Source organism: Micromonospora sp. CNZ296 (assembly GCF_007827635.1).
Genome location: NZ_VISW01000003.1, coordinates 284323 through 511592, shown reverse-complemented (window position 1 = coordinate 511592; position 227270 = coordinate 284323). Strand labels below are relative to the sequence as shown.

217 protein-coding genes, 2 pseudogenes and 1 riboswitch (2 of these 220 only partly in view) are annotated in these 227270 nt (G+C 73.9%); of the genes and pseudogenes, 71 read left to right on the top strand and 148 right to left on the bottom strand.

Annotation, left to right across the window (positions count from 1 at the left end):
- From argH to rpe, 25 genes and pseudogenes are all read right to left on the bottom strand, one after another.
- On the bottom strand, positions 1-116 hold the 5' end (the start) of the coding sequence (argH, locus tag FB455_RS07865) for an argininosuccinate lyase (RefSeq protein ID WP_030271078.1). The gene continues 1348 nt to the left of window position 1, outside the view; the window shows 116 of its 1464 coding nt (coding positions 1-116); it begins with the start codon at positions 114-116; its stop codon lies off the left edge, out of view.
- A gap of 14 nt (positions 117-130) precedes the next feature.
- Entirely contained in the window at positions 131-1336 is a 1206-nt protein-coding gene (locus FB455_RS07860) for an argininosuccinate synthase (protein WP_071095702.1), read from the bottom strand.
- The gene (locus FB455_RS07855) at positions 1333-1845 is read right to left on the bottom strand and encodes an arginine repressor (RefSeq protein ID WP_030271075.1); all 513 of its coding nucleotides are present in this window, start codon (positions 1843-1845) and stop codon (positions 1333-1335) included. Before FB455_RS07855 ends, FB455_RS07860 begins: the two co-directional genes overlap by 4 nt.
- On the bottom strand, positions 1842-2768 hold the full coding sequence (gene argF / locus FB455_RS07850; RefSeq protein WP_030271073.1) for an ornithine carbamoyltransferase: 927 nt from the start codon (positions 2766-2768) through the stop codon (positions 1842-1844). Before argF ends, FB455_RS07855 begins: the two co-directional genes overlap by 4 nt.
- Complete coding sequence (locus tag FB455_RS07845) at positions 2765-3964, bottom strand: acetylornithine transaminase (RefSeq protein ID WP_030271071.1); 1200 nt, start codon at positions 3962-3964, stop codon at positions 2765-2767. Before FB455_RS07845 ends, argF begins: the two co-directional genes overlap by 4 nt.
- Positions 3961-4848, bottom strand: coding sequence for an acetylglutamate kinase (gene argB, locus FB455_RS07840; protein WP_013285547.1), 888 nt, complete (start codon positions 4846-4848; stop codon positions 3961-3963). Before argB ends, FB455_RS07845 begins: the two co-directional genes overlap by 4 nt.
- On the bottom strand, positions 4845-6017 hold the full coding sequence (gene argJ / locus FB455_RS07835) for a bifunctional glutamate N-acetyltransferase/amino-acid acetyltransferase ArgJ (RefSeq protein ID WP_013285546.1): 1173 nt from the start codon (positions 6015-6017) through the stop codon (positions 4845-4847). The genes argB and argJ overlap by 4 nt, the downstream gene beginning before the upstream one ends.
- Positions 6014-7015, bottom strand: coding sequence for an N-acetyl-gamma-glutamyl-phosphate reductase (argC, locus tag FB455_RS07830; RefSeq protein ID WP_013474915.1), 1002 nt, complete (start codon positions 7013-7015; stop codon positions 6014-6016). Before argC ends, argJ begins: the two co-directional genes overlap by 4 nt.
- A 172-nt stretch (positions 7016-7187) precedes the next feature.
- Positions 7188-9782: a phenylalanine--tRNA ligase subunit beta gene (locus FB455_RS07825; protein WP_145752704.1), complete on the bottom strand. Its 2595-nt coding sequence runs from the start codon at positions 9780-9782 to the stop codon at positions 7188-7190.
- A 27-nt stretch (positions 9783-9809) separates the two neighbouring features.
- Positions 9810-10871, bottom strand: a complete 1062-nt coding sequence (gene pheS / locus FB455_RS07820; RefSeq protein WP_013285543.1) for a phenylalanine--tRNA ligase subunit alpha — start codon at positions 10869-10871, stop codon at positions 9810-9812.
- Positions 10872-11039: 168 nt separating this feature from the next.
- Positions 11040-11924 (bottom strand): TrmH family RNA methyltransferase, encoded by an 885-nt coding sequence (locus FB455_RS07815; protein ID WP_030271069.1) that lies wholly within the window; start codon positions 11922-11924, stop codon positions 11040-11042.
- 32 nt (positions 11925-11956) lie between these two features.
- Positions 11957-12349 (bottom strand): 50S ribosomal protein L20, encoded by a 393-nt coding sequence (rplT, locus tag FB455_RS07810; protein ID WP_013285541.1) that lies wholly within the window; start codon positions 12347-12349, stop codon positions 11957-11959.
- Positions 12350-12381: 32 nt separating this feature from the next.
- Positions 12382-12576, bottom strand: coding sequence for a 50S ribosomal protein L35 (rpmI, locus tag FB455_RS07805; RefSeq protein ID WP_007075851.1), 195 nt, complete (start codon positions 12574-12576; stop codon positions 12382-12384).
- Between the two features lie 19 nt (positions 12577-12595).
- Positions 12596-13243 carry a translation initiation factor IF-3 gene (gene infC, locus FB455_RS07800; protein ID WP_013285540.1) on the bottom strand — a complete coding sequence of 216 codons (648 nt, stop codon included), beginning with the start codon at positions 13241-13243 and terminating at the stop codon, positions 12596-12598.
- 325 nt (positions 13244-13568) lie between these two features.
- On the bottom strand, positions 13569-14042 hold the full coding sequence (locus FB455_RS07795; protein WP_030271068.1) for a PH domain-containing protein: 474 nt from the start codon (positions 14040-14042) through the stop codon (positions 13569-13571).
- Complete coding sequence (locus FB455_RS07790) at positions 14039-15001, bottom strand: DMT family transporter (protein WP_030271067.1); 963 nt, start codon at positions 14999-15001, stop codon at positions 14039-14041. The genes FB455_RS07795 and FB455_RS07790 overlap by 4 nt, the downstream gene beginning before the upstream one ends.
- On the bottom strand, positions 14998-15843 hold the full coding sequence (gene hisG / locus FB455_RS07785; protein WP_013285537.1) for an ATP phosphoribosyltransferase: 846 nt from the start codon (positions 15841-15843) through the stop codon (positions 14998-15000). Before hisG ends, FB455_RS07790 begins: the two co-directional genes overlap by 4 nt.
- Positions 15844-15886: 43 nt before the next feature.
- Positions 15887-16150 (bottom strand): phosphoribosyl-ATP diphosphatase, encoded by a 264-nt coding sequence (locus FB455_RS07780; protein ID WP_013285536.1) that lies wholly within the window; start codon positions 16148-16150, stop codon positions 15887-15889.
- 44 nt (positions 16151-16194) lie between these two features.
- A complete protein-coding gene (gene ribH, locus FB455_RS07775) occupies positions 16195-16692 on the bottom strand; it encodes a 6,7-dimethyl-8-ribityllumazine synthase (RefSeq protein ID WP_013474910.1) in 498 nt (165 codons plus the stop codon).
- A 4-nt stretch (positions 16693-16696) separates the two neighbouring features.
- Positions 16697-17962: a bifunctional 3,4-dihydroxy-2-butanone-4-phosphate synthase/GTP cyclohydrolase II gene (locus tag FB455_RS07770; protein ID WP_030271066.1), complete on the bottom strand. Its 1266-nt coding sequence runs from the start codon at positions 17960-17962 to the stop codon at positions 16697-16699.
- Positions 17959-18654, bottom strand: a complete 696-nt coding sequence (pnuC, locus tag FB455_RS07765; protein WP_030271064.1) for a nicotinamide riboside transporter PnuC — start codon at positions 18652-18654, stop codon at positions 17959-17961. Before pnuC ends, FB455_RS07770 begins: the two co-directional genes overlap by 4 nt.
- Positions 18644-19265: pseudogene (locus FB455_RS07760) on the bottom strand (riboflavin synthase); the annotation flags it as partial. The pseudogene FB455_RS07760 and the gene pnuC, both read right to left, overlap by 11 nt.
- 1 nt (position 19266) lies before the next feature.
- Positions 19267-20328: a bifunctional diaminohydroxyphosphoribosylaminopyrimidine deaminase/5-amino-6-(5-phosphoribosylamino)uracil reductase RibD gene (gene ribD, locus FB455_RS07755; RefSeq protein ID WP_030271062.1), complete on the bottom strand. Its 1062-nt coding sequence runs from the start codon at positions 20326-20328 to the stop codon at positions 19267-19269.
- Positions 20329-20498: 170 nt separating this feature from the next.
- Positions 20499-20671: riboswitch (FMN riboswitch) on the bottom strand.
- 73 nt (positions 20672-20744) lie between these two features.
- Complete coding sequence (locus FB455_RS07750; protein ID WP_013285530.1) at positions 20745-21701, bottom strand: response regulator; 957 nt, start codon at positions 21699-21701, stop codon at positions 20745-20747.
- A gap of 1 nt (position 21702) precedes the next feature.
- On the bottom strand, positions 21703-22383 hold the full coding sequence (rpe, locus tag FB455_RS07745; protein ID WP_013285529.1) for a ribulose-phosphate 3-epimerase: 681 nt from the start codon (positions 22381-22383) through the stop codon (positions 21703-21705).
- Between the two features lie 261 nt (positions 22384-22644).
- Here rpe and FB455_RS07740 point away from each other — a divergent pair, with 261 nt between their 5' ends.
- The gene (locus tag FB455_RS07740; protein WP_013285528.1) at positions 22645-23532 is read left to right on the top strand and encodes a septum formation family protein; all 888 of its coding nucleotides are present in this window, start codon (positions 22645-22647) and stop codon (positions 23530-23532) included.
- Positions 23533-23609: 77 nt separating this feature from the next.
- Entirely contained in the window at positions 23610-24500 is an 891-nt protein-coding gene (locus FB455_RS07735) for a septum formation family protein (protein WP_013285527.1), read from the top strand.
- 43 nt (positions 24501-24543) lie between these two features.
- Here FB455_RS07735 and FB455_RS07730 read toward each other — a convergent pair whose 3' ends face one another.
- The 20 genes and pseudogenes from FB455_RS07730 to pyrR form a co-directional block, all read right to left on the bottom strand.
- Positions 24544-26292 (bottom strand): M28 family metallopeptidase, encoded by a 1749-nt coding sequence (locus tag FB455_RS07730; RefSeq protein ID WP_013285526.1) that lies wholly within the window; start codon positions 26290-26292, stop codon positions 24544-24546.
- A gap of 236 nt (positions 26293-26528) precedes the next feature.
- A complete protein-coding gene (locus tag FB455_RS07725) occupies positions 26529-28178 on the bottom strand; it encodes an RsmB/NOP family class I SAM-dependent RNA methyltransferase (RefSeq protein WP_030271059.1) in 1650 nt (549 codons plus the stop codon).
- Entirely contained in the window at positions 28175-29101 is a 927-nt protein-coding gene (fmt, locus tag FB455_RS07720; RefSeq protein WP_013285524.1) for a methionyl-tRNA formyltransferase, read from the bottom strand. Before fmt ends, FB455_RS07725 begins: the two co-directional genes overlap by 4 nt.
- A 5-nt stretch (positions 29102-29106) precedes the next feature.
- A complete protein-coding gene (gene def, locus FB455_RS07715) occupies positions 29107-29667 on the bottom strand; it encodes a peptide deformylase (RefSeq protein ID WP_013285523.1) in 561 nt (186 codons plus the stop codon).
- Positions 29668-29709: 42 nt separating this feature from the next.
- Positions 29710-30971: pseudogene (locus FB455_RS07710) on the bottom strand (cytochrome P450).
- 94 nt (positions 30972-31065) lie between these two features.
- On the bottom strand, positions 31066-32046 hold the full coding sequence (locus FB455_RS07705; RefSeq protein WP_013285521.1) for an AAA family ATPase: 981 nt from the start codon (positions 32044-32046) through the stop codon (positions 31066-31068).
- A 229-nt stretch (positions 32047-32275) separates the two neighbouring features.
- Complete coding sequence (locus tag FB455_RS07700; RefSeq protein ID WP_145752699.1) at positions 32276-34321, bottom strand: primosomal protein N'; 2046 nt, start codon at positions 34319-34321, stop codon at positions 32276-32278.
- Positions 34322-34380: 59 nt separating this feature from the next.
- Positions 34381-35586, bottom strand: coding sequence for a methionine adenosyltransferase (gene metK / locus FB455_RS07695; protein WP_030271053.1), 1206 nt, complete (start codon positions 35584-35586; stop codon positions 34381-34383).
- Positions 35587-35668: 82 nt separating this feature from the next.
- Entirely contained in the window at positions 35669-36877 is a 1209-nt protein-coding gene (gene coaBC / locus FB455_RS07690; protein WP_013285518.1) for a bifunctional phosphopantothenoylcysteine decarboxylase/phosphopantothenate--cysteine ligase CoaBC, read from the bottom strand.
- 14 nt (positions 36878-36891) lie between these two features.
- Complete coding sequence (gene rpoZ / locus FB455_RS07685) at positions 36892-37158, bottom strand: DNA-directed RNA polymerase subunit omega (RefSeq protein ID WP_013285517.1); 267 nt, start codon at positions 37156-37158, stop codon at positions 36892-36894.
- A gap of 3 nt (positions 37159-37161) precedes the next feature.
- The gene (locus tag FB455_RS07680; protein ID WP_030271049.1) at positions 37162-37713 is read right to left on the bottom strand and encodes a guanylate kinase; all 552 of its coding nucleotides are present in this window, start codon (positions 37711-37713) and stop codon (positions 37162-37164) included.
- 25 nt (positions 37714-37738) lie between these two features.
- Positions 37739-38056: an integration host factor, actinobacterial type gene (gene mihF / locus FB455_RS07675; protein WP_013285515.1), complete on the bottom strand. Its 318-nt coding sequence runs from the start codon at positions 38054-38056 to the stop codon at positions 37739-37741.
- Between the two features lie 175 nt (positions 38057-38231).
- Positions 38232-39071, bottom strand: coding sequence for an orotidine-5'-phosphate decarboxylase (gene pyrF / locus FB455_RS07670; RefSeq protein ID WP_145752697.1), 840 nt, complete (start codon positions 39069-39071; stop codon positions 38232-38234).
- 85 nt (positions 39072-39156) lie between these two features.
- Entirely contained in the window at positions 39157-40431 is a 1275-nt protein-coding gene (locus FB455_RS07665) for an adenosylmethionine--8-amino-7-oxononanoate transaminase (protein ID WP_145752695.1), read from the bottom strand.
- A 102-nt stretch (positions 40432-40533) separates the two neighbouring features.
- A complete protein-coding gene (locus tag FB455_RS07660; protein WP_013285512.1) occupies positions 40534-41541 on the bottom strand; it encodes a quinone-dependent dihydroorotate dehydrogenase in 1008 nt (335 codons plus the stop codon).
- A 121-nt stretch (positions 41542-41662) separates the two neighbouring features.
- Positions 41663-45010, bottom strand: a complete 3348-nt coding sequence (carB, locus tag FB455_RS07655; RefSeq protein ID WP_145752693.1) for a carbamoyl-phosphate synthase large subunit — start codon at positions 45008-45010, stop codon at positions 41663-41665.
- On the bottom strand, positions 45003-46175 hold the full coding sequence (carA, locus tag FB455_RS07650; protein WP_030271042.1) for a glutamine-hydrolyzing carbamoyl-phosphate synthase small subunit: 1173 nt from the start codon (positions 46173-46175) through the stop codon (positions 45003-45005). Before carA ends, carB begins: the two co-directional genes overlap by 8 nt.
- A 61-nt stretch (positions 46176-46236) precedes the next feature.
- Positions 46237-47514 (bottom strand): dihydroorotase, encoded by a 1278-nt coding sequence (locus tag FB455_RS07645; protein WP_013474896.1) that lies wholly within the window; start codon positions 47512-47514, stop codon positions 46237-46239.
- Positions 47511-48437, bottom strand: a complete 927-nt coding sequence (locus FB455_RS07640; RefSeq protein ID WP_013285507.1) for an aspartate carbamoyltransferase catalytic subunit — start codon at positions 48435-48437, stop codon at positions 47511-47513. The genes FB455_RS07645 and FB455_RS07640 overlap by 4 nt, the downstream gene beginning before the upstream one ends.
- A 58-nt stretch (positions 48438-48495) precedes the next feature.
- Complete coding sequence (pyrR, locus tag FB455_RS07635; protein WP_013285506.1) at positions 48496-49077, bottom strand: bifunctional pyr operon transcriptional regulator/uracil phosphoribosyltransferase PyrR; 582 nt, start codon at positions 49075-49077, stop codon at positions 48496-48498.
- Between the two features lie 286 nt (positions 49078-49363).
- Here pyrR and bldD point away from each other — a divergent pair, with 286 nt between their 5' ends.
- Positions 49364-49852 carry a transcriptional regulator BldD gene (gene bldD / locus FB455_RS07630; protein ID WP_013285505.1) on the top strand — a complete coding sequence of 163 codons (489 nt, stop codon included), beginning with the start codon at positions 49364-49366 and terminating at the stop codon, positions 49850-49852.
- Positions 49853-49914: 62 nt separating this feature from the next.
- Here bldD and nusB read toward each other — a convergent pair whose 3' ends face one another.
- The 4 genes from nusB to aroB all read right to left on the bottom strand — a co-directional run bounded on the left by nusB (position 49915) and on the right by aroB (position 52506).
- Complete coding sequence (gene nusB / locus FB455_RS07625) at positions 49915-50325, bottom strand: transcription antitermination factor NusB (RefSeq protein ID WP_174361785.1); 411 nt, start codon at positions 50323-50325, stop codon at positions 49915-49917.
- A gap of 23 nt (positions 50326-50348) precedes the next feature.
- Positions 50349-50906 (bottom strand): elongation factor P, encoded by a 558-nt coding sequence (gene efp / locus FB455_RS07620; protein ID WP_013285503.1) that lies wholly within the window; start codon positions 50904-50906, stop codon positions 50349-50351.
- An 86-nt stretch (positions 50907-50992) separates the two neighbouring features.
- Positions 50993-51433, bottom strand: coding sequence for a type II 3-dehydroquinate dehydratase (gene aroQ, locus FB455_RS07615; RefSeq protein WP_013285502.1), 441 nt, complete (start codon positions 51431-51433; stop codon positions 50993-50995).
- Positions 51430-52506 carry a 3-dehydroquinate synthase gene (aroB, locus tag FB455_RS07610; RefSeq protein ID WP_013285501.1) on the bottom strand — a complete coding sequence of 359 codons (1077 nt, stop codon included), beginning with the start codon at positions 52504-52506 and terminating at the stop codon, positions 51430-51432. Before aroB ends, aroQ begins: the two co-directional genes overlap by 4 nt.
- A 92-nt stretch (positions 52507-52598) precedes the next feature.
- Here aroB and FB455_RS07605 point away from each other — a divergent pair, with 92 nt between their 5' ends.
- Together FB455_RS07605 and FB455_RS07600 are read left to right on the top strand one after the other, a co-directional pair.
- On the top strand, positions 52599-53141 hold the full coding sequence (locus FB455_RS07605; protein ID WP_013285500.1) for a DUF2243 domain-containing protein: 543 nt from the start codon (positions 52599-52601) through the stop codon (positions 53139-53141).
- Positions 53138-53938, top strand: coding sequence for a cytochrome c oxidase assembly protein (locus FB455_RS07600; protein WP_013285499.1), 801 nt, complete (start codon positions 53138-53140; stop codon positions 53936-53938). Before FB455_RS07605 ends, FB455_RS07600 begins: the two co-directional genes overlap by 4 nt.
- Before the next feature lie 215 nt (positions 53939-54153).
- Here FB455_RS07600 and FB455_RS07595 read toward each other — a convergent pair whose 3' ends face one another.
- The 11 genes from FB455_RS07595 to FB455_RS07540 form a co-directional block, all read right to left on the bottom strand.
- A complete protein-coding gene (locus FB455_RS07595; RefSeq protein WP_013285498.1) occupies positions 54154-54663 on the bottom strand; it encodes a shikimate kinase in 510 nt (169 codons plus the stop codon).
- Positions 54660-55838 carry a chorismate synthase gene (gene aroC, locus FB455_RS07590; RefSeq protein ID WP_013285497.1) on the bottom strand — a complete coding sequence of 393 codons (1179 nt, stop codon included), beginning with the start codon at positions 55836-55838 and terminating at the stop codon, positions 54660-54662. Before aroC ends, FB455_RS07595 begins: the two co-directional genes overlap by 4 nt.
- 158 nt (positions 55839-55996) lie before the next feature.
- Positions 55997-56809, bottom strand: coding sequence for a shikimate dehydrogenase (locus tag FB455_RS07585; protein ID WP_013285496.1), 813 nt, complete (start codon positions 56807-56809; stop codon positions 55997-55999).
- Positions 56809-58008, bottom strand: a complete 1200-nt coding sequence (gene mltG / locus FB455_RS07580) for an endolytic transglycosylase MltG (protein ID WP_013285495.1) — start codon at positions 58006-58008, stop codon at positions 56809-56811. Before mltG ends, FB455_RS07585 begins: the two co-directional genes overlap by 1 nt.
- The gene (gene ruvX, locus FB455_RS07575) at positions 58005-58466 is read right to left on the bottom strand and encodes a Holliday junction resolvase RuvX (RefSeq protein WP_145752691.1); all 462 of its coding nucleotides are present in this window, start codon (positions 58464-58466) and stop codon (positions 58005-58007) included. Before ruvX ends, mltG begins: the two co-directional genes overlap by 4 nt.
- A 184-nt stretch (positions 58467-58650) precedes the next feature.
- Positions 58651-61332 (bottom strand): alanine--tRNA ligase, encoded by a 2682-nt coding sequence (gene alaS, locus FB455_RS07565; protein ID WP_030271036.1) that lies wholly within the window; start codon positions 61330-61332, stop codon positions 58651-58653.
- Positions 61329-61634: a hypothetical protein gene (locus FB455_RS07560; RefSeq protein ID WP_013285491.1), complete on the bottom strand. Its 306-nt coding sequence runs from the start codon at positions 61632-61634 to the stop codon at positions 61329-61331. Before FB455_RS07560 ends, alaS begins: the two co-directional genes overlap by 4 nt.
- Positions 61635-61666: 32 nt before the next feature.
- The gene (locus FB455_RS07555) at positions 61667-62128 is read right to left on the bottom strand and encodes a DUF948 domain-containing protein (protein WP_013285490.1); all 462 of its coding nucleotides are present in this window, start codon (positions 62126-62128) and stop codon (positions 61667-61669) included.
- 146 nt (positions 62129-62274) lie between these two features.
- The gene (locus tag FB455_RS07550) at positions 62275-62892 is read right to left on the bottom strand and encodes a hypothetical protein (RefSeq protein WP_013285489.1); all 618 of its coding nucleotides are present in this window, start codon (positions 62890-62892) and stop codon (positions 62275-62277) included.
- A gap of 2825 nt (positions 62893-65717) precedes the next feature.
- Entirely contained in the window at positions 65718-67208 is a 1491-nt protein-coding gene (locus FB455_RS07545; protein WP_030271033.1) for a replication-associated recombination protein A, read from the bottom strand.
- A 74-nt stretch (positions 67209-67282) separates the two neighbouring features.
- Entirely contained in the window at positions 67283-67495 is a 213-nt protein-coding gene (locus FB455_RS07540) for a hypothetical protein (RefSeq protein ID WP_013285485.1), read from the bottom strand.
- 132 nt (positions 67496-67627) lie between these two features.
- Here FB455_RS07540 and FB455_RS07535 point away from each other — a divergent pair, with 132 nt between their 5' ends.
- Positions 67628-68368, top strand: a complete 741-nt coding sequence (locus FB455_RS07535; protein ID WP_030271031.1) for a GNAT family N-acetyltransferase — start codon at positions 67628-67630, stop codon at positions 68366-68368.
- A gap of 87 nt (positions 68369-68455) precedes the next feature.
- Here FB455_RS07535 and FB455_RS07530 read toward each other — a convergent pair whose 3' ends face one another.
- The 4 genes from FB455_RS07530 to aspS all read right to left on the bottom strand — a co-directional run bounded on the left by FB455_RS07530 (position 68456) and on the right by aspS (position 73166).
- The gene (locus FB455_RS07530) at positions 68456-69805 is read right to left on the bottom strand and encodes an MFS transporter (RefSeq protein WP_030271030.1); all 1350 of its coding nucleotides are present in this window, start codon (positions 69803-69805) and stop codon (positions 68456-68458) included.
- Positions 69802-70425 (bottom strand): ArsR/SmtB family transcription factor, encoded by a 624-nt coding sequence (locus tag FB455_RS07525; protein WP_013474882.1) that lies wholly within the window; start codon positions 70423-70425, stop codon positions 69802-69804. The genes FB455_RS07530 and FB455_RS07525 overlap by 4 nt, the downstream gene beginning before the upstream one ends.
- A 61-nt stretch (positions 70426-70486) precedes the next feature.
- Complete coding sequence (locus tag FB455_RS07520) at positions 70487-71296, bottom strand: SDR family oxidoreductase (protein WP_030271028.1); 810 nt, start codon at positions 71294-71296, stop codon at positions 70487-70489.
- 64 nt (positions 71297-71360) lie between these two features.
- Positions 71361-73166, bottom strand: coding sequence for an aspartate--tRNA ligase (gene aspS / locus FB455_RS07515; RefSeq protein WP_145752725.1), 1806 nt, complete (start codon positions 73164-73166; stop codon positions 71361-71363).
- A 149-nt stretch (positions 73167-73315) separates the two neighbouring features.
- Here aspS and FB455_RS07510 point away from each other — a divergent pair, with 149 nt between their 5' ends.
- Positions 73316-74014 carry a DUF998 domain-containing protein gene (locus tag FB455_RS07510; protein WP_036310672.1) on the top strand — a complete coding sequence of 233 codons (699 nt, stop codon included), beginning with the start codon at positions 73316-73318 and terminating at the stop codon, positions 74012-74014.
- Between the two features lie 59 nt (positions 74015-74073).
- Here FB455_RS07510 and FB455_RS07505 read toward each other — a convergent pair whose 3' ends face one another.
- A complete protein-coding gene (locus FB455_RS07505) occupies positions 74074-75123 on the bottom strand; it encodes a S1 family peptidase (RefSeq protein WP_013285478.1) in 1050 nt (349 codons plus the stop codon).
- A gap of 202 nt (positions 75124-75325) precedes the next feature.
- Positions 75326-75802: a winged helix-turn-helix transcriptional regulator gene (locus FB455_RS07500; protein ID WP_013285477.1), complete on the bottom strand. Its 477-nt coding sequence runs from the start codon at positions 75800-75802 to the stop codon at positions 75326-75328.
- A gap of 56 nt (positions 75803-75858) precedes the next feature.
- Between FB455_RS07500 and FB455_RS07495 the strand changes: the two genes are divergently transcribed.
- A complete protein-coding gene (locus FB455_RS07495) occupies positions 75859-76359 on the top strand; it encodes a PaaI family thioesterase (RefSeq protein WP_013285476.1) in 501 nt (166 codons plus the stop codon).
- Positions 76360-76475: 116 nt separating this feature from the next.
- Here FB455_RS07495 and FB455_RS07490 read toward each other — a convergent pair whose 3' ends face one another.
- Genes FB455_RS07490 through FB455_RS07480 form a run of 3 tightly spaced genes read right to left on the bottom strand, consistent with a single transcriptional unit; the run spans position 76476 to position 79583 of the window.
- The gene (locus FB455_RS07490) at positions 76476-77417 is read right to left on the bottom strand and encodes an acyl-ACP desaturase (protein ID WP_013285475.1); all 942 of its coding nucleotides are present in this window, start codon (positions 77415-77417) and stop codon (positions 76476-76478) included.
- Positions 77418-77468: 51 nt separating this feature from the next.
- Entirely contained in the window at positions 77469-78809 is a 1341-nt protein-coding gene (hisS, locus tag FB455_RS07485; protein ID WP_013285474.1) for a histidine--tRNA ligase, read from the bottom strand.
- Positions 78810-78863: 54 nt separating this feature from the next.
- Positions 78864-79583: an MBL fold metallo-hydrolase gene (locus FB455_RS07480; protein ID WP_030271023.1), complete on the bottom strand. Its 720-nt coding sequence runs from the start codon at positions 79581-79583 to the stop codon at positions 78864-78866.
- A 236-nt stretch (positions 79584-79819) separates the two neighbouring features.
- Between FB455_RS07480 and FB455_RS07475 the strand changes: the two genes are divergently transcribed.
- Complete coding sequence (locus FB455_RS07475; protein WP_013474876.1) at positions 79820-80689, top strand: peptidylprolyl isomerase; 870 nt, start codon at positions 79820-79822, stop codon at positions 80687-80689.
- Positions 80690-80783: 94 nt separating this feature from the next.
- Positions 80784-81626 carry a peptidylprolyl isomerase gene (locus FB455_RS07470; RefSeq protein ID WP_013285471.1) on the top strand — a complete coding sequence of 281 codons (843 nt, stop codon included), beginning with the start codon at positions 80784-80786 and terminating at the stop codon, positions 81624-81626.
- 71 nt (positions 81627-81697) lie between these two features.
- On the opposite strand, the gene FB455_RS07465 is transcribed toward FB455_RS07470, so the two are convergent.
- The 8 genes from FB455_RS07465 to ruvC form a co-directional block, all read right to left on the bottom strand.
- Positions 81698-84169 (bottom strand): RelA/SpoT family protein, encoded by a 2472-nt coding sequence (locus tag FB455_RS07465; RefSeq protein WP_013285470.1) that lies wholly within the window; start codon positions 84167-84169, stop codon positions 81698-81700.
- A 226-nt stretch (positions 84170-84395) separates the two neighbouring features.
- Positions 84396-84962 (bottom strand): adenine phosphoribosyltransferase, encoded by a 567-nt coding sequence (locus FB455_RS07460; protein WP_145752688.1) that lies wholly within the window; start codon positions 84960-84962, stop codon positions 84396-84398.
- Positions 84963-85059: 97 nt separating this feature from the next.
- Entirely contained in the window at positions 85060-86247 is a 1188-nt protein-coding gene (secF, locus tag FB455_RS07455; protein WP_013285468.1) for a protein translocase subunit SecF, read from the bottom strand.
- A 1-nt stretch (position 86248) separates the two neighbouring features.
- Positions 86249-88150, bottom strand: a complete 1902-nt coding sequence (secD, locus tag FB455_RS07450) for a protein translocase subunit SecD (RefSeq protein ID WP_174361706.1) — start codon at positions 88148-88150, stop codon at positions 86249-86251.
- A gap of 224 nt (positions 88151-88374) precedes the next feature.
- Complete coding sequence (yajC, locus tag FB455_RS07445) at positions 88375-88719, bottom strand: preprotein translocase subunit YajC (RefSeq protein ID WP_036345294.1); 345 nt, start codon at positions 88717-88719, stop codon at positions 88375-88377.
- 140 nt (positions 88720-88859) lie between these two features.
- The gene (ruvB, locus tag FB455_RS07440; RefSeq protein ID WP_013285465.1) at positions 88860-89924 is read right to left on the bottom strand and encodes a Holliday junction branch migration DNA helicase RuvB; all 1065 of its coding nucleotides are present in this window, start codon (positions 89922-89924) and stop codon (positions 88860-88862) included.
- A complete protein-coding gene (gene ruvA, locus FB455_RS07435) occupies positions 89921-90523 on the bottom strand; it encodes a Holliday junction branch migration protein RuvA (RefSeq protein WP_013285464.1) in 603 nt (200 codons plus the stop codon). Before ruvA ends, ruvB begins: the two co-directional genes overlap by 4 nt.
- On the bottom strand, positions 90520-91047 hold the full coding sequence (ruvC, locus tag FB455_RS07430) for a crossover junction endodeoxyribonuclease RuvC (RefSeq protein ID WP_071095759.1): 528 nt from the start codon (positions 91045-91047) through the stop codon (positions 90520-90522). The genes ruvA and ruvC overlap by 4 nt, the downstream gene beginning before the upstream one ends.
- Positions 91048-91231: 184 nt before the next feature.
- Between ruvC and FB455_RS07425 the strand changes: the two genes are divergently transcribed.
- Together FB455_RS07425 and FB455_RS07420 are read left to right on the top strand one after the other, a co-directional pair.
- Complete coding sequence (locus FB455_RS07425; protein ID WP_071095761.1) at positions 91232-92014, top strand: 3-hydroxybutyrate dehydrogenase; 783 nt, start codon at positions 91232-91234, stop codon at positions 92012-92014.
- A gap of 14 nt (positions 92015-92028) precedes the next feature.
- Positions 92029-93948 (top strand): helix-turn-helix domain-containing protein, encoded by a 1920-nt coding sequence (locus tag FB455_RS07420; protein WP_013285461.1) that lies wholly within the window; start codon positions 92029-92031, stop codon positions 93946-93948.
- A 37-nt stretch (positions 93949-93985) separates the two neighbouring features.
- Here the strand turns inward: FB455_RS07420 and FB455_RS07415 are convergent, their stop codons facing one another.
- The 3 genes from FB455_RS07415 to FB455_RS07405 form a co-directional block, all read right to left on the bottom strand.
- Positions 93986-94594, bottom strand: coding sequence for a TetR/AcrR family transcriptional regulator (locus FB455_RS07415; protein ID WP_013474870.1), 609 nt, complete (start codon positions 94592-94594; stop codon positions 93986-93988).
- Positions 94595-94605: 11 nt separating this feature from the next.
- Positions 94606-96171: an MFS transporter gene (locus tag FB455_RS07410; RefSeq protein WP_030271009.1), complete on the bottom strand. Its 1566-nt coding sequence runs from the start codon at positions 96169-96171 to the stop codon at positions 94606-94608.
- A 119-nt stretch (positions 96172-96290) separates the two neighbouring features.
- Complete coding sequence (locus FB455_RS07405) at positions 96291-97352, bottom strand: FAD-dependent monooxygenase (RefSeq protein WP_145752686.1); 1062 nt, start codon at positions 97350-97352, stop codon at positions 96291-96293.
- Between the two features lie 54 nt (positions 97353-97406).
- On the opposite strand from FB455_RS07405, the gene FB455_RS07400 reads away from it, so the two are divergent.
- Positions 97407-97964: a TetR/AcrR family transcriptional regulator gene (locus FB455_RS07400; RefSeq protein WP_145752684.1), complete on the top strand. Its 558-nt coding sequence runs from the start codon at positions 97407-97409 to the stop codon at positions 97962-97964.
- A gap of 58 nt (positions 97965-98022) precedes the next feature.
- Here FB455_RS07400 and FB455_RS07395 read toward each other — a convergent pair whose 3' ends face one another.
- From FB455_RS07395 to FB455_RS07380, 4 genes are all read right to left on the bottom strand, one after another.
- On the bottom strand, positions 98023-98664 hold the full coding sequence (locus tag FB455_RS07395) for a transcriptional regulator (RefSeq protein WP_232236670.1): 642 nt from the start codon (positions 98662-98664) through the stop codon (positions 98023-98025).
- A gap of 90 nt (positions 98665-98754) precedes the next feature.
- A complete protein-coding gene (locus tag FB455_RS07390; protein WP_225319659.1) occupies positions 98755-99831 on the bottom strand; it encodes an alcohol dehydrogenase catalytic domain-containing protein in 1077 nt (358 codons plus the stop codon).
- Complete coding sequence (locus FB455_RS07385; protein ID WP_145752682.1) at positions 99828-101270, bottom strand: aldehyde dehydrogenase family protein; 1443 nt, start codon at positions 101268-101270, stop codon at positions 99828-99830. The genes FB455_RS07390 and FB455_RS07385 overlap by 4 nt, the downstream gene beginning before the upstream one ends.
- A 45-nt stretch (positions 101271-101315) precedes the next feature.
- Positions 101316-101969, bottom strand: coding sequence for a TetR/AcrR family transcriptional regulator (locus FB455_RS07380; protein WP_013285453.1), 654 nt, complete (start codon positions 101967-101969; stop codon positions 101316-101318).
- An 87-nt stretch (positions 101970-102056) separates the two neighbouring features.
- Between FB455_RS07380 and FB455_RS07375 the strand changes: the two genes are divergently transcribed.
- The gene (locus FB455_RS07375) at positions 102057-103229 is read left to right on the top strand and encodes an acyl-CoA dehydrogenase family protein (protein ID WP_030270999.1); all 1173 of its coding nucleotides are present in this window, start codon (positions 102057-102059) and stop codon (positions 103227-103229) included.
- A 4-nt stretch (positions 103230-103233) separates the two neighbouring features.
- On the opposite strand, the gene FB455_RS07370 is transcribed toward FB455_RS07375, so the two are convergent.
- Positions 103234-104271, bottom strand: coding sequence for an aminotransferase class V-fold PLP-dependent enzyme (locus FB455_RS07370; RefSeq protein WP_030270997.1), 1038 nt, complete (start codon positions 104269-104271; stop codon positions 103234-103236).
- Between the two features lie 335 nt (positions 104272-104606).
- Complete coding sequence (locus tag FB455_RS07365) at positions 104607-105491, bottom strand: hypothetical protein (protein ID WP_030270992.1); 885 nt, start codon at positions 105489-105491, stop codon at positions 104607-104609.
- Between the two features lie 890 nt (positions 105492-106381).
- Between FB455_RS07365 and FB455_RS34715 the strand changes: the two genes are divergently transcribed.
- Positions 106382-107332: a golvesin C-terminal-like domain-containing protein gene (locus tag FB455_RS34715; RefSeq protein WP_435817889.1), complete on the top strand. Its 951-nt coding sequence runs from the start codon at positions 106382-106384 to the stop codon at positions 107330-107332.
- Positions 107333-107371: 39 nt separating this feature from the next.
- On the opposite strand, the gene dnaE is transcribed toward FB455_RS34715, so the two are convergent.
- Positions 107372-110905 (bottom strand): DNA polymerase III subunit alpha, encoded by a 3534-nt coding sequence (dnaE, locus tag FB455_RS07355; RefSeq protein WP_013285448.1) that lies wholly within the window; start codon positions 110903-110905, stop codon positions 107372-107374.
- Between the two features lie 184 nt (positions 110906-111089).
- Between dnaE and FB455_RS07350 the strand changes: the two genes are divergently transcribed.
- The 4 genes from FB455_RS07350 to FB455_RS07335 all read left to right on the top strand — a co-directional run bounded on the left by FB455_RS07350 (position 111090) and on the right by FB455_RS07335 (position 113618).
- Positions 111090-111431 (top strand): PadR family transcriptional regulator, encoded by a 342-nt coding sequence (locus FB455_RS07350; protein WP_013285447.1) that lies wholly within the window; start codon positions 111090-111092, stop codon positions 111429-111431.
- Positions 111428-112372 (top strand): permease prefix domain 1-containing protein, encoded by a 945-nt coding sequence (locus FB455_RS07345; RefSeq protein ID WP_013285446.1) that lies wholly within the window; start codon positions 111428-111430, stop codon positions 112370-112372. Before FB455_RS07350 ends, FB455_RS07345 begins: the two co-directional genes overlap by 4 nt.
- Positions 112373-112516: 144 nt before the next feature.
- Positions 112517-113056, top strand: a complete 540-nt coding sequence (locus FB455_RS07340; RefSeq protein WP_013285445.1) for an RNA polymerase sigma factor — start codon at positions 112517-112519, stop codon at positions 113054-113056.
- The gene (locus FB455_RS07335; protein WP_145752678.1) at positions 113049-113618 is read left to right on the top strand and encodes a hypothetical protein; all 570 of its coding nucleotides are present in this window, start codon (positions 113049-113051) and stop codon (positions 113616-113618) included. The genes FB455_RS07340 and FB455_RS07335 overlap by 8 nt, the downstream gene beginning before the upstream one ends.
- Before the next feature lie 9 nt (positions 113619-113627).
- Here FB455_RS07335 and FB455_RS07330 read toward each other — a convergent pair whose 3' ends face one another.
- On the bottom strand, positions 113628-114992 hold the full coding sequence (locus FB455_RS07330; RefSeq protein WP_013285443.1) for a serine/threonine-protein kinase: 1365 nt from the start codon (positions 114990-114992) through the stop codon (positions 113628-113630).
- A 118-nt stretch (positions 114993-115110) separates the two neighbouring features.
- Here FB455_RS07330 and FB455_RS07325 point away from each other — a divergent pair, with 118 nt between their 5' ends.
- Positions 115111-115710 carry a hypothetical protein gene (locus tag FB455_RS07325; RefSeq protein ID WP_013285442.1) on the top strand — a complete coding sequence of 200 codons (600 nt, stop codon included), beginning with the start codon at positions 115111-115113 and terminating at the stop codon, positions 115708-115710.
- Between the two features lie 52 nt (positions 115711-115762).
- Here the strand turns inward: FB455_RS07325 and FB455_RS07320 are convergent, their stop codons facing one another.
- A complete protein-coding gene (locus FB455_RS07320; RefSeq protein ID WP_030270988.1) occupies positions 115763-116323 on the bottom strand; it encodes a GNAT family N-acetyltransferase in 561 nt (186 codons plus the stop codon).
- Positions 116324-116410: 87 nt separating this feature from the next.
- Here FB455_RS07320 and FB455_RS07315 point away from each other — a divergent pair, with 87 nt between their 5' ends.
- From FB455_RS07315 to FB455_RS07300, 4 genes are all read left to right on the top strand, one after another.
- A complete protein-coding gene (locus FB455_RS07315; RefSeq protein ID WP_030270986.1) occupies positions 116411-117703 on the top strand; it encodes a sensor histidine kinase in 1293 nt (430 codons plus the stop codon).
- Positions 117700-118377, top strand: coding sequence for a response regulator (locus FB455_RS07310; RefSeq protein ID WP_013285439.1), 678 nt, complete (start codon positions 117700-117702; stop codon positions 118375-118377). The genes FB455_RS07315 and FB455_RS07310 overlap by 4 nt, the downstream gene beginning before the upstream one ends.
- Before the next feature lie 81 nt (positions 118378-118458).
- Complete coding sequence (locus FB455_RS07305; protein ID WP_030270984.1) at positions 118459-119352, top strand: ABC transporter ATP-binding protein; 894 nt, start codon at positions 118459-118461, stop codon at positions 119350-119352.
- Positions 119349-120410 (top strand): ABC transporter permease, encoded by a 1062-nt coding sequence (locus FB455_RS07300; RefSeq protein ID WP_030270983.1) that lies wholly within the window; start codon positions 119349-119351, stop codon positions 120408-120410. The genes FB455_RS07305 and FB455_RS07300 overlap by 4 nt, the downstream gene beginning before the upstream one ends.
- Before the next feature lie 67 nt (positions 120411-120477).
- On the opposite strand, the gene FB455_RS07295 is transcribed toward FB455_RS07300, so the two are convergent.
- From FB455_RS07295 to pgsA, 7 genes are all read right to left on the bottom strand, one after another.
- The gene (locus FB455_RS07295; protein WP_013285436.1) at positions 120478-121227 is read right to left on the bottom strand and encodes a YebC/PmpR family DNA-binding transcriptional regulator; all 750 of its coding nucleotides are present in this window, start codon (positions 121225-121227) and stop codon (positions 120478-120480) included.
- Between the two features lie 230 nt (positions 121228-121457).
- Positions 121458-122063 carry a pyridoxal 5'-phosphate synthase glutaminase subunit PdxT gene (gene pdxT / locus FB455_RS07290; RefSeq protein ID WP_013285435.1) on the bottom strand — a complete coding sequence of 202 codons (606 nt, stop codon included), beginning with the start codon at positions 122061-122063 and terminating at the stop codon, positions 121458-121460.
- 73 nt (positions 122064-122136) lie between these two features.
- Positions 122137-123048: a pyridoxal 5'-phosphate synthase lyase subunit PdxS gene (pdxS, locus tag FB455_RS07285; RefSeq protein ID WP_013285434.1), complete on the bottom strand. Its 912-nt coding sequence runs from the start codon at positions 123046-123048 to the stop codon at positions 122137-122139.
- Positions 123049-123174: 126 nt separating this feature from the next.
- Positions 123175-123678 (bottom strand): hypothetical protein, encoded by a 504-nt coding sequence (locus FB455_RS07280; RefSeq protein WP_013285433.1) that lies wholly within the window; start codon positions 123676-123678, stop codon positions 123175-123177.
- 83 nt (positions 123679-123761) lie between these two features.
- Entirely contained in the window at positions 123762-124922 is a 1161-nt protein-coding gene (locus tag FB455_RS07275) for a glycosyltransferase family 4 protein (protein ID WP_030270979.1), read from the bottom strand.
- Positions 124923-124931: 9 nt separating this feature from the next.
- Positions 124932-125864, bottom strand: coding sequence for a phosphatidylinositol mannoside acyltransferase (locus FB455_RS07270; RefSeq protein ID WP_030270977.1), 933 nt, complete (start codon positions 125862-125864; stop codon positions 124932-124934).
- Positions 125861-126481, bottom strand: a complete 621-nt coding sequence (pgsA, locus tag FB455_RS07265) for a phosphatidylinositol phosphate synthase (protein WP_030270975.1) — start codon at positions 126479-126481, stop codon at positions 125861-125863. Before pgsA ends, FB455_RS07270 begins: the two co-directional genes overlap by 4 nt.
- Before the next feature lie 252 nt (positions 126482-126733).
- Here pgsA and FB455_RS07260 point away from each other — a divergent pair, with 252 nt between their 5' ends.
- Positions 126734-128890 (top strand): elongation factor G-like protein EF-G2, encoded by a 2157-nt coding sequence (locus tag FB455_RS07260; RefSeq protein WP_030270973.1) that lies wholly within the window; start codon positions 126734-126736, stop codon positions 128888-128890.
- Between the two features lie 164 nt (positions 128891-129054).
- Here FB455_RS07260 and FB455_RS07255 read toward each other — a convergent pair whose 3' ends face one another.
- The 4 genes from FB455_RS07255 to thrS all read right to left on the bottom strand — a co-directional run bounded on the left by FB455_RS07255 (position 129055) and on the right by thrS (position 133629).
- Complete coding sequence (locus FB455_RS07255) at positions 129055-130056, bottom strand: aldo/keto reductase (protein WP_052166144.1); 1002 nt, start codon at positions 130054-130056, stop codon at positions 129055-129057.
- A gap of 263 nt (positions 130057-130319) precedes the next feature.
- Complete coding sequence (locus tag FB455_RS07250) at positions 130320-130943, bottom strand: CG0192-related protein (RefSeq protein ID WP_030270303.1); 624 nt, start codon at positions 130941-130943, stop codon at positions 130320-130322.
- A gap of 32 nt (positions 130944-130975) precedes the next feature.
- Entirely contained in the window at positions 130976-131536 is a 561-nt protein-coding gene (locus FB455_RS07245; protein WP_013285426.1) for an HIT family protein, read from the bottom strand.
- Between the two features lie 74 nt (positions 131537-131610).
- Complete coding sequence (gene thrS / locus FB455_RS07240; RefSeq protein WP_030270305.1) at positions 131611-133629, bottom strand: threonine--tRNA ligase; 2019 nt, start codon at positions 133627-133629, stop codon at positions 131611-131613.
- A 203-nt stretch (positions 133630-133832) separates the two neighbouring features.
- Here thrS and FB455_RS07235 point away from each other — a divergent pair, with 203 nt between their 5' ends.
- The gene (locus FB455_RS07235) at positions 133833-134780 is read left to right on the top strand and encodes a DUF1775 domain-containing protein (RefSeq protein WP_013285424.1); all 948 of its coding nucleotides are present in this window, start codon (positions 133833-133835) and stop codon (positions 134778-134780) included.
- A gap of 110 nt (positions 134781-134890) precedes the next feature.
- Here FB455_RS07235 and FB455_RS07230 read toward each other — a convergent pair whose 3' ends face one another.
- On the bottom strand, positions 134891-135820 hold the full coding sequence (locus tag FB455_RS07230; protein ID WP_013285423.1) for an ADP-ribosylglycohydrolase family protein: 930 nt from the start codon (positions 135818-135820) through the stop codon (positions 134891-134893).
- 73 nt (positions 135821-135893) lie between these two features.
- Between FB455_RS07230 and FB455_RS07225 the strand changes: the two genes are divergently transcribed.
- Together FB455_RS07225 and FB455_RS07220 are read left to right on the top strand one after the other, a co-directional pair.
- Entirely contained in the window at positions 135894-136583 is a 690-nt protein-coding gene (locus FB455_RS07225; RefSeq protein ID WP_013285422.1) for a response regulator transcription factor, read from the top strand.
- Positions 136584-136612: 29 nt separating this feature from the next.
- Positions 136613-138004 carry a HAMP domain-containing sensor histidine kinase gene (locus FB455_RS07220; protein ID WP_030270308.1) on the top strand — a complete coding sequence of 464 codons (1392 nt, stop codon included), beginning with the start codon at positions 136613-136615 and terminating at the stop codon, positions 138002-138004.
- 460 nt (positions 138005-138464) lie between these two features.
- Here the strand turns inward: FB455_RS07220 and FB455_RS07210 are convergent, their stop codons facing one another.
- Complete coding sequence (locus FB455_RS07210) at positions 138465-139490, bottom strand: adenosine deaminase (protein ID WP_013285420.1); 1026 nt, start codon at positions 139488-139490, stop codon at positions 138465-138467.
- The gene (locus tag FB455_RS07205) at positions 139487-140278 is read right to left on the bottom strand and encodes a trans-aconitate 2-methyltransferase (RefSeq protein ID WP_013285419.1); all 792 of its coding nucleotides are present in this window, start codon (positions 140276-140278) and stop codon (positions 139487-139489) included. The genes FB455_RS07210 and FB455_RS07205 overlap by 4 nt, the downstream gene beginning before the upstream one ends.
- 84 nt (positions 140279-140362) lie before the next feature.
- On the opposite strand from FB455_RS07205, the gene FB455_RS07200 reads away from it, so the two are divergent.
- Positions 140363-141346, top strand: coding sequence for an aldo/keto reductase (locus FB455_RS07200; RefSeq protein WP_013285418.1), 984 nt, complete (start codon positions 140363-140365; stop codon positions 141344-141346).
- Between the two features lie 82 nt (positions 141347-141428).
- Positions 141429-141620, top strand: coding sequence for a hypothetical protein (locus FB455_RS07195; RefSeq protein ID WP_013285417.1), 192 nt, complete (start codon positions 141429-141431; stop codon positions 141618-141620).
- An 81-nt stretch (positions 141621-141701) separates the two neighbouring features.
- Here FB455_RS07195 and FB455_RS07190 read toward each other — a convergent pair whose 3' ends face one another.
- From FB455_RS07190 to FB455_RS07160, 7 genes are all read right to left on the bottom strand, one after another.
- Entirely contained in the window at positions 141702-141905 is a 204-nt protein-coding gene (locus FB455_RS07190; protein WP_007075740.1) for a cold-shock protein, read from the bottom strand.
- Positions 141906-142192: 287 nt separating this feature from the next.
- On the bottom strand, positions 142193-142465 hold the full coding sequence (locus tag FB455_RS07185; RefSeq protein WP_013285416.1) for a DUF4235 domain-containing protein: 273 nt from the start codon (positions 142463-142465) through the stop codon (positions 142193-142195).
- Positions 142462-142803: a DUF3618 domain-containing protein gene (locus FB455_RS07180; protein ID WP_013285415.1), complete on the bottom strand. Its 342-nt coding sequence runs from the start codon at positions 142801-142803 to the stop codon at positions 142462-142464. Before FB455_RS07180 ends, FB455_RS07185 begins: the two co-directional genes overlap by 4 nt.
- Positions 142800-143234 carry a phage holin family protein gene (locus tag FB455_RS07175; RefSeq protein ID WP_013285414.1) on the bottom strand — a complete coding sequence of 145 codons (435 nt, stop codon included), beginning with the start codon at positions 143232-143234 and terminating at the stop codon, positions 142800-142802. Before FB455_RS07175 ends, FB455_RS07180 begins: the two co-directional genes overlap by 4 nt.
- 241 nt (positions 143235-143475) lie before the next feature.
- On the bottom strand, positions 143476-144672 hold the full coding sequence (locus FB455_RS07170) for a mechanosensitive ion channel family protein (RefSeq protein ID WP_013474842.1): 1197 nt from the start codon (positions 144670-144672) through the stop codon (positions 143476-143478).
- Positions 144673-144749: 77 nt separating this feature from the next.
- Positions 144750-145571 carry a DUF1206 domain-containing protein gene (locus FB455_RS07165; RefSeq protein WP_013285412.1) on the bottom strand — a complete coding sequence of 274 codons (822 nt, stop codon included), beginning with the start codon at positions 145569-145571 and terminating at the stop codon, positions 144750-144752.
- Positions 145572-145636: 65 nt separating this feature from the next.
- Positions 145637-145996: a hypothetical protein gene (locus FB455_RS07160; RefSeq protein WP_013285411.1), complete on the bottom strand. Its 360-nt coding sequence runs from the start codon at positions 145994-145996 to the stop codon at positions 145637-145639.
- Positions 145997-146095: 99 nt separating this feature from the next.
- Between FB455_RS07160 and FB455_RS07155 the strand changes: the two genes are divergently transcribed.
- Together FB455_RS07155 and FB455_RS07150 are read left to right on the top strand one after the other, a co-directional pair.
- A complete protein-coding gene (locus tag FB455_RS07155) occupies positions 146096-147322 on the top strand; it encodes a cysteine desulfurase-like protein (RefSeq protein ID WP_030270313.1) in 1227 nt (408 codons plus the stop codon).
- Positions 147319-147606, top strand: coding sequence for a GNAT family N-acetyltransferase (locus FB455_RS07150; protein ID WP_030270315.1), 288 nt, complete (start codon positions 147319-147321; stop codon positions 147604-147606). The genes FB455_RS07155 and FB455_RS07150 overlap by 4 nt, the downstream gene beginning before the upstream one ends.
- Positions 147607-147651: 45 nt before the next feature.
- Here the strand turns inward: FB455_RS07150 and FB455_RS07145 are convergent, their stop codons facing one another.
- Complete coding sequence (locus tag FB455_RS07145; RefSeq protein WP_030270317.1) at positions 147652-149151, bottom strand: glycoside hydrolase family 3 protein; 1500 nt, start codon at positions 149149-149151, stop codon at positions 147652-147654.
- 139 nt (positions 149152-149290) lie between these two features.
- Between FB455_RS07145 and FB455_RS34710 the strand changes: the two genes are divergently transcribed.
- The 4 genes from FB455_RS34710 (at position 149291) to FB455_RS07130 (ending at position 152848) form a co-directional block, all read left to right on the top strand.
- On the top strand, positions 149291-149413 hold the full coding sequence (locus FB455_RS34710) for a hypothetical protein (protein ID WP_013285408.1): 123 nt from the start codon (positions 149291-149293) through the stop codon (positions 149411-149413).
- Between the two features lie 67 nt (positions 149414-149480).
- A complete protein-coding gene (locus tag FB455_RS07140; RefSeq protein WP_013285407.1) occupies positions 149481-151112 on the top strand; it encodes a RecQ family ATP-dependent DNA helicase in 1632 nt (543 codons plus the stop codon).
- 63 nt (positions 151113-151175) lie between these two features.
- A complete protein-coding gene (locus FB455_RS07135) occupies positions 151176-151679 on the top strand; it encodes a hypothetical protein (protein ID WP_013285406.1) in 504 nt (167 codons plus the stop codon).
- A gap of 125 nt (positions 151680-151804) precedes the next feature.
- Positions 151805-152848, top strand: a complete 1044-nt coding sequence (locus FB455_RS07130; RefSeq protein WP_013285405.1) for an AraC-like ligand-binding domain-containing protein — start codon at positions 151805-151807, stop codon at positions 152846-152848.
- Between the two features lie 177 nt (positions 152849-153025).
- On the opposite strand, the gene FB455_RS07125 is transcribed toward FB455_RS07130, so the two are convergent.
- The 8 genes from FB455_RS07125 to FB455_RS07090 are packed head-to-tail and all read right to left on the bottom strand — an operon-like array spanning position 153026 to position 161728.
- Positions 153026-154015, bottom strand: a complete 990-nt coding sequence (locus FB455_RS07125; protein WP_013285404.1) for a DNA topoisomerase IB — start codon at positions 154013-154015, stop codon at positions 153026-153028.
- The gene (locus tag FB455_RS07120; protein WP_145752676.1) at positions 153999-154958 is read right to left on the bottom strand and encodes a glycosyltransferase family 9 protein; all 960 of its coding nucleotides are present in this window, start codon (positions 154956-154958) and stop codon (positions 153999-154001) included. The genes FB455_RS07125 and FB455_RS07120 overlap by 17 nt, the downstream gene beginning before the upstream one ends.
- The gene (locus tag FB455_RS07115; protein ID WP_013285402.1) at positions 154955-155656 is read right to left on the bottom strand and encodes an SDR family oxidoreductase; all 702 of its coding nucleotides are present in this window, start codon (positions 155654-155656) and stop codon (positions 154955-154957) included. Before FB455_RS07115 ends, FB455_RS07120 begins: the two co-directional genes overlap by 4 nt.
- Before the next feature lie 55 nt (positions 155657-155711).
- Positions 155712-157202: a PfkB family carbohydrate kinase gene (locus FB455_RS07110; protein ID WP_013285401.1), complete on the bottom strand. Its 1491-nt coding sequence runs from the start codon at positions 157200-157202 to the stop codon at positions 155712-155714.
- Positions 157199-157891: a D-sedoheptulose-7-phosphate isomerase gene (locus FB455_RS07105; protein ID WP_013285400.1), complete on the bottom strand. Its 693-nt coding sequence runs from the start codon at positions 157889-157891 to the stop codon at positions 157199-157201. The genes FB455_RS07110 and FB455_RS07105 overlap by 4 nt, the downstream gene beginning before the upstream one ends.
- On the bottom strand, positions 157891-159108 hold the full coding sequence (locus FB455_RS07100; RefSeq protein ID WP_145752673.1) for a glycosyltransferase: 1218 nt from the start codon (positions 159106-159108) through the stop codon (positions 157891-157893). The genes FB455_RS07105 and FB455_RS07100 overlap by 1 nt, the downstream gene beginning before the upstream one ends.
- Positions 159093-160067: a glycosyltransferase gene (locus FB455_RS07095; RefSeq protein ID WP_013474832.1), complete on the bottom strand. Its 975-nt coding sequence runs from the start codon at positions 160065-160067 to the stop codon at positions 159093-159095. The genes FB455_RS07100 and FB455_RS07095 overlap by 16 nt, the downstream gene beginning before the upstream one ends.
- Entirely contained in the window at positions 160064-161728 is a 1665-nt protein-coding gene (locus tag FB455_RS07090; RefSeq protein ID WP_145752671.1) for an HAD-IIIA family hydrolase, read from the bottom strand. Before FB455_RS07090 ends, FB455_RS07095 begins: the two co-directional genes overlap by 4 nt.
- Positions 161729-161910: 182 nt before the next feature.
- Between FB455_RS07090 and FB455_RS07085 the strand changes: the two genes are divergently transcribed.
- Both FB455_RS07085 and FB455_RS07080 read left to right on the top strand, forming a co-directional pair.
- A complete protein-coding gene (locus FB455_RS07085) occupies positions 161911-162357 on the top strand; it encodes an SRPBCC family protein (protein ID WP_013474830.1) in 447 nt (148 codons plus the stop codon).
- Between the two features lie 90 nt (positions 162358-162447).
- Positions 162448-163215: a polyprenol monophosphomannose synthase gene (locus FB455_RS07080; protein WP_013285395.1), complete on the top strand. Its 768-nt coding sequence runs from the start codon at positions 162448-162450 to the stop codon at positions 163213-163215.
- Between the two features lie 450 nt (positions 163216-163665).
- On the opposite strand, the gene FB455_RS07075 is transcribed toward FB455_RS07080, so the two are convergent.
- Complete coding sequence (locus tag FB455_RS07075) at positions 163666-165258, bottom strand: phytoene desaturase family protein (RefSeq protein ID WP_013285394.1); 1593 nt, start codon at positions 165256-165258, stop codon at positions 163666-163668.
- A 72-nt stretch (positions 165259-165330) separates the two neighbouring features.
- Between FB455_RS07075 and FB455_RS07070 the strand changes: the two genes are divergently transcribed.
- The gene (locus FB455_RS07070) at positions 165331-166764 is read left to right on the top strand and encodes an aldehyde dehydrogenase family protein (RefSeq protein WP_013285393.1); all 1434 of its coding nucleotides are present in this window, start codon (positions 165331-165333) and stop codon (positions 166762-166764) included.
- A 60-nt stretch (positions 166765-166824) separates the two neighbouring features.
- On the opposite strand, the gene FB455_RS07065 is transcribed toward FB455_RS07070, so the two are convergent.
- Complete coding sequence (locus FB455_RS07065) at positions 166825-167229, bottom strand: ChaB family protein (RefSeq protein ID WP_013285392.1); 405 nt, start codon at positions 167227-167229, stop codon at positions 166825-166827.
- Positions 167230-167370: 141 nt separating this feature from the next.
- Here FB455_RS07065 and FB455_RS07060 point away from each other — a divergent pair, with 141 nt between their 5' ends.
- From FB455_RS07060 to FB455_RS07040, 5 genes are all read left to right on the top strand, one after another.
- The gene (locus FB455_RS07060) at positions 167371-168393 is read left to right on the top strand and encodes a YihY/virulence factor BrkB family protein (RefSeq protein ID WP_013285391.1); all 1023 of its coding nucleotides are present in this window, start codon (positions 167371-167373) and stop codon (positions 168391-168393) included.
- Between the two features lie 57 nt (positions 168394-168450).
- The gene (locus FB455_RS07055) at positions 168451-168867 is read left to right on the top strand and encodes a DUF2795 domain-containing protein (RefSeq protein WP_013285390.1); all 417 of its coding nucleotides are present in this window, start codon (positions 168451-168453) and stop codon (positions 168865-168867) included.
- 58 nt (positions 168868-168925) lie between these two features.
- Positions 168926-169387, top strand: coding sequence for an SRPBCC family protein (locus tag FB455_RS07050; RefSeq protein WP_013285389.1), 462 nt, complete (start codon positions 168926-168928; stop codon positions 169385-169387).
- A 101-nt stretch (positions 169388-169488) separates the two neighbouring features.
- Positions 169489-169752, top strand: a complete 264-nt coding sequence (locus FB455_RS07045) for a hypothetical protein (protein ID WP_041798959.1) — start codon at positions 169489-169491, stop codon at positions 169750-169752.
- A 164-nt stretch (positions 169753-169916) separates the two neighbouring features.
- Positions 169917-170129: a hypothetical protein gene (locus FB455_RS07040; protein WP_013285387.1), complete on the top strand. Its 213-nt coding sequence runs from the start codon at positions 169917-169919 to the stop codon at positions 170127-170129.
- Between the two features lies 1 nt (position 170130).
- On the opposite strand, the gene FB455_RS07035 is transcribed toward FB455_RS07040, so the two are convergent.
- Positions 170131-170577, bottom strand: a complete 447-nt coding sequence (locus FB455_RS07035; RefSeq protein WP_013285386.1) for a hypothetical protein — start codon at positions 170575-170577, stop codon at positions 170131-170133.
- A gap of 163 nt (positions 170578-170740) precedes the next feature.
- On the opposite strand from FB455_RS07035, the gene FB455_RS07030 reads away from it, so the two are divergent.
- Positions 170741-171106 (top strand): DUF6401 family natural product biosynthesis protein, encoded by a 366-nt coding sequence (locus FB455_RS07030; protein ID WP_186461544.1) that lies wholly within the window; start codon positions 170741-170743, stop codon positions 171104-171106.
- 60 nt (positions 171107-171166) lie between these two features.
- On the opposite strand, the gene FB455_RS07025 is transcribed toward FB455_RS07030, so the two are convergent.
- A complete protein-coding gene (locus FB455_RS07025; RefSeq protein ID WP_013285384.1) occupies positions 171167-172027 on the bottom strand; it encodes a mechanosensitive ion channel family protein in 861 nt (286 codons plus the stop codon).
- Positions 172028-172226: 199 nt separating this feature from the next.
- On the opposite strand from FB455_RS07025, the gene FB455_RS07020 reads away from it, so the two are divergent.
- The 3 genes from FB455_RS07020 to FB455_RS07010 all read left to right on the top strand — a co-directional run bounded on the left by FB455_RS07020 (position 172227) and on the right by FB455_RS07010 (position 176458).
- Complete coding sequence (locus tag FB455_RS07020) at positions 172227-174380, top strand: SpoIIE family protein phosphatase (protein WP_145752666.1); 2154 nt, start codon at positions 172227-172229, stop codon at positions 174378-174380.
- Between the two features lie 9 nt (positions 174381-174389).
- Positions 174390-175067 (top strand): HAD family hydrolase, encoded by a 678-nt coding sequence (locus tag FB455_RS07015; RefSeq protein WP_030270335.1) that lies wholly within the window; start codon positions 174390-174392, stop codon positions 175065-175067.
- Between the two features lie 101 nt (positions 175068-175168).
- Positions 175169-176458 carry a cation:proton antiporter gene (locus tag FB455_RS07010; protein WP_047894735.1) on the top strand — a complete coding sequence of 430 codons (1290 nt, stop codon included), beginning with the start codon at positions 175169-175171 and terminating at the stop codon, positions 176456-176458.
- Positions 176459-176478: 20 nt separating this feature from the next.
- Here the strand turns inward: FB455_RS07010 and FB455_RS07005 are convergent, their stop codons facing one another.
- Positions 176479-177465: an FAD-dependent oxidoreductase gene (locus FB455_RS07005; protein ID WP_186466383.1), complete on the bottom strand. Its 987-nt coding sequence runs from the start codon at positions 177463-177465 to the stop codon at positions 176479-176481.
- A gap of 53 nt (positions 177466-177518) precedes the next feature.
- On the opposite strand from FB455_RS07005, the gene FB455_RS07000 reads away from it, so the two are divergent.
- Positions 177519-177743, top strand: a complete 225-nt coding sequence (locus FB455_RS07000; protein ID WP_013474820.1) for a DUF3072 domain-containing protein — start codon at positions 177519-177521, stop codon at positions 177741-177743.
- Positions 177744-177745: 2 nt separating this feature from the next.
- Here the strand turns inward: FB455_RS07000 and FB455_RS06995 are convergent, their stop codons facing one another.
- Positions 177746-178246 (bottom strand): metallophosphoesterase family protein, encoded by a 501-nt coding sequence (locus FB455_RS06995; RefSeq protein ID WP_145752660.1) that lies wholly within the window; start codon positions 178244-178246, stop codon positions 177746-177748.
- Between the two features lie 82 nt (positions 178247-178328).
- Positions 178329-180155 carry a glycoside hydrolase family 15 protein gene (locus tag FB455_RS06990; protein WP_030270343.1) on the bottom strand — a complete coding sequence of 609 codons (1827 nt, stop codon included), beginning with the start codon at positions 180153-180155 and terminating at the stop codon, positions 178329-178331.
- A 112-nt stretch (positions 180156-180267) separates the two neighbouring features.
- On the opposite strand from FB455_RS06990, the gene FB455_RS06985 reads away from it, so the two are divergent.
- Positions 180268-180855, top strand: a complete 588-nt coding sequence (locus tag FB455_RS06985) for a general stress protein (protein WP_013285375.1) — start codon at positions 180268-180270, stop codon at positions 180853-180855.
- A gap of 53 nt (positions 180856-180908) precedes the next feature.
- Here the strand turns inward: FB455_RS06985 and FB455_RS06980 are convergent, their stop codons facing one another.
- The gene (locus tag FB455_RS06980; RefSeq protein WP_013285374.1) at positions 180909-181493 is read right to left on the bottom strand and encodes a DUF1684 domain-containing protein; all 585 of its coding nucleotides are present in this window, start codon (positions 181491-181493) and stop codon (positions 180909-180911) included.
- A 114-nt stretch (positions 181494-181607) separates the two neighbouring features.
- Here FB455_RS06980 and FB455_RS06975 point away from each other — a divergent pair, with 114 nt between their 5' ends.
- Positions 181608-182090 (top strand): MarR family winged helix-turn-helix transcriptional regulator, encoded by a 483-nt coding sequence (locus FB455_RS06975; protein WP_013285373.1) that lies wholly within the window; start codon positions 181608-181610, stop codon positions 182088-182090.
- Positions 182091-182101: 11 nt separating this feature from the next.
- Complete coding sequence (locus FB455_RS06970; protein WP_030270346.1) at positions 182102-183088, top strand: pirin family protein; 987 nt, start codon at positions 182102-182104, stop codon at positions 183086-183088.
- 44 nt (positions 183089-183132) lie between these two features.
- Here FB455_RS06970 and FB455_RS34705 read toward each other — a convergent pair whose 3' ends face one another.
- Complete coding sequence (locus FB455_RS34705; RefSeq protein WP_013285371.1) at positions 183133-183258, bottom strand: hypothetical protein; 126 nt, start codon at positions 183256-183258, stop codon at positions 183133-183135.
- A 141-nt stretch (positions 183259-183399) separates the two neighbouring features.
- Between FB455_RS34705 and FB455_RS06965 the strand changes: the two genes are divergently transcribed.
- Positions 183400-184989, top strand: a complete 1590-nt coding sequence (locus FB455_RS06965) for a phospholipase D family protein (protein ID WP_030270348.1) — start codon at positions 183400-183402, stop codon at positions 184987-184989.
- On the opposite strand, the gene FB455_RS06960 is transcribed toward FB455_RS06965, so the two are convergent.
- Positions 184938-185675 (bottom strand): hypothetical protein, encoded by a 738-nt coding sequence (locus FB455_RS06960; RefSeq protein WP_030270350.1) that lies wholly within the window; start codon positions 185673-185675, stop codon positions 184938-184940. The two genes, FB455_RS06965 and FB455_RS06960, sit on opposite strands and share 52 nt — an antisense overlap.
- A 334-nt stretch (positions 185676-186009) precedes the next feature.
- On the opposite strand from FB455_RS06960, the gene FB455_RS06955 reads away from it, so the two are divergent.
- Entirely contained in the window at positions 186010-186831 is an 822-nt protein-coding gene (locus tag FB455_RS06955) for a SigB/SigF/SigG family RNA polymerase sigma factor (RefSeq protein WP_013285368.1), read from the top strand.
- A gap of 134 nt (positions 186832-186965) precedes the next feature.
- The gene (gene hrpB / locus FB455_RS06950; RefSeq protein WP_030270352.1) at positions 186966-189536 is read left to right on the top strand and encodes an ATP-dependent helicase HrpB; all 2571 of its coding nucleotides are present in this window, start codon (positions 186966-186968) and stop codon (positions 189534-189536) included.
- Between the two features lie 3 nt (positions 189537-189539).
- Here hrpB and FB455_RS06945 read toward each other — a convergent pair whose 3' ends face one another.
- Positions 189540-190265: a PP2C family protein-serine/threonine phosphatase gene (locus FB455_RS06945; protein ID WP_013285366.1), complete on the bottom strand. Its 726-nt coding sequence runs from the start codon at positions 190263-190265 to the stop codon at positions 189540-189542.
- A 211-nt stretch (positions 190266-190476) separates the two neighbouring features.
- On the opposite strand from FB455_RS06945, the gene FB455_RS06940 reads away from it, so the two are divergent.
- Both FB455_RS06940 and FB455_RS06935 read left to right on the top strand, forming a co-directional pair.
- Positions 190477-193083, top strand: coding sequence for a glycoside hydrolase family 9 protein (locus FB455_RS06940; RefSeq protein WP_030270354.1), 2607 nt, complete (start codon positions 190477-190479; stop codon positions 193081-193083).
- Between the two features lie 53 nt (positions 193084-193136).
- On the top strand, positions 193137-193457 hold the full coding sequence (locus FB455_RS06935) for a DMT family transporter (RefSeq protein WP_013285364.1): 321 nt from the start codon (positions 193137-193139) through the stop codon (positions 193455-193457).
- Positions 193458-193469: 12 nt separating this feature from the next.
- Here FB455_RS06935 and FB455_RS06930 read toward each other — a convergent pair whose 3' ends face one another.
- Positions 193470-194012 carry a DinB family protein gene (locus FB455_RS06930; RefSeq protein ID WP_084588802.1) on the bottom strand — a complete coding sequence of 181 codons (543 nt, stop codon included), beginning with the start codon at positions 194010-194012 and terminating at the stop codon, positions 193470-193472.
- 466 nt (positions 194013-194478) lie between these two features.
- Here FB455_RS06930 and FB455_RS06925 point away from each other — a divergent pair, with 466 nt between their 5' ends.
- Complete coding sequence (locus FB455_RS06925; protein ID WP_145752658.1) at positions 194479-195849, top strand: MFS transporter; 1371 nt, start codon at positions 194479-194481, stop codon at positions 195847-195849.
- 23 nt (positions 195850-195872) lie between these two features.
- Positions 195873-196406, top strand: coding sequence for a GNAT family N-acetyltransferase (locus tag FB455_RS06920; protein ID WP_013285361.1), 534 nt, complete (start codon positions 195873-195875; stop codon positions 196404-196406).
- Position 196407: 1 nt separating this feature from the next.
- Here the strand turns inward: FB455_RS06920 and FB455_RS06915 are convergent, their stop codons facing one another.
- From FB455_RS06915 to FB455_RS06895, 5 genes are read right to left on the bottom strand one after another with little or no spacing between them, the layout of a single operon-like run.
- Complete coding sequence (locus tag FB455_RS06915; protein WP_013285360.1) at positions 196408-196665, bottom strand: UBP-type zinc finger domain-containing protein; 258 nt, start codon at positions 196663-196665, stop codon at positions 196408-196410.
- Entirely contained in the window at positions 196662-198242 is a 1581-nt protein-coding gene (locus FB455_RS06910; RefSeq protein WP_030270360.1) for a Na+/H+ antiporter, read from the bottom strand. The genes FB455_RS06915 and FB455_RS06910 overlap by 4 nt, the downstream gene beginning before the upstream one ends.
- A 37-nt stretch (positions 198243-198279) precedes the next feature.
- Positions 198280-199254 carry a TIGR03885 family FMN-dependent LLM class oxidoreductase gene (locus FB455_RS06905; RefSeq protein ID WP_255368079.1) on the bottom strand — a complete coding sequence of 325 codons (975 nt, stop codon included), beginning with the start codon at positions 199252-199254 and terminating at the stop codon, positions 198280-198282.
- A gap of 32 nt (positions 199255-199286) precedes the next feature.
- The gene (locus tag FB455_RS06900; RefSeq protein WP_145752656.1) at positions 199287-200699 is read right to left on the bottom strand and encodes an NADP-dependent succinic semialdehyde dehydrogenase; all 1413 of its coding nucleotides are present in this window, start codon (positions 200697-200699) and stop codon (positions 199287-199289) included.
- Positions 200700-200711: 12 nt separating this feature from the next.
- Positions 200712-200975 carry a DUF6343 family protein gene (locus FB455_RS06895; RefSeq protein ID WP_013285356.1) on the bottom strand — a complete coding sequence of 88 codons (264 nt, stop codon included), beginning with the start codon at positions 200973-200975 and terminating at the stop codon, positions 200712-200714.
- Positions 200976-201137: 162 nt separating this feature from the next.
- Between FB455_RS06895 and FB455_RS06890 the strand changes: the two genes are divergently transcribed.
- Positions 201138-201731, top strand: a complete 594-nt coding sequence (locus tag FB455_RS06890) for an antibiotic biosynthesis monooxygenase (protein WP_013285355.1) — start codon at positions 201138-201140, stop codon at positions 201729-201731.
- A 99-nt stretch (positions 201732-201830) separates the two neighbouring features.
- Positions 201831-202685: a GDSL-type esterase/lipase family protein gene (locus tag FB455_RS06885; RefSeq protein ID WP_145752654.1), complete on the top strand. Its 855-nt coding sequence runs from the start codon at positions 201831-201833 to the stop codon at positions 202683-202685.
- Here FB455_RS06885 and FB455_RS06880 read toward each other — a convergent pair.
- The 3 genes from FB455_RS06880 to FB455_RS06875 all read right to left on the bottom strand — a co-directional run bounded on the left by FB455_RS06880 (position 202662) and on the right by FB455_RS06875 (position 204537).
- A complete protein-coding gene (locus FB455_RS06880) occupies positions 202662-203405 on the bottom strand; it encodes an EcsC family protein (RefSeq protein WP_013474802.1) in 744 nt (247 codons plus the stop codon). The genes FB455_RS06885 and FB455_RS06880 overlap by 24 nt on opposite strands.
- A gap of 39 nt (positions 203406-203444) precedes the next feature.
- Positions 203445-203591 carry a hypothetical protein gene (locus FB455_RS34220; RefSeq protein ID WP_013285352.1) on the bottom strand — a complete coding sequence of 49 codons (147 nt, stop codon included), beginning with the start codon at positions 203589-203591 and terminating at the stop codon, positions 203445-203447.
- Positions 203592-203685: 94 nt separating this feature from the next.
- Positions 203686-204537, bottom strand: a complete 852-nt coding sequence (locus FB455_RS06875) for a peptidase M23 (protein ID WP_114919957.1) — start codon at positions 204535-204537, stop codon at positions 203686-203688.
- A 393-nt stretch (positions 204538-204930) separates the two neighbouring features.
- Between FB455_RS06875 and FB455_RS06870 the strand changes: the two genes are divergently transcribed.
- The 3 genes from FB455_RS06870 to FB455_RS06860 are packed head-to-tail and all read left to right on the top strand — an operon-like array spanning position 204931 to position 207026.
- Positions 204931-205851: a proteasome assembly chaperone family protein gene (locus FB455_RS06870; protein WP_013285350.1), complete on the top strand. Its 921-nt coding sequence runs from the start codon at positions 204931-204933 to the stop codon at positions 205849-205851.
- A 37-nt stretch (positions 205852-205888) separates the two neighbouring features.
- Positions 205889-206686: an exodeoxyribonuclease III gene (locus tag FB455_RS06865; RefSeq protein WP_013474800.1), complete on the top strand. Its 798-nt coding sequence runs from the start codon at positions 205889-205891 to the stop codon at positions 206684-206686.
- 25 nt (positions 206687-206711) lie between these two features.
- Complete coding sequence (locus tag FB455_RS06860; RefSeq protein ID WP_030270374.1) at positions 206712-207026, top strand: antibiotic biosynthesis monooxygenase family protein; 315 nt, start codon at positions 206712-206714, stop codon at positions 207024-207026.
- A gap of 153 nt (positions 207027-207179) precedes the next feature.
- Here the strand turns inward: FB455_RS06860 and FB455_RS06855 are convergent, their stop codons facing one another.
- On the bottom strand, positions 207180-207839 hold the full coding sequence (locus FB455_RS06855) for a class F sortase (RefSeq protein ID WP_030270376.1): 660 nt from the start codon (positions 207837-207839) through the stop codon (positions 207180-207182).
- 359 nt (positions 207840-208198) lie between these two features.
- A complete protein-coding gene (locus FB455_RS06850; RefSeq protein ID WP_030270381.1) occupies positions 208199-208780 on the bottom strand; it encodes a hypothetical protein in 582 nt (193 codons plus the stop codon).
- Positions 208781-208923: 143 nt separating this feature from the next.
- Between FB455_RS06850 and trmB the strand changes: the two genes are divergently transcribed.
- Together trmB and FB455_RS06840 are read left to right on the top strand one after the other, a co-directional pair.
- Entirely contained in the window at positions 208924-209550 is a 627-nt protein-coding gene (gene trmB / locus FB455_RS06845; protein WP_221489093.1) for a tRNA (guanosine(46)-N7)-methyltransferase TrmB, read from the top strand.
- A gap of 47 nt (positions 209551-209597) precedes the next feature.
- Positions 209598-212102 (top strand): DEAD/DEAH box helicase, encoded by a 2505-nt coding sequence (locus FB455_RS06840; protein WP_145752652.1) that lies wholly within the window; start codon positions 209598-209600, stop codon positions 212100-212102.
- 66 nt (positions 212103-212168) lie between these two features.
- On the opposite strand, the gene FB455_RS06835 is transcribed toward FB455_RS06840, so the two are convergent.
- Complete coding sequence (locus FB455_RS06835; protein ID WP_145752650.1) at positions 212169-213812, bottom strand: peptidase; 1644 nt, start codon at positions 213810-213812, stop codon at positions 212169-212171.
- Positions 213813-213998: 186 nt separating this feature from the next.
- Between FB455_RS06835 and FB455_RS06830 the strand changes: the two genes are divergently transcribed.
- Positions 213999-214646, top strand: coding sequence for a hypothetical protein (locus FB455_RS06830; RefSeq protein WP_013285342.1), 648 nt, complete (start codon positions 213999-214001; stop codon positions 214644-214646).
- Between the two features lie 331 nt (positions 214647-214977).
- Complete coding sequence (locus FB455_RS06825; RefSeq protein ID WP_030270388.1) at positions 214978-216237, top strand: Nramp family divalent metal transporter; 1260 nt, start codon at positions 214978-214980, stop codon at positions 216235-216237.
- Between the two features lie 55 nt (positions 216238-216292).
- Here FB455_RS06825 and FB455_RS06820 read toward each other — a convergent pair whose 3' ends face one another.
- From FB455_RS06820 to FB455_RS06805, 4 genes are all read right to left on the bottom strand, one after another.
- Positions 216293-217237, bottom strand: coding sequence for an ABC transporter substrate-binding protein (locus FB455_RS06820; protein ID WP_013285340.1), 945 nt, complete (start codon positions 217235-217237; stop codon positions 216293-216295).
- A 32-nt stretch (positions 217238-217269) separates the two neighbouring features.
- The gene (locus tag FB455_RS06815; protein ID WP_030270390.1) at positions 217270-218142 is read right to left on the bottom strand and encodes an ABC transporter ATP-binding protein; all 873 of its coding nucleotides are present in this window, start codon (positions 218140-218142) and stop codon (positions 217270-217272) included.
- Complete coding sequence (locus tag FB455_RS06810; protein WP_232236645.1) at positions 218139-219173, bottom strand: FecCD family ABC transporter permease; 1035 nt, start codon at positions 219171-219173, stop codon at positions 218139-218141. Before FB455_RS06810 ends, FB455_RS06815 begins: the two co-directional genes overlap by 4 nt.
- A 113-nt stretch (positions 219174-219286) precedes the next feature.
- Positions 219287-220333 (bottom strand): FecCD family ABC transporter permease, encoded by a 1047-nt coding sequence (locus FB455_RS06805; protein ID WP_013285337.1) that lies wholly within the window; start codon positions 220331-220333, stop codon positions 219287-219289.
- 120 nt (positions 220334-220453) lie between these two features.
- Here FB455_RS06805 and FB455_RS06800 point away from each other — a divergent pair, with 120 nt between their 5' ends.
- Positions 220454-221386 carry a helix-turn-helix domain-containing protein gene (locus FB455_RS06800; protein ID WP_030270392.1) on the top strand — a complete coding sequence of 311 codons (933 nt, stop codon included), beginning with the start codon at positions 220454-220456 and terminating at the stop codon, positions 221384-221386.
- 4 nt (positions 221387-221390) lie between these two features.
- Positions 221391-221750, top strand: coding sequence for a YciI family protein (locus FB455_RS06795; RefSeq protein WP_030270394.1), 360 nt, complete (start codon positions 221391-221393; stop codon positions 221748-221750).
- A gap of 35 nt (positions 221751-221785) precedes the next feature.
- Here the strand turns inward: FB455_RS06795 and FB455_RS06790 are convergent, their stop codons facing one another.
- Positions 221786-222259, bottom strand: a complete 474-nt coding sequence (locus tag FB455_RS06790; protein WP_145752647.1) for a cytidine/deoxycytidylate deaminase family protein — start codon at positions 222257-222259, stop codon at positions 221786-221788.
- Between the two features lie 140 nt (positions 222260-222399).
- Between FB455_RS06790 and hrpA the strand changes: the two genes are divergently transcribed.
- Positions 222400-226395 carry an ATP-dependent RNA helicase HrpA gene (gene hrpA / locus FB455_RS06785; RefSeq protein WP_145752645.1) on the top strand — a complete coding sequence of 1332 codons (3996 nt, stop codon included), beginning with the start codon at positions 222400-222402 and terminating at the stop codon, positions 226393-226395.
- Between the two features lie 152 nt (positions 226396-226547).
- Here hrpA and FB455_RS06780 read toward each other — a convergent pair whose 3' ends face one another.
- Positions 226548-227270 carry the 3' portion of a LysR family transcriptional regulator gene (locus tag FB455_RS06780; protein WP_013285332.1) on the bottom strand. 207 nt of this gene lie beyond the right edge of the window, so 723 of the gene's 930 nt are visible here — the last part of the coding sequence; its start codon lies off the right edge, out of view; it ends in the stop codon at positions 226548-226550.

Here is a 227270-nt window from a genome sequence, read left to right as displayed (position 1 = left end):
ACCGACAGCCGCGCGAGCGCCTCGGCGGGACCGCCGGCGAACCGGCCGCCCCAGAGGCTCGTCCGGTTGGCGGGGGCGCTGTTCTCGGTCAGGCTCTTGTCGTCCACCCCACCCATTGTGGTGCCCCCCATCAGGCCCCTCCCATCCGGGCGTCCCGTTGCGCGGCCATCGTGCTGGGCAGTCCCCACAGTCGTACGAATCCCTTCGCCAGCGACTGGTCGAACGTGTCGCCGGTGTCGTAGGTGGCGAGGCCGAAGTCGTAGAGGCTCGCCTCGGAGCGCCGGCCGGTGACCACCGCCCGGCCGCCGTGCAGGCGCAGCCGTACCTCGCCGCTGACGTGCCGCTGCGCGTCGTCGATGAACGCGTCCAGCGACCGCTTCAGCGGCGAGAACCAGAGCCCGTCGTAGACGAGTTCACCCCAGCGCTGGTCGACGCCGCGCTTGAACCGGGCCAGGTCCCGCTCGACTGTGACCGCCTCCAGCTCCTGGTGGGCGGTGATCAGGGCGAGCGCGCCGGGTGCCTCGTACACCTCGCGGCTCTTGATGCCGACCAGCCGGTCCTCGACCATGTCGAGCCGGCCCACGCCGTGCGCCCCGGCCCGCCGGTTCAGCTCCCGGATCGCCTGGTACGGGGTGACCGTCTCGCCGTCGATCGCGACCGGGACGCCGTCGTCGAACGTGATCACCACGTCGTCCGGGTCGCGTTCCGACGCCGGGTCCTCGGTGTACGCGTAGAGGTCCTCGACCGGGGCGTTCCAGATGTCCTCCAGGAAGCCGGTCTCCACGGCCCGGCCCCACAGGTTCTGGTCGATCGAGTACGGCGACTTCGCCGACACGTCGATCGGCAGCCCCTTCTCCTCGGCGTACGCGATCGCCTTGTCCCGGGTCCAGGCGAAGTCCCGGGCCGGCGCGACGACCTTCAGGTCGGGCGCGAGGGCGGCCAGGCCGACCTCGAACCGGACCTGGTCGTTGCCCTTGCCGGTGCAGCCGTGCGACACGATCGTGCCGCCGTGGGCGCGCGCCGCCGCGACCAGGTGCTTGACGATCAGCGGCCGGGACAGCGCGGACACCAGCGGGTAGCGGTCCATGTAGAGGGCGTTGGCCCGGATCGCCGGCAGGCAGTAGTCGGCGGCGAACTCGTCGCGGGCGTCGACCACCTCGGACTCGACGGCGCCGCAGTCGAGCGCGCGCTGCCGGATCACTGTCATGTCCTCGCCGCCCTGGCCGACGTCGACAGCGACCGCGATCACCTCCGCGCCGGTCCGCTCGGCCAGGTACGGGATGGCGACCGAGGTGTCCAGGCCCCCGGAGTACGCGAGGACGACACGCTCGGTCACGAGGTGCCCCCTTCGACTGGGTCGTCGCGGCGGGCCCACGCGGCGAGCCGCTCACCCAGCGCGGCGCCGCCGTCGGCCTCGCGGGCCACGACGAGGATGGTGTCGTCGCCGGCGATGGTGCCGACGATCTCGGACAGGCCGGCCCGGTCCAGTGCGCTGGCGAGGTACTGCGCCGCGCCCGGCGGGGTGCGCAGCACCGCGATGTTGCCGCTGGAGTCGACGCCGTTGAGCAGCTCCCGCAGCAGCCGGACCAGCCGGGCCGGTGCGCCCTCGGCGTCGCGCAGCGGCCGGTGCCCGTCCTCCGGGATCAGGTAGACGCCCCGCCCGTCGCCGCCACGCGCGGTCACCGCTCCCAGTTCCTTCAGGTCGCGCGACAGGGTGGCCTGGGTGACCTGGATGCCGTCGCCGGCGAGCAGGTCGGCCAGCTCGGTCTGCGAGTGGATGGGGGTGTCGCGGATCAGCTCGACGATGCGGGCGTGTCGCGCGGCGCGGGTCAGCGGAGCGGTCATGCGGATTCCTCCAGGAGAAACGTCAGCAGCGCCTTCTGGGCGTGCAGCCGATTCTCCGCCTGGTCGAACACCGCGCTGTGCGGGCCGTCGAGCGCCTCGTCGGTGATCTCCTCGCCCCGGTGGGCGGGCAGGCAGTGCAACACGATCACGTCGGCGTCGGCGTGGCCGAGCAGCGCGGCGTTGACCTGGTACGGCAGGAACGGCGTGGTCCGGTCCAGTCCGTCCTCCTCCTGCCCCATCGACGTCCAGGTGTCGGTGGCGACGACGTGCGCGCCGCGTACCGCCTCGGCCGGGTCGGTGAGCACCTGGACCGAACCGCCGGTGGTGGCGGCGATCTTCTCGGCGCGGGCCACGATCTCCGGGTCGGGCTGGAACCCGGCCGGGCCGGCGATCCGCACGTGCATCCCGGCGGTCGCGCCGGCCAGCAGGTACGAGTGCGCCATGTTGTTCGCCGCGTCGCCCACGTACGTGAGGATCCGCCCGGCGGTCCCGCCGAACCGTTCCCGCACGGTGAGCAGATCGGCCAGCAGCTGGCAGGGGTGGTACGTGTCGGTCAGCGCGTTGACCACCGGCACCGTCGCGTGCGCGGCGACCTCGGCGATCCGGTCGTCGCCGTGGGTGCGCAGCACGATCGCGGCGACGTAGCGGGACAGCACCCGGCCCGCGTCGGCGAGCGTCTCGCCCCTGCCGAAGTGGGTGACCTGGGTGTCCACCACGAGCGGGTGCCCGCCCAGCTCGGCGATGCCCACGTCGAAGGAGATCCGGGTGCGCAGGCTCTGCTTGTCGAACAGCACCGCCACCGACTTCGGCCCGGTCAGGGGCTGGTGCGCGTACCGGTCGGCCTTCATGCGGGCGGCGAGGTCGAGCACGGCGGCCTGCTCGGCGGGCGTGAGGTCGTCGTCGCGCAGGAAGTGGCGGATCATGCGGGAGCCTCCGTCGGGGTCGTGGCGTCGGGCGCGGCGGCGGACAGCGCGGCCGGCAGCGCGGCGAGGAACGCGTCGGCCTGCGCCGCGGTGAGGATCAGCGGCGGGGCGAGCCGGACCACGTCCGGCTGCACCGGGTTGACCAGGAAGCCCGCCTCGCGCAGCGCTGCCGCGGCGGCGGCGGAGACCGGCTGGTCGAGCACGATGCCGAGCAGCAGGCCGGAGCCGCGTACCTCACGGACCAGCGGGTGCCCGAGCGCCTCGACGCCCCGGCGCAGCCGCTCGCCGATCCGCTTGACGTGGTCGAGCAGGCCCTCGTGCGCGATCGTGGAGACGACCGCGAGCGCGGCGGCGCAGCTGATCGGGTTGCCGCCGAACGTGGTGCCGTGCGAGCCGGGGGTGAGCAGGTCGGCGGCCCGGCCGAAGGCCAGGCAGGCGCCCAGCGGCAGCCCGCCGCCGAGGCCCTTGGCGAGCGTGACGACGTCCGGCTCGACGCCCTCGGCCTGGTGGGCGAACCAGTGGCCGGTCCGGCCGACGCCGGTCTGTACCTCGTCGAGCACCAGCAGCGCGCCGTGCGCGGCGGTGATCCGCCGGGCCGCGGCCAGGTAGCCGGGCGGCGGGACGACCACGCCGTTCTCGCCCTGGATCGGCTCGATGATCAGCATGGCGGTGTCGTCGGTGACCGCCTCGGCCAGCGCGTCGGCGTCGCCGAACGGCACGTGGGTCACGTCGCCGGGCAGCGGGCGGAACGGGTCGGCCTTCGCGGGCTGCCCTGTGAGCGCCAGCGCGCCCATGGTCCGGCCGTGGAACCCACCGTGGGTGGCGACCACGTGCCGGCGGCCGGTGAGCCGGGACAGCTTGAACGCGGCCTCGTTGGCCTCCGCGCCGGAGTTGGCGAAGAACACCCGGCCCGGGCGGCCGGCCAGCGCGAGCAGCAGCTCGGCCAGCGCCACCGGCGGCTCGGCGACGAACAGGTTCGACACGTGCCCGAGCGTCGCGACCTGCTTGCTGACGGCTGCAACCACCGCCGGGTGGGCGTGGCCGAGCGCGTTGACGGCGATGCCGCCGAGCAGGTCGACGTACTCCCGGCCGGTCTCGTCGACCACGACGGCGCCGGAGCCGGAGACGAGCGCCAGCGGCGGCGTGCCGTAGTTGCCCATCATGGTGGCGTTCCACCGCTGCACCAGCGTGCTCATGACTCGATCACCATCGTTCCGAAGCCCTCCGACGTGAACACTTCCAGCAGCGTGGAGTGGGCGACCCGGCCGTCGACGACGTGCGCGGCGGGCACTCCCCCGCGCACCGCCCGCAGGCAGGCCTCCATCTTCGGGACCATGCCCGACTCCAGGGACGGCAGCAGCTTCGCCAGGTCGTCCGCGGTGATCTCGCTGATCAGGCTGGACGTGTCGGGCCAGTCGGCGTACAGGCCGGGCACGTCGGTCAGCACGACCAGCTTGCGGGCGTCCAGCGCCACCGCCAGCGCGGCGGCGGCGGTGTCCGCGTTGAGGTTGTGCAGCACCCCGTCGGCGTCCGGCGCGACCGTCGAGATGACCGGGATCCGGCCGGCCTCGATCAGGTCGGTGACCGCCGAGACGTTCACCGACTCCACGTCGCCGACCTGGCCCACGTCGACCGCTTCGCCGTCCACGTACGCGGGACGGCGCACCGCGGTGAACAGCCCCGCGTCCTCGCCGGAGAGGCCGACCGCGTACGGGCCGTGCGCGTTGATCAGCCCGACCAGTTCCCGGCCGACCTGACCGACCAGGACCATCCGGACCACGTCCATCGCCTCCGGGGTGGTGACCCGCAGGCCGCCCCGGAACTCGCTGGCGATGCCCAGGCGGCCGAGCATGGCGGAGATCTGCGGGCCGCCGCCGTGCACCACGACCGGCTTCAGGCCGGCGTAGCGCAGGAACACCATGTCGGCGGCGAACGCCCGCTGGAGTTCGGGGTCGACCATGGCGTTGCCGCCGTACTTGACCACGACCGTGGCGCCGGAGAAACGGGCCAGCCAGGGCAGCGCCTCGATCAGCGTGGCGGCCTTGGCCTGGGCCCGGGTGAGGTCAGCGGAGAGGTTCATGTGGAGTAGGCCGAGTTCTCGTGGACGTACGCATGGGACAGGTCGTTGGTCCAGATGGTGGCGGTGTCGGCGCCGGCGTGCAGGTCGATCCGGACCGTGACGCCGCGGCCGGTGAGGTCCACCTTGGCGCGGTCCTCGGCGGCGGCGCCGCCCCGGCACACCCAGATGCCGTTGACCGCGACGTCCACGCCGTCCGGCTCGAACACGGCGGCCGTGGTGCCGACCGCGGCGAGGATCCGTCCCCAGTTCGGGTCGTTGCCGAACAGCGCGGTCTTCACCAGGTTGTTGCGGGCCACCGTGCGGCCCACCTCGACCGCGTCGTCCTCGCTCGCCGCGCCGACCACCTCGATCGCGACCTCCTTCGTCGCGCCCTCCGCGTCGGCCAGGAGCTGCTGGGCCAGGTCGTGGCAGGCGGCGGTGACCGCGGCCGTCAGCTCCTCGGCGGTCGGCTCGATGCCGGAGGCGCCGCTGGCCAGCAGCAGCACCGTGTCGTTGGTGGACATGCAGCCGTCGGAATCGATCCGGTCGAACGTGATCCGGGTGGCGGCGCGCAGTGCGGCGTCCAGGGCGTCCGGCCCGGCCACCGCGTCGGTGGTGAGCACGCAGAGCATGGTGGCCATGGCCGGGGCGAGCATGCCCGCGCCCTTCGCCATGCCGCCGACGGTCCAGCCCGTACCCTGCGCCACAGTCGTCTTGGGCCGGGTGTCGGTGGTCATGATCGCCTCGGCGGCCGCCGGGCCGCCGTCGCGGGACAGGCCGCGCACCGCCTCGCGTACGCCGGGAAGCAGTTTGTCCATCGGCAGCCGCTCGCCGATCAGGCCGGTCGAGCAGACCGCGACCTCGCCGGCGCCGACGATCAGCCGCGCGTTCGCCGCGGTGATCGCGGCGGCGGTGTGCTCGGCGGTGGCGTGGGTGTCCTGGAAGCCGGCCGGGCCGGTGCAGGCGTTCGCGCCGCCGGAGTTGAGCACCACGGCGCGCACGACGCCGCCGTGCACGACCTGCTGGCTCCACAGCACCGGCGCGGCCTTGACCCGGTTGGCGGTGAACACACCGGCCACGCCGGCGTCCGGGCCGTCGTTGATCACGAGGGCGACGTCGGCGGCGCCGGAGGACTTCAGTCCGGCCGCGACACCTGCGGCGCGGAACCCACGGGGGACGGTGACGCTCACGGGGCCACTCCAAACACGGACAGACCGGTGGTCTCCGGGAGACCCACCATCAGGTTGGCGTTCTGCACGGCCTGGCCGGCCGCGCCCTTGCCCAGGTTGTCGATCGCGCTGACCACGATCACCCGGCCCGAGTCGACGTCCACAGTCGCCTGGAGGTGGCAGGAGTTCGACCCGGCGGTGGCCGCGGTGTGCGGCCACGATCCCTCGGGCAGCACGTGCACGAACGGCGCGTCGGCGTAGGCGGCGGCCAGCACCGCGCGGGGGTCGGCGTCGCCGGTGGGGACCGCGGTGACGGTGGCCAGGATGCCCCGGGGCATCGGCGCGAGCACCGGGGTGAAGGACAGGCCGGTCGCGCCGGTGGCCTGCTTGATCTCCGGCACGTGCTGGTGCGCGCCCACCTTGTAGGGGGTCAGGTCGCCCATCACCTCGCTGCCGAGCAGGTGGGCCTTGGCGGCCCGGCCCGCGCCGGAGGTGCCGGAGGCGGCGACCACCACCACGTCGTCGGGGCGTACCGCGCCTGCGGCGATCAGCGGCGCCAGCGCCAGCGTGGTCGCCACGGCGTAGCAGCCGGTGCTGGCGACCCGCGTGGCGGCGGCGATCTCGGCCCGCTGGCCGGGCAGCTCGGGCAGCCCGTAGGTCCAGGCGCCGGCGTGCTCGCCGCCGTAGTAGCGGGACCAGGCGCCGGCGTCACGCAGCCGGTGGTCAGCGCCGAGGTCGACCACCTTGACCGGGTCGGGCAGCGCCGCGGCGAGCGCCGCGGACTGCCCGTGCGGCAGGGCCAGGAAGACCAGGTCCGCGTCGGCGAGGGTCGCCGGTTCGGTCGCGGCGAACACCAGGTCGAGGCCCGCGAGGTGCGGGTGTACGGCGGTGACTGGCTGACCGGCCTGGCTGTGTGCGGTGGCGGCGATCAGCTCGAACTCGGGGTGACCGGCGAGCAGGCGCAGCAGTTCGCCCCCGGCGTATCCACTCGCCCCGGCCACGGCAACCCGAATGCCCATACCCACCTCCGCATGACTATGCAGAGAAGAGTACCGGTCGGGGCAGCGCCACCGCAAGGTCATACGGCGCGTTGCATAGCCATGAGATGACGTTCACCAGCGGCTCGCGTGAGCCGGCGTGTTAAAAGGGGCCCCCTCCTCTACCGGAGGCGTTAAGAGGGGGCCCCTCCTTTCATGCGCCGCGCAGGGTGGCGCCGAAGCGCTCGGCGGCTACCGCTACCGCCGCGTCGCGCGCGGCCACCGCCTCCTCGCCCGCGAGGGTCCGGTCCGGGGCGCGGAACGTCAGCTTGTACGCCAGCGACTTGCGTCCCTCGCCGAGCTGCTCGGAGGTGTAGACGTCGAACAGGCGGACGTCCTCCAGCAGCGCGCCCGCGCCCTCGACCAGCGCCGCCCGCACCTCGGCCGCCGGCACCGCGTCGTCCACCACCAGCGCCACGTCGATCAGGGCCGGCGGGAACGTGGAGATGGTCGGCCCGGCCGCCAGCGGGGCGGCGGGCAGCGCGTCCAGGTCCAGTTCCATGGCGCTGGTACGCCGGGGCAGCTCCAGCGCGGCCAGCACGGCCGGGTGCAGCTCACCGGCGTGGCCGACGACCACGTCGTCCACCACCAGTTCGGCGCAGCGGCCCGGGTGCCAGGGCGCCCGCTCCCCGGCCCGTACCGTCACCCGGTCGGCGGGGATCCCGGCGGCGTCGAGCACCGCCCGGCCCGCCTCGACGGCGTCCGCCCAGCCGGCCGTGCGGCCCGCGCCCCACCAGCCGGCCGGTTCGATCTCGCCGGTGAGCGCCACCGCGACGTGCCGGGGCTGGGCGGGAACGACCGCGTCGGCGGCGGCGAACTCCTCGTCGGTGGGCCGCCGGTCCACGCCCATCGCGGGCGGGGTGCCGGCACCGGGACGCGGGTGGAAGACCGTGCCGATCTCGTAGATCGCCACGTCCCGCTGGCCCCGGCCGACGTTGCGCTTGACGATGCCGAGCAGCGGGCCGAGCAGCGTGGTGCGCAGCAGCGGCTCCTCCTCCGACAGCGGGTTCGCCAGCCGTACCGCGGGGCGGCGCGGGTCGTCGGCGGGCAGGCCGAGCTGGTCGACCAGTTCCGGCGCGACGAACGGCTGCGCCAGCACCTCGACGTAGCCGCGCTCCGCGAGCGAGCGGGCGACGGCCCGGCGACGCTGCTGCTGCCAGGTCAGGCCCCGGCCGCGCGGCGCGGTGGGCAGCACCGACGGCACGCGGTCGTAGCCGTCGAGGCGTACCACCTCCTCCACCAGGTCGGCCGGGTCGGTCAGGTCGGGACGCCAGCTCGGCGGCGTGACGGTCAGCACCTCACCGGCACCGGCGCCCGGGCCGACCCCGGCCGTGCCGACGGTGCCCGGGTCCTCGGCGAGCCGGTCGGTGCCGCGGGTGACGGTGCAGCCGACCTGCTCCAGCAGCTCCACCACCCGGTCCGGCGAATAGGTCACGCCGACGCGCCGCGACGGCAGGTCCACCGGCAGCGTGACAGGCGTACGCGGCGCGACGTGGTCGATGTCGAGCACCTCCTCGCCAGCCGTACCACCGGCGAGGTCGGTGAGCAGCCGGACCGCCTTCTCCAGCGCGACCAGCGGCAGCGCCGGGTCCACGCCCCGCTCCCAGCGCTTCGCGGCCTCGCTGAACAGTTTGTGCCGCCGCGCGGTACGGCCGACGGTGGCCGGATCCCAGTGCGCCGCCTCGAACAGCACGTTCGTGGTGGAGGCGAGCACCTCGCTGGTCTCGCCGCCCATCACCGCGGCGAGCGAGATCGGAACGCCGGCGTCCTCGCCTGCGAGGGCGTTGGGCAGCCCAGCGTCGCAGATGACCAGGTCCTCGGCGGACAGCGTGCGGTTCACCCCGTCCAGCGTGGTCAGCTTCTCCCCCGCCTCGGCGCGGCGCACCACGAGCGTGCCGGCGATCCGGTCCGCGTCGAAGGCGTGCATCGGCTGGCCGAGTTCGAGCATCAGGTAGTTGGTGATGTCGACGGCGAGCGAGATGCTGCGCACCCCGGCCACCGTGAGCCGCTGCCGCATCCAGCCGGGCGTCTCGACCGTCGGGTCGACGCCGCGCACCATCCGCGCCGCGAACCGGTCGCAGCCGACCGGGTCACGGACCTCGACCGGGTACGCGGGCTCGGCGGTCGCGCCGGGCGCGGGCGCGTCGGCCGGGTCGCGGAACGGCACGCCGAGCGCGTGCGACAGCTCCCGGGCGATGCCGCGCACGCTCAGCGCGTACCCGCGGTCCGGGGTGATCTCCATCTCGACCACGACGTCGTCCAGGCCGACGACGGGCCGGGCGTCGTCGCCGGGCTGGGCCTTGACGTCCTCGGGCAGCACGACGATGCCCGAGTGGTCGTCGCCGAGCCCCAGCTCCTGCGCCGAGCAGATCATGCCGTGGGAGTTGCGCCCGTACGTCTTGCGCGCGCCGATCGCGAACCCGCCGGGCAGCACGCCGCCGGGGAGGATCACCACGACCTTGTCGCCCACGGCGAAGTTGCGCGCCCCGCAGACGATCTCCTGCGGCTCACCGGTGCCGTTCGCGGCGCCGACGTCGACCCGGCAGAAGCGGATCGGCTTCTTGAAGCCGGTCAGCTCCTCGATCTCCAGGACCTCGCCGACGACCAGCGGGCCGGTGACCGACTCGCGCAGGTCCACCACGGACTCGACCTCGATGCCGAGGTCGACCAGCGCCTGCTCCAGGTCGCCGGTGGGCAGGTCGGCCGGCAGGTCCACGTACTCCCGCAGCCAACTGACAGAGACTCGCATGACTGTTTAAACCACCGTTCCCGTAGCTCAGGCGCCGAACGCGCGGGTGAACCGCACGTCGCCCTCGGCCATGTCCCGCATGTCACTGACGCCGTGCCGGACCATCACGGTCCGGTCGATGCCCATGCCGAACGCGAATCCGGAGTAGACCTCCGGGTCGATGCCGCAGGCGCGCAGCACCCGCGGGTTGACCATGCCGCAGCCGCCCCACTCGACCCACTGCGGGCCGTCCCGGTGCTCCGGGAACCAGACGTCGAACTCCGCCGACGGCTCGGTGAACGGGAAGTAGTGCGGCCGCCAGCGCGTCTTCGCACCCTCGCCGAACATGGCCCGGGCGAAGTGGTCGAGCGTGCCGCGCAGGTGCGCCATGGTGATGCCCTTGTCCACCACGAGGCCCTCGACCTGGTGGAACACCGGCGCGTGGGTGGCGTCCAGTTCGTCGGTGCGGTAGACCCGGCCGGGCACCACCACGTAGATCGGCGGCTTGCGGCTGAGCATGGTGCGCGCCTGCACCGGCGACGTGTGGGTGCGCAGAACAAGGCCCGAGCCTTCGGGTGCGATGTGGAACGTGTCCATCAGGCCGCGCGCCGGGTGGTCGGCCGGGATGTTCAGCGCGTCGAAGTTGGTCCACTCCAGCTCGACCTCGGGGCCCTCGGCCACCTCGTACCCCATGCCGATGAACAGGTCGCTGATCTGCTCCATCAGCACGCTCAGCGGGTGGCGGGCTCCGCGCGGCCGGCGGTCGTACGGCAGGGTCACGTCGACCCGCTCCTCGACCAGTACCCGCGCGGCCCGTTCCCGGTCCAGGATCTCCTGCCGGGCGGCGTACGCGGACTCGATGGCCCGGCGGGCCTCGTTGACCCGCTTGCCGGCGTCGGCCTTGGCGGCCGGCGGCAGCGCGCCGATCTCCCGGCGGGCCAGCGACACCGGGGACCGGTCACCGAGGTGCGCGGGGCGCAGCGCGGTGAGCGCGTCCGGGTCGGTGGCCTCGGCGAACGCCTTCTCGGCGTCGGCCACGGCCCCGGCCAGGGCGTCCGGGTCGAGCAGGGCGACCTGCTTCGGGTCGTACGGATCGTTGCGGTAGCTCATGGTGAACGGGCACTCCCTCACGGCGGCGCCGACCCTCGCGGGTGGCTAGGCGAGTCTACGGACGCGCGGCTTCGCCGCAGCCCGCCGGTGGGGAGTCGTGCAGGGGGAAGGGTCAGGCCCGCCGCCCGCCGACACCGGCGGGCTGGCTAAACGAACGCCATGGCGCGTTCATGACGAGGCGGACTCCCCTGCTGTCTCTCGCGTGCCCCGGGGGACACGCAGTGCTCTGGCGGAAGAATACAGGCAGACGGCCGCCGCCGCAGCCAGGTTCAGGCTCTCCGCGCGCCCGTGCAGCGGCACCCGGACCCGGGCGTCGGCGGCGCCGGTCAACTCGTCGGGCAGGCCGTGCGCCTCCGAGCCGAACAGCCACGCGGTGGGGGCGGCCAGCCGTCCCGCGTCGGCGAGGTCGTCCAGGTCGCTGTCGCCGTACCCGGTGGTGGCCAGGATCTCCAGGCCGGCGGCCCGCAGCGCCTCGACGGCGGCGAGCGGGTCGGCGGCGCGCACCACGTCGACGTGGAAGAGGCTGCCGGCGGAGGCCCGCACGCACTTGCCGTTGTAGGGGTCGACCGCCTCGCCGGCGAAGACCACAGCGCCCGCGCCCGCCGCGTCGGCGGTACGCAGCACGGTGCCGGCGTTGCCCGGGTCACGGATCCCGGCGAGCACCGCGACCAGGCGCGGCCCGCGCGCCACTGCCTGCTCCAGGGGTACGTCGAGGTGCCGGCACACCGCCACCAGGCCCTGCGGCGCGACGGTCTCGGCCAGCGCGGCCAGGGCGTCGTCGGTCACCTCGGAGACCGGCACGTCGGCGCGGGCGGCGGTGGCCGCGAGGTCGGCGTACCTGTCGAGTGCCGCCGGGGTGCCGAACAGCTCGACCACGGTGCCGGTGCGGGCGAGCGCCTCACGGACCGCCTGCGGCCCCTCGGCCAGGAACCGGCCGGCCTGGTCGCGGTCGCGCCGGCGCTGCAACCGGCGGGCGGCAACGACCCTCGGGGTACGCGGGGTGAACGGTCCGGGAACGGCGTCGAGGCGCCTCCCCTGCGACTGTGACTGCATGGGAGACGCCTCGATCTGCCGTACGGGGTGGGTCAGGCGGCCTGAGCCGCGGCGCCACCGGTGCCCTCGGCCGCCACGGCGGCGCGGGCCAGCTCGACGATCGCCGCGAACGCGGCGGCGTCGTTGACGGCCATGTCGGCCAGGATCTTCCGGTCGACCTCGATGCCGGCCAGGCGCAGGCCCTGGATCAGGCGGTTGTAGGTCAGGCCGTTGGCCCGGGCGCCGGCGTTGATCCGCTGGATCCAGAGCTGCCGGAAGTCGCCCTTGCGGTCGCGACGGTCCCGGTAGGAGTACTGCATCGAGTGCAGCACCTGCTCCTTGGCCTTGCGGTACAGCCGGGAGCGCTGACCGCGGTAACCGCTCGCGGTCTCCAGCAGGGTACGACGCTTCTTCTGGGCGTTCACAGCCCGCTTGACGCGTGCCATCTCAACTCCTTCTTCGGTTCAGGTGGCTCGCGTCAGCGGCCGAGCAGCTTCTTGATGCGCTTGGTGTCGGCCTTGGCCAGCTCGACGGTGCCGGTCAGCCGACGGGTCTGGGTGCTGGGCTTCTTCTCCAGGTTGTGGCGAAGGCCGGCCTGCTGGGCAACGATCTTGCCCTTGCCGGTCACCTTGACCCGCTTGCCCATACCCGTGTGGCTCTTCATCTTCGGCATTGGAACGTCTTCTCCCCTGTTACTGGCCGCTGGTCTCAGCGGTCGTGCCGGTCTCACCGGCTGCTGCGGTCTCGCCGGCCGCCGGGGTCTCGCCGGCCGGAGCGGCCGGTTCCTCCGCTGCCCGGTCGCGCGGTCCACCGCGGGACGCCGTGGCGGCGACCGCGGAGGCCTTGACGGCCCGGTGCGGAGCGAGAACCATGATCATGTTTCGGCCGTCCTGCTTCGGCGCGGCCTCGACGTATCCAAGGTCCGTGATCTCGGACTCGAGCCGGCGCAGGAGCCGGTAGCCCAGCTCCGGGCGGCTCTGCTCCCGACCGCGGAACATGATCGTCACCTTGACCTTGTCGCCGGCCTTGAGGAACCGCACCACGTGACCCTTCTTGGTCTCGTAGTCGTGCGGGTCGATCTTCGGCCGGAGCTTCATCTCCTTGATGACGGTCTGCTGCTGGTTACGCCGCGCTTCGCGCGCCTTCAGTGCGCTCTCGTACTTGAACTTGCCGAAGTCCATGAGCTTGCACACCGGCGGGCGCGCCATCGGCGCAACCTCGACCAGGTCCAGGTCGACGTCCGCGGCCAGCTGCAGGGCGCGCTCCAGCGGGACGATGCCCACCTGCTCACCCTCAGGGCCGACCAGTCGGACCTCACGTGCCCGGATCTGCTCGTTCACGCGTGGTTCGACGCTGATGGGGCCTCCTCGAGTCGAGTCTCCTACGGTGCCGACTCCGTGGGCTCCCGGGTGGGAGCCGACCCGGAAAGCAGAAGGCCCCGGCGTATGCCAGGGCCCACTCGACCGGTCGGCACGATCACAGGATCGCGCATCCGGCGTCGGGACGTGCCCGAAACCGGGGACCGGACCCGGCCACCGTGGCGGCGACTCGGGTGGGAGCGGGCGCTCCGCTTCTCGACCGCCCGCGCGTCAGGGACGGGGGCAGTCTGGTCGACTCCGCAACACTACACCCTCGGCCCAGGCCAGCCCAAACCGGGCTCGCTGGTCAGCGGGGTGCCGACTGGCCGGCGGACAGCGCCGCCAGGTGCGCCTGGTGCAGGCGGCGCAACGCGCGGACCGCCTCGACCGCGCTCTCCTTGTCGGCGGCCTGCAAGGCGACCATCGGCAGCAGGTCGTCGTCGTGCAGCTCCAGGCTGGCCCACGGGGCGCCCCTGTCGAACCGGACACCGCGGACGACCTCCCACGGCAGCTCGTACGAGCTGAACACGTTGCGCACCCGGACGCCCCTGGCGTCGGCGATCACGCGAGGGCGGGTGAACAGCAGGAAGCCGAGCGCGCCGAAGACACCCAGGCCGATCATGGCGAACTGGTCGCCGCGCTGGAACGTGCCGTAGCCGTTGCCGGTGGCGCCGGTCAGCGACGTCGCGACGAGGCTGAACACCACGATCAGCGTGACGGCCGACACCCAGCAGACGACCCGGACGCGGCGGGGTCGCACGGTCACCACGGAATCGCTCACCCGACCAGTCTGCCATCCGGTTCGGGCGCGCCTTCGGCCGCCACACGCTCCGGGCCACGCCGGCGCAGGCTGGTGACCACCACGGCGAGCAGCGTGAGCAGGGCGCCGGCCAGCACCGGCAGCCGGACACCGGGGCCGCCGGGCAGCACCAGGTCCAGCAGCAGCGCTCCGCCGAGCTGCCCGGCCACCAGCGCCAGGCCGGTACGCAGCACCCCGGCGGCGCGTACCCCGACCAGCAGCGAGAGCACGATGCCGACGCCGAGCAGGCCGCCGACGTAGAGCCACCACTGGGCAGGCCAGCGGGGCTGGCTCGCGAGCGCTCCGGTCAGCGCCGCGACCGCGCCGATCAGCACTGTGCTGACCGCGAAGTTGACAGCGAGGCCGGCGGCCGGGCCGACCGAGGCGGCGACCCGGCCGTTGAGCGCGGACTGCCCCGCCACCGCCAGCCCGCCCAGGACGCAGAGCAGCACCAGCCCGACCGCCAGGTCACCGACCGGGCGGCCGAGCTGGGCGAGGGCCACCGCGCCGACGCCGAGCACCGCGCCGCCGACCCGGGGCACTGTGAGCGGCATCCGCCCGGTCGCGGCCAGCCCGGCCCGGTCCACCGCGAGACCGCCGAGGCTGCCGCCTGCCACCTGGGCGATAGTGAACACCGCCACCCCGAGCACCGGCACCACCACCGGGGCGACCAGCACGATCACCGCGCCGCCCACCCCGCCGAGGTACGCCCACCACGGCAGCCCGGAGCGGCGCAGCCCGGCCAGCCCGGCGCGCATCGACGGCAGCGCCACGATCCCGGCCAGCACCAGCAGGCAGCCGCCGAGGTTGTTGACGACCGCGCCGAGGACCGGGGCACCGGTCCGCTCCCCCATCTCGGCGTTGACCGCGCCCTGGGCGGCCGAGGCCACGCCGCCGGCCACGACCACCGCGAGCGCGGCCGGGAGCGGCAGCGGTCTCACAGCCGGCAGGCGTGGATGTTGGTGACGAGGATCGCGCGGGCGCCCAGCTCGTACAGCTCGTCCATGATCCGGTGGACGTCGTCGCGGAGCACCATCGCCTGCACCGCGACCCAGCCCTCCCGGTGCAGCGGCGAGACGGTGGGCGACTCGATGCCGGGGGTCAGCGAGCTGGCCCGGTCGAGCAGGCCGGCCGGGACGTCGTAGGCGAGCATCACGTACCGGCGGGCGACGAGCACGCCGTGCAGCCGGCGCTGCAACTGCTCCTGCTGCGCGCCGCCGGGAGCACCGGCGCGGCGGACCAGCACCGCCGAGGAGCGCAGCAGCGGCTCACCGAAGACCACCAGGCCGGCCTGGCGCAGCGTCGCGCCGGTCTCCACCACGTCGGCGACCACGTCGGCCACGCCGAGGCGGATGGCGTTCTCCACCGCGCCGTCCAGGCGGATCACGTCGGCCTTGACGCCCAGCTCGGCCAGGTGCCGCTCGACCAGACCCGGGTACGCGGTGGCGATACGGTGCCCGCCGAGCTGCTGGACGGAGGCGACGTCGTCGGGCCGGGCGGCGAACCGGAACGTGGCCCGCCCGAAGTTGAGGTCGACGATCTCCTCGGCCGGCGCGCCGGAGTCGATCAGCAGGTCGCGGCCGGTGATGCCGACGTCCAGGTCACCGGAGCCGACGTAGGTGGCGATGTCCTTGGGGCGCAGGTAGAAGAACTCGATGTCGTTGGCCTCGTCCCGGCAGACGAGGTCCTTCGGGTCGGTGCGCTGGCGGTAGCCCGCCTCGCGCAGCATCCCGGCGGCCGACTCGGCCAGGGCGCCCTTGTTGGGTACTGCGACACGCAGCATGGGAGTGCTCCTTCGTTCGATCGGATGATCAGCGGACGGGCACTCAGAGATGTCGGTAGACGTCCTTCAGTTCCAGGCCGGTGGCGAGCATCAGCACCTGCGCCTGGTAGAGCAGCTGGGAGATCTCCTCGGCGGCCCGCTCCGGGCCCTCGTGCTCGGCGGCCATCCACGACTCGGCCGCCTCCTCGACGACCTTCTTGCCGATGAAGTGCACGCCCTTGGCGAGCGCCTCGACGGTGCCCGAGCCCGGGGTGCCGGCGGCGGCCTTGGCCTGCAGCTCGGCGAACAACTCCTCGAACGTCTTCACGGAAGGCGATTCTTCCAGCCGCTCCTGGTGACGGGCCGGGTGGGTCAGGCGAAGCCGACCCGCTGGGCGGACTGGGCGTCGAGGGCGCGGACGGCCAGGGCGGCGTCCAGCGCCGCCACGGTCGCCGACCAGCCCTTGTCCTCGGCCGAGCCGGGCAGCCCGGCCCGGTCGCGGGCCTGCTCGACGGTGTCCACCGTGAGGACCCCGTGCGCCACCGGCTTGCCCTCGTCCAGCGCCACCCGGGTCAGCCCCTCGGTGACCGACTTGCAGACGTAGTCGAAGTGCGCCGTCGCGCCGCGTACCACCACGCCGAGCGCGACGACCACGTCGAAGCGGCGGGCCATCGCCTGGGCCACCACCGGCAGCTCCACCGAGCCGGCCACCCGGGCCACCACTGCCCGCGCCCCGCACGCCTGCGCGGCGGCCACCGCACGCTCGGTCATGTGGTCGGTCAGGTCGCCGTGCCACCGGGCGGCCACCACGCCCACAGTCATCCCGGCGGCGTCCACCGCGGTCACGCCCGGCTCACCGAAACCCGCCATCGCCCTACGCTCCGATCTCGTCACCGGCGACCGGGCGGCCCATCGGCGCCTCGGTCACCTCGTCCAGTCCGTCCAGCAGGTGGCCCATCCGGTCCCGCTTGGTGCGCAGGTAGCGCACGTTCTCCGGGTTGGAGCGCACCGGCAGCCCCTCCCGGCCGGTCACGGTGAGGCCGTACCCCTCCAGCCCGGCCCGCTTGGCCGGGTTGTTGGTCAGCAGCCGCATCGACCGGACGCCCAGGTCGTAGAGGATCTGCGCACCTGTGCCGTAGTCGCGGGCGTCGGCCGGCAGGCCCAGGTCGAGGTTCGCGTCCACGGTGTCGCGGCCCTGGTCCTGGAGCTGGTACGCCTGCAGCTTGTGCAGCAGGCCGATGCCCCGGCCCTCGTGCCCGCGCACGTAGAGGACCACGCCGCGGCCCTCCTGCGCGACCCGGGCCAGCGCGGCCTGCAACTGCGGCCCGCAGTCGCAGCGCAGCGAGCCGAACACGTCGCCGGTGAGACACTCGGAGTGCACCCGCACCAGCACGTCCCGCCCGTCGCCGAGGTCACCCATGACCAGCGCCACGTGTTCGGCCGGGTCGTGCTCGGCGCGGTAGCCGAGCGCCCGGAACACGCCGTACGGGGTGGGCATCCGAGCCTCGGCGGCCAGCTCGACCTGCTTCTCGGTACGCCGCCGGTGTGCGATCAGGTCCGCGATGGTGACGAGCGTCAGCCCGTGCTCGGCGCAGAACTTCTCCATGTCCGGCAGGCGCATCATGGTGCCGTCGTCGTTCACCAGCTCGCAGAGCACCCCGGCCGGGCGCAGCCCGGCCATCCGGGTCAGGTCCACCGCCGCCTCGGTGTGCCCGGGACGGCGCAGCACCCCGCCGGCGCGGGCGCGCAGCGGCACCACGTGACCGGGCCGGGCCAGGTCGGTCGGGCCGGTGGCGGCGTCGGCGAGCAGCCGGATGGTGTGCGACCGGTCGGCGGCCGAGATGCCGGTGCTGACGCCCTCCCGGGCGTCCACAGTCACCGTGTACGCGGTGCCGCGCCGGTCCTGGTTCGTGTGGTGCATCGGCGGCAGGTCGAGCCGGTCGCACTCGTCCTCGGTCAGCGGCACGCAGATGTAGCCGGAGGTGTACCGGACCATGAACGCGACCAGCTCCGGGGTGGCCAGCTCGGCCGCGAAGATCAGGTCGCCCTCGTTCTCGCGGTCCTCGTCGTCGACCACGACCACCGGACGCCCGGCGGCGATGTCCGCCACCGCCTGCTCGATCGAACCGAACGTGCTCATGCCACGGCCTCCGAGTACGTCGCCGGGATCGGGGCGGGCGCGGTCGCGACGGCCCGGGAGGTGCGCCACCAGCTGTACAGGCCTGCGGCGCAGAACGCGCCGTAGACCAGGTACATGGCGGCCGACGGGTAGAAGCCACCGCGCAGCAGCAGCGGTACGCCGACCGCGTCGACGGCGATCCAGATCAGCCAGAACTCGACCCAGCCGCGGGCCATGCCGTACGTGGCGAGCAGGCTGCCGACCAGGATCCAGGCGTCCGGCAGCGGCCCCCACGAGCCGAGCGCGGCGAGCACCGGGTACGCGGCGGCGGTGCCGACGGCGGCGGCCACGAGCAGGCCGAGCCGCTCCGGCCAGGTGGCCCAGCGCGGCACCACGGCAGGCTCGTCCCCGCCACCGGCACGCCGGTTGCGCGACCAGCGCCACCAGCCGTACACGCTGACGGCGAAGAAGAAGACCTGCCGGCCGGCCTGGCCGTAGAGGTCGTGCGCCTGCGGGGTGACGAAGACACCGCCGAGGAACACGGTGAACAGCAGCGCGTTGCCGATCATGCCGACCGGCCAGGCCCAGACCACTCGGCGCAGCCCGAGCAGCGCCGAGCCGAGCCCGAAGACGTTGCCGACGATCTCCCGGACCAGCACCGGCGAGCCGGCCACCTGCACCTGGGCGTCGAGCAGCCAGCCGAGCGGGCCCATCACCGGGCACCCCCCGCGCCGCGGTCGCCGAGCAGCCGCTCGACGTACTTGGCCAGCACGTCCACCTCCAGGTTGACCGGGTCGCCGATCCGCTTCGTGCCGAGCACGGTGAGCTTGAGCGTGGTGGGGATCAGGCCGACCGAGAACCAGTCGTCGCCCGCCTCGGCGACGGTCAACGACACGCCGTCGACGGTGATCGAGCCCTTCTCCACCACGTACCGGGCCACCCCGGCGGGCAGCCGGAACCGCACGGTCTCCCACTGCGCGGCGGGCTCCCGGGCGACGATCTCGCCGACGCCGTCGACGTGGCCCTGCACCAGGTGCCCGCCGAGGCGGCTGTTGAGTGCGGCGGCCCGTTCCAGGTTGACCGGGTCGCCGGGGCGCAGCGCGCCGAGCGCGGTACGGCGCAGCGTCTCGCCCATCACGTCGGCGGTGAACACGCCGCCGTCGACGTCGACCACGGTGAGGCAGACGCCGTTGACGGCGATCGAGTCGCCGTGCCGGGCGTCCGAGGTGACGAGCGGGCCGCGGATGGCGACCAGCGCGGAGTCGTCGCCGGTCTCGGTGCTCCGGACGATCTCGCCCAGTTCCTCGACGATGCCGGTGAACATGTCAGCTCTCCCTCTTCCGGGGCAGCGCGGTGATCCGCAGGTCGGGACCGACCCGCGTAACGTCGGTGATCTCCAGATCGATGGCGTCGGCGATGGTGCTCACGCCGGCGTCGAGCAGCGCGGTCGGGCCGGCGCCGAGCAGCTTCGGCGCGACGTACCCGACGATCCTGTCGACCAGGCCGGCGGCGAGGAACGCGCCGGCCAGCGTCGGCCCGCCCTCCAGCAACGCGGCCCGCACGCCCCGGTGGTGCAGCTCCGCCAGCAGCGCCGGCAGGTCGACCCGGCCGTCCGGCCCGGCGCCGACCTCCGCGGCGGTGGCGATCCACGTGCGCGCGGCGCCGTCGCGGACCCGGGCGTCGGCCGGGGTACGCCCCGAGCTGTCCACCACCACCCGCAGCGGCTGCCGGATGGCCATGGTGCCGTCGCGCAGGTTGCGGGCGGTCAGCCGGGGGTCGTCGGTGAGCACGGTGCCCACCCCGGCGAGCACCGCGTCGACGGTGCCGCGCAGCGCGTGCACGTCGATCCGGGCCGCCTCGGAGGTGATCCACATGCTGGTGCCGTCGGCGGCGGCGGAACGCCCGTCGAGCGTGGCCGCGTACTTCCAGATCACGTACGGCCAGCCGCGGCGCATCGAGGTGAGCCAGGCGACGTTGCCGGCCTCGGCCTCCTGCGCGCGTACCCCCAAAGCGACCTGGACCCCGGCGGCGCGCAGCGTGGCGGCGCCGCCGGAGGCGACCGGGTTGGGGTCGGGCACGGCGATCACCACGCGGGACACCCCGGCGGCGATGAGCGCGTGGCTGCACGGGCCGGTGCGGCCGGTGTGGTCGCAGGGTTCCAGGGTGACCACCGCGGTGCCGCCGCGGGCCCGCGTGCCAGCCTGGGCCAGCGCGACGATCTCCGCGTGCGGGCCGCCGGCGTACGCGTGGAAGCCCTCGCCGACGACCTCGCCGTCGGTGTCGAGCAGCACGCAGCCGACCACCGGGTTGGGGCTCGTGGCGCCGAGGCCCCGCGCGGCCAGTTCGATGGCACGACGCATCGCCTCGTCGACGGAGACGCTCGCCATGGCCGCCTGTCCTCCCGCTCGCCGGTCGCGCGCGGGCGGGGTTCGGGAGGAACGGCCACGAAAGCCGCGGACACGCGGCGGCGGAGAACCCGGGGACGGCGACGCCGACCCCGGGGAGCCCACGCGGCGGCTGAGGGTGCTCAGCGGCCGGCAGGGGCCTCCCCCGTTCCGCGCGCTGTCTCCCATCCGGACTTTCTGGGGGCGGACGAGCCGCACCCCAACCGTCGGCCCCGGATTTTCACCAGGTCCACCGTCCGGCCGAAGCCGTCCGGGTCGCGGGCTTACCACGGTCGGACCGTGGATCACCGCCGGTTCGGAATTTCACCGAGCCCCGCCAGCGCGTGGTGGGTATAGGGGAAGTCTTACACGTTCCGCCCGGGCGCGCGCCACAGAGGCGAGCTACCTCACAGGACCGGTCAGGTGACGCCGCGCCGGCGGTCCACCGCCACGTACGAGCCGGGCTGGCTCTTGGCCACCGTCTTCATCTCCGAGGCCACCGCGATCGCCTCCAGCGGGTCGGTGAACCGCTTGCCGGAATCGGACAGCGACACGCCGATGGAGAGCGTGACGAGCGCGGCGCGGCGGATGTTGCCGCGCCGGTCCTTCAGCTCGACGAAGCCGCGTTCCCGGTCGGTGGCGTCGTAGAGCGCGTCGGCGGCCTTCTCGAAGTCGACGACGGCCCGGCTGGTCAGCGGCCGGACCTGGCTGGGCGCGCAGACGATGACGAAGTCGTCGCCGCCGACGTGGCCGAGGAACGCCGGCGGCAGCCCGATCGACACCACCGCCCGGTGCAGGCTGCGGGCCAGCGCCGAGATGAACTCGTCGCCGCGCACGAAGCCGTACCGGTCGTTGACGCTCTTGAACCGGTCGATGTCGATGTAGCCGACGGCGTAGTCGACGCCGTTGCGTACCCGGTCGCTGATCTCCCGCCGGATCCGGCTGTTGCCGGGCAGCCCGGTCAGCGGCGAGACCTCCCGGAACTCCTTGTTGCGCCGCAGCGTGGAGTTGACCCGGGCCACCAGTTCCAGCGTGTCGAACGGCTTGACCAGGTAGTCGTCCGCGCCGACGCTGAGCCCGTTGACCTTGTCCTGGGTCATCCCCTTGGCGGTCAGCATGATCACCGGCAGGGCCGAGGTCATCGGGTCGGCGCGCAGCCGCCGGGTCAGCTCCAGCCCGTCGATGCGCGGCATCATCAGGTCGACGACTGCGAGGTCGGGCCGCTGCCGCTCGATGACCTCCAGCGCCTCCTGGCCGTCGGCGGCGTGCAGCACCTCGAAGCCGTGCAGGCGCAGGTTGAACTCGACGAAGCGGGCGATGTCCTCGTCGTCGTCGACGACGAGGATCACGTCGGGTCGCTCGCCGGCCGGGTCCATCTCAGGCCCCGGTCATCGCGCGTTCCGCCAGGCCCCGCAGGCGGCGTACCGCCTCCGCGGGATCGTCGGCGCCGTAGACGGCGGTGCCCGCGACGAACGCGTCGGCGCCGGCCGCGGCGGCCTGCTCGATGGTGTCCGCGGCGATGCCGCCGTCGACCTCGATGCGCAGCTCCAGGTGCCCGCTGTCGACGTGCCGGCGGGCCGCGCGCACCTTGTCCAGCAGCTGCGGCAGGAAGCGCTGGCCGCCGAAGCCGGCCTTGATCGTCATGATCAGCAGCGTGTCGAAGCTCGGCAGCAGTTCGAGGTACGGCTCGATCGGGGTGTCCCGGTCGATCGCCAGCCCGGCCTTCGCCCCGGCCGAGCGCAGGTCCTTGGCCAGCGCCACCGGGTCGTCGCACGCCTCGGCGTGGAACGTGACGTTGTACGCCCCGGCGTCGGCGTACCCGGGCGCCCAGCGGCGCGGGTCGGTGATCATCAGGTGCACGTCGAACGGAATCCCGGTGACGGCGCGCAGGCTCTGCACCACCGGCAGCCCGATGGTCAGGTTGGGTACGAAGTGGTTGTCCATGACGTCGACGTGCAGCCAGTCGGCGGCGGGCTCCACGGCACGGACCTCGTCGGCGAGGCGGGCGAAATCGGCGGCCAGGATGCTGGGCGCGACGATCGGCGGCGGTACGGTCACGGGGCCAGTGTACGAACGCGGTGATCCGGAGGTAGCGGCACGGCTCCCGGAGCGACCAGCGGTGATCCTTCCGTCACCCGTGGTGCACCATCCGGCCGTCCGGAGAAAAAATCGGCACGAATAGTCGCCGGTGACTGGCCGATCGATTGAAAGATGACGAAACTCCTACAGGGACGGTCACGTATGCTGCACGCCCGGGCGCGGGGGACGCCGGTCGGGCCTATGACGACCGGCTGTCATCTCTCCCGGAAGGGGCGGACGATGCGACGGTGGCTCCACGTGCTCGCGCTGGCCGGCGCCGCGACTGCGGTGCTCGCGGGTTGCGCTCAGGTGCATCGGGCCGACGGCGACCTGATCGACGACTGGGCGGCGCTGCCGGTGCCGCAGCTGTTCGTCCCGGCGACCGAGGCGTGCCTGCCCCGGCTGAGCACAGTGGTGGCGGCCGCCACGTACGAGACGGTGAACTGCGCGGGCAGCCACCTGGCCGAGACCGTGCACGTCGGCCGGTTCAGCGGGCCGGCGGCGCAGGGCGTACGCCCCGAACCGGGCTCACCGGCGCTGCGGACCGCGCGCGCCGAGTGCGACCAGCGGGCCCGGGAGATGATCGGCGGGGACTGGCGCGCCGCCCGGCTCACGTTGAACATCGCGCTGCCCACCGTCACCGCCTGGACGTCCGGCGCCCGCTGGTTCCGCTGCGACCTGGCCGAGACCGACAGCATCGACAACACCCGCCCGGTCAACCGGGTCGGCAGCCTGCGGGGCGCGCTGGTCGGCGACAACCCGCTGGTGCACAGGTGCTTCGACCCGAAGCTGATCGGCCAGAACCTCAACTACATGGCCCCGGTGCTGTGCACCGAACCGCACCGGGCGGAGTTCGTCGGCGTGTACGAGGAACGCGACATGAGCTGGGCGGAGTTCACCCGGGGCGCGCCCGCCACGCACCGGCGCTGCATGACGCTCATCGCCGCGTTCGCCGAGGTGCCGGACAACGCCGAACTGCCGTACCGGGCCGGGTCCATCTTCTACCCGCCGTCGCAGCGGGAGTGGGAGGAGGGCGACCGGGGCGTGCGCTGTTTCCTGTGGAGTGACGACCGCAAGCTGAACCGCTCGGTGCGCGGCGCCGGACCCGAGGGACTCCCGGTCACCTGAGCGGCTGCCGTATGCTGCACCGCCGAGGCGTACCGGTCGACCGGGCGGCGCCGGATGCGCGGGGGAGGTCGGTCGGGATGCGGCGATGGCGGGTGGCGGTCACAGTGGGCGCGGCGCTGGCGCTGGCGCTCGGCGGCTGTGCCGCGCCAGCCGGAGTGGACCGGGACCTGGTCGACGACTGGCCCGCGTTCGCCGCGCCGGTCGGTTTCGTGCCGCAGAGCGGGGCCTGTCATCCCACTGTCGCCGACGTCGGCTACCTCAGCGGCTACCAGCCGGTCGACTGCGCCACCCCGCACCGCACCGAGACGCTGCACGTGGGCACGATGACCGGCGCGGAGGCGGAGCGTTCCGCACCGCCGCGGACCGGCTCGGCCGGCGTGCGCGCCGCGCACGCCGACTGCGCCCGGCAGGTCACCCGGGCCGTCGGCGGGGACTGGCGCGGCGGGCGGCTACGCCTGGCGGTGGTCTTCCCCTCGGCGCTCGCGTGGTCCGGCGGGGCCCGCTGGTACCGCTGCGACGTCGCCGAGATCACCGATCTGGACGAGGGTGCCGTGGCCCAGCGCACCGGCAGTCTGCGGGGTGCGTTGAAGCCCGGCTCGAAGCTCGCGCTCGGCTGCTTCAACCCGAAGCTGAGCAAGGACGAGGTGCAGTCGATGCGGCCGGTGGCCTGCACCAGCAAGCACCACGCCGAGTTCGTCGGCGTCTACCAGGCGCCGGACATCAGCTACGCCGAGTTCGAACGCACGCCGCTGCGCACGCACAAGGCCTGCCGCGGCCTGATCGCCAAGTACGCCGGGCTGCCGAACGACGGCAACATGCAGTACCGGGCCGGCACCATCATCTACCACCCGTTCGAGGAGCAGTGGCGCGACGGTGACCGGGGCGTGCAGTGCTTCCTGTGGGTCTCCGAACGTTCGCTGACCCGGTCGGTCAAGGGCGCGGGCGCGAAGGCGCTGCCGATCACGTGAGACCCGGGCGGGGCGGGCCGGCGCCCACCCCGCCCGGGACCGCTCAGCCGACCTGCAGCGTCACGTCGTCCACGACGAAGCTGGTCTGCAACGAGGAGTCCTCGACCCCGGTCCACTTCAGCGTGACCGTCTGACCGGCGTACGCGGCCAGGTTGAAGGTGCGCTGGGTGTAGCCGGTGGCCTTGTTCAGGTTCGAGTACGTGGCCAGCGTCGTCGAACCGACCTGCACTGTGAGCTTGTCGTACGCGGTCGAGGTGGTCGTCTCGGCCGAGTCGATGTGCAGCCAGAACGAGAACGTGTAGCTGCTGCACCCGGACGGCAGCGTGACCGACTGGGACAGCGTGTCGGTACGCGAGGAGCCGTACCCGTTCATCCACGCCTTGTACGACCCGGTGCGGGCCGCCTGGCTGGAGCTGTTGGTGATCACGCCGGAACTGGCCGTCCACGGCGTGGTGCCGGACTCGAAGCTGCTGTTGCCGATGAGCTGGCCGCCGGTGCAGCCGCCGCTGCCGCCGGTCACGGTGATCGTGTAGCTGGCGGTGCGGGTGGCCGAGCCGGTGCCGGTCACGGTGAGCGTGAACGTGCCGGTGGTGGCCGTCGACGAGGCGGTGACGGTCATGGTGGCCGAGCCGCCCGAGGTGACCGAGGACGGGCTGAAGCTCACCGAGACGCCGCTCGGGGCGCCGCTGGCGGACAGCGCCACGGTCTGCGCGCTGCCGGCGGTGGTGGCGGTGCTGACCGTGGCGGTGGTGGAGCCGCCCCGGGCGACGCTGCCGGAGGTGGGGCTCACCGAGACGGAGAAGTCGTTGGACGGCGTGCCGCCGCCGACGGCGAGCTGCCAGATCGCGTACGCCACACCGTCAGCGGCCCGGTTGAGGATGGTCGTGTTGATGTTGCTGGTGTTGTCGCAGGAGCGGTGGTAGCACCCGTCGTACGCCGCACCGGCGGTGCCGCCCCACTTGCTGGCCTGCGCCGAGCTCTTGGTGTAGCTGGCGCCCGCCGCGTAGCCGGAGGTCTGGATGCCGGCGTTGGCGAACGAGTAGTCGTCCGAGCGGCCCTGGCCCTCGGTGTTCTCCTCCGGCGAGATGCCGAACGAGTCCCAGTACGCCTTCAGCGGCGCGGCCGTGGCCGAGGTGATCCGGTTGATGAAGTAGCCACCGTTGGGCGAGCCCACCATGTCGAAGTTGTAGTAGCCCTTGATGTAGCCCCGCTGGGTGGAGCTGAGCTGGTTGACGTAGTGCTTGGAGCCCTGCAGGCCCTGCTCCTCGCCGTTCCACCAGGCGAACCGGACCCGCTTGGTCATGGTCGGGTTCTGCGCGGCCAGCACCAGCGCGTTCTCCAGCAGCACCGACGAGCCGGAGGCGTTGTCGTTGATGCCGGGGCCCGCGGAGACGCCGTCCAGGTGGGCGCCGAACATGACGACCTGGTCGGAAGGGCCCTGCGGCCACTCGGCGATCAGGTTGTTGCCGGGGTAGGTGCAGGTGGAGCAGTTCTGCTCGGTGACCGTGTAGCCGGCGGCCTGCAGCTTGCCCTTGACGTAGTTGACCGACGCCGTGTAGCCGGCCGAGCCGGAGCGCCGGTTGCCGCCGTTGCTGGTGGCGATGGAGTTGAACTGGGTGAGGTGGGCCTGGATGTTGCTCAGGGAGACGTCCGGCGCGGCGAGGGCGGCGACGGCCGGGGCGGGGGCGGCGGCCGGAGCGGGCGCGGCGGAGGCGGTGCCGGCCAGGCTCGCCGTCGTCAGGGTGGCGACGAGGGCGAGCGCGAGGCTCGTGGTCGGCGTTCTGCGTCTCATGGAGACTCCTCGTGGGGGTTCGGCGGGCGGGGGTGCCGGGACCGGTGGTCGAAACAGTTACATGCATCGATCAAACAGTCAACGGGCTGTCACATCCCACCGGCCCCCTCTCCCCACCGGGATGCCGCACACGCTCCATCCCTCCCCATTTCTCCGCATGACGATCAAGGAGTTCGTGTCCGGGCACGGCGGCCCAGGCGACACGAACTCCTTGATCGACTGCGAGGAGAGGTGGGTCAGACCCGGCGGAGGACCGCCAGGAACATGGCGTCGGTGCCGTGGCGGTGCGGCCAGAGCTGCACAGTGGGGCCGTCGCCCAGGCCCGGCATGCCGGCCGGCAGCAACGGCCGCGCGTCGACGAAGTCGACGTCGAAGCCGCACCGCCGGGCCGCCTCGGTCACCGTCACGTGCGTCTCCACCACGTGCGGCGAGCACGTCACGTACGCGACCAGGCCGCCCGGCCGGGCCGCCCGCAGCCCGGCGGTGAGCAGTTCCCGCTGCAACCGGGTCAGCGGCGGCAGGTCCGACGGCTGGCGGCGCCACCGCGACTCCGGGCGACGGCGCAGCGCGCCCAGCCCGGTGCACGGCGCGTCCACGAGCACCCGGTCGAAGTGCTCCTCCGGCAGCTTCGGGTCGCTGCCCACTGTGCGCCCGTCCGTGTGCACCACAGTCACCGGCAGCCCGCGGGTGGCCTGGGCGACCAGCCGGGCCCGGTGCTCGGCCACCTCGACAGCTGTCAGCCGGGCACCACGGGTCGCGGCGAGCGCGCCGAGCAGGCCCGACTTGCCGCCCGGACCCGCGCACAGGTCCAGCCACCGGCCGTCCGGGCCGTCCAGCGGTGCCGCCACCAGCGCGTCCGCCACCAACTGGGAACCCTCGTCCTGCACGTGCGCGCGGCCGTCGGCCACCGCCGGCAGATCGCCCGGCGCGCCGCCGGGCAGGTAGACCGCGTACGGCGAGAACGCGCCGGGCGCGCCGCCCACCTCGTCGGCGAGCGCCACCGGATCGGCCAGGCCCGGCCGGGCGCACAGGTGCACCGGCGGGCGCTCGTTGTCCTCGATGAGCAGCCGGGTCGTCTCGCCCATGTCGCCGCCGAGTGCCTCGGCGAACGACCGCACGATCCACTGCGGATGGCTGTACGCGAGCGCGAGGTGCCCGATCGGGTCGGTCTCCTGCGCCGGGGCGAGCTTCGCCACCCAGGCGTCGGCGTCCCGGCTGGTGATCTCCCGCAGCACCGCGTTGGCGAACCCGGTGGCGCCCGGCCCCACGGACCGGACCAGGTCCACGGTGGAGGACACCGCGGCGTGCGCGGGCACCCGGGTGTGCAGGATCTGGTACGCCCCGAGCCGCAGCGCGTCGCGCACCGGCGGGTCGATGCGCTGCACGTCCCGCCCGGCCGCGTCGGTGACGATCGCGTCGAGCGTGCCGGTGTGCCGCAGCGTGCCGTAGGTCAGCTCGGTGGCGAACGCGGCGTCCCGGCCGGTCAGCCCGGCCTCGCGCAGCATCGCCGGGAGCACCAGGTTGGCGTACGCGTCGTCGCGGTGCACCGCCGCGATCGCCTCGTACGCGATCTGCCGGGGCAGGTCGACTGCCGGACGGGCCGGACGCCCGCCCCGCCGGTCCCCACCGAACCGGTCCCCGCCTCGCCGGTCGCCGCCGGGCCGGTCCCCGCCCCGCCGGTCGCCGCGCTCACGGTCGCCGCCGAACCGGTCGCCGGCACGCCGGTCCGCGGCGGGCCGGTCGGAGCGCTGCCGGGCGCCACGCTCACGGTCGCCGAAACGGTCGTCGCCCCGGCGCTCGCCGCCGGGCCGGTCGCCGTGCTCACGCGCGTACCCCCCGGGACGCTCGCCCTCGACGGGCCGGTCCGGGCGCTGCGGCCCCGTCACGCGAACACCTCGCCGGCGGTGACCCGGGCGCCGCGAGCCCAGTCGCCGGCGGGCATGGCCTTCTTGCCTGCGGCGCGCACCTCGCCGAGGCGCACCGGCGTGGTGGCGGTGCCGACCAGCACACCGGACTTCTCCACGTGCAGCTCCCCCGGCTTCAGCTCCGGGCCGTCGGGCAGCGGGGTGACCGGGCCGAGCTTGACCCGGTCGTCGCGGAACGTGGTCCACGGGCCGGGCGCGGGCGTGCAGGCGCGGATGCGCCGGTCCACCGCGAACGCGGGGTCGCCCCAGCGGACGCGGGCGTCCTCCACTGTGAGCTTCGGGGCGAGTGAGACCCCGTCGGCCGGCTGCGGCACGGCCCGGGCGGTGCCGGCGCCGATCGCGTCGAGGACCGCGACCAGCAGCCCGGCGCCGGAGTGCGCGAGCCGTTCCAGCAGGTCACCGGAGGTGTCGGCGGGACGGATCTCGTCGGTGACGGTGCCGTACACCGGGCCGGTGTCCAGCCCTTCCTCCAGCTCGAAGACGCTGGCCCCGGTCAGCTCGTCGCCGTGCAGCACGGCGTGCTGCACGGGCGCGGCGCCGCGCCAGGCGGGCAGCAGGGAGAAGTGCAGGTTGATCCAGCCGTGCCGGGGGATCTCCAGCGCCACCGGCGGCACCAGCGCGCCGTAGGCGACCACCGGTACGCAGTCCGGCGCCAGCTCGCGCAGCCGGTCGAGGAACTCCGGCTCACGCGGACGGGCCGGGGTGAGCACCTCGACGCCGTGCGCGTCGGCCCACGCGCCGACCGGCGAGCGGACCAGTCCCCGGCCCCGCCCGGCCGGGGCGTCGGGGCGGGTGACCACGGCGAGCAGCTCGTGCCCGGAGGCGGCGATCGCGTCCAGGGCCGGTACGGCGACAGCCGGCGTGCCGGCGAAGATCAGGCGCATCCGGGTCACCGCCCCAGGCCGAACGGGTTGCCGGCGGCGTGCGGGCTGAGCTTGACCGTCGGCGGCGCGGCCTGGTCGTACCACTCGGCCTGGCGGATCGCCTTCATGGCCTCCTTGCGGCCGGCCGCGTCGAGCCGGTCGACGAAGAGCACCCCGTCGAGGTGGTCGGTCTCGTGCTGCACGCAGCGGGCCATCAGGCCGGTGCCGACGATCTGCAACGGGTCGCCGTAGCCGTTGAAGCCCTTGGCGATCACGTTCTGCCGGCGCTTGGTGTCGAAGTAGAGCCCGGGGATGGACAGGCAGCCCTCCGGGCCGTCCTGTTCCTCGGAGTCGGGGAACTCCAGCACCGGGTTGACCAGGTGGCCGAGGACGTCGTCGACGTCGAAGGTGAACACCCGCAGGCCCACCCCGAGCTGCGGCGCGGCCAGGCCGGCGCCGCTCTGCTCGCGCATCGTGTCGGTCAGGTCGGCGATCAGCTTGCGCAGCTCGGCGTCGAAGTCGACGACCGGGTCGGCCGGCGTGCGCAGCACCGGATCGCCGAACAGACGGATGGGCTGGACGGTCACTCGGCGTGGCTCCTTGTCTGGGTCGAACGATGCGCGTCCAGTCTACGGAGTCGGCCCGGCCGCCCCGGGTGGCGTACCGGGAACGGTGACCGGGGCCGCCTCCCACCCCACGCTCACCGGCAGCGTGGCGTGACCACGCAGGGTGAGCCGGACCCGCCGCTCGGGCCGGCCCGCCACTGCCAGCCCGGGCAGCCGGCGCAGCAGCAGCGGGAACGCCACCTGCGCCTCCAGCCGGGCCAGCGCCGCGCCGAGGCAGTAGTGCGGCCCGGCGCCGAATGAGAGCGGCGCGATCTGCGCCCGCCACGGGTCGAAGCGGGCCGGATCGGGATAGCGGCGGGGATCCCGGTTGGCCGCGCCGAGCAGCACGATGACCCAGCTCTCCGGCGGCAGGTCGACGTCGCCGTACCGGGACGGCGCGGTGCTCATCCGCGAGGTGAGCTGCACCGGTGAGTCGTAGCGCAGCAGCTCGTCGACGTACGCGGGGGCGAGGTCGGGCCGCTCGCGCAGCGCCGCCGCGGCGCGCGGATGCTCCAGCAGCGCCACCAGGCCGTTGCCGAGCAGGTTGGTGGTGGTCTCGAAGCCGGCCACCAGCAGCACGATGAGGTTGGCCAGCAGCTCGTCGCCGGAGAGCCGGTCGCCACCGTCGTGCGCCTGGACCAGCGCGGTGGTGAGGTCGTCGGCCGGGGCCCGGCGGCGGGCCGCCACCAGCTCGGTGAAGTAGCCCCGCAGCTCGGTCGCGCCCCGGTCGGCCACCGCCAGCTCGTCGGCTGTGATCTCCGGTTCGAGCACGCCGGTCAGGTCGGTGGCCCAGCGCCGGAACAGCGGCCGGTCCGCCGCCGGCACGCCGAGCAGCGCGCAGATCACGCCGACCGGCAGGGGGTACGCGAACGCGGCCATGAAGTCGACCGGCTCGTCGGCGGCGAGCATCGCGTCGACCAGCTCGTCGGCCTGCGCCCGCACCACGTCGCGCATCGCGGCGATCCGGCGCGGGGTGAACGCGCCGGCGGCCAGCCGCCGCATCCGGCTGTGGTCGGGCGGGTTGGTGCGCAGCATCGACCGGGAGATCGACAGCACGGCCGGGCTCTCCCGCCAGCCGGGCATGAACTGGTCGCGCAGCGCGTCGTCCATCACCCGAACCGGGCGTCGCGCAGGATCGCGTCGGCCTCGGCGTAGCCGGTGACCACGTAGAAGACCGGCCCGGCCTGGACCACCGGGCCGTGCGCGCGCAGCCGCTCGTACGTCGGATAGGGGTCGAGACGACCCTCGGGGGACATCAGCAGCGCGAGCGCGTCGGTCGGATCCACGATTCCGCCTCCCCAGGCATCGGAGGCCTTCATCATGCTCCGGCCCGCCGGATCGGGTGAACCCGTGACGGCGAGGTGGCGGTGTCCCCGGCGGTCAGGCGCCGGCGCCCGGCTCCCCGGCGAGCACCGGGCCGCCGCCGAGCAGCGCGTGCTCCGGCAGCGGCAGCGTGATGCCGTGCGCGTCCTCCCAGTCGTGGATGAGCCCCGGGCGGGCCTGCGCGGTGAAGAAGTCGACGGCGCTGATCCCGCCGACCACCGGCTCGTCCACCTCGGCGACCAGCCGGGCCGGGACCATCGGCAGGCCGGCGCGCACCGCCGCGCTGAGCCGCCGGTGGCCGTCGACGACGAAGAAGTACTCGCCGGTGTAGCCGATGCTCAGCGGCTCCGGCTCCTCGTCGCGTCCGGCCGCCTCGGCGGCGGCGTCGGAGTCCCAGAGGCCGCGCAGCGTCGACACGTCCTCGGTGGGGTACACCCGGTTCGGGTCGAGCAGCAGCAGCGGCCGGCCGGCGCGCAGCACGTCCGCGCCGAGGCGGCCCTCGTAGACGTCGATGACGTGCTGGATGACCTGCTCCGGGTTGGCCCGGGTGGTGTCGCAGACCAGGTCGTAGTTGCGCAGGCGGGCCTTGTCGACGCCGTACCGGACGATGAACCGGCCGCGCTCGCTCTCGCTGCGCTCGCGCAGCTTGGCCCGCGCCTCCTCCAGCGAGGTGTAGCTCTCGGCCGGGCCGGACGGGCGGGCGAGCACGCGCCGGGCCGCCTCGGTCGGCTCGGTGATCATGTGCACCTTGAGCGCGTCGGTGAAGAAGTGCCAGGCCAGGCGGGAGTCCATGACCAGGGACTCACCGGAGGCGGCGATGTCGCGCTGGAGCTGGTCGACGTACCCGTCGACGGCCTGGTCCAGCTCGGCGTGCAGGTTGAGCTGGAGGGCGGTCATCTGCCGCTCCTGGGCCATCTGGCGGTAGAGGTCGCCGACGCTGACCCGGCGCAGCCCGAGCCGCTTGGCGATCTCGACCGAGACGGTGCTCTTGCCACTGCCGAGGTCACCGTTGAAGACGATCGACTGACGAACGGTCACGACTGGTCCACCCCTGCTCACCGGCTGACTGACGACATCGAATCCGTGTCGGCCCGACGTGCTCTGGCACCCGCCGCGCCGCGTCCCGCGCGGGAAAACCGCACGGCTGGGCATGACGGGCGATGCTATCACCGCCCGCTACTCGATTGCCGGACCAGGTGTGCGGCAAACCCCAGGTCACGACCGTGCGCGAGGGTCCGCGTGCGCACTGTCACGCGATCGCGTCCGATCAGAACAGGGTGAGCGGATCGACCTGGAGCCGTACCGGGTCGGCCGCCTTGCGGGCGCTGCGCTGCCCGGCGGCGGCGTGCAGCGCCTCGGCCATCGCGGCGGCCCGGGACCGGGGCACGCGTACCAGCATCCGCTCCCGGCCCTCGTCGGCCGGCACCGGGCCGAGCACCTCGGCGTCGCCCGGCAGCCGGGCGCCGGCGAGCAGGTCGGCCACCGCCTCGGCCGCGCCGGTGACGCTCGCCATCCGGACCGCCGGCGGGAAGCCCAGCTCGCGCCGCTCGGCCAGTTCCCGGGCCGCGAACCAGGCGGAGTCCCACCGCAGCAGCGCCTGCACCGGGGCCAGCGCGCCGTCCGCGACCACCACCACCCGGCCACCTGCCGTACCGGGCCGGGCCAGCGCGGCGGCGGCCATCCAGCGCCGCAGCGCCTCCTCGCCGGCCCGCAGGTCGGCCCGGGTCAGCAGCGCCCACGAGTCGAGCAGCAGCACCGCGCCGTACCCGCCCTCCGCGACCGGCTCCGCGCCCGGGGTGGCGATCACCAGCCCGGCGCCGCCCGGCACCGTCGCCAGCACCTCCTCCCGCCCCGAGGTCCGCACCGGCACGCCGGGGAACGCCCGGCCCAGCTCCTCGGCGGTCCGCCGGGCACCGGTCACCGAGGCGCGCAGCCGCCGCCCGCCGCACTCCGGGCAGGCGTACGCGGCGGCCACCCGCCCGCACCAGCGGCAGGCGGGCGTGCCCTGCGCCGACGGCAGCGCGAGCGGCCCGGCGCAGTGCGGGCAGCGGGCCGGGGCGCGGCAGTCGGCACAGGCCACCGACGGCACGTAACCCCGGCGCGGCACCTGCACCAGCACCGGCAGGTCCGCGCGCAGCGCGTCCCGGGCGGTGGTCCAGGCCAGGCTCGGCAGCCGTGCCGAGGCCGCGCCGGGATCGCGGGCCAGTTGCGGGTCGTCGCCGGTGGGCGCCAGGGCCGGGGTACGCGCGCGCACCACCGCCCGGTCGGCCACCACCTCGCGCGCCCAGCCGGTCTCCACCAGCAACTGCGCCTCGGCGGTACGGGCGTAGCCGCCGACCACCGCGGCGATGTCGCCGAGCTGCGCCCGGGTCAGCAGCACGTCCCGGGCGTGCGGGTAGGGCGCCCGCGGTTCGCCGTGCAGGTCGTCGCCGTCGTCCCAGATCGCCACCAGGCCGAGCCGCCGCACCGGGGCGAACATCGCCGCCCGGGTGCCGATCACCACGTCCACCCCGCCCGTCCGGGCGGTGAGGAAGGCCCGGTAGCGGCGGGCCGGACCGTCGGCGGCGGCGAGCCGGACGTGGCGTCCCGCGCCGAGCACCGCGGTCAGGGCGGCGTCGAGCCGGTCCAGGTCACGGGCGTCGGCCACCACGACCACGGCACCACGGCCACCGGCCACCGTGGCGGCGACCGCGTCGGCGTACCGGTCGGCCCAGTCCTCCCCCGGCAACGCCGACCAGACCGCGCGGGCGGGCCGGCCGTCGGTGAGCGCGCGCAGCAGCGCCGGCCCGGCCGGGTAGTCCCGCCAGCCGCGCGGATCCACCTCCGCCCGGCCACCCGGCCGGGCCCCCGCGTCGGCGGCCTCGGACGGTACGCCCCCGGGCGCGGTGCCGTTGGCGGGCGCGGTGCCGTCGGCAGGCGCGGTGCCGTCGGTGGGGCTGCCGTCAGGTTCGGTGCCGTCGGGCGCGGGCTCGTCGGTGGGTGGCGTGTCCGTCGTGACGGCCTTCTCGGCGCGGGCGTGCCGGGGCGGCACCGCCAGCCGGAGCACGTCGGCGAGGCTGCCGGCGTACCTGTCGGCGACCGCGCGGGCCAGCCGGGCCACCTCCGGGGACAGCACCGGCACCGGGGAGACGACCTTCTCCAGGTACGCGAGCTTCGGGTGCTCGGACGACTCGGCGCGCTCCAGCAGCCAGCCGTCGACGAGCTGCCCGGCGAACCGTACCTTCACCCGCACCCCGGGCCGGGCGTCGGCGTCGAGCGCCTCCGGCACCAGGTAGTCGAACGGGCGGTCGAGGTGGGGCAGCGGCACGTCCACGCAGACGCGCGCGACCGGCGACCCCTGCGCGGGTCGCCGGTCGCGGCGCGTGGTGGCGGTCAGGCTCCCGCGGCCGACTTGAGGTCGGCGGCCCGGTCGGTGCCCTCCCAGGTCAGCTCCGGCAGCTCCCGGCCGAAGTGGCCGTACGCGGCGGTCTGCTGGTAGATCGGGCGCAGCAGGTGCAGGTCCCGGATGATGGCGGCCGGACGCAGGTCGAACACCTCGGCCACGGCCTTCTCGATCGAGGCGACCGGCACGGTCTCGGTGCCGAACGTCTCGATGAACAGGCTCACCGGGTGCGCCTTGCCGATCGCGTACGCGACCTGCGCCTCGCACCGCTCGGCCAGCCCGGCGGCCACAACGTTCTTGGCCACCCAGCGCATCGCGTACGCGGCCGACCGGTCGACCTTCGACGGGTCCTTGCCGGAGAACGCGCCGCCGCCGTGCCGGGCGTACCCGCCGTACGTGTCCACGATGATCTTCCGGCCGGTCAGGCCGGCGTCACCCATCGGGCCGCCGATCTCGAACCGCCCGGTCGGGTTGACCAGCAGCCGGTAGCCCTCGGTCTCCAGGCCGAGGCCCTCCAGCTCCGGGGCGATGACGTGGTCCCGGATGTCCGGGGTGAGCAGCGACTCCAGCGAGATGTCCGCCGCGTGCTGGCTGGACACGACGACGGTGTCGAGCCGGACCGGGCGCAGCCCGTCGTACTCGATGGTGACCTGCGTCTTGCCGTCCGGCCGCAGGTACGGGATCGTGCCGTCCTTGCGGACCGCGGCGAGCCGCCGGGCCAGCCGGTGCGCCAGCGCGATCGGCAGCGGCATCAGCTCGGGCGTCTCGGAGCAGGCGAAGCCGAACATCATGCCCTGGTCGCCGGCGCCCTGCGCGTCCAGCGCGCTCTCCGACCCACCGGTACGCAGCTCGAAGGCGTTGTCGACGCCCTGGGCGATGTCCGGCGACTGGGCGCCGATGGACACGCTGACGCCGCAGGAAGCGCCGTCGAAGCCCTTCTTCGACGAGTCGTAGCCGATGCCGAGGATGGTCTCGCGGACGATGGTGGGGATGTCGGCGTACGCCTTGGTGGTCACCTCGCCGGCCACGTGCACCTGACCGGTGGTGATCAACGTCTCCACCGCGACCCGGCTGTGCGGGTCCTGGGCGAGCAGCGCGTCGAGAATGCCGTCACTGATCTGGTCGGCGATCTTGTCCGGGTGGCCCTCCGTGACCGATTCGGACGTGAAGAGACGTGTCACGGCACTCCTAAGCATGTGAAGACTTTTAAAGGTCGCTCGGCGGCAGTTTAGTCATCATCGTTCCGCCGCGACGCGATGAACGCGGGTCGACCAACCGTCAGGAACGCGACGGCAGCCGCGGACAGACGAGGTCCCAGACGGCGTCGGCCAGGGCCTCCTTGGGCTGCTCGGGCAGCCGGTGCACGGCGCCGTCGGCGCCGATCACGGTGGCCGCGTTGGTGTCGGCGCCGAAGACCTTGTCCACGCCGACCTCGTTGACCACGATCATGTCGGCCCCCTTGCGGGCCAGCTTGGCCCGGCCGTTGGCCTCCGCGTCGTCGGTCTCCGCGGCGAAGATCACCAGCACCTGCCCGGGCCGGCGACGCCGCCCCAGCTCGACGGCGATGTCCGGGTTGGTGACCAGCTCGATGGTCGGCGCGACACCGTCGTCGGACTTCTTGATCTTCCCGGTGGCGTAGCTGGCCGGCCGGAAGTCGGCGGGCGCGGCGGCCATCACCACGGCGTCCGCGTCGGCGGCCGCCGCCAGCGTGGCGTCGCGCAGCTCCTCGGTGGTGCCCACCCGGACCAGGTCCGCCCCGGCCGGGTCGGGCAGCGCCACGTTGGCCGCGACGAGCGTGACCCGGGCGCCCCGGGCCACGGCGGCGCGGGCGAACGCGTACCCCTGCTTGCCGGACGACCGGTTGCCCAGGAACCGGACCGGGTCCAGCGGCTCGCGGGTGCCCCCGGCGGTGACCACCACGTGCCGGCCGGCCAGATCGGCCTCGGCCTCGACGCCGCGGGCCAGGGCCCGGCGGGCCACCGCGAAGATCTCCGCCGGGTCGGGCAGGCGGCCCTTGCCGGTGTCCCGCCCGGTGAGCCGGCCCACGGCCGGCTCGATCACGCGGACGCCCCGCGAGCGCAGCGTGGCCACGTTCGCGACGGTCGCCGGGTGCTCCCACATCTCGGTGTGCATGGCCGGGGCCAGCAGCACCGGGCAGCGGGCGGTCAGCAGCGTGTTGGTGAGCAGGTCGTCGGCGAGGCCGTGGGCGGCCTTGGCGAGCAGGTCGGCGGTGGCCGGGGCGACCACGACCAGGTCGGCGTGCTGCCCGAGCCGCACGTGCGGCACCTCGTGCACGTCGGACCAGACGTCGTCGGCGACCGGCCGGCCGGACAGGGCCGCCCAGGTCGGCGCCCCGACGAAGCGGAGCGCCGAGGCGGTCGGCACCACCCGGACCCGGTGACCCGACTCGGTGAAGAGCCGGAGCAGCTCACACGCCTTGTAGGCGGCGATGCCGCCGCCGACCCCGAGGACGATCTCGGCGGGCATCGGCGCGGGCGGGGTTACGGCTGGTCGGTCGGCTCGGCGGTGAGCAGGCCCGCGTTGATCTCGCGCATGGCGATGGAGAGCGGCTTCTCCTGCGGGGTGGTCTCCACCAGCGGGCCGACGTACTCCAGGAGGCCCTCACCGAGCTGGCTGTAGTAGGCGTTGACCTGACGGGCGCGCTTGGCGGCGAAGATGACCAGCGCGTACTTCGAGGTGGTCTTCTCGAGCAGCTCGTCGATCGGCGGGTTGGTGATGCCCTCGGGGTTGGTGGCGATGGATCCCACGAATTAAACCTCTGCGTCTCGTGCGCCGCCCGCGGGCGGTCGGGCCGGAGCCAGGAAGGACGAACCGAGCAATCCTACCAGCTCCGCCGCGGCGCGTTCGGTGTGGTCGTGTGCCACGGCATGGGCGAAGAGGGCCGCGACGTCCGGGTCGGCCCGGTACGCCGGGGGCGCGAGCAGCACCAGCCGGGCGCCGGGCGCCGCCACCCGTACCGCCAGCGCGCCGGCCAGGTCCAGCGGCAGCAGCACCGGCCGTCCCTCCGCGAGCCGCGCCCGCACCTCGGCCCGGGGCACCCCCCGGCGGTACGGCCCGATCCGGCACCACTCCAGCAGCTCCCCGGCGGCGATCAGCCGGTCGAAGCCGGGCGCGTCGAGGAAGACGCGGTCGACGCCGTCACGCTCGTCCGGACGGGGTGGGCGGGTGGTGGCGACCACCGGCACGCAGACAGACGCAAGGCGCGCCCGGACCGCCTCGACGACACTGCTCCGGCCGGCCCCGGAGGGACCGGACAGGACAGTGAGCCGAGCCGCCGAGCGCGCCTCGTCATCCGTGCTCACCGCTTGTTTCTACACGGCGGGCCGTTCAGTTGGCGGCGAACTCTCCGAGCAGAGCCTTGCGCTGCTGCTCGCCGAGGCCGCGCAGGCGACGGCTGTCCGCGATCTTGAGCTTCTCCATGATCTGGGTGGCCCGGATCTTGCCGATGCCCGGCATCGCCTGGAGCACGGCCGAAACCTTCAGCTTGCCCACGACGTCGTCGGACTCGGCCCGCTCGAGGACGGTGGCGAGGGTGGTCTTGCCCTGCTTGAGCTGCTCCTTCAGCTCAGCGCGGGCCTTGCGGATCTCCGCGGCCTTCTCCAGCGCGGCAGCGCGCTGCTCGGGGGTCAGTGACGGGAGCGGCACCAGTTCTCCTCAGGTCCCTAGTACGGCGGGCTGAGCGCCCCACCGCATCTGTGAAACGTGGTGTCGCTGGCAACCAAAGGGGTCCGTGGTTCCCAGCGCGGGGAAAACTAGCGGTCAACGGAGATTTCGGCAACGTGGACGCGCGATGATCAACCCAAAGTGACCGAGCCGTCAGTCAGTCCGCCGTGCCCAGGGCGGCCCGGCAGTCGGCCAGCACCCGCTCGGTGGCGGCCCGCAGGCCGGCCGGGTCGGGGCCCGCGCCGAGCACCTCCCGGGAGTACGACGGCAGCACCCACGGCAGCGCGGCGCCGAACACGGTACGCAACCCGGCGGGCGTTCCGCCCTGCGCGCCCAGCCCCGGCGCGAGCAGCGGACCGTTGACCGAGTCCAGATCGTGACCCGTCTCACCGACTGTCGCGCCGACCACCAGACCGAAGCTGCCGAGGGGCTCCGCACCGCGGTTGAGCTGGGAAATCTCGTCGATCACGGTCTGCGCGACGGTGCGCCCGCCGACGCCCACGGCGCGCTGCACGGAGGCACCCTCCGGGTTGGAGGTGAGCGCCAGGACGAAGACCCCGCCACCGTGCTCGGCGGCGGTGGAGAACATCGGGGCGAGCGAACCTACTCCCAGGTAGGGGCTCGCGGTGACCGCGTCGACATACAGAGGGCTGGATGGATCGAGGTACGCCGAGGCGTACGCGGCGACGGTAGAGCCGATGTCACCTCGCTTGACGTCGAGCAGAGTGAGCGCTCCCAAATCTCGCAACTGTCGGATAGTTGACTCAAGCACGCCGACGCCCCGGGCGCCGAAGCGCTCGAAGAACGCCGACTGCGGCTTGACCACGGCGACCCGGTCACCGATCGCCTCCACCACGGTGGCGCAGAACCGCTCCAGGCCCGCCACGTCGTCGGACAGGCCCCACGCGGTCAGCAACCCGGGGTGCGGGTCGATCCCCACGCAGAGCGGCCCTCGTTCCGCCACGGCCCGGTGCAGACGGGCGCCGAACGTCTCCATGCGTCTCTCCCTCTCCCGGCGGCTCCGGGCCGCCTGGCGTGTCCGGCGACGGGCCTCCCGTCGCGCCCTGTCGAACCGGCCGGGCTCAGCCGGCCTTGACCGCCGCGGCCACTCCGGCCGCGATCCGCGCCACGTCCGCGGCGTCGCAGACGTACGGCGGCATCGTGTAGACGAGATCCCGGAACGGGCGCAGCCACACCCCCTCGGCCACCGCGGCGGCGGTCGCCCGGGGCAGGTCCACCTCGTGGTCGAGCTGCACCACCCCGATCGCGCCGAGCACGCGTACGTCGGCCACACCGGGCGCGTCCCGCAACGGCGCCAGGCCGGCCCGCAGGCCGTCGGCGATGCCCGTCACCCGTCCCGCCCAGTCCCCGGCCCGCAGGAGGTCCAGGGAGGCGTTGGCGACGGCGCAGGCGAGCGGGTTGCCCATGAACGTCGGCCCGTGCGCCAGCACCCCGTCGGCGGAGATGGCCCGCGCCACCTCGGGCGTGCACAGCGCCGCGGCGAGCGTCAGGTACCCGCCGGTGAGCGCCTTGCCGACGCAGAGCACGTCCGGGGTGACGCCGGCGTGCTCGGCGGCGAACATCCGGCCGGTCCGGCCGAAGCCGGTGGCGATCTCGTCGAACACCAGCAGGATGCCGTGCCGCCGGGTCACCTCGCGCAGCACGCGCAGATAGTGCGGGTGGTGGAACCGCATCCCGCCGGCGCCCTGGACGACCGGCTCGACGATCACCGCGGCCAGTTCGCCGGCGTGCCGCTCCACCGCCTCCACCAGCACCGCCTCGTACGCCGGGTCCGGCGCCGCGTCGAAGCCTGGCGGCGGCACCGGCGCGAACACCTGCCGGGGCAGCACGTCGCCCCAGAGGTGGTGCATGCCACCCTCCGGGTCGCAGACGCTCATCGGGTGGAACGTGTCGCCGTGGTAGCCGCCCCGCCAGGTGCCCAGCCGGCGTCGCTGCGGGCGTCCCAGCGCCCGCTGGTACTGCAGGCACATCTTCACCGCCACCTCGACGCTGACCGAGCCGGAGTCGGCCAGGAAGACGTGTTCCAGGCCGTCCGGGGTCAGCTCGACGAGCGTGCGCGCCAGGCGTACGGCGGGCTCGTGGGTGAGCCCGCCGAACATGACGTGACTCATCCGCCCGAGCTGGTCGGTCACCGCGGCGTCGAGCACCGGGTGCCGGTAGCCGTGGATCGCCGCCCACCACGACGACATCCCGTCGACCAGCTCCCGCCCGTCCGCGAGCCGCAGCCGCACCCCCGCGGCGCTGTCGACCACGTAGGGCGCGCCGGCGCTGGGCATCGGGGCGTACGGGTGCCACACGTGCCGCCGGTCGGCTTCCAGGATCTCCTCGGGCGTCACGTCTCCTCCTTCGGCCCTCTCCCCCGCGATCTTGCAGTTGCCGCCCCGGCAGCGCCCGGAATGGGGCGGTGTGCCGGGGCCGGAACTGCAAGATCGCGCGGGTCAGGTTCGGGTTGTGATGGCTCGGGTGAGGGCGGGGCCCCGGTAGATGAAGCCGGTGTAGAGCTGGAGCAGGGAGGCGCCGGCGTCGAACATGCGTGTGGCGTCGTCGGGGTGCAGGATGCCGCCCACGCCGATCACCGGCAGCCGGCCGCCTGTCTCCCGGTGCACGAAGGCGACCATCTCCCGGGCCCGGGCGGTCAGCGGCCGGCCGGACAGCCCGCCGGCCTCGGCGGCGCGCTCCCGGTCGGCCGGGGCGAGCCCGTCCCGGGCGAGTGTGGTGTTGGTGGCGATGACCCCGGCCGCGCCCCGGTCGAGGCACACCTCCAGCAGCTCGGCCACGGCCGGCTCGGTCAGGTCCGGGGCGATCTTCACCAGCACCGGCTTCTCCCCCACCAGCGCGGCGAGCAACGCGTCCAGATGGGACCGGTCCTGAAGCGACCGCAGCCCGGGGGTGTTCGGTGAGGACACGTTCACCGCGAAGTAGTCGCCGTGATCCTTGAGCGCCCGGTACGAGGCGAGGTAGTCCTCGACCGCCTCGTCCAGCGGGGTCACCTTGGACTTGCCGAGCGAGATGCCCAGCGGCACGCCGAGCGGGCGCGGCAACGCGGCCAGCCGGTCCGCCAGCGCCTCGGCACCGGCGTTGTTGAAGCCCATCCGGTTGATCACGGCTTCGCTGTCGCGCAGCCGGAACAGCCGGGGCCGGGGGTTGCCCGGCTGGGCGTGCGCGGTCACGGTGCCGACCTCGACGAAGCCGAAGCCCAGTGCCGGCCAGGCCGGCAGCGCGAGTCCGTTCTTGTCCATCCCGGCCGCCAGCCCGACCGGGTTGGGGAAGCGCACCCCGAACACGGTGCGCGGCGCCGACCGGAAGTACGCCGCCCGCAGCGCGGCGAGGACCGCCGGCTGCCGGGACACCGCGGCCAGCCGCGCCAGCGTCCACTCGTGCGCCCCCTCCGCGTCCCCGCCCGCGAGCGAGAACAGCCGGGGCCGCACCACCTTCTCGAAGATCACGCCCCGGCCCCCCGCCCGGCTCCCCCGGCCCGCCCGGTTTCCCCGTCGATCATGAGGTTGACGGCGATGTGGATCTCCGTATCCGCCGCCAACCTCATGATCGGCGTGTTGAGACGCGGGGTCACTCGCCCGCCCGGAGGGCGGCGTGGAGATCCTGCAGCGGGCGGACCTTCAGGTCGCCCCGGATGCGGGCCTCGATGCCCATGACGGCGGCTGCGGCGCCGGGAACGGTGGTGACGCACGGGATGTCCACGCTCACCGCCGCGCTGCGGATCTCGTACCCGTCGGAACGGGCGCTCGCCCCGGAACCCTGTGGCGTGTTCACCACCAGCGCCACGTCCCCGCCGAGGATCAGCGAGACCGCGTCCGCGCCCTCACCCGACTCATAGTGCTTGCGGATCTGCTCGCAGGCGATGCCGTGCCGGCGCAGCACCTCGGCCGTGCCGGTGGTGGCCACGATCTCGAAGCCCAGGTCGGCCAGGCGCTTGATCGGGAAGATCATGCCGCGCTTGTCCCGGTTGGCGACCGAGACGAAGATCTTCCCGGCGGTCGGCAGTGACCCGTACGCGGCGGCCTGCGACTTGGCGAACGCCTGGCCGAAGCCGGTGTCGATGCCCATCACCTCGCCGGTGGACTTCATCTCCGGGCCGAGCAGCACGTCGATGCCCTTGCCGGACGGGGTGCGGAACCGCTTGAACGGCAGCACCGCCTCCTTGACCGCGATCGGCGCGCCGGCCGGCATGGTGCCGCCGTCGCCGGTGGGCGGCAGCATCCCCTCGGCGCGCAGCTGCGCGACGGTGGCGCCGAGCGCGATCCGGGCCGCCGCCTTCGCCAGCGGCACCGCAGTGGCCTTCGAGACGAACGGTACCGTCCGGGAGGCGCGCGGATTGGCCTCCAGCACGTAGAGCATGTCGCCCTGCAGCGCGTACTGGACGTTGAGCAGGCCGCGCACCCCGACGCCGCGGGCGATCTGCTCGGTGTAGTGCCGCACCTGGGCCAGGTGCGAGCCGGCCAGGGTGATCGGCGGCAGCGCGCAGGACGAATCGCCGGAGTGGATGCCGGCCTCCTCGATGTGCTCCATCACGCCGCCCAGGTAGACGTCGCCGTCGGCGTCCACGAGCGCGTCCACGTCGATCTCGATGGCGTCGTCCAGGAACCGGTCCACCAGCACCGGCCGGTCCGGCGAGATGGCGGTGGCCCGGCCGATGTAGTCGCGCAGCGTGGCGTCGTCGTACACGATCTCCATGCCGCGCCCGCCGAGCACGTACGAGGGGCGGACCAGCACCGGGTACCCGATCTCGTCGGCGATCGCCTTCGCCTCGTCGTACGAGGTGGCCATGCCGTGCGCGGGCGCGCGCAGCCCGGCCCGGGCCAGCACCGCGCCGAACGCGCCGCGCTCCTCGGCCAGGTGGATCGACTCCGGGGAGGTGCCGACGATCGGCACCCCGGCGTTCTTGAGCCGCTGCGCCAGGCCCAGCGGGGTCTGCCCGCCGAGCTGCACGATCACCCCGATGACGCCGGGGCCGCCCGCCTCCTTGCCGGAGGAGTCCTCGGCGTGCCAGACCTCCAGCACGTCCTCGAACGTCAGCGGCTCGAAGTAGAGCCGGTCGGCGGTGTCGTAGTCGGTGGAGACGGTCTCCGGGTTGCAGTTGACCATGACGGTCTCGTAGTCCACGTCCCGCAACGCCTGGACCGCGTGCACGCACGAGTAGTCGAACTCGATGCCCTGACCGATCCGGTTCGGCCCGGAGCCCAGGATGAGCACCTTCGGCCGCGCCGAGGGCGCCACCTCGGTCTCCGAGTCGTATGTCGAGTAGTGATACGGCGTGGTCGCCTCGAACTCGGCCGCGCAGGTGTCCACCGTCTTGTAGACCGGCCGGACGCCGAGCCGGTGCCGCAGCGTCCGGACGCCGTCCTCGGCGGCCAGCTCGGGACGCAGCGCGGCGAGCTGCCGGTCGGACAGGCCGGCCCGCTTGGCCCGGCGCAGCAGGGCGGCGTCGAGCACCGGCGCGTCCACGATCTCGGCGCGCAGCTCGACCAGCGAGGCGATCTGGTCCAGGAACCACGGGTCCATGCCGCCGGACGCCTCGGACACCTCGGCGATCGACGCGCCGAGGCGCAGCGCCCGCTCGACCGTGTAGAGCCGGCCGTCGTGCGGCGTGCGCAGCGCCGCGAGGGTGTTCTCCTTCGTCGCGCCCTCCGGGTCCGGAGTGGTCCAGAAACCGGATGACTTGGTCTCCATCGAGCGCATCGCCTTGTTCAGCGCCTCGGTGAAGTTGCGGCCCAGGCTCATCGCCTCGCCCACCGACTTCATCGTGGTGGTCAGCTCCGGGTCGGCGCCGGGGAACTTCTCGAACGCGAACCGGGGGATCTTCACCACCACGTAGTCGAGCGTCGGCTCGAACGCGGCGGGCGTCTTCAGCGTGATGTCGTTGGGGATCTCGTCGAGCGTGTAGCCGATGGCGAGCTTCGCGGCGATCTTCGCGATCGGGAAGCCGGTGGCCTTCGACGCCAGCGCGGAGGAACGCGACACCCGCGGGTTCATCTCGATCACGACGATCCGGCCGTCGGCCGGGTTCACCGCGAACTGGATGTTGCAGCCGCCGGTGTCCACACCGACCTCGCGCAGCACCGCGATGCCGAGGTCACGCAGCCGCTGGTACTCCCGGTCGGTGAGCGTCATCGACGGCGCGACGGTGACGCTGTCGCCGGTGTGCACACCCATCGGGTCGACGTTCTCGATCGAGCAGACCGCCACCACGTTGTCGTGGCGGTCGCGCATCAGTTCGAGCTCGTACTCCTTCCAGCCGAGCACGCTCTCCTCGATGAGCACCTCGTGCACCGGGCTGGCCGCCAGGCCGGAACCGGCGATGCGCTCCAGGTCCTCGTCGGTGTGCGCCATGCCGGAACCGAGGCCGCCCATGGTGAACGACGGCCGGATGACCACCGGCAGGCCCAGCTCGGCGACCGTCTCGCGGACCTCGTCCATCGAGTGGCAGACCCGCGACCGCGGCACCAGCGCCGACGGATCGTCCAGGCCCAGCCGTACGCCGGCCTTCGCGACGATCTCCTTGAACAGCTGCCGGTCCTCGCCCCGGTTGATCGCCTCGATGTTCGCGCCGATCAGCTCGACGCCGTACTTCTCCAGCACGCCCGCCTCGTGCAGCGCGACAGCGGTGTTCAGCGCGGTCTGCCCGCCGAGCGTCGGCAGCAGCGCGTCCGGGCGCTCCTTGGCGATGACCAGCTCGACGAACTCCGGGGTGATCGGCTCGACGTACGTGGCGTCGGCGAACTCCGGGTCCGTCATGATCGTCGCCGGGTTGGAGTTGACCAGGCTGACCCGGATCCCCTCGCTGCGCAGCACGCGGCAGGCCTGGGTGCCGGAGTAGTCGAACTCGCAGGCCTGTCCGATCACGATCGGCCCGGAGCCGATCACCAGGACGTGCTTGAGGTCGGTCCGCTTAGGCATTCTTTCCGCCTTCACTGTGGTTCCGGTCGAAGCCACGGCCTTCGATCAACTCGGCGAAACGGTCGAAGAGGTAGTCCGCGTCGTGCGGGCCGGCCGCCGCCTCCGGGTGGTACTGGACGGTGAAGGCGGGCACGTCCACGGCCCGCAGGCCCTCGACCACGTTGTCATTGAGGCAGACGTGTGACACCTGGACACCGCCGAACTCGGTCTGGATCACCTGATCCGGCACCACGGCGCCGTCCCCGGCACCCGGCACCTGCACCGCGAAGCCGTGGTTGTGGCTGGTCACCTCGACCTTGCCGGTGGCCCGGTCGAGCACCGGCTGGTTGATGCCGCGGTGGCCGTACCCGAGCTTGTAGGTGCCGAAGCCGAGCGCCCGGCCGAGGATCTGGCTGCCGAAGCAGATGCCGAACAGCGGGATCCGCCGGGTCAGCACCTCCCGGGCCAGCGCCACCGGGCCGTCGGCGGTCGCCGGGTCGCCCGGGCCGGGCGAGAAGAAGACCGCGTCCGCGCCGGTGGCGAGCAGGTCCTCGATCGTCGACCCGGCGGGCAGCACGTGGGTGGTGACGCCGCGGGCGGCGAGCCGGCGCGGCACGTTGCGCTTGATGCCCAGGTCCACGGCGGCCACCGTGAACCGGTGCTCGCCCTGCGCCTCGACGACGTACGGCTTGGCGGTGGTCACCTCGTCGGACAGGTTCGCGCCGACCATCTGCGGCGAGCGGCGGACCCGCTCCAGCAGGGCGGCCGGGTCGTCCTCGACGCTGGAGATGCCGACCCGCATCGCGCCGCGCTCGCGCAGGTGCCGGGTCAGCGCCCGGGTGTCCACGCCGCTGATGCCGACGACGCCCTCGGCGGCGAGCCGGTCCTCCAGGCCGCCGCCGGCCCGCCAGTTGGAGCTGATCCGGGCCGGGTCGCGCACCACGTACCCGGCCACCCAGATCCGGTCGGACTCGTCGTCCTCGCTGTTGACGCCGGTGTTGCCGATGTGCGGCGCGGTCTGCACCACCACCTGCCGGTGGTACGAGGGGTCGGTGAGCGTCTCCTGGTAGCCGGTCATGCCGGTGTTGAAGACGGCCTCGCCGAAGGTCTCCCCGACGCTGCCGTACGCCTCGCCGTGGAACGTGCGCCCGTCCTCCAGGACGAGGATCGCCGATCTACGCTTCACCATTACCGGGCCCGCCTTTCGTTCGCGACTGCGGGACTCCGCTCCGCTGCGTTCCTCGCGCTCACTTGACAGCCTTTCCGTCCAGGACCGTCGGCTCGCCACGCAGGAAGGTCGCCACGATGCGACCCGGCAGCGTCATGCGGGCGTACGGGGTGTTGCGACTGCGACTGGCCAGCTCCGCCGGTTCGACGACGCGCCGGGCGGCCGGGTCGACCAGGGTCAGGTTGGCCGGTACGCCGGGCGCCGGGTCGAGGCCGTGCCCGGCCAGCCCGGCGATCCGGGCCGGCGTGCGGGACATCCGCTCGGCGATCAGGTCCCAGCGGGGGCCGAACACGTCGAGCGCGATCGACAGCGCCGTCTCCAGGCCGAGCATGCCCGGCCGGGCGTACGCCCACTCGCACTCCTTGTCCTCCACGGCGTGCGGGGCGTGGTCGGTGGCGATGATGTCGATCACGCCCTCGGCCAGCGCCTCCCGCAGCGCGGCGATGTCGGTGGCGGTGCGCAGCGGCGGGTTGACCTTGAAGACCGGGTCGTAGCTCTCCGCTTTCTCGTCGGTCAGCAGCAGGTGGTGCGGCGTCACCTCGGCCGTGACCCGTACCCCGCGCGCCTTGGCCTGACGCAGCACCTCGACGCTGCCGGCGGTGGAGACGTGGCAGACGTGCAGCCGGCTGCCGACGTGCTCGGCCAGCAGCACGTCCCGGGCGATGATCGCCTCCTCGGCGACGGCCGGCCAGCCGGTCAGGCCGAGGCGGGTGGACACCTCGCCCTCGTGCATCTGCGCGCCCTCGGTCAGCCGGGGCTCCTCGGCGTGCTGGGCGATCACGCCGTCGAACGCCTTGACGTACTCCAGCGCCCGGCGCATCAGCCGCGGGTCGGACACGCAGTGCCCGTCGTCGGAGAAGATCCGCACCCCGGCGGCCGAGTCGGCCATCGCGCCCAGCTCGGCCAGGCGCTCGCCGGCCAGCCCGACGGTGACCGCGCCGATCGGCTGCACGTCGACCAGGCCGGCCTCCCGGCCGAGCCGCCAGACCTGCTCCACCACGCCCGCGGTGTCGGCCACCGGGGAGGTGTTCGCCATCGCGCACACCGCCGTGTAGCCGCCGAGTGCCGCCGCCCGGGAGCCGGACTCGACCGTCTCGGCGTCCTCCCGGCCGGGCTCGCGCAGGTGGGTGTGCAGGTCGACCAGGCCGGGCAGCGCGACCAGGCCGGTCGCGTCGATGACTGTGGCGTCGTCCGCGGCGAGCCCGCGGCCCGTCCCGGCCACCACGCCGTCGCGGATGAGCAGGTCGGTCGGCTCGCCGCCGACGATGCTGACGCCTGTGATGAGGTACGCGGTCACCGGTTGTTCCCTCCGAGCAGCAGGTAGAGCACGGCCATCCGCACGGAGACCCCGTTGGCGACCTGTTCGACGATGGTGGAGCGGGGCGAGTCGGCCACCTCGGGCGTGATCTCCATGCCCCGGTTCATCGGGCCGGGGTGCATGACGATCGCGTGCTCGGGCAGCCGGCGCATGCGCGGCCCGTCGAGCCCGTAGCGTCGGGCGTACTCGCGGGCCGACGGGAAGTAGGAGTCACCCATCCGCTCGCGCTGCACCCGCAGCATCATCACCACGTCCACATCTGGGAGAACGGCGTCGAGGTCGTAACAGACGTCGGTGCCGGTGGCCAGGGCGGCGGCGATGTCGACCGGGATGAGGGTGGGCGGGCCGACCAGTGTCACCTTCGCGCCGAGGGTGGACAGCAGCAGCACGTTGGAGCGGGCCACCCGGGAGTGCAGCACGTCGCCGACGATCGCCACGTGCAGGCCGTCGAGGCGGCCCAGCCGGGACCGCATCGTGTACGCGTCGAGCAGCGCCTGGGTGGGGTGCTCGTGGGTGCCGTCACCGGCGTTGACCACCGATCCGTCCACCCACTCGGCGAGCCGGTGCGGTGCGCCGGAGGCGGGGTGCCGGACGACGACCGCGTCCGCGCCCATGGCCTGGAGCGTGAGCGCGGTGTCCTTCAGGCTCTCCCCCTTGGCCACGCTGGAGCCCTTGGCGGAGAAGTTGATCACGTCGGCGCTGAGCCGCTTGGCGGCCGCCTCGAACGAGATCCGGGTGCGGGTGGAGTCCTCGTAGAAGAGGTTGACCACGGTGCGCCCGCGCAGCGCGGGCAGCTTCTTGACCTCGCGGCCGGCCACCGTCGCCATCTCCGCGGCGGTGTCCAGGACCAGGGTGGCGGTGCCGGCGTCCAGATCGGCGCCGGAGAGCAGGTGCCGGATCATGCGTGTCGCCGCCTTTCGTTCGCGACTGCGGGGCTCCGCTTCGCTGCGCTCCTCGCGCTCACAGTGAGCCTCCGTACAGCCGTACCTCGTCACTGCCGTCGGTCTCGGCGAGGGTGACCTTGACGTTCTCGGCCAGGGCGGTGGGGATGTTCTTGCCGACGTAGTCGGCGCGGATCGGCAGCTGGCGGTGGCCGCGGTCGACAAGGACCGCGAGCTGCACGGACGCCGGCCGGCCGACGTCGCTGAGCGCGTCCAGCGCGGCCCGCACGGTGCGGCCGGAGAACAGCACGTCGTCGACGAGGATCACCCGCTTGCCGTCGATCCCGCCGGGCGGCAGGTCGGTCGGGCCGACCGCGCGGGTGGCGTGCCGGCGCAGGTCGTCGCGGTAGAGCGTGATGTCGAGCACGCCGACCGGGACTGTGACGTCCTCGAAGGTGCTGATCCGGGCCGCGAGGCGGTGGGCGAGCGGCACGCCCCGGGTGGGGATGCCGAGCAGCACGGTGTCGGCGGCGCCCTGGGTCTTCTCCAGGATCTGGTGGGCGATGCGGTCGACCACCCGCGACACGTCCGCTGCGGCGAGGATCACCTTCACCGAGGGTTGTCGCGGCGGCGACGAGTGGGCAGCCGGTGGGTAGGCCACGGCGGACCTCCTTCCCCGCCTCACGGGACGGGTCGTTAAAGGACGTCTGGTCTGCTCCGGCAGGCCCGCGCGGGGCCCGGACCGGGGCTTCACGCCACGTTACCAGCGGTCACCGGGCTGCCCGCCGCCGGTCCTGACCTGCTGGTCAGCCCGGAGAAATGGGGACAAGCCACACGTGGGTGCCGGACCCGGTGGACGGCAACACTTGACCACATGTCGCAATCCCCGTACCGTCACGCTCCGTAGCGATAGCTCGGGGAACCCGAACAGCACTGGGAGTGTCCGAATGCCCTCTGAATACGCCAAGTCGCTGGGCGCCCGCCTGCGCTCCATCCGCCAGCAGCAGGGCCTGTCCCTGCAGGGGGTGGAGGAGAAGTCGAACGGGCGGTGGAAGGCCGTGGTGGTCGGCTCGTACGAGCGCGGCGACCGCGCCGTCACCGTGTCCCGCCTGGCGGAGCTGGCCGACTTCTACCGCGTTCCCGTCTCGGAGCTGCTGCCCGACGGCAGCGGGGTGCGTCACGAGCCCACCAGCAAGATCGTCCTGGACCTGGAGCGGCTCTACGACGAGGCCTCCGAGGACCTCGCGTACGTGGCCCGCTACGCGCGCGCCATCCAGCAGCAGCGCGGCGACTACAACGGCCGGGTGCTCTCGATCCGCGCCGACGACCTGCGCGCCCTCGCGATCGTCTACGACGCCTCGCCGTCGGGCCTGATCGAGCGGCTGACCGAGCACGGCGTGCTGGTCGCCGACCCGCGGGCGTTCTTCGCGTCCTGACATCCCCCGTACGACGAAAGGGCCCGTGCCGGTCGGCACGGGCCCTTCGTCGTTGCGGCGCGTCAGCGCGTGGCGTACTCGGCGATCCGGCCGAGGATGCCGTTGAGGAAGCGGGGCGAGTCGTCGGTCGACATCTGCCGGGCCAGCTCCACGGCCTCGCTGATCGCCACCGCGTCGTCGATCTCGTCGACGTAGAGCAGCTCGTACACGGCGATCCGGGCCAGGTTGCGGTCGACCACCGGCATGCGCTCCAGCGTCCACCCCTCGGCGTAGCTGGCGATCGTCTCGTCGATCCGGTCGAGGTGCGCCGCCACGCCCTCGACCAGCCCGACCGCGTAGCCGAGGTGGTCGGGGCGCGGCTGCTCGATCCGTTCCAGGTAACCGGCGAGCACCTCGACCGGCGGGCGGTCCCGCAGGTCGGCCTCGAAGAGCACGTCCAGCGCCCGCTTGCGCGCCTTGCGGCGCGCCGGCATCTGCTGCTTGGGGCCCTCGGCCATCAGGCTCGGCCGAGGTAACGGCCGTCGCGGGTGTCGACCTTGATCTTCTCACCGGTGGTGATGAACAGCGGCACCTGCACGGTCGCGCCGGTCTCGACGGTGGCCGGCTTGTTGCCGCCGGTCGAGCGGTCGCCCTGCAGGCCCGGCTCGGTGTAGGTGACCTCGAGCACGACCGAGGTCGGCAGCTCGATGTACAGCGGCACGCTCTCGTGGGTGGCGACGGTCGCCTCGGCCTCGGGGAGGAGGTAGTTGGCGGCCTCGCCGACGGTGCCGCCGGGGACGGTGATCTGGTCGAACGTCTCCAGATCCATGAAGACGTAGTCCTCGCCGTCGGCGTACAGGTACTGCATGGTGCGCTTGTCCACGGTCGCGGTCTCGACCTTGGTGCCCGCGTTGAAGGTCTTGTCGACCACCTTGCCGGACAGCACGTTCTTCAGCGTGGTGCGCACGAAGGCACCACCCTTACCGGGCTTGACGTGCTGGAACTCGACGACGGCCCACAGCTCGCCGTCCAGGTTGAGTACCAGGCCGTTCTTCAGGTCGTTGGTGGTGGCCATTTCCTGCCTTGATCATCAATTGGCGGACAGACCGGCCAAGTCTACTCGCTCTGTCGAATCGGACTCGCGCCACGGAACGGACCGGCTCAGGCTCCTGCGGCGAGCCGGGCGGCCAGGTGGTGCAGCGCCAGCCGGTAGCCGTCCACGCCCAGGCCGCAGATCACGCCGGTGGCCACCGCGGAGACCACCGAGTGGTGCCGGAACTCCTCCCGGGCGTGGATGTTGGAGATGTGCACCTCGACCAGGGGGCCGCGCAGCATGGCGCAGGCGTCCCGGACCGCGATCGAGTAGTGCGACCAGGCCGCGGGGTTCAGCACCACCGCCGCCGCCTCGTCGGCCGCCTCGTGCAGCCAGGCGAGCATCTCGTGCTCGGCGTCGGTCTGCCGGACCACCACGTCCAGGCCCAGCTCCCGGCCGTGCCGTTCACAGTCGGCCACGAGCTGGGCGTAGCTGGTCACCCCGTACACGTCGACCTGGCGGGTGCCGAGCCGGCCCAGGTTCGGCCCGTTGAGCACGTACACCCTCACGAGCTGATCTCCGCGTACGCGGCGGCGAGCAGGTCGTCCGGCAGCGCCTCCATGATCGCCGGGCGGGCGAGCCCGTCGAGCACCACGAACCGCAGCCGGCTGCCCCGGGCCTTCTTGTCCACCCGCATCGCGGCGAGCAGCTCCGGCCAGGCGTCGGCCCGGTAGCCGGTGGGCAGGTCGAGCGCGGCCAGCACCCGGCGGTGCCGCTCGGCGTCGGCCGCGTCGAGCCGGCCGGCGAGCCGGGCCAGCGTGGCGGCGTACACCAGGCCGACCGCCACCGCGTGACCGTGCCGCCAGCGGTAGCCCTCCACCTTCTCGATCGCGTGCGCCAGCGTGTGCCCGTAGTTGAGCACCTCGCGTACCCCGGATTCGCGCAGGTCCCCGGCGACCACGCCGGCCTTCACGCGGACCGCGCGTTCGACCAGTTCCCGCAGCACCGGCCCGGCCGGGTCCAGCGCGGCGGCCGGGTCGTCCTCGACCAGGTCGAGGATGACCGGGTCGGCGATGAAACCGCACTTGACCACCTCGGCCATCCCGGCGGCCAGGTCGGCCGGGGGCAGGCTGTCCAGAGTCGCCAGGTCGGCCAGCACGCCGGCCGGCGGGTGGAACGCGCCGACCAGGTTCTTGCCGGCGGCGGTGTTGATGCCGGTCTTGCCGCCCACTGCGGCGTCGACCATGCCGAGCAGCGACGTGGCGACCGGCACCCAGCGCACGCCGCGCAGCCAGGTGGCAGCGACGAACCCGGCCAGGTCGGTGACCGCGCCGCCGCCCACCCCGACCACCGCGTCGGTACGGGTGAACCCGGCGTCGCCGAGCCGGTCCCAGCAGGCCGCCGCCACGTCGACGTGCTTGCCCGCCTCCGCGTCCGGCACCTCGATCAGCAGCGGCGTCACGCCGCCCTCGCGGACACCGTCGGCGAGCCGGTCGGCGAGTGCCTTGAGCGGCGGCGCGTGCAGGAAGGCCACCCGCTCGGCGCCCGGCAGCAGCCGGGGCGGCGGGTTCAGCAGGTCACGTCCCACGAGCACGTCGTACGGCCGCTCGCCGCCGACCGGGATCCGGGTCACCTCGTCCATCGCGGGCAGCCTAGTCCAGCGCGCCGCCCCCGCGCGGCGACTGTCCACTCCCTGGGTGTTTGACCGGCCGCACCGCGGGTAGGGCGGCCGGAATGAGCGAGACGAGGGCACACGCGACCCGACCGGAGTCCGCGACGAGCATCCGGCTGCCCGCCACGATCCTCGGCGTCGGGCTGGGCGGCTTCGTCGACGGCATCGTCCTGCACCAGGTCCTCCAGTGGCACCACATGCTCAGCAGCACCGGCAGCGACCGGATCGGCGTGCGTGAGTACCCGGTGGACACCGTGCCCGGGTTGCAGATGAACACGCTCTGGGACGGCCTGTTCCACGTGGTCACCTGGGTGGCGGTGCTGACCGGTCTGGCCCTGCTCTACTCCCGGGTCACCCACTCGCGGGGCCGGCTGTGGCGCTCGCCGATGCTGTGGGGCTGGGCGCTGATCGGCTGGGGCCTGTTCAACCTGGTCGAGGGCATCGTCGACCACCACCTGCTCGGCATCCACCACGTCCGCGGCGGCCCGAACCAGCTCTGGTGGGACCTCGGGTTCCTCGCCCTCGGCGTGGTGCTGATCGCTGCGGGCTGGGCGATCCAGCGCCGGGCCCGCGCGGTGGACCTCTGCCCGCCGGAGCGCCGGTGACAGTGGCCCACGCCGGGCATGCCGACGGTGGCTTCCCGGTGACCGCGCTGATCCCGGTGGCGATGTCCTGGGCGTACCTGGCCGCCGCGCTGCGGCTGCGCGACCCGGGCGGGCCGGGCTGGCCGCACGCCCGCACGGCGAGCTTCGGTCTGGGCGCGCTGCTGCTGGTGGCCGGGCTGCTGTGGCCGGCCGGCGACTTCGTCGGGCACATGTGGCAGCACCTGCTGATCGGCATGCTCGCGCCGCTGGCGCTGGTGCTCGGCGCACCGGTCACGCTGCTGCTGCGCACGCTGGACCGGCGTACCGGCCGGGCCCTGGTCCACCTGCTGCGGCATCCGGTAGCGCGGGTGCTCGGCCACCCGGTGACCGGCCTGCTGCTCACCGCGGGCGGGCTCTGGCTGCTCTACCTCACCCCGCTGTACCGGGCCACCTTGGACAGCCCGGCCCTGCACACGCTGGTGAACCTGCACTTCCTGCTGAGCGGCTGCCTGTTCGCCTGGTCGATCGCCGGGCCGGACCCGGGACCGCACCGCCCGCGCGTACCGGTGCGGCTGGTGGTGATCGGGGTCGGGGTGGCCGCGCACGCCACCATCGCCCAGTTGCTCTACGCCGGGCTGTTCGTGGACGTGCCGGCCACCGCCGCCGAGCTGCGGGCCGGGGCCACGCTCATGTACTACCTGGGTGACCTGGCCGAGATCGCGCTGGCGCTCGCGCTGCTCGCCACCTGGCGGCCCGAACCGGCCCGGCGCCGCCGCGCCGGACGCCGGACGGCCAGGGCCGCTGCGGCCAACGCCTGACCGGCGCGCCTTCTCACCCGCCCATGGCGTTCCACCCAGCGGCGTCCTCCACGCCGACTGGAACGCCGCGGGTGCCACAACGCTCGGGAGACACCCACGGCGTTCCACTCATCCGCGGCATCCCCGCCGACTGGAACGCCACGGGTGTCACAACGCCCGCGAGACACCCACGGCGTTCCACCGAGAGAGCCGGACACGGCGGGGGCGGGGCGTTGTCAGGGTTTGAGCAGGGCGGCGATCTCCGCGGCCAGCTCCTGCGGGGTACGGCCGTCGGTGACCACAGTCGCGGTCGCCACCTCGGCGTAGAGCGGGCGGCGCTGGTCCATCAGGTGCTTGAGCGTGGCGCGCGGGTTCAGCGCGAGCAGCGGCCGCCCGGCGCCCAGACCGACCCGCTTGACCGCGTCGGGCAGCTCCACCGACAGGTGCACCACCGTGTGGCCGATCAGCGCGGCCCGGTTCTCCTCGGCCAGGACCGCGCCGCCGCCGACCGCGAGCACGCCCGCGTGCGACGCGAGCGCCGCCGCCACGGCGGCCCGTTCGAGGGTACGGAAGTGCTCCTCGCCCTCGTCCACGAAGATCTCCGGGATGGGCTTGCCGGCGAGGTTCTCGATGTCGGCGTCGGTGTCCCGGAAGTCGACGCCGAGCGCCTCGGCGAGCGCCGTGCCGACAGTGGTCTTGCCGGAGCCGGGCGCCCCGACCAGCACGCAGACCGGCCGGGTGCTCATTTGATCACCAGGCTGTCGAGGTAACCGTTGAGGTTGCGGCGCATCTCGGCAATCGAGTCGCCGCCGAACTTCTCCACCGCCGCCTCGGCCAGCACCAGCGCGACCATCGCCTCGGCCACCACCGCAGCGGCCGGGACCGCGCACACGTCGGAGCGCTGGTTGATCGCGGTGGCCGGCTCGCCGGTGGTCACGTCGATGGTGGCGAGCGCCCGGTTCAGCGACGAGATCGGCTTCATGGCCGCCTTCACCCGAAGCGGCTCACCCGTGGTGATGCCGCCCTCCAGGCCACCGGCCCGGTCGGTGATCCGCCGCACCCCGGTGGCGGTGGGCACGATCTCGTCGTGCGCCTCCGAACCGCGCGAGCGGGCCTGCTGCCAGCCGTCGCCGATCTCCACGCCCTTGATCGCCTGGATCGACATGAGCGCGGTCGCGAGGCGGGCGTCGAGCTTGCGGTCCCACTGCACGTGGCTGCCCAGGCCCGGCGGCACCCCGTACGCGAGCACCTCGACCACGCCGCCGAGCGTGTCGGCGGCCTTCTTCGCGGCGTCGACCTCGGCGACCATCCGGGCGCTTGCCTCGGCGTCGAGGCAGCGCAGCGGGTCGGCGTCGATGCGCGCGGCGTCCTCCGGCGTGGGGCGCAGCCCCGGCTTGACCGCCACCGGGCCCAGCTCGACCACGTGGGAGACGATCTCGACGCCGAGCGCCTGGCGTACGAGCGCCTTGGCGACGGTGCCCACCGCGACCCGGGCGGCGGTCTCCCGGGCGCTGGCGCGCTCCAGGATCGGCCGGGCGTCGGTGTGCCCGTACTTCTGCATGCCGGCCAGGTCGGCATGACCCGGGCGGGGACGGGTCAGCGGCGCGTTGCGGGCCTGGCTCGCCAGCTCCTCCGGGTCGACCGGGTCGGCGGCCATCACTGTGCGCCACTTGGGCCACTCGGAGTTGCCGACCCGGATCGCCACCGGGCTGCCGAGCGTCACCCCGTGCCGGAGCCCGCCGATGATCTCGACCTCGTCCTGCTCGAACGACATCCGGGCACCCCGGCCGTAGCCGAGCCGGCGCCGGGCCAGCTCGCCGGAGATCTCCCCGGTGGTCACCTCGATGCCGGCGGGTACGCCCTCCAGCATCGCGACGAGGGCGGGTCCGTGCGATTCACCTGCAGTCAGCCAGCGCAACACGACGGTCAGTCTGTCACGCCCGGTGGTCACCGGCGTACGCCGCCCGCCGCGTCCCGCCAACCGGACAGGCCACCTCCGTACGCTGGTCCGCCGCCCGACGGGTGAGGTGTTAACAGGGGACCCTTCCTCTACCGGAGGCGTTAAGAAGGGGCCCTTCCTTACACCGGCAGCGCGGCGCGCATCGCGGTGCGTGGGGCGGTGACGCCGGTGAAGTGCTCGAACTGGCCGAACGCCTGGGCCAGCAGCAGGTCCAGCCCGGAGACCACCCGGCACCCGGCGGCGAGCGCCGCCGCCGCGAGCGGCGTGGGCCACGGGTCGTAGACCACGTCGAAGAAGACCGACTCCGGCCGCCAGTCGAAGTTGTCAGCCAGGGGGTCGGCGACGCCCTTGGGCACTGTGGAGATCACCAGGTCGGCGCGGGCGTGGGAGGGTGCGCCGTCCCACTCGGCGCCAGCGAGCGGCACCCCGGCCGCCGCCGCGACCGGGCGCAGCTCGTCGACCGCCTCCGGGCGGCGGGCCACCACAGTCACCTCGGCCGCCCCGATCCGGGCCGCCGCCGCGATGGCCGCCCGGGCGGTGCCACCCGCACCGAGCACGGTGACGACCGCCCCGGCCACGCAGCCGGCGCCGGTGAGCACCTCGACCATGCCGGTGACGTCGGTGTTGTCCGCGTACCAAGTGCCGTCTTGTCGGCGTACCAGCGTGTTGGCGGCGCCGACGGCGGCGGCGGCCGGCGAGACCTCGTCGGCCAGCGCGAGCGCCACCTCCTTGCCCGGCATGGTCACCGACAGCCCGGCCCATTCGGGGCCGAGGCCCGCGACCAGGCCGGGCAGCTCGTCGGCGCCGGCTTCGATCCGGGTGTACGACCAGCCGGTCAGCCCGGCCGCCGCGTACCCGGCGGTGTGGATCACCGGGGAGAGCGAGTGGGCGATCGGCCTGCCGACCACGGCGGCGCGGCGGGGATCGGCCATCAGATGATCCCGGCCTCCCTGGCCTTCTGCTCGTTGCGCTTCTGCTCGGCGTAGGTCTCGGCGAACGCGGAGCGGCCGTCCCTGCTGATCGCCACGAAGTAGAGCCACTTGCCGTCCGGCGGGCTCAGCGCGCCTTCCAGCGCCTCCTTGCCGGGGTTGTTGATCGGCGAGGGGACCAGCCCGCGCAGCTTGCGGTTGTACGGGTTCTTCGGGTTGTCCAGCTCGGCGGCGGTCATGTCCTTGGACGCCTTGGTCTTCTGCCCGGTCAGCTCCAGGTAGTAGTTGACCGTGACGTCCATCTCGAGGCAGTTGCAGGGGAACTCGCCGTAGACCCGGTTGTAGGCCACCCGGGCGACCTTGCCCAGGTCGGCCTTGTTGCCGGCCTCGGCCTGCGCGAGCGAGGCGACGATCAGCGCCTCGTACGGGGTGATGCCGCCGCGATCTTTCTGCACCTTCTCCGCGTACTGCATGCCGGAGGTGACGGTGAGGAAGTTGTCCACCATCAGCTTGAGCACCGTCTCGGCGGTGGCCTTCGGTGGGATCTCGTAGGTGTCCGGGAACAGGAAGCCCTCGATCGACGGGTTGACCTTCTTGCCGTCGGAACGCTTGAACCACCAGTCCGGTACGCCGAGCGCCTCCGGATCCTTCGCCGCGGCCTCGAAGTCCTTGACCGGGATGTCGGTCTTCTCGGAGAGCCGCTTGTAGACCGTCTTCGCGGTGAGGCCCTCGGGAATGGTGATCCCGTTGACGATCTTGTTCTTGAGGTCCAGCAGGGCCACGACCGCCGCGTCACCGCTCATCTGCTTGCGCATCTTGTACGTGCCGGGCTGGATGTTCTTGCTGCGCGAGTTCTCCTCGGCGGCCTCGATGAACGCCTTGGTGCTCTTCACCACGTCGGCCGCGACGAGCGCGTCGGCCATGTCGGCGATCAGCGCGCCCTGCTTGATCTCGACGGTCACCTCGCCGGTGCCGGAGCCGTCGTAGTCGGGTGTGACGAAGTAGTTCTGGACCCGGTCGAAGCCGTAGAACGCGCCGCCGCCGATGCCGCCCAGCAGGACCAGCGCGAGAGCGAGTGCGAGAAGGGTCTTGCCCCGGCCGCCGCCGGACTTGCCCTGGCGACGGCGCACCGCGCCGCGCCGGTGCCGGCCCTTCTCCCCCCTGTCCGGCTCGTCGAACCCCAGATCAAGATCGTCGATCATTGCGTCCGCCTCCGCTGTGCGTCCAGCCAGCTCTGCAGAATCTCCACCGCGGCGGCCTGGTCGACCACCGCTCGTTGGCGCTTTCCCCGGACGCCCCGTTCGGCCAGCCTACGACTCGCGACGACGGTAGACATCCTCTCGTCCGTCAGCGTCACCGGAATCGGCCTCATTACATCAGCCAATCGGCTGGCATATGCTGATACGTTCAGCGTCGCGGGGCCGTGCTTCCCGGCGAGATTGACCGGCAGCCCGACCACGATCCCCACCGCCTCGTGCTCGGCGGCGAGCCGGACCAGCTCGGCCATGTCGGCGGGCACCGCGTCCGGTTCCGCGGTCAGATCACGGGCCAGCGTCACCAGGGGCGTGGCGAGGATGCCGTGCGGATCACAGCGCGCCACCCCCACCCGGACCTGGCCGACGTCGACACCCAGCCGGACGCCACGGGACACCTCACTCACGGGCGGACACCTCCCCGCCGGTACGGGCCAGGGCGGACCGGGTGGTCCGCCCTGGCGTACATCCGTGCACTCATGCCGTGCCGGCTGGGCATGCCCTCACGGCCCTCGCTCCGCTCGGTGCGTTCGCTCATGCCGTGCCGGCCGGGCATGCCCTCACGGCCCTCGCTCCGCTCGGTGCGTTCGCTCATGCCGCGTCGGCGACCGCCCGCTCGACGGTGACCAGCAGGTTCGGCGCCTCCGTCGCGGGCAGGCCGCCGCCCTGGGCCAGGTCGTCGCTACCGCCGCCCCGGCCGGAGAACGCCGCCTTGACCAGGTCCTTCGCGCTCAGGTTCCGCCCCCGGGCGGCCTGGTTGACGGCCACCACGAGCGACGCCTTGCCGTTGGCCCGGGCGGCCACCGCGATCACAGCCGGGCGGGCCGCGTCGATCCGGCCCCGGATCTCCTGAGCGAGGGTCCGCACGTCGTTCGCCGCCGCGCCCTCCGGCGCCTCGGTGCCGACGTACGCGACGCCGCGCACATCCTTCGCCTGCGCCGCCAGGGCGCCGGCCCCGCCGAGCACGAGCTGGGCGCGCAGCTTCTCCAGCTCCTTCTCCGCGTCGCGCAGCTGGGTGACCGTCTGCTCCACCCGGTCGGCGACCTGCTCCCCCGGCACCCGGAACAGCTCGGCCAGCCGGGACACCAGCAGGTGCTCACGGGCCAGGAAGCCGAACGCGTCCATGCCGACGAGCGCCTCGATCCGGCGTACGCCGGAACCCACCGACGCCTCGGAGAGGATCTTCACCAGGCCGAGCTGGGCGGAGCGGGCCACGTGCGTGCCGCCGCACAGCTCGCGGGCGTAGTCACCGACCTCGACGACCCGGACCCGCTCGCCGTACTTCTCGCCGAACAGGGCCATCGCCCCGATCCGCCGGGCCTCCTCCTGGCTGGTGACGAACGCGTGCACCTCCAGGTCGGCCAGCAGCACCTCGTTGACCTGCTGCTCGACGTCGTGCAGCACGCTCGGCGCCACACCCGTCGGGGTGTTGAAGTCGAACCGCAGCCGGCCCGGCGCGTTCAGCGAACCCGCCTGGGTCGCCGACTCACCGAGGAAGTTGCGCATCGTCTGGTGCACCAGGTGCGTGGCGGTGTGCGAGCGGGAGATCGCCCGGCGGCGGGACACGTCGATCTCGGCGTACCCGGTCTCCCCGGAACGCACCTCGCCGCGCACCACCTTGGCCCGGTGCACGATCAGGCCGGGCACCGGCTGCTGCACGTCGAAGACCTCGACCTGGCCGCCGCCCACAGTGATGAGCCCCTGGTCGGGCTGCTGGCCACCACCCTCGGCGTAGAACGGGGTGGTGTCGAGCACCAGCTCGATCGTGTCACCCTCGACCGCCGCCGAGACCGCGGCGCCGCCGGACAGCAGCGCGCGTACCCGCGACTCCCGGCTCAGCTCGGTGTAGCCGGTGAACTCCACCGGACCGCCGCCGTCGAGCACCGACCGGTACGCCGACACGTCGGTGTGCCCGGTCTTGCGCGCCTGCGCGTCGGCCTTGGCCCGGCTGCGCTGGTCGGCCATCAGCCGGCGGAAGCCCTCCGCGTCGACCTGCAACCCCTGCTCGGCGGCGATCTCCAGGGTCAGGTCGATCGGGAAGCCGTACGTGTCGTGCAGCTGGAACGCCTTGTCGCCGGAGAGCGCCGCCTGGCCGGCCGACTTGGTCTCGGCGATGGCGGTGTCCAGGATCGTGGTGCCGGCGCGCAGCGTGGCCAGGAACGCGTCCTCCTCGGCGTACGCGTACTGGGAGATCCGGCCGAAGTCCTCGGCCAGCTCCGGGTACGACGGCGCCATGCAGTCGCGGGCCACCGGCAGCAGCTCGGGCAGCGCCCGGTCCTGGTAGCCCAGCAGCCGCACCGCCCGGATCGCCCGGCGCATGATCCGCCGCAGCACGTAGCCCCGGCCCTCGTTCGACGGGGTCACCCCGTCGCCGATGAGCATCAGCGAGGTACGCACGTGGTCGGCGATCACCCGCAGCCGTACGTCGTCCGGGTGCGACTCGTTGGCCGCGTGACCGGAGTGCACGCCGTAGCGCTTGCCGGTCAGCTCGGCGGCCCTGTCGAGGATCGGCTTGACCTCGTCGATCTCGTAGAGGTTGTCCACGCCCTGCAGCAGCGAGGCCATCCGCTCCAGGCCCATGCCGGTGTCGATGTTCTTCGCCGGCAGGTCACCGAGGATCGGGAAGTCCTCCTTGCCGACGCCCGGACCGCGCTCGAACTGCATGAAGACGAGGTTCCAGAACTCCAGGTAGCGGTCCTCGTCGACCTCCGGGCCGCCCTCGCGGCCGTAGGCCGGGCCGCGGTCGTAGTACAGCTCGGAGCACGGGCCGCACGGGCCGGGGATGCCCATCGACCAGAAGTTGTCGGCCTTGCCGCGGCGCACGATCCGCTCGGCCGGCACGCCGGTGGCCCGCCAGATGTCGTACGCCTCGTCGTCGTCCAGGTAGACGGTGGCCCAGATCCGCTCCGGGTCCAGCCCGAAGCCGCCCGCCTCGACCGGCTTCGTGGCCAGGTCCCAGGCGAGCGGGATCGCCCCGGACTTGAAGTAGTCACCGAAGGAGAAGTTGCCGTTCATCTGGAAGAACGTGCCGTGCCGGCTGGTCTTGCCGACCTCGTCGATGTCCGGCGTCCGGATGCACTTCTGCACGCTCGTCGCCCGCGCGTACGGCGGGGTCTGCTGGCCCAGGAAGTAGGGCACGAACTGCACCATGCCCGCGTTGATGAACAGCAGGTTCGGGTCGCTGATGGCGGGCAGCGGAGCGGACGGAACCACGGTGTGCCCGTTCGCCTCGAAGTGGGCGAGGAACCGCCGCTTGATCTCCGCCGTCTTCATCGCTGGTGGTCCTCCGGGAAAATCTCTCGGTCACCGATACGCGGGTCCTCCCGCAGCTCGGCGAACTGGTCGTCGTACACCTCGCCGCGGGCGAAGGCCTCGTGGATCTCCTGCTCACGCTCGGCCATGCCGACCCGGACGTCGTCCACGAACGCCCGGAGCGACTCGACCAGACCACCGGCGGACTCGGACAGCCCGCTGGCGATGCCGGCCGGGGTGTACGCCTGCGCCGTCCGGGTGGCCTTGCGCACCACCAGGACGCCCACGGCCAGCCCGATGCCCAGCCAGAACAACCGCCTCATGTTCTCATCCTTCCCGCGTACGCCGGCCGGGGTCAGCGGTTGCCGCGCTTGGCGGCGCGACGCTGCTGCTTGATCGTGTCGCGCACCTCGCGCTCGGTCTCGGCGTGCCGGCGGGCGGAGGCGGCCCGGCGCACGCCGTACCCGAACGCGGCCACCTTGACCAGCGGGTTCGCGGCGGCGGCGGAGACCACGGTGGCCAGGTTCGCCACGTTCGCGGTGACGTTCTGCGCGTGGCTGGTCATGGTGTCCACCTTGGCGAGCTGGAGGTTCACCCCGTCCAGCGAGGTCTGCACCTGCTCCAGCGCCACGTTGACGTTCTTCACAGTGGTGTTCACGTCGCCCAGCAGCGGCGCGGTGCGCTCGTTCACGTCGGTGATCATGCGGGTCGTCGCGTCCACGGTGTGCCGCAGCCGCAGGATCGGCACCGCGAGCACGAGCACCAGCATCAGGAACGCGCCGGCCGCGATCAGCGCAGCGATCTCTCCACCACTCACGCGAAAGTCCTCCTCAAGCAGTGTCCCGGAACCCGACGCCCCGGAACGCGCGACCGTACCTACCCACTTCGCGCCACGCCGACCCGGTCACCGGGCACGGACGGGCGTGCCAGCCCCAGACCCTACCGTCCGTGATGAAAGTCGGCTCACGACGGTGAGGGGGTCGCCTCGCCCAGCGGGTCGTCGGTCAGGGTCGGGTACGGATCCTCACCGGTGAGTGACGGATCGGTGGTCGGCGTCGGTCCGGTGCGCTCGTCGTCGATCGCGTTGCGCACCTTCACCGACACCAACGAGCCGGTGCACTCCGCCGCTGCGGGCGCGGGCGGCGCGGTCGGCGCGGGCGCCCCGTCCACCGGCGGGGGCGTGCAGGTGCGGTCGCGCACCCACAGGTCGAGCGTGAGTTCGTCCCGGCGCCAGCAGGTGTAGCTACCAGGGACCTTCTCGTCCGGGCAACGGTCGACCTTCCAGCGCCGCCAACCGTCCCCGGCCAGCGCCTCCTCGTAGACCGCGACGGTCTCCTTCCACCCCTGCTCCGACTCGACGGAGCGTTCACGCAGGCGGCAGTCCTGGAGGCACCAGCGGCTGCCGCTGACGTTGTCGACCGTGTTGCTCTGTGCCCAGGCGGGCACGGCGAGCGCGTCGAGGGTGTCGAAGACCGGGTCGCGGCTGAGCGTACGCATCCCGAAGTAGAGCGGCACCGCACCGAGCAGCACGAGGCTGACCAGGGCGAGGATGCCCAGCCGCAGCCGGCTGCGTTCGCGCATCTGCCGGCGCAGCTCCGACCGGGCGCCGCGCAGACCACCGGCCTCCGCGCCGCTGTCGTCCGGTCCGGGACCGCCGGGCCGCGGCGCGCCGCCCGCAGCGGGCCGTGGCCCCGCGGGCTCCCCCGGGGGTACGACCACAGCCGCCCGGGCCGCCGCCGGTGTCGCCGCGTTGCCCGGTCCGGTCCGGTCCGGCTCCGCTCCGGGTGGCGTCGCCCGTCCGGTGGTCCGCTCGTCCGGCGCGACCGGGCGGGCCACGCCGGCTGCCGCGCGGGCGGTCACCGGGGCACCGGGCGGCACCGGGCCGTCGCCTGCCGGCCCTCTGGCACCGGGGGCCACCGGCGGACGAGGCCCGGCACCGGGCCGGGTGTCGTCGGGGCGTGCCACCCCGCGTCCGTCGCCACCGGGTCCAGCCGGACCGGCTCCGGGTCCAGCCGGACCGGCTCCGGGGCGGCCGGCGCCGGCCGGAATCCCCCCCGTGCGATCGACGTCACCACGCGGACCGGGACCGGCCGGACCCGCGGGGGCACCACCGGGACGGCCACCGCCGGCCGGAATCCCACCCGTGCGCTCGACGTCGCCGCGCGGGCCGGGAGTGGGCGCGACACCGGGGCGGGCCGCGCCGCGGGCCGGGCCGGGCCTACCGGGCGACGGGTCGGACGGCTGAGGCCGGGCCGGGGGCACGACCGGGCCGGGCTGGTCGGGGCGGACCGCCGGTTCGGCGCGCGCCGGCACGTCGGGGCCGGGCGGTCCGGGCCGCCGGGACGGCGTACCCGGCTCGGGACGCACCGGCGGGACGGCGACGCCGGCCCGGCCGGCGGACGCTTCGGAACGGCCGGACGGCTGGTCGGCCGGAGCGCCGGCCGGGCGGCGGGTGACCGGCATGGCGGGGTCGGTGTGTGGCGTGCGACCCGCCTGCCGCAGCCAGTCGGCGGGCCGGTCGGGCCGTTGCGGCCGCGGCTCACCGGCGTCGTCACGGGCGGCCCGGCGACCGGGTGTCTCGGCGCCGACGCCGGTACCGCCCGGCTCGTCGGGCGCGGTCCGGCGGCCGTCGGGCGCGGCACCGCGGCCGGCGGGCGCGCCGCGGCGGCCGGCGGGCGGGGTCGGGCCGGTCGCCGGGCTGCCGGAGACGGGCGCGCCCGGCAGGTCCGGCGCGTTTCCGCTGCGCGGTACCGGGGAGCGGTCCGGGGCGGCCCGCCGGCCGGTGCCCGGAGTGGGCACGGCTGCGGAGCCGCCGCCAGGGGCGGGCACGTGGTGGCCGCCGGTGGGCTCGTCGTGCCGGGCGCGTCGCCCGCCACCGGAGACCGGGGCGGCGTCCGGAACGACTCGTCCGGCCGGCCCGCCGGATACGACGCCTTCCGGCGCGGCGCGACGGCCCGCACCGGAGACCGGCCGGGTACCGGGCGGAACATCGTCGGCACGGGCCCGGCGGCCCGCCCCCGAGACCGGCTGGGTGCCGGGTGCCACGTCATCGGGGCGCGCTCGGCGTCCCCCCGGAACGGGCTGGACGGCGTCGGCGTCCTCGGCGCGCGCCCGGCGGGCACCACCGGAGACCGGCTGGATGCCGGCGGTGTCGTCCGGCCGGGCCCGGCGGCCGCCGGACGGCGGCGGGATCGTCGGATCGGCCTGGTGCGGGACCTCGGGCCCGGCTCCGTGCCGGCCGCGGGGCGTCGGCGGTACGCGGCTGTCGCCGTCGGCGGGCGGGCGGCCCGGGGCGGCGGGTGCCCGGCCGGGCGGTGGCGCAGCGGGCGGGACGCGGGTGCCGGCGACGGGCGGCTGCTGGCCGGTGGGTCCGTCCACGCGGCGGCGGTACGGCGCGTCGGCCGGACGGGGCGCCTCGGGCACGCCGGGCCACGGACCGTCGACGGGGCGGCGCGGGGCACCGGCTTCGGGGCCGCCCGGCCAGGGGCCGTCACCGGGCCGGCGCGGGGCACCGGTCTCGGGACCGCCGGGGCGCACCGGCGGCGCGGCCGGACCGGGCGTGTCGGGGCGGCGCATGACCGGCGGACGCGGACCGGGCCGGCCACCACCGGGCGGCGTCTCCGGGCCGGGACGGCCACCGCCGGAGGGCGCGTCCACGACCGGTGGGCGGGCCCCCGGCGGCGTGTCCGCGGCCGGACGCCCGGGGGCCGGGGGCATGTCCACGCCGGGCCGGCCGGACGGCGGGGCGGTGTCCACGCCGGACCGTCCCGGCGGCGGAGGCGTGTCCATGCCCGGTCGACCGGGGGCCGGGGGCGCAGCCGGACCCGGACGGCCGGTCACGGGCGGCAGCGTCGGGTCGGTTCGGCCGACCGGAGCGGGCCCGCCCGGATGGGGCCGGCCGGGCGTGTGCGGCGCGGCGGGCGGCGGAACGGCCCGGCCGGGAGTCTGCGGCGCGGCAGCCGGGGGCGGAACGGCCCGGCCGGGAGTCTGGGGCGCGCCGGCCGGCGGAGTACCGGGCCGGCCGGCGGGCGAGGGTGGCGGAACCGGCTGACCGGTCGAGGGCGGCGGGGAGCCCGGTGCCGGGGGCCGCGGAGCCTGTCGGCCGCCGGGTGGCATGCCGGGGCCCGGCCCCGGTGCGGCGGCCGGGCGGGGTGGCCGGGACGGCTCGCCGTCCGGCCAGGACGGATCGGCGTCGGGCCGCGGCGCGGGCACGCCCCCGTCCGGTCCGAGTTCGCCGCCCTGCTGCTTGGCGGTGCGCAGGTCGTCGATCCAGCCGAGTTCCTCGCCGACGACAGTCGGGTCCAGCTCGGGCTCGGCCCGGCCGCGTCCCCACCGGCGGCCCTTGCCGCGCGGGTCGCGCCGCTCGTCGGGGCCGTCCGCCGGCCGCTCCGGACCACGCGCCATCACTACTGACCCCCCTCGGCGGCGTCGCTGCCGCCCTCACTCGCCCCGCTGGACTGCTCGCCGCCCCCCACCCGGGCCCCGTTCGCGGCGGCCGGGGCGCCGGCCTCCGCCCGGGTCGCCGGAGCCGGCAGCCCGCGCACGATCCGGCGCAACAGCGGCAGCCGGGTGGCCACCGCCCGCTCCGCGCCGTGCCCGCTGGGCTGGTAGTAGTCGGTTCCGACGAGGTCGTCCGGAGCGTACTGCTGGGTGACCACCCCCCGGTGGTCGTCGTGCGGGTAGCGGTAGCCGGCGCCGTGGCCGAGGCCCCGCGCGCCGGAGTAGTGGGCGTCGCGCAGCCCGCGCGGCACCGCGCCGCCACGACCCGCGCGTACGTCGGCGACGGCGGCGCCGATCGCTGTCGTGGCCGAGTTCGACTTCGGCGCGGTGGCCAGGTGGATGACCGCCTGGGCCAGGTTCAGCTGTGCCTCCGGCAGGCCCACGTACTCGACCGCGTGGGCGGCCGCGGTGGCCACGGTCAGCGCGGTGGGATCGGCCATTCCCACGTCCTCACTCGCGAAGATCACCAGCCGGCGGGCGATGAACCGGGCGTCCTCCCCGGCCACCACCATCCGGGCCAGCCAGTGCAGTGCCGCGTCCACGTCCGAGCCGCGCATGCTCTTGATGAACGCGCTCGTCACGTCGTAGTGGGCGTCGCCGTCGCGGTCGTATCGCACCGCTGCCACGTCGACCGCCTGTTCGGCCACTGCGAGGTCGATCCGGCCGGTGCCGAGCGCGGTCGCGGTGGCAGCCGCCGCCTCCAGCGCGGTGAGCGCCTTGCGCACGTCGCCCCCGGCGAGCCGGACCAGGTGGTCCTCCGCCTCCTCGGCCAGGACCAGCGCGCCGCCGAGCCCGCGTTCGTCGGCCACCGCGCGGCGCAGCAGGCCGCGTACGTCGTCGTCGTCGAGGGCCTGGAGGGTGAGCAGCACGCAGCGCGACAGCAGGGGCGAGATGACCGAGAAGTACGGGTTCTCGGTGGTCGCCGCGAGCAGCGTGACAGTGCGGTCCTCGACCGCGGCGAGAAGCGAATCCTGCTGGGTCTTGCTGAACCGGTGCACCTCGTCGATGAACAGCACCGTCGGCGGGCCGCCGGACCGGCGCTGCCGGCGGGCGGTCTCGATCACGGCGCGGACGTCCTTGACGCCCGCGGTGAGCGCGGACATCGCCACGAACCGCCGGTCGGTGGCCCGGGCCACGAGGTGCGCGATGGTGGTCTTGCCGCTGCCCGGCGGCCCCCAGAGGATCACCGACATCGGCGCCGCGCCCTCGACCAGCTGGCGCAGCGGCGCCCCCGGCGCGAGCAGGTGCTCCTGCCCGACCAGCTCGTCGATGCCGGCCGGCCGCATCCGCACCGGCAGGGGCGAGTCCGCCCGGGTGTCGGTGAAGCCGTCGGCGCCGCCCGCGCCCGCGGGTGCGCCGGCCGGCTCGCCGAGGGTGAAGAGGGCGTCCGATTCCATCACGAAGACAGTACCGGGCCGGGCCGACGACGCCGGAATCGCGCCGCCGCCCCGACCCGGGTGGTCTTTTCCGGTCAGCCGCGACCCGGCCGCCGGCCCCGGTACCACCGGCCGCCACCGCCGCCGCGCGGGCCGGAGCCGACCCCGGCCAGGTAGAGCGAGAGCAGCAGGAAGCCGATGAGCATGAGCGTCGTGGTGCTGAACAGATCGGGCGCGCCGAGGTCGGTGTTCATGAAGTCGAGCAGCAGCGCGAAGCCGAACACGATGGCCGCGAGAATGGCGAGCATGTCGTTCCTCCGGTGGGGGTTCCCAGCAGGTCGGCGACGGATGTACCCAATCGGTCTGTTCGTCAATCTCCACCGTGGAACAGGCGGTGCCTCGGCCCTCGGTACCAGCGGGGATGGTCGTACGCTGGCGGAATGATCACGGTCGACGAGTCGCTGACCGAACGGGAGGGGCTGCTCGCCGCGGCCGGCCACCACCCGTACGCCCGGCACGCGCTCCGGCGCGGCGGGGCCGTACGGGGATGGCGGCACGACGGCGCGGTCGGATGGCTGCTGCCACCGGGTGGCTGGTCGGCCGGCGGGGCGGTCGGCGCCCCCGGCCCGGCGCTCGACGTGTTCGCCGCCCAGCGGGCGGACGGGACGCTGCGGGCCGGTCAGTCGGTCAACCTGTCCCACGCCGATCCGGACGAGGTGGCCGCGCGACTGCCGGTGGCCCGGCTGACCGAGTGGGACCTCCTCTGGGCCACCGGCCCGCCGCCGCACCAGCCGGAGCAGGAGCGGGTGGTACGCCTCACCGAGGCCGACCACCCCGCCCTGGCCGCGCTGATCGAGGAGGCGTTCCCGGCCACCACGTCGCGGCCGGGCGAGCCGGGCATCGTCGACTGGTACGGCATCCGCGACGGTGACCGCCTGCTCGCCTGCGGCGCCGACCGCAGCCGCGGCGACATCGGCTTCCTGGCCGGGCTGACTGTCGCACCGAAGCATCGCGGCCGAGGGCTGGGTGCGGCGCTGACCGCCGGGATGACGTGCGCCCTGTTCGGCAGGTACGACGCCGTGGCGCTGGGCGTCTACCCGGACAACGTGGGCGCGATCCGGCTGTACCGCCGGCTCGGCTTCACCGCCGCCGAACGCCGCACCTCCGTCGAGCTCGCCTGACGCGCGACGCCCCGACGGCGTGGGTGGAACGCCATGGGTGTCGAACGACGTCCGAGACACCCATGGCGTTCCACCCGGCCGGTCGGATCAGTCGCGGCCGGCGGGAGCGGGCGCGGCCACCGCGGGGGCCGCGTCGAGGGGCGGGCCGGCGTGGCCGGGGCCGCCTACCGTCGACTCCGGTTCCACGGTGACGTCCTGCCGGGTACGGCGGGCGGCCCGCCAGGCCGGCAGGTAGAGCGGCGCGGCCACGGCGAGCATCACCGCGCCGACGACCATGGCGATGCTGACGCTCGTGGCGTCGGCCAGCGCGGTCAGCGTCACCGCGCCGAGCGCGCCGGCCGGCTGGGCGGCCATCGAGTTCAGCGAGAGCACGCTGGTCCGGTACGGGCCGTCGACCTGCCGGTGCAGCAGTCCCATGTGCAGCGGGTTCGACGCGCCGTGCACGGCGTAGCAGGCCAGGTACGCGATGAGCACACCGACCGGGCCGGCCAGCAGGCCCATGCCGACCACCGTCACGCCCTGCAGGATGCGCATCAGCGCGGCGGCCGGGGCCGCGCCGAGGCGGCGCAGCAGGAACGGGGTGAGCGCGGCACCGGCGGCGTTCGCGAGCCAGGCCGCCGTGCCGGCGGGGCCGAGCAGCGCCGCCGCGCGGTCCGGGTCACCGAGCACGTCGGCGAGGCGTACCGGGAGCAGCGACTCGAAGGTGACCATGCCGAAGCCCCAGAACAGCTCGACGGCGACCAGGGCCGCCAGCACCCGGTTGCGGCGCAGCAGCCCGACGGCCTGCCCGACCATCCGGGGCGCGTCGACCACCGAGGCGCGCAGCGCGGCCGGGCCGGACGCGGGCCGCCGCTCCGCCATCAGCGCCAGCAGCGCCACGATGGAGACGGCCTGGAGCACGGCGGCGACGATCACCGGCAGGGCCAGCGCGCTGACCGGGCCGACCGGGCCGAGCGCGACCAGGCCGCCGCTGAGCAGCGCGCCCGCGCCGATCGCGACACCGATCACGGTGCCGGCCCAGCCGAGGCCGCGCTCGTATTCGGCCTTCGGGTCGACGGCGAGCGTGGCGTCGACGTACCAGGATTCCATCGGGCCGCTGTCGAGCGCCCGGTAGACGCCCTGCAACGCCCAGACCAGGAAGAACATCCAGAACGAGTCGGCGACCGCCATCAGCGCCAGCGAGCCCAGGCCGAGCACCCAGGCGACGACCAGCACCGGCTTGCGGCCGAGTGCGTCGGCGAAGCCGCCGGTGGGCAGCTCCAGCGCCAGCACGACGAGGCCCTGCGCGGTGGCGACCAGGCCGATCTGCGACAGCGTGAGCCCGCGTTCCTGCATCAGCAGGATCATCACCGGCATGAGCAGGCCGCTGGGCAGCCAGCGCAGGCCGTACAGCGTGAGGTAGCGGAACCGGATCTGGCGTACGGACAGCGCGGTCACGGCTTCTCCTCGGTGGACGGCGGGGCGGGCCGCGGGAACGCCGCGTCCATCGGGAGGGCGGCGAGGTAGAGCTGGACCGTCTCGGCGTCGGGATCGTCGGGGTCGGTCTCGTCGCGGTGCCGCTCGAAGAGCGCGAAGACCTCCTCCTTGATCGCTTCGAGCCGGGAGACCGGGATCCGCATGAAGAAGTCGCCCATGCCGAACGCGTCGCGCCAGGCCGGTCCCCACTGGTGCCGCTGGGCGAACCAGCGTTCGGCGTGTCCGGCGAAGAAGCGGACGTAGTCGGCCTCCAGCCACTCGATCGCGGCCCGCGAGTCGGGGTCGTCGTCGAAGTCGCTCGACTCCCAGTTGGTGACGTCGTGCGCGGCCCGCCAGTAGCGCTGCCGGCCGGTGCCGAGGTTGGGGTCCTCGACCACGAGACCGACCTCGGCGAGCTGGCGCAGGTGGTAGCTGGTCGCGCCGCTGTTGGTGCCGAGCATCTCGGCCAGGGCGGTGGCGGTGGACGGGCCTGCCACGCGCAGCGCCCCGATCAGCCGCATGCGCAGCGGCTGGGCCAGCGCGCGAACCTGACGGTGGTCGATGCGTACGGCGCGTTCCTCGGGCCGCTTCTTCTCCTCCATGAGATGCACAATATCTGTGCACACTTTCCGTGCACAAGACGCTTGCAAAGAATCTGTGCAACTAGCCGTACAGCTCGGTGATCCCGCGCAGCCGGGTCCGCAGCAGCCCCGCGGCACGGCTGGAGTCCAGCACCACCTCGCCCGGACGGTGCAGTCCGGCGGCGGCGATCGTGGTCGTCCGCAGCCCGCCCGCGTCCGCCCCGTCGTGCCGGGCCACCAGCAGGCCCAGCTCGGCGCGGCTCACCGCGTCCGGCCCGGCCACGTTCAGCAGCCCGGCGTAGTCGCCCGGCACCAGCTCCAGCACCGCGGCGGCGAGGTCGGCGACGTGCACCGGGCAGCGCAGCTCGTCGGTGAACAACGTGGCCCGGCCGGCCAGCGCGTCCCGGCAGAGCTGGATCTGCTTGCTGCCCTTCCCCACGATCAGCGACGTCCGCACCAGCACGGCGCCCGGATCCACCGCCCGCACCGCCGTCTCCGCCGCCGCCTTCGCCGCCCCGTACGGGTGCAGCGGCGTGGGCACGTCCTCGTCCGCGTACGGCTTCGGGCGCCCGGCGTGCAGCGCGTCGCTGGACAGGTGCACCAGCCGGGCGCCCACCTCGGCGGCGGCGACCGCGATGTGGGCCGCCCCGTCCGCCGTGACCGCCCAGTCGTCGTACCGGTAGGGGGTGGCGACGACGGCGTCGGGGCGTACCCGGGTCAGCAGCTCGCGCACGGCGGCGCGGTCGGTCACGTCGAGCCGGTGCGGCGCGACGCCGGGCACCGCCACGGCGGTGGAGTGGTACGTGCCGGCCACCCGGTGCCCGGCGGCGACCGCCTGCCGGCACACCTCGGCGCCGAGGAACCCGCTGGCTCCCACCACGAGCAGACGCATCAGTCCCCCTGAAGATCGAAAAGGCCCGCGTCATCATGACGCGGGCCCTTCGACGAGGCGAGGATCAGGTGGGGTCGGCCACCGGCGCGGCCGGGCCGGCGGTGCCGGCGTGCGGGCCGGCCGGCGCCTTCGGCTTGGCGTCGATGCCGGCCTCGGCGCGCTGCTGCCCGGTGATCGGGGTGGGCGCGCCGGTCAGCGGGTCGAAGCCGCCCCGGGTCTTCGGGAACGCGATGACCTCGCGGATCGAGTCCGCGCCGGCCAGCAGCATGCAGACCCGGTCCCAGCCGAACGCGATGCCGCCGTGCGGCGGGGCGCCGTACTTGAACGCCTCCAGCAGGAAGCCGAACTTGTCCTGCGCCTCGTCGGCGGTGATGCCGAGCAGGTCGAACACCCGCTGCTGCACGTCGCCGCGGTGGATACGGATCGAGCCGCCGCCGATCTCGTTGCCGTTGCAGACGATGTCGTACGCGTAGGCGAGCGCCCGGTCCGGTGCCTCCTCGAACCGGTCCACCCACTCGGCGTTCGGCGAGGTGAACGGGTGGTGCACGGCGGTCCAGCCGCCCTCGTCAGTGCGCTCGAACATCGGCGCGTCCACGACCCAGCAGAACGCCCAGGCGCTCTCGTCGATCAGGTTCGCCCGCTTGGCGATCTCGATCCGGGCCGCGCCGAGCAGTTCCTGCGCCTCGCGGGTGTTCGTGCTCGCGGCGAAGAAGACCGCGTCGCCGGGCTTCGCGCCGACCGCGTCGGCCAGGCCGGACAGGTGCGCCTCGGACAGGTTCTTCGCCACCGGGCCGCGCGCCTCGCCGGTCTCGGCGTCCAGCACCACGTACGCCAGGCCGCGCGCGCCGCGCGCCTTGGCCCAGTCCTGCCAGCCGTCCAGTTCCTTGCGGGTCTGCGACGCGCCGCCGGGCATGACCACCGCGCCGACGTAGCCGCCCGCGTCGATCGCGCCGGCGAACACCCGGAGCTCGGTGCCGCGCAGGTAGTCGGTCAGCTCGGTCAGCTCCACGCCGTAGCGCAGGTCCGGCTTGTCGGAGCCGTAGCGGGACATGGCGTCGTGCCAGGTGATGCGCGGGATCGGCCGGGCGATCTCGTGGCCGGCGAGGTCCTTCCACAGCGCCGAGACGATCGCCTCGCCGAGGTCGATCACGTCGTCCTCGGTGACGAACGACATCTCGATGTCGAGCTGGGTGAACTCCGGCTGCCGGTCGGCGCGGAAGTCCTCGTCGCGGTAGCAGCGGGCGATCTGGTAGTACCGCTCCATGCCGCCGACCATCAGCAGCTGCTTGAACAGCTGCGGCGACTGCGGCAGCGCGTACCAGCTGCCCGGCTGCAGCCGCACCGGCACCAGGAAGTCGCGGGCGCCCTCCGGGGTGGAGCGGGTCAGCGTCGGCGTCTCGATCTCCAGGAAGTCCCGCTCGTGCAGCACGCCGCGGGCGATCTGGTTGGCCCGCGAGCGCAGCCGCATGGCCTTGGCCGGGCCGCCCCGGCGCAGGTCCAGGTAGCGGTACTTGAGCCGGATGTCGTCGCCGGCCTCGATCTGGTCGTCCACCGGCAGCGGCAGCGGCGCGGCCTCGGAGAGCACCTCCAGCTCGGACGCGGTCACCTCGACCTCGCCGGTGGGCAGGTCCGGGTTCTCGTTGCCCTCCGGGCGGCGGGTCACCTCGCCGGTGACCTTGACGCAGAACTCGTTTCGCAGCGCGTGCGCGTCCTCCTCGCGGAAGACCACCTGCACGACGCCGGAGGCGTCGCGCAGGTCGACGAAGATGACACCGCCGTGGTCGCGCCGGCGGGCCACCCACCCGGCGAGCGTCACCGTCGAGCCGGCGTCCGCGGCGCGCAGGCTTCCGGCATTGTGGGTACGGATCACGGCTGGCGTCTCCTCAATCTGGTCCACTCACTGCTCCCCCGCATTCTGTCAGGGCGGGCGGGCCCGCTCCCGGGCACCCGTCGAGCCGGTCCGCCCCGACGGTGGCGAAAGCGCCGTGCGGGCCGGGTCCGGCGGTCTACCGTGGCCGGGTGCGTGCCGTACCGAGCTGGGCCGTCGTCACCGCGGCCGCCGCGCCCGCGCTGCTGGTCGCGGGCTGGACGGTGGCGGGCGCCCGCCAGGGGCCGGGGTACGACCCGGTGCGGGACACGATCAGCGAGCTGGCCGGTGAGGGCGCCACCGATCCGTGGCTGATGGCCGGCGCGCTGGTGCTGCTCGGCTGCTGCTACTGCGCCACCGCCGCCGCGCTGCACGCCGCCGGGCTGCCGAGCCGCTTCCTGCTGGCGGTCGGCGGGGTGTCCACCGTCGCGCTCATCGCGTTCCCCCGGCCGCAGGTGGGCGGTTCCCCGGCGCACGGGGTGGTGGCCACCGTGGCGGTGCTCGCGCTGGCGCTCTGGCCGGCCGGGTCGGCGCTGCGGCTGCCCCGCAGGGTGCCGCGCGAAGTGGCCGCCTCCCCGGCGGGCCGGCCGCCGTGGGCGTTCCGCCGGCCGGTGGCGCTGGCCGTGACGGCCGTGCTGCTGGCGTTGTTCGGCTGGTCGGTGGCGGAGGTGACGGGCGGCTCCCGGACCGGGCTGGCCGAGCGGGTGGCGGCGCTCGCGGTGACGCTCTGGCCGCTGGCGGCGGTGCTGTCGGCGCGGCGGGCCCACCGGCACTGGACGGTCCGGCCGTCGGACCCGCCCCGCCCGGACGGCCCGCCGGTCGGTCCGGGCCGCCTCGGGGCAGGCACCTGAGACGGGTACGCGGAACGGGCCGCCGGTCACCCGGCGGCCCGTTCACAGCGGTGCGTGGATCAGAAGACGCTCACGCCGTAGCGGCTGAGGGCCTCGGTGACCGGCTGGAAGTAGGTGGTGCCACCGGTGCGGCAGTTGCCGCTACCACCGGAGGTGAGGCCGAGCGCGACGGTGCCGGCGAACAGCGAGCCGCCGCTGTCGCCCGGCTCGGCGCAGACGTTGGTGCGGATGAGGCCGGAGACGCTGCCCTCGGCGTAGTTCACGGTCGCGTTGAGGGCGGTGACGCTGCCGCTGCGCAGGCCGGTGGTGCTGCCGGAACGGCGGACGGACTGGCCGACGTACGCGTTGCCGGCCGAGGTGATGTCCTGGAAGCTGCCGTTGTAGAGCGACACGTTGCCGGCCGCGTTGGCCGAGTTGTTGTGCCGGACGATGCCGTAGTCGTTGCCCGGGAAGCTGGTGCCGGTCCGGGTGCCGAGCAGGCTGGTCTGCGCGGAGTTGCTGTACCAGCTCGACGAGATGTTGGTGCAGTGACCCGCGGTGAGGAAGTAGTAGGTCGAGCCGCTGCGGACGTTGAACCCGAGCGAGCAACGGCCCCCGCCGCCGGCGTAGATGGCCTGGCCGCCGGAGATCCGGGTGCTGAGCGTGCCGGCCTCGGCCTCGATGCGGATCGCGCCGTTGTGACGGGCGGCGGCGGCCTTGACCCGCTCCAGCTTGGCGCCGGTGACGGTGCTGTCGACGGAGACGACGACCTGGTTCGTGGCCGGGTCGGTCCACCAGGCGGTGCCGGGGATCTTGGCGGAGCGCTCCAGCTCGCTGGTGGCGGCGTTGAGCTTGTCCGCGCCGCGCGCCACGATCTTCGGGATGGCACCGGCGGCGCGCACCTGGCGGGCGGTCGCGGTGTCGGTCACCGTGACGACCATCTTGCCGCTGGCGTCGGCGTACGTGCCGGCCGCGCGGGCACCGAGCTTCTCGACGAGGGTGGCGGCGGCGTCCGGCGAGAGGGCCGTGGGGGCGGCCTGCGCGGGTGCGCCGAGCAGCGAGCCGGTGACCAGGGTGCCGGCGACGGCGACTGCGGCGGCGCGGCGGAGCGTGGACCTCGTGGGTCGCATGTAACAACCTCCGAATGGGGGTGAACGGGCGCTGTCATGGGGGCGCGCCCGAGGACAACCCGGGCGACCTGGGGAAACCGCCCGGGTGCCCAAAGTATTCACATATTTAAGATCGTAAGCAAGACATGACTTTGCCCGGATTCGCACCCGCGCCCGATGTAACGCCGGAGCAACAACATCGACATCATCTGTCAGAGCCGGTTCAGGGCGTACGGCGACGGGCGCCCGGACCCGGGCGGGGCAGCACGTCCCGCGCCCCGGTGATCTCGTGCCCCTCGCCGCAGCGCAAGGCGACCCGGACCTCGGCGCCGCAGTCACGGTGCGCCACGCTCAGCGGCGAGCCCTCCGGGTCGGCCAGGTAGCGGTCACCCCATCCGAGCACCGCGACGAGCACGGGCCACAGGTCCAGGCCCATCTCGGTGAGCCGGTACTCGTGGCGCGGCCGGCTGCCCGGCTCGCGGTACGGCTCCCGGCGCAGCACACCGCGCTCGACGAGCATGGCGAGCCGGTTCGTCAGCACCTGGCGCGGAATGCCGGTCCGCACCCGCATGTCGTCGAACCGGCGTACGCCGTTGAAGACCTCGCGGAGCACGACGAGGGTCCACCGCTCGCCGAGGATCTCCATGGCGCGTGCGATGGTGCAGTTCTCCACCGACCAGTCCAGTGCCGCGGGTCTCATGCCGACCAGGCTAGGTCTGATTGACAGACTCAGCAACGCGCTGCGAGGCTGAGTCCATGACGCAGACGCAGGAGCGCACCCGCACGTTCACCTGGTCCGACCCGGCGGCCGGCGCCGCGCACCTGGGCCGGCGCAGCGGCCTGGAGCTGATGCAGGCGATGATCGCCGGCGAGCTGGACGCGCCGCCGATCATGCACCTCGTCGACATGTCCCGGATGGAGGCCGAGGAGGGGCGCGTCGCGGTCGAGCTGCTGCCGCAGGAGTTCCACTACAACCCGCTCGGCACCGTGCACGGCGGCGTCATCTCCACGCTGCTGGACACCGCCGCGGCGTGCGCCGTGCACACCACGCTGCCGGCCGGCGTCGGCTACACGTCGCTGGACCTCAACGTGAAGTTCCTGCGCCCGGTAACCGTCGACACCGGCACGCTGCGCTGCGAGGGCACGGTGCTCCAGCGAGGCCGCCGTACCGCCCTGGCCGAGGCCCGCCTGACGGACCCGGCCGGCCGCCTGGTAGCCCACGCCACCTCGACCTGCCTCATCTTCCCCCTCCCCTGACCGCCCCGCTCGTTCTCGGCGATCTTGCAGTTGCGGCCCCCGCGGCGCCGGTTTCGCGGCAAATGCGGGGGCCGTAAGTGCAAGATCGCGCGGGAGAGGAGGGAGAGGGGCGGGGGTCAGGCCTGGGTCGTCGCGGAAACGCGGGCGGCTCGGGCGGCTCGGCGGTCCTCGAAGCGGGACGCCTGGGTCTCCAGGGTGTCCAGGTGGGCGGCGATCTGGTCACGGGCGGCCTCGCCGTCGGCGTTCAGGCCGGTCACCTCGAACAGGTTCCACTGGCGCAGCACCGGCATCACCACCTCGTCGCGGTGCTGGCGCAGGTCGTAGATCCCGGCCAGCGCGATCGCCACCGACTTGCGGGCGAAGCCGTCGATGCCGACACCCGGCATCTGGAAGTTGGCCAGCACGTCGGCGACGGCGCGCATCGCCTGCGACGGCGCCAGCTCGAACGCCGCGCCGAGCAGGTTGCGGTAGAAGACCATGTGCAGGTTCTCGTCCGCGGCCACCCGGGCCAGCAGCGCCTCGCACATCGGGTCGCCGGTGGCCCGGCCGGTGTTGCGGTGCGAGATGCGGGTCGCCAGCTCCTGGAACGACACGTACGCCAGCGAGTGCAGCATCTCCTGGTCGTGGACGTTCTGGTAGCCCGCCGACATGTGCACCATGCGGGCCCGCTCCAGCGCCACCGGGTCCACCGCCCGGGTCACCGTGAGGTAGTCGCGGATCGCCGTGCCGTGCCGCCCCTCCTCGGCGGTCCACCGGTGCACCCAGGTGCCCCACGCGCCGTCGCGCCCGAACAGGGTGGCGATCTCGTGGTGGTACGACGGCAGGTTGTCCTCGGTGAGCAGGTTGACGATCAGCGCGGTACGCGCCACCTCGGGCAGCGTCGAGTCCTCCGGCGACCAGGCCTCGCCGCCCAGCGGGCCGTCGAAGGTGCGGCCCTCGCTCCACGGCACGTACTCGTGCGGGAACCACTCCTTGGCCAGCGACAGGTGGCGGTCGAGGTTCTTCTCGACCACCGGCTCGAGTTCGGTGAGCAGAGCGGTCTGGCTGAGCACGGTCACGACGTTCTCCCTACGGTGGCGTAACTTACGCCACCGTAGGTCGAAACGTCGTCAGGCGCCAGTGCCGGCCGGGCCGACCAGCGGTTTCAGGTCCGCCCGAGGCGGCGTCCACTCCCCCGCCGCGGCGGGCACCTGCTCGCCGGAACGGATGTCCTTGACCTCGTCGCCCTCCGCGCCGGGGAACCAGACGTACGGGATGCCACGCCGCTCGGCGTACCGGATCTGCTTGCCGAACTTGGCCGCCGACGGGGACACCTCGGTGGGCACACCGCGCGACCGCAGCGCCGCCGCGACCGCGTCGCTGGCCGCCCGGTCCTCCTCGGCGGTGACCGCCACCAGCACGCAGGTCGGCACCGAGCGGGACACCGACAGCGCCTCGGCGCCGAACAGCAGACCGAGCAGCCGGGTCACCCCGATCGAGATGCCCACCCCCGGGAACCGGACGTTGCCCGAGCTGGCCAGGTTGTCGTACCGGCCGCCGGAGCAGATCGAGCCGAACCGCTCGTAGCCGATCATCTGCGTCTCGTAGACCGTACCCGTGTAGTAGTCCAGGCCCCGCGCGATGCGCAGGTCGGCCACGCAGAGGCCGGGTGCGTGCGCGGCGGCGGTCTCCACCACGGCGGTCAGTTCCGCGACGCCCTCGTCCAGCAGCGGGTCGCTCACCCCGAGGCCGCGCACCGCGTCGGCGAAGGAGGCGTCCGGCGCGGAGATCTCGGCCAGCGACAGCACGGCCTTGGCCTGCGCCTCACTCGCCCCGGCGGTGCTCGCCAGCAGCTCCGTCACCCCGGCCGGGCCGATCTTGTCGAGCTTGTCGACGGCGCGCAGCGCCGCCTCCGCGTCGGTCAGCCCGATGCCCCGGTAGAACCCCTCGCAGATCTTGCGGTTGTTGACCTGGATGCGCACCGGCGGGATCGGCAGCGACCGCAGCGCGTCGCCGATGACCAGCGGCATCTCCGCCTCGTAGTGGGCCGGCAGGGTGTCCCGGTCGACGATGTCGATGTCGGCCTGGAGGAACTCCCGGTACCGGCCCTCCTGCGGACGCTCACCGCGCCACACCTTCTGGATCTGATAGCGGCGGAACGGGAACTGCAGCTTGCCGGCGTTCTCCAGCACGTAGCGGGCGAACGGCACGGTCAGGTCGAAGTGCAGGCCGAGCGCGTCGTCGCCGGCCGGGCCGTCGGTGTCGGCCTGCAACCGGCGCAGCAGGTAGACCTCCTTTGCGGTATCCCCCTTCCGCAGTAACTGATCCAGCGGCTCCACCGAGCGGGTCTCCAGTGGCGCGAAGCCGTACAGCTCGAACGTGGCGCGGATCCGGTCGAGCACGAACTGCTCGATCATCCGCTGAGCCGGCGTCCACTCGGGGAAGCCGGAGATGGGCGTGGGCTTGCTCATGGCGTACTCCTCGATCCCGCGCGGGGCGCGGGCGAACGTCGTGGGTCGCGGCGGTCAGAGGCCTCGGGTGGGCGCGGCCGGGCGCGCGCCGCCGGTGCCCGCCACCTCGACGAGGTACGGGTTGGTCGCGCGCTCGCGGCCGATCGTGGTCGCGGGGCCGTGGCCGGGCAGGACGACTGTGTCGTCGGCCAGCGGGAGCACCTTGTCCCGCAGGCTGGACAGCATCCGGGGCATGCTGCCGCCCGGCAGGTCGGTGCGGCCGATCGAGCCGGCGAACAGCACGTCACCGGAGAGGCAGATCTGCTCCGCCTCCCAGCGCGAGCCGGCGCCGGGCAACCGGAACAGCACCGACCCGCCGGTATGGCCGGGGGCGTGGTCGACGGTGATCTCCAACCCGGCCAGCGACAGCGTCGCGCCGTCGGTCAGCTCGGCCACGTCGTCCGGCTCGGCGTACGGCAGCCGGCCGCCGAACAGCTGGGTCAGGTCCATCGACAGCGCCTTGCTCGGGTCGGCCAGCAGCTCCCGGTCGTCCGGGTGGACGTAGGCGGGGATGCCCCGCGCACCGCAGACCGGGGCGACGGAGAACGTGTGGTCGAGATGGCCGTGGGTGAGCAGCACGGCGGCCGGGTGCAGGCGGTGCTCGGCGAGCACGGCGTCGAGCCGGTCGAGCACCCCGATGCCGGGATCGACCACCACGCACTGCTCCCCCGGCCCGGTCGCCACCACGTAGCAGTTGGTGCCGAAGGCGTCCGCGGGAAAGCCGGCCACGAGCACGTCGCTCCCCTTTCCGTCCGGTCGTCGTCTGCCTGCAGCCTAGTCGTAGCGGCCGGCGAGTTCCGTCCGCCACCGGCCCGGTCCGCCCCGGCCGGGCTGAGACGGCGGGACCTCGTACACCACATTCACAGTCGCTACCCGTACACTCTGGCGGGCGTGTGGCGTGGCGCACCCCGATCGGAACGGCGGACGGCGCCCGGCGCCGGCGGCGATCAGGCAGAGGAAGGGGAGCGCGCGTGGCTTCCAGCAGGGACCGGCAGCGCAAACTGGCGCGCGCCAAGCTCGACCGGCAACTCGCCCGGCGGGCGGCGGTCGCGAAGCGCCGCCGGCAGATCCGGGCCGGCGTGGGCGCCGCGGTGGTGCTCGTGCTGATCGTGGCCGGCTCCGCCTGGGCGCTCGGCGCGTTCGACTCCGAGCCGGAGAAGAAGGCCGCCGAGGACGTCTGCCTCTGGAGCGCGGAGGACGGCGCCGTCAACACCAACCTCAAGGACGTCGGCCAGCCGCCCACCACGGGCCTGCCCACCTCCGGCACCCGCCCGATGACGATCACCACCAACCAGGGTGGGCCGATCACCGTCGAGCTGGACCAGACCGACGCGCCGTGCGGCGCGGCGAGCCTGAGCTACCTGGCCGGCCGGTCGTTCTTCGACAACACCACCTGCCACGAGATCACCGCCGAGGGCGCGCTGCGCTGCGGTGACCCGACCGGCACCGGGCTCGGCGGCCCGACCTACTCGTTCTACGACGAGAACGTCCCGGCCGCGCCTGAGCCGAGCCCGTCGGCCTCGCCGGCGCCCGGGCAGCCGGCGACGTACCCGAAGGGCACTGTCGCCATGATCGGCAACCCGCCCGGCAGCAACGGCAGCCAGTTCCTGATCTTCTTCAAGGACGCCAGCCCGGCCAAGCCGGCCTACTCGGTGGTCGGCAAGGTCACCGGTGGGCTCGACGTGGTGGAGAAGATCGGCGCCATGCCGACGGTGGACAATGGCAACGGCGCCAAGGTCAAGCCGAAGACGCAGGTGCTGGTCCAGAGCGTCACAGTCGGCGAGCCCGGCGCGGCGCCGGCCGGCAGTCCCGCGCCCTCGCCCAGCGCCAGCGCGGGCTGACCCGACAACCCGATCCGGCGGCCCCGCCGCCGGTGACCCACACGTGACCGGCGGCGCGCGCGCCGACCCCATACGCAGCAGGTGAGGAGTGACCGTGACGTCCACCAGAGACCGCCAGCGCGCGGCGGCGCGGGCCAAGCTCGAGCGGGAGATGGCGGAACGGGCCGGCCGGGCCCGCAAGCGCCGGCAGACCCAGGCGATCGTCGGGGCCGCGGCGGTGCTGGTGCTCGTCGTGGCCGGCACGGTCTGGCTCGTCGCCGCGCTCGGCGACGACGACGACAAGCAGGGCGGCACCACCGCCGATGCCGGGGCCGTCCAGTGCGCGTACACGGAGGTGCCCAAGGAGGGCCGTCCGCCGCAGATCAAGGACGTCGGCCTCCCGCCGACCCAGCAGTCCGGCAAGGGCACCCAGACGATGACCATCGACACCAACCTGGGCCCGATCACCGCCAAGATCGACCGTGCCGCCGTGCCCTGCACCGCCGGTAGCTTCACGCACCTGACGGAGAAGGGCTTCTTCGACAACACCAAGTGCCACCGGCTGGTCACCGAGGGCATCAAGGTGCTCCAGTGCGGCGACCCGAGCGCCACCGGCAAGGGCTGGCGGGACACCGACGGCACCGGCGGCCCGTCCTACAACCTGGCCGAGGAGAACCTGCCGACCAACAAGCGCCCGCCGTACCCGGAGGGTGTCATCGCGATGGCCAACTCCGGCCAGCCGGGCAGCACGGGCAGCCAGTTCTTCATCGTGTACGGCGACTCGCCGCTCGACCCGAACTACACGGTGCTGGGCACCATCACCGGCGGCATGGACGTGGTGAAGCAGGTCGCCGCGGCCGGTGACGACGGCGCGTTCGCCAAGCAGGCCGGCGGTGGTCACCCGAAGAAGGAGATCACCATGACCAAGGTGACGATGAGCCCGGTCCAGGGCGGCTGACCGCACCCGTACGACGACGAAGCGCCCGCCGGCTGATCGCAGCCGGCGGGCGCTTTCGCGTGCGTGGTGGCTCAGGCCCCCGAGGTGACCCGGTACGCGTCGAACACGCCGTCGACCTTGCGGACGGCGGCCAGCAGGTGCCCGAGGTGCTTCGGGTCGGCCATCTCGAAGCTGAACCGGCTGACCGCCACCCGGTCGCGGGTGGTGGTGACGGTCGCGGAGAGGATGTTCACCCGCTCCTCGGACAGCACCCTCGTCACGTCGGCGAGCAGCTTGTGCCGGTCCAGCGCCTCGACCTGGATGGCGACCAGGAACGTGGAGGCGGAGGTGAGCTTCCAGCTCACCTCGACCACCCGCTCGGGCTGAGCGCGCAGGTCCTCGGCGTTGGCGCAGTCGTCCCGGTGCACGCTGACCCCGCCGGAGCGGGTGACGAATCCGAACACCGAGTCCGGCGGCACCGGCGTGCAGCAGCGGGCCAGCTTGATCCAGACGTCGCTGACACCGCGGACCACGACACCCGGGTCGGCGCTGCTCTGCCGGCTGCGCGGCGGCCGGGTGGCGACGGCGGTCTCGGCGATGTCCTCCGCCGCGCCCTCCTCGCCGCCGTAGGAGGCCATCAGCTTCTGCACGACCGACTGCGCGGAGACCTGGCTGTCGCCGACCGCCGCGTACAGCGAGGCCACGTCGGCCAGATGCAGGTCCCGGGCGATCGCCATCAGCGCGTCCGAGGTGAGCATCCGCTGCAACGGCATGCCCTGCTTGCGCATCGCCTTGACGATCGCGTCCTTGCCGGCCTCGATCGCCTCCTCGCGCCGCTCCTTGTTGAAGTACTGGCGGATCTTGGTACGCGCCCGCGGGCTCTTGACGAAGCCCAGCCAGTCCTGCGTCGGCCCGGCCGTGTCGGACTTCGACGTGAAGATCTCGATCACGTCGCCGTTGGACAGCGTCGACTCCAGCGGCACCAGCTTGCCGTTGACCCGCGCGCCGATGCACTTGTGCCCGACCTCGGTGTGCACCGCGTACGCGAAGTCCACAGGCGTCGACCCGGTCGGCAGCGGGATGACGTCACCCTTCGGGGTGAAGACGTACACCTCCTGGCTGGACAGGTCGAACCGCAGCGCGTCCAGGAACTCGCTCGGGTCCGCCGCCTCACGCTGCCAGTCCAGCAGCTGCCGCAGCCACGTCATCTCGTCGATGTGCGCCGGCGGGCCCACCACCGGGGTGCCCTTGTGCTCCTTGTACTTCCAGTGCGCGGCGATGCCGAACTCGGCGGTGCGGTGCATCGCGTACGTGCGGATCTGCATCTCCACCGGCTTGCCGGTGGGCCCGATGACAGTCGTGTGCAACGACTGGTACATGTTGAACTTGGGCATGGCGATGTAGTCCTTGAACCGGCCCGGCACCGGCTGCCAGTTGGCGTGGATGACACCAAGCGCCGCGTAGCAGTCCCGCACCGTGTCGACCAGGATCCGCACACCGACCAGGTCGTAGATGTCGTTGAAGTCGCGCCCCCGCACGATCATCTTCTGGTAGATCGAGTAGAGGTGCTTCGGCCGGCCGGTGGTCTCCGCCTTGATCTTGGCGGCCTTCAGGTCGGTGGACACCTTCTGCGTCACCTGACGCAGCAGCGCCTCGCGCTGCGGCTGGTGCTCCCCGATCAGCCGGTTGATCTCCTCGAACCGCTTCGGGAACAGCGTGCCGAAGGCCAGATCCTCCAGCTCCCACTTGATCGTGTTCATACCGAGGCGGTGCGCCAGCGGGGCCAGGATCTCCAGCGTCTCCTTGGCCTTCTGTTCCTGCTTGGGGCGGGGCAGGAAGGTGAGCGTCCGCATGTTGTGCAGCCGGTCGGCCAGCTTGATCACCAGGACCCGCGGGTCCTTCGCCATCGCGACGACCATCTTGCGGATGGTCTCCGCCTTGGCCGCGTCGCCGAGCTTGACCTTGTCGAGCTTGGTGACGCCGTCGACGAGCAGCGCGACCTCACCGCCGAAGTCGGCGCGCATCTGGTCGAGCGTGTACTCGGTGTCCTCGATGGTGTCGTGCAGCAGCGCCGCGACCAGCGTGGTGGTGTCCATGCCCAGGTTCGCCAGGATGGTCGCCACGGCGAGCGGGTGCGTGATGTAGGGGTCGCCGGACTTGCGGTACTGACCCGAGTGCCACCGCGCGGCCGTGTCGAAGGCGCGCTGGAGCAGCCGCGCGTCGGCCTTGGGGTGGTTCTCCCGGTGCGTCGCGATCAGCGGCTCCAGCACCTCGCTGACCTGCGAGGTCTGCCAGGGCGCGTTGAACCGGGCCAGCCGGGCGCGTACCCGCCGGCCGGTGGGCGCGTTGGAGAGGGCGAAACCGCTGCCGGGCGTGGACTCGGTGGAACCCTCGGTCGGGAACGGCACCACGACCGCCCCGCCGTCGGCCGTCGCGTCGGACGCGCCGCCGGTGGCGCCGGTCGCCCGGGCCGGCGGGTTGCCGCTGCGCTCGGTCACCGAGCCGTCCGCGTCGCCTGTCGGGTGCACCGTGCCCTCCACCGGAGGGACGACATCGTGGGACACCGGCCTCCTCACCGCTCGCCGGGATGCGCCGGCCGTCCGGCCGACGTCTGGTTCAACCGGCCCGGAGGCCGGTCTTGTTCCACGCGGTCGCCGGGGCCGGGCCCCGGCGCCTTCGCCGCCCCGGACAGCTCGGCCGGGTCGGGCAAAGGGCAATGCTACCCGTACGCAGGGTACGCCACCGCTCCCCCGGACGGTCGGCGCCGACCGGCCCGACGGGCCGGCCTGGTCAAACGGTCAACAGGGCATGGACCGGGCGCTGCGCCAGCCGCTTACGGCCCTCGAGGAAGCCCAGCTCCAGCAGCACGGTGAACCCGGCCACCGTGCCGCCGGCGCGTTCCACCAGGTCGAGCGTCGCCTCGGCGGTCCCGCCGGTGGCGAGCACGTCGTCGAGCACCAGCACCCGGTGGCCCGCGGTGAAGGCGTCCTGGTGCACCTCCAGCGTCGCCTCGCCGTACTCCAACGCGTAGGAGGCCGAGTGCGTGGCCCGGGGCAGCTTGCCGGCCTTGCGCACCGGCACCACGCCGACGCCGGTGGCGTACGCGACCGCCGCCGCCAGCACGAACCCGCGTGCCTCGATGCCGACGACGGTGTCGAACGACTCCGGCCCGTGGTACGCGATGATGCCGTCGATCACCGCCCGGAACGCCTCACCGTCGGCGAACAGCGGCATCAGGTCCTTGAACACGACACCCGGCTTGGGGAAGTCCGGCACGTCCAGCAACCGGCTGGCGACGAGCTGGGCGACCTCCGGGCCGCTGTCTCCCCGTACCCCTGTGGTGTGGGTCTCCGTCACTGTGCGTCCCATGTCCTCTCGAAACGACGACGGCGTCCGTCATGCCGTGACATCAGCATGACGGACGCCGTCGGACCGATTCCGTCCGGCCCTGCGGTCAGCGGCGCTTGCCGCCGGGCCGGTTGCCGCCGCCCCCGGCGGGACGGCCGCCGCGGGCACCGCTGGGACGCTTGCCGGCCGGCCGGGCGCCCACCTTGGGTGCGGCACCGGCCAGCGCCGCCGCCTCCGGGTCGATCGGCGCGTCGGCGGCCGGCGTGGTGGCACGCGGGCCCTTCGGTGTGATCTCGCCCCGGGCGAGCGCGGCCCGGCGGGACAGCACCCGCTTGTTGTGGGCGCTGATCCGCGGGTCCATGTTCTTCAGCAGCACCAGCAGCGGCGTGGCGAGCAGGATCGAGGTCAGGAACGCCACCGCCATACCGACGAACAGCACCAGGCCGAGGTCCTTCAGCGTGCCCGCGCCGAGCAGGCCGGCGCCGATGAACAGCAGACCGCCGACCGGCAGCAGCGCCACGACCGAGGTGTTCAGCGACCGCATGAGGCTCTGGTTGAGCGCCAGGTTGGACGCCTCGCCGTAGGTGACGTTGTTGTTCGCGGTGATGCCGCGTGTGTTCTCCTGCACCTTGTCGAAGACCACCACCACGTCGTAGAGCGCGAAGCCCAGGATCGTGAGGAAGCCGATGATCGTCGACGGGGTGACCTCGAAGCCGACCAGCGAGTAGATGCCGGCGGTCAGGGCCAGGTTGGTCAGCAGCGAGACGATGGCGGCGGCCGCCATCCGCCACTCGAAGCGCAGCACCAGGTAGATCGACACCACCGCGATGAAGATCACCAGACCGAGGAAGGCGCGCGAGGTGACCTGGCTGCCCCAGGCCTCGGAGACCTGGCTGCCGCTGATCTGGTCGGCCGGGATGCCGAACTCCTGCGCCATCGCGGTCTTGGCCGCGTTGGCCTGCTCGGCGGAGAGCTGGCCGGTGCGCATCTCGTAGAACTCGCCGCTGGTGCCGCCGACCTTCTGCGCGCTGACCACCTCGACGCCCGGCGCCTCGTCGGCCAGCACGTCGTCGACGGTCCGCTCGGCCTGGTCCAGCGTGCCGACGCTGGCCGGCACCTGGAACGAGTTGCCGCCTGCGAACTCGATGCCCAGCTTGAAGCCGCTGATCGCGAAGCTCAGCACGGCGATCAGCACGAGCACGCCGGCCACGCCGAACCACAGCTTGCGCCGCCCGACGATGTTGAGATCCGCCTCACCCCGGTAGAGCCGGGCGGCCAGACCGCTCTTAGCCATCTCAGGCCTCCTTCACACGCGGGTTGCGGGCGTTGCCCGGCTCGGCCGACCGGGCCGGCAGCGCCCGGCCCAGACCGCTGACCCGCGGCGACAGGAACGCCCGGGTACGGGCGAACATCGTCATGATCGGGTGGCGGAAGAGGAACACGACGACCAGGTCGAGCACGGTCGCCAGGCCGAGCGCGAAGGCGAAGCCCTTCACCGCGCCGACGGACACGATGTAGAGCACCACTGCCGACATCAGCGTGATGGCGTTGGCCGAGATGATCGTCCGGCGGGCCCGGATCCAGGCGCGCGGCACCGCGCTCCGTGGACTGCGGCCCTCCCGGATCTCGTCCTTCAATCGTTCGAAGTAGATGACGAACGAGTCCGCCGCGACGCCCAGCGAGACGATCATGCCGGCGATGCCGGCGAGCGTGAGCGTGAAGCCGATCGACCGGCCGAGCACCACGAGCGCGCCGAACACCAGCAGCGCAGAGAGCACCAGGCTCAGGAAGATGACCGAGCCGAGCAGCCGGTAGTAGAAGAACGAGTAGATGATGACCAGCAGCATGCCGATGCCCGCGGCCAGCAGACCCGCCTTGAGGTGGCTGTCGCCGAGCGTCGCGGTGACGTTCTGCTGCTCCTGCGGCTCGAACGTCACCGGCAGCGCGCCGTAGCGCAGCTGGCTGGCGAGCGCGTTCGCGGCCTTGTTGTCGAAGCTGCCGGTGATCTGCGAGTCGCCGGTCAGCACGCCCTGGATCTCCGGGGACGAGACGATCTCGTTGTCCAGCACCACGGCGACCCGGCACTTGCCGTCCTGGCCGAGCGCGGTCTGGTCGCAGGCCTGGCCCTCGTTGGTGAACGCCTCGCGGGTCAGCGCGGTCCACTTCTCCTGGCCGCTGCCGGTGAAGTTGAGGCTGACCACCCAGGAGCTGGTCTGGTCGAGCTGGGCGGAGGCGTTCTTGACGTCGGTGCCGAGCACCTTCGCGACGTCCAGCAGGTACTTCGCGCCGGACTCGCAGGCGACCGCCTTCTGCTTCTCGTCCTTGATCGAGGCGGCGGGCCGCTTGTCGAGCTGGGCGCAGGTGATGGTCGGGACGTTGAACTGCATCTCCACCGGCAGGACGGCGATCTCCTGCGGGGTGAGCGTGCCGAACGGCTTGAGCTTGTCCGCCAGCGACGGGTCGGTGGTCAGGTCCGCCGGGGCCTGCAGGCCAGAGGCGGCGGCCCAGGCGGCCGCGCCGACCTTCTGCTCGACGGCCTTGCGCTGCTGCTCGATGCTCTGCGGCACCGGCTCGGCGCTGGCGCTCGGGCTCGGCGCGGCGGCGCTCGGCGAGGCCGACGGGGACGCGGAGGCGCTGGCGCTCGGCGTCGGGGCCATACCGCCCTGCCCGCCGGCGCTCGGCGACCCGCTCACCTTGGGGCTCGTGCTCGCCTTCGGCGACGCGCTGCCCGACGGGGTGGCGGCTCCGGACGGGGTGGCGCTGGGCGTCGGCGCGGGCGCGAGCGCGGCGCCGCTGCCGTCGGTGGCCTTGAGCACCTTGCGGAAGCGCAGCTCGGCGGCCTCACCGACGTCGGTCAGGTCGCGGTTCTGGCCGGGCAGGGAGATGACGATGTTGCGGTTGCCCTCGGTGACCACCTCGGCCTCGGCCACGCCGTAGGCGTTGACCCGGCTCTCGATGATCTGGCGGGCCTCCTCGAGGTTGTCGGCGGTCGGGGGCTTGCCGTCCACCGTGTTGGTGGCCTCGAGCGTCAGCCGGGTGCCGCCGACGAGGTCCAGGCCGAGCCGGGGCTCCAGCCGGTCCTTCCAGCCACCGCTGGCGCCGCCCGAGAAGAACACCAATAGATAGAGGACGACGAAGATGAACCCGAGCACGGCGAGCTGCCGTCCGGGCCGCATCTGTCCCTGAGGTGGTGCCACGGCTGTCCTGTCTCCCTGTACGGTCGCGCCGCTTCCACGGCGGCGACAACTGTCGGGCCGGGGGTGTCCGCCCGACTGCTCCGGCGGGTCGGCACCGGAGGACGGCACGCCGGCTGGTGCGCGGCGCGGGGGCGCCGCACGGGCCGGCCGGATGCCGGCGCCGCGCGCCGACCCCAACTATCCACTTGTACGGATGAATCCGCTGCCCCGTCCGGGACGGGTGGTCACTCCTTGACCGGCTCGGCTTCCTCGGTGATCGTCTCGGCCGCCGGCGCCTCGGCGCGCTTGATCACCCGCGCGACGGCGGGGCGGGCGTACCGGGTCTGCACGCCCGGAGCGACTTCGAGCAGGACCGTCTCGTCCTCGACCGCGGTGACCGTGCCGTGCAGGCCGCCGATGGTGACCACCTCGTCGCCCGGGGCGAGAGCGGACTGCATCTGCTCTGCCTCGCGGCGGCGCTTCTGCTGCGGACGGATCATCATGAAGTACATGACGACGAAAAGCAGAGCGATCATGAGGATCGGCGTCAGACTGCCGGCTCCCCCGCCACTCGCTGCTGCGTAAAGCACGGTGTAGACCTTCCGGTTGGCCTCCACCCCGGCGCCGGAGGGCGCCGCAGCGGAAGCGGATTCTCACGTCCTGTACAAACCGCGGCGAAGTCTAGTCCCTGCTCCTGAGAAGACCGAATGCGGCACAGATCACGAACGGATCACGGCTGGTCGGTCTGCACCGAGAACAGATCGGGCCCCGGAGGGGCATCCGCACCAAATGTACCATTCGGGGGCGTACGGCCCAGATGGCGCCAGGCAGCCTCGGTCGCCACCCGCCCGCGCGGGGTCCGGGCCAGCAGCCCGGCCCGGACCAGGAACGGCTCGCAGACCTCCTCGACCGTGTCCGGCTGCTCGCCCACCGCCACGGCGAGCGTGGACAGGCCCACCGGGCCGCCCCGGAACGAGTCGACGAGCGCGGTCAGCACCGCCCGGTCGAGCCGGTCCAGGCCGAGCGCGTCCACGTCGTAGACGGTCAGCGCGGCCCGTGCGGTCTCCAGCGTGACCACGCCGTCGGCGCGGACCTCGGCGTAGTCGCGGACCCGGCGCAGGAGCCGGTTGGCGATACGCGGGGTGCCCCGGGACCGGCCTGCGACCTCCGCCGCGCCGTCGGCGGTGATCGGCACGCCGAGGATCCGCGCCGACCGGTGCAGCAGCGTCTCCAGGTCGGCCGGCGCGTAGAAGTCGAGGTGCGCGACGAAGCCGAACCGGTCGCGCATCGGGCCGGTCAGCAGGCCGGAGCGGGTGGTGGCGCCGACGAGCGTGAACGGCTCCACGTCGAGCGGGATGGCGGTGGCACCCGGGCCCTTGCCGACCACCACGTCGACGCGGAAGTCCTCCATGGCGCTGTAGAGCAGTTCCTCGGCCGGCTTGGCGATCCGGTGGATCTCGTCGATGAACAGCACGTCGCCCTCGGCGAGGCCGGTCAGGATCGCGGCCAGATCGCCGGAGCGCTCGATGGCCGGGCCGCTGGTCACCCGGATCCCGGTGCCCAGCTCGGCGGCGACGATGTTGGCCAGGGTCGTCTTACCGAGGCCAGGCGGCCCCGAGAGGAGGATGTGGTCGGGCGGGGAGCCGCGCCGCATCGCTCCCTGCAACAGCAGGTCGAGCTGGTCGCGGACCCGGTGCTGGGCGATGAACTCGTCCAGCCGCTTCGGGCGGACGCTGGCCTCCGCGTCCAGCTCGGCGTCGTTCACGTACGCCGAGACCAGGTTCTCCCCGCTCATCGGTTCCGGCCCAGGAGGCGGATCGCCTGCTTGAGCAGCACCGGCACCGGCGGGGTCTCGCCGTCGACGGTCTCCGCCACCGCGGCCACCGCCTGCTCCGCCTGCCCGGCCGTCCAGCCGAGCCCGACGAGGGCCTGGCGGACCTGCTCCGGCCAGGCGCCCGCGGTCACCCCGGCCGCGCCGTCGGCGCCCACCGGCACCGGGCCGACCCGGTCGCGCAGCTCCAGCACCAGCCGCTCGGCACCCTTCTTGCCGATGCCCGGCACCCGGGTCAGCGCGGCGGTGTCGGCGTTGGCGATGGCCTTGCGGACCGCGTCCGGCGTGTGCACGGCGAGCACCGCCTGGGCCAGCCGGGGACCGACCCCGCTGGCGGTCTGGAGCAGCTCGAACAGCTGCTTGGCGTCGTCGTCGGCGAAGCCGTAGAGGGTGAGCGAGTCCTCCCGGACCACAAGGCTGGTGGCGAGCCGGGCGGGCTGGCCCACGCGCAGGTCGGCGAGCGTGCCGGGAGCGCACTGCACGGCCAGGCCGATGCCGCCCACCTCCACCACCGCGTGATCCGGGCCGGTGGCGGTCACCGTGCCGCGTACGCTCGCGATCATCGCGTCCCTCCTCGTCGGGCCCGTTGCGCGGCCGCGGCCAGCTTGGACCGGGTGCCACCGCGCCACACGTGACAGATGGCCAGCGCCAGCGCGTCGGCGGCGTCGGCCGGTTTCGGCGGCTCGGGCAGCCGCAGCAGCCGGGTGACCATGGTGGTCATCTGCTTCTTGTCCGCCTGCCCCGAGCCGGTCACCGCCGCCTTGACCTCGCTCGGCGTGTACGTCGTCACGGGCAGCCCGGCCCGGGCCCCGGCGAGCACCGCGACGCCGCTGGCCTGCGCGGTGCCCATCACGGTGCGGACGTTGTGCTGGCTGAACACGCGCTCCACCGCGACCGCGTCCGGCCGGTGCTCGGCGACCAGGCCGGTGAGCGAGCGGTCCAGGTGCAGCAGGCGCAGCGCCAGGTCGTCCTCCGGGTCGGTGTAGACCACGTAGTAGGCCACGAGCGTGCAGGGACGGCCCGGCACGCCCTCGACAACGCCGACCCCGCACCGGGTCAGCCCCGGGTCGACGCCCAGCACGCGCACGCCGCCTCCTCCCCGAGCCGCCAGCAGTACGTGTGTTCGACACACCCTACTGGTGCCCGCCGACACCGGGACCGCCGGACACGCCGGGCACGGGCGGTGACGCGGCGCACCACACACGCAGACGGTGGAGTATGTGTCGCCGCCCCATGTGCCAGGGGGCACCCGGCTCGTACGTTCATGCGCCATGACGGCAGAACCCGTGGCGGTCCCCCACGTCGTACACGTCGACCTGACCGGTCGCACCGCGCTGGTGACAGGTGGTGGCGGCGGCATCGGACGGGCCTGCGCGCTGCGCCTGGCGGCGGCCGGCGCGACGGTGGTGGTGCTGGACCGCGACGTGGCGGCGGCCGAGGCGGTGGCCGCCGAGGCCGGCGGCCGGGCGGTGGGGATCGACCTGGCCGACCCGGCGGCTGTGGACCGGCTCGACGTCGACGCCGACATCGTGGTCAACAACGCCGGGCTGCAGCACGTCGCGCCGGTGCAGGACTTCCCGGTCGAGCGCTTCGAGTACATCCAGCGGGTGATGGTGGAGGCGCCGTTCCTGCTGATCCGCCGCGCGCTGCCCGGGATGTACGCGAACGGCTGGGGCCGGGTCGTGAACATCTCCTCGGTGCACGGGCTGCGCGCCTCGCCGTTCAAGGCCGCGTACGTCTCGGCCAAGCACGCGCTGGAGGGCCTGTCCAAGGTGGTGGCGCTGGAGGGCGCCGCACACGGCGTCACGGCCAACTGCATCAACCCGGCGTACGTGCGCACCGCGCTGGTGGAGAGCCAGATCGCCGACCAGGCGGCCACCCACGGCATCGGCGAGGACGAGGTGGTCGAGAAGATCATGCTGGCCCGGGCGGCGATCAAGCGGCTGATCGAGCCGGCGGAGGTGGCCGAACTGGTGGCGTACCTGTGCTCCCCGCCGGCCGCGTTCCTCACCGGCACCTCGATCGCCCTCGACGGGGGCTGGACGGCGAACTAGTGGGCCCGCGCACAATGTCGGTCATGTCGTCGCCGGTCGAGTTCCTGGAGCTGCTGGCGCGCGAGGCCGCCGCGGTCGAGTTCGAGGGCCCGCTGGTGGCCGCGCGCGCCGCCGGCCTGCCCGCCGAACGGCTGGCCGAGCTGGAGCAGGCGAAGGTGGTGGCGCTGCGGGTACGGGCCCTGCTGGCCCGCAGGCGCCGCCGGGAGACCGAGCTGTCCGGCCTGTACGACACCGCGAGCGACCTGGCCGGACTGCGCGACCTCGACGACGTGCTGCGCGCGATCGTGCACCGGGCGCGGATCCTGCTCGGCACCGACGTGGCGTACATGACGCTCAACGACGACGAGCGCGGCGACACGTACATGCGGGTCACCGACGGCTCGATCTCGGCCCGGTTCCAGCGGCTGCGGCTGGAGCTGGGCGACGGGCTCGGCGGGCTGGTCGCGCAGACCGGCACCCCGTACGTCACCTCGAACTACCAGGAGGACGAGCGGTTCCGGCACACCGGGGAGATCGACGGCGGCGTGGGCGAGGAGGGCCTGGTGGCCATCCTCGGCGTGCCGCTGCGGCTCGGGTCCAGCGTGATCGGCGTGCTGTACGCGGCGAACCGCTCGGCCCGCCCGTTCGCCCGCGAGGAGGTGTCGCTGCTGGTGTCGCTCGCGGCACACGCGGCGGTGGCGATCGACACCGCGCGGCTGCTCGCCGAGACCCGGGCGGCGCTGGCGGAGCTGTCCGCGGCGAACAGCACCATCCGGGCGCACAGCAGCTCGGTGGAGCGCGCCGCCGCTGCGCACGACCGGATGACCGCGCTCGTGGTGCGCGGCGGCGGCATGGAGGACGTGGCGGCGGCGGTCACCGAGGTGCTCGGTGGCGCGCTGCTGGCGCTGGACGCCGAGGGCCGGCGGCTGGCCCGGGTCGGTGAGATCGAGGAGCCGGACCGGGCCGACATCGTGGAGGCGGTCGCCGCGTCCCGTACCGAGGGGCGCAGCGTGCGCCGGGGCCCGCTCTGGTACGCCGCGGTGGTGGCCGGCGCGGAGAACCTGGGCGCGCTGGTGCTGCGCCCGGACGACGAGCTGGTCGACGCCGACCAGCGCATCCTGGAGCGGGCCGCGCTGGTGACCGCGTTGCTGTTGCTGTTCCGCCGGACCGTGGCCGAGGCGGAGGGGCGGGTACGCGGTGAGCTGCTGGACGACCTGATCGCCCGGCCGCTGCGCGACGCCGACGCGCTGCGCGCGCGGGCCCGCCGGATCGGGGTGGACCTGGACGCCCCGCACGTGCTGGTGGCGGTCGGTGACGACGCGTTCGCCGAGACCGGCTCGGCCCGGCAGCGGGTGCTGTCCTGGGCCACCACGTACGCCTCGACCCGGGGTGGCCTTGCCGCGGCGCGTGCCGGACGGGTGGTGCTGATGCTGCCCGGCCACGACGCCGGCGGTGCGGCTCGCGCGGTGGCCCGGGACCTGTCCCGGGTGACCGGCCGCCCGGTGACCGCCGGGGCGAGCGGGCCGTCGACCGGTCCGGCGTCGCTGGCCGTCACGTTCGCCGAGGCGGAGCGCTGCCTGTCCGCGCTCGGTGCGCTGGGCCGGGCCGGGCAGGGGGCGAGCACCACCGAGCTGGGTTTCGTCGGGCTGCTGCTGGGCGCGGTCGGTGACGCCGGGGACCGGGACGTGGCCCGGTTCCTCGCCACGACTGTGGGGCCGGTGCTGGACTACGACGCCCGGCGGGGCACGGCGCTGGTGAAGACGCTGGAGGCGTACTTCGGGGTGGGCGGCAGCCTGGCTCGCGCCGCCGAGCAGCTGCACGTGCACGTGAACACGGTCACCCAGCGGCTGGAGCGGGTCGGGCACCTGCTCGGCGCGGACTGGCAGCGGCCGGAGCGGGCGCTGGAGGTGCAGCTCGCGCTGCGCCTGCACCGGCTGCGCACGCCCGCCCGCTGAGCGGCCGGACCGCGCCGGGCGGACCGGCCGGCCCGGGTCAGCGGACGCGCAGGCCGTCCAGGACCGTGTCCACGATCCGCTCGGGAAGCATCCGCTCGTCGCGCTCGGGGTGCCAGCGCAGCATCCGCTGGGTGAGCATCGGCGCGGTGAGCAGCGACATGGTCACCTCGATGTCGAGGTCGGCGCGCAGTTCGCCCCGGTCGATCGCGCGGCGCAGCACCTCGCGCATCGCCGCGCGCCGGGGCTCGACGATCGCCTCGTACGCCTGCCGGTGGGCCGAGCTGCGGTTCACCTCGGGCACCAGGCAGGGCATGATCTTGCGGACCCGGGGGTCGGCGTGCTGGCCGACGGCGCCGACGAGCAGCACCAGGTCGTCGCGGACGGAGCGCCCGGCGGTGCGGGGCGCGGGCCCCTTGAGCGTGCGCAACGCGTCCAGCAGCAACGCGTCCTTGCCCGGCCAGCGGCGGTAGATGGTGGCCTTGCCGACTCCGGCGCGGGCCGCGATCGCCTCGATGGACAGCGACTCTATGGTGCTGCCCTCGGCCAGCAGGTCGAGGGTGGCGTCGACGATCGCCTCGTCCGCACGGGTGCTCCGCGGTCGCCCGGGCGACCGCGGAGCATCCGCCGTGGAAGTCATGTCAGACATTGTCCACGAACCTACGCGGTACCGGCCAACTCCCTGTCGGTGACCGGCGCCGCGTCGGGGGCGACGACCGGCCGGCCCGGCATCCAGCGCAGCACGATCACGATGCCGAGCGCGGCCACCACCGCGGAGGCGCCCGCCGCCCAGTGCATGGCCGAGACGAACGAGTCGTTGGCCGCGTCGATCAGTCGCGGCGCGTCGGGGCCGAGCCGGCCGGCGACCGCGTACGCCCCGGACACCGACTCGCGGGCCGCGTCGCGCACCGGGGCGGGCAGGGCGGCCACCGCCGGGCCGACCTGGTCGCGGTAGACGGCGGAGAGCACCGAGCCGAGCACCGCCACGCCGAGCGCGCCGGCCACCTGGCGCACGGTGTTACTGACCGCGGAACCGACACCGGCCTTCTCCCGGGGCAGCGAGGACATGATCGACTCGGTGGCCGGCGGCATGATGTTCGCCATCCCGGCGCCCTGGAGGAAGCCCAGCGCCGAGAAGATCCAGATCGGGGTGTCCGCGTCGATGAAGACGAACGCGGCGAGCGCCACAGTGGTGAGCAGCAGCCCGACGGCCGCGACCGCCCGGCCGCCGTAGCGGCGGACCATCGCCGCGCTGCGCGGCGCGAAGATGAGCTGGGCCGCGGCGAACGGCAGGAACAGCAGGCCGCTCTCCAGCGGGCTGTAGCCGCGCACGAGCTGGAGGTAGAACGCGCCGAAGAACATCACGCCCATGGCGGCGAAGAAGACCAGCCCGACCAGGGCCACCGGCGCGGCGAAGCGGGGCACCCGGAACAGCCGTACGTCCAGCGACGGGTGGTCGCTGCGCAGTTCGTGGGCGACGAACCAGCCGAGCACCGCGAGGCCGCCGAGCACCGCGACCCACACCTGCAGGCGGCCGAAGCCGTGCTCGCCGCCGTCGATGATGCCGTAGGTGAGGGCGACCAGGCCGACCACCGAGAGCAGCACGCCGAGCAGGTCGACCCGGCCGGGCTTGGGGTCGCGGGACTCGGGGACCAGGGCCGCGACGAGCACCACGCCGAGCGCCACCACCGGCACGTTGATCAGGAAGACCGAGCCCCACCAGAAGTGCTCCAGCAGCGCGCCGCCGAGCACCGGGCCGATCGCCACCGCGAGGCCGACCGCGCCGGCCCAGACGCCGATCGCCTTGGCGCGCTCGCGCGGGTCGAAGACGTTGGAGATGATCGAGAGCGTCACCGGCATGATGGCCGCGCCGCCGACGCCCATCAGCGCGCGGGCCGCGATGAGCTGGGCCGGGTCCTGCGCGTACGCGGACAGCAGCGAGGACAGGCCGAAGAGCGCCAGCCCGAGGATCAGGAAGCGGCGGCGGCCGAGCCGGTCACCGAGCACGCCGAAGGTGAACAGCAGCCCGGCGAAGACGAGCGTGTAGGAGTTGATCGCCCACTCCAGCTCGCCCTGGGTGGCGCCGAGGCCGTGCACCGGGTCGGCCAGCGTGCGCAGCGCGACGTTGAGGATGGTGTTGTCGAGGACGACCACGAGGAGGCTGATCACCAGCACCCCGAGGATCGCCCACCTCCTCGGGTGTCCGGTGTTCTCGTGTGGTTCCACGTCCGTGCTCCCCCCGGTTTCCCCGCGTCGGAATACGATACGGGTCAGACTCGTAACGGAGCCGAGCGTAGGTGAGCGGGTTTCGATACGGAACGGGTTCGTATCGAATGTGTCTCAGGTCACGCGGGCGGTCCGGCCGCCAGCGCCAGTCGCAGCAGCGCGTCCCGCACCGGCAGCAGCCGCCGCACGCCGGACAGCCGCCCCGCCCACCGCGCCCCGGCCGCGATCCGCTGCGTCGGACGCCGGCGCCTCCTGTCGTACGCGCGCAGCGCGGCCGGCACGTCCCCGGCGTCGCGCAGGCAGTCGGCGAGCGCCACCGCGTCGATCAGCGCCTGGCAGGCGCCCTGCCCGAGGTCCGGGGTCATCGCGTGCGCGGCGTCGCCGAGCAGTGCCGTCCGGCCGGCCACGTACGACGGCAGCGGCGTGAGGTCGCGGATCTCGTGCCGCAGGATCCCGTCCGGCGTGAGCGCGTCGAGCACCCGTGGCACCGGCGGGTGCCAGTCACCGAAGAGGCGGCGCAGCTCGGCGCGGTCGTCGGGCGGCGCCGGGTGCCCCTCGGGCAGGCGCACCGCGGCGTACCAGTTGGTGCGGCCCGGCCCGGCCGGGGTCAGCCCGAACTTGCGCCCCCGCCCCCAGGTCTCGCCGCCCTCGGCCAGATCCAGGTCGACCACGCCGCGCCAGGCCACCGCGCCCGCGTACCGCAGCGGATACCGCTGCCCGTACATCTGCGCGCGCACCACGCTGTTGATCCCGTCCGCGCCCACCACCAGGTCGTACGCGTCGCGCAGTGACCCCGGGCCGGTCACCGGGGCGCCGAGGCACAGCGCCGGTCCGGGCAGCGCGCCGGCCAGGACGGCGAGCAGCACCGGCCGGGTGACCAGGTGCACCGGCTCGCCGTGCCGGCGTTCCAGCCGCTCGACGTCGACGGTGGCGATCCGGCTGCCGTCCGGGCGCCGGATCGACCCGCCGGCCTGACGGCTGCCCCGGCGGCGCACCTCGTCGCCGACGCCGAGGGCATCCAGGGCGCGCATCGCGCCGGGCCAGATGCCCAGCCCGGTGCCGGTGTGCGGCAACGCGGCCGACCGCTCCCGGACCGTCACCTCCCAGCCCGCCGCCCGCAGGCCGATGCCCGCCGCGAGCCCGCCGATCCCGCCCCCGACCACGACCGCGCGTCCGCCCATGCCGTCACCGTACTACAGATGTAGTCGAGTGCACTACGCCTGTAGTCTGTCCGGGTGACCGATCGCCGGCAGCTCCTGCTCGACGCCGCCATCCGGGTGCTCGGCACCGGCGGGCCGCGCCAGCTCACCCACCGGGCCGTGGACGCGGAGGCGGGCCTGCCTGAAGGCTCCGCGTCCAACCGGTTCCGCACCCGGGAGGCGCTGATCACCGGCGTCTTCGACCGGCTGGTCGAGGTGGAGACGGCGGCCTGGCAACGGCTCGCCACGGACCTGCCGCCGGGCGACGTCACCGCGTTCGCCGCGGTGGTCGGCCGGCTGATCCGGGAGTTCACCGACCGGCAGCGGGTGGTCACGCTCGCCCGGTACGCGCTGTTCGTCGAGGCGACGGCGCGGCCCGATCTGCGCCCGGCCATCGAGGCCGCCCGGGCACGGCTGGCCGGCTGGGGGGAGCCGCTGCTCGCCACGCTCGGCTCGGCCGATCCGCCGGCTCACTTCCGGATGCTGCTGGCACTCGTCGACGGGCTGCTGAGCAACCAGCTCGCCTCCCCCGATGACGGCTTCGACCCGGAGTCTGCCGTCGCCACGCTGGTGCGCGGATTCCGCACCGGCTGATCCTGGTCGCGCCGGTCTGCTCGCGCCTGGCGTCAGTCCGCCGTGTCAGGAGCCGGTGTCAGGTGGCGCCTCCTGCGGCCAGGCAGGCCAGCGTCGCCTCGCCGAGCGTGGTGAGGCGCTGCGGAGCGGCCGAGGAGGGCGGGAACGGCTCGATCCACCCCGGACCGGCAGCGAGCACGCGTACCCCGGGCAGGTCCCGCCGCAGACGGACCAGGCGGTACGCGCGGCCGGTCAGCGGCGTCTGCGACCAGACCACCACCACCCGCGGACGGACCCGGACCACGGCACTGGTCAGCGCGGACCACGGCAGCGCCGGGCCGAGGTGCAGCGCGCCCCGGCCGCGTTCGCGCAGCGCCGCGGCGAGCGCGTGCAGCCCGAGGCAGTGCGTCTCGTGCTCGGCGCCTGCGAGCAGCACGCCCTGGGCGGGAAGCGGCCGGGACGGCTCACGGCCGAACACGTCCAGGCCGACGCGTACCCCCTCGGAGAGGGCGTGCTCGACGGCGATCTCGGCGGCGCTGTCGCCGCGCAGCGTGCCGAGCAGCGGCAGGCAGACCTGTTCCCAGGCGGGCACCACCCCGGCCTCGGCGGCCAGGTCGAGCACCAGCCCGGCGACCCGGTTGTCGTCCAGGTCCTCGGCGGCGGCGGTCAGCCGTTTGCGGGCCGTCTCGACGGCCCCGGCCGGCATGTTCTCGGTCAGCAACGGACGTACCCCCGGGTAGCTCTCCTACCCTGGGGTTCGTCCGCACGGCCCGATCCGGATGCGCCGGCGGCGAATCCGGCCGGAGCCCGGTCAGTCCGGGAACGTGACGACCCAGCGGGCGCCCTCGCCGCGGGCCAGCCGCTCCAGCGCCGCGGGCGCCTCGGTCAGCGGCACCGTGCCGCTCACCAGCGGCCCCAGGTCCAGGTCACCGGCGGCGAGCGCGGCAGCCAGTTCCGGGACCTCCCGGTCCGGGTCGGTCGAGCCGTACACCGAGGAGCGCAGCGTGCGCGCGGAGTGGAAGATGTCCAGCGCGGAGAGGCTGAGCATGTCGTCCTTGCCGCCCATGCCGACCACAGTGACCGCTCCCCCGCGCCGCGTCGCCCGCCAGGCGGCGCGGATGGTGACGGACCGGCCGACGCACTCGAACGCGTGGTCCACGCCGCGCCCGTCGGTGCGGGCCCGGATCTCCTTGCCCAGCCGGTCGTCGGAGCGCAGGAAGTCGGTCGCCCCGGCGGCGAGCGCGAGGTCCCGCTTGGCCTCCACCACGTCCACGGCGAGGATCGGCGCCGCGCCGGCCCGCCGCGCGGCGGTCAGCACGGCCAGGCCCACTCCGCCGAGCCCGATCACCGCCACCGACTCGCCGGGGGCGACCCGTGCGGTGTTGCGGACCGCGCCGACGCCGGTGAGCACCGCGCAGCCGAGCACCGCGGCCTGCTCCGGCGGCAGTCCGGCGGGCACCGGTACGGCGGCGTGCTGCGGCACCACCACCTCCTCGGCGAGCGCGCCGAGCCCGAGCGTGACCTGAAGGGGCTCACCGGCGGCCGTCTCGCCCCGAGGTGTGGACGGGTTGGGGTTGGCGGCGCAGAGCCACGGTTCGCCGTGCCGGCAGTGCCAGCAGTCGCGGCAGGCCGGCGCCCAGTTGAGCACCACGGGCGTGCCGGCCGCAAGCGTCGTACCGGGTCCGGCCTCGGCCACCACACCCGTCGCCTCGTGCCCCAGCACCAGCGGGTACGCGGGCGCCAGCGTGCCGTCCACCATGGCCAGGTCGGAGTGGCAGATGCCGGCGGCGCGGATGCGTACCCGCAGTTCGCCCGGGCCGGGCGCGGGCAGGCGTACCTCCTCGACCGCCGGTGTGGCGCCCCGGCCGCGTACCACGAGCGCCCTCACCGCTGGATCGCCTTCAGCTCGGTGAACTCCTCCACGCCGTACGCGCCCAGCTCACGGCCGAGGCCGGACTGCTTGTAGCCGCCGAACGGGGCGAGCGGGTTGAACGCGCCGCCGTTGACGTCGACCTGGCCGGTACGCATCCGCCGGGCCACTGCCAGCGCCGCGTCGGAGTCGGCGGACCAGACCGCGCCGGCCAGCCCGTACCGGGAGTTGTTGGCGACGGCGACCGCCTCGTCGGTGTCGGCGAACGGGATCACCGCGAGCACCGGGCCGAACACCTCCTCCTGGGCGAGCGCGCTGTCCGGGTGCACGTCGGCGAAGACGGTGGGCGCGACGAAGTGCCCCTGCGGCGGCAGTGGCGCGTCCGGGCCACCGGCGACGAGCCGGGCGCCGTCGGCGAGCGCCCGGTCGACGTGGTCGCGTACCCGCCGGGCCTGCGCGGCGGAGGCGAGCGGGCCGAGCCGGGTGGCCGGGTCGAACGGGTCGCCGAGCCGGTAGCCGGCAACCGCCGCCGCGACCAGGTCCAGGGCCTCGGCGTAGCGGTCGCGGTGTACGAGCATCCGGGTCCAGGCGGTGCAGGTCTGCCCGGAGTTGAGCAGCGCGTTGCCGACGCCGACCTTGACCGCGGTGGGCACGTCGGCGTCGGCCAGGATGACGTTCGCCGACTTGCCGCCGAGTTCCAGCGACACCCGGGCGATCCGCTCGGCGGCCAGGTGGGCGATGCGCCGGCCGGTGGCGGTGGAGCCGGTGAACGAGACCAGGTCGACGTCGGGGTGCGCGGCGAGCGCCTCGCCGACCACCGGGCCGGTGCCGGGCACCAGGTTCACCACGCCGGGCGGCAGCCCGGCGTCGGTGATCGCGTCGAACAGCAGGTACGCGGTCAGCGGCGTCAGCTCGCTGGGCTTGAGCACCACTGTGCAGCCGGCGGCGAGCGCGGGCGCGACCTTGGCGACCACCTGGTGCAGCGGGTAGTTCCACGGGGTGATCGCGCCGACCACGCCGACCGGCTCCCGGACGACGAGCGAGTTGCCGACCGTGTGCTCGGCCGCCGGGCGGGCGGCCAGGTCGACGATGCTCCGCAGCACCGTCAGCGGCAGGCCGGCCTGGACCCGGGTGGCGAGCTTGAGCGGGGTGCCCAGCTCGGTCGCCACGGTGCGGGCGATCTCGTCGGCGCGGGCGGCGAGCGCGCTGTGCAGCCGGTCCAGGTGCGCGGCCCGCTGCTCGGGGGCGGTGGCGGCCCAGCCGGGGAACGCGGCACGGGCGGCGGCGACCGCGCGGTCCACGTCGGCCGGTGTGCCGGCGGGCACCTCACCGACGATGCTCCCGGTGGCCGGGTTCTCCACCGGGATGGTGTCGCCCGACGACGGGTCGACCCAGTCACCGGCGACGTGCAGGTGGCGGCGCGTCAGCAGGGCGGGAGGGGCGGCGGCGAGATCCATGGCGTCCTTCGGGGGCGGCGGAAACTAGCGGTGGGAGTTTCGACGCTACTCCGGACCGCCGACCCGTTCCAGCGGGGCGACGGTGGCGGCGTACTCGGCGGCGAGCCCGTGCAGCAGCGCGTCCAGGCCGAGCGTGAACGCGCCCTCGTCCACGCTGCGCTGGTGTCCGGCGAGCCGGTGCGCCTGGTTGAGGTGCGGGTGCGCGGCGTAGAGCGAGGGGTCCTCGACGAAGCCGCGGGCGAACGAGCCGAGCGCGGACCCGGCCACGAAGTAGCGCATCGCGGCGCCGATGTGGGTGGCCCGCGCGGGCGGCCAGCCGGCCCGGACCAGCGCGCCGTAGACCGCGTCGGCCATGGCGAGCGCGGCCGGACGGCGGCCCGGCCCCTGCGCCAGGTACGGCACGATGTTCGGGTGCGCCGCCAGCGCGGCCCGGTACGAGCGCGCCCAGCGGCGAAGCGCATCGAGCCACTCGCACTCGTCGAAGACGCCGATGTCGACTGTCGCCGCGACACCGTCGGCCACCGCGTCGAGGATCTCCTCCTTGGTGGCGAAGTGGTTGTAGAGCGAGGGGCCGCGGACGCCGAGCGCGGCGGCGAGCCGCCGGGTCGAGAGCGCGTCCAGCCCGTCGGCGTCGATCAGCGCCAGCGCGGTCTCGACGATCCGGTCGCGGGTGAGCAGGGCCTGTCGGGGTCGGGGCACCTGGTCATCATCCTCCCTTCGACATCGGGTCTGGACGCGGTAAAACTTCCAGCGCTAGTTTAGAGCCAGTCGACCTGAGGGGGCACCGTGGACTTCGCACTGTCCGACGAGGAACGCGCGATCCGGGACACCGTTCGCACGTTCGTCACCCGCGAGGTGATGCCGCTGGAGGCGGAGGTGCTGCGCCGCGAGCGCGCCCACCAGCCCGGCCTGGACCGCTCCGAGCTGCGCGAACTCCAGCTCAAGGCGAAGAAGTTCGGCTTCTGGGGGCTGGCCACGCCGGAGGAGTACGGCGGGATGGACCTGCCGGCGGTCATGCAGTCGCTGATCTGGACCGAACTGGGCCGCAGCTTCGTGCCGTTCCGCTTCGGCGGCGAGGCCGACAACATCCTGTTCCACGCCACCGAGGAGCAGAAACGCGAGTTCCTGATCCCCACCATCGAGGGCGAACGGATCTCCTGCTTCGCCATCACCGAGCCCGGCGCGGGCTCCGACGCGGCGAACATCAAGCTGCGCGCCCGCCGCGACGGCGACGACTGGGTCCTCGACGGCGAGAAGACGTTCATCACCAACGGCAACGACGCCGACTTCGCCATCGTGGTCGCGGTGACCGACCCGGAGAAGGGCGCCCGCCGCGGCGGCGCCACCGCGTTCCTGGTGGACCGCGCGATGGGCTGGCGCTCCGAGTTCATCCAGACCATGGGCGAGGGCGGCCCCGCCTCACTGATCTTCGACGGCGTACGGGTGCCGCACCGCAACATCCTCGGCGAGATCGGGCAGGGCTTCACGCTCGGCATGGAGTGGATCGGCAAGGGCCGCTACACCATCCCGTCGCACGCCATCGGCATCGCCGAGCGCGCCCTTCAGATGGCCATCGACCACGCCAACACGCGGGAGACGTTCGGCGCGCCGATCGCCACCAACCAGGCCATCCAGTGGATGATCGCCGACTCGGAGACCGAGCTGGAGGCGGCCCGCTGGCTGATCCTGCGCTCGGCCTGGACCGTCGACCAGGGCCTCGACCCCCGGCACGCCTCCTCCATGGGCAAGCTCTACGGCGCCGGCATGGTCAACCGGGTGGTGGACCGGGTGCTCCAGATCCACGGCGGCATGGGCTACACCCGTGAGCTGCCGATCGAACGCTGGTACCGGCAGGTCCGGCTGTACCGGATCTTCGAGGGCACCGACGAGATGCAGCGGCTGATCATCTCCCGCGACCTGCTGCGCGGCTACACGAAGATCGGCGGCCACCTGGCCTGAGCAGTCAGCCGGTCAGCGCCTCGACCGCCCGATCCACGTCCGCCTCGGTCGTGTAGAGGTGGAACGAGGCGCGCACCCGGCCCGCCCGTACCGCCGCGCGCACCCCGGCGCGGGCCAGCCGCTCCTGCGCGTCCGGCACGTCCACGCTGACGATCGCGCTGTCGCCGGGCGGCCGGCCCAGCCCGGTCAGGAACCGGTTGGCCAGCCCCACGTCGTACGCGCGCACCGCCTCCGGGTCGAGGTCGGCGAGCAGTTCCAGCGCCGGGGCGGTGCCCGCGTAGCTGAGCCACGGCGGCGCGATGTCGAACCGGCGCGCGTCGTCGGCCAGGCGCAGTGGCAGCCCGTAGTAGGAGGCGTGCGGCTCGCGGCCCGCGTACCACCCGGCCGCGTCCGGGCGCATCCGCTCGCGCAGCGCCGGGGCCAGGTAGGCGAAGGCCGATCCACGCGGCGACATCAACCACTTGTACGCCCCGACCACCACCGCGTCCGCCCGGTCCGCCGCGAACGGCAGCCACCCGCACGCCTGCGTCGCGTCGGCCACCACGAACGCGCCGTGCGCCCGGGCCGCCGCGACGATCTCGTCGTACGGGAGCACTGTGCCGTCGGCGGACTGCACCACGCTGAACGCCACCAGATCGGTGTCGGCGTCGATCGCGTCGACCAGGCCGGCCAGCGGCACGGTGCGTACCCGCACGCCGCGGTCCTGCTGCACCAGCCACGGGAACAGGATCGAGGTGAACTCGGTCTCGGGGACCACCACCGTTGCGCCCGCCGGCAGCCCGGCCGCGATCGGCGCGACGAGTTGTGACGCGCTGGCGCCGATGCTCACGTCGGCGACGTCCACACCGGTCAGCCGGGCGAACGCGGCCCGGGACCGGTCCACCGACTCCTCCCACACCTCGAACGACACCCGCCCGGTCCGCCAGTCGGCGAGCACCCGCTGCACGGCGTCCCACACCGGCTCCGGCGGCAGTCCGTAGGTGGCCGTGTTCAACCAGCCCGGCTCCGGCTGCCACAACTTCTGCGCCTGCTCCAGCTCCATGCCACCGACGCTAACCACCCCCGCCCCCACCCCGGCACCGCCAATCCCACCCCCGTGGCCCCACCCCGCCCGAGCCCGCCCCACCCCGCCCGCGATCTTGCACTTTCGGCCCCGGCAAATCGTGGCAAACCAGCGATCCGCAGGGCCGAAACTGCAAGATCGCGCGGCACGAGCAGGGGCGCGGGGGCGGGCGGGGACGCGACGCACCAGCACCCCCGCCCGGACGATCATGAAGTTGGCGGTGCCGGCTGTCCGAATTGTCGCCGCCAACCTCATGATCGTCGCGGAGGGTGGGGCGGGAGGTGGGGGGCGGTGGAGGGGGCGGAGGGTGGGGGTCAGGTCGGTGGAGGGAGGTCGGCCAGTGCGGCGGCGATCTCTGCGCGGACGCGGGGCAGGGGCCACCCGGCCAGGTCCCGCAGGGAGTGGTGGCGGCGCAGGTGTCGTACCGCGGTCAGGCCGACCAGGTAGCCGCAACGCTTCGGCAGACCGCCGGCCAGCGGCGAGTCCCGCATCAGGAAGTACGGGGCGTGGTGCTCCGCGTCCGTGGCGTCGAGGTCGGCGCGTACCCGGCGCAGGATCTCCGGCCACCGGCGGCGGCACTCGTCGAGCCACCGCCGGTGACCGGGGCGGCCGAACCAGAGGTACTCCTCGTCCGGCCGGCCGGCGTCCAGTTCCGCCGTGACCTGTGTGGCGAGCCCTTCGGTGAACAACGCGTTCGCCACCCCGCACTCGGGCCAGTCGCGGATCGCGGCGCCGCGGTCGTGCACCACGTGCGCGGCCTCGTGCCGCACCAGCAGGTCGAGATCCTCCGGCGGCCCGAGCTGTTCCACTGCGAGGAAGAGCGCGTACCTGCCGTTCAGCTCTCCGGCCCAGCCGTTGGCCTGGTTCAGCCCGACCAGCACCACGCACTCGACCGGCCCGCCGTCGCCGGACCAGCCCAGCGCACCGGCCACCGCCGTGACGCCGTCGGGCAGCAGCGCGCGTACCCTCTCGGCTCGTGCCGCCAGGTCGGCGGCGCGGCCGCGGAGCCCGTCCAGGACGGATGCCACGCCGGCGGCGTCGGACCAGTCGCCGTCGCGGCGCAGCACCCGGACCGCGTCCGGATGCGCGGCCAGGTAGTGCGCGCTCCACGGCTCCGGCGACGCGGACCGGCGCCCCTCGGCGCAGGCGAGGAAGTCGGGCACCAGGTCACGAACGCGCAGCAGGTCGGCGGGCGGCATCCGCCCGATGCTGCCCGGCCGTGGCCCGCCGGGCAACACCGCGACGGTACGGGGGCAGCTCACGCCGACCAGGCCGAGGGGTGATCCCCGAGCACGGTGGACACCGCCTCCGGAACGGGCCGGGGCGCGGCGGCGGGCGGCGCGACTGCCGGAGATGCCGCACACCTGAAGGAAGTCTTCATCAAAGGGCCCGTTGATGCAAGGTATCGACATAGACGAACGTCACGCTATAGGGTGCGGCGAACCGGCGACGTGAGCCAGTCGCCCCCTGTAGTGGACGAGGAGTGCCTGTGACGATTCGGAGACCCTCGCGTCGGGTGAGCCACCTGCTCGGCGGCGCCATGATCCTCATGATCGGCCTGACCGGCCAGCCGGCCCAGGCCGCGCCACAGCACGGCGCGCAGCCGCTCGCCGCCGCCTTCGACCGGGCCGCCACCGCCTCCGACGTGCCGCGCGACCTGCTCGCCGCGCTCGGGTACGCCGAGACCCGCCTGGACGGCCACGGCGGCGAGCCCAGCGTCTCCGGCGGATACGGCGTGATGCACCTGACCAGCAACCCGAAGGTGCGGACCCTCGACGAGGCCGCGCGCCGGACCCGGCTGGACCGCGCCGAACTGCGTACCCGGGACGCGGCGAACGTGGCCGGCGCGGCGGCGGTGCTGCGCTCCTACGCCGACGAGGCCGGGCTCACCGCGGCGCAGCGCGACGACGTCAACCAGTGGTACGGCCCGATCGCCCGCTACGGGGGCTCGACGGACGCGGCCACCGCCCGGCTGTACGCCGACTCCGTGTACGACCTGCTCGCCAGGGGCTTCATCGCGACCACCGCCGGCGGCGAGGTCAGCGTGGACGGCCGTCCGGTCGCACCCCAGCGGGGCCGGTACGCCGCCGTGGCGCCCTTGGGCACCGGCGACTTCGGCACCCTGAGCACCGACTACGGCCCGGCGGCCTGGGTGCCGGCCAACTCGTCCAACTACACGGTCTCCAGCCGCGAGTCGGCGTACCCGATCAACTACATCGTCATCCACACCATGCAGGGCAGCTACGCCGGCTCGATCAGCTGGTTCCAGAACGCCGCCGCCGGCACCAGTGCGCACTACCTGCTCCGCTCCTCCGACGGCGCGGTGACCCAGATGGTGCGGGACAAGGACATCGCCTGGCACGCCGGCAACTGGACCTACAACACCCAGTCGATCGGCATCGAGCACGAGGGGTACGTCGACAACGCCTCCTGGTACACAGACGCGATGTACCGGTCGTCGGCGGCGCTGACCCGGTTCCTGTGCGACAAGTACGGCATCCCGAAGACCCGCAACAACATCATCGGGCACAACCAGGTGCCGGGCGCCACGCACACCGACCCCGGTCCGAACTGGAACTGGACCTACTACATGCAGCTCGTCACCGGCGGCACCACGCCGCCGCCGACCACTTGGTCGACGGTCGTGGACAACACCACCGCCGGCCGGTTCACCGCGAGCGCCAACTGGAGCACCTCGACGTACTCGGCGCAGCGCTACGGCGCCGACTACCGGTACGCCAACCCCGTCGCGGCCAGCGACGCCGCCTGGTACAAGGTGAACATCCCGGCGACCGCCACCTACCGGGTGGAGGTCTGGTATCCGGCCGTCGCCGGCTACAACACCAGCACGCCGTACATCGTCGCGACCACCAGCGGCAACCAGACGGTCTCGGTGAACCAGACAGCCAACGGCGGTACGTGGCGTTCGCTGGGCACCTTCACCCTGGCCGCCGGGGACGCCAACAAGGTGGGTGTCAGCCGATGGTCCGGCAGCACCGGGTACGTGATCGCCGACGCCATCCGCGTCACCCGCGTCTAGCGGCACGTCCCGGCGCCGCGCCGGAGGCGCTCGGCCCGGTCAGCTCACGTTGGCCGGGCCGAGCACGCTCTTCAGGTCACCCATCAGCGCTGTGGTCGGCGCGACCCGGAACGGGCCGAGACGCAGCGTGGTGACCTTGCCGCCGTTGAGCAGCTTGACGTGCACCTCGGTGTCGCCGGGGTGCAGCACCAGCGTCTCCTTGAGCCGTTCCACGAGCGGCGGCGTGCAGCGGTGCACCGGGATGGTGAGCGTGATCGGCTTGCTCCCCGGGGTGCTGCTGACGTCCGGCATGGACATGTCCATCGCCATGATGCGCGGGGTGTCGTCGCGCCGGTCCACCCGGCCCTTCACCACCACGATCGCGTCCTCGGCGATGTACTGCCCGATCACCTCGTACGTATTCGGGAAGAACAGCGTCTCCACGCCGCCGGCGAGGTCTTCGAGGGTGGCCGACGCCCAGGCCCGGCCCTGCTTGGTGACCCGGCGCTGCACGCCGGAGAGGATGCCGGCCAGCGTGACCACCGCGCCGTCGGGCACCGTGCCCTCCTCCGACAGCGCGGCGATCGTGGTATCCGCGGCGGCACCGAGCACGTGCTCCAGACCGAAGAGCGGGTGGTCGGAGACGTACAGACCGAGCATCTCGCGCTCGAACGCGAGCTTGTCGCGCTTGTCCCACTCCCCCTCGCCGATGACCGGCATGACAGTGGTGCTGCCACCGGTGTCCGCCTCGCCGAATCCGGCGCCGAACAGGTCGTACTGGCCGACCGCCTCCTTGCGCTTGACGTCGGCGTACGCGTCGATGGCGTCGGCGTGCACGGCCAGCAGGCCCTTGCGCGGATGCTGGAGCGAGTCGAACGCCCCGGCCTTGATCAGCGATTCGATGGTCTTCTTGTTGCAGACGACGGCGTCGACCTTGGACAGGAAGTCGTAGAAGTCGGTGTAGTCGCCCTTCTCCTCGCGGCACCGCATGATCGAGGCGACCACGTTCGCACCGACGTTGCGTACCGCGCCGAGACCGAAGCGGATCTCCTTGCCGACCGGGGTGAACGGCCCGGCCGAGGTGTTCACGTCCGGCGGGAGCACCTGGATGCGCATCCGGCGGCACTCGGACAGGTACAGGGCCATCTTGTCCTTGTCGTCACCGACGGAGGTGAGCAGCGCGGCCATGTACTCGGCCGGGTAGTGCGCCTTGAGGTACGCGGTCCAGTAGGAGACCAGGCCGTACGCGGCGGAGTGGGCCTTGTTGAACGCGTAACCGGCGAACGGGACCAGCACGTCCCACACGGCCTGGATGGCCTCGTCGGAGTAGCCGCGCTCGCGGCAGCCGTCCCGGAACGGGATGAACTCCTTGTCGAGGATCTCCTTCTTCTTCTTGCCCATCGCCCGGCGCAGCAGGTCGGCCTGGCCGAGCGTGTAGCCGGCGAGGATCTGCGCGGCGCGCTGCACCTGCTCCTGGTAGACGATCAGGCCGTACGTGGGCGCGAGGATCTCGCGCAGCGGCTCCTCCAGCTCCGGGTGGATCGGGGTGATCTCCTGGAGCCCGTTCTTGCGCAGCGCGTAGTTGGTGTGCGAGTCCACGCCCATCGGGCCGGGCCGGTAGAGCGCCAGGACGGCGGAGATGTCCTCGAAGTTGTCCGGCTTCATCAGCCGCAGCAGCGAGCGCATCGGCCCGCCGTCGAGCTGGAACACGCCGAGCGTGTCACCGCGGGCCAGCAGCTCGTACGCCTGCCTGTCGTCAAGCGGCAGGCCGAGCAGGTCCAGCTCCCGGCCGTGGTTGAGCTGGATGTTCTTCACCGCGTCGTCGATGATCGTCAGATTCCGCAGGCCGAGGAAGTCCATCTTCAGCAGCCCGAGCGACTCGCAGGTCGGGTAGTCGAACTGCGTGATGATGACGCCGTCGGAGTCGCGCCGCATCAGCGGGATGTGCTCGATGATCGGTTCGGCGGACATGATGACGCCGGCGGCGTGCACACCGGTCTGCCGGATCAGGCCCTCGATGCCCTTGGCGGTCTCGATGACCTTCTTGACGTCCGGGTCGGACTCGTAGAGGCCCCGGATCTCGCCCGCCTCGGCGTAGCGCGGGTGCTTCGGGTCGAAGATGCCGGACAGCGGGATGTCCTTGCCCATCACCGCCGGGGGCATGGCCTTGGTGATCCGGTCGCCGACCGCGTACGGGAAGCCGAGCACGCGGGCCGAGTCCTTGATCGCGGCCTTCGCCTTGATCGTGCCGAACGTGGCGATCTGCGCGACCTTGTCCTCGCCCCACTTGTCGGTCACGTACTTGATGACCTCACCGCGCCGGCGCTCGTCGAAGTCGATGTCGACATCGGGCATGGAGACGCGTTCGGGGTTGAGGAACCGCTCGAAGATCAGGCCGTGCGGGATCGGGTCGAGGTCGGTGATGCCCAGCGCGTACGCCACGAGCGAGCCGGCCGCCGAGCCGCGCCCCGGGCCGACCGCGATGCCCTGGCTCTTGGCCCACTGGATGAAGTCGGCGACCACGAGGAAGTACGACGGGAAGCCCATCTGGATGATGACGCCCAGCTCGTACTCGGCCTGGACGACGTGGCCCTCGGGGATGCCGCCGGGGAAGCGGCGCGCCAGGCCGGCGAAGGTCTCCTTGCGGAACCAGGATTCCTCGGTCTCGCCCTCGGGGATCGGGAACCGCGGCATCAGGTTGTGGAACGTGAACATGCCGGCCGGGTCGACCTTCTCGGCGACCAGCAGCGTGTTGCGGCAGCCCTGCTGCCACAGCTCGGAGGAGTCGACGGCGCGCATCTGGTCGGCGGACTTGACGAAGTAGCCGCCGCCCTCGAACCGGAACCGGTTCGGGTCGGCCACGTTGCTGCCGGTCTGGACGCAGAGCAGCACGTCGTGCGCCTCGGCCTGCGCCTCGTGCGTGTAGTGCGAGTCGTTGGTGACCACCGGCGGGATGTCGAGCTTGCGGGCGATCTCGGTGAGCCCGTCGCGGACCCGGCGCTCGATGTCGAGGCCGTGGTCCATGATCTCCAGGAAGTAGTTGTCCTTGCCGAAGATGTCCTGGTACGCGGCCGCGACCTTGAGCGCCTCGTCGAACTGGCCCAGCCGCAGCCGGGTCTGCACCGCGCCGGACGGGCAGCCGGTGGTGGCCATGATGCCCTCGGCGTGCTCGGCGATCAGCTCCATGTCCATCCGGGGCCACTTCACGTAGTGGCCCTCCATGGAGGCGCGGGAGTTGAGCTTGAACAGGTTGTGCAGGCCGTCGCGGTTGGCCGCCCACATGGTCATGTGGGTGATCGCGCCGTTACCGGAGACGTCGTCGCTCTTCTGCTCGGGGCGCCCCCACTTGACCCGGGCCTTGTGGAAGCGCGACTCCGGCGCGACGTACGCCTCGACGCCGAGGATGGGCTTGACCCCGGCGTCCATGGCCTGCTTGTAGAAGTCGTTCGCGCCGTGCATGTTGCCGTGGTCGGTGATCGCCACCGCCGGCATGCCGAGCCGCGCCGCCTCGGCGAAGAGGTCCTTGAGCCGGGCCGCCCCGTCGAGCATCGAGTACTCGGTGTGTACGTGCAGATGCGCGAACGAATCGCCCATGCGTGGCGCCCCCCGGGTTGTGGATCAAGCTGCGTCGGAGTCGACCGACCCACCCTACCGAGGTGATCGTGCGGGCTCCACCGTCCGCGCCGAGGGTGGCCCGGGTCTCTCCGGCCGACCGGTGTACGGCACGCGATGTTCTTCTCTGTTGCAATGGTGTGTGGCACACAGTATCGTGTTGCACATGGTCAGCGAAGAGGTCCTCCGGACCCACCTCCAGGAGCTACGGCGCGGCACGGTCGTGGTGGCCAGCCTGGTCGCCCTGCACCGCCCCGACTACGGATACGCCCTGCTGCAACGGCTGGCCGCGCACGGCTTCGCGGTCGACGCCAACACGCTCTACCCGCTGCTGCGCCGGCTCGAGGACCAGGGCCTGCTGACCAGCGAGTGGAACACCGAGGAGAGCCGGCCGCGCAAGTTCTACCGGACCAGCGACGACGGCGAGGCCGTCCTGAACCGCCTGCTCGACGACATGACCGCGGTGCGGACGTCCGTCACCGACCTGATCGAAGGAGCGGAACGATGAGTTCCCTGACCGACCGTTACGTCGCCGCCACCATGCGGACCGTGCCCGCGCAGCGCCGCCTGGAACTGGCCGAGGAACTGCGCGGCTCCATCGCCGACATGATCGACGACCGGACCTCTGGCGGGCAGGACCACGCCTCCGCCGAGCGCGAGGTGCTCACCGAGCTGGGCCACCCGGAGAAGCTCGCGGCCCGCTACAGCGACCGCACCCTGCAACTGATCGGCCCGCGGTACTACCTGACCTGGTGGCGGCTGCTGCGGCTGCTGCTCACGTACATCCCGGCGATCGTGGGCGTGCTCGCCGGCCTCGCCAAGGCGCTCATCGACGGCGAGCCGGGCGCGGCGATCGGCGCGGCGATCGTGGCCGCGATGCAGACCGCGGTCCAGATCGCGTTCTGGGTCACGCTGGTGTTCGCCGTGCTGGAGCGCACCCGCACGCCGCTCGGCCTGCCCGAGTGGACCGTCGACCAGCTCCCCGAGGAGAGCCGGGAACGGCAGATCAGCCACTCCGACAGCATCGCCTCGGTGGTGTTCCTGCTCGTCACCGTCGGCTTCCTGATCGGTCAGCACTTCCAGCGCTGGACCACCGACGACGGTTCCCGGATGGCGGTGCTCGACCCGGCGCTCTGGGGCTTCTGGCTGCCGGCCCTGATCGTGGTGCTGCTGGCCACCGTCGGCCTGGAGATCGCCAAGTACCGGGCCGGGCGGTGGACCTGGCCGCTGGTCGTGGTCAACGCGGTGCTCAACGCGGCATTCGCCGCCCCGGTGCTCTGGCTGCTCGCCACCGACCGGCTGCTCAACCCGGAACTGGTCGAGCGGTTCGCCTGGCTGCGCGACGGCGGGACCGTCGAGTTCGCCCGGGTGGCGGGCGCGGTGGTCGTGCTGGTCGCGATCTGGGACGTGGTCGACAGCGCGGTCAAGGCCGCCCGCGCCGCGCGCTGACGCCCGGCGCCGCGCTCCCCGTCCCGCCCCGGTGCCGTCGGCGCCGGGGCGGGACGCCGTCGGCTGCCCGACTCAGCCGGGGCGGCACGGCCTCCCGGGGCATAGCCTGGGGTCCGGACCACGGCGAGCACTGGGACGCCCCTGATGCCCCTCCCCGACGGCACGGACGAGCTGGCCCGGTCGGCGGCACGCGGCGACCGCGAGGCCCTCGACGCCCTGCTGGCCACCGTACGGCCGGAGGTGCTGCGGCAGTGCGCCCGGCTGCTGCCCCACCGGCAGGACGCCGAGGAGGCCTGCCAGGACGCTCTGCTCGCGCTCGCCCACGGGATCACCGGGTTCGAGGGCCGCTCGTCGTTCGACACCTGGCTGTACCGGATCACCGCCAACCGGGCCCGCTCCACCTACCGGACGTTGCGGCGACGGTGGCGGCGGGAGGCCGGCGGCGTCCCGCTGCCGGACCGGCCCGACCCGCGCCGGACCAGCGTGGTCGCCGGCACCCGGCTCGACCTGCTCGACGCCCTCGACGCGGTCCCGCCGGACCTCGCCGAGGCGGTGACCCTGCGCGATGTGCTTGGACTGAGCTACCGGGAGATCGCCGGCCTGCTCGACGTGCCGGAGGGGACCGTGAAGTCCCGCATCCACGAGGCCCGCCGGCAGCTCCGGGCGCGGCTGTCCGATGCGTGACCCGGCCCGCCGTCGGCGCGGCGTCGCGGTCGTCGCACTCGTCGCCCTCGCCGGGACGCCCGCCTGCGCCGACCGCCCGGTCTCGCCGCTGCCGGTACAGCCGGCGGTGACCAGCGCCGTCGCCGCCGCGCCGCCCACCGCCGCGACCTCACCCGGCCCCACCCCGGCGCCGCTGCGCACGGGCACGCCGGTCCCGGAGCCGTCGGGGGCCACGCCGACGAGCACGCGTACGCGGTCACGGCCGCCGGTCACGCCCCGGACCACCCGGCCCACCCCGTCGGTACGCACCACGGCGCCGGCCGCGTGCTTCGGGCCGGTCCGCTACGACCTGGTGCTCGCCGAGACCGAGCTGGCGCTGCTGAAGTCCCTCTGCTTCGCCGCCGGCGGGATCCTGCGCATCCGGGGGATCGGGCCGGGTGAGGTCACCGTGGACCGGGAGGACCTGGTCTCGCGCAGCTACGAGGCCGGTGTGGTGGACATCCGGTTCGTGCGCACCGGCACGGTGGTGGTCACCATCCCGCAGGACGGCCGCACGTACCCGATCACGGTGGTGGTGGTCTGAGCCCGTCACCTACCCGGTCCGAACTCCGGCGAGCACGCGGTCGGCGAAGTCCGCGCCCGCGTCCGGCGGCGGCACGAGCTGGACGTAGAGCAGACCGGCGCGGCCGGTGGCCGGCCCGGCCGCCTCGACGATCATCGGGCGGCCGGTGGGGCAGGTGTACGTGACCACCGTCCACTCGACGCCACCCTGCCGGCTGCGGCGCGGCGGGGCCGCGGCACAGTCCGCGTGGGCCCGTCCGGCGAGGAAGGCCGCCGGGTCGGCACGACGCGTCTCGCCGCTGGCGAGGCCGACGAAGGCGCCGGGCAGCGTGGGGTCGGCCGCCCAGTTCCCGGGGTCCGGGGAGATCACCAGCGCCGGTTCGAGGTCACCGTCGTCGCCGTACCGTCCCGCCCAGCCGGTCCCCTCGGCCCGCCAGCCGGCCGGCAGGACCACTGTCAGCGGCCCGCTGCGGCCCACCGCACCCGCCGGGGCGGGGTGGACCGCGTCCGCCGCGCACGTGCCGGCGACGGCGAGCGCCACCGCGACCCCGGCGACGAGCCGGCCCGGGTGCGGTGCCCACCCCGCCCGCACGGCAGCGGGCCCACCCGTCACCGCGCGCCGCAGCGCCTGCCGGAACGCGTCCGCGTCCGGGTAGCGGTCGGCCGGGCGCACGGCGGTCGCGGTGCGCAGCACCGTGTCCACGGCGGCGGGCACCCCGGCCCGCAGCCGCGAGCCGGCCGCCCGGCCGTCGGCCGCACCGCCCGGTGGCCGATCCCGGCCGAGCAGCCGCAGTCCGAGGCGGCCCAGCCCGAACACGTCGGCGCGGGTGTCGACCACGGCGAGTGGATCGTCCTGCTCCGGCGCCATGTAGCCGGGCGTGCCGGCCCGGGCGGTCAGCCCGGAGGCGGAGGCGAGCGCCTTGGCCAGCCCGAGATCGGCGATCAGCACCCGGTCGCCGCCGGGCGCCGAGTGGAACAGGACGTTGCTCGGCGTCAGGTCACGGTGCACCACCCGGTGCCGGTGCAGCACCGCAACGCCGGCCGCGATCTCGTCGAGGACCGTCAGGGCCCGCCCCACCGGCAGCGGGCCGCGGGTCAGGCGGTCCCGCAGGCTGCCGCCGTCCGCCCAGGCCAGCACGGCGTACGGGCGGCCGTCGGGCAACTCCCCCACGGCGTGCACCCGGACCAGGCGGTGGTGGTCCAGCTTCCGCAGCAACCGCGCCTCGTCGAGGAACCGTTCCCGCACCCGCAGGTCGTGGCTCCAGTTCTCGGCCAGAACCTTGACCGCCACCCGGTCCGCGAGCGCCGGGTCGTACGCGAGCCAGACCGTGGCGAAGGACCCCGTCCCGAGCAGACGCTCCACCCGGTACGCCCCGATCCGCGCCGGCGTGATCATCGCACCACCTCCGGGACCGCCACCCGGACCATCACGTCGACGGTAGACGATGGACCGAACCGAACCGGTCCGGGCGGAGACCAACAGGACAGGAGAACCCGACCGAAGGAGATCCGCCATGAACCGTCTCCCGTCCACCATCCTCGCCGGCTTGCTGGCGCTGACCGGGATCGCGCCGGTCGCCGTCGGCGCACCGGCCGCCTCCGCCGCTCCCGCGCACTCGGCGACCGCCGCCCGCGGCGACGGCACGCCGGCCCGCGTCCGGCCGACCGTCGCGGAGAACGAGGTGCTCAGCGTCCGTGGCGCCGGCCCGTACCGCATCGGAGCCCGGCTGGACCGGCTCGTCGCGGCCGGACTGATCGACTGGACGGCGCCCGGCTGCCCCGGAGTGGTGCACGCCGGTGCCACCGGCTCCTGGGCCGGGGCGATCCTGCTGGCCTTCCGGGACGGCCGGCTCGTGTCAGTGGGCACGGCCACCGCCCCGCCGCGCTCCCCGGCCGGCGGGTCGGTCGGGATGTCCTTCGCCGAGTTGGAGCGCATCTACGGACCGCGCGGCGGCATGATCCGCAACGACGCGGGTGACGCCGAGGCGTACCTGGTCCGGTTCGGGTCGCGGGTCGAGCTGTTCAGCGACCACCCGATCCGGCCCGGTGCCGGCTTCTACGAGGCCGGTGTGGCGTCGTACGTCGAGCGGTCGTTCCGGCAGGGCTGCTGCTGAGCGACGCCGGGGCCCGCCGGACGCGGGCCCGGCCGGCGCGCCGGGCCCGCGCTCAGTCCGCCGACCGCCACTGGCGGGCCAGCAGCGCGTAGACCACCTCGTCGGTCCACTCCCCCTTGACGAACTCGTTCTCCCGCAGGTGCGCCTCCCGGCGCATGCCCAGCCGCTCCAGCACCCGGGCCGAGGCGGTGTTGCGGGCGTCCAGCCGGCCCACGATCCGGTGCAGCCCCAGCCCGTCGAAGCCGATCCGCAGCAGCTCCCGGGCCGCCTCGGTGGTGTACCCCCGGCCGGTGTGCGCGGGGTGCGCCACGTACCCGATCTCGCCCTGCCGGTGCTCCCCGCTCGTCCAGCTCAGCAGCACGTCGCCGAGGAACTCGCCGGTGTCCGCCAGCGTCACCGCCAGGTTGAGCACGTCGCCGGGGGCGCGCAGCGCGGTCCGCCGGACCAGCCGGTCGATCGCGGCCCGGGCGGCGGCGTCGTCGTACGGCTGGTGGTAGAGGTAGCGGGTCACCTCCGGGCGGCCCCGGTAGTCCCGGACCACGGCGAGGTCGTCGGTGGTGAAGGCGCGCAGCAGCAGGCGCTCGGTGCGTATCGGCAGATCGGGCACGAACACCCCGGCAGGCTACGTCGCGGCTGTCGTCCGGCCCACCCGATTACGCCCCGGGCACCGCACCGGGCGCGGCGGTGGCATGGTCGTACGGTGAGCACCGCACCCACCACCGCCTGGCGCCGGCCGGCTCCCACGGCCGCGCAGTTGCGCGCCGACCTCTGGGTCGGACTCGCGGTCACCGTGCTGGCCCTGTTCGAGCTGACCCTGGCGCGCAGCACCGGGGCCTTCCTGCTCGGCCCGCCGCCGAGCCTCGCCGAGCAGGTCTGGTGGACCGTGGCGGTGACCGCCCCGCTGGCCGTACGGCGGCGGTGGCCCGCCGCCGTCGCGGTGGTCGTCTCGATCGCGTTCATCGCCGGGCAGGCGCGGGCGGTCCCGCTCGCCCAGCTCCCGTCGGGCGCGCTGTTCGCGGCCCTCTTCACGCTCGGCGCGTGGGGTGCCGACCGGCGGCTGGCCGGGCGGCTGCGGGCCGGCGTCATCGTGGCGATGTTCGGCTGGCTCGCGCTGTCCCTCGCGCTGCGGGCCGACCAGATCTCGGCGGCCTCCTTCGCCGACGCCGCCGGTCCGGTGCCGCCGGTGCTCGCCGCCGTGGTGAACGGCGTCTTCTACAACGTGCTGTTCTTCGGGTTCGCCTACTACTCCGGGCAGACCGCCTGGGTGGCCGCGCGTCGCCGGCACGAACTGCGGGAGCAGGCCGAGCAACTGCGCCGATCACAGGTCGAGGCGCGCGAGCGCGCGGTGATGGGCGAGCGGGTCCGCATCGCCCGCGAGCTGCACGACGTGGTCGCCCACCACGTGTCGGTGATGGGCGTGCAGGCCGCCGCGTGCCGGCGCGTGTTCGACCGTGACCGCGACAAGGCGCGGACCGCCCTGGCCGCGATCGAGGAGACGGCCCGCACCTCGGTCGACGAGCTGCGCCGGATGCTCGGCGTGCTGCGCGACCCGGACGCCGCGGCCGGCGCGACCACGCCGGAGGACACCGCCGGCATCGATCAGGTCGCCGCGCTCGTCGACCGGGCCCGGGACACCGGGCTGCGGGCCGAACTCGGTGTGTACGGGGAACCGGCGCCGCTGCCCCGCTCGGTGTCGCAGGCGGCGTACCGGATCGTGCAGGAGGCGGTGACGAACGTGGTCAAGCACGCTCACGCCACCACGCTGGACGTGCGCATCCGCTATCTGGCGAGGGAACTGGAGATCGACGTGAGCGACGACGGACACGGGGGCGTACCCGAGGCCGGGGCCGGGGCCGGGCTGGGCCTGATCGGCATGCGGGAGCGGGTCGCCGCGCACGGCGGTGAGGTGGAGGCCGGGCCGCGTCCCGGCGGCGGGTTCCGGGTCCGGGCCCGCATGCCGCTGCCGGTCGAGGCCGCCGGGCGGGCGGCGTGAGCGCCCCGGTGCGGGTGCTGCTCGTCGACGACCAGCACCTGGTCCGGACCGGATTCCGGGTGATCCTGGAGGTCGAGGACGACATCGAGGTGGTCGGCGAGGCCGCCGACGGGCAGCGCGCCGTGTCGATGGCGACCGCGCTTCGGCCGGACGTGGTGCTGATGGATGTGGAGATGCCGGTGCTCGACGGGCTGGAGGCCACCCGCCGGATCACCGCCGACGCGACGCCGGGCGGGCCGGCGGTGCTCATCCTCACCACGTTCGACAGGGACGACTACCTCTTCGCCGCGTTGCGCGCCGGGGCGAGCGGTTTCCTGCTCAAGAACGGCACCCCGGAGGACCTGATCGACGCGGTCCGGGTGGTGGCGCGCGGCGAGGGACTGATCGCACCGGCGCTCACCCGGCGGGTGATCTCCACCTTCGCCCGGCCCGGGGCGGCGCCGCCGGACCCTCGGCACGACGCGGCCACCGCGGACCTGACCCCGCGCGAGCGGGAGGTGCTGGAACTGGTGGCGCGCGGGGCCAGCAACGCCGAGATCGCGGACGTCCTGCACGTCGGCGAGGCGACTGTGAAGACCCACGTCAGCCGCGTCCTGGCCAAACTCGGGCTGCGCGACCGGGTGCAGGCGGTGGTGTTCGCGTACGAGCACGGGGTGGTGCGGCCCGGCGGGTGACGCCCGTCCGCCGCGCGACGGACCCGATGATCGCCCCGTGGTGGGACGACGGGAGCGGGGGCCGGCCGTAGCGTCGGGATCATGACAAGCGTGCTCCGCCTCGACGGCGTCGACCGCAGCTTCGGCGACCGTCAGGTGCTCAAGGACGTCTCCTTCGACGTGACCGCAGGGCGCATGACCGGATTCGTCGGCGGCAACGGCGCCGGCAAGACCACCACCATGCGGATCATCCTCGGCGTGCTCGCCCCGGACGCCGGGCAGGTGACGTGGCGGGGGCGGCCGCTCGCGCGCGAGGCCCGGGCCCGGTTCGGCTACATGCCGGAGGAACGCGGCCTCTACCCGAAGATGACCCCCCGCGAGCAGGTGGTTCACCTCGGCCGCCTGTACGGGCTGGACGCCGCCGGGGCGCGCCGGCGTACCGACGCGCTGCTGGAGCGGGTCGGTCTCGGCGAGCGGGCCGACGACCTGCTGGAGACGCTGTCGCTGGGTAACCAGCAGCGGGCGCAGATCGCCGCCGCGCTGGTGCACGACCCGGAGGTGCTGATCCTGGACGAGCCGTTCTCCGGACTCGACCCGCTCGCCGTCGACATGGTGGTGGCGGTGCTGCGGGAACGCGCCGCCGCCGGAGCGCCGGTGCTGTTCTCCAGCCACCAGCTCGACGTGGTGGAACGGCTCTGCGACGACCTGGTGCTCATCGCGGGCGGGACGATCCGGGCCGCCGGCGCCCGCGAGGAGCTGCGCGCCGCGTACACGCTGCCCCGGTTCTCGCTCGTGGTGGACGGCGACGCCGGCTGGCTGCGCGACCAGCCCGGCGTGCGACTGGTCGACCTCGACGGCGCCCGCGCCGTGTTCGAGGTGGACCCGCCCGCCGACGACCAGGCGGTGCTGCGCGCGGCCCTGGCCCGCGGCCCGGTGCGCGCGTTCGGCCCGGTCACCCCGTCCCTCGCCGAGATCTTCCGAGAGGTCAACCAGTGAACACGTTCCAGGCCACCCGGCTGGTCGCGGCCCGCGAGATCAAGGTCAAGGTCCGCGACAAGACGTTTCTCTACAGCACGCTGATCTTCCTGCTGCTCGCCGTCGTCGCCACAGTGGTGCCGGCGATGGTGAGCAGCGGTCCGTCCACTGTGGCGGTGACCGCCGCCGGTGCCGAACCGCTGCGCGCGGCGGGGCTGGACGTCCTCGTGGTCGCCGACGACGGCGCCGCCGAGCAGGCGGTACGCGACGGCGACGCGGACGCCGCGGTGGTGGCCGGTCCGCTCGTGGTCGCCGACGAGCGGGCCCCGGACGACGTGGTCTCCGCGCTCAGCGCGGCCCCGCAGGTGAAGCTGCTGGACCCGGACGCGGTGGATCCGCTCGTCGCGTACCTGGTGCCGTTCGCCTTCGCGTTCGTCTTCTTCTTCATGTCCCAGACGTTCGGGTTGCAGATCGCGCAGAGCGTCACCGAGGAGAAGCAGACCCGGATCGTGGAGATCCTGGTGGCCGCCGTGCCGGCCCGGGCGCTGCTGGCCGGCAAGATCCTCGCCGCGGGCGCGCTGGCGCTGGGACAGATCACCCTGATCGCGGCAGTCGCGCTGATCGGCATGCGCCTGACCGACGGCGGCGACCTGCTGGGTCTGATCGCGCCCGCGATCGGCTGGTTCGTGCCGTTCTTCCTGTGCGGCTTCCTGCTGCTGGCGGCGATGTGGGCGGCCGCCGGTGCGCTGGTGAACCGGCAGGAGGACATCGCCGGGGCGTCCACGCCGGTGCAGCTCGCGGTGATGGCGCCGTTCTTCGCGGTGATCTTCCTGAACGACAACGCCGCCGCGATGCGGATCCTGTCGTACCTGCCGATCTCCTCGCCGACCGCGATGCCGGTACGGCTGTTCACCGGCGACGCGGCGCCGTGGGAGCCGATCGTGTCGCTGGCGCTGCTGCTGCTCGCCGCGGCCGGGTTCCTGCTCGCCGGGGCGCGGATCTACGAGGGTTCGCTGCTGCGCACCAACGGGCGGACCTCGGTGCGGGCGGCGTGGCGGCAGCGGGAGCCGATCGGCTGACCGTGCGAGACGCCGAGCGCCGGCCACCCCGTGATCCGGGGGCCGGCGCTCGGCACGTCGGGCGGAATCAGCCGACGGCGGCCATGACCTCGTCGGAGACGTCGAAGTTGGCGTAGACGTTCTGCACGTCGTCGCAGTCCTCCAGCACGTCGATCAGCTTGAAGATCTTGCGCGCGCCCTCCTCGTCCAGCGGCACGTTCACGCTGGGGATGAGGGAGGACTCGGCCGACTCGTACTCGATGCCGGCGTCCTGCAGCGCGGTGCGGACCGCGACCAGGTCACCCGGCTCGGAGACCACCTCGTACGCCTCGCCGAGGTCGTTGACCTCCTCCGCGCCCGCGTCGAGCACGGCCATCATCACGTCGTCCTCGCTGGTGCCGGCCTTGGGGACGATCACCACGCCCTTGCGGGAGAACATGTACGACACCGAGCCGGCGTCGGCCAGCGAGCCGCCGTTGCGGGTAAGGGCGGTGCGCACCTCGGTCGCGGCGCGGTTGCGGTTGTCGGTGAGGCACTCGATCAGCATCGCCACGCCGTTCGGCCCGTAGCCCTCGTACATGATCGTCTGCCAGTCGGCGCCGCCGGCCTCCAGGCCGGAGCCGCGCTTGACCGCGCGATCGATGTTGTCGTTCGGGACCGAGTTCTTCTTCGCCTTCTGGATGGCGTCGTAGAGAGTCGGGTTGCCGGCCGGGTCACCACCGCCGGTACGGGCCGCCACCTCGACGTTCTTGATCAGCTTGGCGAACATCTTGCCGCGCTTGGCGTCGATGACCGCCTTCTTGTGCTTGGTCGTCGCCCACTTTGAGTGGCCGGACATCTGTTACCTCCGTTGCTACCCGCCGTCTGCATCGACCGCACCGCACACGCCCCGCTCCCCCGCCGGCGCACGTCGAGGTGCCGTGATCTTCGCTGGGAGCCGCGGCGGGCTGATGGCCCTGCCGAATCTCGGCAATCCTACCGGCGAGGGCCGGGTGACTGTCACGCGCCGCACGGCACCGGCCCGCCCGAGGCCGCCCGAACCGGCACAACCAGGGACGGACCGGATGCTCAGGAGGCGGCCCGGACGAGTTCCACGAAGGACCGGTGCAGGCGCAGGTCGCCGGTCAGCTCGGGGTGGAACGACGTGGCCAGCAGGTTGCCCTGCCGTACCGCGACGATCCGGCCCGCCGCCGGCCCTTCGGTCACCCGACCGAGCACCTCGACGTCCGGGCCGACGCGCTCCACCCAGGGCGCCCTGATGAACACCGCGTGGAACGGCCCGCCGTCGACGCCGGTGAGCGCCACCGGCGCCTCGAACGAGTCGACCTGGCGGCCGAACGCGTTGCGCCGCACCGTCATGTCGACGCCGGCGAATCCGCGCTGGTCGGGGCGGCCGTCCAGCACCTCCGCCGCCAGCATGATCATGCCGGCGCAGGAGCCGTAGACCGGCATGCCGGCGGCGATCCGCTTGTCGATCGGCTCGCGCATCTCGAAGATGTCCACCAGCTTGCTGATCGTGGTCGACTCGCCGCCGGGGACCACCAGGCCGTCGACCGCGTCCAGCTCGCCCGGCCGCCGCACCGGCCGGGCGTCCGCGCCCACCCCGGCCAGCGCGGCGACGTGCTCGCGTACGTCGCCCTGAAGCGCGAGCACGCCGATCACGGGTACGGCCACGATGCTCCCTCCGGGGTGTTAAAAGGGGGCCCCGCCTCTACCGCAGGCGTTAACAGGGGGCCCTTCCTTGCACTCACCAGCCGCGCTCGGCCAGGCGGTGCGGCTGGGGGATCTCGTCGACGTTGATGCCGACCATCGCCTCGCCCAGCCCCCGGGAGACCTTCGCGAGCACGTCCGGGTCGTCGTGGAACGTGGTCGCCTTGACGATCGCGGCGGCCCGCTGGGCCGGGTTGCCGGACTTGAAGATGCCCGAGCCGACGAAGACGCCCTCGGCGCCGAGCTGCATCATCATGGCCGCGTCCGCGGGGGTCGCGATGCCGCCGGCGGTGAACAGCACGACCGGCAGCTTGCCCTGCTCGGCGACCTCCTTGACCAGCTCGTACGGGGCCTGGAGCTCCTTGGCCGCGACGTACAGCTCGTCGGAGGGCAGCGACTGGAGCCGGCGGATCTCCTGCCGGATCTTGCGCATGTGGGTGGTGGCGTTGGAGACGTCACCGGTGCCCGCCTCGCCCTTCGAGCGGATCATCGCGGCGCCCTCGGTGATCCGGCGCAGCGCCTCGCCCAGGTTCGTCGCACCGCACACGAACGGGACGGTGAACGCCCACTTGTCGATGTGGTTGGCGTAGTCGGCCGGGGTCAGCACCTCGGACTCGTCGACGTAGTCGACGCCGAGGGCCTGGAGGACCTGCGCCTCGACGAAGTGGCCGATGCGGGCCTTGGCCATCACCGGAATCGAGACGGCCTGGATGATGCCGTCGATCATGTCCGGGTCGCTCATCCGGGACACGCCGCCCTGCGCGCGGATGTCGGCCGGCACGCGTTCCAGGGCCATCACGGCGACCGCGCCGGCGTCCTCGGCGATCTTCGCCTGCTCGGGGGTGACCACATCCATGATCACACCGCCCTTGAGCATCTCGGCCATGCCGCGCTTGACGCGGGCGGTGCCGACGGCGGTGGCGGTGGTCGGGGCTGCGGATTCAGACACGGGACATCGCTCCTCGGCGTGCTCGGGAGGTGACTGCGCAGGAATGCTACGACCGGCACGGCGCCGATCCGAGCGCCAATCGAACCCCCGGTGGCCTGCCGTGTGGCCCCCGTCACGGCCGGTGCGTCAGCCGGTGGTCACGTCCGCGTGCGAGGCCAGCGTGGGGTCGTCGATGTCGAAGTAGCGCGGCCACTCCCGCCCGCGTCCCATCCGGAACAGCCGCACCACCGGACGCCCCCGCGCCGAGCGGGCGTCCCGGACCAGGTCGGTGTGCACCTGCCGGGCCAGCCCCAGCCGCCTGCTGGCCGCGATCACCGCCGCGCAGGCCGGGTCGTCCGGGTCCAGCCGCACCGCGCGCAACTGCCGGGTCAGGTCGTTCTCGGCCGCCTCGCGCTCCTCCGGGGCGGCGTCCAGCGCGATCCGGGCGGCGGCGTACAGCTCCACGCCGTACCGCTGCTCGGCCAGGACCGCGGCGGCGGCCGCGCGGCGCAGCAGGTGCGCGTCCAGCGCGCGGGCCGCCGAGTCCGCGCGGACCTGGAGCCGCTGCACCCGGCCGGAGGTCCAGATCAGGTACGCCGAGAGCAGCCCGAGCACCGCGACCGCGCCCACCACCCACCACATGCCCGGCATCGTAGTGCTGCTCCTCATCCCGGCCGGCCGGCGCGGTGCACCGGTCGACGCGCTCGTCACAGCGGCCGCAGCGGCCACAGCGGTCAGCCCAGACCCGCCCACTCCTGGTCCATGACCCGGCCGTCGGTGGCCTCGATCGCGGCTGCGTATACCTCCAGAACGCGGCGGGCAACCACGGGCCAGTCGAAATTCGCCACCACCTGGTCGCCGCAGGCGGTCAGCCCGGCCCGGCGGCCGTCGTCGTCGAGCAGCTCGGACAGCGCGGCGCCCAGCGCGGCCGCGTCGCCGGTCGGGAACAGCCGGCCGGCCCGCCCGCCGTCGAGCACCCGGCGGAACGCGTCCAGGTCGCTGGCGACCACCGTGGTGCCGGCGGCGAGCGCCTCGGTGAGGATCATCCCGAAGGACTCCCCTCCGGTGTTCGGTGCGACGTAGAGGTGCACGCTGCGCAGCATGCGTGCCTTGTCCGCCTCGGAGACCAGGCCGAGGAACGTGACCCGGTCGCGCAGCCCGGCCGGGAACCGCCCGTACAGCTCGTCGGCGTCACCCGGGCCGGCGACCAGCAGGCGCAGGCCGGGGCGGTGCTGAGCCAGCGCGACGAACGCGTCCCGCAGGATCGGGAAGCCCTTGCGCGGCTCGGTGAAGCGGCCCAGGAACCCCAGCGTGCCGCCGGTGCCCGGGGCGCACTCCCCCGGCCAGCCCGGCAGTGGCGGCACCCCGGCGAACTTCGCCACCGCCACCCCGTTGGGGATCTCCACCGCGCCGCCGTCCATGTGCTCGACCTGCACCTTGCGGGCCAGCGCACTGACCGCGATCCGGGCGGTGATCCGCTCCAGCACGATCTGGAGCACGCCCTGCGCGGCCGACATCACCCGGGAGCGGGTCATCGCGGTGTGGAAGGTGGCCACCACCGGGCCGCGGGCGCAGAGCACCGCCAGCATCGACAGGCTCGGCGTGAGCGGCTCGTGCACGTGCAGCACGTCGAACTCGCCACGGGTGATCCAGCGGCGCACCCGGGCGGTGGAGACCGGGCCGAACGCGATCCGGGCCACCGACCCGTTGTACGGCAGCGGCACCGCCCGGCCGGCCGACACCACGTACGGCGGCAGCGCCGAATCCTCGTCGGCGGGCGCCAGGACGCTCACCTCGTGACCGAGCCCGAGCAGCGCCTCGGCCAGGTCCATGACGTGGTTCTGCACGCCGCCCGGCACGTCGAACGAGTACGGGCACACGATGCCGATACGCACTGCGCCCCCCTAGACCGTCCCGGTGGTGGCCGGTGGCTGCGCCGACGTGGGCGTACCGTCCCGGCCCTGGTCCAGCCACATCCGCTGCAACATGTGCCAGTCTTGCGGATGCCGGGCGATGCCCGCCGCCAGACCGTCGGCAATCCGCTGCGTCACCGTGCGGACCCGCTCGTCGAGCGGCGCGCTGTCCGGGTCCGGCAGCGGCAGCGGGCCCTCGATCGAGGCGCACGCCGCGTCCGGTTCGTACCACATCGAGGCCACGTAGAGCGGGGCGCCGGTGCGGATGGCCAGCAGCGCCGGCCCGGCCGGCATCCGGGTCCGGCCGCCGAAGAAGTCGACCTCCACGCCCCGGGCGGACAGGTCCCGGTCGGCGAGCAGGGGCACCACGTAGCCGGTGCGCAGGCGGTCCACCAGCACGTCGAACGCGGGACGCGGGCCGCCCCGGTTGGGCAGGATCTCCATCCCCAGCCCTTCCCGGAACCCGACGAACCGCTCGTAGACGCCGTCCGGAAGCCGCTCTGCCACCGTGGTCATCGGCCAGCCGGTGGCAGCCACCCAGGCGCCCGCGGCGTCCCAGTTGCCGGCGTGCGGCAGCGCCACCACGGCGCCCCGCCCGGCGGCCACGTCGGCGGCGAGCAGTTCCTGCCCGTCGAGGCGGAACCCGGCGAGGATCTCGGTGCGGCTCAGGCCGGGCAGCCGGAACGCCTCCATCCAGTACCGGGCGTACGAGCGCAGCCCGGCACGCACCAGCACGTCCAGCTCCGCGTCGGGCATCTCCGGTCCGACCACCCGGCGCAGGTTGGCGCGCAGTCGACGCGTACCCCCGCCGTCCTTGCGGTGGGCGCGGTCGGCGCCCATCCGGAAGGCCGCCGCCGCGACGGGCCGGGGCAGCGCCCGGACCAGGCGCCAGCCCGCGACGAAGCCCGCCTCGGTGAGGTTCACTCGGCGCCGACCCGCTGGGCCTGGCGGTACACGTGGGCCATCCGCTGGCCCACCGTGAAGATCGAGACGGCGGCGAGCAGCCAGAGCGCGATCTCCAGCGCCGGACGGACCCCGACGCCGGTGAGCAGGCCGCCGACGCCCACGATGAGCAGCCGCTCGGTGCGCTCGGCGATGCCCACGTTGCAGGTCATCCCGAGGCCCTCGGCGCGGGCCTTGACGTAGGAGACCAGACCGCCCGCGGCCAGGCAGATCAGCGCCACCGCCACGCCCGAGTAGTCGTGCTCGGTGGCCAGCCAGTACGCGACCGCGCCGAACACCGCGCTGTCGGCGACCCGGTCCATGCTCGAGTCGAGGAACGCCCCGAACCGGGTCGACCCGCCGCTCATCCGCGCCATCGTGCCGTCGAGCAGATCGGTGAGGGCGAAGACCGTGACGATCAGCGCGCCGGCGACCAGATGGCCGCGCGCGCCGAAGCCGAGCGCGCCCACGAGCACGCCGACGGTGCCGGTCACGGTGACCGCATTGGGGGACACGCCCGCACGCAGCAGCGCGCGGGCGACCGGCTCCACGACGCGGGTCATGCCCGCGCGGGCCGTCACTTGGAAGATCTTCGCCATGGCGGTCCCACGATAACGGCCCGCAACCGCCAGGGACACAGCCGGGCGTACGACCCGCCCGGCGGCCCTTGTGCGGGCACCCCTGCGGGTGTGAGATCGAGCCAGGAGGTGAGCCAGTTCACCGGATCACCGGTCCGCGTTCCCGTCCAGCAGGAGATCACCGGAAGATATCGCCGCGGCGCCCGTCCCGGGTCCGCTCCCCCGTCGCCCGCGGCGGTCGCCACCACCACCGGTTGAGGGAGGTGCGCCGCGATGGCGCAGAAGAACGAGAAGGGTGTCACCGGCGGCGCGCCGGTGGTGACCGAGCCCGGCAGGGTTCGCAACGTGGTGCTCGTCGGGCACTCCGGTGCCGGCAAGACGACGCTCGTCGAGGCGCTGCTGGCCGCCAGTGGCACGATCGGCCGGGCCGGCGCCGTCGCCGAGGGCACCACCGTCTGCGACCACGACCCCGCCGCCGTACGCCAGCAGCGTTCGGTGAGCCTGGCGTGCGCCCCGCTGGTGCACCGCGACGTCAAGGTCAACCTGCTGGACACCCCGGGATACGGCGACTTCGTCGGCGAGCTGCGCGCCGGGCTGCGCGCCGCCGACGCGGCCCTGTTCGTGGTCTCCGCCGTCGACGGCATGGACGCCGCCACCGCCGCCCTCTGGGAGGAGTGCGCCGCCGTCGACATGCCCCGGGCGGTGGCCGTCTCCCGGCTGGACCACCCGCGCGCCGACTTCGACGAGGCCGTGGCGCTGTGCCAGCGGGTCTTCGGCGACAACGTGCTCCCGCTCTACCTGCCCATGCTCGGCGACGACGGCGAGTCGGTGGCCGGGCTGATGGGGCTGATCACCCGCCGGGTGTTCGACTACTCCGGCGGGCTGCCCGCGGCGGTACGCGAGCCGGACCCGCAGCACCTGCCGGCCATCCAGGAGTCCCGCGACGAGCTGATCGAGGGGATCATCGCGGAGAGCGAGGACGAGACTCTGATGGACCGCTACCTCGGCGGTGAGGAGATCGACCCCGAGGTGCTGATCACCGACCTGGAGACGGCTGTCGCCCGCGGCCACTTCTACCCGGTGGTGCCGGTCTGCGCGGAGACCGGCGTCGGCCTGGACGCGCTGCTCGACGGCCTGGTCGCGGCGTTCCCGTCGCCGCTGGAGCACGACCTGCCCGCCGTCACCGGCGTGGACGGCTCGCCCCGCCCGCCGCTGACCTGCGACCCGGACGGCCCGCTCGTCGCCGAGGTGGTCAAGACGACTGTCGACCGGCACGTCGGACGGGTCTCGCTGGTGCGCGTCTTCTCCGGCACGCTCCGCCCCGACCAGGTGATCCACGTGTCGGGCCACGGCATGGCCGAGCGCGGCCACCCGGACCACGACGCCGACGAGCGGGTCGGCCACGTCTACAGCCCGCTGGGTGCGACGCTGCGCGAGGTGCCCGCCTGCGTCGCCGGTGATCTGTGCGCGATCACCAAGTCGGGCAGCGCGGAGACCGGCGACACCATCTCGGCCAAGGACGACCCGCTGCTGATCGCGCCCTGGGAGATGCCGGAGCCGCTGCTGCCGGTGGCGATCGTGGCGCGCAGCCGGGCCGACGAGGACGCGCTGGCCCGCAACCTGTCCCGGCTGGTCGCCGGCGACCCGACGCTGCGGCTCGAACGCAACCCGGAGACCCACCAGCTTGTGCTCTGGTGCATGGGCGAGGCGCACGCCGACGTGGTGCTCGACCGGCTGCGCGGCGGCGGCGTCGAGCTGGACACCGAACCGGTCCGGGTGCCGCTGCGCGAGACGTTCACCGCCGCCGCGCGCGGGCACGGCCGGCACGTCAAGCAGTCCGGCGGCCACGGCCAGTACGCGGTCTGCGACATCGAGGTGGAGCCGCTGCCCCGGGGCGCCGGCTTCGAGTTCGTCGACCGGGTGGTCGGCGGCGCGGTCCCGCACAACTACATCCCCTCGGTGGAGAAGGGGGTACGGGCGCAGATGGAACGCGGCCTGATCGCCGGCTGCCCGGTGGTGGACCTGCGGGTGACGCTGGTCGACGGCAAGGCGCACAGCGTCGACTCCTCCGACGCGGCGTTCCAGACCGCGGGCGCGCTGGCGCTGCGCGACGCCGCCGAGAAGGGCCAGCCGGCGCTGCTGGAGCCGGTCGACGAGATCACCGTACGGGTACCCGACTCGTCGGTCGGCGCGGTGATGGGCGACCTGTCCGGGCGGCGTGGCCGGGTGCTCGGCACCGAGCCGGACCCGGATGCCGAGGGCCGCACGCTCGTCCGCGCCGAGGTGCCCGCGACCGAACTGCTGCGGTACGCGGTCGAGCTGCGCTCGATGACGGCCGGCACCGGCACGTTCCGCCGCGAGTTCGCCCGCCACGACCCCATGCCCGCCCACCTCGCCGACCAGGCCCGCAAGGAGTCCACCACCCGCTGACCCCGCCGCCCTCCCCCACCCGCGCCCGCCCGCCCTCGCCCTCCCCCGCGATCTTGCACTTGCGGCCCCCGCAAAGGGGGCATTCCCGACAACATGCGGGCCACAACTGCAAGATCGCCGCCGACGAGGGCGGGGTGGCGGAGCGGGTGGCGCGGGAGGCTCGGTCAGGGGCGGACGGCGGGAACCGGGGGCATCGGCCAGTGGGGGCGATCGGCGTCCCGGAGCGCGGCCGAGCGTACCGCCGCCAGTTGCCGCTCCACCTCGGCGAACTGGTCCGGGGCGAGCGGGCCCCGGGCCAGCGCGGCCGCGTTCTCCTCGACCTGCGCGACGGTACGGGCACCGGGGATCGGCACGGCCCGGTCGCTGCGCGCCCAGATCCACCCGATCGCCCCCTGGGCCAGGGTGCGTCCGTCGGCGGTCAGCGCGTCGCGCACGGCGGCGACCCGGCGCAGCCACTCCGGGGCGGGCCGGCCGCTGCGGAACCACTCCAGCCAGGTCGGCCCGAGTCCGCGTACGTCGTCGCGGGGCAGCGTGGACTCCGGCGTGTACTTGCCGGTGAGCAGACCCATCCCGAGCGGCCCCCGGGCGAGGCCGGCCAGGTCGTGCTTGTCGCAGGCGTCGAGCATGGCCGGGGCGTCCCGGAGCACCGACAGCGCGTGCTGCACGGCGGCGGCGCCGCGGGCGACCTGCGCGAAGGCGGCGGCCCGGTCGGCCCGGTCGGTGCTCCACCCGTACGCCCGGATCAGGCCGGCGTCGACCAGGTCGTCGAGCGTGCCGATGAGCGCCTCGGCCCGGGGCAGCGGCAGGTCGCCCAGGTGCAGTTGGTAGAGGTCGATGCGGTCGGTGCCCAGCCGGCGCAGCGAGCCGGTGACCGCCCGGCGCAGGTAGTGCGGCGAGGCGTTCTCGCCGGTGGCCTGCCGGGTCCGCTCGTCGAACGTGTAACCGAACTTCGTGGCGATCACCGCCTCGTCACGCCGGCCGGCGAGCGCCCGGCCGAGCACCCGCTCGCCGTGCCCGGCGCCGTACGTGTCGGCGGTGTCGAACAGGGTGACGCCGAGGTCGAGCGCGCGGCGGACGGCGCGTACCGACTCGTCGTCGTCGACCCGGCCCCAGCCCAGCGGCCGGGCACCCTCGGCCCACGGGCCGCCGATCGCCCAGCACCCCATGCCGAGGGCGCTCACCTCGATGCCGCTGCGCCCCAACTGTCGCGTGTCGACTGCCACCGCCGCATCCTGTCACCTTCCCGGCGTACACGGGCCGATTCCTGACCCCTGAGCAGGGTCGCGGTCACGCCGCGTGACGCCCGGCGGTGCACGGTCGTGGTGAACGCGATATGCCTCAGAGTCATGAATATGCCTCTGAGGCATATCGGTCCGCTGTCGTCCCTTCGATCCGGCTCCGATGAGGAACGCCGCCGCCCGGCGAGCCGTCAGCGCGCGTACGCCAGCAGCACCGGCTCGTCCTGACCCGGCCAGGCGCCGGCGAGGCCGCCCGCCTCCGGCACGTCGGCCGGTACGGGCCGCCGGACCACCGCCAGCTCGACGTCCCCCACCCGGACCACCGTCACGCCGCCGTCACCCGGACCTGCCGAAACCGGACCCGTCGGCACCGGACGGGCGGTACGGCTGCCGGTCAGCGTCATGCTCACCGGGCGCACCTCGCGCTTCCCGTCGACCTCGAAGTACTCCTCGGCCTGACCGGCGTCGGCGAGCACGGCGGCGGCCAGCAGCGGCGCGTACACCGGGTCGCCGCAGGCGTCGTACGCCCAGCGGCGGCCGAGGACCGAGTGCTCGATGACGCCCACCAGGTGCTCGTCCGCCCCGGCCAGCGGCGCGCCCCGGTAGGTCAGCGGCACCTGGAGCACCGGGCCGTCACCGGCGCGCACGAGCAGCGTCTCGATGCCGACCTCGCCGGCCGGGTCGTCGAACCGGTACGCCGCGACGCGGGTGACCGGCGCGCCGGCCTCGCCGGCGAACCACTGCCGGCCGGGCAGCCAGCCGGCGAGCAGCTCCAGTTTCGAGGGGCGCAGTTCCGCGCGGTGCAGGAGAGCCATGCGCGAGATCGTACTGTCGGGGCGGGCCCCCGTCAGGCCGCCGCCCACGCCTTGGCGAGCAGCTCCCGGGTGTCGGCGAGCAGTTGCGGCAGCACCTTCGTCCGGCCGATCACCGGCATGAAGTTGGCGTCGCCGCCCCAGCGCGGCACCACGTGCTGGTGCAGGTGCGCGGCGATGCCCGCGCCCGCCACGCCACCCTGGTTCATGCCAAGGTTGAAGCCGTGCGCGCTGGAGACGTGCCGGACCACCCGCATGGCGGCCTTGGTGAACGCGGCCAGCTCGACCGTCTCCGGCTCGTCCAGCTCGGTGTAGTCGGCCACGTGCCGGTAGGGGCAGACCAGCAGGTGCCCCGGGTTGTACGGGTAGAGGTTGAGCACAGCGAAGACGTGCTCGCCGCGGGCGACCACCAGGCTCTCCTCGGCCGGCAGGCCGGGCGCGAGGCAGAACGGGCAGCCGGCCGGCTTCTCGTAGCCGCCCTCGGGACGGTCCTCGCCGGAGATGTAGGTCATCCGGTGCGGCGTCCAGAGCCGGTCCAGCCCGTCCGCCAGACCGTCGTCGCCGCCGTACCCGGTGTGCCGCTCCGCCCCTGTCACACAGGCGATCCTACGATCCGGGCCGGGTCGCCGCCGAACCGCGCCGCCGCCCGGCGGCGCGGTCGGCGGAGCGTCTACTCGGCGGCGGTGGCGGTGGGGCCGGCGTTGGTACGCGACTCCACCACCTCGCGGACGTGCGCCACCGCCTCGTCGACCGGCACGCCGTTGCGCTGCGAGCCGTCCCGGTAGCGGAACGAGACGGTGCCGGCGGCCACGTCGTCGTCACCGGCGATCACCATGAACGGGATCTTCTGCTGCTGCGCGTTGCGGATCTTCTTCTGCATCCGGTCGTCGCCCAGGTCGACCTCGGCCCGGATGCCGTGCCGGCGCAGCGTCGCGGCGAAGTCGACCAGGTAGTCGCCGTGCTCGTCGCGGATCGGGATGCCGACCACCTGCACCGGCGCCAGCCAGGCCGGGAACGCGCCCGCGTAGTGCTCGGTGAGCACGCCGATGAACCGCTCGATCGACCCGAACTTGGCGCAGTGGATCATCACCGGCTGCTGCCGGGTGCCGTCGGCGGCCTGGTATTCCAGCCCGAAGCCCTTGGGCTGGTTGAAGTCGTACTGGATGGTCGACATCTGCCAGGTCCGGCCGATCGCGTCCTTGGCCTGCACGGAGATCTTCGGGCCGTAGAACGCCGCGCCGCCCGGGTCCGGCACCAGTTCCAGGCCGGTCTCCAGCGCGCACTGCTCCAGTACGGCGGTCGCGGTCGCCCAGTCCTCGTCGGAGCCGACGAACTTGTCCGGCTTCGACTCGTCGCGGGTCGACAGCTCCAGGTAGAAGTCGTCGATGCCGAAGTCGCGCAGCAGGCTGAGCACGAAGCCGAGCAGGTGCTTGATCTCGGACGGCGCCTGCTCGCGGGTGCAGTAGGAGTGTGAGTCGTCCTGGGTGAAGCCGCGTACCCGGGTCAGGCCGTGGATCACGCCCGACTTTTCGTACCGGTAGACCGTCCCGAACTCGAACAGGCGGATCGGCAGCTGCCGGTAGGACCGCCCGCGCGACCGGTAGATCAGGTTGTGCATCGGGCAGTTCATGGCCTTGAGGTAGTAGTCGCTGCCCTCCATCTCCATGGGCGGGAACATCGTGTCCTTGTAGTAGGGCAGGTGTCCCGAGGTGTGGAAGAGACCTTCCTTGGAGATGTGCGGCGTGCCGACGTAGTCGAAGCCCTCCTCGACGTGCCGCGCCCGGACGTAGTCCTCCATCACCCGCTTGAGCACGCCGCCCTTGGGGTGGAAGACCGGCAGGCCGGACCCGATCTCGTCGGGGAAGCTGAACAGGTCGAGGTCCGCGCCGAGCTTGCGGTGGTCGCGGCGGGCGGCCTCCTCCAGAAGCTTCAGGTACGCCTTGAGCTCGTCCCGGGTCGGCCACGCGGTGCCGTACACGCGCTGGAGCTGCGGGTTCTTCTCCGAACCGCGCCAGTACGCGGCGGCCGAGCGCATCAGCTTGAACGCGCCGATCAGCCGGGTGTTCGGCAGGTGCGGGCCCCGGCACAGGTCCGACCAGCAGACCTTGTCCTCGTTCGCGGCGAGGTTGTCGTAGATGGTCAGCTCGCCGCCGCCCACCTCCATCACCTCGGAGGAGTCCAGCCCCTCCCCCTTGACCTCGATCAGCTCCAGCTTGTACGGCTCGGCGGCCAGCTCGGACCGCGCCTCGTCCAGGTCGGCGAACCGGCGGCGGCGGAACCGCTGGCCGGACTTGACGATCTCCTGCATGCGCTTCTCGAGCTTGGTCAGGTCGTCCGGCTGGAACGGCTTGTCGACGCCGAAGTCGTAGTAGAAGCCGTTCTCGATCGGCGGGCCGATGCCGAGCTTCGCGTCCGGGAAGACGTCCTGCACGGCCTGGGCCAGCACGTGGGCGGTGGAGTGGCGCAGCACGTTCAGCCCGTCCGGGCTGTCCAGCGTGACCGGCTCGACCGCGACGTCCTCGGCCGGGCGCCAGTCCAGGTCACGCAGCTGGCCCTGCGGATCGCGGACCACCACGATCGCCTTCGGCCCGCTCATCGGCAGGCCGGCCGCGGCCACCGCGTCGGCCGCCGTGGTCCCGGCGGCGACGACGACGGGGTCGGCCACGACGGGGGTACGGGGTGCGGACACGGTGACTCCTGTCGTCGACGGTACTGGTGGGCCGGTGACCGGCCCCTGCGATGCTATCGGTCGCCCGGACCCGGACCGCCGCCGACGCCGGTGCCCGTCCTCGGCGAGTTCCGTGCCGTGTTGAACCTTTTCGCCCCGCCGCCCGAACTACCAGGTGGGGCCGGAGCCGGTGCCGACCCCAGCCGAGAAGGATGGGGACGACCATGAGGATGATCCGTCAGGGCCGGTGGGCGGCTGCGCTGCTGGCGGCCGTACTCGCCGGGACGGTGGGCTGGCCGGGCGCGGCGAACGCGGCCGGGGTGACCGTCACGACCTCGCCCGCCCAGGTACGCCAGGGCGACGCGATCGAACTGTCGGTGCTGGTCCCGGCGGACAAGCCCGGCACCCGGACCACCCGGATCGAGCTGACCATGCCCGCGGACGCCCCGATCGGCGAGGTGTACCCGCTGTCGGTGCCGGACTGGGCGCCGACCATCACGACCCGCACGCTCGACCAGCCGGTCCCCGGCATGCACGCGGCCGAACTGAACCAGGTGACCCACTCGGTGAGCTGGCTGCGGATGCCCGGCACCGGCACCGGGGCGGCCCGGCTGCCGCTGGGCATGGGACCGATGCCCGCCACCGACCGGCTCACGTTCACCGTGACGCAGACGTACGACGACGGCACTGTGGTCCGATGGGCGGACCCGGCGGGTGGCGCGCACCCCGCGCCGACGCTCGACCTGCTGCCGCCGCTGCCGGGCACCGTGACGCACGACGGCGGCGCCGGTACGAACGGCGGCGCGCACGGCGGTCACGGCGCCGCGGGTGCCCCCGGCGATGCCGGTGGGGCGCAGGGCGGCGCACCGGGCGGCACGGCACCGGCGGCCGGTGCGGCGGACGACGGGCCGAGCGCGGACCTGCTGCTCGGCGGCGGCCTGCTCGCCGGGCTGGCCGGTGGCGCGGCGATCGGCTGGCTGCTCAGCCGCCGCCGGCGCGACACCATGACCCTCCCGCCCGACGACAGCCCTTCCCCCGACGAGCCCGCCGCCACCGGACGCCCGGACACGGACCCCCGCTCCGGCTCCCCCGAGCCGGCCCCCGCCCCCGCCGCCGACGTCCCCGCGACCGTCGAGCCCGTCCCCGCTGGTGGTGCGCGCCGGAACGCATGATCGACTCCACCTCGCCGAGGTGGCTGCATCCCTCCGCCGCCGACCCCGCCACTTCCCCGAACCGGCGCGCGCACCCACGACCACCACGGCCGGCGAGGGAGGGCGGGCGGTCAGGCGGGAGTGGGGAGCCAGGTGGGGAGCGGCTCGCGGGCGGTCAGCCAGCCCTCCGGCACGCCGCCCGGCGCGCCCACCCCGGTGTACGCGGCAACGATCCCGCCCACGATCGCGGCTGTGGTGTCCACGTCGCCGCCCGCCTCGACGCAGGCGCGGATCGCGGCGGGGTAGTCGTGCAGCAGCGTGGCGGCGACCCACAGCGTGAACGGCACGGTGTCCTGCGCGGTGACCCGGGAGCCGTTGCCGAGCGCGTCGGCCGCCTCGGCGGCGGAGTGACCGAGCAGCGCGGCGGCCCGGCGTACGCCCCGGTGCACCTCACCGGCCGGGTCGAGCGCCCCGGCGACGGCGGTGAGCAGCCGGGCCGGGTCGGGGCGGCCGCCGTCGAGGCGGGCGCGGGCGGCGAGCGCGGCGGCGACCGCGACCGCCACCGCACCGGCGACGCCCTCCGGGTGGGCGTGTGTCACCTCGGCGGAGGCGCGGGCCTGCTCGGCGGCGCGGCGGGTGGAATCGGCGTGCCAGGCGCCGAGCGGCGCGACACGCATGGCGGCGCCGTTGCCGCAGGAGCCCTGCCCGTCGAACGCGGACGCGGCGGCCACCGGCCAGGGCGTGCCGGTGCGGATCAGCCGCAGCACCGTCACCGCGCCCGGCCCGTACCCCCGGTACGGCTCGCAGCGCTGCGCGAACGCCAGCGCCAGCCGGTCCCGGTCGATGCGGCCGTCGGCGGCCAGCTCGGCCACCACCGAGCACGCCATCTCGGTGTCGTCGGTCCACTCCCACGGCGGCGCGGGCAGCCGCCCGGCGGCGAGGTCGTCCGGGTGCCGGCCGGGGACGAAGAACTGGGAGCCGAGGGCGTCGCCCACCGACAGGCCGGCCAGCGCGTCGCGGGCGAGCGTGAGGCGGGTGTCGGGGAAGAGCGTGAACGTCATCGCCGTCCCAGCTTGCCCGGTTGGCCGGACCGCCGCAACGCGACCGGCTTGCCACGCCGAGTACGGTGCTGACGTGGCAACCGTCCTGCTGGTCGAAGACGACCACGTCGTGCGCGGCGCCATGCTGCGGTCGCTGACCGACCGCGGGCACGCGGTGCACGCGGTCGGCACCGCGCTGGACGCACTGCGCCGGGTCGCCGCGGAGACGCCGGACCTGGTGGTGCTCGACCTCGGCCTGCCCGACCTGGACGGCTCGGACGCGCTGCGCATGCTGCGCGGCATCACCGATGTGCCGATCATCATCGCCACCGCCCGCGACGACGAGCAGTCGGTGGTACGGCTCCTGCGCGCCGGGGCGGACGACTACATGGTCAAGCCGTTCACCGGGGCGCACCTGGACGCCCGGATCACCACTGTGCTGCGGCGGGCCGGCCGGGCCAGCCGTACCGTCGCGCCGGCCGTGCACACGGTCGGCGGCCTGCGGGTGGACGTGGGCGAGCGCAGCGCGGTGCTGGACGGGGAGGCGCTGGCCCTGACCCGCAAGGAATTCGACCTGCTGGCGTATCTCGCCGCGCGTCCCGGCCGGGTAGTGTCCCGGCGGGAACTCTTGGAGGAGGTATGGCGGCAGCCATCGGTCGGCGAGGACCAGACCATCGACGTTCACCTGTACTGGCTCCGCCGCAAAATGGGCGAGTCCGCGGCGAAGCCGCGCTACCTGCGCACCGTGCGGGGGGTCGGCTTCCGGCTGGTGGCGCCGGACTGAGGTTCAGCCTCGCCGGGCTCACCGCGGGGCTGTGCGGCCTGATCGCGCTCGCCTTCCTCGTCCCGCTCGGGCTCACCCTCGCCGACCGCACCCGGGAGGCGGAACTGGCCGACGCCGCCCGCCGGGCCGCGCTGGTGACCGGCGCGCTGGCGGTCAGCACGGACACCGCGACGATCGAACGGGCGGTGGCCGCCGCGGCCGGCGACGATCCGGCCATGCGGCCGGTCGTGCACGGCATCGGCGCTGACGAGTCGGCCGGCCGCGCGAACCCGCAGGTGCTCGCCGACGCCGCCGCGCAGCGGCGGTCGGTGGTGACCGAGGTGGACGGCGGGGTGCTGCGGCTGGACCCGGTGGTGCTGGGTGACCGGGTCGCCGTGGTGGAGGTCTTCGTCCCCGACGAGGTGCTCGACTCCGGCGGCGGCGGGCGGTGGCTGCTGCTGCTCGCGATCGGCCTGGCGCTGGTCGGCGCGGCGGTCGCCGTGGTCGACCGGGTGGCGGCCCGGGCCGTGGACGCCACCGGCGACCTGGTCAAGGCGGCGCTCGCGGTGGGTGACGGCGAGCTGGGGGTACGGGTCGAGCCGACCGGCCCGCGTGAGCTGGCCGAGGCCGGGCACGCGTTCAACCGGATGACGGAACGACTGGTGGCGCTGCGCGCCGACGAGCACGAACTGGTCGCCGACCTGTCGCACCGGCTGCGTACGCCGCTGACCGCGCTGCGGCTGGACGCCGAGGCGCTGGAGTCCGACGACACGAGCATCGGCACGTTCAGCGAGGCGGAGCTGGACCGGCGGCGCGGCATCCGGCGTATCCGGCAGGCGATCGTCACGCTGGAGGGCGAGGTCGACCAGCTCATCAAGACGACCCGCAAGGCGGTCGCCCAGGAGTCGGCGCCGGCGTCGTGCGACGTGAGCGAGGTGGTCCGGGACCGGATGGTCTTCTGGTCGGCGCTGGCGGGTGACCAGAACCGGCCGCACCGGGTGGTCGGTGCGCAGTTGCGGATCCCGGCGCCGGTGCCCCGCGCCGAGCTGGCCGCCGCGCTGGACGCGGTGATCGGCAACGTGTTCCGGTACACGCCGCAGGGCACCGCGTTCGAGGTGGCGGTGAGCCGCCGGGACGGCTGGGTGGCGATCCGCATCGACGACGCCGGGGCCGGCATCGCCGACCCGGACCGGGCGTTGCGCCGGGGCGAGAGCGACAAGGGCTCCACCGGGCTCGGGCTGGACATCGCCAAGCGGGTCGCGTTGCAGGCGAACGGTTCGGTGAGCATCGACCGGGCCCGGCTCGGCGGGGCGAGTGTGGTGATGCTGCTGGCCGACCCGGACGCGGCGCCCCGGCCGGTGAACCGGTTCGGGCTGGTCGGGCGGATGGCCCGGGAGGCACGCGAGCCGCGTCCGGGGCGGCGCTGGCCGCGCCCGCGCTGACCGCTGACTGTGTACGGGCGCAAGTTCTCCTTAAAGGTGGTTTAACGACGGCCGGAAAACCGGCGTGAACTGCCAGGATCGCTGACAGAACCCATCAGTTCCGTCGGCCGGGACGCCCCGTAAGACCTTCCGGCCGACGGATCATGCGCGCGGCGGGAGTCCGGTCCCCCCACACCTCGCTCCCGTCGCGCGCGCTCTCCCGTCGATCCCGGGCGCGAGGTGACCGTCATGCCACCGGCCGTCAGTCGTCTGCTCCGCTGGGCCGCCGTCATCGGCCTGGGCATCGCACTCACGCTCGCGGTCTGGCAGGACCCGGTGCTCGCGCACGGTCCCGTCCGGCCCGTGCCCGTCGCTCCCGGTCCCACTGCCGCGCTCGCCGCGCTGGCGCTGTCCGGGCTGATGCTGACCGCGCGGCGCCGGCCGCCTCGGGGATCGCGACGACCGGCACCGGTACGGCCGCTCAGCGTGCCGCGCTCGCCAGGTACGCGTCGATCTCGGCGGTGATCCGGGCCTGCTCGGCCGGCGTCAGGAACGCCGCGGCCACCGCCTCCCGGGCCAGCGCGGCCACCCCGTCCGGGCCGAGCCGCAGCAGCCGGGCGGCCACCGCGTACTCGTCGTTGAGCGTGGTGCCGAACATCGGCGGGTCGTCGGAGTTGATGCTGACCGGCACGCCGGCCTCGACCAGCAGCGGCAGCGGGTGCGCGTCCAGGCTGGGCACGGCGCGGGTGCGCACGTTGGACGTCGGCGAGATCTCCAGCGGGATCCGCCGCTCGGCGAGGTGGGTCAGCAGCGCCGGGTCCTGCGCGGCGGAGATGCCGTGGCCGATCCGCTCGGCGCCCAGTTCGCGCAGCGCGTCCCAGATCGTCTCCGGGCCGGTGGTCTCGCCGGCGTGCGGCACCGAACGCAGCCCGGCCGCCCGCGCCTGGTCGAACCACGGCTTGAACTGCGGCCGGGGCACCCCGATCTCGGGGCCGCCGAGGCCGAAGCTGATCAGCCCGTCCGGTCGTTCGTCGAGTGCGATCCGCAGCGTCTGCTCGGCGGCGGGCAGGCCGGCCTCGCCGGGGATGTCGAAGCACCAGCGCAGCGCGATGCCGAAGTCGGCCTCGGCGCGCTTGCGGGCGTCCTCGATCGCCTCGCAGAACGCCGGCGCCGGGATGCCACGGTTGACGTGCGAGTACGGCGTGACGGTCAGCTCGGCGTAGCGGACCTGCTGGCGGGCCAGTTCCCGGGCGACCTCGTGGGTGAGCAGCCAGACGTCGTCGGCGTCGCGGATCAGGTCCACGACGCTGAGGTAGACCTCGATGAAGTGGGCGAAGTCGCGGAACGCGAAGTAGTCGGCGAGCGCCTCCGGGTCGGCCGGGACCGGGCTGCGCCCCTCGTGCCGGGCGGCCAGCTCGGCGACGATCCGGGGCGAGGCCGAGCCGACGTGGTGCACGTGCAGCTCCACCTTTGGTAGTCCGGCGATGAAGGTGGGCAGGTCGGTCACGAGTTCTCCTCTGCGCGGGCGCCGGTGCGGGCCACCATGAAGATCCGGCGGAACGGGAAGTACACCTGACCCTGCCGCACCGGGTACGCCTGCGCGAGCCGTACCCCCAGCTCGGCGCGGAAGGCGGCCCAGCCGGCGGCGTCCAGCGCGGCGCGGACCGGGCGCAGCGCGGTGCCCTCCATCCAGGCCAGCACCGGGTGGTCGGCGCCGGTGGCGGGCAGCAGATGCACGTACGTAGTCTCCCAGGCGTCGACCGCGCAGCCCGCGCCGGTCAGCAGCGTGGCGTAGCCGACGGGCTCGTCGACGGGGGCCTCGCGCAGCTTCCCGGCGAGCGCGTCGCGCCACCGGTCCCGGGCGGCGACGGAGCGCAGCAGCCGGTGCGACGGCGCGTCGAAGTTGCCGGGGACCTGGAACGCCATCCAGGCGCCGGCCGGCAGCGCGGCCGCCCAGCGGCGGAGCAGGTCGCGGTGTTCCGGCACCCACTGGAGCACGGCGTTGCCGACCAGCACGTCCACGTCGGGCTCCGGCCGCCAGTCGCGGACGTCGGCGACGGCGTACGTGACCGGTCCGCCCTCGGCGGTCGCGCGCTCGATCATCTCCGGGGAGGAGTCCAGGCCGGTGACCCGGCTGCCGGGCCAGCGGGCGGCGAGCGTGGCGGTGAGGGTGCCGGGGCCGCAGCCGAGGTCGACCACGGCGCGCGGGTGCTCGTCGCCGACGCGGGCCAGCAGGTCGTGGAACGGCCGGGAGCGCTCGTCGCCGTAGCGCAGGTAGGTGCGCGGATCCCACATGACAGCCTCCAAACCGTACGTACGTCTTGTTAGACCGTACGGCCCGGCGCGCGCCACGGCAAGCCGCTCACTAGGCTCGACCGGGTGGAACAGCGCAGCTTCGACCGGCTCGGCCGGCACGTCGGCATCATCGGACTCGGCGCGTGGCAGCTCGGCGCGGACTGGGGCGAGGTCAGCGAGGACGCGGCGCTCGCCGTACTGGCCGCCGCCGTCGACGCGGGCGTCACCTTCCTGGACACCGCCGACGTGTACGGCGACGGCCGCAGCGAGGCCCTGATCGGCCGGTTCCTGCGCTCCCGCCCCGGACACGGGCTCACCGTGGCCACCAAGATGGGCCGCCGGGTCGAGCAGACGCCGGAGGCGTACACCCTCGACAACTTCCGGGCCTGGACCGACAGGTCCCGGGCCAACCTCGGCGTCGACACGCTCGACCTGGTGCAGCTGCACTGCCCGCCCACCGCCGTCTTCGCCGACGACCGGGTCTTCGACGCGCTCGACACCCTCGTCGCCGAGGGACGCGTGGCCGGGTACGGCGTCAGCGTGGAGACCTGCGACCAGGCGCTCACCGCCATCGCCCGGCCCGGTGTGGCGAGCGTGCAGATCATCCTCAACGCGGTCCGGCACAAGCCGCTGGAGCGGGTGCTGCCCGCCGCCGCTGCCGCCGGGGTCGGGATCATCGCCCGGGTGCCGCTGGCGAGCGGCCTGCTCTCCGGCCGGTACGACGAGAACACCACGTTCCCGGCGAACGACCACCGCACGTTCAACCGGCACGGCGAGTCGTTCGACGTGGGCGAGACGTTCTCCGGCGTGGACTACGACAGCGGCCTGGAGGCGGTACGCCGGCTCGCGCCGCTGGTCGGCGAGGACCGCACGATGGCACAGTTCGCGCTGCGGTGGGTTCTCGACCAGCCCGGCGTCACTGTGGTGATCCCCGGCGCCCGCTCCCCCGAGCAGGCGCGGCGCAACGCCGAGGCGGCCGGGCAGCCGGCACTGACCGAAGTGGAGCTGGCCGCGGTGCGGGCCACCTACGACGAGCTGATCCGCCCGCAGGTGCACGACCGGTGGTGAGCCGGCCGTCCGGCGCGGCGTCGCCGGGCACCCGCGGCGGCGGGCATGCTGGAGCGGGACTGTCGTCGTCGGAGGGGGAACGATGAGGGGTTGGTTCCGGCTCACCCTGGGGCTGCTCGCCGTGGTGCTCGGTGCGCTGTGGACGGTGCTGGGCCTCGGGTACGTCGAGGGCAGCATCATGAGCGACCAGCGGATCTGGGCGCTGGTCGGCCCGGTGCTGGTCCTGTTCGGACTGGCCGGGCTCTGGTGGGGCATGCGGGCGCGACGCCGCTGAGGCACCGGGTAAGGCGAAGCCCCGCCTCCCGTGCGGGATGCGGGGCTTCCGGCACCGGCCGGCGCGGCCGGTGCGGTCAGCTCAGATGGGGCGGACCTGCTCGGCCTGCGGACCCTTCTGACCCTGGGCGATCTCGAACTCCACCCGCTGGTTCTCCTCCAGCGTGCGGTAGCCGCTGGTCTGGATGGCCGAGAAGTGGACGAACACGTCAGCACCCCCGCCGTCGACGGTGATGAAGCCGAAGCCCTTGTCAGCGTTGAACCACTTCACGGTTCCCTGCGCCATGTGTATCTCCTTCTAAAACTGGCGGCCGAGCACGCCGTGCGGCCGATTGGCCGTTTTCGAGCAGCGGCGCCTGAGGCGGCCCCCAATGCAGGAGACTTCTCTCAACCCACGCGTCTCTCAACAGCGTGAGACAGCAAACCACGTACGCAAAAACTTCGCACAGCCTAGCGGACGAAATTCTCCGACATGTGACCTGAAGGTCGTGCGGACGGCGCTGCGCGGCCCGCCGGAGCCATGCGAAAGGCCCCTTTCCCGCGCTCGGGAAAGGGGCCTTTCCGGCCTTTTCGTCAGTCCGGCCAGCGACCGGTCAGACGGCGTACGCCCACCGCCCCGCCCCTGTCGACGGCGGCCCGCACCACCGAGAAGATGGCCCCCTGCAGGGCCGCGGCGGCCAGCACCTCGCCCCAGCGGCGGTCCTCGTCGGTGGCGCTCGGCGCCTCGCCGTCGCCCGCCGTCACCTTCCAGACCTGACGGAAGATCGCCCCGGCGACGGCACCGGCGGCCAGGCCGAGCAGCACCCCCACCGGCTTGTACGCCGCCTTGCCGACCCTGCCACTCACCTGCGCCTCCCTCGGACGATCACCAGCACCACCGCGGTCACCAGCGCGCCGGCCGCGATGGCCGCCCACGGCAACGGGTTGCGCCCGACCGCCTCACCCTTCTCGTACGCCTGCGCCCGGACCAGCCGGGCCCGCTCCGCCGCCCGCCCGCGCACCCGGGCCGCGGTCAGCGACGCCTGCTCCCGCATCCGCGCCTTCGCCGCCTCGGCGGAGTGCCGCACCAGCGCCTTCGGATCGGCCCTGGCCGCGAGCAGCTCCATCGTCTCACCGAGCTCCACCCGGGTCCGGCGGATCTCCTCCCGGAGCGCCGCCACGTCCCCGGTCCCGTTACCGGTCATGCCCGCCTCCCGTCCTTCACCGCGGCGGTGACCGTGTCGACGTCCGCCCGAACGCTGCGGACCGCCGCCTGGGGCACCGGCGGGACGGCACGGCTGACCTGCTTCTTGCCCACCAGCGCCAGGATCCCGGCGAGCAGGAACAGCGCCACCGCCACGATCAGGGCGGCCAGCCACGCCGGCATGACAAGCGCCAGCAGCAGGATCACGGTGGCGACCAGGGCGCCGGCGCCGTAGAGCGCCATCACCCCGCCGCCGCCGAACAGACCGATCCCGATCCCGGCGTGCTTGCCCTTCTGGGTCAGCTCCGCACGGGCCAGGGCCAGCTCGTCCCGCACCAGGCGGGTGACCTGCTCGGTGGCGCGCTGTACCAGTTCGGCGGTGGACGGCTCGCTCCCGGTCCGCGACGTGCTGCGACTCGCGACGTCAGCCATGCTGTCCTCCTTTCGTCATCACCGCGCTGTATGCCCGGAGTCGCCGCCCGTCAATCCTGCGCGGAGCAGCCGGTCCGCCCGGCCGCGCGCCGCCGGAACCCGGTGCCGGGCACCGGATCCGGGGCGTGCGCACCACGTCCCCCGCAGCGGCCCGGCCAAACCCGCCCGGCCGGAAAGCCGCTCGTACGCGCCGAACCCCCGGCGCCGTGGGCGGCCGGGGGCTCCGATCGGGGGTACGGGGTCAGCGACGTGCCTCGGCGTGCTCCTCCCGGCCCACGAACACCTCGCTGCGGGCCTCGCCGTCGTCGCTGCCGCCGAAGACACGCGCGTCGTCGGGCGCCTCGGTGCCGGTCGGGCGGCGTACCGGGCGGCGCGGCTGCACCGCCTGCCAGGGCAGCGGGCCGGTGGCCTCGCCGACCTCGGCGCGCAGCCGGGGCAGGGCGGTCGGGCGCTGGTCGCGTACCCAGGTCACCAGGTGCTCGCGGACCAGGCACCGCAGGTCCCACAGGCTGCCCGCGTCGGCGGCGCTGACCAGCGCGCGGACCTTGACCATGCCGCCGGTCGCGTCGGTCACCTGGAGCACGCAGACCCGGCCGTCCCACAGCTCCGTGCCCTCGCACAGGCGGCGCAACTCCTCCCGCATCGCCTGCACCGGAATCGACCAGTCCAGCTCGAACTCTGCGGTGCCGAGCACCGCCGCCTCGGTCCGGGTCCAGTTCTGGAACGGCCGGCTGGTGAAGTACGAGGTGGGCAGGATCAGCCGGCGGTCGTCCCAGATCTGCACCACCACGTAGCTGAGCGTCAGCTCCTCGATCCGGCCCCACTCCCCCTCGACCACCACCACGTCGTCCAGGCGTACCGCGTCGCTGAACGCGAGCTGGAGACCGGCGAAGACGTTGGCGAGCAGGCTCTGCGCGGCCAGCGCGGCGACCGCGGCGATCACACCGGCGGAGGTCAGCACACCGGCGCCGACCCCGCGTACGGCCGGGAACGTCATCAGCATCACGCCGACCGTGAGGATCACGATCACCGCGATGGTGAGCCGGCGCAGCAGCACCACCTGCGTGCGCACCCGGCGGGCGTGCCTGTTGTTCGGCACGTCGACCCGGAACCGGGCCAGCGCGGTGTCCTCCGCCACCACCAGCAGCGAGGCCACCAGCCATGCGGTGGCGGCGATCGTCGCGAGCACCAGCGTGTGCAGGACGAACTGCCGCCACGGGCTGCCGACCGCGTACGCGGTGGTGAACCGGACCGCGAACTGCACCGCGGCCACGGTGAGGGCGAGCTGGAACGCGCGGTGCGCGTGCTCGGTCAGCTCGGTCATCAGCAGCGAGCGGCGGCCGAGGCGGCGGATGACGCGGTGCACCACCTGGGCCAGCACCAACGCGATCGCCGCCGCGGCGAGCGCGGCGGCGACTGTCACGACATAACTCTGCACGAACTCTCTCTCCCTCCGACCGGGCGGGAATCGGGCAAAGGCCCAATGGTGCCCGGCGGCCCGGGTATCGACCAGGATCAGACCTTGCGGTACCGGGACTGGAAGAAGCAGTAGACACCGAACGCGGCGATGCCGAGCGCCATGAGCGCCAGCAGCCACGGCCCGTACGACTGGTCGCGCAGCGTCCGCAGCGCGGCGTCGAGGCCACGCGCCTTCTCCGGGTCGTAGTTCACAGCGGCGACCACGATCAGCAGGCCGGCGATGGCGAACACGGCGCCCCGGGAGGCGTACCCGGCCATGCCGAGCCGACGGGTGAGCTGGCGGGTCTTCGGGCTCATCTCGCCGGTCTTGAGGTTGCGCTCGAACTTCTTCTTCAGGCCGTAGACGACCATGCCGATGCCGAGCGCGGCGAGCGCGAGCCCGGCCAGGCCGACCAGCCACCGGCCGCCGTCGGAGGCCATCAGCTTCTCGGAGAGCTGCTGCTGCTGGTCGGAGGCGTTGGAGCTGGCGTCCTGGAAGACCTTGATCGCGGTCCAGCCCAGCCAGACGAACACGACGACCCGGACCACCGAGGCGATCCGTTCGAACAGTCGTTCCTTGCCCGTCCTGGACACGTGGCCGGAGATCGCCTCGAAGGCCTGCCAGATCGCCATGGCGAACAGGCCGACCGCCATCGCGATCAGGAGGAACTTCCCGAGCGGCTGTTCACCGAGAGTGCGCAGCGCGCCGTTCTGGTTTCCCTCCTCGCCCGAGTTCCCGAAGGCGATCTGCAGCGCCAGCCAGGCGAGGAGCAGGTGCACGATTCCGTATCCGATGAAGCCGGCACGGGTCAACAGTTCGAGCCACCGGCTGTTTCGAGCCTGGGCGGCGGTGGCTCCGGCGTTCCGGGTGAGAGACATGAGCCCTCAATCTCCCGGCGGGCGATTTTCCAAACGTCGCCGCCCGCCGGGACGGCCGAAACCGATCAGGCGCTGAGGTCGCGGGCGACCCGCACCACCACCTGCTGATCGTTGACGCTGTCCAGGCTGACCTGGAAGCCGGCGACCTCGGTGGCCTGCTGGCCCACTGTGAGCGAGAGCTGTTCCCCGGCGACCTCGACGGTGACCTGGTCGCCTTCGGCGCCGATCAGCTTCGCCTCGACGCCGAGGATCCGGGCGCTGGCCTCCACGCCGCGGTCGAAGGTGATCGTGCAGGCGTCCAGACCGCAGTCGGTCTCGGCGCCTTCGGAGCTGCATCCGGCGAGCAGTGCGGCGCCGAGGGCGAGACCGGCGAGCAGACCGGCGGCGCGACGGGCGGGGGCGGAGGTGGCGCGTCGGATCGTCACCCGTCCAAGGATAGGCGGCGAACGCCACAGCGGCCTCGCGGGCGAGCGCGGGACGGCCACGCCGGGCAGGGCGTCCGGGGTGCGCGCTAGGGTGCCGGAATGGCTTTCGACGTCGCCCGGGTCCGGGCCGCCTACCCTGCCCTGGGCGAGGGATTCGTCCACTTCGACGGTGCCGGGGGCACCCAGACCGCCGCCGCCGTCGTCGAGGCGGTGGCCGGGGCGATGCGCGCCGCGACGGGCAACCGCAGCACCGCCTTCCTGCCCGGGCGCCGGGCGCTGGATCTGGTCGCCGGGGCGCGGGCCGCGGTCGCCGACCTGCTCGGCGCGCAGCCGTCGGGCGTGGTGCTCGGGCCGAGCGCGACAGCGCTGACGTACACGCTGGCCCGGACGCTCGGCGCCGGCTGGCGTCCGGGCGACGAGGTGGTCGTCTCCCGCCTGGACCACGACGCGAACGTCCGCCCGTGGGTGCAGGCCGCGCAGTCGTCCGGCGCCACCGTGCGCTGGGCCGAGTTCGACCCGGCGACCGGTGAGCTGCCCGCCGGTCAGTACGCCGACCTGGTCACCGAGCGCACCCGGCTGGTCGCGGTGACCGCCGGCAGCAACGCGATCGGCACCGTGCCGGACGTGGCGGCGATCGCCAAGACCGCGCACGCCGCCGGCGCGCTGGTGTGCGTGGACGGCGTGCACTCGGTGCCGCACGGCCCGACCGACCTGGCGTCGCTCGGCGCGGACTTCCTGGTGACCAGCGCCTACAAGTGGTCCGGGCCGCACCTGGCGGCGATGGTCGCCGACCCGGCGCGCTGGGAGGCGCTGCGCCCGGCGAAGCTCGTGCCCTCCGCCGACGCGGTGCCGGACCGGTTCGAGTACGGCACGCCGAGCTTCCCGCTGCTGGCCGGGGTGACGGCCGCGGTGGACCACCTGGCCGGCCTGGACCCGGAGGCGACCGGCGACCGGCGGGAGCGGGTACGCGCCGGTCTGGCAGCCGCGCAGGCGCACGAGGAGGCGGTCTTCGACCGGCTGCTCGCCGGGCTGGCCGACCGCCCGTTCGTGACCGTGTACGGCGCACCGGCGCGGCGCTGCCCGACCGTGTCGTTCCGGGTGGCCGGCCTGGCCCCGGCGCAGACGGCTGCGGCGCTGGGCGAGGCGGACCTGTGCCTGTCGCACGGCGACTACTACGCCCACGAGTACTTCGAGGGCATGGGCCTGCGGGGCAGCGGCGGGGCCGTGCGGGCCAGCGTCTACCACTACAACACCGCCGACGAGGTGGACCGGCTGCTGGCCGAACTGGACCGGCTGGCCGGGCCCGAGGGGAGAATGATCCGGTGAGCTTTCTGGTCGAGGAGAACACCGCCGCGCGCCGCTTCGAGATCCTGGTGGACGACGCGCTGGCCGGGTTCACCGCGTACACGCTCCGGGGCGAGACGCTCGTGTTCACGCACACCGAGGTCGACGACCGGTTCCAGGGTCAGGGCGTCGGGGCCGCGCTGGTCCGGGGCGCGCTGGACCAGGTCCGCGCCCGGGGCGGCCGGATCGTGCCGCAGTGCCCGTTCGTGGCCTCGTTCATCGAGCGCCACCCGGAGTACGCCGACCTGGTGGCAGACAAGCCGTGAGGCCCGGTCCGGCCGGGGGACCTCCCCACCCGGCCGGACCGGGAGTCAGCGCGCCCCGGTCAGCACCTCGGCGGCGGCCCGTGCCGCCGCGGCGGTGGCGCCGTGGGTGGCCAGGTGCACCGCACCGGTGACCAGCTCGGGCACGCCCAGCTCGACCACCACCGCGTCCGGGCGGGCGACGAGCGCACGGCGTACCGCGTCCCGCATCCAGTCGTGCCGGTGCAGGTCGCGCACCACGAGCACCAGCGGCCGGCCGGCGGGCGCCGCGCCCGGGTCGGCCGGTACGGCGTCGGCGGCGTAGCGGGCGGTGGTGGTGCCGGGCGCCAGGTGGGCCAGCGGTGCGGCGATGCCCCACGGCGTCTCCTCGCCGATGGCGATGTTGCGCGGGGGCGCGAACTCCACGACGTGGGCCGGACCGGTCAGCGGCAGCAGCCCGGCGTCGCCGGTGACCCGGACCGCGCGGCGGGCGGCGGCGAGCCCGATCGGTGAGCCGTCGGCGGGCGGCGTGCCGGTGGCCCGGCGGGCGCGGGCGGCGACGCTCCACGCGGCGAGCTGACCGACGCGCTTGGCCGCCTCGGCGAGCCGCTCCTCGGGCAGCTCCCCGCTGATCACCGCCGCGACGATCGCGTCGCGCAGCTCGCGGGCGTCGGCCTCGGTGGCCCGTTCCCCGCCGACGCAGATCGCGTCCGCGCCGGCCACGAGCGCGCGCACGGCGGCGCCGGTGAAGCCGTACCGGTCGGCCACCGCGCGCATCTCCACCGCGTCGGTGACCACCACGCCGCCGAAGCCCATCTCCTCGCGCAGCAGGCCGCCGAGCACGCGCGGGCTGAGCGTGGCGGGCAGCTCCGGGTCCAGCGCCGGCACCAGCAGGTGGCCGGTCATCACCGCCTGCACCCCGGCGGCCACGGCGGCGCGGAACGGGGCCAGCTCGACCGCGTCGAGGCGGGCCCGGTCGCCGCCGATGCGGGGCAGGTCGTGGTGCGAGTCGACACGGGTGTCGCCGTGCCCGGGGAAGTGCTTGGCGCAGGCGGCGACGCCGCCGGCCTGGAGGCCGCGTACCCAGGCGGCGGTGTGCCGGGCGACCAGGTCCGGGTCGGCGCCGAAGGAGCGCACCCCGATGACCGGGTTGGCCGGGTTGGAGTTGACGTCGGCGTCCGGGGCGTAGTCCAGCGTGACGCCGACGGCCGCGAGTTCGGCGCCCAGGTCGCGGGCGACCTCCTCGGTCAGCGCCGGGTCGTCGACAGCGCCGAGCGCGTAGTTGCCGGGACGGGAGCTGCCCCGGGCGGACTCGATCCGGGTGACGTCGCCGGCCTCCTCGTCGATCGCCACGATGACGTCGGGCCGCTCGGCGCGCAGGTTCGCGGTGAGCGTGGCGACCTGCTCGTGGTCGACGACGTTGCGGGCGAACAGGACCACCGAGCCGAGGCCCTCGCCGAGCCAGCGGCACACCCACGGCGGCGGTGTGGTGCCGACGAACCCCGGTTGCAGGACGGCGGCGGCGAGCGCCGCCAGGTCTCCGGTCGATCCCTCGGTCCGCTCGCTCATGTGCTGTCGTACCCCCGTCTCCCCCACGGACCCGCCGGGGCCGGCGGGTGCTGACATGGTCACACCGCGCAGCTAAATAGTCAACAATCCTTACTGTTAGCCGCTGGCGCCCCCGGACCTCGCGTGGGAGAGTTCCCACATGTCCGCTCTGCCGCTCGCCGACGCCACCAGCGCCGCCGACATCCCCGGCGTACGCCTGCTCGGCCTGGTGGTCGGCGGCCTGTTCCTGCTGATCGCGATCCGGGCCATGTTCCGCCGCTGATCCGCGCCGGGCGGTGAGCGGCGGTGCCGGTTTCGCGCGGGATCGCCGGGGGTAGCTGAGGCGCTTGATGAAACTGACCACGCACTCCTCCAGCCTGCGCCGGGCGGCGCGGAACCTGTTCGGCTGGACCGCGCTGCGGCCCAACCAGCTCGCCGCCATGCGCGCCGTGATGAAGCGCCGTGACGCCCTGGTGGTGCTGCCCACCGGCGCCGGCAAGTCGGCGATCTACCAGATCCCGGCCAGCCTGATCCCCGGCCCGACTGTGGTGATCTCCCCCCTGCTGGCGTTGCAGCAGGACCAGATCGCCGCGCTCAACGAACGGCAGCGCCCGGAGCTGCGCGCGGTGCGGATCAGCTCGGACGAGAGCGCCGCCCAGCAGGCCGAGGCGATCGAGGACATCCGCGCCGGGCGCGCGGAGTTCCTGTTCATCACGCCGGAGGCGCTGAGCAACCCGGACCGGCTCGCCGAGGTCCGCGAGCTGAAGCCGGCGCTGGTGGCGATCGACGAGGCGCACTGCATCTCCGCGTGGGGCCACGACTTCCGGCCGGACTACCTGGCGCTCGGTCACCTGATCGACGGTCTCGGCCGCCCGCCGGTGGTGGCGCTCACCGCGACCGCCTCCCCGCCGGTACGCGACGACATCATCGCCCGGCTGCGGCTGCGCGAGCCGGAGGTGGTGGTCTCCGGGCTGGACCGGCCCAACCTCTTCCTGGAGGTGGCCCACTGCCCGACCGACGACTACCGGTGGCGGCGGCTGATCGCGCTGCTGCGCGACGACGAGCGGCCCGGAATCATCTACGTGCCGACCCGGCGGGCGGCCGAGGAGCTGGCCGAGCGGCTCACCGGCGCCGGTTTCCCGGCCGAGTTCTACCACGGCGGCATGCCCACCGCGGCCCGGCACGAGCTGCACGAGGCGTTCCTCGCCGACCGGGTGCCGATCATGGTGGCCACGTCGGCGTTCGGCATGGGGATCGACAAGCCGAACATCGCCTGGGTGGTGCACATGGCGCTGCCCGACTCGCCGGACAGCTACTTCCAGGAGATCGGCCGGGCCGGGCGCGACGGCTCGCCGGCCCGGGTGCTGCTGCTGTGGCGCGCCGAGGACGTCGGCCTCCAGCGTTACTTCAGCGGCGGTCTGCCGGACGAGAAGGAACTGACCGAACTCGCCGCGGTGCTGCGCGGCAAGGCCCGCAACCGCAAGGAGCTGCGCGAGCTGACCGGCCTCGGTCCGCGCAAGCTGGGGCAGTACCTGTCCCTGCTGGAGCAGGTCGGCGCCGCCGAGCCACGGGCCAAGCAGCGCATCGGCGCACCCCGGTACGCGCCGGCGGCCGCCGACTCCGGCCGCGCCGCGCTGGCCGAGGCGGAACGGCAGCAGACAGTGACCCGGTCGCGTACCGACATGATGCGCGCCTTCGCCGAGACCACCGGCTGCCGGGGGCAGGCCCTGCTGGCGTACTTCGGTGAGCAGATGCACGAGGTCTGCGGGCACTGCGACAACTGCCACGCGGGCACCAGTGTGGCGGGTGACGGCGCGGTCGGGCCGTTCCCGGTGCACAGCCAGGTACGCCACCCGGAGTGGGGCGCCGGTCTGGTGCTCAGCTACGAGGAGGACCGGATGACGGTGCTCTTCGACGAGGTGGGCTACAAGACGCTGTCCGTGCGCGTGGTGTCCGAACAGGGCCTGCTGGAGCTGGACTAGCCTGACCCGGGCGCCGCGGGGGCGCCCGTCGACAACGACGACCACGGCGAAAGGGGCCTGATCGTGATCGAGCAGCCGGCGTACACCCGGTTCGGCGTCTCCGACGAGGAGTGGGGACTGCTTGTGGGGCTGCCGCAGTCGGTGCTCACCGCGGCGGCCGCCGCCGAGTCCGACGGCACCCGTCGCACCATGGCCGAGAACGCCGCCGGGCTGGAGACCATCGCCGCCGGCCGGGAGTCGGCCAGCCCGCTGGTCGCCGCGGTGGCCGGTGAGGTCGTCGACCGGGTGGGCGACCCGGAGACCGGCGCGGAGCTGCCGGTGATCACGCCGCAGGACCCGAAGGCGATGATCGAGGACGTGCTGGCCCGGGCCGGGCAGGCGTCCGCGCTGCTCGCCGCGCGGGTGGACGAGGGGCAGGCCGGGGCGTACCGGCACTGGCTGGTGGACATCGCCGAGCAGGTGGTGGGCGCGGCCTCCACGGGCGGCATCCTGGGCCTCGGCGGCGACGCGGTGACCGATTCCGAGCGCCGTTTCCGCGACCGGCTGTCCCAGGTGCTGAACGACTGAACGGACTCCTAACAGAGGTTTCCCCGGTCCGTCAATGACGGACGTCACGGCCCCACGGGTGTCGCTTTTCGGCCCCGTGGGGCGTCCTGTTTGTGCAGGGCGTGACGAACACGGGGAGTCGTTCTATGGACGGGAAGCTGCACCGGCAGGTCCTCGACACGCAGGCGCTGCCGCCGCGGGAGCGGTTCGGCATGTGGCTGGACATGATGGCGAGCACCCCGACGCCGCTGCGGGTGCGCACCGCGCACGCCGACGACTTCGTCGCCCGGGCCGAGTTCGTCGACCTGGGCCGGATGCAGCTCATCCGCTACCGCTACCCGTCGGTGGACTGCGTGCGCACCTCGAAACTGATCCAGCGCTCCGACCCCGACTACTACCTGCTCGCGCTGACGCTCAGCGGCACCAGCCAGGCCGACCAGGAGGGGCAGCGCGCCCGGTGCCGCCCCGGCGACCTCACCTTCTACGACTGCTCCCGCCCGCACGAGGTCAGTCACCACGCCGACCCCGCGGGGTCCGCGTACGCCCACTCGATCGTGGCCCTGATGCCGTACGACGCGCTGCCGTTGCCGCCCCGCCGGCTCGCTCCCCTGTTCGCCGGCCGGATGTCCGGCTCGGAGGGCGTCGGCGGGCTGGTCGCCGACTTCCTCATCCGGATCACCGCGAACCCCGAGCAGTACCACGCGGCCGACGCGGAGCGGCTCGGCGCCGTCGGTCTCGACCTGGTCGCCACGCTGCTGGGCCGCAACCTCGTCTCCGAGGACGAGATGCCCACCGAGGTCCGGCGCCGGGCCCTCCAGGCCCAGGTACGCGCGTACGTGCGCCAGCACCTCGGCGACGCCACGCTCGACCCGGGCGCGATCGCCGACGCGCACCACATCTCGGTGCGCTCCCTGCACCGGCTCTTCGAGGACGAGGAGACCACAGTTGCCGCGTACATCAGGGACGAGCGGCTGGCCCGGTGCCGCCGCGACCTCGCCGACCCGGCGCTGAGCGACCGCTCGATCCAGGTCATCGCCGCCCGCTGGGGCTTCCGGGACAAGGCGCACTTCAGCCGGGTCTTCCGGACCACGCAGGGCGAGACGCCGCAGGAGTACCGGGCCCGTCACCTGGAATCGGCACGGATCGTCAACAGCACGGCATCCGCCGTCAACCTGTCCCGTACATACTGAAACCCGGGCCTGTACCGCTCGCGGTGGGCCCGCGGATATCGGGGGGCCGGGCGCGGCGTCCGCGGCGGTCCCGGCCGCGGGCGGCCCCGCCCGGTGATGTTTCCCGGGACCGCACCGGCGGCCGAGATTTCCGGCCCCGTCGCGCTTCCCCCCAGGACCGACGGGGCCGGTCGGCGATCAGCCGGCCTCCTCCTCCAGCAACGCCAGCACCGACTTCTCCACCGCCTCGCGCGGCATCTCCGGCTGCACCGGCGCCAGCACCCCGTCGTGGTAGAGGTCGACCACGCGCGGGTCCACGTACGAGGTCCGGGCCACCGTCGGGGTGTTGCCGAGCAGTTCGGCCACCGAACGCATCACCCCCGCCACGGCGCGCCTGCGGGCGGTGGCGGAGCGCTGCGGACCCACAGTGGCCAGTTCGGCTGCGGCGAGCACCGTCGCGTGCCAGGTACGGAAGTCCTTCGCCGTCATCTCGCCGCCGCTGGCGTCGCGCAGGTAGTCGTTCACCTCGTCGCTGCGCACGTCGCGCCAGGAGCGGCCGTCCCAGTAACCGAACAGCCGTTCCTGGGCGCGCCGGCGACGGCGCAGGTTGAGCAGCACCCGGCACAGTTCGGCGTCCTCGATCCGGCGGACCTGGTCGATGCCGCCCTTGGCCGGGAACTCGAACACCACGCAGCCGCCCCGGGAGCGGGCGTGCTCGGGGCGCAGCGTGGACACGCCGAACGTCGGGTCGTCGCCGGTGGCGTACTGGTCGCTGCCGACCCGGAACGCGCCCATGTCGAGCAGCCGGGCGACGGTGGCCAGCACCCGTTCGCGGCGCAGGCCGCGCAGCGCCAGGTCGTGCGTGACCCGGTCGCGCAGCGCGGGCAGCCGGTGCGCCACCTCCAGCACGTGGTCGAACTTGGCCTCGTCGCGCTTGCGCCGCCAGCCCGGGTGATAGAGGTACTGCTTGCGGCCCGCCGCGTCGATGCCGGTGGCCTGGATGTGGCCGTTCGGGTACGGCGAGATCCACACGTCCCGCCAGGCGGGCGGGATCACCAGCTCGCGCAGCCGGGTCAGCTCCCCGGCGTCGCGCACCGGCTCGCCGGCCGGGTCGAGGAAGAGCCAGCCCTTGCCGCGCCGCCGGCGCGCGTATCCCGGCCGGCCCGGATCGCTACGCCGCAACCGCACCGGAGACCCGTTCCACGTCTGCCACCGCAGCCACCACCTCGTCGATCCCGATGGCATCCAATGTCGGGTGGGTTCCTACCCCGCCCGACCCGGTCGAATCCGGGTTGACGGGCGTGGGCTCGATCGCACCCAGCGCCCGGTGCCGGGGCCGGTCCGGCGGTGGGCCCCAGTGCGCCGCCGGCACCGGGCCGAACAGCACCACCGACGCAGTGCCGTAGCCGGTGGCGAGGTGCGCCACGCCGGTGTCCCCGCTGACCACCAGCCGCGCGCCCGCGACGAGCGCGGCCATCTCGGCCAGTCCGGTCCGGCCGGCCAGCACCGCCTCCGGCGGCAGCCCGGCGTCGCGGGCGACCCGCTCGGCCAGCGCCCGCTCGTCCGGCGAGCCGGTGACCGCCACCCGGTGCCCGCGCGCGGCCAGCTCCCGGGCCAGCCCGGCGAACCGGTCCGCCGGCCAGCGCTTCGCCGGGATCTTGCCGCCCGGGTGCAGCAGCGTCACCCCGGCCGGTACGCCGGTCAGCGCCGGACGCCGCAGCGCCAGGTCCCCCGGGTCGGCCGGCAGCCCGTACGCGTGCAGCAGCCGGCACCAGCGGCGGACCTCGTGCTCGTCGTCGTCCCAGGACGGGCCGTCCGGGTGCCCGGCGCCCGGGTTGCTGTGGGCGAGCAGCCGACCGGGGCGTACGGCGGCCAGCGCCCGGTGCGACTGCGGCCCGCGGCCGTGCAGGTTGACCGCCACCTCGGGGGGCGGGCCGGTCCACGCGATCCGGTCCGGCCCGGCGGTGGGCAGCACCCGGTCGACCGCCCCGGTCAGCTCCGCCAGCGGCGCCAGCCAGCCCGGCGCGGCGAGCACCAGCTCCCGGCCCGGCAGGCCGGCGCGCAGGCCACGCAGCGCCGGCACGGCGGTGGCCAGGTCGCCGACCCCGAGCGCCCGCAGCACCAGGATCACGGGTACGAGGACTCCTGCGCGGCGCAGACCACCATCTCGCGTACCGCGCAGCCGGCCGGCTGGGACAGCGCGAACATGACGGCGGCGGCGGTGTCGGCCGGCTCGTTGAGCACCGCGTCCGGGCCGGGGCGGTACTGCGCGTCCCGCTCGTCGAAGAACGCGGTCCGCATCCCGCCCGGGATCAGCAGCGTCACGCCGACAGCGCCGGCGAGTTCCGCGGCGAGCGCCCGGGTGAAGCCCACCACCCCGAACTTCGCCGCGCAGTACGCTGTCGCGTCGCTGACCGCCTTCACCCCGAGCGTGGAGGCCACAGTGACGATGCTGCCCCGGGACGCCTCCAGCCAGGGCAGCGCGGCCCGGATCACCGCGGCGGTGGCGAGCAGGTCCACTGTGACGATCCGCTCCCAGGTCTCGGCCGGGATGTCGGCCAGCTTCCCGGGCACGTCCATCCCGGCGGCGGTGACCACGGCGTCCAGCCCGCCGGAGCGTTCCGCGAGGTCGCGGGTGGCGGCCTCGGCGGCGCGGGTGTCGGCCAGGTCGCACTCGACCCAGGGCACCCCGTCGGCGGGGCGCTGCCGGTCCAGCACCAGCGGGCGCCCGCCGGCGCGGGCCACCGCGGCGACCACCGCCGCGCCGAGCCCGCTGGAGCCGCCGGTGACCAGGACGGTCGGCCCGGCTCCGGGCGCGCCGGCGCTCACGCCGCCACCGTCGGACCGGCGGGCGCGACCGCGCCGGGTCGGATGCGTCGCTCGTTCATCGTGCTCCCTTCGCCGTGGACCGGACCTGCGCGACGGCCTCGGCCGGGTCGCCCGACGCGGCCGGCCAGCCGCCGCTGCCCCGCCCGGCCCGCGCCGCCGCGATCATGTCGGTGGTCGAGCGCCCGTCGAGGTACGGCACGACCACCGTGTGACCGCCCCAGCGGGCCAGGATCTCCGTCTCGGGCAAGGTCTCCGGGCCGCCGCCGCTGGCGTAGTCGCCGCCCTTGACCCAGATGTCCGGGCGCAGCCAGGACAGCGCCGCCTCCGGTGTCGGCTCGTCGAAGATCAGCACCGCGTCGACGCAGCCGAGCGCGGCGAGCAGCCGCCCCCTGTCGCCCTGCGGCACGACCGGGCGCTCCGGACCCTTGAGCCCCGCCACGCTGGCGTCGGAGTTGAGGCAGACCACCAGGCAGTCGCCGAGCTGCCGGGCCGCCTGGAGCGTCGCCACGTGCCCGGCGTGCAGCAGGTCGAAGCAGCCGCCGGTGGCGACCACCGTTCCGCCGGCCGCACGTACCCGCGCCACCACCTCGCCGGCCGCCCCGGCGCCGATCCGGTCCCCGCCGCCGGTGACCACCGCCGGGGCGACCGCCCGCACCGGCGCGGGCAGCGCGGCGGCGACACCGCCGCCGGCCACGTACGCCGACGCCTCGGTGACCGCCTCCTGCACCGCCTCGGACACGAGCGCGCCCCGGGCCAGGGCCAGCGTCGCGGTGGACGCGAACCGGTCGCCGGCCCCGCAGGTGTCCCCCTCGGCGGGCGGCGCCGGCACCACCAGGGGCGTGGACCCGGCGTGGCTGAGCAGCGCGCCGTCGCCGCCGAGCGTCACCGCCACCGCGCGCGCCTGCCAGCGGCGGCGCAAGGCGTGCGCGCTACGCGACGCGACGGCCAGGCGGGAGCCGCCCGGCGGCGTCTTGGCCAGCTCGCGGGCCTCCGGCTCGTTCGGGGTGGCCAGGTGCACCCCGGGTACGGCGGCCGGCCCGCGCGGATGCGGATCCCAGACCACAGGCGCCCGGGTTGCGGCCAGCGCCGCCCGCAGCGCCGGATGCCCGGCCACGCCCCGGCCGTAGTCGCTCACCAGTACGGCGGACGCGTCGGCGATCAGCCGCAGCACGGCGTCGCTGGGCTGACCGGGCGCACCGGCGCTCCCGCCCCGGTCGTGGCGCAGCAGCACCCGTCCGCGCGCCCGCAGCCGGATCTTCTCCGGGGTGGCGCCGGCCAGCGGAAGCGCGTACAAGCGGACCCCGGCGGCGGCGAGCAGCGTGCCCAGCCGGGCCCCGCCCGCGTCGTCGGCGACGGCGGTGACCAGCGCGACCTCGGCGCCCTGCGCGGCGGCGAAGACGGCGGCCAGCCCGGCGCCACCGGGCCGGTCGACGGATACGGTCTCGTCCAGCACCGGCACCGGGGAGTCCGGGCAGAGCCGGTTCACCAGACCTTCGACGTCGCGGTCCAGCAGCGTGTCACCGAGCACCACCACCGGTCCCCTCATGCCGGGCCTCCCCGGCCGGCCGTCGCCGTCGGGTCCGGCTCGCCGACGACGACCTCGACACCCGCGCGTACCGGCCCGGCCGCCGGCTGGGCGGCGAGCGCGGCGGGCAGCGCCAGTTCGACGTACTCGCAGAGCACGTGCGAGGCCACCAGGTGCAGTTCCTGCACCACCTGCCCGTCCGGCGAGTCGATCGCCAGATGCTCGTGGCAGAGGTCGGCGAGGGGGTTGGGTGCGGGTCCGGTGAAGGCCCAGCAGCGCAGGCCCGCCTGGTGTGCGGCGTGGGCGGCGGCGAGGAGGTTGGTGCTGGTGCCGCTGGTGGTCATGAGCAGGAGGTGATCGTGGGGCCGGCCGTGGGCGCGGACCTGCCGGGCGAAGGTTTCGTCGTATCCGTAGTCGTTGGCGATGGCGGTGACGGCGCTGGTCTCGGCGTGCAGGGCGATGGCGGAGAGGGGTTGGCGGTCGTGGCGGAGTTTGCCGACGAGTTCGGCGGTGAGGTGCTGGGCTTCGGCGGCGCTGCCGCCGTTGCCCGCCACCAGCAACCGGCCACCGGCGGCGAGCCGCTGCGCCAGCTCCTCGCCCCAGCGGGCCAGCATCTGCTCCGCCTCCCGCAGCGGCAGCAACGCGGCGGCCAGCAGGCTCAGGTGGTCCTCCAGCACCGTCGCGCCGGCGGCCGGCGTCCCGGCCGTCATCAGGCGACCACCCGGGTCGGGCGGCGCACGGTGGCCACCTCGCCGTACAGCTCGGTGAGGCGGTCCGCGGTGGTGGCCCAGGAGTAGCGGGTGCGTGCCCGCTCCAGCGCGGCGGTGGCGTAGGCGAAGCGGCGGATCCGGTCGCCGAGCAGACCCCGGATCGCCACGCCGAGCGCCGCCGGCTCCCGGGGTGGCACCAGGTCGCCGGTGCGTCCGGCCACCACCGTGTCGATCAGCCCGCCGACAGCCGTCGCGACCACCGGTACGCCGCAGGCCATCGCCTCCAGCGGGGTGAGCCCGAACGGCTCGTACCAGGGGGCGGCCACGAGCACGTCGGCCGACCGGTACCAGCGGCCCATCTCCTCCCGGGGGACCGCGCCGACCAGCCGTACCCGGTCGGCGACGCCGAGCGAGTGGGCCAGCGCGCGCAGGCGCAACGCGTACGGGTCGGTCTCCAGCAGCCCGGCCGGCGGCCCGCCGACGACCACGCACTCGGCGTCCGGCACCTCGGCGACGGCCCGGATGACGTCCTGGAAGCCCTTGCGTTCGACCAGCCGGCCGACGGTGAGGACGCGGGCCCGGCCGCCGTCACGGTCGGCGACCGGGCCGAGCGGGGAGAACGTCGTGAGGTTCACCCCCGACGGCACGACAGTCATCCGGGACCGGGGTACGCCCATCCGGACCAGTTCGGCGACCTCGTCCTGGCACTGGGCGACCACCCGGTCCACCGAGCGGCCCAGCTTCCGCTCGTGCTCGACCCGGCCCGGCGGGCTGGTGTCCTGCACGCCCTGGTGGCGGCGCTTGACGGTGCCGAGCGCGTGGTACGTCTGCACCATCGGCACGCCCGCGCGGCGGGCCGCGGCGAGACCCGCCAGCCCGCTCATCCAGAAGTGCGCGTGCACCACCTCGGGCTGCCAGTCGCCGGTGCGCCACCGGTCGGCCAGCCACTGCCCGAACGACGGCATGTACGGCAGCAGGTCGTCCTTGGCCACCGGTTCGGCCGGCCCGGCCGGTACGTGGACCACCTCGTACCCGTCCGGGGTGCGGACGCTCACCGGCAGGTCCACCGCGTCGAGGCGGGTGTAGACGCGCACGTCGTGACCGGCGGCCGCGAGCGCGGCGGAGAGCTCCGCGACATGCGTGTTCTGGCCACCGGCGTCCTCCCCGCCGAGGACGGCGAGCGGGCTGGCATGCTCCGAGATCATCGCGATGCGCATACTTCCTCCTCCAGCAGCCGGTCCCAGTCGGCGAGGAATCGATCCAGGCCGTAGCGGTCCCGGGCGGCGGCCCGGGCCACGGCGCCCGCCCGGCGGGCGGACTCCGGGTCGTCCAGCAGGCCACGGGCGGCGTCGACGAGCGTGTCGACGCGGGTGGACAGCGCGCCTGCGGCAGGCGGCACCGCCTCCACCGCCTCGGTCGTGGCCAGTGCCACCACGGGCATGCCCATGGTCATGGCCTCGACGAGGCTGAGGCCGAGTGAGGTCCAGCGGCACAGGTGCAGGTAGGCGCGCCGTTTGGCGAGTTCGGCGTGCATGGCGTGCTGGGGTACGTCGTCGTGGCTGGTCAGCCGGTCCTCGGGCAGGCCGAGGTGGGCGGCGAGACCGTCCACTTTCATCCCGTAGACGTCCAGCGGCGCCAGCGCGGCGAACCGGGCGAGCAGGTCGGTGCCGGTGACGCGCCAGCGGCGTACCGGCTCGTTGATGACCACGGCGAGGCGGTCGAGTTCCCCGGTCCACTCGACGTTCGGCGGTACGACGCCGTGGTCGACGACTGTGGTCCTGGTCGCGCCGTTGTCCCAGAACAGCTCGTTGAACGCGGTGACGTGCGTGAGCAGCAGGTCGTCGCGGTCGGCCATCGGGTGCCGGGTGTTCGGCACGTCGCCTTTCGGGGTGTTGTGCTCGACGTAGATGGCCGGCACGTCCCGGCCCGGCCGGCGGCCGAGCCACTCCGCCGCCAGGTCGAGTTCCTCCGGGCGTTGCAGGATCACCAGGTCCACGTCGGTGTCGCGCAGGTCTTCGGGAGTGACCTCGACGGCGCTGTCCGGCCACGGGTAGGTGCGCGCCCGGCCCAGCCCGTACGGACCCCGGTCCGGCGTGACCGGCACCAGGTAGCGGTGCTTGCCGTGCACGAAGGAGGTCGTCCACGACCCGTGGACGTGCCACAGCAGGATGTTCATCCGGCCACCCCGCCCGCCACCGGCGCCGGCACGCCGAGCAGCCGCAACGCCTCCAGGACCCGTCCCGGCTCGACAGCCGACAGGCACGGGTGGCCGGGGACCGGGCAGACGGTGGCGCGGGTGTCCCGGCACGCCGCCCCCGCGTCGCCGAGCCGCACCGTCGGCACCCGGTAGGGCCCCCACTGCCCGAACGGCACCGTCGGCGCGAACAGGCTCACCACCGGCACGCCGAGCGCGGCGGCCAGGTGCGCCGGGCCGGTGTTGCCCACCACCAGCGCCCCGGCGCCGGCGATGACCGCCGCCAGGTCGTCCAGCCCGGTCCGCCCGCCCAGGTCGACGCCGCCCGCCGCGGCGACGCGCGCGGTCAGCTCCCGCTCGTCCGGCCCGCCGGTGACCACGACCCGGTAGCCTGCGGCGCCGAGCACGCGGACCACGCGGGTGGCCAGTTCCTCGGGGCAGGCGCGGGTCTCCACCGAGGAGCCCGGGTGCAGGACCACGTAGCCGGGCTCGCCGGCGTCGGCCGCGCGCGGCGGAAGCCGGTCGGTGCGGATGCGCAGCGCCGGTTCGTCGTGGCCGGGCAGCGCGAAGCCGGCTGCGGCGGCGAGGGACAGGGCGCGTTCGGGTTCGGGTACGCCTGCCGGGACGCGGTGGCGGACGTCGAGCAGGCTGCCGGGGTAGTCGTCGCTGATGGCGCTGATCCGGGGTACCCCGGCCAGGCGCAGAAGCAGGGCCAGGGGCAGGGCGGACTGGTGGAAGGAGGTGAACACGACAGCCTCGTCGGCGCGTACCTCCGACAGCCGGTCGGTCAGCGCGCGCACGGCGCCGGGGTCGACGGGTGGGGCGGGCGCGTCGATCCACGGCAGCGGCGCCTCGATGATCTCGTCCACGCCTGGGAGCAGTTCGGCGGCGGCCCGGCCACGTGGCCCGCACAGCAGCACCACCCGCTGCGCTCCGGCCGCGACCGCCCGGATGCCCGGCCCGGTCACCAGCACGTCGCCCGCCGCGTCGCTGCGCACCACCAGCACCGTGTCCCGGCGTGACCGGCGCGCGGGCTGCGGCGCGGCCGTCAGGCGCATCCGGGCCAGCACGATGCCCACCGCGTCCGGCAGGTCGGCCGCGACAGTGGGCGCGGCAGCCACCTCGGCGGCTCGGGTGGCGGGCGTGGGCACCATGATCGCCGCAGCGCCGGCCGCGGCGGCGGCTGCCGTGTCCGCGCCGATGTCCCCGATCAGCACGCAGCGGGTCGGCGTGGTCCCGAGCGCGGCCGCGGCCTCGTGCACGAGGCCGGGGGCGGGCTTGCGGCAGACGCACCCGTCGGCCTCGGCGTGCGGGCAGATCGCCCAGTGGTCGAAGGGCCCGAGCAGTTCCTCCACCCGGGCGTTGACCAGGCGCAGGTCGTGCGCCGTGAAGCAGCCCCGGGCCAGGCCGGACTGGTTGGTGACCACCGCCAGCCGCAACCCGGCCGCCCGCAACCGGTCCAGCGCCTCCCGGGCGCCCGGCACCGGCCGGACCTTCTCCGGGTCGCCGTTGTACGGCACGTCCTCCACCAGCGTGCCGTCCCGGTCCAGCAGGACCGCGTCGTACAGGCCGGACGGGAACCGGTCAGCACCCGGGTCAACCCGGGCTGACCTGCACTGATCCCGCTCGTGGTCCCGTCGCACGGGCGGCGGGTTCCCGAGGCCCCGAGGAGTAAACGTCGACGTCGGCGCCAGGCCGCCCCGCCGGTGCCGCACAGCCGGGTGCACGCCTGCCACGACCGGCCCGGTCCGGCGATACCCGCCGCCCCGGAGAAGCTAACCCGGATCGCCGTTAGCGACGGCCCGTGCCGGGGTACCGCTCGGTGATGGCGGTTGTGGAGAAGGTGATCGACGCGCCCCCGGAGCAGGTCTTCGAGGTGCTCGCGGACGGGTGGACGTACAGCGACTGGGTGGTGGGCACCGCGCACGTGCGGGACGTGGACGACACGTGGCCGCGCGTCGGCAGCCGGCTGCACCACCGGGCCGGGCCGTGGCCGTTCTCGCTCCAGGACAAGTCGACGGTGCTGGAGTGCCAGGCGCCGCACCGGCTGGTGCTGCGCGCCGGGCTGTGGCCGGCCGGGGAGGCGATCGTGGCGTTCGCCCTGGAGCCGCTGGACGACGGCAGGACCCGGGTGACGATCGGCGAGGACTTCGCCGCCGGCCCGCTGCGGTGGGTCCGGACCAAGCTCAACGACCTGGTGCTGCATCTTCGCAACCGGGAGACGCTTGCCCGGCTGTCCGACATCGCGACGAGGCAGAAGCCGGAGCGGTGATCGATCGGTGGCGGGGCGTCTGTGCGGCTGCCGCGCGAGGGACTGGCTACCCTCTCAGGTGAACCTGTCGGCTGACCGAGGATGTCCGTGATGATCGAACCCGTGCAGTTACCCTCCCCGTGGGGGGATGCGCGCCTGACCGTCGTCGTTCCGACCTACAACGAGGCGGGCAACCTCCCGGTGCTGGTCGAGCGCCTCCTCGCGCTGCCGCTGCCGGGGCTGAAGGTGCTGGTCGCCGACGACAACTCCCCGGACGGTACCGGCGAGGTCGCCGACAAGCTGGCCATCGAGCACCCGGACCGGGTGACGGTGCTGCACCGCCCGGGCAAGGAGGGTCTCGGCCGGGCGTACGTGGACGGCATCGGCCGGGCGCTCGACGACGGCGCGGACTTCGTCGCGCAGATGGACGCCGACCTGTCGCACCCGCCGGAGGCGCTGCCCGGCATGCTCGGCGCGCTGCTGTCCACCCAGGCTTCGGTGGTCATCGGCTCGCGCTACGTGCCCGGCGGTGAGCTGGACGAGAACTGGCCGCTGTACCGGCGCGCGCTCAGCGGCTGGGCGAACCTGTACGTGCACACGCTGCTGCGGGTACGCATCCGCGACCTGACCGCCGGCTTCAAGATCTGGCGGGCGGATGCGCTGCGCGCGATCGGGCTGGACCGGGTGCAGTCCAACGGCTACAGCTTCCAGGTGGAGATGCACTACCTCGCCACCAAGCTCGGCCACACGATCCTGGAGGTGCCGATCCGCTTCGAGGAGCGCCGCGACGGCGACTCGAAGATGACCACCGCCACGAAGATCGAGAGCGCGCTGATGCCGTTCAAGCTGCGCAGCCGGCACCGCAACCTGGACTCCTGACCCCCTCTCCCGCACGTCCACCGCGCCCTCACGCTGCGTCATTGTCACCGTGCGTGAGGGCGCGGTCGTCCCGCCACTTTCCTCGTCGGCCCCTTTGCTCTGCAGCCATCGGCGCAGCACCGCCCTGAGCAGGGACGCTGTCCGGGACACCGTTTCGCCGGGCGCCCGCTGCGGACACGCTGCGTGACCGATGCGTATGCGGGTGCAGAGCAAAGGCGGTGATGCGTTGATACCGCCGGGGCAGCGCCGAATACTCAGCGTGACGCACCGTGAACGGTCGTCAGCCGTCGATTGCGCGGCGGCGATCAGCCGTCGGCGCAGTCGGCGGTCAGCCGACACCGCTTGAGCGCCTCGTCGCGAACAGCTCGCAGATCTTGGTAGGAAACGGCCCCCATAGGGGCACTTTCGTACCAAGATCTACGGCTGCATCCGGGTGGAGGCGCGGTCGGGTCAGCGGTAGACGGTGCGGTGGGCGGCGGCGATCGTCCGGGCGTACACCGCGCCGGTGACGGCCCGGTCGCGGGCCAGCGCGGCCCGCGCCGCGTTCGCCCCCGGCGCGCCGTGGACGCCGCCGCCCGGGTGGGCGGAGGCGCTGGCCAGGTAGAGCCGGTCGACCGGGGTGTCGGCCCGGCCCAGCCCGGGGATCGGCCGCAGGAACAACTGCTGGTACGCCGCGGCAGTGCCGCCGCCCAGCGCTCCCCCGACCAGGCTCGGCTCGGCGGCCTCCAGGTCGGCCGGGCCGGCCACGTGGCGCCCGACGATCGACGCCCGGAAACCCGGCGCCGCCGCCTCCAGCACCTCCTCCATCCGCTCCACGTGCCCCGCCACCTCCTCGGCCCGCCAGTTCCGGCGGAACGGCAGGTGGGTGTAGGACCAGAGCGACTCGGTGCCGGGCGGTGAGTGGCTCGGGTCGGCTACCGACATCTGCCCCACCAGCAGGAACGGATCCCGTGGCAGCTCGCCGCGGGCCAGCTCGGCCGCGTACGTGGTGAGGCCGTCGAGGTCGGCGCCCAGGTGCACGGTGCCGGCGCCGGCCAGGTCGCGGTTCTTCCACGGCACCGGCGCGGACAGCGCCCAGTCGACCTTGAGCGTGGAGCCGTCCCACTTGAAGTGCGCCAGGTCCTCGACCATCCGGGGCGGCAGCGCCGCCGCGCCGACCAGGTCGAGGAAGAGCGCAGGCGCTGGTACGTCGGCGAGCACAGCGCGCCGGGCCCGCCAGTCGGTGCCGCCTGCGGTGCGTACGCCCATCGCCCGGCCCCGGGCGGTGAGCACCCGCTCGACCCGGGCGCCGTACGTGATCCGCCCGCCCCGCTCGACCAGCCGCGCCACCAGCGCGTCGGTGATCTTCTGGGCGCCGCCCACCGGTACCGGCCAGCCCACCTGCTGGCCGAGCATGGCGAGCAGCCAGCCGTACACGCCGGAGCCGGCCTCCTCCGGGGACAGGTCGGTGTGCAGGGCGCATCCGGCCAGCAGCACAGTGCCGCCCTCGCCCTCGAACAGCTCCGCGCCGAGCTTGCGGACCGGGAGCACGAGGCGGCGGGCGAGCCGGAGCGCGCCGCCGACCCGGAGCTGCCGCAGCAGGCCCAGTCCGCCGCGTACCGGCGGGAACGGGGTGGTGATCGTCTGCAACATCGGCTCGGAGACCTGGCACCAGTCGGCGTACGCGTGCCGCCAGCGCTCCCCGTCGCCGGGCGCGAACGCCTCCAGCGAGGCGGCGGTGGCGTCCAGGTCGCGGTTGACCACGGCGGCCCGGCCGTCCGGTAGCAGGTGCGCCAGCACGTCCGGCGCGTGCGTCCAGGACAGGCCGTGCCGTTCCAGGCCCAGCCCGTCGAGCACCGGGGAGGCGTAGCCGAGCGGGTAGAAGGAGCTGTAGAGGTCGCTGAGGTAACCGGGCGCGGTCACGTACGCGGAGCGGACGGCCCCGCCGGGCGCCTCGGTGGCCTCCAGGACCTCGACGTCCCAGCCGGCGTCCACCAGCAGGTTCGCGGCCACCAGCCCGTTGTGCCCGGCCCCGATGACGACGGCGTCTGCGGTGGAGGTCATCCGATCCGCCTACCCGGCCGGTCACCGGGCGAAACGCGTTTGCCCAGCCCATGCCGGGGCAAGCACGGCCGCATGTACACGGTTGCGCAGCTCATTGGTGGAGTGTGGGGCGCCGGCGGCGAGGGCGGCGAGCTGGTCGTCCACGATCCGGCGGACGGGTCGCCGGTGACGCGGACGCCGGTCGCGACGGCCGACGAGGTGGCCAAGGCGGTGGAGGCGGCCCGGGGCGTGGCGGCGGAGTGGGCCGCGACCGCGCCCGCGGACCGGGCCGCGGCGCTGCACCGGGCGGCGGACGCCGTCGAGGCGGCGGCCGACGAGTTGGCCGAGGCGACCACGGCGGAGATGGGCAAGCCGCTCGACGACGCGCGGGGCGGGGTGGCGGCGGGCGTCGGCACGCTGCGACAGTACGCCGAGCTGGCCCCGCTACGGGGCGGCCGGACGCTGCACGGCGCGCACGGCGCGCTGGACTTCATGGCTCCCGAGCCGCGCGGCGTGGTCGCCGCGATCACCCCGTGGAACGACCCGGTGGCGGTGTCCTGCGGCCTGCTCGGCGCGGCGCTGGTCACCGGCAACGTGGTGGTCTACAAGCCGAGCGAGCGGACCCCTGCCACCGGCTGGCTGCTCGCCCGCGCGCTGGACTCGGCGTTGCCGGCCGGGGTGCTGTCGCTGATCACCGGCGGCGGCGAGGTGGGTGCCGCGCTGGCCGGGCAGGAGCTGGACGTCATCGCGCACGTCGGTTCCACTGCGACCGGCCGGGTGATCGCCGCCGCGGGCGCGCGTACCGGGGCGAAGGTGCTGCTGGAGAACGGCGGCAGCGATCCGCTCGTGGTGGACGCGGACGTCGACCCGATTTGGGCGGCCGAACAGGCGGCGCTCGGCTGCTTCGCCAACGCCGGTCAGATCTGCGTGGCGGTGGAGCGGATCTACGTGCACCGCGACGTCGCCGAGGGCTTCCTGGACGCGCTCGTGGCGCGCGCCGAGGCGCTCACAGTGGGCCCCGGCCGTGACCCGGGCACACAGCTCGCGCCGCTCGTGGACCGGCGGCACCGGGACCACGTGCACGGGCAGGTGACCGCCGCGCTCGCCGACGGTGCCCGGGTACGCGCCGGCGGCGTGCTGCCGGACGGACCGGGCGCGTTCTACCCGGCCACCGTGGTCGAGGGCTGCCGCCACGACATGGCGCTGGTCCGGGAGGAGACGTTCGGGCCGGTAGCCCCGGTGGTGGTGGTCGACTCGTTCAGCGAGGGGCTGCGGTGCGCGGCCGACTCCCCGTACGGGCTGGCCGCCACAGTGCTGACCGGCTCGATGAGCCACGCCCAGCGCGCCTGGCGGGAACTGCCGGTCGGCACCGTGAAGATCAATTCGGTGTTCGGCGGGGCGCCGGGTGGCGCGGCCCAGCCGCGCCGGGGCAGTGGCCAGGGCTTCGGGTACGGCCCGGAGCTGCTGGACGAGTTCAGCACCGTCAAGGCGGTGCACCTGGAGGCGCCGGGCGGCGGCCACTGGTGAGACGGCACAGAGCGAGCCCGGGACCGCCTCGGTCCCGGGCTCGACGCGTACCCCCAGGGGTCAGCGACCCCCGCGGGCCTTGCGGGTCGCGTTGTTGTTGGCCTTCTCGATCGCCGTGACCAGTTCCGGCTTGGTCATCCGGGACCGGCCACGCACGTCCAGTTTCTTCGCCACCTCCATGAGGTGGTCCTTGGTGGCGTTGGCGTCCACCCCGCCGGCCGTCGGCGCGCGCCGGGCCGGGCCGCCGCCTTCGGCCTGCTTGTCGCTGGGCCCCTTGCGGCCCTTGGGCTCCCAGTGGTCGCCCACCTTCTCGAACTCGTGCTTGACCGCGGCGAAGGCGGTGCGGTGCGCCCGCTCCCCCTCGCCGTACGTCTCGACCGCCGAGTCGTGTGTCTTCTCCCAGGTCCGCTGCGCCTTCGCCGGGGAGCGCCGCAGCGTGCTGGGCAGTACCTCGCGCCCGGGCATCTCGTCCTCCTTCTGGAGTCTCGATCGGGTGTCTGGTGTGGTTCCCTCCCGCCCGGCGGGCAAACCGGCACCCGGTTTGTCGATTTCCCCCCGGGGGTACCGCCCGGCCACGCCCGGTGGCGGGGCCTGGAGGAGGCGGACATGACCGTGACGACACCACAGACGGTCGACGGCCGGACGCGGTCCCGTCTCCCCCGCCGGATCCGCCAGCTCAACTGGCGCACCTGGCGCGGTGTGCTGGTACGCAGCGGCAAGGGCTTCGTCACCGACAACTGCGCGGACTGGGCCGCGGCGCTCACCTACTACGGCGTGCTGGCCCTGTTCCCGTCCACGATCGTGGTGGTCGCGCTGGTCGGCCTGGTCTCCGACGGCCCGCGCACCGTCGACACCGTGATCGACCTGGCCCGGGAGATCGGCGCCGGCTCGGTGGTCGGCAACGACGCGTTCGTGGGCGTGGTGCGCAACGTGGTCGAGCAGCAGGGCTCGGCGAAGGTGCTGCTCAGCTTCGGTCTGCTCGGCGCCCTCTGGTCCGCGTCCGGGTTCATCGGCGCGTTCACCCGCGCCTCCAACGCGATCTACGGGGTACGGGAGGGACGGCCGTTCTACCGGCTGCGCCCGTTGCAGATCGGCATGGCCGCGGTGACGATCGTGCTGCTGGCGGTGGTGGCCACCGGGCTGATCGTCAGCGGCCCGGTCACCGACGCGGTGGGTGACCTGCTGCACGCCGGGGCGGTGGCCCGCACGACATGGTCGGTGGCGAAGTGGCCGCTGCTCGCCGTGGTCGCGATGACGCTGCTGTCGCTGCTGTTCTGGATCGCGCCGAACGTCCGCCAGCCGCGGTTCCGCTGGCTCACCCCGGGCGGCGCGCTGGCGCTCGCGGCCTGGGTGCTCGCCTCCTTCGGCTTCGGCCTGTACGTGGCGAACTTCGGCTCGTACGACGTCACGTACGGCAGTCTCGGCGCGGTCATCGCGTTCCTGGTGTGGCTCTACCTGTCCAACTGCGCGCTGATGCTCGGCGTGCAGGTGAACGCCGAGCTGCAACGCGGGCGGGCGATGCAGGCGGGGGTCGAGGAGCCGGACGACCCGGTGCTGCCGCCGCGCTCCCCGGCCGACGACGAGAAGGCGGACGGGGAGAAGACGGCCGACCGGTTGCCGCCCGGATGACCGGCTCTCCCGGCCCGCGCCGGTTTACCGGCGATCCCCCGGGGCATCTCCCAAGGCATGGAACGTGGCAGCAGCAAGCACTCGCCCAGGGTCGACGACCAGATGAGCAGCGAGGTCAGCGGTCTCGTCCAGAGCACCGGGACCGGCGGTTCGCGGGCCGAGGAGTTCCGGATCCCCGAGCCGGCCGGCGAGGACCAGCCGGAGGCCACCACGGCGCCCGCCGGGGAGCTGCGCAGCGGCACGCCGCAGGGCATGAGCTCCGAGGACGTCGAGGCGCGCAGCCGGCTGGGACGGTTCATCACCATGACCGCCCTGCCCGGTGACCGGGAGGCGCTGCTGGCAAACGCGCGGGAGAACGAGGCGCCGACGGACATCGTCGCCGCCCTGGAGACCCTGCCCGCGGGGGCCCACTACCAGACGATCTCCGAGGTGTGGGCCGCACTCGGGCACAGGAACGAGACGACGCGCTGGTGAGCGGGCCGGCCCACGGCCCGTACGAGACACACACCGGCGGAAGAGGAGGAACCCCGACATGAGTGGCGTTACCGAGCACGTGGACGTGGACGTCCCGATCCGGACCGCGTACGACCAGTGGACCCAGTTCGAGGAGTTCCCGCACTTCATGGACGGCGTGCAGGAGGTGCGGCAGCTCTCCGACACGATGACCCACTGGACCGTCGAGATCGCGGGCGTGAAGCGCGAGTTCGACGCCGAGATCACCGAGCAGCTGCCGGACGAGCGGGTGGCCTGGCGCTCCACCGGGGGCACCCAGCAGGCGGGCGTGGTGACCTTCCACCGCCTCGACGAGGGGCACACCCGGGTCACGCTCCAGATGGAGTTCGAGCCGCACGGCGTGGTCGAGCAGGCCGGCGACAAGCTGGGCGTGGTCGACCGGCGCGCCAAGGGCGACCTGGAGCGGTTCAAGCAGTTCATCGAGCGGCGCGGTCAGGAGACCGGCGCCTGGCGCGGCGCTGTCGACCGCCCCACCCCCTGAGCCACCTCCCCCGTACCCGAGTTTCGATGGCCGCCGGCGGTGCCGGCGGCCATCGCCGTGTCCGGCCGTTTGCGATCATCCGGTCCGGGTACCGCAGGGGAATGACCGACAACGACCGCCACGTGTGGCGCGACGAGGACCGCACTCCCCTGCACGAGCTGGACCAGGCCATCGCCCGGTCGGCCACGGACGGCCAGGGCGACGACGTCACCGCCAACGACGCCGGCGAGGAGGCCGCGTTCGGGCACGGCCCGGAGGCGGTGGACCGGGGCGCCGGCCTGGAGGCCGAGCGGCGTGAGATGACCGATGCGGACCGGGCCTACCGGCCGTCGACGATCGGGCGGACCGGCCCCGACAGCATGTGATCCGCCGGCGGCTGCGGCACCCGTGCCGATGCCCGCAGCCGCCGGATTCATGCTCGGCCGAAACGACAAAAAGTGCGGTACGGACGGCCGGGAAAACGGACAGCCCATCTAGAATCGGCCGAACGGCTGACGGCACTCCCCCTGATGCGCGCAAGACTTTCGGGATGCAACAGGGCTCCGGTTTCCTCTCCAACCGTCAGCGCAAGCTCGCGTGGCTGGGCTTCCTGCTCGCCGCGCTCCAGGCTCCGGTCTCCGCCCGGTTCACCGAGGACAGCTCCTGGCTGTTCAGCCTGGTGGTGGCGCTGATGGTCGCGACCGTGATCATCGCCGACGACGGCGCCCGCCGCCGCCCGGCCGACGCCCGCTCCTCCGACTGAGTCAGCGCGTGCCGGGGCGCGCCTCGTGCCCCGGCATCCCCCGGCTGCGGCGGCGCTCCTTCATCTCCGCCTCGTAGAGGTGCCGCCGGCCCTCGACCAGCTCGTCGCGGGCCTGCCGGTCCAGCTCCCGGAAGAGCGCGTAGTACCCGTCGTCGAAGTCCTCGACGATCTGGAACGTCCACCGCCCGGCGATGACGTTGCGGCCGAGCAGTTCCCTGTCGATCCGCTCGGCGAGCGCCGGGTGACCGGCGGCGCGGAACATCTCCACCGCGTCGTCGAGCATCAGGTCGGCGTGGCCGATGAGCTGGTGCAGCTCGTACAGGTGGCCGCGGGCCCGCTCGACGCACTCCAGGGCCTCGCTGAGCTTGCCCAGCGCCTCGACCGTGGCGTCACTCACTCCCTCCGGGCGCCGGTGTGCCCGGTCCGGTCCGTCGGCCCGCTGTCCCATCGTGTCCCTCCGTGACCCCGGTCGCGTGGTCTGCGTACCGGACTTCTGCCCCCGCACGGGCGACTCAATCCCGCCGGACGACGAGACCGCTCCCCCGGACGACCCGGGCATCCCCCGCTCGGCCGAGGCCGGCCCGCGGCGGGCGGCGTTAGCCTCGGACACCATGCGCGTGCCGAACAACCGGGTCGCGACCCGCCGCTCCGCGGCCGTGGCCGCGCGGACGACCCTCACCTCGCTGACCGCCACCGTCGGCACCGCCGGCCTCGCCGCGGCCCACGCGAACCCCGGGCTGCTCGCCGAGGTCGACCAGCACGCCGCCGGGGTACGCGACAGCCTCGACGGCGACCGCCGGCCACTGACGGTGGCGGCGCTCGCCGGGTACGTCGAAGGGCTGCGCGACGCGGCGGCCGAGTACGGCTGGACGCCGCCGGCCGAGCCGGTGGACTGGTCCGCGCCCGACTGGACGCTCACCCGCCTGCTCGCGGTCTGCCTGCTGGCCCGCGGGCTGGACCCGCGCCACCTGGCCTGACCCGGACACGGCTACGGGGCGCCCGCGATCGCCCCGCGGACACCCCGTCACCCGTTGCCGTCAGCCGTTCGGCCGGCGGAACTGCTGTGTCTCGTCCCCTGCCTCGCCGGAGCGGTACGTGCCCGCGCCCGACATGGACGACTGCGGCGCCGCCGGTGCCGGTTGCCCGCCCCGGTCGGCCATCCGCCGCTCGTAGTCGCCGCGGCCGGCCTGCTGCGCCTGCCGCTGCTGCCGGATCGCCCGGGACTCCTCGGCGGCCCGGTGCAGCCAGCCGTCCCAGCGGTCCTGCATCGGCTTGACCAGACCACCACCGACACCGACGATCAGGATGCCGGCCACGGTGGCGAGGAACGCCACGAGCACCGGCGTGGTCACCGTGGTGGCGATGCCCACCTGGTTCAGCGCGGCGATGATGCCGAGCGCCAGGATGAAGATCGCCGTCACGTCGGCCAGCACCCGGCCGTACGAGAGCCCACCCAGCGCGCCGGAGACCAGGTCCCGGACGGCGTTGGCGATGGCGGCGGCGATCACCACGATCACGATCGCCACGAAGGCCCGCGGCAGCCAGGACACCACCCCGCGGATCAGGTCGCTGATCGCGTTCGGTCCCCACACCCCGAAGGCGAACTGCAGGGTGAACAGCAGGACCGCGTAGTAGGCCAGTTTGGCCAGGATGTCGCTGGCGTCGTACTTGGTGCGTTCCAGGGCCCGTTTGACGCCGCCGCGTTCGACGGCGCGGTCGAATCCCACCCGTTCCAGTGCCGCGTCCACGATTTTGAGGACGGCTCGGGCGATGAGCCAACCCACGACGAGGATCGCGATGAACGCGATCGCCCGCGGTACGAAGAGCAGCACCGACCTCCAGAAGTCGGTCCAGGCCGCACTGATGTCGACCTGTCCGACCGCGAGGGTTTTCGGCATGATGTCCCTCCTGTCGCGTGAACTGCGCCGCCCGCATACCCGGTGACCTGGGCAGCACGCCGAGCCGGACCGGGGCAATTTCCCGACATGCCCTGCCGAACCGGTCTGACCTGCCCGAACATCCGCGCCGCCCGGCACCCGCACCCGCCACGGACGCATGATCGGAACCACCCGGCCACGCTCCGGTTAGGCTGCGGTCATGCCAGGCACCGTCGGTCGGGTTCCCACACCGTCCGCCCCCGCACCGGGAGCGCCCACCGATCCCGTCGTCGGCGGGCAGGCGGCCGGGACCGCCCACCCGTGGGCCGGCACGTCGCTGGGCGCTCCGCACACCTGGGATCCCGCGGTACGCGCCGTGACGGACGTGGTACTCGCCTCCCCCGTACCGATGGCCCTGCTCCTCGGCGACGACCTGGTGGTCTTCTACAACGACGGGTACGCCGAGCTGATCGGCGACCGGCACCCGGACGCGCTGGGCCGGCCGGCGGCCGAGGCGTTCGCCGAGGTGTGGCGCGACCCGAGCGCCGGCGAGGCGCTGGAACGGGTCTACCGGCACGGCGAGCCGTTCCTGCAACGGGAGGCGGTGCTGCCGGCCGACCGGCAGGGCCCGGCCGAGCCGGCCGTGTTCACCAGGGGCCACTGCCCGGTACGCGACTCCACCGGCCGCATCGTCGGCGTGCTGACCGTCTCGGCGCAGACCACCCAGCTGACCCAGCAGTTGCAGAGCCTGAGCGACTTCGCGGCGGCACTGGCCGGCACGCTCACGCTCGACGACGTGGCCCGGGTGACGCTGCGCTACTGCCTGCACTCCTTCGACGCCGACCGGGTGTCGTTCGCGGTGGACGAGGGCAGCGCGTGGCGGCTGGTCCGCCGCATCCGCGGCGAACTGCTCGACGAGGCCGACGAGCGGCTGCCCCCGCTGTGGCGCCGGATGTCCGCCGAGTCACCGCTGCCCGCGGTGGTGACCGCGCGCAGCGGCGTGGCCTCGTTCACCGCCGACGGGCAGCCGCTGCGCGGCGTCGCGGCGGACCGGCACGACGAGAAGATCCGCGCGCTGGCGGCGCTGCCGCTGCGTACCACGGTGGTCCGGGGCTCGCTGACAGTGGGCTACCGGACGCCGCGCCCCTGGTCCCCCGCCGAACGGGCGCTGCTGACCGCCTCCGCGGAGCTGGTCGGCCAGGCCGCCGAGCGGGCCCGCCGCTTCGAGACCCAGCACGGCACCGCCCAGATGCTGCAACGCAGCATGCTGCCGGAACGGCTCCCGGACCTGCCCCGGCTGCGCATCGCCGCCCGCTACGACCCGGGCGTGGACGGCAACGCGGCCGGCGGCGACTTCTACGACGCGTTCCTGCTGCCGACCGGCGCGCTGGGCGTGGTGCTGGGCGACGTGGCCGGGCACGACGTGCAGGCCGCCGCCCGGATGGGCCAGGTACGCGCCGCGCTGCGCGCGCTCGCCCTGGTCGACTCCCGGCCGGACGCGGTGCTCGACGGGCTGGACCGGCTGGTCGCCAGCCTCGGCGTCGAGGGCGGCACTCAGGAGCTGTTCGTGACAGTGGTCTTCGGCGTGGTCGACGCGGACCGGGAGCTGGTCACGCTCGCCAGCGCCGGTCATCCCGCGCCGCTGATCCGGCGCGCCGGACCCGGCGCGGCGGTGGCCGAGTTCGTCGACGTGCCGCCCGCTCCTCCGCTGGGCCTGGGTGGTCGGGCGCGTACCGCCACCGTGCCGTTCCGCCCCGGCGACACGCTGCTGCTCTACAGCGACGGCGTGGTGGAGCGGCGCTGGCAGGACCTGGCCGCCGGGATGGCTGGGCTGGGCGCGGCGGTGACCGGGGCGGCCGGCGGCGACCCGCGCGCGCTGTGCGCGGTGGCGACCGCGTCGGTGCCGGGCGCCACCGAGGACGACGTGGCGGTGCTCGCCGTCGAGTACGCGGTGCGCCCCAGCCGGTCGGCGAGCATGGAGGTGCCGGCCGAGCCGACCGCGCCGAGCCGGGTCCGGCACTGGATGACCGCGCAGCTCGGCGAGTGGCGGGTGCCGGAGGCGGTGATCGGCGCGGCGGTGCTGTGCACGAGCGAGCTGACCACCAACGCGCTGCTGCACGCCGGCACCGCCGCCCGGGTCGAGGTCGACCTGTCCGCCGAGCGGTTGCTGGTGTCGGTTGCCGACTCGGGCACCCGGGGTCAGGTCACCCGGGCGCAGACCGACACGCTCAGCAGCCGCGGCCGCGGGCTCGGCCTGATCGAGGAGCTGAGCGACGCCTGGGGCACCGACCCGACCGTACGCGGCTCGACGGTCTGGTTCGAGATCCTCATTCCGGCGGGTGAGCCGCGCGTCGGCGACGCCCCGGCCGGGTAGGAGCCGGACATGGCCGACGACAAGCGACGCGGTGTCCTGTTCGACGTGGACGGCACCCTGGTCGACACGACGTACCTGCACACGGTGAGCTGGTGGGAGGCGCTGCGCCAGGCCGACCACCGGGTGCCGATGGCGCGGATCCACAGGTCCATCGGCATGGGCTCGGACAAGCTGCTCGACCACCTGCTCGGCGCCGAGCGGGACCGGGACGCCGACGGCCGGCTGCGCGACGCGCACGACGCGCTGTACGCGGAGTACTGGGAGCGGCTGGCGCCGCTGCCCGGTGCCCGGGAACTGCTGCGCGCCTGCGCCGAGCGCGGGCTGCGGGTGGTGCTGGCGACCTCGGCCGCCGAGCACGAGGTGACAGCGCTGCGGGCCGCGCTGGACGCGGACGACGTGATCGACTCGGTCACCTCGTCGGCCGACGCGCAGGAGAGCAAGCCGGCGCCGGACATCCTGGTCGCCGCGCTGGACCAGTCGGGGCTGACCGCCGAGCGGGTGGTGTTCGTCGGCGACTCGGTCTGGGACGTGGCAGCCGCCGGCAAGCTGGACATCCCGTGCATCGGCCTGACCTGCGGCGGCACCGGCCGGGCGGAGCTGGCCGGCGCGGGCGCGGTGGCGGTCTACGACGACCCGGCGGCGCTGCTGCACGCCCTGCCGGACAGCGCCATCGGCACGCTCGGCTGACCGGCCGGTCGACCGGCGGGCACGCGCACGCTTAACCGGACCCGCTTCGGGGCACTGCTGGACTCCACCGCCCGGCCGCCGGGCGTCGGAAGGGTGGTGTCGTGGAACCGGTCGATGTCGCGTTCGCTCTGCTGGGCGTCGGTGCGCTGCTGGCCGGGGTGCTGCCCCGGGTGCTGGAGCGGCGGCCGCTGTCGATGCCGATCGCGTTCCTCGGGCTCGGCATGCTCGTGTTCGTGCTGCCCACCGGTCTGCCCACACCGGACCCGCTGCGCTGGCCGGAACTGACCACCCACCTCACCGAGGTCGGGGTGATCGTCGCGCTGATGGGCGCCGGCCTGAAGATCGACCGTCCGCTGAGCTGGGCCCGCTGGTCGTCGACGTGGCGGCTGCTCGCGATCGCCATGCCGCTGTGCATCGCCGCGGTGGCGCTGCTCGGCTGGTGGTGGGCCGGTCTGGTGCCGGCCGCGGCGCTGCTGCTCGGCGCGGCACTCGCGCCCACCGACCCGGTGCTCGCCTCCGACGTGCAGGTGGGCGAACCGACCGATGTGGAGGACTCGGAGGACGAGGTGCGCTTCGCGCTCACCTCGGAGGCGGGCCTGAACGACGGGCTCGCCTTCCCGTTCGTGTACGCGGCCATCGCGATCGCCACCACCGGGCTCGCGCCGTCCGGCTGGCTCGCCGAGTGGTTCGCGGTGGACGTGTTCTACAAGCTCGCCGCCGGGGTGGGCGGCGGGCTGCTCGTCGGCTGGCTGCTCGGCAAGCTGTTCTTCCGTGCCCCGAGCAAGCTGCGGCTGGCCCGGCACTCCGAGGGCTTCCTCGCGCTGGCCGCGACGTTCCTCGCGTACGGGCTGGTCGAGGTGATCGGCGGGTACGGCTTCCTGGCCGTGTTCGTGGCCGCCCGCGCGATCCGGGCCGCCGAGCGTACGCACGAGTTCCATTCCGTGCTGCACGACTTCGCCGAGCAGGTGGAGCGGCTGCTCACGGTGCTGTTGCTGCTGCTGTTCGGCGGCGCGGTGATCGGCGGGCTGCTCGCGCCGCTGACCTGGCCGGCGGCACTGGCCGGGCTGGCGCTGGTGCTGGTGATCCGGCCGCTGGCCGCGTGGCTGTCGCTGCGCGGGGCGCCGGGCAGACCGGCCGAGCACTGGGTGATCTCGCTGTTCGGCATCCGCGGCGTCGGCTCGTTCTACTACCTGGCGTACGCCACCAGCAAGACCGACTTCCCGCAGGCGGATCTGGTCTGGGCCACAGTCGGTCTCGTGGTGGTGGTGTCGGTGGTGGCGCACGGGATCGCCGCGACACCGGTCATGCAGTTGCTGGACCGGGAGGGCGAACGCACCGGCGAGGACACGCGGGCCGGGTCGGCGGCGCAACCGGTGGGCGCCACCGGCTGACCGGCCCGGGCCGAGGGCTCTCAGCCCAGCCGGGCGGCGAGCGCGCGGCCCAGGTCCCGGCCGGAACGCCAGGCGGTCTGCACGCGCGGGCGGCCGAACGCGTCACCGGCCAGGCCGATGCCGTCGTCGTCCAGGTGGAACGTGGCGCTCCCGGCGTGCGCGGCCGGGGACGCGTACGTCCAGCGGTGCACGTGGGCCGACACCGCCGGCTCGGGCAGTCCGAGCAGGTCGCGGACCGCCTGCTCGATCGCCGGGCGGGCGGCTGTGGGCTGGAGCAGGTGCCCGGCGGCGAACTCGGCTGTGGTGTGCGCGACGAGCACCGGCGCGCCGTCACCACGGCGGTCGCCGTCGTCGCAGACCAGGCTGAGTACGGGGTGGCCGTTGACGAACGCCCCGCGGAAGTCCGTCCAGCGGCGGGCCGGGAAGTGCAGCACCCCGCTCAGCGCCGGCGACCAGCGTTGCGCGGCCACCGCCCGGGTCGCCTCGGCCAGCGCCGGGTCCAGCAGCAGCGCCGCCTGCGGGCCGGGCATGGCGAGCACGACCGCCTCGGCCTCGGCGCCGTCCACCCGGAGGCCGGGCTCGACGCTCATCACCAGCCGGTCGTGCGTCACCGGCAGGTCGCCTGCGAGCTGCTCGACGAGTGAGCGCAGCCCGCGCGGGGCGGCCCAGCGCATCGGGCCGGTGACCTGCTCGCGCCCGCCCGGCCCGTACGCGACGAGCGTGTCGGTCCACTCCCGCGCCAGCCCGGCCGCCTGCCACCGCGCGACGACGGCGGCGAAGTCCGGGTCGTCGACTGTGAAGTACGCGGCGCCCAGGTCGGCCGGGCGGCCGTCGAAGCGCTTGCTGGCCATCCGCCCGCCGGTGACCCGGGCCCGTTCGCGTACCCGCACCGGGACACCGGCCCGCGCCAACTCGGTCGCGCACGCCACCCCGGCGATGCCCGCGCCGACCACCACCACGCCCGCCCGCTCCGCCGTCACCAGCTGATCGTAGGCGGCGGGCGGCATGAACCAGCCGGGCCGGGGGTAGTGGTACACCTGTTCGAGGAGAGGTGATCAGCATGGCCGACCGCGCCAACACCAACGGCAGGAACGTGAACCCGGACGCCGCCGTCAAGGACCCGGACGACTGGGTCACCGGCGACGAGCCGCCCACCGCCGCCCAGGAGTCGTACCTGCACACCCTGGCCCAGGAGGCGGGCGAGCCGGTGCCGGAAGGGCTGACCAAGGCCGAGGCGTCCCGGCGGATCGACGAGCTCCAGGCGGAGACCGGCCGGGGCCGCTGAGGTCAGCGCGGGGGCAGGCGGTGCAGCTCGACGCGGTCGAGCCGCCCCGCCACCACCCGGGCGGTCAGGTAGGTGGCGTACGGCTGCGCCCGCCGGTCGGTGGGTGAGCCGGGGTTGAGCAGGCGCAGACCACCCGGGGCGACGGTGTCCCAGGGGATGTGCGAGTGCCCGAAGACGAGCAGGTCGCAGTCGCCGTACGCGGCGGCGCAGCGCTCCTCGCGGCGGGCCTTCGGGCCGGTCTCGTGCACCACGGCGACCCGCAGGCCGTCCAGCTCGACGCAGGCCACCTCGGGCAGCCGGGCGCGCAGCTCCGGCCCGTCGTTGTTGCCGTACACGCCGACCAGGCGGCGCGACCGCTCCTCCAGCGCGTCCAGCAGCGCCACGTCCACCCAGTCCCCCGCGTGCACCACCAGGTCCGCGGCCTCGACGGCCGCCCACAGCGCCGCCGGAAGATCCCGCGCCCGCTTGGGCACATGCGTGTCCGCCATGATCACGAGTTCCACCCCCTCATCCTCCCCCACCCCCCGTTGCCCGCGGCGATCATGAAGTTGGCGGCGCTCAGGGAGATCGACTTCGGCGTCAACCTCATGATCGACGCGAAGCGGGCGCGGGGTTGCGGTGGGAGGTGGGGGCGGGGGCGCGGGCGGCGGCGTCGGTGATGCGGCCGGCGGCGATGATCAGGCCGATGTGTGAGTACGCCTGCGGGAAGTTGCCGACCTGCTCGCCGGTGTCCTGGTCGATCTGCTCGGCGTACAGGCCGAGGTCGTTCGTGCGGGCGGCGAGCCGTTCGAACAGCCGCCGGGCCCGGTCCAGCTCCCCCGCCTCGGCCAGGCAGGCGGCCAGCCAGAACGAGCAGATCACGAACCCGGCCGGGTCGCCGTCCCAGCGGCGCAGCAGCCCGTCGCGGGACAACCGCCGCTCCAGCACGTCCATCGTGGCGCGCATCCGCGGATCGTGCGCCGGCAGGAAACCGACGAGCGGCATGACCAGCACCGAGGCGTCCAGGTCGTCGGACCCGAACGCCCCGGTGTACGCGCCGACCCGCTCGTTCCAGCCGTGGGTGAGCACGGCCGCCCGTATCTCGTCGCGCGCGGCGGCCCAGCGCGCCACGTCGGCGGGCTCGCCGATGCGGGAGCCGAACCGGACCGCCCGGTCCAGCGCGGTCCAGCACTCCACCTTCGACGACACGTAGTGCCGCTCCGGGCCGCGCCCCTCCCACATCCCCGCGTCGGGCCGGTGCCAGCCGCGCTCGGCCTGGTCGGCGAGCGTACGCAGCAGGTCGCGGACCTCGGGTGACATCGGGTCGAGGTAGTACCGCATCAGCCAGGCGGCGTCGAGCACCTCGCCCAGCACGTCGTTCTGCCGCTGCCGCCAGGCGTCGTTGCCGACGAGCACCGGCCGGCTGTGCTCGTACCCGGCCAGGTGGTCGAGGTCGTGCTCGGTCAGGTCCCGCTCCCCCTCGACGCCGTACATGATCGGCACCGGCTCGTCGCCGATCCGGCCCATCGCCCGCGCCACCCAGGTGAACTGCCGGTCCGCCTCGTCCGGGCAGGCCGCCCGCCAGAGCGCCTGGAGGGTGAGGCTGAAGTCGCGCAGCCAGACGTAGCGGTAGTCGTAGTTGCGGTCGCCGCCGAGCCGCTCCGGCACCGAGGTGGTGGCCGCCGCGACGACCGCGCCGCTGGGCGCGTACGTCATGCCCTGCACCGCGAGCGCGCTGCGCCGCACCTCGTCGCGGTACTCGCCCCGGTAGTCGTGCAGCGCCGACCAGGACCGCCATCCGGCTACCGTCCCGGCCACCACCTCGGCGGCGTCGGGCAGCGCGGGCGCGGCGCCGGCGTACGTCGGGGCGTACCCGAGGGTGAAGCGGTGGGTGCTGCCGGCGCGGGCGGTGAACCGCCCGGCGGCGGCCCCCTCGGCGACTGTCAGCGGAACGTCGGCGCGCAGCTCCAGCCGGCAGGCGCCGGCGGTGGCGGCCACCACCCCGTCGCGTTCGGTCAGGTAGGCGCCGACCCGGCCGTACTCGAACCGCGGCGCGTACTCGACGCGCATCGGCACCTCGCCGGTGAGCCCTTCGACCAGCCGGGCGAGCACCCGGGGCGAGTGCATCCCGATGTCGTGACCGCGCGCGCCGGGCTCCAGCGCCAGCGCGTCGGTGACGGCGACCGTGCCGGTCGCCGTGGTGAAGACGGTACGCAGCACCAGCGTGTCGTCCAGGTAGGACCGGCTGCTGGTGGCCGCGCCCTCGGGGCGGATGCTCCAGTGCCCGGCGCCCTCGTCGAGCAGGCGCCCGAACACCGACGGCGCGTCGAACCGGGGCGGGCACCACCAGTTGACCGAGCCGTCGCGGTCGACCAGCGCCGCGCTGCGCCCGTCGGCGAGGAAGCCGTGCTCGCTGATGTGTCGGGTCGGCACGGGTGTGGCTACCCGGCCCGGGGCACCGGCATGCCTCGCCACATCGGTCCGGCCCGGCGCGTTACCGCTGCCCGGCGCCGGGAACGCGGCGGGTTGACGAAGGAGGATGCTCATGACCAGACCCTCGACTCCGACCGCGGCCTGGCAACCCGGAATGCCGGGCAGCGACAACCTCCCGTCCGGACCGGGCGGTCGCCCGACGCCGCCGAGCGGGGACGGGCACGGCCCGCATGCCGGGGCGCCGACCGTCACGATCGGCTCGTACCCGGACTATCCGTCCGCCCAGCGCGTGGTGGACTATCTGGCCGACAACCGGTTCCCGGTGGAACGTACCTCGATCGTCGGTACGGACCTCACGCTCGTGGAGACCGTGATGGGACGGCTCACCACGGGCCGGGCGGCCCTGCTCGGGGCCGGCACCGGCGCCTGGTTCGGTTTGTTCATCGGCTTGTTGTTCGGCATCTTCACCGCCGGCAACTGGCTGGCGGTGATCCTGGTCGGGCTGGTGATCGGCGCGATCTGGGGTGCCGTGTTCGGCGCTGTCGCGCACGCCATGAGCGGTGGGCAGCGTGACTTCACGTCGGCCAGTTCACTGCGGGCCGCGCAGTACGCGGTGACTGTGGACGCGGAGATGGCCGGTCAGGCCCAGCAGCTGCTGAGCCGGATGCACCTGACACCGACCGGCGCCACCGCCCGCTGACCGGCGGTACGCGACATCGAGGGAGGGCCCCGCCGGGGTCCTCCCTCGCCGCGTCAGTGGTACGCCCGCTCCCCTGCACGCAGCGGCACGTCCACCCGGTTCTCCGGCGGTGCCAGCGGGCAGGCCCACCTGTCGTCGTAGGCGCAACTGGGGTTGTAGAGGTAGTTGGCGTCCAGGCGGACCCGGTCACCGGGGAGCACTGTCAGGCCCCGCCCGAAGGTGCCCTTGACCGTGTCGGTGAGGTACCGGCCCCCGCCGTACGAGCCGTCGCCGCAGGTGCCGTCGCGCAGCGGCAGGAACAGCCCGCCCCCGTACGCCTCGATCCACCACAGCGTGAGCGGTCCCCACGGCGTCCCGGCGACCGCGACCCGCCGGTACGCGACCACCCCGTCCGGGCCGCCGGTGTCGATGCGCAGCTCACCGGAGGCCGGTCGCAGCGGTGCCTCGACCACCGCCGACGGGTCGGGCGGGTACCAGCGCAGGCCGGTGAAGCCGGGCCGGTCGGCGGGCGGCACCGGGCTGCTCGGATGGGTGCGGAACAGCTCGTCGCGCGCGGCCCGGAACCCGGTCAGGTCGAGGTCGGACAGGTAGAGCCGGGCCACCCGCTCCCGCCAGTCGAGCAGGTCGAGATCGTCCATCCCCCGACCCTAGCCGGGGTCACCCGTTCAGGTTTCAAAGACTCACCCGCGCCTGGCCAACCGGGCGCGACAGAGGGGCTTGTTTAAATTTTAAATAGTGCTAGTCTCGCAGCCATGACGGAGAGCCTGGACGCGGAGCGGATGGCCTGCTGGCGCGCGTACATCGAGTCGAGCCAGCGGCTGTTCACCCGGCTCGAGGACGACCTGCGCGCCGACAGCGACCTCAGCTTCGCCGACTACCACGTGCTGGTGCTGCTCTCCGAGGCGCCCGGCCAGCGGCTGCGCATGGGTGAGCTGGCCGACCGGCTGGTGTTCTCACCGAGCCGGCTGACCTACCAGATCACCACGATGCGCAAGCGCGGCCTGGTCGCGAAGGAGGCGTGTCCGGCGGACCGGCGCGGCAGCGAGGCAGTGCTCACCGCGGCCGGCCTGCTCGCCCTGCGCGAGGCCGCGCCGCACCACCTGCGCTCCGTACGCGCCCACCTGATCGACGACCTCGACGACGCCGAGGTCGCCTGCCTCACCCGGGTCTTCGAGCGGCTCGGCCGGCGCCTGCGCGCCGACCGCACCGCGTCGTCCACCCCGGCCGACAAGTAAGGAGTCCCGCGATGCCCGCGATCACCGTCGACGACGTCCTCGTCCTGCCCCGCCTGCCCGAGCTCGGCGAGGCCACCGAATACCGCCAGGTCCGCCGGGTCACCACCGCCCCCAGCGGGTACGAGGGCGAAGGCTTCCCGGTCCGCCGGGCCTTCGCCGGCGTGCCGATGACCGAGCTGGACCCGTTCATCCACCTCGACCAGATGGGCGAGGTCGACTACGCGCCGGGCGAGCCGAAGGGCACCTCCTGGCACCCGCACCGCGGCTTCGAGACGGTGACCTACATGATCGACGGGATCATGGACCACCAGGACTCGACGGGTGGCGGCGGCACCATCACCGACGGCGACACCCAGTGGATGACTGCAGGCAGTGGCCTGCTTCACATCGAGGCGCCGCCGGAGCACCTGGTGATGAGCGGCGGGCTGTTCCACGGCCTCCAGCTCTGGGTCAACCTGCCCCGGGTCGCCAAGATGAGCGCGCCGCGCTACCAGGACATCCGCGGCCGGGAGTCGGCGCTGCTGACCACGCCCGACGGCGGCGGCCTGATCCGGGTCATCGCCGGCGAGGTCGCCGGGCACCGGGGTCCGGGCTCGACGCACACGCCGATCACCATCGCGCACGTCACGTTGCAGCCCGGCGCCGAGATGAGCCTGCCCTGGCGGTCCGACTTCAACGCGCTGGTGTACGTGCTGGCCGGCCGCGGCACGGTCGGCACCGACCGGCGGCCGATCCACCTCGGCCAGCTCGCCGTGCACGGTCCCGGTGAGGCCTTGCGGATCACCGCCGACCGGACGCAGGACTCCAACGCCCCGGCGCTGGAGCTCTACCTGATGGGCGGCCAGCCGATCCGCGAGCCGGTGGCGCACTACGGCCCGTTCGTGATGAACACCCGTGCCGAGCTGATCCAGGCGGTCGAGGACTTCCAGGCCGGCCGGCTCGGGGTGATCCCGACCGGGCGGGTGCCGCACAGCGACGGCCAGGGCGACCGGCCCTGACCTGCTACGGGCGCCCCGGTTCGCCGGGGCGCCCGGCCGCGGTCTCAGGAGACGGCGAAGATCCCGGCCACCCCGAGGATCACCATCAACAGGACCGCCACCAGCGCACCCCGCTCCCCCTCCACCGCCTGGTCGCGGTCGGTCACGGTGTTCGTCGTCTCGGCGGGCATGTCGGTGCCTCCTCGGTATCGCGATCCAGGGGTCCGGCGCACCCCTGACGCGCGGCACCGACGCCGACCTGCTGCTCGACGTGCGGGGCCCTGCCGGGGGTCCTACCGTGTGAGGACGTCGTCGACCTCGGGGGGTGGAACGTGACTCTGCGGGACTGGTTCCTCACCGCACAGGAACGCGCCAACCCGAGGTCAGAGTTACCCGTCTGGACCGATGGAAACCTCGCCGAGCCCCTCATTCACGGTGCCGCGTACTTCGACCGCCTGGTCAGCGAGGTGGAGTCGCTCACAGCAGGCGACCACCTGTTCTTCACCGACTGGCGTGGTGACCCGGACGAGCGGATGCGCCCGGACGGCCCCACTGTGGCGCAGTTGTTCGCCCAGGCCGCCCAGCGCGGCGTCATCGTCAAGGGCCTGATCTGGCGCTCCCACCTCGACACGCTCTCCTACAGCGAGGAGGAGAACCGCGACCTCAGCGAGGCGATTCGCGCGGCCGGCGGCGAGGTGCTGCTCGACCAGCGGGTCCGGCGCGGCGGCTCGCACCACCAGAAGCTCGTGGTGCTGCGCCGCCCCGGCGAACCGCGCCGCGACATCGCCTTCGCCGGCGGCATCGACCTGTGCCACAGCCGCCGCGACGACGCCGGCCACGCCGGCGACCCGCAGCCGATCGGCATGTCCCCCCGGTACGGCCCCACGCCGCCCTGGCACGACGTGCAGCTGGCGGTGCGCGGGCCGGTGGTCGGCGCGCTGGACACCACGTTCCGGGAGCGGTGGACCGACCCGATGCCGCTGGACTCGGAGAACCCGATGGCGTACCTGCGGGACCGGCTGCGCGGCTCCGACCTGCGCCCGGACCCGCTGCCCGAGCAGCCCGCCGACCCGCCGCCCTGCGGGCCGCACCACGTGCAGGTGCTGCGCACCTACCCGGCGGTGCGGCCCCGCTACTCCTTCGCCCCCGACGGCGAGCGCACGGTGGCCCGCGGCTACACCAAGGCGGTACGCCGGGCCCGGCGGCTGATCTACCTGGAGGACCAGTACCTCTGGTCGACCGAGGTGGCCGAACTGTTCGCGCAGGCGCTGCACGAGCATCCGGACCTGCACCTGGTGGCGGTCGTGCCCCGGCACCCGGACGTGGACGGCCGGCTCGCGCTGCCGCCCAACATGGTCGGCCGGGAGCAGGCGCTGTCGCTGTGCCACCGGGCCGCGCCGGAACGAGTGCACGTGTTCGACGTGGAGAACCACGACGGGACGCCGGTGTACGTGCACGCCAAGGTCTGCGTGGTGGACGACGTCTGGGCCAGCGTGGGCAGCGACAACTTCAACCGCCGGTCCTGGACGCACGACAGCGAGCTGTCCTGCGCGGTGCTCGACGACACCCGCGACGAGCGGGCGCCGGCCGACCCGGCCGGACTGGGCGACGGCGCCCGGGTGTTCGCCCGCGACCTGCGGCTGAGGCTGTGGCGCGAGCACCTGGACCGTGATCCCGGCGGCGCGCAGGACGACGACCTGCTGGACCCGGCGGATGCGGTCGCGGCGATCACCGCGGCGGCGGAGGAACTGGATCGCTGGCACGCCGGGGGCCGGGCCGGTCCCCGTCCGCCGGGCCGGTCGCGGCCCCACCGTCCGGAGCGGTTGCCCTGGCGTACGCGGCTCTGGGCGCTGCCCGCGTACCGGCTGGTCTACGACCCGGACGGCAGGCCGCTGCGGGCCCGGCGGGCGGGCACCTGGTGAAGGTCCGCCACCTCGTCCGGCACGTTCGGGCGGGCCGGGTACGCGAACGACACGCGCGGCGAGTAGAAGCCCCAGCAGACGTGCAGCGGGTTGGCCGGCCGCAGCGCGTGGACCGGGTGCTCCGGCGCCGGGAACTCCACCGACTCGACCTCGAACGGTGACACCGGCTCGGCCACGTACGGGTAGTCGGTGACGATCAGCTCGCCGTCGCGGCGGGTGAGGTAGCGGTGGTGGCCGTTGTGCGCCTCGGTGCCCGTGTGCCCGATCCGGGCGGTGACCCGGATCAGCAGCGTGCCGTCGGCGGCCCGGGTCTCGGCGGTGAGCTGATCGCCGCGCAGGTCGAGGCGGGTCTCCCCGGCGGCGGCGGGAGCGCCCCGCGCGGCCGCGTACCGCCGGACCCGCTCGCTGGAGGCGAGGTAGTGCGTCCACAAGCCGCCGGGCGTCTCGCCGTCGGGCGGGTCCATGTCCGCCAGTGAGACACCCACGTAGGTGAGCGAGTACGCCCCGAAGCCGGAGGTCTGCGTCTCGTCGTCGACGACGTACTGGCAGACGAACACCTGACGCTGCGGGTGCGGGCGCAGACCGGCGGGCACCAGCGTCTCGACCGCGCCGGGATCCGCCGGGAGCCAGCTGAACAGCAGCGTCCGGGCGTTGATGACGAGTTGCGGCGCGGCGGGATCCAGCACGGTGCCTCCGTTGACGTGTCGCTACGGACGCTACGGGCGGTCCCGTCGGCGGGACAACGACAGAAAGGCGACACTTCGCCCACCTGTCGGATTCCACGTTGACCGGTCGGGGTACGACCGGGGCCGACCGGTCAGCGCCACCCCACCACCCTGCCGAGCGCGATATCGACCGGCTCACGCCTTTCGTGGCTGCTTACACCTTAAGTACATCGTACTTTCGGCTAGATTTCCGCAGCACGATCGGGCTATGGTGGCTTCCGAACGTACGACCGAAACCTAAACCTAAGCGTCACGTCTTTTTTCTTCCGTGGACGAGGTGCAGGGAGGACCACCCATGACCGCTCCCACGATCAGCGCCCGGGCGACCACGCCGGCCGCCTCCGCGAAGCTCGACCCCCGCTCGCTCACCGACAGCGCCGCCGACCTGCTCGCCGCGATGGCCGCGCTGCCCGCCGACCACCCGTCCCGGCCGGCGCTGCGCGACCGCGCCATCGAGGCGTGGCTGCCGCTGGCGAACCACCTGGCCCACCGCTACAGCGGCCGGGGCGAGCCCAACGACGACCTGGCGCAGACCGCGGCGATCGGCCTGATCAAGGCGATCGACAAGTTCGACCCGTCGCGCGGCGTCGACTTCGCCGGCTACGCCATCCCCACCATCATCGGCGAGCTGAAGCGCCACTTCCGCGACCGCACCTGGGACATCCGGGTGCCGCGCCGGCTCCAGGAGCTGCGCCTGGCGATCTCCGACGCCAACAGCACGCTGCTCCAGACGCTCGGCCGCTCGCCGACGGTCGCCGACATCGCCGCCCACCTCAAGCTCACCGAGGAAGAGGTGCTGGAGGGCCTGGAGGGCGCCCGCGCGTACAACGCGGTGTCGCTGTCCACCCCGACCGGCGACGGCGAGCGGGCCACCGAGCTGGGCGATCTGCTCGGCGGCGAGGACGGCGAGTTCGAGCTGGCCGAGATGCGTGTCGCCCTCGGCCCGGCGCTCGCCACGCTCGACCAGCGCGAGCAGAAGATCCTCACGCTGCGCTTCTACGGCAACCTGACCCAGTCGCAGATCGCCGAGCAGATCGGCGTCTCGCAGATGCACGTGTCCCGGCTGCTGGCCCGGGCGCTCACCAAGCTGCGCGGTCAGCTCGACGGAACGTACTAGCAAGGGGGGCGGCGGCCGGGTCGGCGGACCCGGCGCGGCGGCCCACCCGGCCCGGTCGGCGGTGCGCCGGCCGGGCCGTTCCGCGTTCCGGGGGCAGCGCGGACCGACCGGCGGAGCGGTGCGAGAGTGGGTCGGTGCTCGCCGACATCCCGCTCGACCTACCGGTCCGCCCGGTCCTGCCGGCGCTCGTCGGCGCGCTGCGCGAGCGCGGCGCCGCCGTCCTGGTGGCGCCGCCCGGCACCGGCAAGACCACCACCGCGCCGCTCGCGGTCGCCGACGCGGTCACCGGCCGCGTGGTGATCGCCCAGCCCCGGCGGGTGGCCGCCCGCGCCGCCGCGCACCGGATGGCCGCCCTGCTCGGCGAGCGGGTCGGCGACCGGATCGGGTACGCGGTGCGCGGCGAGCGCCGGACCGGGCCGCGTACCCGGGTCGAGGTGGTGACCACCGGCCTGCTGGTCCGCCGCCTGCACCACGACCCCGAGCTGCCGGGCGTGGACGCGGTGATGCTCGACGAGTGCCACGAACGGCACCTCGACGCCGACCTGGCGCTGGCGTTCAGCGTCGAGGCCCGCGCCACACTACGCCCGGACCTCTGGCTGCTGGCGATGTCGGCCACCCCGCAGACGGACCGGTTCGCCGCGCTGCTCGGCGCCGGCGACCCCGCTCCCGTGGTACGCGCCGAGGCCGCGCTGCACCCGGTCGAGCGGGTGTGGGCGCCGCCGCCGCGCCCGGTGACGCCGCCCGGTGCCGGCCGGGTCGACCCGGCGCTGCTCGACCACGTGGCAGCCACGGTCCGCCGGGCGCTGCGCGAACGCGACGGTGACGTGCTCGTCTTCCTGCCCGGCGCCGGTGAGATCGGCGCCGTCGCGCGCCGCCTGGCCGACCTCCGCGACATCGCGGTGCTGCCGTTGCACGGACGGCTGCCCGGGGCCGCCCAGGACGCGGCGCTCACCCCTGCTGCCGGACGGCGCGTGGTGCTCGCGACGGCGGTGGCGGAGAGCAGCCTCACCGTCCCCGGCGTCCGGGTGGTGGTGGACGCCGGACTGAGCCGGGTGCCCCGCACCGACCTGGCCCGAGGGCTGGGCGCGCTGGTGACCGTGCCGGTGTCGCGGGCCGGGGCCACCCAGCGCGCCGGCCGGGCCGGACGGGAGGCGCCCGGGGCGGTCTACCGCTGCTGGTCGGAGGCGGCGCACGAGCGGCTCGCCCCGCAGCCCGAACCGGAGATCGCCACCGCCGACCTGACCGGGTTCGCGCTGGAGCTGGCGGCCTGGGGCACACCGGACGGCACCGGGCTGGCGCTGCCCGACCCACCGCCGCCGGCCGCGCTCACTGTGGCGCGGGAGACGCTGACCACGCTCGGCGCGGTGGACCACGACGGCCGGATCACCGCGCGGGGACGGGCGGTCGCGGCGGCGGGCACGCATCCCCGGCTGGCGCGGGCGCTGCTGGACGGCGCGCCCCGGGTGGGTGCCGACCGGGCCGCCCAGGTGGTGGCGATCCTCGGCGAGGACACGCTGGGCGGGACGGGAGACGACCTGCCCGCCCGCTGGCGCCGGCTGCGCGACGGCGCCGACCCGGCCGCCACCGCGCGCTGGCGCACCGAGGTACGCCGCCTGCGCGCCGCCCTGCCCGCCGACCGGCATTCCGCCGGCACGCGCGCCGACTCGACGCCGCACCGCAGCGTGAGCGGCGGACGGTCGGCGGGGAACGAGCGGGAGCGCCTGCCGGACGATCTGGCCGCGGGGCTGCTCGCCGGACTGGCGTACCCGGAACGGCTGGCCCGCTCACGGCGGCCGGGCGGGTCCGCGTACCTGATGGCCGGCGGGACCGCCGCGGAGCTGGCGCCCGGGTCGGGGCTGACCGGAGCGGCGTGGCTGGCCGTCGCGGTGGCCGACCGCTCCCCCGGCGCGCCTGCCGCCCGGGTGCGGCTGGCCGCACCGATCGACGAGGCGACCGCCCGGGAGGCCGGGGCGGCGCTGCTGGACACCGGACGGGAGGTGGCCTGGTCCGGCGGGGACGTGGTGGCCCGCGAGGTGGTCCGGCTCGGCGCCGTCGAACTGGTCGACCGGCCGCTCACCGCGCCGGACCCGGAGCTGGTCGCGGCGGCGCTGCTGGACGGGCTGCGACAGGAGGGGCCGGGCCTGCTGCGGTGGACGCCCGAGGCGACCGGGCTGCGCCTCCGGCTGGCGTTCTGCCGCCAGGCGCTCGGCGACGGCTGGCCGGACGTCTCCGACGCCGCGCTGACCGCCGGCGCGCCCGTCTGGCTGGGCCCGGAGCTGGCCCGCGCCCGGCGCCGGGCCGACCTCGGCCGGGTGGACGTGGCGGCGGCGCTGCGGCGGCTGCTGGATTGGCGGCAGGCCGCGCGGCTGGACGAGCTGGCTCCGGAGCGCCTGGAGGTGCCGAGCGGCTCGCGGATCCGGATCGACTACGCGGACCCGGCCGCGCCGGTGCTGGCGGTCAAGCTCCAGGAGACGTTCGGCTGGCGGGACGTGCCGCGCATCGCCGACGGGCGGGTGCCGGTGCTGCTGCACCTGCTCTCCCCCGCCGGGCGGCCGGTGGCGGTCACCGCGGACCTGGCCTCGTTCTGGCGCACCGGATACCCGCAGGTACGTGCGGAGCTGCGCGGACGCTACCCGCGCCATCCGTGGCCGGAGGACCCGACCACAGCCGAGCCGACCCGCCGTGCCGCTCCGCGACGGCGGTGAGGGCTACTCCTCGACGACGTCGGCGATCACGACGGTGATGTTGTCCGGGCCGCCGGCCCGCAGCGCCAGGTCGATCAGCCGGGCCGCGCAGGCGTCGCGTTCCGGCTGCTCGCTGAGCACCTCGGTGAGCGTGTCCGCGCGGACCACGTTGGAGAGGCCGTCGCTGCACAGCAGCCAGCGGTCACCGGCCCGGGGCACCATCGTGGCGTACGACGGGGAGACCTCGTCACCCTGCAACGCCTGGGTCACCACCGCGCGGCGGGGGTGGCTGCTGGCCTGCTCGGCGGTGATGACGCCCTGGTCGACGAGCATCTGCACGAACGTGTCGTCCCGGGTGACCTGCTTGAGCACGCCCTCGCGGTACAGGTAGGCCCGGGAGTCCCCGACGTGCGCCAGCGCGAGGCAGCTGCCGGTGCGGGCGAACAGCAGCGCGGTGAGCGTGGTCCCCATGCCCTGGCGTTCCGGGTCCTCCTCGACGGCCTGGCGGATCTGCGCGGTGGCCAGCTCGATCCCGCCCTGGAGCGCGGCGACGAGCGCGTCCTCCGGCGTCTCCACGTCCAGCGGGGCGATCGCGTCGATGGCGATGCGGCTGGCCAGGTCGCCGGCCGCCATGCCGCCCATGCCGTCGGCGACCGCGACCAGCCAGGCACCCGCGTGCTGCGCGTCCTGGTTACCGCTGCGGATCAGCCCACGGTCGCTCGCTCCGACGGAACGAAGCTTCAGGGTCATGGGTCGCAGCCTGCCAGGTCGAGGGCTCGGATGTCTCTAGGAGATCACTGACATCGTACGTGGCGCGCCGAATCGCACCGCGCCCGGGAGCGCGCCTCATCGGGCCGGATCGATTGACAGCGGCGGAACGCGATGGAAACATCGGGCTGATATTGGGAGCGCTCCCAGCTCCTGGCCTCCCCCACCACCCCCGAGCACGGAAGGAACCTCCGTGACCCGATTCCGTCGTCGGCTCGCCGCACTCGCGGCCACCACGCTGGCGCTCACCGGCCTCACCGCCGGCCCGGCGAGCGCCGAGGTGCCGCCGGACGCCCCCGAACAACTCCGCAACGGCGACTTCAGCGCCGGTGTCTCACCCTGGTTCTCGTACGGCACCGGCGACCTCGCGGTCGTCGACGGCCGTCTCTGCACCTCCGTCGCGGCGGGCACCGCCAACCCGTGGGACGCCGGCATCGGCCAGGACGCGGTGCCGCTGACCCAGGGCGCCGAGTACGAGCTGTCCTTCGACGTCTCCGCGACCCCCGGCGCGGCCGTCAAGGCGGTGCTCCAGCTCGGCAGCGCCCCCTACACCACGTACGCGAGCGTCGACGCGACCGCAACCGGCACCGCGAAGCGCGTCACCACCACGTTCACCTCGCCGGCCGACAACCCCACCGCCCAGCTGATCTTCCAGGTCGGCGGCAGCGCCCAGGCGCAGACGTTCTGCCTGGACAACGTGTCGCTGCGCGGCGGGGAGCCGGCGCCGCCGTACGAGCCGGACACCGGCCCCCGGGTCCGGGTCAACCAGGTCGGCTACCTGCCCGGCGGGCCGAAGCACGCGACTGTGGTCACCGAGGCCACCGAGGCGCTGCCCTGGCAGCTCAAGTCCGCCGGCGGCGCGGTGGTCGCCAGCGGGCAGACCACGCCGCGCGGCACCGACGCGGCCTCCGCGCAGAACGTGCAGACGGCCGACTTCTCCGCGTACCGCACGCCGGGCACCGGCTACACGTTGACCGTCGACGGCGAGACCAGCCACCCGTTCGACATCTCCGGCGCGCTCTACGACCGGCTGCGCGCCGACTCGCTCCAGTTCTTCTACGCCCAGCGCAGCGGCATCGAGATCGACGGCGACCTGATCGGCGAGGAGTACGCCCGCCCGGCCGGCCACCTCGGCGTCGCGCCCAACCAGGGCGACACCGACGTGCCGTGCCAGGCCGGCGTCTGCGACTACTCGCTGGACGTGCGCGGCGGCTGGTACGACGCGGGTGACCACGGCAAGTACGTCGTCAACGGCGGCATCGCCGCCTACCAGCTCCTGAGCACGTTCGAGCGGACCAAGACGGCCGAGACCGCCGGCGGCGGCGCCGCCCTGGGCGACTCCACGCTGCGGCTGCCCGAGCGCGGCAACGACGTGCCGGACGTGCTCGACGAGGCCCGCTGGGAGCTGGAGTTCCTGCTGCGCATGCAGGTGCCGGCGGGCGAGCCGCTGGCCGGGATGGTCCACCACAAGATCCACGACCGGAACTGGACCGGCCTGCCGCTGCAGCCCCAGGACGACCCGCAGCCGCGCGAGCTGCACGCGCCGTCCACAGCCGCCACGCTGAACCTGGCCGCCGTCGCGGCGCAGTGCCAGCGGCTGTACGCCCCGTACGACGCCGCGTTCGCCGCGCGCTGCGGCACCGCCGCGAAGACCGCGTACGCGGCGGCCAAGGCGCACCCGGCGATCTACGCCTCGGCCAGCGACGGCACCGGCGGCGGCGCGTACGACGACACCAACGTCACCGACGAGTTCTACTGGGCCGCCGTCGAGCTGTGGCTGACCACCGGCGACAAGGCGTACCTGGCCGACGTCACCGGCTCGCCGCTGCACACCGCCGACGTGTTCGCCCCGAACGGCGCGTTCGGCTGGCAGAGCGTCGCCGCGCTGGGCCGCCTCGACCTGGCGACCGTGCCGAACACGCTGCCCGCCGCGGAGAAGACCCGCATCCGCGAGTCGATCACCGCCGCCGCCGACAGCTACCTGGCCACGATCGCCGGCCAGGCGTACGGGCTGCCGTTCCCGGGCAGCGCCGACGCGTACGTCTGGGGCAGCAACAGCAACCTGGTGAACAACGCCATCGTGCTCGCCACCGCGTTCGACCTGAGCCGGGACGCGAAGTACCGGGACGGCGCGGTGCAGGCCGCGGACTACCTGTTCGGCCGCAACGCGCTGAACATGTCGTACGTGACCGGGTGGGGTGAGCAGCACGCCCGCAACCAGCACAGCCGGATCTTCGGCCACCAGCTGAACCCGGACCTGCCGCGCCCGCCGGCCGGTTCGCTCGCCGGTGGTCCGAACGCCGCGCTCCAGGACCCGTTCGCGGCGAACCTGCTCGCCGGGTGCGCGCCGATGTTCTGCTACGTCGACGACATCAACTCGTACGCGACGAACGAGGTGGCGATCAACTGGAACTCGGCGCTGGCGTGGCTCGCGTCGTTCCTGGCCGACCAGGGTGACGCGGGCGCGGTGCCGGCGCCGTCCTGCGCGGTCACCTACACCACGCACGGGAGCTGGCCGTCCGGCTTCACCACCCAGGTGACGGTGCGCAACACCGGCACGACGGCGGTGAACGGGTGGAGCCTGCGCTGGGCCTTCCTCGGCGACCAGAAGGTGGGCCACGCGTGGTCGGCGCAGCTCGGCCAGAGCGGCGCCACTGTCACCGCGAAGAACCTGTCCTGGAACGCGAAGCTGGCACCGGGCGCGTCCACCACGTTCGGCTTCAACGGGACCGCCTCCCGGTCTCCCAACCCGGATCCGGGGCTTGTCACGCTGAACGGAAAGGCCTGCACGGTCTCCTGACCGGGATTCGAGCTCCACTCAGGCGCCATCGCAGGACCGGGTACGGTCCTGCGATGGCGTACCTGTTCCTGCTCGGCGCGATCACCGCCGAGGTGATCGGCACCAGCCTGCTCAAGGCCACCGACGGCTTCACCCGGCTCTGGCCCACTGTCGGCCTCGCCGTGGCGTACCTGTCCGCGTTCGGCCTGCTCTCGCTCGCAGTGAAGGACATCCCGGTCGGCGTCGCGTACGCGGTCTGGTCCGGCCTCGGCACCGCCGCCATCATGGCGATCGGCGCGGCGTTCCTCGGTGAGCCGCTGAGCGTGACGAAGGTGGTCGGGGCGGGACTCGTCATCGCCGGGGTGGTGGTGCTCAACCTCGGCGGCGCGCACTGAGCGCGGCCCGGCTCAGGCCGCCCGCCCTGCCGCCCGCATAAGCCGGAGCTGCCCGATCTCGGCCACGTTCTTCATCAGCTCGGCGTTCACCCACGCGGCCAGGTCCGCGACGGTGAGCCCGGCGTCGGCGGGCCAGGGGTACGCGGACGGCCGGTCCAGGCCGGCCTCGGTCAGCCCGTCCAGCGTGTCCGTCCACTCCGACCGCAGCTCCCGCAGCCACGCCACAGTCTCCGCGCCCGGTCCGGGCCAGCGGATGTCGTCGCGCTCCCGCGCCGGCCGCTGCCGCACGTGGTCGGCCGCCACCGACCACCACCAGCCGATGTGCCAGGTCAGCCACGCGATCGTGGGCACCGGGACCGGGTCCGGCTCGGTGTCGGCCCAGTCGGCACGCCACCCGCCGGCCGGGTCCTGGCGCATGGTCCAGCACAGCGCGGCCGGTTCCCAGAGGAAATCACCCGGCTCCAGCCGGTCGAGGTGGTACTCGGCGAGCGCCCAGGTCAGGTCGAACTGCCGGCGCAGCAGGGCGGTCACGGAGGCGGTCACGGAGGCGGGCACCGCGCGATCGTGGCACGGTCCGCGCCCCCGGTCGACCGGTTAACGCGCCCGCCCGGAAGCGGCGTGTCGCGCCGGAACAGAAGGGTTGTCCCTCCGGCGTTATGCCTCTCGGTCATATTTATGACTGAGAGGCATAACGCTCGGAAGCTCATCCTTTCCGCGAGGAGCTGCCGGCCGCGATTGTCACAGCCACGCCGGGCCGAGCGCCGTTTCGGTGCCGCCACGTCACCCGGCCGGCCGAGAATCGGGTGTGGGCGGCAATGCCAGCCGGTGGCCGCCACGCACTCGCCGACACGGTCCGTCCGATGCTCGGCGACGGCGGTTTCACCGACTGGACCGCACGGCTGCTCGGCGTCGCAACATGCCTCCCGAGCCCTCGGGTGTGACAGGGGTCGCCGGTTCCGGGACGCCGCGACAGCTGGCCCACGCCTAGCGTCGATCGCATGGCCCTGGCCGGACGCCGCTGATGGGACGCGTCTCGCCGCTCCCGCCGCCCGGGCCGCTGCGCACGCTCGCGTACGCCACGCTGGTGAACACCGTCGGCGCGGGGCTGTGGCTGGCGGGCGGTGCGCTCTACCTGACCCGGGACGTGGGCCTCTCCGCCACCTCGGTGGGCGCCGGGCTCACAGTCGCGGGGCTGGTCGGGCTGAGCGCCAGCGTGCCGCTGGGCGCGCTGGCCGACAGGTGGGATCCGCGTACGCTCCGGGCCGTCCTCCAGGTGGGTCAGGCGGTCGCCGCGCTGGCGTACCTGCTGGTCGGTTCGTTTCCGGCGTTCCTGGCGGTGGCGGTGCCGGAGGCGCTGCTCGCGGCCGGCAACCTGGCGGTACGGGCGGCGCTCGTCGCGGCGGTGGGCGGCCCGGACGGCCGGGTGCACGCGTTCGCGACACTAAGGGCGGTGGCGAACCTGGGCATCACCGTCGGTACCGCGCTGGCCGGGATCGCGCTCGCCGTGGACACGCACCGGGCGTATCAGGTGCTGATCGTCGGCAACGCGGCCACGTACCTGCTCTCGGCGGCGCTGCTGCTGCGCCTGCCGCCGATCGCCGCCGCGCAGCCGATCGCCGCCGCGCGGCCGGCCGCCGCCGCGCGGCCGGCCGCCGCCGCGCACGGGGAGTCAGCCGGCACGCAGGGAGCAGCCGACGCGGGCCGGGCCGCGGTGTCGGAGGCGACGGCCGGGCCGCCGACCACTACCCGCACGCGCCGGGCGCGCGGTGGGCCGCTGCGGGACGGGCGGTTCCTCGCGGTCAGCGGCGTCTCGGCGGTGCTCAGCACGCACGTGACGGTGCTCGTGCTCGTCGTGCCGCTGTGGACTGTGGACCGGGCCGGCGCGCCGCCACCCGTGGTGTCGGCGGTTCTGCTCGCGAACACGGTCCTCACCGTGCTGCTCGCGGTCCGGCTGAGCCGGGGCGCCGAGCGGGCCGCGCCGGCCGCCCGGAAGCTGCGCCGGGCCGGGCTGGTGCTCGCGGCGGCCACACCGTTGTACGCGGCGACGGCCGTCCTGCCGGTGCTCCCCGCGGTCGTCCTGCTGCTCGTCGCCACTGCGGTGTGGACGGTCGGCGACCTGTGGCACGGCGCGGCCGGCGCGGGCCTCGCCTACGACCTGGCCCCGCCCGGCGCGATCGGCGCCTACCAGGGTGCGGACGGCCTGCTCGCCGGGCTGGCCCAGGCGCTCGGCCGAGGGCTGCTCACGCTGCTGGTGCTCGGTGGCGGTCCGGTCGGCTGGCTGGTGCTCGGCGGGATCCTCGCCGCCGCCGGGCTGGCCGCCCCGGCTCTGGCCCGCCGGGCGATCGCGAACCGGCCGGCGCCGGAGGCACGGGCCGCCGGTGTGCCCGGGTGAGCCGCGTGTAGCAGCATGGCGGGATGACCGACCAGCAGAGCATCACCATCCGTCCGGGTGGGCCCGGCGACGCGCCCACGCTGCTGCGGCTGCTCGACAGCGCCACCGCATGGCTGACCGAACTCGGGCGTACCGACCAGTGGGGCACCGAGCCGGCGTCGATCGACCCGCGCCGCGTCGCCCAGGCCGAGGCGTGGGCCGCCGGCGACGGCCTGTACCTCGCCGAGATCGACGGGACGGTGGCGGGCGCGCTGGTGGTGGGCGCGGCGACCGAGTACGTGCCGCCCGCCACCGAGCCGGAGCTGTACGTGAACCTGCTGGTCACCGACCGGGCGTACGCCGGGCGCGGGGTCGGGGCGCGGTTGCTGGCGTACGCGGCGGAGCTGGCCCGCGAGCGCGGCGTCGGCCTGCTGCGGGTGGACTGCTTCCGCAGCCCCGACCGGGCGCTCGTGCGGTTCTACGAGAGCTGCGGGTTCACCGCCACCGAGCCGTTCACGGTGGAGCGGCCGGGCCGCCCGACGTGGACCGGGCAGGTGCTGGAGCGCCGGGTCGGCTGAGTCAGCCGATCTCCTCGTCCACGAAGCACCAGCGCCACGACTCCCCCGGCTGGACCGACCGCATCACCGGGTGGCCGCTCGACTCGAAGTGCTTCGTGGCGTGCTGGTACGGCGAGGAGTCGCAACAGCCCACGTGCCCGCAGGTCAGGCAGGCGCGCAGATGCACCCAGTCCGGGTTGCCGATCGCCACGCAGTCCGGGCACTCGGTGGTGGTGTCGGGCTCGGCCGTGCCCGCCTCGGCCAGGTGCCGGCAGCTCATTCGACGACCTCCTGTCGCAGCATGGACTCCTCCAGATCCAGATCACGATAGGCGCGGGTGAGCACCTCCTCCGGGATCTGGCCGGAGTCGCGGGCGGCCCGGAACACCTCCCGCTCCGCGTCGATCATCTCCTGCCGCAGGCGCGCGTACGCCTGGGAGGGGGTTTCCCGTTCGGTGCCGCCGAGCCGTTCCCAGGCCAGGTTGGCCCGGGAGGTGGTCAGCCCACGAAGGCGTTCCACCACCGCCGCCGGCGCGCCGGCGGCCAGTTCGTCGAGCCGTTCCCGGGCCGCCCGGCTGGCCCGCTGCTGCACCCCGGCGGCGGACAGCGCGTCCTGCACCGGGTCGTCCGGGGGCAGCCGCAGCCGCCGGGCCACCCAGGGCAGCGTGGCGCCCTGCCCGACCAACGTCGCGACGATCACCGCGAAGGCCAGCCAGATGAGCAGCGCACGCGGGTACGGCGCGTCGTCGGCCAGCGTGAGCGGCAGGCCCAGCGCGGCGGCGAGCGTCACCACGCCCCGCATGCCGGCCCAGCCGATGACGACGGGGAACTGCACCGGCGGCGCCGGGTCGCGCTGCCGGATCCGGGGCACCAGCCGGGCCAGGTAGGTGGCCGGGAACACCCAGACGAACCGGGACAGGAAGACGGCGGCCAGCACCGCGGCGGTGATCGCGGCCAGCGAGCCGAACGGTTCGTCGAGGTCGCGGACCACCTCCGGCAGTTGCAGGCCGACCAGCAGGAACACCAGTCCTTCGAGGAGGAACCGGATCAGCCGCCAGAACGCGGTCACCTGGAGCCGGGAGGCAGCCGACAGCAGCGTGGGCAGCTTGTGCCCGATGCCGAGGCCGGTCACCACCACCGCGACGACGCCGGAGGCGTGGATCTCCTCGGCGGCGAAGACCACGGCGAACGGCACGATCAGCGACAGCGCGTTGTCCAGCACCGGGTCGGTGATGCGCTTGTGCAGATACCCGAAGACCACCACGCCCAGCAGGCCGACCAGGATGCCGCCGCCGGCCGCGACGACCACCTCGCGGGCCACGTCACCGACGCCGACGCCGCCGGTGGTGGCGGTCGCGGCGACGATCGCCACCCGCAGCAGCACCAGCGCGGTGGCGTCGTTGACCAGGCTCTCGCCCTCCAGGATGGTGACGACCCGCCGGGGCAGGCCGACCCGCCGGGCCACCGCGGTGGCGGCGACCGCGTCCGGCGGCGCCACCACCGCGCCGAGCGCCAGGCAGATCGCGTACGGCAGCTCGGGCAGGAACCAGTGCACGACGGTGCCCACCGCGAACGCGGTGAAGACGACCAGTCCGACGGCGAGCAGCAGGATCGGCCGCAGGTTGAGCCGGAACGCCGGCACCGACGTCTCCAGCGCCGCCACGTAGAGCAGCGGCGGCAGGATGCCCACCAGCACCAGGTCCGGGTCCAGCCGCACGTGCGGGAAGAACGGCAGGAAGGACAACGCGAGGCCGAGCACGACCAGCAGGATCGGCGCGAGCAGGCCGAGCCGGCGGGCCAGCGCCGCACCGAAGGTCGCGATGGCCAGGAAGACCACGACCTCGAACAGAGCATCCACGAACGACGAGCCTAAGCGTCGACGGGGTGATGTGTGATCAGGCGGCGGAGCGCAGCTTCGGCAGCACCTCGGCGCCGAACGTGTCGATGAACGCGCGCTGCTCCTGCCCGACGTGGTGCAGCGCGATCTGGTCGAAGCCCAGCGCCACGTACTCCTCCAGCCAGCCGACGTGCCGGCCCAGGTCGGCGGAGACGTTCACGGTCTCGGCGACCTTGGACATCGGCACGTCGGCGCTCGCCACGTCGAAGTGCTCGGGGGTCTCCAGGTCCCAGCAGACCGGCGGCGCGAACACGTTGCTGCGCCACTGCTCGTACGCGATCGCCTCGGCCTGCTCCTGCTCGGGCGCCCAGCTCACGTGCACCTGGAGGTGCAGCGGGCCACGTCCGCCCGCGTCCCGGTAGGCGTCGATCATCTGCCGCAGGTGCTCGACCGGCGCGTTGACGGTGATCAGCCCGTCGGCCCACTCGGCGCACCAGCGTGCGGTGGCGATGCTCACGGCGGCGCCGACCAGTGCGGGCGGCTCCTCCGGCCGGGTCCACAGCTTCGCCCGGTCCACCGTGACGAGGCCGTCGTGGCTGACCTCCTCGCCTGCGAGCAGCGCCCGGATCACGTCGACGCACTCGCGCAGCCGGGCGCTGCGGATGTCCTTGCGCGGCCAGACCTCGCCGGTGATGTGCTCGTTCGCCGCCTCGCCGGTGCCCAGCGCGGCCCAGAACCGGCCCGGGTACATGGCGCCGAGCGTGCCGATGGCCTGCGCGATGATCGCCGGGTGGTAGCGCTGGCCGGGGGCGTTCACCACGCCGAAGGACAGGTTCGTGGCCTGGAGCGCGGCGCCGAGCCAGGACCAGGCGAACCCGGACTGGCCCTGTCGCTCGCTCCACGGCGAGAAGTGGTCGGAGCACATGGCCGCGTCGAAGCCGGCGCGTTCGGCGTGGATCACCGCCTCCAGCAGCCGGGCCGGGTGGATCTGCTCGTGGGATGCGTGGAAGCCGAACGCCGTCATGGTCGCCACTCCTACCCGTGACGGCGTCCGGCCAATCGCGTCTACTCGGAGTGCGCCCCGGCGCCCGCGCCGGCCTCGCCCTCGCCGATCCACACGGTCTTGGTGTTGCAGAACTCGCGCATGCCGGCGGCGGACAGCTCGCGGCCGTACCCGGAGTTCTTCACACCACCGAACGGCAGCTCCGGATAGGACGTGGTCATGCCGTTGACGAACACGTTGCCGGCGTCCAGGTCGACGGCGAAGCGCTCCTGCTCGGCCGGGTCGTTCGTCCAGGCGTTGGAGCCGAGGCCGAAGCTGGTGCCGTTGGCGACCTCGATCGCCTCGTCGTACGAGCCGACCCGGTAGAGCCCGGCGACCGGCCCGAACACCTCCTCGGACCACATGCGCATCTCCGGGCGCAGGTCGGTGACCACGGTCGGCGGGTAGTACCAGCCGTCCCCGGCCGGCTTCTCACCGCCGCAGAGCACGGTCGCGCCGTGGTCCACCGCGTCGGTGACCTGCGCGTGCACCTCGTCGCGACCGCGCTCGCTGGCCAGCGGGCCGACGTCGGTGCCGTCGTCCATCGGGTCGCCGACGCGCAGCGCCGCCATCCGGGCGGCGAACTTCTCGGCGAACGCGTCGAACACGTCGGTGTGCACGATGAACCGCTTCGCGGCGATGCAGGACTGCCCGTTGTTCTGGCAGCGGGCGGTGGTGGCGACCTCGGCTGCGGTGTCCAGGTCGGCCGAGGGCATCACCACGAACGGGTCGCTGCCGCCCAGCTCCAGCACCGTCTTCTTGATCTCCCGGCCGGCGATCTGGGCGATGGACCGGCCGGCCGGCTCGCTGCCGGTGAGCGTGGCGGCGCGCACGCGGGGGTCGCTGAGGATCCGGTCGACCGCGTCGGAGCCGACCAGCAGCGTGGTGAACGCGCCCTCGGGGAAACCGGCCCGGCGGAACAGGTCCTCCAGGTAGAGCGCGGTCTGCGGCACGTTCGAGGCGTGCTTGAGCAGGCCGGTGTTGCCCGCCACCAGGGCCGGGGCGGCGAACCGCATCACCTGCCACAGCGGGAAGTTCCACGGCATCACCGCGAGCACCGGACCGATCGGCTGGTAACGCACGTACGCCCGCTTCGCCTTGACCGCGGCGGCGTCGGCCGGCTCGTCCGCGAGCATCCGGGGCGCGTTCCCGGCGTAGAAGCGGCAGGCGGTGGCGCACTTGGTGACCTCCGCCTTCGCGGCGGCGTACGTCTTGCCCATCTCGGTGGTCATCAGCCGGGCCGTCTCGTCGCGCTCGGCGTCGAGCAGGTCGGCGGCGGCGAGGAGCCACCGGGCCCGCTGCGCGATCGTGGTGCCGCGCAACTGCCGGAAGGCGAGGTCGGCCCGCTCGATCGCGGCGTCGATCTGCTCGTCCGACATCGCCTCGTACGTCTTGAGCACCTGTCCGGTGGCGGGATTGGTGGTGGCGATGGGCATGTCGTACTCCTGTCACTCGAACAGCGAGTGCCGCACGCCCGGCTCCTCCCGGCGGCGCGCGGCGCGGCGGCGCTGGATCACGACCAGGTCGACCACCGCCACCACGGCGAGCAGCGCGCAGACGACACCCAGCCAGGCGATGTCCGCGGCGAACGCGAGCACCGCGAAGACGGTCATCACGACCAGACCGAACGTGGCGAGCGCGAGCCGCAGGTTCAGGGCGCTGTTCGCGTGGCCGACCGTGCCACGGGCGCGGCGGGGCTGTGATCGGGTCATTCCTGGGGCCTACCCCGGCACGGGCGGGGATAACCGGCCGGTGCGGGAACACCGGTGATCCGGGACACCCGGCGGGCGGTCGCCGGATGCGCCCGGCAGGCGGGTGCGTTACTTCGGGTGCCGGTTTCCGGCGGAGATCCCGCGGACGGTGGAGAGGATGGCATGACCACGACTCAGGCCGTACCCGTGACCGTCGCCGTGTCCCGGCGCGCCGACCCGGCGCGTACCGACGAGGTGGTGGCGTGGATGCGGGCCGGGACGGCGCTGGCGGAGAGCTTCCCGGGCTTCCTCGGCGCCGGTTTCGTCCGCAGCGCCCCCGGTTCCGGCGAGTGGCACGTGATGTACCGCTTCGCCGACGCGGACACCCTGCGCGACTGGGAGGACTCGCCGCAGCGGCGCTGGTGGCTCAGCTCGGCGCAGGGCATCGTCGAGCACACCCGGGTGGAGCGGCGCACCGGCATCGAGGGCTGGTTCGCCCCGCCGGTGGACCACGTGGTCGAGACGTTCGGCGAGCCGGAACCGGCCGCGCCGCCGCGCTGGAAGCAGGCGGTCACGATCTGGCTGGCGTTCTTCCCGCTCAGCCTGGCCGCCACGCTGCTGACCACCCGGTTCCTCGCCGGCGTGCCACTGGCCGGGCGGACGCTGCTGATGACGCTCGTGCTCACCCCGCTGATGACCTACCTGGTGCTGCCCCGGATCACCCGGGCGCTGCACCGGTGGCTGCACGGCCGGCCTGCGCCGACACGACAGATGTGAACGACAGTGGTCGATGCCCGATAGCCGACAGAACCGCCACCGGCTCTCCGCCGGGGCATAGGGTCGACGCGCCCGTTGCCGCCGCCGGACGGGGGACCGATGAGACGCTGGATCGCCGCGCTGGCCTGCCTGGCGGCGCTCGTCGCGCTCGCCTGTGACGGCTCCGGCGAGGCGTCACCCCGGCCCTCCGGCACACCCGCCCCCGGCGAGCCCCGGGTGCTGGTCGCGCTCGGCGACTCGGTCAGCACCGGCTACGGCTCCTGCCTGGTGCTGGTGAGCTGCGAACGCAACTCCTGGTCGACCGGGGACGGCCTGCGGGTGGAGAGCCTCTACCGGCGGCTGCGCGCCGACGCGCCGGGGCTGCGGGCGTACAACCGGGCCGTGCCCGGGGCCCGCGCGGCCGCGCTGACCGGCCAGGCCCGGTCGGCGGTACGCGACAGGGCCGACCTGGTCACCGTGCTGATCGGCGCGAACGACGCCTGCCGCGGCGACATCGACGACATGACGTCGGTCGCCACCTTCCGCGACCAGGTCGACGCGGCGCTGGGCGTGCTGCGCGAGGGCCGGCCGAAGGCCCGGGTGCTGGTGGTCAGCATCCCGGACCTGTACCGGCTCTGGCAGATCGGGCACACCGAGCCCCGCGCCGTGCGGGCCTGGTCGCGGGGCGTCTGCCCGTCGCTGCTGGCCGACGCCACGTCGACAGCGCCCGCCGCTGCCGCCCGCCGGGCCCGCGTCAGGGACCGGATCGAGGCGTACGACGGGCAACTGCGCGCCGCCTGCCGGGCGTACGGGTCACGCTGCCGGTGGGACGGCGGCGCGGTACACCGCCACCGCTTCGACCTGGACCAGGTCAACGCGCTCGACTGGTTCCACCCGAACGCGACCGGGCAGGGCCGGCTGGCCGAGGTGGCCTGGAACGCCTCCCGCTGGTCAGGGCTGACGCGGGCCCGGTAGCTGCCGGGGGCCGGCGGCCCGGTAGAGAGCACGCGTACGGTCGGCCAGTTCCTTGGTGGCCGACGAGTTGGCCCAGGTGCCGAGCACGATCGCCGCGCCCGGCACGACCTTGGCGAACATCCGCTTGGCGGCACGCACCCCGGCCATCCGGGCCAGCCGGACCCCGAGCTGGAGCATCACCCGGCCCAGCGCCCGGTCACCGGCGGAGCCGAACAGCGCACCGGCCCGCTCCCGGCCGGCGGCCACGCCCAGCGCGAGACGGGCCGTCTCGGCGACCTTGTGCACCCGCTGGAGCACCAGCAGGTCGGTGGCCCGGTCCGGGTGCGCCGGGTCGACGCCGTAGGCGGCCGCGACGTGCAGCACCAGCCGGGCCTGAGTCCAGGCCAGCACGCCCACGTCGATCACCGCACCGGGCAGCCCGGCCGCGCCGGACACCGCACCGGAGAGCCGGGCGTGGTTGACGAACTTGCGTACCGCCTGGTCGGCCAAGTGCTCCGGCGGGGCGTCCGGTCGCAGCGCCCGCTCCCGGGCGGCCCACTGGGCGGCCTCCGGGCCGAGCCGGCGTACCGCCTCCAGGGCCAGGTGCTCCGGCGCGTACTGCGGGTCGTCCCGCATCCGGTCCCACAGCTTGGCCGGTGGCGCCTCGGGCGCCTCCACCGGCGGGACGGGGGCGGTGGGGACGGCGTTGGGCTCCCCGTCGACGGGGGCGGGGTCGGTCACGAAGGGCTCCGGAGGCTCGTGCGGCGGGGGTGACGCGGGTCAGCGCCGGCGCGACTGCAGCCGGTTCGCGATCTGCCGCAGCCGGGCCTGGTTCTCCGGCTTCGACATCTCACGCCGGCCGCGGTCGACCAGCTGCTGGCCCCGCGGCGACCGCAGGAAGGCGGTGATCCGTTGCATCAGCGACATGAGGGTCCTCCCGTCCCGCGGTCCCCTTCATGTGTACCTGGGACCGGCAAGCCCTTGATACCCGAATCGGCCCTTCGGCAACCACCCGTCCGGGTCAGCCCAGGATCTCGGCCACCACTTCGCCGGCCCGCCACTCGTGCTGGGCGTACGCGTCCGGGAACGCCGAGATCTGCACGGCCTGGGCGGCCACGGAGAGCGGCAGGCTCTGCCAGCCGGGGATCTCCGCCAGCGCGGACAGGAACGCCTTCGTCGCGTACTCCGGGTCCATCAGCTGCTCGACGGTGCCCCAGCCGCTGCTCGGGCGCTGCTGGAACAGCCCGACCGAGTCGTGGTCCCAGCCGATCGCCTGGTGCGGGTAGTTCTGCGACTCGGGCAGCACGCCGCTGGCGTAGTTGAGCAGGGTGCTCTCCTGCATGGCGGTCGCCACCGCGATGACGAGGGCGCGGCGCGGCATGCCCATCTCCTTGCCGGCCTGCACGATCTTCTTCGCGTTGTTCATCTGGGTGCGGTCCAGGCCGGCGACCGGGACGATCTGCCGGACGGTCTTCTTCGGCTTGGGCTTGGCGGTCGCCTTCGGGCTCGCCGTCGCGGACGGGCTGGCGCTGGCGCTGGGGGTGGCGGGGGCGGTGCTCGGCCGGGCCATGGCCCGGGACGCCGGGTCGACCGCGGCACGCTCGGCGACCTCCGCCGAGGGCGCCGGGTCGGCGGCGCGGTCCGGGGCACCGAAGCCGGCCTGGCTGACGCCGACCAGGCCCAGGCAGCAGGCCGCGCCGGTGGCGACCGCCAGCTTCGTCCGGCCGGGCCGGGGGTTCGTGGGTGCCCAGAAGCGGGTACGCCGGACCAGTCCCCGGAGTGTGGCCAACCGGTTGGTGGAGGGGGTATCGTCCGAACGGTCAGCCGGGCGGCCGGAGCCGAACGGGTCGTCGAGGTTGCCGTCGTTACGCATCCGACGAGGCTAGGCAGGGCAAACCGGGATCACCCAGGCCCAAAGGGTGGCCCTCGCCACACTTTGGCCGTTCCGAAGCGGACGGCCCATCCCAGTGCGACCCGGCGGACCACGGACCTCGGGAACCGGACCAATCACCCGGCCTGCAACCCGCGCAGCGGCCCGGGCAGGAACGCCGCAGACCTCCCGGTCCCGCCCGATGATCGACTAACTCGTCCGTTCGGACGATCCGGATATGGGTCGCCGGACCGGGGCGTAGCCGAATCGTGATCATCATCCGGGCATCGGACGTGGCCGTAACGGAATGGACCACCCGCCCCGGTACGTTGGCCGAACCGGGGACGCCGCACGCTCGGCGCTCCCCCGTACGCGTCGACAGGGAGGACCCCACCGGTGCTCGATCCACACGAGCTCTACGAACTCACCGACGAGCTGCCCGAGCTCGGCCAGCCGGTGCTGATCCAGGCGCTCACCGGCTTCGTCGACGCCGGCAACGCCACCCGGCTGGCCCGGGAACAGCTGCTCACCTCGCTCGACGCCCGGGTCATCGCCCGCTTCGACGTGGACCAGATCTTCGACTACCGCTCCCGCCGCCCGGTGATGACCTTCGTCGAGGACCACTGGGAGTCCTACGACGCCCCGGCGCTGGAGCTGCACCTGCTGCACGACGACGACGAGACCCCGTTCCTGCTGCTCACCGGCCCCGAGCCGGATCTTCAGTGGGAGCGTTTCGTGGCCGCCGTCGCCGGGCTCAGCGCCCGCCTCGACGTCCGGCTCACAGTCGGGCTCAACTCGATCCCGATGGCGGTGCCGCACACCCGGCCCAGCGGCGTCACCGCGCACGCCACCCGCAAGGAACTGATCGCCGGGCACGAGCCGTGGCTGCAGAAGGTGCAGGTGCCGGCCGGCGTCGGTCACCTGCTGGAGTACCGCCTCGGCGAGCAGGGGCGCGACGCCCTCGGCTTCGCCGCGCACGTGCCGCACTACGTGGCCCAGGCCGAGTACCCGGCCGCCGCCGAGGCGCTGCTGTCCGCCGTGTCCCGCAGCACCGGCCTGCTGCTGCCCGTCGAGGCGCTGCGGACCGCCGCCGAGGCGGTCCGGGTGGAGATCGACCGCCAGGTCACCCAGACCGAGGAGGCGGCGACGCTGGTCCAGGCGCTGGAGGAGCAGTACGACACGTTCGCCCGTGGCCGGGGCGAGAAGAGCCTGCTCGCCGGCGAGACCGGGCCGCTGCCCACCGCCGACGAACTCGGCGCCGAGCTGGAACGCTTCCTCGCCGAGCAGACCCGACCCGGCGACACCCCGGAGCGCTGACCGGGCGGGGCGGGCGGGGATGCGGCAGGCTGGGGGCATGCGCCTGGCGACCTGGAACGTCAACTCGGTGAAGGCCCGCCTGCCCCGGCTGCTCGACTGGCTGGCCACCACGAAGCCCGACGTCGTGTGCCTGCAGGAGACCAAGTGTCCCGACGGGGCGTTCCCGGTCGCCGAGGTGGGCGAGCTGGGCTACGAGGTGGCCAGCCACAGCGACGGGCGGTGGAACGGCGTCGCCGTGCTGTCCCGGGTCGGGCTGGCCGACGTGACTGTCGGCTTCCCGGGCGAACCCGGGTTCCCCGAGCCCGAGGCCCGCGCCATCTCGGCCACCTGCGACGAGCTGCGGGTCTGGTCGGTGTACGTGCCGAACGGCCGCGCGCCGGACGACCCGCACTACGCGTACAAGCTGGCCTGGTTCGCGGCGCTGCGCGACGCCCTCGAATCGGAGGTGGCCGGCGCGCTGCCGGTGGCCGTCTGCGGTGACTTCAACGTGGCGCCCACCGACGCCGACGTCTGGGATCCCGCGCTGTTCGTCACCTCCACCCACGTCACCCCGGCCGAGCGGGCCGCGCTGGCCGCGTTGCGTGACCTGGGACTGGAGGACGTGGTGCCGACGCCGATGAAGGGGCCGCACCCGTTCACGTACTGGGACTACCGGGCCGGGATGTTTCACCAGAACAAGGGCATGCGGATCGACCTGGTGTACGCGAGCGCCTCGTTCGCCCGCGCGGTCCGCTCCGCGTACGTGGACCGGGAGGCCCGCAAGGGCAAGGGCCCCTCCGACCACGCCCCGATCGTGGTCGACGCGGACCTGACACCGGCCGTCGAGACGTTCTGAGGGCAGCGCTCGTTAGGGTGGACACATGGCTGTCGTGAAGATCAACGCGATCGACGTCCCGTCCGGCGCCGGCGAGGAGCTGGAGAAGCGGTTCGCGGCCCGGGCCGGCGCGGTGGAGAACTCCCCCGGTTTCCTCGGCTTCGAGCTGCTGCGCCCGGTCGCCGGGGACACCCGCTACTTCGTGTACACGCGCTGGGAGACCGAGGAGGCGTACCAGGCGTGGGCGCAGGGCCCGTCGCGGGCCGCGCACGCCGAGGGCGGCGAACCCCGCAAGCCCGTCGCCACCGGCGCCACCCTGCTGGAGTTCGAGGTCGTCCAGCAGGTCCCCGCCAAACCCTGACCCGCCCTCCCCCGGCCCACCCGGCCCGCCGGGCCCGCCCGGCCCCCGGCCCTCCCCGTCGATCATGAAGTTGACGGCGTTCGCGGTCCGAATTGTCGCCGCCAACCTCATGATCGTCGGAGTGAGGGCGGGAGCGAGAGCGTCGGGCAGCGGTCAGCTCGCCAGGGACGCGAAGACGATCACGTTGTCCTGGTAGCCGGTACGGCCGCCGACCCACTCGCCGCCGCACGTGATCAGGCGCAGCTCGGCCGGACCCGAGTCGCCGTAGACCCGGGCGGCGGGCAGGTTCGCCTTGTCGAAGTACTCGACGCTGTCCACCTTGAAGGTCGCCACGCTGCGGTCGGCGCGGGTCACCTGGATCCGGGCGCCGGGCTTGAGCGAGCGCAGCCGGTAGAAGACGGCCGGCCCGCTCTTGGTGTCGACGTGACCCACGATGATCGCCCGGCCCGGGTCGCCGGGCACCGCTCCCCTGTCGTACCAGCCGGTCTGGTCGTGCTCGGTCAGCGGCGGCACGTCCACCGAGCCGTCCTTCGCCTGCCCGACCGGGGTGACCGGCGCGTTGACCTTGATGGCCGGCACCGCCAGGCGTACCGGCCGACTCGCCGGCTTCCGGACCGGGGCGGCGGCACTCGCCGGGGCCACCGCGCCCGACCCGTTCGACCGGCTCGACCCGGTGGACGCGTCGGCGAAGTCGAACGGCCCCGCCGTGCGCCCGAGCCCGGCCCCGGTGGCGAACACACCGACCAGCACCAGCACCACTGCCAGCGGCTTCGACCAGGAACCCCGGCCCCGGTCCCGCCCGCCCGGCGACACCGGTGGCGGTTCGACGGGCGGCGGCCCGGCGGGCCGGGGACGCAGGGCCGGCGGATCGGCCGACGGCGGGTACCACGGTCGCGACGCGGCGGGCGGCGGCATCCACGGCCGCGACCCGGAGACCGGCACGGCCGACGACCCGGTCCCGGCGGCCGGCCTCTCCCCCGAGCGCGGGCCGGTCCGGGGCGCGGCGGCCGGGTCAGCCCTGGAGAACCGGGCGACCTCGGCAGGCGGGCCGGCCCGGGACGGGCGGGCGGCGTCGGCCGGTGGCGCGGCGGGCGGGGGCAGTGCCAGGAAGGGCCGGCCGGAGCGCCGTGCTCCGGCGGGCGGCGGAACGAAGTGCTCGGCCATGACCGGCCTCAGCGTCCGGCGGCGCCGCGGGCCTGCCGGCGGGACGCGGCCACGCCGAGCCCGGCGCCGACCACTGTCACCGCCAGCCCGACGGGCACCAGCAGGCCGCCGAGCCCGGGGCCGGCGGTGCCGCCGAATCCGGTCGCCGGACCACGGCTGGGCAGGTGACTGGGCGGGTGGGTCGGCTGCCGGGTGGGCTGCCCCTGCTTGACCACCTGGAGCATGGTGGAGGCGGTCTCCCCACCCGGGCACTCCAGCTTCACGCGGTAGTTGCCGGGCCGGGTGCGCTCGTGGACCATCGGCGAGGCGGTGAGCAGGCCGCGCTGCGGCTGCACCTGGATCCTGCCGAACGCGTCCGAGGTGACGATCGCCGGCACGGTGTTGTTCCGGCAGCTCGCCCGGATGCCGACGAGGTAGCCGGGCGAGACGGTGCCCGGGGTGACCTCCACGAAGATCACGTCGGCCGGGGGCTGTTCCGGCACCGGCTCGGCGGCGCGCGGCGCGGCCTGGGCGGGCAGCGCGCCGACCAGCGGGGCGGCGCACGCGGCGACCGCGACCAGCAGCGCCTCACGTACCCTGAACGACCCCATGACCCCTCCCGGCGTACGGGATGAATCCTCTCACCCCCGGCCGCACATCACATCCGATCCGGGTCGCGTAGGCTCGGGTCGCTGTGACCCTCCCCGACATCGCCGCCGGCCGCATCCGTACCTTCCATCCGCGTCGCGGACGGATGAGCGAGCGGCAGCGCGACGCGCTCACCCGGCTCTGGCCCGCGTACGGCCTCGAGATCGCCGCCCTCGACGGGCCGTGCGATCCGACGGCGCTGTTCGGACGACGGGCGCCGCTGGTGCTGGAGATCGGCTCCGGCATGGGCGACGCCACCGCCGCGATGGCGGCGGCCGACCGGGACCGACACTATCTGGCGGTCGAGGTCCATACGCCGGGAATCGCCAACCTGCTCGACCTGGTGGAACGCCACGGTCTGGACAACGTGCGGGTGGCCGAGGGCGACGCGCTGGACCTGGTCCGCGCCATGCCGGAGGGCTGCCTGGACGCGGTGCACGTCTTCTTCCCGGACCCGTGGCCGAAGACGCGGCACCACAAGCGGCGGATCATCGCGCCGGCACACGTGGCGCTGCTGCGGTCCCGGCTGGCGCCGGGCGGCACGCTGCACTGCGCGACGGACTGGGCCGAGTACGCCGAGTCGATGCGCGAGACGCTCACCGCCGACCCGGAGCTGGTCGACGTGTACGGCGGCTACGCGCCCCGTCCGGCGCACCGGCCGGTGACGAAGTTCGAGCGGCGCGCGCTGACCGCGGGCCGGGAGGTCTTCGACCTGATCCACCGGCGGCGCTGAACCCGGTTGGCGCGGCGTGGTGTGATCCAGGCACGATGGGAGCCGCCATGACTCTCACCGCCGCGCTGCCGAAGACCGCCGAGCCCGACACCCTCTACGACGCGTTCGCCTCCTGGGCGTCCGAGCGCGGCCTGGACCTCTATCCCCATCAGGAGGAGGCGGTCATCGAGATCGTCTCCGGCGCGAACGTGATCATGAATACGCCGACCGGCTCGGGCAAGAGCCTGGTGGCGATCGCGGCGCACTTCGCGGCGCTGGCCGACGACCGGACGACCTTCTACACCGCGCCGATCAAGGCGCTGGTCTCGGAGAAGTTCTTCGCGCTCTGCGAGGTCTTCGGCGCGGAGAACGTCGGCATGCTCACCGGCGACGCCAGCGTCAACGCGGACGCGCCGATCATCTGCTGCACCGCGGAGATCCTGGCCAACCTGGCGCTGCGCGAGGGCCGCCGCGCCGACGTCGGCCAGGTGATCATGGACGAGTTCCACTTCTACGCCGAGCCGGACCGCGGCTGGGCCTGGCAGGTGCCGCTGATCGAGCTGCCGCAGGCCCAGTTCGTGCTGATGTCCGCCACGCTCGGCGACACCACCCGCTTCGTCGACGACCTGACCCGGCGCACCGGGCGGCCGACCGCCGTCGTCCGCTCGGCCGAGCGGCCGGTCCCGCTCCTCTTCTCGTACGCGACCACGCCGCTGCACGAGACGCTGGAGGAACTGCTGGAGACCAAGCAGGCCCCGGTGTACGTCGTGCACTTCACCCAGGCCGCCGCGCTGGAACGCGCCCAGGCGCTGATGAGCGTGAACGTCTGCACCCGCGCCGAGAAGGACATGATCGCCCAGGCGATCGGCAACTTCCGGTTCACCTCCGGCTTCGGCAAGACGCTGTCCCGGCTGGTCCGCCACGGCATCGGCGTGCACCACGCCGGCATGCTCCCGAAGTACCGCCGCCTGGTCGAGACGCTCGCCCAGGCCGGCCTGCTCAAGGTCATCTGCGGTACGGACACGCTCGGCGTCGGCATCAACGTGCCGATCCGTACCGTGCTGTTCACCGGCCTGAGCAAGTACGACGGCACCCGCACCCGGCTGCTCAAGGCCCGCGAGTTCCACCAGATCGCCGGCCGGGCCGGGCGGGCCGGGTTCGACACGCTGGGCCGGGTCGTGGTGCAGGCCCCCGAGCACGTGATCGAGAACGAGAAGGCGCTCGCGAAGGCGGGTGACGACCCGAAGAAGCGCCGCAAGGTGGTGAAGAAGAAGCCGCCGGAGGGCTCGATCGGCTGGGGCGAGCCGACGTTCCAGCGGCTGGTCGAGGCCGAGCCGGAACCGCTCACCTCCAGCTTCCAGGTCAGCCACTCGATGCTGCTCAACGTGATCGGCCGCCCCGGCGACGCGTTCGCCTCGATGCGGCACCTGCTCACCGACAACCACGAGGACCCGGCCGCGCAGCGCCGGCACATCCGCCGGGCCATCGCCATCTACCGCGCGCTGCGCGCGGGCGGCGTGGTCGAGGAGCTGCCCGAGCCGGACGAGACCGGCCGCCGGGTACGCCTCACCGTCGACCTCCAGCTCGACTTCGCGCTGAACCAGCCGCTGTCACCGCTGGCGCTGGCCACCGTCGAGCTGCTCGACCGGGAGTCGCCGTCGTACGCGCTCGACGTGCTCAGCGTGATCGAGTCGATCCTGGACGACCCCCGCCAGGTGCTGTCCGCGCAGCAGTTCAAGGCCCGCGGCGAGGCGGTCGCCGCGATGAAGGCCGAGGGCATCGAGTACGAGGCGCGCCTGGAACTGCTCGACGACGTGACCTGGCCCAAGCCGCTGGCGGAGCTGCTGGACTCCGCGTACGAGATGTACCGGCAGGGACACCCCTGGGTGGCCGACCACCAGCTCTCCCCCAAGTCCGTGGTCCGGGACATGTACGAGCGGGCCATGACGTTCCCCGAGTACGTGCAGTTCTACGGGCTGTCCCGGTCCGAGGGGCTGGTGCTGCGCTACCTCGCCGACGCGTACAAGACGCTGCGGCAGACCGTCCCCGAGGACGCGAAGACCGAGGAGCTGGTCGACCTCATCGAGTGGCTGGGCGAGCTGGTCCGCCAGGTCGACTCCAGCCTGATCGACGAGTGGGAGCGGCTGCGCAACCCGTCGGACGTGGCCGAGGTGGCCGCCTCGCTGGACGACCGGCCGCCGGCGGTGACCCGCAACGCGCGGGCGTTCCGGGTGCTGGTGCGCAACGCGATGTTCCGTCGCGTCGAGCTGGCCGCGCTGCGCCGCTGGGACCTGCTCGGCGAGCTGGACGCGGGCGACGGCTGGAACGCCGACGCCTGGGCGGACGCGCTGGAGCCGTACTTCGAGGCGTACGACTCCATCGGTGTGGGGCCGGACGCGCGGGGGCCGGCACTGCTGATGATCGAGCAGGGCCGCGAGCGGTGGACCGTCCGGCAGATCCTGGACGACCCGGACGGCGACCACGACTGGGGCATCAGCGCCGAGATCGACCTGGCCGCCTCGGACGAGACAGGCGCGGCGGTGGTCCGCGTCACCGACGTCGGCCAGTTGTAGCGGCGTCGGCTGACGTACGCCGCGGGGGCGGAACCGGTCCGGTTCCGCCCCCGCGATCGTGTCCGATCAGTCGCGCGGGGCCTGGAACGCCACGCGACGACGACGGAACACGACGAACAGGACCGCGCCGGCCGCGAGCACGGCGGCGCCGACACCGGCGAGCGTGGCCGCCGGCGCACCGGTGATCGGCAGGCCGCCGCCGGTGCCACCGCTGCCGTCTCCGGAGCCACCGGTGCCCGGGCCGCCGTTGCCGACGGCGACGACGATGCGAGCGGTGTTGTTCGCCGGCTTCGACTCGGTCGAGGACGTGGCGCCGTCGACCACGATCGTGCCGTCGGTACCCGGCGTCGACTTGATCTTCAGCTGGACGGTGGGCTTGATCCGGCCGTAGCCGGAGGCCACGCTCGGGAACTCGCTCTCGAAGTTGCACCGCAGCTTCGCCGACTCGGGCAACGTCGTGCCCGGCTGGCCGTCGGTGTAGCACCACTCGCTGGGCAGCAGGACGGTGCCGCTCGGTGCGGTGATGAGGACACCGGGGCCGCCGCCGTCGGACGGGCCGTGGTTGACGACCTCGTAGGTGAGGTCGACGGTCTGGCCGACCGCCCCCTTCACCGGCGCGGCGGTGACGGCGACGTCGAGGCTGTTCTTCTTGCTCCAGAACCGGAAGTCGGCGTAGTTGTCCGACTCGTCGAGCTCGCGCTCCACGACGGACTTGCGGGCCTGGCCCGCCTTGACCGCCTTGGCGTGCAGCTTCTCGGCGGCGGTGGCGAACGACGGGCCGTTGCCCTTGGTCGCCGCGGCCTTCTTCGCCGTCTCCGCCTCACCGGCCAGCGCGGTGCTGAACAGGGCGTAGTTCTCGTCCGGGCCCGGCAGGTTGCGGCCGAACGTGATGTTGAACAGCGACTCGCCCGTCTCGTCGTCGAACAGCAGCAGCCCCTCGCCGGGCTTGAGCGTCAGCGGCACCGTGCAGGTGACCTGGCTCGGCCCGTAGACGTACGGCGGACCGCTGGCCTTCGGGTAGTAGCCGACGTAGGTGCAGTCGCTGTACCGCTCGACGAAGGTGGCGCCGGTGGGCAGGTCGACCCGGACGGTGAAGTCGGCCGCCGGGCTGTCGCCCTCGTTGAGCACACCGCTGTAGAGCGGGACCCGGTCGCCCTCACCGACCGGCTTGGACTTGTCGTTCAGGTCGTCGGCGGCGGCGACCAGATCGGGGCCCGAGGCGCGGATCGTGACCGGGAAGCTGATCGTGTTGTCGCCGGGGTTGGCGTCGTCCTGTGCGCCGGCGATGGTCACGCCGACCGAACCGGCGTCACCGGGGGTCGCACCGGTGCGGCTGGCCAGCGAGAGCGGGTAGATGAGATCGGTCTGGCCGGCCACCAGGCCACCGATGGTGCAGGTGACCTTCCCCGCCGCGAGCTTGCAGGAGTCGTTCCAGTCCGGCACCGAGGCGACCACGTCGGACGACAGCTTGCCCAGGTCGAGCGTGACGGTCACCGCCGTCGCGTCGGCCTGGCCGTAGTTGTAGACGTACATGCCGACCGTGGTGCCACTGTTGTCGATCTCCGCGACGGGGTCGCTGCTGAAGGACACGAACAGGTCGGGCAGTTCGTCGGCGGCGTGCGCCGGGGTCGACGGGGCGAAGAGCGCGGTCGTGGCCAGCAGCGCCGCGGCGGCGGCGAGGCGGGGCCATCGGGCCGTGAGGGATCGCATGGGTACTCCGGGAGAGAGGTGTGGAAGAACCGCACTCTAGGGGACGGATCGATCGCGCGGTGTCCCGTCCGGATCGGCGGGCCGTCGGCGAACGGATCGACAATGCCCCTTTCGCACCCTGGGCGATGTCAGACCCGTCGATTAGAATGTATGTACTAATCGAGCTGCTGACCTGGGAGGATGCTCGTGACTGCGCCCACCTCCGCGACCCCTGTCACCCCCTACGCCACCCTCCTCGGATTCACCCGGTACGTCGACCGCACCGGCCCCACCAAGGCCACCTTCGTCGGCGGGCTGCGCCGGCAGCGGGCCAGCCGGCACGGCTTCAACCCGCACGGCCAGTTCGTCAAGGCGCTCAAGGCCGACGTCGCGTTCCACACCGGCGGTACGCACCTCGCGCAGGTAGCCGACCTGGTCAAGCCGCGCTGGCGACCGCTCTACGAGGCGCTCGTGCCGGGCGCGACCCGCTGGCTGCACTCGCTCGGCGAGCCGGCCGGCGTCGACCTGGCCCAGACGCGCGATGCGCTGGCCATGCTGGGCGACCTGCCCGTGAAGATCAACCCGCAGTTCGGCGTCCGGTACGCCGACGGCCGGGCCGAGGCGATCCGGCTGCACTTCGACGAGGCGCCGCCGAGCGAGGAGACGACGCTGGCCACACTGCACCTGATGGCCCGGCACATGGACGCGGTGCTGCCGCACGCCGAGCCGGTCCTGGTCGACGTGCGGCGCGGCGAGGCGCACCGGATGCCCGCCGACGTCAAGCCCGAGCAGATCGAGCAGTGGCTGGCCGGTGAGGCGGCCGCGTTCCGGGCCATCTGGTCCACCGCCGCCTGACCGGCCGCCGCGGCACGCCATCCGGCGCACCGCGACCACGCCGCCGGACCGCGTACCCGGCGGCGACCGCCGCACCGCCCACCTACCGAACGGCCGCCCCGCCACCCGGGGCGGCCGTTCGTCGTCCCGGGCGGTGCGCCGCACGGCGCCCAACCGGTGGGCGAACAGCAGACGGCATCGTCCCCTGTCTGCTTTCCTCCTCCGGGCTCAGGTTGGTGGCATATACGGGCATCCGTCGGGAACACCCCCGCGTGGCCGCCCTCCCTGACACCCCCCGCCGTTCGCCGTTCGCCATCAGTCGTCCGTCGTTCGCCGTCGTCGAGGAGCAACAGTGGTAACAAACGACTCGTCCGTCGTACCCCCGCTACGGACCGCCCGCGCCCCACGCCCGGTACGTGGCCGTCTGATCCTGCTCGGGCCCGCGTTCGTGGCGGCGGTCGCCTACGTCGACCCCGGCAACTTCGCCACCAACTCCACCGCCGGTGCCCGGTACGGCTACCTGCTGGTCTGGGTGGTCGTGGCGGCGAACCTGGCCGCCATGCTGGTGCAGACGCTCACCGCCAAGCTCGGCCTGGCCACCGGGCGCAGCCTGCCGGAACTGTGCCGGGAACATCTGCCCCGGCCGCTCAACCGGGTCATGTGGGCGCAGGCCGAACTGGTCGCCATGGCCACCGACCTGGCCGAGGTGATCGGCGGGGCGGTCGCGCTGTACCTGCTGTTCGGCGTCCCGCTGCTGCCCGGCGGCCTGATCATCGGCGCCGCCTCGTTCGCCATCCTGGCGCTGCGCGCCAGGGGTTTCCGGACGTTCGAGATCGCCATCGCGGTGCTGCTCGGCGTGATCGTGCTGGCGTTCGCTGTCAACCTGGTCAGCGCGCAACCGGACGTGTCCGACGCCGCGGCCGGGCTGCTGCCTCGGATGCAGGGCACCGACAGCATGCTGCTCGCCGCCGGCATCCTCGGCGCGACGGTGATGCCGCACGTCATCTACGTGCACTCGGCGCTGACCCCGAACCGGCTGCCGGCGGAGGGCGAGACGCAGCGGCGCGTCGTCGCCAAGGGCCTGCGGATCGACGTGCTGATCGCGCTGGGCATCGCCGGCGCGGTCAACCTGGCCATGCTGCTGGTCGCCGCTAGCAGCTTCCACGGCACGTCGATTCCCGGCACCGACACCCTGGAAGGCGTCCACGCCGGGCTCGCCACCACGCTCGGCACGGCGGCGGCGGTCGGCTTCGCGGTCGCCCTGCTCCTGTCCGGGCTCGCCTCCACGAGCGTCGGCACGTACGCCGGCGAGATCATCATGCAGGGCTTCCTGCGCCGCCGGATCCCGCTGCTGGTCCGCCGCATGATCACGCTGCTGCCCGCGCTCGCGGTGCTCGCGATCGGCGTCGACCCGACCCGCGCGCTGGTGCTGTCCCAGGTGGTGCTGAGCTTCGGCATCCCGTTCGCGCTGATCCCGGTGGTGATGTTCACGCGCCGCCGGGACCTGATGGGCAGCCTGGTCAACCGCCGGGCCACCACCGCCGCCGCGGTCGCGATCACGGCGTTCGTGGTGGCGCTCAACGCGTTCCTGCTCTGGCAACTGGCGGCCTGAACACACCCGCGCCCGTCCGGCCGACGACGGCTGGACGGGCGCGGGTGATCGGGGCTCAGGCGGCCAGGTACTTCTCCAGGTCGTCCAGGATCTTGTTGGCGGCGCCCACGCCGATGCCGGTCATCCAGATCTCGTCGGAGACCACGTGCGCCTTGCCGGCCTTGACCGCGGACAGGCCCTTCCACAGCGTGCCGCCGGTGACCTTGGCCTGCTCGGCGGCGGCCTTCTCGCCGTACGCGGTCACGAACACCACGTCGCCGTCGGCCTCGGCGATGCGCTCCGGGCTGACCCGGTCCATCCGCTTGTCCTCCTTGCCGGCGAGCATCTGCCGCTCGGGGCGGCCCAGGCCGGTGTCGCCGACGACGATGCCGGAGAACGAGTCCGGCCCGTACAGGCGGATCTCGGTCGGCATGAAGCGCACGATGGAGACCTTGCGGGACGAGGCGTCGCCGAGCTTCGCGCCGAAGTCCTTCGCCCGCTTCTCGTACTCGGCCAGCAGGTCCTTGGCCTGCTGCTCCTTGCCCAGCGCCGCACCGTCGAGGAGGAAGTTCTCCTTCCAGGTGACGCCCACCTTCTCGGTGAAGACAGTCGGGGCGATCTTGGACAGCTCGTCGTAGAACTTCTCCTGGCGGAACTTGCTGCCCAGGATCAGGTCCGGGTTGAGCGCGTTGATCGCCTCCAGGTCCGGCTCGGTGAGCACGCCGACCTCGGTGATCCCGGCGAGCTTGTCCGCTCCGAAGTAGGTGGGCCAGCTCTTCGCCTCACCGGCGGTCGCCGCGCCGACCGGGGTGACGCCCAGCGACAGCGCGGTATCGATCTTGTCGGTGTCGAGCACGACCACGCGCTTCGGCTCGGCGGGCACCTTCGTGGTGCCCATGGAGTGGGTGATCTCCCGGGTCTCCCCGGTGCCGGTGCCGGCGACGGGGTCGCTCTCCCCGCAGGCGGTGAGGCCGACGCCGAGAGCGAGGGCGGCGGTGAGTGCGACGGCGAGACGACGCATCAGGTTCCTTTCGGTGGTGCGGGTCGGCGCGCTCAGGCGTCGCCGACGGGGGCGCCGGCCGTGGCCGGCGTGACGGCCGGAACGGCCGAGGTCTGGGCGGATCCGGTCTGGGCGGATCCGGTCTGGGTGAGGGCGGGCACCACGAGCGGGGCGCCGCTGACCGGGCAGGGCACGACCACGCAGTCCAGCCCGAACACGTCGCGAACCAGGTCCGCGGTGAGGATCTCGCGCGGCTTGCCGGCGGCCACCACCGCGCCGTCGCGCATGGCGATCAGGTGGTCGGCGTACCTGGCCGCCTGGTTGAGGTCGTGCAGCACGGCCACCACTGTCCGGCCGCGTTCGGCGCGCAGCCGGTGCAGCAGGTCCAGCACCTCGACCTGGTGGGCCAGGTCGAGGAACGTGGTCGGCTCGTCCAGCAGCAGCGCGTCGGTGTCCTGGGCCAGCGTCATGGCGATCCACACCCGCTGGCGCTGCCCGCCGGAGAGCGTGTCCACCGGGCGGTCGGCGAGCGCGCTGACGTCGGCCAGCCGCATGGCCTCCTCGACCGCCCGTCCGTCCTCGGCCGACCACTGCCGCCACCAGCGCTGGTACGGCTGCCGGCCGCGCCCGACCAGGTCGGCCACGGTGATCCCCTCGGGCACCAGCGGGCTCTGCGGCAGGACGCCGAGCCGCCGGGCCACGTCCCGGGTCGGCAGATCGCGGATCGCCGCGCCGTCGAGCAGCACCGCGCCGCGCCGGGGCGTGAGCAGCCGGGCCATCGTGCGCAGCAGCGTCGACTTGCCGCAGGCGTTCGGGCCGACGATCACGGTGAACGTGTCGGCCGGCAGGTCGAGGTCGAGTCCGTCCAGCACGGTGCGGCCCTCGTAGCCGACGACCAGGTCGCGGGTGGACAGCAGCGCGGTCACGACCGCCTCCCTCGGGTGCGCAGCAGCACGAAGATCAGGTACGGCCCGCCGATCGCCGCGGTGAGCACGCCGGCCGGCAGTTGGGTCGGCGCCAGCAGCCGGCGGGCACCGAGGTCGGCGAGGACCAGCAGCAACGCGCCGAGCAGCGCGGCGCACAGCAGCGGCGGGCGCTCGGCGCGGACCAGCCGGCGGGCCACCTGCGGGGCCACCAGCGCCACGAAGTCGACGGCACCGACCTGGGCGGTGACCATGGCGGCGGCCAGCACACCGGTACCGGCCAGCCCCATGCGGCGGGCCACCGGCCGCAGGCCGATCCCGCGCGCGGTGTCGTCGTCGAGCGCGCTGCTGCGCAGCGCCCACCCGGCCCAGAGCAGCACCGGCAGCAGGACCGCGAGCGTGCCGGCGATCCAGGCCGCCTCGCTCCATCCCTTGCCGGCGAGCGTGCCGATGAGCCAGATCTGGGCGCGCAGCCCGTCGATCGGGTCGGCGGTGAGCATGACCACCTCGATCAGCGCCCGGAACGCGAACGCCACCGCCACACCTGCGAGCACGAACCGCTGGGCCGCCAGGCCGTGCCGGGCGCCGAGCGCGAACACCGCCACCGCGGCGGCCAGGCCGCCGAGCAGCGCCGCCGGCGCCACCAGCACCGCCGCCGCGCCGCTGGTCAGCGCGATCGTCGCGGCCAGCCCGGCGCCCTGCGTGACACCGATGACGTCGGGGCTGGCGAGCGGGTTGCGGGCCACGCTCTGGATCAGCGTGCCGGCGACGCCGAAGGCCGCCCCTGCCACCGCCGCGAGGACCGCGCGAGGCAGTCGCAGGTCGCGCACCACGAGGTCGTACGGGGTGCCCGCACCGGAGAGCGACCGCACCACGTCCACCGGGGCGACGTACGGCGTACCCAGCGACAGACTGACCACCACCGCGACGCACAGCAGCACGAACAGCACAGCCGCCACCACAAGGGGCCGCCACCGGAACGGCACCACCACCGCCCCGACCCGCAGCACTCCACGCCCCCGCGGCCGTCGCACCCCACCCCGTTGATCTTGCACTTCCGGCCCCTCGGGTGCCCGAAATGCCCCCTTCGTCGGGGCGGCAAGTGCAAGATCGCGGGAGCCGGGGGTGGGGATGGGAGCGGGGGTGGTCATGTCGTCACCGTCTTGGCTCGGTGGACCAGGAAGGCCAGGAGCGGGGCGCCGAGCAGGGCGGTGATGATGCCGGCCGGGATCTCGCCGGGCGGGGCGACGAGGCGGCCGGCCACGTCGGCGGCGAGCAGCAGCGCCGGACCGAGCAACGCGGCGACCAGGAGCGTCCACCGCTGGTCCGCGCCCACCAGCGCCCGGGCCAGGTGCGGCACCGCCAGCCCGACGAAGGCGATCGGCCCGGCGGCGGCCACCGCCGCACCGGTGAGCAGCACGCCACCGGCCCCGGCGGCGAGCCGGACCAGTGCGACCCGGTGCCCGAGTCCCCGGGCCACGTCGTCGCCGAGGGCGAGCGCGTCCAGACCGCGGGCGGCGAGCGCGGCCAGCAGCACCCCGGCCACCACGAACGGCAGCACCTGCCCGGCCACGCCGACGCCCCGGCCGGTCAGCCCGCCGACCACCCAGAAGCGGTACTCCTCGAACGTGCGGGCGTCGATGCTGAGCAGCGCGTACACGATGGCGCCGAGACCGGCGTCGAGGGCCGCGCCGACGAGCGCGAGGGTGACCGGGCTGGCGCCCTCGCGGGTGCGGTTGGCGATGGCGAACACGAGCAGCCCGGCGAGCAGCGCGCCGGCGATGCCGAACCAGACGTACCCGGCGAGCGTGCCCACCCCGAACACGGCGATGGCCAGCACCACGCCGAACGACGCCCCGGCGCTGATGCCGAGGATGCGCGGCTCGGCCAGCGGGTTGCGGGTCACCGCCTGGAACAGCACCCCGGCCAGTGCCAGCGCCAGGCCGACGACGAGCCCGAGAGCGGTACGCGGCAGCCGCAGTTCCCGGACCACTGTGGTGGCGTCGCCGCCGTCCGGGGACACGAGCGCGTGCCACACCTGGTCGACGGGGAGGTGCCGGCTGCCGAGCGCGAGGCTGGCCAGCAGCGCCAGCAGGAGCAGGAGCGCCGCCGCCACGGTGACCGCGACGCGGCGGACGGTGCCGCGGCGGACGGGAGTCCCGGCCCGCGCGGGCCGGACGGCGACGGTGGTCACGAGGGGTTCTTCGCCTTCCGATTAGGTGCGCCTTACCTTAGCTGACCTGGTAAGGCGTACCTAAGCGGGCACTGTCGATGGGGTTGCGCCTCCACCGGGGGGAGGCGCGATGGTGGGCGCATGGACGGTGCGGAGCGCTACTCGATCGGTGACCTGGCCCGGCGGACCGGGCTGCCGGTGAAGACCATCCGGTTCTGGTCCGACCGCGGCGTCGTGCCGCCCACCGACCGGGGACCGGCCGGCCACCGCCGCTACGACGCGGCGGCGGTGGCCCGGCTCGACCTGGTACGGACGTTACGCGAGCTGGGCGTGGACCTGCCCACCGTGCGCCGGGTGGTGGCGCGGGAGGTCAGCCTGGCCGAGGTCGCCTCGGCGCACGCGGACGCGTTGACCGCGCAGATCCGCCTGCTGCGGTCGCGCCGCGCGGTGCTGACAGTGATCGCCCGGCGCGGGGCCTCCCCGTCCGAGGCCGACCTGCTGCACCGGCTGGCCGGCCTGGCCGCGCGGGAACGGCGGCGGCTGGTCGACGAGTTCCTCGACGCGGCGTTCGGCGGCCTGACCGATCCGGGGTTCGCGGGGATCAGGCGGTCGCTCACGCCGGAACTGCCAGACGATCCGGACGACTGTCAGATCGAGGCGTGGGTGGAGCTGGCCGAGCTGACCCTGGACCCGGGATTCCGGGCCGGGCTGCGCCGGCTGGCCGAGCAGCACGCGGCGGACCGGAAAGGCGCCGAGGGCGTACGCCGGGACGTGGTCGCCGTGGTCCGGGAGGAGGTGGCCCCGGCGCTCGCCGACGGCATCGAGCCGGCCGCGCCGGAGGCCGATCCGATCCTGGCCCGGGCGGCGGGCCGGTACGCGCGGCTCTGCGGCCGCTCGGACGACGCCGACCTGCGCCGGCGGATGCTGGACCGGTTGCGGACCGCGAGCGACCCTCGCCGGGAGCGGTACCTGGAGCTGCTCTCCGTGGTCAACGGCTGGCCACCGGCCGAGAGCCTGGCGCCGGTGCTGGACTGGTCGATCCGGGCACTGCGCGCCCGGCAGCACCTAGCCTGAGGACATGCGATTCGACAGGCACACGGTGGTGCTCCTGGTCCGCCCGGACGACGCGCCGGACCTGCCGCAGGACGCCCTCGACCGGATCCAGGACGCGCACCTGGCGCACCAGGCCGGGCTGGTGGAGCAGGGCGCGGTGCTGGCGGCGGGGCCGTTCCTGGACGGCGACGACGGGCGTGTCCGCGGTTTCGTGGTGCTGTCGGTGGACCCGCAGATGGCCCGTGAGCTGTACGCGAACGACCCGGCGGTCCGCGCGGGACGACTCGTCGCGCAGGTCAGCGGCTGGATGGTGCCGGAGGGCCAGGTCCGCTTCGAGCAGGTGCCGGTCCCCCGCTCGATGCTGGAGGCAGCGGCCGGCGACTGAGTGTCGCGGCCGGCAGCGCCCGGGGCGGGGCGCGGTCAGTCCTCCGGGGCCTGCCGGCTGCCCGGCACCACAGGCGTCGGCCACACCCCGGCGCGGGCGGCCACCGGCACCTCGACCTGCTGGTCGGCCCAGACGTACGTCTCGGGCAGCAGGTCGGTGATCGGGATCGCGCGCAGCCCGTCGGGCGGGCCGACGATCACCTTGATCGACGGGAAGTAGTCGAGCAGCACCTGACGGCAGCGTCCGCACGGCGGCAGGACGCCCCGGCCGCGGTCCCCCACCGCGACGATCGCCTCCAGCTCGCCGGCGCCCTGGGTCGCGGCGGCACCGAGTGCGACCACCTCGGCGCACGGGCCGCCGGTGAAGTGGTAGACGTTCACGCCGCTGAACACCCGGCCGTCGGTGCTGCGTACGGTGGCGGCGACTGTGTGGTTGTCGCTGCGGCAGCGCAGCTTCGCGACGGCGGTGGCGGCCTGCACGAGCGCCCGGTCGGTGTCCCGCATGATCATCCCCGCCCCTCGTCGGCCTCGTCCGTCGGCCTCGTCGGCGGCAACTTTATCCGGCGGGGACGGCCGCACCAGGGAGGGCACGCCCAGCGCCGGTAACCCGGGGGCGGTCCGCCGCGCGGCTGCCTATCCTTGGCGACGACATGCAGAATCCAGCCGTACCCGCCGCCCCTGAGACCGCCCGCGACCTGCACCGCCGCCTCGCCCCCCTGATGTTCCGCGATCAGCGCCGGATCCAGCGGCGGCTCGACGGCGTGCGCCGGCTGCGCGACCCGCAGCGGCGGGAGGCGGCGCTGGCCGAGATCGCGGCCGAGGTGACCCGGGCCGAGGCGCGGCTGGAGTCGCGCCGCGCGGCCGTCCCGGCGATCACCTACCCGCCGCAGTTGCCGGTCAGCGAGCGCAAGGACGACATCGCCGCCGCGATCCGCGACCATCAGGTGGTGATCGTGGCCGGTGAGACCGGCTCCGGGAAGACGACCCAGCTCCCCAAGATCTGCCTGGAGCTGGGGCGCGGGATCACCGGCCTGATCGGGCACACCCAGCCCCGCCGGCTGGCGGCCCGCACGGTCGCCGACCGGATCGCCGACGAACTCGGCACCGAGCTGGGCGACGTGGTCGGCTACAAGGTGCGTTTCACCGATCAGGTGGGCGACAACAGCCTGGTCAAGCTGATGACCGACGGCATCCTGCTGGCCGAGTTGCAGACCGACCGGATGCTGCGGCAGTACGACACGCTGATCATCGACGAGGCGCACGAGCGCAGCCTCAACATCGACTTCATCCTCGGCTATCTCAGGCAGCTCCTGCCCCGACGGCCCGACCTCAAGGTCGTCATCACCTCGGCCACCATCGAGACCGACCGGTTCGCGAAGCACTTCGCCGACGCCGAGGGCAACCCGGCGCCGGTGGTCGAGGTGTCCGGGCGCACGTACCCGGTGGAGGTCCGCTACCGGCCGCTGGTCGAGGTCACGGAGGCCGACGAGGAGGACGAGGCCGACGAGGAGAACGTCCGGGACCAGATCCAGGCCATCGGCGACGCGGTCGAGGAACTGGCCGCCGAGGGGCCCGGCGACATCCTGGTGTTCCTCAGCGGCGAGCGGGAGATCCGCGACACCGCCGACGCGCTGGGCAAGCTGGTGCAGTCCAAGCGGTCGCTGCTCGGCACCGAGATCCTGCCGCTGTACGCCCGGCTGTCCACCGCCGAGCAGCACCGGGTCTTCGCCGCGCACTCCAACCGCCGGGTGGTGCTGGCCACGAACGTCGCGGAGACCTCGCTGACGGTGCCCGGCATCAAGTACGTGGTGGACCCGGGCACCGCCCGGATCTCCCGCTACTCCAGCCGGCTCAAGGTGCAGCGGCTGCCGATCGAGCCGGTCTCGCAGGCCAGCGCCAACCAGCGCAAGGGCCGCTGCGGGCGTACCTCGGACGGCATCTGCATCCGCCTCTACGACGAGCAGGACTTCGACTCCCGCCCCGAGTTCACCGACCCGGAGATCCTGCGGACCAACCTGGCCTCGGTCATCCTCCAGATGACCTCGGTCGGGCTCGGCGACGTCGCGGCGTTCCCGTTCATCGACCCGCCGGACCGGCGCAACGTCACCGACGGCGTGAACCTGCTGCACGAGCTGGGTGCGCTCGACCCGGCCGAGACCGACCCGGCGAAGCGGCTCACCGCGCTGGGCCGGCGGCTGGCCCAGCTCCCGGTCGACCCCCGGCTGGCCCGGATGGTCCTCGAGGGCGAGCGCAACGGCTGCGCCACCGAGGTCGTGGTGATCGCCGCCGCGCTGTCCATCCAGGATCCCCGGGAACGCCCGGCCGACAAGCAGGCCCAGGCCGACCAGGCGCACGCCCGGTTCGCCGACAAGGAGTCCGATTTCGTCGCGTACCTGAACCTGTGGCGCTACCTGCGGGAGAAGCAGCGGGAGCTGTCGTCCAGCGCGTTCCGCCGGATGTGCAAGGCCGAATACCTCAACTACCTCCGGGTACGCGAGTGGCAGGACATCGTCAGCCAGTTGCGCCAGGTGCTGCGTACCTCCGACAAGGGTGAGGGCCGGCGCGGCGCCGGCGCCGACCTGCCGGAGGAGATCGACACCCCGAAGGTGCACCAGTCGCTGCTGCCCGGCCTGCTGTCGCACCTCGGCCTCAAGGACGCGCAGAAGCACGAATACCTGGGCGCTCGGGGCGCGAAGTTCGCGATCTTCCCCGGGTCGGCGCTGTTCAGGAAGCCGCCGCGCTGGGTTATGGCGGCCGAGCTGGTGGAGACGTCCCGGCTGTGGGGGCGGGTGGCCGGGCGGGTCGAGCCGGAGTGGGTCGAGCCGCTGGCCCAGCACCTGGTGAAGCGCAGCTACAGCGAGCCGCACTGGGAGAAGAAGCAGGCCGCGGTGATGGCCTACGAGAAGGTCACGCTGTACGGCATCCCGATCGTCACCTCCCGCAAGGTGAACTTCGGGCGGATCGACGCAGGTCTCAGCCGCGAGCTGTTTATCAGGCACGCCCTGGTCGAGGGCGACTGGCAGACCCACCACCAGTTCTGGCGGGACAACCAGAAGCTGCTGACCGAGATCGAGGAGCTGGAGAACCGGGCCCGGCGTCGCGACATTCTGGTCGACGACGAGACCATCTTCGCCTTCTACGACCAGCGGATCCCCGCCGACGTGGTCTCCGGACGGCACTTCGACTCGTGGTGGAAGAAGACCCGCCGGGAGCGGCCCGACCTGCTCACGTTCACCCGCGAGCTGCTCGTCAACGACGGCCGGGGCGGGGTCGACGAGGAGGACTTCCCGGACCAGTGGCGGGCCGACGGCGTGACGCTGCCGCTGACGTACACGTTCGACCCGACCGTGCCCACCGACGGCGTCACTGTGGACATCCCGCTGCCGCTGCTCAACCAGGTGCCGGCCGAGAGCTTCGACTGGCAGGTGCCGGGGCTGCGCGAGGAACTGGTGATCGCGCTGATCCGGTCGCTGCCCAAGCCGGTACGGCGCAACTTCGTCCCGGTGCCCGACTACGCGCGCGCCGCGCTCGCCGCGATCACACCGGGCGAGGAGCCGCTGCTGGCCGCGCTGACCCGGCAGCTGCGCCGGATGACCGGGGTGACGGTCCCGGCCGACGCGTGGGACCTCGGCAGGCTGCCGCCGCACCTGCGGGTCACGTTCCGGGTGCTCGGCGACGACGACAAGCCGGTCGCCGAGGGCAAGGACCTGCCGGCGCTGCAACGCGAGCTGCGCCAGGAGGTACGCCAGGTCGTGGCCGCCGCCGCGCCCGACGTGGCCCGGACCGGGCTGACCGAGTGGTCGATCGGCGCGCTGCCGCGCACCATCGAGCAGGTACGCGCAGGCTTCGCGGTGACCGCGTACCCGGCGCTGGTGGACGAGGGCGCGACGGTCGGGGTGAAGGTGTTCGACTCCGCCGCCGAGCAGGAGGCCGCGCACTGGGCGGGCACCCGGCGGCTGCTGCGGCTGACGATGCCGTCACCGGCGAAGTTCCTCCAGGGGCGGCTGAGCAACGAGGCGAAGCTGGCGCTGTCCCGCAACCCGCACGGCAGCGTGCCGGAGCTGATCGAGGACGCGGCCGGCGCGGCGATCGACAAGCTGATCGGCGACGCGGGCGGCCCGGCCTGGGACGCCGAGGGCTTCGCCGCGCTGCGCGACAAGGTCCGCGCCGACCTGGTGGACACCGTGGTCGAGATCATGGAGCGGGTACGCCGGGTGCTCGCTTCCGCGTACGCGGTGGAGCAGCGGCTCGGCGCCACCCGCAACCTCGCCGTGGTGGCCGCGCTGGCCGACATCCGCAACCAGCTCACCGGCCTGGTGCACAAGGGTTTCATCACCGAGACGGGGTACGCGCGCCTGCCCGACGTGCTGCGCTATCTGACCGCTATCGAGCGGCGGCTGGACCGGTTGCCGGGCAACCCGCAACGGGACAAACAGCAGCAGGACCGCGTCGCCGTGGTGCAGAAGGAGTACCAGGACATGCTGGCCGCGCTGCCCCCGCCGCGACGTGCCTCGGCGGCGGTCCGCCAGATCCGCTGGATGATCGAGGAGCTGCGGGTGAACGTCTTCGCCCAGGCCCTGGGAACCCCCTACCCCGTCTCGGAGCAGCGAATCTACCGAGCCATGGACGACGCCGAGGGCCGCTGACCCACCCCGCCCGCCGCCCCCGCCCTCGCCCTCGCCCTCGCCCTCGCCCTCGTCGATCTTGCACTTGGTGCCCCCGCGCAGTGGCATTCGCACCTTTCGCCGGGGCCGAAAGTGCAAGATCGCGCGGGAGAGGGGCGGCGGGAGAGGGGCGGTCAGAGGGGCTCTACGCCTGGGGGGAGTTCGGCGGTGGCGGTGGCGTCGTGGACGTACTCCAGGAGGATGCGGCGCAGCTCGCGCCCGGCGTGGGTGGGCACCACGTCGCGGCGGCGGGCCACCGCGATGGTCCGGCGGACGCCGGGCGGGACGAGCCGGGTGACCCGGATGCCGGCGCGGCGGGCCACCACGATGCCGGGCACCAGCGCGACGCCGAGCCCGGCCTCGACGAAGCTGAGCACGGCGTCCATCTCCCCGCCGTCGACGGACAGGGTCGGCTCGAACCCGGCCGCCCGGCACGCCTGGAGCGTGGCGTCGCGCAGGTCGTAGCCCTCGCGGAACATGACGAGCGGCTGGTCGCGCAGGTCGGTGATGCGTAACTCCCCGGCCTCCGAGGCGCCCGGCAGCGGGTCGACCGAGGCGACCACCAGGCTCTCCCGCAGGATCGGGTCGGCGCGCAGCCCCGGGTCGGTGCCGGCCGACGGCATGATGATCAGGGCGAGGTCGAGGTCGCCGCGGAGCAGGTCCCGGACGAGGTCCTGCGAGCCGCCCTCCTCCACGCGCAGGTCGATCGTGGGGTGCGCGTCGCGGAACCGGCGCAGCACCGGCGGGGCGAGCGAGGTGGCGAGGCTGGGGGTGGCGCCGAGCCGGACCCGGCCCCGGCGCAGCCCCACCAGTTCCTGCACCTCGCGGGTGGCGGTCTCCACGTCGGCGAGGATCCG

What these genes read in the sequence shown, in the direction of transcription:
- FB455_RS07330 (WP_013285443.1), bottom strand. Translation starts at nt 114,992, where the DNA reads ATGATCACGCCGGCGCGGATCGGGGCGTACCGGGTGGAGCGTCTGCTC.
- FB455_RS07750 (WP_013285530.1), bottom strand. Translation starts at nt 21,701, where the DNA reads ATGGACCCGGCCGGCGAGCGACCCGACGTGATCCTCGTCGTCGACGAC.
- FB455_RS06985 (WP_013285375.1), top strand. Translation starts at nt 180,268, where the DNA reads ATGACCAGACCCTCGACTCCGACCGCGGCCTGGCAACCCGGAATGCCG.
- FB455_RS07340 (WP_013285445.1), top strand. Translation starts at nt 112,517, where the DNA reads ATGCCCCTCCCCGACGGCACGGACGAGCTGGCCCGGTCGGCGGCACGC.
- FB455_RS07015 (WP_030270335.1), top strand. Translation starts at nt 174,390, where the DNA reads ATGGCCGACGACAAGCGACGCGGTGTCCTGTTCGACGTGGACGGCACC.
- FB455_RS07640 (WP_013285507.1), bottom strand. Translation starts at nt 48,437, where the DNA reads ATGATCCGGCACCTGCTCTCCGGCGCCGATCTGGACGCCGGCACCGCC.
- ruvA (WP_013285464.1), bottom strand. Translation starts at nt 90,523, where the DNA reads ATGATCGCGAGCGTACGCGGCACGGTGACCGCCACCGGCCCGGATCAC.
- FB455_RS06790 (WP_145752647.1), bottom strand. Translation starts at nt 222,259, where the DNA reads ATGATCATGCGGGACACCGACCGGGCGCTCGTGCAGGCCGCCACCGCC.
- FB455_RS06920 (WP_013285361.1), top strand. Translation starts at nt 195,873, where the DNA reads ATGACCGACCAGCAGAGCATCACCATCCGTCCGGGTGGGCCCGGCGAC.
- FB455_RS34220 (WP_013285352.1), bottom strand. Translation starts at nt 203,591, where the DNA reads ATGTCGCTGATGCAACGGATCACCGCCTTCCTGCGGTCGCCGCGGGGC.
- alaS (WP_030271036.1), bottom strand. Translation starts at nt 61,332, where the DNA reads ATGAAGACGGCGGAGATCAAGCGGCGGTTCCTCGCCCACTTCGAGGCG.
- FB455_RS07500 (WP_013285477.1), bottom strand. Translation starts at nt 75,802, where the DNA reads ATGAGACCCGCGGCACTGGACTGGTCGGTGGAGAACTGCACCATCGCA.
- FB455_RS07140 (WP_013285407.1), top strand. Translation starts at nt 149,481, where the DNA reads ATGAAACTGACCACGCACTCCTCCAGCCTGCGCCGGGCGGCGCGGAAC.
- FB455_RS07190 (WP_007075740.1), bottom strand. Translation starts at nt 141,905, where the DNA reads ATGGCGCAGGGAACCGTGAAGTGGTTCAACGCTGACAAGGGCTTCGGC.
- argC (WP_013474915.1), bottom strand. Translation starts at nt 7,015, where the DNA reads ATGGGCATTCGGGTTGCCGTGGCCGGGGCGAGTGGATACGCCGGGGGC.
- coaBC (WP_013285518.1), bottom strand. Translation starts at nt 36,877, where the DNA reads ATGCCCGCCGAGATCGTCCTCGGGGTCGGCGGCGGCATCGCCGCCTAC.
- FB455_RS07130 (WP_013285405.1), top strand. Translation starts at nt 151,805, where the DNA reads ATGGACGGGAAGCTGCACCGGCAGGTCCTCGACACGCAGGCGCTGCCG.
- FB455_RS06860 (WP_030270374.1), top strand. Translation starts at nt 206,712, where the DNA reads ATGGCTGTCGTGAAGATCAACGCGATCGACGTCCCGTCCGGCGCCGGC.
- FB455_RS07070 (WP_013285393.1), top strand. Translation starts at nt 165,331, where the DNA reads ATGTACACGGTTGCGCAGCTCATTGGTGGAGTGTGGGGCGCCGGCGGC.
- FB455_RS07325 (WP_013285442.1), top strand. Translation starts at nt 115,111, where the DNA reads ATGAACCGTCTCCCGTCCACCATCCTCGCCGGCTTGCTGGCGCTGACC.
- FB455_RS06865 (WP_013474800.1), top strand. Translation starts at nt 205,889, where the DNA reads ATGCGCCTGGCGACCTGGAACGTCAACTCGGTGAAGGCCCGCCTGCCC.
- FB455_RS06970 (WP_030270346.1), top strand. Translation starts at nt 182,102, where the DNA reads ATGCCCGCGATCACCGTCGACGACGTCCTCGTCCTGCCCCGCCTGCCC.
- FB455_RS07415 (WP_013474870.1), bottom strand. Translation starts at nt 94,594, where the DNA reads ATGTCTGACATGACTTCCACGGCGGATGCTCCGCGGTCGCCCGGGCGA.
- hrpA (WP_145752645.1), top strand. Translation starts at nt 222,400, where the DNA reads ATGCAGAATCCAGCCGTACCCGCCGCCCCTGAGACCGCCCGCGACCTG.
- FB455_RS06975 (WP_013285373.1), top strand. Translation starts at nt 181,608, where the DNA reads ATGACGGAGAGCCTGGACGCGGAGCGGATGGCCTGCTGGCGCGCGTAC.
- FB455_RS06890 (WP_013285355.1), top strand. Translation starts at nt 201,138, where the DNA reads ATGACCACGACTCAGGCCGTACCCGTGACCGTCGCCGTGTCCCGGCGC.
- FB455_RS07205 (WP_013285419.1), bottom strand. Translation starts at nt 140,278, where the DNA reads ATGTGGGATCCGCGCACCTACCTGCGCTACGGCGACGAGCGCTCCCGG.
- FB455_RS06915 (WP_013285360.1), bottom strand. Translation starts at nt 196,665, where the DNA reads ATGAGCTGCCGGCACCTGGCCGAGGCGGGCACGGCCGAGCCCGACACC.
- FB455_RS07815 (WP_030271069.1), bottom strand. Translation starts at nt 11,924, where the DNA reads ATGCAGTCACAGTCGCAGGGGAGGCGCCTCGACGCCGTTCCCGGACCG.
- FB455_RS07060 (WP_013285391.1), top strand. Translation starts at nt 167,371, where the DNA reads ATGACCGTGACGACACCACAGACGGTCGACGGCCGGACGCGGTCCCGT.
- FB455_RS07545 (WP_030271033.1), bottom strand. Translation starts at nt 67,208, where the DNA reads ATGGAATCGGACGCCCTCTTCACCCTCGGCGAGCCGGCCGGCGCACCC.
- FB455_RS07585 (WP_013285496.1), bottom strand. Translation starts at nt 56,809, where the DNA reads ATGGCCGATCCCCGCCGCGCCGCCGTGGTCGGCAGGCCGATCGCCCAC.
- secF (WP_013285468.1), bottom strand. Translation starts at nt 86,247, where the DNA reads ATGGCTAAGAGCGGTCTGGCCGCCCGGCTCTACCGGGGTGAGGCGGAT.
- FB455_RS07730 (WP_013285526.1), bottom strand. Translation starts at nt 26,292, where the DNA reads ATGAGACGCAGAACGCCGACCACGAGCCTCGCGCTCGCCCTCGTCGCC.
- FB455_RS07020 (WP_145752666.1), top strand. Translation starts at nt 172,227, where the DNA reads ATGCCAGGCACCGTCGGTCGGGTTCCCACACCGTCCGCCCCCGCACCG.
- FB455_RS07040 (WP_013285387.1), top strand. Translation starts at nt 169,917, where the DNA reads ATGCAACAGGGCTCCGGTTTCCTCTCCAACCGTCAGCGCAAGCTCGCG.
- FB455_RS07105 (WP_013285400.1), bottom strand. Translation starts at nt 157,891, where the DNA reads ATGACGGCCGGGACGCCGGCCGCCGGCGCGACGGTGCTGGAGGACCAC.
- argB (WP_013285547.1), bottom strand. Translation starts at nt 4,848, where the DNA reads ATGAACCTCTCCGCTGACCTCACCCGGGCCCAGGCCAAGGCCGCCACG.
- bldD (WP_013285505.1), top strand. Translation starts at nt 49,364, where the DNA reads ATGCCCTCTGAATACGCCAAGTCGCTGGGCGCCCGCCTGCGCTCCATC.
- FB455_RS06840 (WP_145752652.1), top strand. Translation starts at nt 209,598, where the DNA reads ATGACTCTCACCGCCGCGCTGCCGAAGACCGCCGAGCCCGACACCCTC.
- FB455_RS07855 (WP_030271075.1), bottom strand. Translation starts at nt 1,845, where the DNA reads ATGACCGCTCCGCTGACCCGCGCCGCGCGACACGCCCGCATCGTCGAG.
- pyrF (WP_145752697.1), bottom strand. Translation starts at nt 39,071, where the DNA reads ATGGAGACGTTCGGCGCCCGTCTGCACCGGGCCGTGGCGGAACGAGGG.
- FB455_RS07050 (WP_013285389.1), top strand. Translation starts at nt 168,926, where the DNA reads ATGAGTGGCGTTACCGAGCACGTGGACGTGGACGTCCCGATCCGGACC.
- FB455_RS07305 (WP_030270984.1), top strand. Translation starts at nt 118,459, where the DNA reads ATGACAAGCGTGCTCCGCCTCGACGGCGTCGACCGCAGCTTCGGCGAC.
- hisG (WP_013285537.1), bottom strand. Translation starts at nt 15,843, where the DNA reads ATGCTGCGTGTCGCAGTACCCAACAAGGGCGCCCTGGCCGAGTCGGCC.
- aroB (WP_013285501.1), bottom strand. Translation starts at nt 52,506, where the DNA reads ATGGACGAGGTGACCCGGATCCCGGTCGGCGGCGAGCGGCCGTACGAC.
- carB (WP_145752693.1), bottom strand. Translation starts at nt 45,010, where the DNA reads ATGCCTAAGCGGACCGACCTCAAGCACGTCCTGGTGATCGGCTCCGGG.
- FB455_RS07055 (WP_013285390.1), top strand. Translation starts at nt 168,451, where the DNA reads ATGGAACGTGGCAGCAGCAAGCACTCGCCCAGGGTCGACGACCAGATG.
- FB455_RS06795 (WP_030270394.1), top strand. Translation starts at nt 221,391, where the DNA reads ATGCGATTCGACAGGCACACGGTGGTGCTCCTGGTCCGCCCGGACGAC.
- ribD (WP_030271062.1), bottom strand. Translation starts at nt 20,328, where the DNA reads ATGGCGAGCGTCTCCGTCGACGAGGCGATGCGTCGTGCCATCGAACTG.
- FB455_RS07030 (WP_186461544.1), top strand. Translation starts at nt 170,741, where the DNA reads ATGCGCGTGCCGAACAACCGGGTCGCGACCCGCCGCTCCGCGGCCGTG.
- FB455_RS06895 (WP_013285356.1), bottom strand. Translation starts at nt 200,975, where the DNA reads ATGACCCGATCACAGCCCCGCCGCGCCCGTGGCACGGTCGGCCACGCG.
- FB455_RS07230 (WP_013285423.1), bottom strand. Translation starts at nt 135,820, where the DNA reads ATGACGTTCACGCTCTTCCCCGACACCCGCCTCACGCTCGCCCGCGAC.
- rpmI (WP_007075851.1), bottom strand. Translation starts at nt 12,576, where the DNA reads ATGCCGAAGATGAAGAGCCACACGGGTATGGGCAAGCGGGTCAAGGTG.
- FB455_RS06980 (WP_013285374.1), bottom strand. Translation starts at nt 181,493, where the DNA reads ATGGACGATCTCGACCTGCTCGACTGGCGGGAGCGGGTGGCCCGGCTC.
- FB455_RS06935 (WP_013285364.1), top strand. Translation starts at nt 193,137, where the DNA reads ATGGCGTACCTGTTCCTGCTCGGCGCGATCACCGCCGAGGTGATCGGC.
- FB455_RS07045 (WP_041798959.1), top strand. Translation starts at nt 169,489, where the DNA reads ATGACCGACAACGACCGCCACGTGTGGCGCGACGAGGACCGCACTCCC.
- FB455_RS07420 (WP_013285461.1), top strand. Translation starts at nt 92,029, where the DNA reads ATGTCGGTCATGTCGTCGCCGGTCGAGTTCCTGGAGCTGCTGGCGCGC.
- FB455_RS07295 (WP_013285436.1), bottom strand. Translation starts at nt 121,227, where the DNA reads ATGTCCGGCCACTCAAAGTGGGCGACGACCAAGCACAAGAAGGCGGTC.
- trmB (WP_221489093.1), top strand. Translation starts at nt 208,924, where the DNA reads ATGAGCGAGCGGCAGCGCGACGCGCTCACCCGGCTCTGGCCCGCGTAC.
- FB455_RS06820 (WP_013285340.1), bottom strand. Translation starts at nt 217,237, where the DNA reads ATGCGTCGTCTCGCCGTCGCACTCACCGCCGCCCTCGCTCTCGGCGTC.
- FB455_RS07280 (WP_013285433.1), bottom strand. Translation starts at nt 123,678, where the DNA reads ATGCCGGGCATGTGGTGGGTGGTGGGCGCGGTCGCGGTGCTCGGGCTG.
- FB455_RS07195 (WP_013285417.1), top strand. Translation starts at nt 141,429, where the DNA reads ATGAGGGGTTGGTTCCGGCTCACCCTGGGGCTGCTCGCCGTGGTGCTC.
- dnaE (WP_013285448.1), bottom strand. Translation starts at nt 110,905, where the DNA reads ATGGGCGATTCGTTCGCGCATCTGCACGTACACACCGAGTACTCGATG.
- argF (WP_030271073.1), bottom strand. Translation starts at nt 2,768, where the DNA reads ATGATCCGCCACTTCCTGCGCGACGACGACCTCACGCCCGCCGAGCAG.
- FB455_RS34705 (WP_013285371.1), bottom strand. Translation starts at nt 183,258, where the DNA reads ATGCCCGCCGAGACGACGAACACCGTGACCGACCGCGACCAGGCGGTG.
- mltG (WP_013285495.1), bottom strand. Translation starts at nt 58,008, where the DNA reads ATGATCGACGATCTTGATCTGGGGTTCGACGAGCCGGACAGGGGGGAG.
- FB455_RS07110 (WP_013285401.1), bottom strand. Translation starts at nt 157,202, where the DNA reads ATGAGGGGACCGGTGGTGGTGCTCGGTGACACGCTGCTGGACCGCGAC.
- FB455_RS07080 (WP_013285395.1), top strand. Translation starts at nt 162,448, where the DNA reads ATGATCGAACCCGTGCAGTTACCCTCCCCGTGGGGGGATGCGCGCCTG.
- FB455_RS07145 (WP_030270317.1), bottom strand. Translation starts at nt 149,151, where the DNA reads ATGAGCGAGCGGACCGAGGGATCGACCGGAGACCTGGCGGCGCTCGCC.
- FB455_RS07365 (WP_030270992.1), bottom strand. Translation starts at nt 105,491, where the DNA reads ATGCCGCCCGCCGACCTGCTGCGCGTTCGTGACCTGGTGCCCGACTTC.
- FB455_RS07035 (WP_013285386.1), bottom strand. Translation starts at nt 170,577, where the DNA reads ATGGGACAGCGGGCCGACGGACCGGACCGGGCACACCGGCGCCCGGAG.
- ribH (WP_013474910.1), bottom strand. Translation starts at nt 16,692, where the DNA reads ATGGCGGGTTTCGGTGAGCCGGGCGTGACCGCGGTGGACGCCGCCGGG.
- FB455_RS07535 (WP_030271031.1), top strand. Translation starts at nt 67,628, where the DNA reads ATGATCACGGTCGACGAGTCGCTGACCGAACGGGAGGGGCTGCTCGCC.
- efp (WP_013285503.1), bottom strand. Translation starts at nt 50,906, where the DNA reads ATGGCCACCACCAACGACCTGAAGAACGGCCTGGTACTCAACCTGGAC.
- FB455_RS07605 (WP_013285500.1), top strand. Translation starts at nt 52,599, where the DNA reads ATGAGCGAGACGAGGGCACACGCGACCCGACCGGAGTCCGCGACGAGC.
- FB455_RS07155 (WP_030270313.1), top strand. Translation starts at nt 146,096, where the DNA reads ATGGCTTTCGACGTCGCCCGGGTCCGGGCCGCCTACCCTGCCCTGGGC.
- FB455_RS06945 (WP_013285366.1), bottom strand. Translation starts at nt 190,265, where the DNA reads ATGACCCTGAAGCTTCGTTCCGTCGGAGCGAGCGACCGTGGGCTGATC.
- FB455_RS07825 (WP_145752704.1), bottom strand. Translation starts at nt 9,782, where the DNA reads ATGCGAGTCTCTGTCAGTTGGCTGCGGGAGTACGTGGACCTGCCGGCC.
- hisS (WP_013285474.1), bottom strand. Translation starts at nt 78,809, where the DNA reads ATGAGCAAGCCCACGCCCATCTCCGGCTTCCCCGAGTGGACGCCGGCT.
- pnuC (WP_030271064.1), bottom strand. Translation starts at nt 18,654, where the DNA reads ATGGGCCCGCTCGGCTGGCTGCTCGACGCCCAGGTGCAGGTGGCCGGC.
- FB455_RS06850 (WP_030270381.1), bottom strand. Translation starts at nt 208,780, where the DNA reads ATGGGGTCGTTCAGGGTACGTGAGGCGCTGCTGGTCGCGGTCGCCGCG.
- FB455_RS07735 (WP_013285527.1), top strand. Translation starts at nt 23,610, where the DNA reads ATGCGGCGATGGCGGGTGGCGGTCACAGTGGGCGCGGCGCTGGCGCTG.
- fmt (WP_013285524.1), bottom strand. Translation starts at nt 29,101, where the DNA reads ATGCGCCTGATCTTCGCCGGCACGCCGGCTGTCGCCGTACCGGCCCTG.
- FB455_RS07165 (WP_013285412.1), bottom strand. Translation starts at nt 145,571, where the DNA reads ATGTCTCTCACCCGGAACGCCGGAGCCACCGCCGCCCAGGCTCGAAAC.
- FB455_RS07095 (WP_013474832.1), bottom strand. Translation starts at nt 160,067, where the DNA reads ATGAACATCCTGCTGTGGCACGTCCACGGGTCGTGGACGACCTCCTTC.
- FB455_RS07345 (WP_013285446.1), top strand. Translation starts at nt 111,428, where the DNA reads ATGAGTTCCCTGACCGACCGTTACGTCGCCGCCACCATGCGGACCGTG.
- FB455_RS07505 (WP_013285478.1), bottom strand. Translation starts at nt 75,123, where the DNA reads ATGCGACCCACGAGGTCCACGCTCCGCCGCGCCGCCGCAGTCGCCGTC.
- FB455_RS07100 (WP_145752673.1), bottom strand. Translation starts at nt 159,108, where the DNA reads ATGCGCATCGCGATGATCTCGGAGCATGCCAGCCCGCTCGCCGTCCTC.
- FB455_RS07335 (WP_145752678.1), top strand. Translation starts at nt 113,049, where the DNA reads ATGCGTGACCCGGCCCGCCGTCGGCGCGGCGTCGCGGTCGTCGCACTC.
- FB455_RS07235 (WP_013285424.1), top strand. Translation starts at nt 133,833, where the DNA reads ATGAGGATGATCCGTCAGGGCCGGTGGGCGGCTGCGCTGCTGGCGGCC.
- FB455_RS07595 (WP_013285498.1), bottom strand. Translation starts at nt 54,663, where the DNA reads ATGAGCACCCGGCCGGTCTGCGTGCTGGTCGGGGCGCCCGGCTCCGGC.
- FB455_RS07085 (WP_013474830.1), top strand. Translation starts at nt 161,911, where the DNA reads ATGGCGGTTGTGGAGAAGGTGATCGACGCGCCCCCGGAGCAGGTCTTC.
- FB455_RS07005 (WP_186466383.1), bottom strand. Translation starts at nt 177,465, where the DNA reads ATGCCGCCCGCCGCCTACGATCAGCTGGTGACGGCGGAGCGGGCGGGC.
- FB455_RS07845 (WP_030271071.1), bottom strand. Translation starts at nt 3,964, where the DNA reads ATGAGCACGCTGGTGCAGCGGTGGAACGCCACCATGATGGGCAACTAC.
- FB455_RS34710 (WP_013285408.1), top strand. Translation starts at nt 149,291, where the DNA reads ATGTCCGCTCTGCCGCTCGCCGACGCCACCAGCGCCGCCGACATCCCC.
- FB455_RS06875 (WP_114919957.1), bottom strand. Translation starts at nt 204,537, where the DNA reads ATGCGTAACGACGGCAACCTCGACGACCCGTTCGGCTCCGGCCGCCCG.
- FB455_RS06835 (WP_145752650.1), bottom strand. Translation starts at nt 213,812, where the DNA reads ATGCGATCCCTCACGGCCCGATGGCCCCGCCTCGCCGCCGCCGCGGCG.
- FB455_RS07260 (WP_030270973.1), top strand. Translation starts at nt 126,734, where the DNA reads ATGGCGCAGAAGAACGAGAAGGGTGTCACCGGCGGCGCGCCGGTGGTG.
- pheS (WP_013285543.1), bottom strand. Translation starts at nt 10,871, where the DNA reads ATGAGCTACCGCAACGATCCGTACGACCCGAAGCAGGTCGCCCTGCTC.
- FB455_RS06925 (WP_145752658.1), top strand. Translation starts at nt 194,479, where the DNA reads ATGGGACGCGTCTCGCCGCTCCCGCCGCCCGGGCCGCTGCGCACGCTC.
- FB455_RS07370 (WP_030270997.1), bottom strand. Translation starts at nt 104,271, where the DNA reads ATGGAGCTGGAGCAGGCGCAGAAGTTGTGGCAGCCGGAGCCGGGCTGG.
- FB455_RS06885 (WP_145752654.1), top strand. Translation starts at nt 201,831, where the DNA reads ATGAGACGCTGGATCGCCGCGCTGGCCTGCCTGGCGGCGCTCGTCGCG.
- FB455_RS07495 (WP_013285476.1), top strand. Translation starts at nt 75,859, where the DNA reads ATGACGCAGACGCAGGAGCGCACCCGCACGTTCACCTGGTCCGACCCG.
- FB455_RS07175 (WP_013285414.1), bottom strand. Translation starts at nt 143,234, where the DNA reads ATGGCTGACGTCGCGAGTCGCAGCACGTCGCGGACCGGGAGCGAGCCG.
- FB455_RS07550 (WP_013285489.1), bottom strand. Translation starts at nt 62,892, where the DNA reads ATGCGCGAACGCAGCCGGCTGCGGCTGGGCATCCTCGCCCTGGTCAGC.
- FB455_RS07065 (WP_013285392.1), bottom strand. Translation starts at nt 167,229, where the DNA reads ATGCCCGGGCGCGAGGTACTGCCCAGCACGCTGCGGCGCTCCCCGGCG.
- FB455_RS07540 (WP_013285485.1), bottom strand. Translation starts at nt 67,495, where the DNA reads ATGCTCGCCATTCTCGCGGCCATCGTGTTCGGCTTCGCGCTGCTGCTC.
- nusB (WP_174361785.1), bottom strand. Translation starts at nt 50,325, where the DNA reads ATGCCGGCGCGCCGCAAGGCGCGCAAGCGGGCGCTGGACGTGCTCTTC.
- FB455_RS07525 (WP_013474882.1), bottom strand. Translation starts at nt 70,425, where the DNA reads ATGGAGGAGAAGAAGCGGCCCGAGGAACGCGCCGTACGCATCGACCAC.
- FB455_RS07425 (WP_071095761.1), top strand. Translation starts at nt 91,232, where the DNA reads ATGACGGCAGAACCCGTGGCGGTCCCCCACGTCGTACACGTCGACCTG.
- FB455_RS07560 (WP_013285491.1), bottom strand. Translation starts at nt 61,634, where the DNA reads ATGAGGCGGTTGTTCTGGCTGGGCATCGGGCTGGCCGTGGGCGTCCTG.
- FB455_RS07520 (WP_030271028.1), bottom strand. Translation starts at nt 71,296, where the DNA reads ATGCGTCTGCTCGTGGTGGGAGCCAGCGGGTTCCTCGGCGCCGAGGTG.
- FB455_RS07770 (WP_030271066.1), bottom strand. Translation starts at nt 17,962, where the DNA reads ATGAGCACGTTCGGTTCGATCGAGCAGGCGGTGGCGGACATCGCCGCC.
- FB455_RS07350 (WP_013285447.1), top strand. Translation starts at nt 111,090, where the DNA reads ATGGTCAGCGAAGAGGTCCTCCGGACCCACCTCCAGGAGCTACGGCGC.
- FB455_RS07250 (WP_030270303.1), bottom strand. Translation starts at nt 130,943, where the DNA reads ATGGCTCTCCTGCACCGCGCGGAACTGCGCCCCTCGAAACTGGAGCTG.
- FB455_RS07075 (WP_013285394.1), bottom strand. Translation starts at nt 165,258, where the DNA reads ATGACCTCCACCGCAGACGCCGTCGTCATCGGGGCCGGGCACAACGGG.
- FB455_RS07405 (WP_145752686.1), bottom strand. Translation starts at nt 97,352, where the DNA reads ATGGGCGGACGCGCGGTCGTGGTCGGGGGCGGGATCGGCGGGCTCGCG.
- FB455_RS06800 (WP_030270392.1), top strand. Translation starts at nt 220,454, where the DNA reads ATGGACGGTGCGGAGCGCTACTCGATCGGTGACCTGGCCCGGCGGACC.
- FB455_RS07180 (WP_013285415.1), bottom strand. Translation starts at nt 142,803, where the DNA reads ATGACCGGTAACGGGACCGGGGACGTGGCGGCGCTCCGGGAGGAGATC.
- pgsA (WP_030270975.1), bottom strand. Translation starts at nt 126,481, where the DNA reads ATGGCGAAGATCTTCCAAGTGACGGCCCGCGCGGGCATGACCCGCGTC.
- metK (WP_030271053.1), bottom strand. Translation starts at nt 35,586, where the DNA reads ATGCTTAGGAGTGCCGTGACACGTCTCTTCACGTCCGAATCGGTCACG.
- ruvB (WP_013285465.1), bottom strand. Translation starts at nt 89,924, where the DNA reads ATGAGCGGGGAGAACCTGGTCTCGGCGTACGTGAACGACGCCGAGCTG.
- rplT (WP_013285541.1), bottom strand. Translation starts at nt 12,349, where the DNA reads ATGGCACGCGTCAAGCGGGCTGTGAACGCCCAGAAGAAGCGTCGTACC.
- FB455_RS07025 (WP_013285384.1), bottom strand. Translation starts at nt 172,027, where the DNA reads ATGCCGAAAACCCTCGCGGTCGGACAGGTCGACATCAGTGCGGCCTGG.
- FB455_RS07255 (WP_052166144.1), bottom strand. Translation starts at nt 130,056, where the DNA reads ATGGGGTGCTGGGCGATCGGCGGCCCGTGGGCCGAGGGTGCCCGGCCG.
- FB455_RS07000 (WP_013474820.1), top strand. Translation starts at nt 177,519, where the DNA reads ATGGCCGACCGCGCCAACACCAACGGCAGGAACGTGAACCCGGACGCC.
- FB455_RS06900 (WP_145752656.1), bottom strand. Translation starts at nt 200,699, where the DNA reads ATGCCCATCGCCACCACCAATCCCGCCACCGGACAGGTGCTCAAGACG.
- FB455_RS07740 (WP_013285528.1), top strand. Translation starts at nt 22,645, where the DNA reads ATGCGACGGTGGCTCCACGTGCTCGCGCTGGCCGGCGCCGCGACTGCG.
- FB455_RS07385 (WP_145752682.1), bottom strand. Translation starts at nt 101,270, where the DNA reads ATGGATCTCGCCGCCGCCCCTCCCGCCCTGCTGACGCGCCGCCACCTG.
- FB455_RS06955 (WP_013285368.1), top strand. Translation starts at nt 186,010, where the DNA reads ATGACCGCTCCCACGATCAGCGCCCGGGCGACCACGCCGGCCGCCTCC.